The organism is Priestia sp. SB1 (genome assembly GCF_038898415.1).
The window spans coordinates 327,872-558,557 of the sequence record NZ_JBBJSS010000003.1; the positions used below are offsets into that span (position 1 = coordinate 327,872).

223 protein-coding genes and 5 riboswitches (2 of these 228 cut by a window edge) are annotated in these 230,686 nt (G+C 37.9%); of the genes, 56 read left to right on the forward strand and 167 right to left on the reverse strand.

The window, feature by feature from the left end; translation table 11 throughout:
• The 4 genes in view from nagA to WKH56_RS12300 are tightly spaced (at most 57 nt apart) and all read left to right on the forward strand, a layout consistent with a single transcriptional unit that may run on beyond the window.
• On the forward strand, positions 1 to 318 hold the 3' end of the coding sequence (nagA, locus tag WKH56_RS12285; protein WP_310884258.1) for an N-acetylglucosamine-6-phosphate deacetylase. It extends 867 nt beyond the left edge of the window; only the last 318 of its 1,185 coding nucleotides appear in the window; its start codon lies beyond the left edge, outside the window; its stop codon occupies positions 316 to 318.
• 2 nt (positions 319 to 320) lie between these two features.
• Positions 321 to 1,058 (forward strand): glucosamine-6-phosphate deaminase, encoded by a 738-nt coding sequence (nagB, locus tag WKH56_RS12290; RefSeq protein ID WP_063247604.1) that lies wholly within the window; start codon positions 321 to 323, stop codon positions 1,056 to 1,058.
• A gap of 57 nt (positions 1,059 to 1,115) precedes the next feature.
• Complete coding sequence (locus WKH56_RS12295) at positions 1,116 to 1,841, forward strand: GntR family transcriptional regulator (protein WP_034270436.1); 726 nt, start codon at positions 1,116 to 1,118, stop codon at positions 1,839 to 1,841.
• A 15-nt stretch (positions 1,842 to 1,856) separates the two neighbouring features.
• A complete protein-coding gene (locus WKH56_RS12300) occupies positions 1,857 to 2,582 on the forward strand; it encodes an SIS domain-containing protein (RefSeq protein WP_310884257.1) in 726 nt (241 codons plus the stop codon).
• Positions 2,583 to 3,331: 749 nt separating this feature from the next.
• Here WKH56_RS12300 and WKH56_RS12305 read toward each other — a convergent pair.
• The 3 genes from WKH56_RS12305 to WKH56_RS12315 form a co-directional block, all read right to left on the reverse strand.
• On the reverse strand, positions 3,332 to 3,790 hold the full coding sequence (locus WKH56_RS12305) for a GNAT family N-acetyltransferase (protein WP_028414227.1): 459 nt from the start codon (positions 3,788 to 3,790) through the stop codon (positions 3,332 to 3,334).
• A gap of 1 nt (position 3,791) precedes the next feature.
• Positions 3,792 to 4,070 (reverse strand): YesK family protein, encoded by a 279-nt coding sequence (locus WKH56_RS12310; protein ID WP_310884256.1) that lies wholly within the window; start codon positions 4,068 to 4,070, stop codon positions 3,792 to 3,794.
• 144 nt (positions 4,071 to 4,214) lie between these two features.
• A complete protein-coding gene (locus WKH56_RS12315) occupies positions 4,215 to 4,724 on the reverse strand; it encodes an SUKH-4 family immunity protein (protein ID WP_223546654.1) in 510 nt (169 codons plus the stop codon).
• A 453-nt stretch (positions 4,725 to 5,177) separates the two neighbouring features.
• On the opposite strand from WKH56_RS12315, the gene WKH56_RS12320 reads away from it, so the two are divergent.
• Positions 5,178 to 8,369 carry a S8 family peptidase gene (locus tag WKH56_RS12320; RefSeq protein WP_342835651.1) on the forward strand — a complete coding sequence of 1,064 codons (3,192 nt, stop codon included), beginning with the start codon at positions 5,178 to 5,180 and terminating at the stop codon, positions 8,367 to 8,369.
• 40 nt (positions 8,370 to 8,409) lie between these two features.
• On the opposite strand, the gene corA is transcribed toward WKH56_RS12320, so the two are convergent.
• Positions 8,410 to 9,381, reverse strand: a complete 972-nt coding sequence (corA, locus tag WKH56_RS12325; protein ID WP_013055874.1) for a magnesium/cobalt transporter CorA — start codon at positions 9,379 to 9,381, stop codon at positions 8,410 to 8,412.
• Between the two features lie 609 nt (positions 9,382 to 9,990).
• Between corA and WKH56_RS12330 the strand changes: the two genes are divergently transcribed.
• Both WKH56_RS12330 and WKH56_RS12335 read left to right on the forward strand, forming a co-directional pair.
• A complete protein-coding gene (locus WKH56_RS12330) occupies positions 9,991 to 10,362 on the forward strand; it encodes a PilZ domain-containing protein (protein WP_028407825.1) in 372 nt (123 codons plus the stop codon).
• Positions 10,363 to 10,396: 34 nt separating this feature from the next.
• Entirely contained in the window at positions 10,397 to 11,269 is an 873-nt protein-coding gene (locus tag WKH56_RS12335) for an LCP family glycopolymer transferase (RefSeq protein WP_342835652.1), read from the forward strand.
• Between the two features lie 57 nt (positions 11,270 to 11,326).
• On the opposite strand, the gene WKH56_RS12340 is transcribed toward WKH56_RS12335, so the two are convergent.
• From WKH56_RS12340 to WKH56_RS12375, 8 genes are all read right to left on the reverse strand, one after another.
• A complete protein-coding gene (locus WKH56_RS12340) occupies positions 11,327 to 11,491 on the reverse strand; it encodes a hypothetical protein (protein WP_342835653.1) in 165 nt (54 codons plus the stop codon).
• Positions 11,492 to 11,616: 125 nt separating this feature from the next.
• Positions 11,617 to 12,261: a cupin domain-containing protein gene (locus WKH56_RS12345; protein WP_342835654.1), complete on the reverse strand. Its 645-nt coding sequence runs from the start codon at positions 12,259 to 12,261 to the stop codon at positions 11,617 to 11,619.
• 110 nt (positions 12,262 to 12,371) lie between these two features.
• A complete protein-coding gene (locus WKH56_RS12350; RefSeq protein ID WP_275037574.1) occupies positions 12,372 to 13,694 on the reverse strand; it encodes an MATE family efflux transporter in 1,323 nt (440 codons plus the stop codon).
• Positions 13,695 to 13,756: 62 nt separating this feature from the next.
• Positions 13,757 to 14,890, reverse strand: a complete 1,134-nt coding sequence (locus WKH56_RS12355; protein ID WP_342835655.1) for a DUF2087 domain-containing protein — start codon at positions 14,888 to 14,890, stop codon at positions 13,757 to 13,759.
• Between the two features lie 166 nt (positions 14,891 to 15,056).
• Positions 15,057 to 15,194 carry a hypothetical protein gene (locus WKH56_RS12360; RefSeq protein ID WP_325077775.1) on the reverse strand — a complete coding sequence of 46 codons (138 nt, stop codon included), beginning with the start codon at positions 15,192 to 15,194 and terminating at the stop codon, positions 15,057 to 15,059.
• A gap of 100 nt (positions 15,195 to 15,294) precedes the next feature.
• Complete coding sequence (locus WKH56_RS12365) at positions 15,295 to 15,753, reverse strand: VOC family protein (protein WP_342835656.1); 459 nt, start codon at positions 15,751 to 15,753, stop codon at positions 15,295 to 15,297.
• A gap of 285 nt (positions 15,754 to 16,038) precedes the next feature.
• On the reverse strand, positions 16,039 to 16,902 hold the full coding sequence (locus WKH56_RS12370; protein WP_014461163.1) for a GRP family sugar transporter: 864 nt from the start codon (positions 16,900 to 16,902) through the stop codon (positions 16,039 to 16,041).
• Between the two features lie 460 nt (positions 16,903 to 17,362).
• Positions 17,363 to 18,340 carry a carbohydrate kinase family protein gene (locus tag WKH56_RS12375; protein ID WP_342835657.1) on the reverse strand — a complete coding sequence of 326 codons (978 nt, stop codon included), beginning with the start codon at positions 18,338 to 18,340 and terminating at the stop codon, positions 17,363 to 17,365.
• Positions 18,341 to 18,795: 455 nt separating this feature from the next.
• Between WKH56_RS12375 and WKH56_RS12380 the strand changes: the two genes are divergently transcribed.
• Positions 18,796 to 19,122, forward strand: coding sequence for a cyclic-phosphate processing receiver domain-containing protein (locus tag WKH56_RS12380; RefSeq protein ID WP_014461165.1), 327 nt, complete (start codon positions 18,796 to 18,798; stop codon positions 19,120 to 19,122).
• A gap of 217 nt (positions 19,123 to 19,339) precedes the next feature.
• Here WKH56_RS12380 and WKH56_RS12385 read toward each other — a convergent pair whose 3' ends face one another.
• From WKH56_RS12385 to WKH56_RS12405, 5 genes are all read right to left on the reverse strand, one after another.
• Positions 19,340 to 20,176 carry a formate/nitrite transporter family protein gene (locus WKH56_RS12385; protein WP_243557265.1) on the reverse strand — a complete coding sequence of 279 codons (837 nt, stop codon included), beginning with the start codon at positions 20,174 to 20,176 and terminating at the stop codon, positions 19,340 to 19,342.
• Between the two features lie 24 nt (positions 20,177 to 20,200).
• Positions 20,201 to 20,971: a uroporphyrinogen-III C-methyltransferase gene (gene cobA / locus WKH56_RS12390; protein ID WP_033578318.1), complete on the reverse strand. Its 771-nt coding sequence runs from the start codon at positions 20,969 to 20,971 to the stop codon at positions 20,201 to 20,203.
• A 71-nt stretch (positions 20,972 to 21,042) separates the two neighbouring features.
• Positions 21,043 to 21,369: a nitrite reductase small subunit NirD gene (nirD, locus tag WKH56_RS12395; protein WP_013055862.1), complete on the reverse strand. Its 327-nt coding sequence runs from the start codon at positions 21,367 to 21,369 to the stop codon at positions 21,043 to 21,045.
• Positions 21,370 to 21,387: 18 nt separating this feature from the next.
• The gene (gene nirB / locus WKH56_RS12400) at positions 21,388 to 23,802 is read right to left on the reverse strand and encodes a nitrite reductase large subunit NirB (RefSeq protein WP_342835658.1); all 2,415 of its coding nucleotides are present in this window, start codon (positions 23,800 to 23,802) and stop codon (positions 21,388 to 21,390) included.
• Positions 23,803 to 24,411: 609 nt separating this feature from the next.
• Positions 24,412 to 25,158 carry an SGNH/GDSL hydrolase family protein gene (locus WKH56_RS12405; protein ID WP_342835659.1) on the reverse strand — a complete coding sequence of 249 codons (747 nt, stop codon included), beginning with the start codon at positions 25,156 to 25,158 and terminating at the stop codon, positions 24,412 to 24,414.
• A 464-nt stretch (positions 25,159 to 25,622) separates the two neighbouring features.
• Here WKH56_RS12405 and WKH56_RS12410 point away from each other — a divergent pair, with 464 nt between their 5' ends.
• Complete coding sequence (locus tag WKH56_RS12410) at positions 25,623 to 26,114, forward strand: sigma-70 family RNA polymerase sigma factor (protein WP_342835660.1); 492 nt, start codon at positions 25,623 to 25,625, stop codon at positions 26,112 to 26,114.
• Positions 26,115 to 26,215: 101 nt separating this feature from the next.
• Here the strand turns inward: WKH56_RS12410 and WKH56_RS12415 are convergent, their stop codons facing one another.
• From WKH56_RS12415 to garR, 4 genes are all read right to left on the reverse strand, one after another.
• A complete protein-coding gene (locus tag WKH56_RS12415; protein ID WP_342835661.1) occupies positions 26,216 to 26,695 on the reverse strand; it encodes a competence protein ComK in 480 nt (159 codons plus the stop codon).
• Between the two features lie 139 nt (positions 26,696 to 26,834).
• Positions 26,835 to 28,193 carry a GntT/GntP/DsdX family permease gene (locus WKH56_RS12420; protein WP_013055857.1) on the reverse strand — a complete coding sequence of 453 codons (1,359 nt, stop codon included), beginning with the start codon at positions 28,191 to 28,193 and terminating at the stop codon, positions 26,835 to 26,837.
• A gap of 106 nt (positions 28,194 to 28,299) precedes the next feature.
• Positions 28,300 to 29,739, reverse strand: coding sequence for a four-carbon acid sugar kinase family protein (locus WKH56_RS12425; protein WP_342835662.1), 1,440 nt, complete (start codon positions 29,737 to 29,739; stop codon positions 28,300 to 28,302).
• A complete protein-coding gene (gene garR / locus WKH56_RS12430) occupies positions 29,736 to 30,638 on the reverse strand; it encodes a 2-hydroxy-3-oxopropionate reductase (RefSeq protein ID WP_337133497.1) in 903 nt (300 codons plus the stop codon). Before garR ends, WKH56_RS12425 begins: the two co-directional genes overlap by 4 nt.
• 293 nt (positions 30,639 to 30,931) lie before the next feature.
• Here garR and WKH56_RS12435 point away from each other — a divergent pair, with 293 nt between their 5' ends.
• Positions 30,932 to 31,558 carry a GntR family transcriptional regulator gene (locus WKH56_RS12435; protein WP_342835663.1) on the forward strand — a complete coding sequence of 209 codons (627 nt, stop codon included), beginning with the start codon at positions 30,932 to 30,934 and terminating at the stop codon, positions 31,556 to 31,558.
• A 24-nt stretch (positions 31,559 to 31,582) separates the two neighbouring features.
• On the opposite strand, the gene WKH56_RS12440 is transcribed toward WKH56_RS12435, so the two are convergent.
• From WKH56_RS12440 to WKH56_RS12460, 5 genes are all read right to left on the reverse strand, one after another.
• Entirely contained in the window at positions 31,583 to 33,163 is a 1,581-nt protein-coding gene (locus WKH56_RS12440; RefSeq protein ID WP_342835664.1) for an FMN-binding glutamate synthase family protein, read from the reverse strand.
• Between the two features lie 43 nt (positions 33,164 to 33,206).
• Positions 33,207 to 34,928 carry a pyruvate oxidase gene (locus tag WKH56_RS12445; protein ID WP_342835665.1) on the reverse strand — a complete coding sequence of 574 codons (1,722 nt, stop codon included), beginning with the start codon at positions 34,926 to 34,928 and terminating at the stop codon, positions 33,207 to 33,209.
• A gap of 100 nt (positions 34,929 to 35,028) precedes the next feature.
• Complete coding sequence (locus WKH56_RS12450; RefSeq protein ID WP_342835666.1) at positions 35,029 to 35,796, reverse strand: tyrosine-protein phosphatase; 768 nt, start codon at positions 35,794 to 35,796, stop codon at positions 35,029 to 35,031.
• A gap of 279 nt (positions 35,797 to 36,075) precedes the next feature.
• Positions 36,076 to 36,828: a CpsB/CapC family capsule biosynthesis tyrosine phosphatase gene (locus WKH56_RS12455; RefSeq protein WP_342835667.1), complete on the reverse strand. Its 753-nt coding sequence runs from the start codon at positions 36,826 to 36,828 to the stop codon at positions 36,076 to 36,078.
• 511 nt (positions 36,829 to 37,339) lie between these two features.
• Positions 37,340 to 38,101, reverse strand: a complete 762-nt coding sequence (locus tag WKH56_RS12460) for an SGNH/GDSL hydrolase family protein (RefSeq protein ID WP_342835668.1) — start codon at positions 38,099 to 38,101, stop codon at positions 37,340 to 37,342.
• A 195-nt stretch (positions 38,102 to 38,296) separates the two neighbouring features.
• Between WKH56_RS12460 and tagU the strand changes: the two genes are divergently transcribed.
• Positions 38,297 to 39,259 carry a polyisoprenyl-teichoic acid--peptidoglycan teichoic acid transferase TagU gene (gene tagU / locus WKH56_RS12465; RefSeq protein WP_342835669.1) on the forward strand — a complete coding sequence of 321 codons (963 nt, stop codon included), beginning with the start codon at positions 38,297 to 38,299 and terminating at the stop codon, positions 39,257 to 39,259.
• A gap of 151 nt (positions 39,260 to 39,410) precedes the next feature.
• Here tagU and WKH56_RS12470 read toward each other — a convergent pair whose 3' ends face one another.
• The 22 genes from WKH56_RS12470 to galU (WKH56_RS12575) form a co-directional block, all read right to left on the reverse strand.
• On the reverse strand, positions 39,411 to 40,694 hold the full coding sequence (locus WKH56_RS12470; RefSeq protein WP_342835670.1) for a glycosyltransferase: 1,284 nt from the start codon (positions 40,692 to 40,694) through the stop codon (positions 39,411 to 39,413).
• On the reverse strand, positions 40,691 to 41,944 hold the full coding sequence (locus tag WKH56_RS12475; RefSeq protein ID WP_263034446.1) for a glycosyltransferase family 4 protein: 1,254 nt from the start codon (positions 41,942 to 41,944) through the stop codon (positions 40,691 to 40,693). Before WKH56_RS12475 ends, WKH56_RS12470 begins: the two co-directional genes overlap by 4 nt.
• A 58-nt stretch (positions 41,945 to 42,002) precedes the next feature.
• Positions 42,003 to 42,884 carry a UTP--glucose-1-phosphate uridylyltransferase GalU gene (gene galU / locus WKH56_RS12480; protein ID WP_043979854.1) on the reverse strand — a complete coding sequence of 294 codons (882 nt, stop codon included), beginning with the start codon at positions 42,882 to 42,884 and terminating at the stop codon, positions 42,003 to 42,005.
• A 24-nt stretch (positions 42,885 to 42,908) separates the two neighbouring features.
• Positions 42,909 to 44,033, reverse strand: a complete 1,125-nt coding sequence (gene wecB / locus WKH56_RS12485) for a non-hydrolyzing UDP-N-acetylglucosamine 2-epimerase (protein ID WP_342836055.1) — start codon at positions 44,031 to 44,033, stop codon at positions 42,909 to 42,911.
• A 60-nt stretch (positions 44,034 to 44,093) separates the two neighbouring features.
• Positions 44,094 to 44,264 (reverse strand): hypothetical protein, encoded by a 171-nt coding sequence (locus WKH56_RS12490; RefSeq protein WP_157876213.1) that lies wholly within the window; start codon positions 44,262 to 44,264, stop codon positions 44,094 to 44,096.
• 20 nt (positions 44,265 to 44,284) lie between these two features.
• Positions 44,285 to 45,052, reverse strand: coding sequence for a tyrosine-protein phosphatase (locus WKH56_RS12495; protein ID WP_342835671.1), 768 nt, complete (start codon positions 45,050 to 45,052; stop codon positions 44,285 to 44,287).
• Between the two features lie 393 nt (positions 45,053 to 45,445).
• On the reverse strand, positions 45,446 to 46,156 hold the full coding sequence (locus tag WKH56_RS12500; protein WP_342835672.1) for a CpsD/CapB family tyrosine-protein kinase: 711 nt from the start codon (positions 46,154 to 46,156) through the stop codon (positions 45,446 to 45,448).
• Complete coding sequence (locus tag WKH56_RS12505) at positions 46,146 to 46,898, reverse strand: YveK family protein (protein ID WP_342835673.1); 753 nt, start codon at positions 46,896 to 46,898, stop codon at positions 46,146 to 46,148. The genes WKH56_RS12500 and WKH56_RS12505 overlap by 11 nt, the downstream gene beginning before the upstream one ends.
• Before the next feature lie 203 nt (positions 46,899 to 47,101).
• Positions 47,102 to 48,112, reverse strand: coding sequence for a mannose-6-phosphate isomerase, class I (gene manA / locus WKH56_RS12510; protein WP_342835674.1), 1,011 nt, complete (start codon positions 48,110 to 48,112; stop codon positions 47,102 to 47,104).
• 17 nt (positions 48,113 to 48,129) lie between these two features.
• Positions 48,130 to 49,212, reverse strand: a complete 1,083-nt coding sequence (locus tag WKH56_RS12515) for a glycosyltransferase (protein ID WP_342835676.1) — start codon at positions 49,210 to 49,212, stop codon at positions 48,130 to 48,132.
• A 67-nt stretch (positions 49,213 to 49,279) separates the two neighbouring features.
• Positions 49,280 to 50,668 (reverse strand): sugar phosphate nucleotidyltransferase, encoded by a 1,389-nt coding sequence (locus tag WKH56_RS12520; RefSeq protein WP_342835678.1) that lies wholly within the window; start codon positions 50,666 to 50,668, stop codon positions 49,280 to 49,282.
• Between the two features lie 69 nt (positions 50,669 to 50,737).
• The gene (locus WKH56_RS12525; protein WP_342835680.1) at positions 50,738 to 52,150 is read right to left on the reverse strand and encodes a lipopolysaccharide biosynthesis protein; all 1,413 of its coding nucleotides are present in this window, start codon (positions 52,148 to 52,150) and stop codon (positions 50,738 to 50,740) included.
• A 4-nt stretch (positions 52,151 to 52,154) separates the two neighbouring features.
• The gene (locus tag WKH56_RS12530) at positions 52,155 to 53,210 is read right to left on the reverse strand and encodes an alcohol dehydrogenase catalytic domain-containing protein (protein ID WP_307596661.1); all 1,056 of its coding nucleotides are present in this window, start codon (positions 53,208 to 53,210) and stop codon (positions 52,155 to 52,157) included.
• Entirely contained in the window at positions 53,210 to 53,923 is a 714-nt protein-coding gene (locus WKH56_RS12535) for an IspD/TarI family cytidylyltransferase (protein WP_342835683.1), read from the reverse strand. The genes WKH56_RS12530 and WKH56_RS12535 overlap by 1 nt, the downstream gene beginning before the upstream one ends.
• A gap of 82 nt (positions 53,924 to 54,005) precedes the next feature.
• Positions 54,006 to 54,797 carry a WecB/TagA/CpsF family glycosyltransferase gene (locus tag WKH56_RS12540; RefSeq protein ID WP_342835685.1) on the reverse strand — a complete coding sequence of 264 codons (792 nt, stop codon included), beginning with the start codon at positions 54,795 to 54,797 and terminating at the stop codon, positions 54,006 to 54,008.
• On the reverse strand, positions 54,775 to 55,965 hold the full coding sequence (locus WKH56_RS12545; protein WP_342835686.1) for a glycosyltransferase family 4 protein: 1,191 nt from the start codon (positions 55,963 to 55,965) through the stop codon (positions 54,775 to 54,777). Before WKH56_RS12545 ends, WKH56_RS12540 begins: the two co-directional genes overlap by 23 nt.
• Before the next feature lie 54 nt (positions 55,966 to 56,019).
• Positions 56,020 to 57,129, reverse strand: coding sequence for a CDP-glycerol glycerophosphotransferase family protein (locus WKH56_RS12550; RefSeq protein WP_342835688.1), 1,110 nt, complete (start codon positions 57,127 to 57,129; stop codon positions 56,020 to 56,022).
• Between the two features lie 86 nt (positions 57,130 to 57,215).
• A complete protein-coding gene (locus WKH56_RS12555) occupies positions 57,216 to 58,679 on the reverse strand; it encodes an O-antigen ligase family protein (RefSeq protein ID WP_342835690.1) in 1,464 nt (487 codons plus the stop codon).
• A complete protein-coding gene (gene gmd, locus WKH56_RS12560; RefSeq protein WP_342835692.1) occupies positions 58,672 to 59,751 on the reverse strand; it encodes a GDP-mannose 4,6-dehydratase in 1,080 nt (359 codons plus the stop codon). Before gmd ends, WKH56_RS12555 begins: the two co-directional genes overlap by 8 nt.
• A gap of 59 nt (positions 59,752 to 59,810) precedes the next feature.
• Positions 59,811 to 60,752, reverse strand: coding sequence for a GDP-L-fucose synthase (gene fcl / locus WKH56_RS12565; RefSeq protein ID WP_342835694.1), 942 nt, complete (start codon positions 60,750 to 60,752; stop codon positions 59,811 to 59,813).
• Between the two features lie 23 nt (positions 60,753 to 60,775).
• Positions 60,776 to 61,429, reverse strand: coding sequence for a sugar transferase (locus WKH56_RS12570; RefSeq protein WP_342836056.1), 654 nt, complete (start codon positions 61,427 to 61,429; stop codon positions 60,776 to 60,778).
• Between the two features lie 56 nt (positions 61,430 to 61,485).
• Entirely contained in the window at positions 61,486 to 62,379 is an 894-nt protein-coding gene (galU, locus tag WKH56_RS12575) for a UTP--glucose-1-phosphate uridylyltransferase GalU (RefSeq protein WP_342835696.1), read from the reverse strand.
• A gap of 764 nt (positions 62,380 to 63,143) precedes the next feature.
• Here galU (WKH56_RS12575) and WKH56_RS12580 point away from each other — a divergent pair.
• On the forward strand, positions 63,144 to 63,593 hold the full coding sequence (locus WKH56_RS12580; RefSeq protein ID WP_342835698.1) for a VanZ family protein: 450 nt from the start codon (positions 63,144 to 63,146) through the stop codon (positions 63,591 to 63,593).
• Positions 63,594 to 63,758: 165 nt separating this feature from the next.
• Here the strand turns inward: WKH56_RS12580 and WKH56_RS12585 are convergent, their stop codons facing one another.
• From WKH56_RS12585 to WKH56_RS12685, 21 genes are all read right to left on the reverse strand, one after another.
• A complete protein-coding gene (locus tag WKH56_RS12585) occupies positions 63,759 to 64,193 on the reverse strand; it encodes a VanZ family protein (protein WP_342835700.1) in 435 nt (144 codons plus the stop codon).
• Positions 64,194 to 64,824: 631 nt separating this feature from the next.
• Positions 64,825 to 65,211 carry a hypothetical protein gene (locus tag WKH56_RS12590; RefSeq protein ID WP_342835702.1) on the reverse strand — a complete coding sequence of 129 codons (387 nt, stop codon included), beginning with the start codon at positions 65,209 to 65,211 and terminating at the stop codon, positions 64,825 to 64,827.
• Between the two features lie 28 nt (positions 65,212 to 65,239).
• Positions 65,240 to 66,199, reverse strand: coding sequence for a teichoic acids export ABC transporter ATP-binding subunit TagH (gene tagH / locus WKH56_RS12595; RefSeq protein ID WP_342835704.1), 960 nt, complete (start codon positions 66,197 to 66,199; stop codon positions 65,240 to 65,242).
• A 16-nt stretch (positions 66,200 to 66,215) separates the two neighbouring features.
• Positions 66,216 to 67,019 carry an ABC transporter permease gene (locus WKH56_RS12600; protein ID WP_034653780.1) on the reverse strand — a complete coding sequence of 268 codons (804 nt, stop codon included), beginning with the start codon at positions 67,017 to 67,019 and terminating at the stop codon, positions 66,216 to 66,218.
• Positions 67,016 to 68,293 (reverse strand): nucleotide sugar dehydrogenase, encoded by a 1,278-nt coding sequence (locus tag WKH56_RS12605; protein WP_263034467.1) that lies wholly within the window; start codon positions 68,291 to 68,293, stop codon positions 67,016 to 67,018. The genes WKH56_RS12600 and WKH56_RS12605 overlap by 4 nt, the downstream gene beginning before the upstream one ends.
• Positions 68,294 to 68,334: 41 nt before the next feature.
• The gene (locus WKH56_RS12610) at positions 68,335 to 69,348 is read right to left on the reverse strand and encodes an accessory Sec system protein Asp2 (RefSeq protein WP_342835707.1); all 1,014 of its coding nucleotides are present in this window, start codon (positions 69,346 to 69,348) and stop codon (positions 68,335 to 68,337) included.
• Between the two features lie 19 nt (positions 69,349 to 69,367).
• Positions 69,368 to 71,365 (reverse strand): heparinase II/III domain-containing protein, encoded by a 1,998-nt coding sequence (locus WKH56_RS12615; RefSeq protein WP_342835709.1) that lies wholly within the window; start codon positions 71,363 to 71,365, stop codon positions 69,368 to 69,370.
• A 39-nt stretch (positions 71,366 to 71,404) separates the two neighbouring features.
• A complete protein-coding gene (locus tag WKH56_RS12620; RefSeq protein ID WP_342835711.1) occupies positions 71,405 to 73,537 on the reverse strand; it encodes a glycosyltransferase in 2,133 nt (710 codons plus the stop codon).
• An 11-nt stretch (positions 73,538 to 73,548) separates the two neighbouring features.
• A complete protein-coding gene (locus WKH56_RS12625) occupies positions 73,549 to 75,705 on the reverse strand; it encodes a CgeB family protein (protein ID WP_342835713.1) in 2,157 nt (718 codons plus the stop codon).
• On the reverse strand, positions 75,702 to 76,112 hold the full coding sequence (locus WKH56_RS12630; protein WP_342835715.1) for a hypothetical protein: 411 nt from the start codon (positions 76,110 to 76,112) through the stop codon (positions 75,702 to 75,704). Before WKH56_RS12630 ends, WKH56_RS12625 begins: the two co-directional genes overlap by 4 nt.
• A gap of 768 nt (positions 76,113 to 76,880) precedes the next feature.
• Entirely contained in the window at positions 76,881 to 78,593 is a 1,713-nt protein-coding gene (locus WKH56_RS12635) for a methyl-accepting chemotaxis protein (RefSeq protein ID WP_342835717.1), read from the reverse strand.
• Between the two features lie 164 nt (positions 78,594 to 78,757).
• The gene (locus WKH56_RS12640) at positions 78,758 to 80,290 is read right to left on the reverse strand and encodes a pectate lyase family protein (protein WP_342835719.1); all 1,533 of its coding nucleotides are present in this window, start codon (positions 80,288 to 80,290) and stop codon (positions 78,758 to 78,760) included.
• Between the two features lie 99 nt (positions 80,291 to 80,389).
• The gene (locus WKH56_RS12645; protein WP_342835721.1) at positions 80,390 to 81,457 is read right to left on the reverse strand and encodes a glycosyltransferase family 4 protein; all 1,068 of its coding nucleotides are present in this window, start codon (positions 81,455 to 81,457) and stop codon (positions 80,390 to 80,392) included.
• A gap of 13 nt (positions 81,458 to 81,470) precedes the next feature.
• A complete protein-coding gene (locus tag WKH56_RS12650) occupies positions 81,471 to 82,256 on the reverse strand; it encodes a glycosyltransferase family 2 protein (protein ID WP_342835722.1) in 786 nt (261 codons plus the stop codon).
• Positions 82,253 to 83,455: an O-antigen ligase family protein gene (locus tag WKH56_RS12655; protein WP_342835724.1), complete on the reverse strand. Its 1,203-nt coding sequence runs from the start codon at positions 83,453 to 83,455 to the stop codon at positions 82,253 to 82,255. The genes WKH56_RS12650 and WKH56_RS12655 overlap by 4 nt, the downstream gene beginning before the upstream one ends.
• Entirely contained in the window at positions 83,448 to 84,893 is a 1,446-nt protein-coding gene (locus tag WKH56_RS12660; RefSeq protein ID WP_342835726.1) for an oligosaccharide flippase family protein, read from the reverse strand. Before WKH56_RS12660 ends, WKH56_RS12655 begins: the two co-directional genes overlap by 8 nt.
• A 9-nt stretch (positions 84,894 to 84,902) precedes the next feature.
• Positions 84,903 to 85,853, reverse strand: coding sequence for an NAD-dependent epimerase/dehydratase family protein (locus tag WKH56_RS12665; protein ID WP_328173322.1), 951 nt, complete (start codon positions 85,851 to 85,853; stop codon positions 84,903 to 84,905).
• 12 nt (positions 85,854 to 85,865) lie between these two features.
• On the reverse strand, positions 85,866 to 86,504 hold the full coding sequence (locus WKH56_RS12670) for a sugar transferase (RefSeq protein ID WP_342835731.1): 639 nt from the start codon (positions 86,502 to 86,504) through the stop codon (positions 85,866 to 85,868).
• A gap of 32 nt (positions 86,505 to 86,536) precedes the next feature.
• On the reverse strand, positions 86,537 to 87,169 hold the full coding sequence (locus WKH56_RS12675; RefSeq protein WP_342835733.1) for a CpsD/CapB family tyrosine-protein kinase: 633 nt from the start codon (positions 87,167 to 87,169) through the stop codon (positions 86,537 to 86,539).
• Positions 87,159 to 87,893, reverse strand: coding sequence for a YveK family protein (locus WKH56_RS12680; protein ID WP_342835735.1), 735 nt, complete (start codon positions 87,891 to 87,893; stop codon positions 87,159 to 87,161). The genes WKH56_RS12675 and WKH56_RS12680 overlap by 11 nt, the downstream gene beginning before the upstream one ends.
• A gap of 33 nt (positions 87,894 to 87,926) precedes the next feature.
• Positions 87,927 to 89,087, reverse strand: a complete 1,161-nt coding sequence (locus tag WKH56_RS12685) for an acyltransferase family protein (RefSeq protein ID WP_328249197.1) — start codon at positions 89,085 to 89,087, stop codon at positions 87,927 to 87,929.
• 314 nt (positions 89,088 to 89,401) lie between these two features.
• Between WKH56_RS12685 and WKH56_RS12690 the strand changes: the two genes are divergently transcribed.
• Together WKH56_RS12690 and WKH56_RS12695 are read left to right on the forward strand one after the other, a co-directional pair.
• On the forward strand, positions 89,402 to 89,737 hold the full coding sequence (locus tag WKH56_RS12690) for a helix-turn-helix domain-containing protein (protein WP_034264053.1): 336 nt from the start codon (positions 89,402 to 89,404) through the stop codon (positions 89,735 to 89,737).
• Between the two features lie 111 nt (positions 89,738 to 89,848).
• A riboswitch (cyclic di-GMP riboswitch) is annotated at positions 89,849 to 89,935 on the forward strand.
• Positions 89,936 to 90,003: 68 nt separating this feature from the next.
• Complete coding sequence (locus tag WKH56_RS12695; RefSeq protein WP_232216945.1) at positions 90,004 to 90,078, forward strand: hypothetical protein; 75 nt, start codon at positions 90,004 to 90,006, stop codon at positions 90,076 to 90,078.
• A gap of 77 nt (positions 90,079 to 90,155) precedes the next feature.
• Here the strand turns inward: WKH56_RS12695 and WKH56_RS12700 are convergent, their stop codons facing one another.
• Positions 90,156 to 90,947, reverse strand: a complete 792-nt coding sequence (locus WKH56_RS12700) for a histidinol-phosphatase HisJ family protein (RefSeq protein WP_342835742.1) — start codon at positions 90,945 to 90,947, stop codon at positions 90,156 to 90,158.
• A 300-nt stretch (positions 90,948 to 91,247) separates the two neighbouring features.
• Here WKH56_RS12700 and WKH56_RS12705 point away from each other — a divergent pair, with 300 nt between their 5' ends.
• The 4 genes from WKH56_RS12705 (at position 91,248) to pcp (ending at position 94,251) form a co-directional block, all read left to right on the forward strand.
• Positions 91,248 to 91,733, forward strand: a complete 486-nt coding sequence (locus tag WKH56_RS12705) for an HPP family protein (protein ID WP_342835744.1) — start codon at positions 91,248 to 91,250, stop codon at positions 91,731 to 91,733.
• A 191-nt stretch (positions 91,734 to 91,924) separates the two neighbouring features.
• Complete coding sequence (locus tag WKH56_RS12710) at positions 91,925 to 92,629, forward strand: DUF969 domain-containing protein (protein ID WP_098366676.1); 705 nt, start codon at positions 91,925 to 91,927, stop codon at positions 92,627 to 92,629.
• Positions 92,630 to 93,595, forward strand: a complete 966-nt coding sequence (locus WKH56_RS12715; RefSeq protein WP_342835749.1) for a DUF979 domain-containing protein — start codon at positions 92,630 to 92,632, stop codon at positions 93,593 to 93,595.
• A 14-nt stretch (positions 93,596 to 93,609) separates the two neighbouring features.
• The gene (gene pcp, locus WKH56_RS12720; protein WP_342835751.1) at positions 93,610 to 94,251 is read left to right on the forward strand and encodes a pyroglutamyl-peptidase I; all 642 of its coding nucleotides are present in this window, start codon (positions 93,610 to 93,612) and stop codon (positions 94,249 to 94,251) included.
• A gap of 125 nt (positions 94,252 to 94,376) precedes the next feature.
• Here the strand turns inward: pcp and WKH56_RS12725 are convergent, their stop codons facing one another.
• Positions 94,377 to 94,577, reverse strand: a complete 201-nt coding sequence (locus WKH56_RS12725) for a YjfB family protein (protein WP_342835753.1) — start codon at positions 94,575 to 94,577, stop codon at positions 94,377 to 94,379.
• Positions 94,578 to 95,070: 493 nt separating this feature from the next.
• Entirely contained in the window at positions 95,071 to 95,205 is a 135-nt protein-coding gene (locus tag WKH56_RS12730) for a flagellin (RefSeq protein ID WP_372455427.1), read from the reverse strand.
• Positions 95,206 to 95,207: 2 nt separating this feature from the next.
• Here WKH56_RS12730 and WKH56_RS12735 point away from each other — a divergent pair, with 2 nt between their 5' ends.
• A complete protein-coding gene (locus tag WKH56_RS12735) occupies positions 95,208 to 95,336 on the forward strand; it encodes a hypothetical protein (protein WP_342835755.1) in 129 nt (42 codons plus the stop codon).
• Between the two features lie 190 nt (positions 95,337 to 95,526).
• Here the strand turns inward: WKH56_RS12735 and WKH56_RS12740 are convergent, their stop codons facing one another.
• The gene (locus WKH56_RS12740; protein ID WP_342835757.1) at positions 95,527 to 96,972 is read right to left on the reverse strand and encodes a flagellin N-terminal helical domain-containing protein; all 1,446 of its coding nucleotides are present in this window, start codon (positions 96,970 to 96,972) and stop codon (positions 95,527 to 95,529) included.
• Positions 96,973 to 97,275: 303 nt separating this feature from the next.
• Between WKH56_RS12740 and WKH56_RS12745 the strand changes: the two genes are divergently transcribed.
• Complete coding sequence (locus WKH56_RS12745; protein WP_342835759.1) at positions 97,276 to 97,590, forward strand: hypothetical protein; 315 nt, start codon at positions 97,276 to 97,278, stop codon at positions 97,588 to 97,590.
• 48 nt (positions 97,591 to 97,638) lie between these two features.
• Here the strand turns inward: WKH56_RS12745 and WKH56_RS12750 are convergent, their stop codons facing one another.
• The 8 genes from WKH56_RS12750 to WKH56_RS12785 form a co-directional block, all read right to left on the reverse strand.
• Positions 97,639 to 100,617: a pre-peptidase C-terminal domain-containing protein gene (locus WKH56_RS12750; RefSeq protein WP_342835760.1), complete on the reverse strand. Its 2,979-nt coding sequence runs from the start codon at positions 100,615 to 100,617 to the stop codon at positions 97,639 to 97,641.
• A gap of 37 nt (positions 100,618 to 100,654) precedes the next feature.
• The gene (gene nagZ, locus WKH56_RS12755) at positions 100,655 to 101,902 is read right to left on the reverse strand and encodes a beta-N-acetylhexosaminidase (RefSeq protein WP_342835761.1); all 1,248 of its coding nucleotides are present in this window, start codon (positions 101,900 to 101,902) and stop codon (positions 100,655 to 100,657) included.
• Entirely contained in the window at positions 101,899 to 103,776 is a 1,878-nt protein-coding gene (locus tag WKH56_RS12760; protein WP_342835763.1) for a TcaA NTF2-like domain-containing protein, read from the reverse strand. Before WKH56_RS12760 ends, nagZ begins: the two co-directional genes overlap by 4 nt.
• A gap of 44 nt (positions 103,777 to 103,820) precedes the next feature.
• Positions 103,821 to 105,299: an Hsp70 family protein gene (locus WKH56_RS12765; RefSeq protein ID WP_328105547.1), complete on the reverse strand. Its 1,479-nt coding sequence runs from the start codon at positions 105,297 to 105,299 to the stop codon at positions 103,821 to 103,823.
• Positions 105,296 to 106,381 (reverse strand): nucleotide exchange factor GrpE, encoded by a 1,086-nt coding sequence (gene grpE / locus WKH56_RS12770; RefSeq protein ID WP_342835767.1) that lies wholly within the window; start codon positions 106,379 to 106,381, stop codon positions 105,296 to 105,298. The genes WKH56_RS12765 and grpE overlap by 4 nt, the downstream gene beginning before the upstream one ends.
• Before the next feature lie 12 nt (positions 106,382 to 106,393).
• Positions 106,394 to 107,983: an Hsp70 family protein gene (locus WKH56_RS12775; RefSeq protein ID WP_182420836.1), complete on the reverse strand. Its 1,590-nt coding sequence runs from the start codon at positions 107,981 to 107,983 to the stop codon at positions 106,394 to 106,396.
• 3 nt (positions 107,984 to 107,986) lie between these two features.
• On the reverse strand, positions 107,987 to 109,513 hold the full coding sequence (locus WKH56_RS12780) for an Hsp70 family protein (protein ID WP_328175442.1): 1,527 nt from the start codon (positions 109,511 to 109,513) through the stop codon (positions 107,987 to 107,989).
• A gap of 153 nt (positions 109,514 to 109,666) precedes the next feature.
• Positions 109,667 to 110,917 carry an ankyrin repeat domain-containing protein gene (locus WKH56_RS12785; RefSeq protein WP_342835773.1) on the reverse strand — a complete coding sequence of 417 codons (1,251 nt, stop codon included), beginning with the start codon at positions 110,915 to 110,917 and terminating at the stop codon, positions 109,667 to 109,669.
• A gap of 288 nt (positions 110,918 to 111,205) precedes the next feature.
• On the opposite strand from WKH56_RS12785, the gene WKH56_RS12790 reads away from it, so the two are divergent.
• Positions 111,206 to 112,033, forward strand: a complete 828-nt coding sequence (locus WKH56_RS12790) for a hypothetical protein (protein WP_342835775.1) — start codon at positions 111,206 to 111,208, stop codon at positions 112,031 to 112,033.
• 236 nt (positions 112,034 to 112,269) lie between these two features.
• Positions 112,270 to 112,355: riboswitch (cyclic di-GMP riboswitch) on the forward strand.
• Between the two features lie 23 nt (positions 112,356 to 112,378).
• Positions 112,379 to 113,881 (forward strand): glycosyltransferase family 2 protein, encoded by a 1,503-nt coding sequence (locus tag WKH56_RS12795; protein ID WP_098333722.1) that lies wholly within the window; start codon positions 112,379 to 112,381, stop codon positions 113,879 to 113,881.
• Positions 113,882 to 113,914: 33 nt separating this feature from the next.
• Here WKH56_RS12795 and WKH56_RS12800 read toward each other — a convergent pair whose 3' ends face one another.
• Positions 113,915 to 116,395 (reverse strand): sensor domain-containing protein, encoded by a 2,481-nt coding sequence (locus WKH56_RS12800; protein WP_342835778.1) that lies wholly within the window; start codon positions 116,393 to 116,395, stop codon positions 113,915 to 113,917.
• Between the two features lie 170 nt (positions 116,396 to 116,565).
• Between WKH56_RS12800 and WKH56_RS12805 the strand changes: the two genes are divergently transcribed.
• Positions 116,566 to 116,844, forward strand: a complete 279-nt coding sequence (locus WKH56_RS12805; protein ID WP_342835780.1) for a hypothetical protein — start codon at positions 116,566 to 116,568, stop codon at positions 116,842 to 116,844.
• A 36-nt stretch (positions 116,845 to 116,880) separates the two neighbouring features.
• On the opposite strand, the gene WKH56_RS12810 is transcribed toward WKH56_RS12805, so the two are convergent.
• From WKH56_RS12810 to WKH56_RS12830, 5 genes are all read right to left on the reverse strand, one after another.
• Entirely contained in the window at positions 116,881 to 117,810 is a 930-nt protein-coding gene (locus tag WKH56_RS12810; RefSeq protein ID WP_342835782.1) for an NAD(P)/FAD-dependent oxidoreductase, read from the reverse strand.
• 48 nt (positions 117,811 to 117,858) lie between these two features.
• The gene (gene folE / locus WKH56_RS12815; RefSeq protein ID WP_025749591.1) at positions 117,859 to 118,503 is read right to left on the reverse strand and encodes a GTP cyclohydrolase I FolE; all 645 of its coding nucleotides are present in this window, start codon (positions 118,501 to 118,503) and stop codon (positions 117,859 to 117,861) included.
• A gap of 57 nt (positions 118,504 to 118,560) precedes the next feature.
• Positions 118,561 to 121,092 carry an EAL domain-containing protein gene (locus tag WKH56_RS12820; RefSeq protein WP_342835784.1) on the reverse strand — a complete coding sequence of 844 codons (2,532 nt, stop codon included), beginning with the start codon at positions 121,090 to 121,092 and terminating at the stop codon, positions 118,561 to 118,563.
• Between the two features lie 280 nt (positions 121,093 to 121,372).
• Positions 121,373 to 121,633, reverse strand: coding sequence for a hypothetical protein (locus tag WKH56_RS12825; RefSeq protein ID WP_028407747.1), 261 nt, complete (start codon positions 121,631 to 121,633; stop codon positions 121,373 to 121,375).
• Positions 121,630 to 121,848, reverse strand: a complete 219-nt coding sequence (locus WKH56_RS12830) for a hypothetical protein (protein WP_028407746.1) — start codon at positions 121,846 to 121,848, stop codon at positions 121,630 to 121,632. Before WKH56_RS12830 ends, WKH56_RS12825 begins: the two co-directional genes overlap by 4 nt.
• Before the next feature lie 247 nt (positions 121,849 to 122,095).
• Between WKH56_RS12830 and WKH56_RS12835 the strand changes: the two genes are divergently transcribed.
• On the forward strand, positions 122,096 to 122,611 hold the full coding sequence (locus tag WKH56_RS12835; protein ID WP_342835787.1) for a cupin domain-containing protein: 516 nt from the start codon (positions 122,096 to 122,098) through the stop codon (positions 122,609 to 122,611).
• Between the two features lie 154 nt (positions 122,612 to 122,765).
• Positions 122,766 to 123,758 (forward strand): DUF3231 family protein, encoded by a 993-nt coding sequence (locus WKH56_RS12840; RefSeq protein ID WP_342835789.1) that lies wholly within the window; start codon positions 122,766 to 122,768, stop codon positions 123,756 to 123,758.
• A gap of 149 nt (positions 123,759 to 123,907) precedes the next feature.
• On the opposite strand, the gene WKH56_RS12845 is transcribed toward WKH56_RS12840, so the two are convergent.
• From WKH56_RS12845 to WKH56_RS12885, 9 genes are all read right to left on the reverse strand, one after another.
• Positions 123,908 to 124,546 carry an SdpI family protein gene (locus WKH56_RS12845; RefSeq protein ID WP_342835791.1) on the reverse strand — a complete coding sequence of 213 codons (639 nt, stop codon included), beginning with the start codon at positions 124,544 to 124,546 and terminating at the stop codon, positions 123,908 to 123,910.
• A complete protein-coding gene (locus WKH56_RS12850) occupies positions 124,547 to 124,810 on the reverse strand; it encodes an autorepressor SdpR family transcription factor (RefSeq protein WP_013082079.1) in 264 nt (87 codons plus the stop codon).
• Between the two features lie 104 nt (positions 124,811 to 124,914).
• Entirely contained in the window at positions 124,915 to 125,088 is a 174-nt protein-coding gene (locus WKH56_RS12855; RefSeq protein ID WP_033578251.1) for a hypothetical protein, read from the reverse strand.
• A gap of 91 nt (positions 125,089 to 125,179) precedes the next feature.
• The gene (locus WKH56_RS12860) at positions 125,180 to 125,353 is read right to left on the reverse strand and encodes a hypothetical protein (RefSeq protein WP_182028386.1); all 174 of its coding nucleotides are present in this window, start codon (positions 125,351 to 125,353) and stop codon (positions 125,180 to 125,182) included.
• A 166-nt stretch (positions 125,354 to 125,519) separates the two neighbouring features.
• Positions 125,520 to 128,549 (reverse strand): efflux RND transporter permease subunit, encoded by a 3,030-nt coding sequence (locus WKH56_RS12865; protein WP_342835797.1) that lies wholly within the window; start codon positions 128,547 to 128,549, stop codon positions 125,520 to 125,522.
• A 331-nt stretch (positions 128,550 to 128,880) separates the two neighbouring features.
• Positions 128,881 to 130,218, reverse strand: coding sequence for an MFS transporter (locus WKH56_RS12870; protein WP_328173347.1), 1,338 nt, complete (start codon positions 130,216 to 130,218; stop codon positions 128,881 to 128,883).
• A gap of 130 nt (positions 130,219 to 130,348) precedes the next feature.
• Positions 130,349 to 131,755: a sodium:solute symporter family protein gene (locus WKH56_RS12875; RefSeq protein WP_033578249.1), complete on the reverse strand. Its 1,407-nt coding sequence runs from the start codon at positions 131,753 to 131,755 to the stop codon at positions 130,349 to 130,351.
• A gap of 63 nt (positions 131,756 to 131,818) precedes the next feature.
• Positions 131,819 to 133,135 (reverse strand): aspartate aminotransferase family protein, encoded by a 1,317-nt coding sequence (locus WKH56_RS12880; protein ID WP_342835800.1) that lies wholly within the window; start codon positions 133,133 to 133,135, stop codon positions 131,819 to 131,821.
• Positions 133,136 to 133,208: 73 nt separating this feature from the next.
• On the reverse strand, positions 133,209 to 134,579 hold the full coding sequence (locus WKH56_RS12885; protein ID WP_028407737.1) for a sigma-54 interaction domain-containing protein: 1,371 nt from the start codon (positions 134,577 to 134,579) through the stop codon (positions 133,209 to 133,211).
• Positions 134,580 to 134,768: 189 nt separating this feature from the next.
• On the opposite strand from WKH56_RS12885, the gene WKH56_RS12890 reads away from it, so the two are divergent.
• The 4 genes from WKH56_RS12890 (at position 134,769) to WKH56_RS12905 (ending at position 139,329) form a co-directional block, all read left to right on the forward strand.
• Positions 134,769 to 135,575, forward strand: coding sequence for a MurR/RpiR family transcriptional regulator (locus WKH56_RS12890; RefSeq protein WP_063248211.1), 807 nt, complete (start codon positions 134,769 to 134,771; stop codon positions 135,573 to 135,575).
• Between the two features lie 26 nt (positions 135,576 to 135,601).
• Positions 135,602 to 136,429 (forward strand): GNAT family N-acetyltransferase, encoded by an 828-nt coding sequence (locus WKH56_RS12895; protein ID WP_063248212.1) that lies wholly within the window; start codon positions 135,602 to 135,604, stop codon positions 136,427 to 136,429.
• Complete coding sequence (gene menC / locus WKH56_RS12900) at positions 136,426 to 137,535, forward strand: o-succinylbenzoate synthase (protein WP_243495530.1); 1,110 nt, start codon at positions 136,426 to 136,428, stop codon at positions 137,533 to 137,535. The genes WKH56_RS12895 and menC overlap by 4 nt, the downstream gene beginning before the upstream one ends.
• A gap of 438 nt (positions 137,536 to 137,973) precedes the next feature.
• Positions 137,974 to 139,329, forward strand: a complete 1,356-nt coding sequence (locus WKH56_RS12905; protein ID WP_342835805.1) for an arsenic transporter — start codon at positions 137,974 to 137,976, stop codon at positions 139,327 to 139,329.
• Between the two features lie 505 nt (positions 139,330 to 139,834).
• On the opposite strand, the gene WKH56_RS12910 is transcribed toward WKH56_RS12905, so the two are convergent.
• From WKH56_RS12910 to WKH56_RS12935, 6 genes are all read right to left on the reverse strand, one after another.
• Positions 139,835 to 140,038: an IDEAL domain-containing protein gene (locus WKH56_RS12910; protein WP_016766443.1), complete on the reverse strand. Its 204-nt coding sequence runs from the start codon at positions 140,036 to 140,038 to the stop codon at positions 139,835 to 139,837.
• 49 nt (positions 140,039 to 140,087) lie between these two features.
• The gene (locus WKH56_RS12915) at positions 140,088 to 140,255 is read right to left on the reverse strand and encodes a Fur-regulated basic protein FbpA (RefSeq protein ID WP_328105574.1); all 168 of its coding nucleotides are present in this window, start codon (positions 140,253 to 140,255) and stop codon (positions 140,088 to 140,090) included.
• Between the two features lie 296 nt (positions 140,256 to 140,551).
• Entirely contained in the window at positions 140,552 to 141,394 is an 843-nt protein-coding gene (locus WKH56_RS12920) for an aldo/keto reductase (RefSeq protein WP_328234725.1), read from the reverse strand.
• 183 nt (positions 141,395 to 141,577) lie between these two features.
• Complete coding sequence (locus tag WKH56_RS12925; protein ID WP_342835809.1) at positions 141,578 to 145,390, reverse strand: Ig-like domain-containing protein; 3,813 nt, start codon at positions 145,388 to 145,390, stop codon at positions 141,578 to 141,580.
• A 217-nt stretch (positions 145,391 to 145,607) separates the two neighbouring features.
• Positions 145,608 to 146,483 (reverse strand): N-acetylmuramoyl-L-alanine amidase family protein, encoded by an 876-nt coding sequence (locus WKH56_RS12930; RefSeq protein ID WP_342835811.1) that lies wholly within the window; start codon positions 146,481 to 146,483, stop codon positions 145,608 to 145,610.
• A 195-nt stretch (positions 146,484 to 146,678) separates the two neighbouring features.
• Entirely contained in the window at positions 146,679 to 147,143 is a 465-nt protein-coding gene (locus tag WKH56_RS12935) for a C40 family peptidase (RefSeq protein ID WP_013055770.1), read from the reverse strand.
• 287 nt (positions 147,144 to 147,430) lie between these two features.
• Between WKH56_RS12935 and WKH56_RS12940 the strand changes: the two genes are divergently transcribed.
• Positions 147,431 to 147,697, forward strand: a complete 267-nt coding sequence (locus WKH56_RS12940) for a hypothetical protein (protein WP_342835813.1) — start codon at positions 147,431 to 147,433, stop codon at positions 147,695 to 147,697.
• Here the strand turns inward: WKH56_RS12940 and WKH56_RS12945 are convergent.
• The 4 genes from WKH56_RS12945 to WKH56_RS12960 form a co-directional block, all read right to left on the reverse strand.
• Entirely contained in the window at positions 147,643 to 147,822 is a 180-nt protein-coding gene (locus tag WKH56_RS12945) for a YfhD family protein (protein WP_013055768.1), read from the reverse strand. The genes WKH56_RS12940 and WKH56_RS12945 overlap by 55 nt on opposite strands.
• Before the next feature lie 133 nt (positions 147,823 to 147,955).
• Positions 147,956 to 149,227, reverse strand: a complete 1,272-nt coding sequence (locus WKH56_RS12950; protein WP_028407730.1) for a cation:dicarboxylate symporter family transporter — start codon at positions 149,225 to 149,227, stop codon at positions 147,956 to 147,958.
• Between the two features lie 217 nt (positions 149,228 to 149,444).
• Positions 149,445 to 150,368, reverse strand: coding sequence for a response regulator (locus WKH56_RS12955; protein ID WP_275211538.1), 924 nt, complete (start codon positions 150,366 to 150,368; stop codon positions 149,445 to 149,447).
• Position 150,369: 1 nt separating this feature from the next.
• Positions 150,370 to 151,677, reverse strand: coding sequence for a sensor histidine kinase (locus WKH56_RS12960; protein ID WP_033578240.1), 1,308 nt, complete (start codon positions 151,675 to 151,677; stop codon positions 150,370 to 150,372).
• Positions 151,678 to 151,890: 213 nt separating this feature from the next.
• On the opposite strand from WKH56_RS12960, the gene WKH56_RS12965 reads away from it, so the two are divergent.
• Positions 151,891 to 152,142 carry a hypothetical protein gene (locus WKH56_RS12965; RefSeq protein WP_140451563.1) on the forward strand — a complete coding sequence of 84 codons (252 nt, stop codon included), beginning with the start codon at positions 151,891 to 151,893 and terminating at the stop codon, positions 152,140 to 152,142.
• Positions 152,143 to 152,271: 129 nt separating this feature from the next.
• On the opposite strand, the gene WKH56_RS12970 is transcribed toward WKH56_RS12965, so the two are convergent.
• The 3 genes from WKH56_RS12970 to WKH56_RS12980 form a co-directional block, all read right to left on the reverse strand.
• Positions 152,272 to 152,451: a hypothetical protein gene (locus WKH56_RS12970; RefSeq protein ID WP_243495527.1), complete on the reverse strand. Its 180-nt coding sequence runs from the start codon at positions 152,449 to 152,451 to the stop codon at positions 152,272 to 152,274.
• 85 nt (positions 152,452 to 152,536) lie between these two features.
• Positions 152,537 to 154,000, reverse strand: coding sequence for a sodium:solute symporter family protein (locus WKH56_RS12975; protein ID WP_275211539.1), 1,464 nt, complete (start codon positions 153,998 to 154,000; stop codon positions 152,537 to 152,539).
• A complete protein-coding gene (locus WKH56_RS12980; protein ID WP_034269918.1) occupies positions 153,997 to 154,197 on the reverse strand; it encodes a DUF3311 domain-containing protein in 201 nt (66 codons plus the stop codon). Before WKH56_RS12980 ends, WKH56_RS12975 begins: the two co-directional genes overlap by 4 nt.
• 201 nt (positions 154,198 to 154,398) lie before the next feature.
• On the opposite strand from WKH56_RS12980, the gene WKH56_RS12985 reads away from it, so the two are divergent.
• On the forward strand, positions 154,399 to 155,361 hold the full coding sequence (locus WKH56_RS12985) for a bile acid:sodium symporter family protein (protein ID WP_013082056.1): 963 nt from the start codon (positions 154,399 to 154,401) through the stop codon (positions 155,359 to 155,361).
• A gap of 194 nt (positions 155,362 to 155,555) precedes the next feature.
• On the opposite strand, the gene gdh is transcribed toward WKH56_RS12985, so the two are convergent.
• Both gdh and WKH56_RS12995 read right to left on the reverse strand, forming a co-directional pair.
• The gene (gene gdh / locus WKH56_RS12990) at positions 155,556 to 156,341 is read right to left on the reverse strand and encodes a glucose 1-dehydrogenase (RefSeq protein WP_014461262.1); all 786 of its coding nucleotides are present in this window, start codon (positions 156,339 to 156,341) and stop codon (positions 155,556 to 155,558) included.
• Positions 156,342 to 156,403: 62 nt separating this feature from the next.
• Positions 156,404 to 157,255, reverse strand: coding sequence for a GRP family sugar transporter (locus WKH56_RS12995; RefSeq protein WP_028412283.1), 852 nt, complete (start codon positions 157,253 to 157,255; stop codon positions 156,404 to 156,406).
• 289 nt (positions 157,256 to 157,544) lie between these two features.
• On the opposite strand from WKH56_RS12995, the gene WKH56_RS13000 reads away from it, so the two are divergent.
• Entirely contained in the window at positions 157,545 to 157,859 is a 315-nt protein-coding gene (locus WKH56_RS13000) for a winged helix-turn-helix transcriptional regulator (protein ID WP_013055757.1), read from the forward strand.
• Between the two features lie 23 nt (positions 157,860 to 157,882).
• On the opposite strand, the gene WKH56_RS13005 is transcribed toward WKH56_RS13000, so the two are convergent.
• From WKH56_RS13005 to galE, 13 genes are all read right to left on the reverse strand, one after another.
• A complete protein-coding gene (locus WKH56_RS13005; RefSeq protein WP_221832732.1) occupies positions 157,883 to 159,856 on the reverse strand; it encodes a sensor domain-containing diguanylate cyclase in 1,974 nt (657 codons plus the stop codon).
• 224 nt (positions 159,857 to 160,080) lie between these two features.
• Positions 160,081 to 160,854, reverse strand: a complete 774-nt coding sequence (locus WKH56_RS13010; protein WP_028412281.1) for an EAL domain-containing protein — start codon at positions 160,852 to 160,854, stop codon at positions 160,081 to 160,083.
• A 242-nt stretch (positions 160,855 to 161,096) separates the two neighbouring features.
• Positions 161,097 to 161,231: a hypothetical protein gene (locus tag WKH56_RS13015; protein WP_275211830.1), complete on the reverse strand. Its 135-nt coding sequence runs from the start codon at positions 161,229 to 161,231 to the stop codon at positions 161,097 to 161,099.
• Positions 161,232 to 161,467: 236 nt separating this feature from the next.
• Positions 161,468 to 162,145 (reverse strand): hypothetical protein, encoded by a 678-nt coding sequence (locus WKH56_RS13020; RefSeq protein WP_063248222.1) that lies wholly within the window; start codon positions 162,143 to 162,145, stop codon positions 161,468 to 161,470.
• Between the two features lie 110 nt (positions 162,146 to 162,255).
• Positions 162,256 to 162,933 (reverse strand): hypothetical protein, encoded by a 678-nt coding sequence (locus tag WKH56_RS13025; RefSeq protein ID WP_310884236.1) that lies wholly within the window; start codon positions 162,931 to 162,933, stop codon positions 162,256 to 162,258.
• A gap of 91 nt (positions 162,934 to 163,024) precedes the next feature.
• The gene (locus WKH56_RS13030) at positions 163,025 to 163,711 is read right to left on the reverse strand and encodes a hypothetical protein (RefSeq protein WP_028412277.1); all 687 of its coding nucleotides are present in this window, start codon (positions 163,709 to 163,711) and stop codon (positions 163,025 to 163,027) included.
• A complete protein-coding gene (locus WKH56_RS13035; protein ID WP_342835829.1) occupies positions 163,708 to 164,274 on the reverse strand; it encodes a hypothetical protein in 567 nt (188 codons plus the stop codon). Before WKH56_RS13035 ends, WKH56_RS13030 begins: the two co-directional genes overlap by 4 nt.
• A 238-nt stretch (positions 164,275 to 164,512) precedes the next feature.
• A complete protein-coding gene (locus WKH56_RS13040) occupies positions 164,513 to 164,869 on the reverse strand; it encodes a hypothetical protein (RefSeq protein ID WP_155726339.1) in 357 nt (118 codons plus the stop codon).
• Positions 164,870 to 166,483 carry a DUF6792 domain-containing protein gene (locus WKH56_RS13045; RefSeq protein ID WP_098248559.1) on the reverse strand — a complete coding sequence of 538 codons (1,614 nt, stop codon included), beginning with the start codon at positions 166,481 to 166,483 and terminating at the stop codon, positions 164,870 to 164,872.
• Positions 166,476 to 167,162, reverse strand: a complete 687-nt coding sequence (locus WKH56_RS13050; protein WP_048020149.1) for a hypothetical protein — start codon at positions 167,160 to 167,162, stop codon at positions 166,476 to 166,478. The genes WKH56_RS13045 and WKH56_RS13050 overlap by 8 nt, the downstream gene beginning before the upstream one ends.
• A 258-nt stretch (positions 167,163 to 167,420) precedes the next feature.
• Positions 167,421 to 167,810 (reverse strand): PepSY domain-containing protein, encoded by a 390-nt coding sequence (locus WKH56_RS13055; RefSeq protein WP_033578226.1) that lies wholly within the window; start codon positions 167,808 to 167,810, stop codon positions 167,421 to 167,423.
• Positions 167,811 to 168,015: 205 nt separating this feature from the next.
• A complete protein-coding gene (locus WKH56_RS13060) occupies positions 168,016 to 168,198 on the reverse strand; it encodes a DUF3973 domain-containing protein (protein WP_028412270.1) in 183 nt (60 codons plus the stop codon).
• Between the two features lie 230 nt (positions 168,199 to 168,428).
• Positions 168,429 to 169,409 (reverse strand): UDP-glucose 4-epimerase GalE, encoded by a 981-nt coding sequence (gene galE, locus WKH56_RS13065; protein ID WP_310884234.1) that lies wholly within the window; start codon positions 169,407 to 169,409, stop codon positions 168,429 to 168,431.
• A gap of 239 nt (positions 169,410 to 169,648) precedes the next feature.
• Between galE and WKH56_RS13070 the strand changes: the two genes are divergently transcribed.
• Positions 169,649 to 169,885 carry an acyltransferase family protein gene (locus tag WKH56_RS13070; protein ID WP_310884233.1) on the forward strand — a complete coding sequence of 79 codons (237 nt, stop codon included), beginning with the start codon at positions 169,649 to 169,651 and terminating at the stop codon, positions 169,883 to 169,885.
• 10 nt (positions 169,886 to 169,895) lie between these two features.
• Positions 169,896 to 170,633 (forward strand): acyltransferase family protein, encoded by a 738-nt coding sequence (locus tag WKH56_RS13075; RefSeq protein ID WP_310884232.1) that lies wholly within the window; start codon positions 169,896 to 169,898, stop codon positions 170,631 to 170,633.
• A gap of 38 nt (positions 170,634 to 170,671) precedes the next feature.
• Here the strand turns inward: WKH56_RS13075 and WKH56_RS13080 are convergent, their stop codons facing one another.
• Entirely contained in the window at positions 170,672 to 171,556 is an 885-nt protein-coding gene (locus WKH56_RS13080) for a fumarylacetoacetate hydrolase family protein (RefSeq protein WP_310884231.1), read from the reverse strand.
• Complete coding sequence (locus tag WKH56_RS13085; RefSeq protein ID WP_310884230.1) at positions 171,553 to 172,752, reverse strand: amidase; 1,200 nt, start codon at positions 172,750 to 172,752, stop codon at positions 171,553 to 171,555. Before WKH56_RS13085 ends, WKH56_RS13080 begins: the two co-directional genes overlap by 4 nt.
• Positions 172,753 to 172,955: 203 nt before the next feature.
• Between WKH56_RS13085 and WKH56_RS13090 the strand changes: the two genes are divergently transcribed.
• Complete coding sequence (locus tag WKH56_RS13090; RefSeq protein ID WP_342835841.1) at positions 172,956 to 173,666, forward strand: M50 family metallopeptidase; 711 nt, start codon at positions 172,956 to 172,958, stop codon at positions 173,664 to 173,666.
• 309 nt (positions 173,667 to 173,975) lie between these two features.
• Here WKH56_RS13090 and WKH56_RS13095 read toward each other — a convergent pair whose 3' ends face one another.
• From WKH56_RS13095 to WKH56_RS13120, 6 genes are all read right to left on the reverse strand, one after another.
• Positions 173,976 to 175,103 carry a nucleotidyltransferase family protein gene (locus WKH56_RS13095; protein ID WP_310884228.1) on the reverse strand — a complete coding sequence of 376 codons (1,128 nt, stop codon included), beginning with the start codon at positions 175,101 to 175,103 and terminating at the stop codon, positions 173,976 to 173,978.
• A gap of 28 nt (positions 175,104 to 175,131) precedes the next feature.
• The gene (locus WKH56_RS13100) at positions 175,132 to 176,934 is read right to left on the reverse strand and encodes an ABC transporter ATP-binding protein (protein WP_310884227.1); all 1,803 of its coding nucleotides are present in this window, start codon (positions 176,932 to 176,934) and stop codon (positions 175,132 to 175,134) included.
• Between the two features lie 36 nt (positions 176,935 to 176,970).
• Complete coding sequence (locus WKH56_RS13105) at positions 176,971 to 177,408, reverse strand: S24/S26 family peptidase (RefSeq protein WP_310884226.1); 438 nt, start codon at positions 177,406 to 177,408, stop codon at positions 176,971 to 176,973.
• On the reverse strand, positions 177,398 to 177,664 hold the full coding sequence (locus WKH56_RS13110; RefSeq protein WP_310884225.1) for a PqqD family protein: 267 nt from the start codon (positions 177,662 to 177,664) through the stop codon (positions 177,398 to 177,400). The genes WKH56_RS13105 and WKH56_RS13110 overlap by 11 nt, the downstream gene beginning before the upstream one ends.
• Positions 177,664 to 178,446: a hypothetical protein gene (locus WKH56_RS13115; RefSeq protein WP_310884224.1), complete on the reverse strand. Its 783-nt coding sequence runs from the start codon at positions 178,444 to 178,446 to the stop codon at positions 177,664 to 177,666. The genes WKH56_RS13110 and WKH56_RS13115 overlap by 1 nt, the downstream gene beginning before the upstream one ends.
• A gap of 153 nt (positions 178,447 to 178,599) precedes the next feature.
• A complete protein-coding gene (locus tag WKH56_RS13120; RefSeq protein WP_221786056.1) occupies positions 178,600 to 178,776 on the reverse strand; it encodes a hypothetical protein in 177 nt (58 codons plus the stop codon).
• An 814-nt stretch (positions 178,777 to 179,590) separates the two neighbouring features.
• On the opposite strand from WKH56_RS13120, the gene WKH56_RS13125 reads away from it, so the two are divergent.
• Together WKH56_RS13125 and WKH56_RS13130 are read left to right on the forward strand one after the other, a co-directional pair.
• Positions 179,591 to 180,313, forward strand: coding sequence for a suppressor of fused domain protein (locus WKH56_RS13125; protein WP_230683440.1), 723 nt, complete (start codon positions 179,591 to 179,593; stop codon positions 180,311 to 180,313).
• 184 nt (positions 180,314 to 180,497) lie between these two features.
• Positions 180,498 to 181,430, forward strand: coding sequence for an aldo/keto reductase (locus tag WKH56_RS13130; protein ID WP_014461281.1), 933 nt, complete (start codon positions 180,498 to 180,500; stop codon positions 181,428 to 181,430).
• A gap of 37 nt (positions 181,431 to 181,467) precedes the next feature.
• Here the strand turns inward: WKH56_RS13130 and WKH56_RS13135 are convergent, their stop codons facing one another.
• Together WKH56_RS13135 and WKH56_RS13140 are read right to left on the reverse strand one after the other, a co-directional pair.
• Positions 181,468 to 181,821, reverse strand: a complete 354-nt coding sequence (locus WKH56_RS13135; protein ID WP_310884223.1) for a DUF4181 domain-containing protein — start codon at positions 181,819 to 181,821, stop codon at positions 181,468 to 181,470.
• Between the two features lie 32 nt (positions 181,822 to 181,853).
• Positions 181,854 to 182,723 carry a LysR family transcriptional regulator gene (locus WKH56_RS13140; RefSeq protein WP_034269863.1) on the reverse strand — a complete coding sequence of 290 codons (870 nt, stop codon included), beginning with the start codon at positions 182,721 to 182,723 and terminating at the stop codon, positions 181,854 to 181,856.
• Positions 182,724 to 182,854: 131 nt separating this feature from the next.
• On the opposite strand from WKH56_RS13140, the gene WKH56_RS13145 reads away from it, so the two are divergent.
• Complete coding sequence (locus tag WKH56_RS13145) at positions 182,855 to 183,529, forward strand: class I SAM-dependent methyltransferase (protein WP_048020144.1); 675 nt, start codon at positions 182,855 to 182,857, stop codon at positions 183,527 to 183,529.
• Between the two features lie 569 nt (positions 183,530 to 184,098).
• Entirely contained in the window at positions 184,099 to 185,154 is a 1,056-nt protein-coding gene (locus tag WKH56_RS13150; protein ID WP_014461286.1) for a L,D-transpeptidase family protein, read from the forward strand.
• Between the two features lie 59 nt (positions 185,155 to 185,213).
• Here WKH56_RS13150 and WKH56_RS13155 read toward each other — a convergent pair whose 3' ends face one another.
• Complete coding sequence (locus tag WKH56_RS13155; protein ID WP_048020143.1) at positions 185,214 to 187,145, reverse strand: hypothetical protein; 1,932 nt, start codon at positions 187,143 to 187,145, stop codon at positions 185,214 to 185,216.
• 136 nt (positions 187,146 to 187,281) lie between these two features.
• Between WKH56_RS13155 and WKH56_RS13160 the strand changes: the two genes are divergently transcribed.
• Positions 187,282 to 187,875 carry a YdbC family protein gene (locus WKH56_RS13160; RefSeq protein WP_013055735.1) on the forward strand — a complete coding sequence of 198 codons (594 nt, stop codon included), beginning with the start codon at positions 187,282 to 187,284 and terminating at the stop codon, positions 187,873 to 187,875.
• Between the two features lie 32 nt (positions 187,876 to 187,907).
• Here the strand turns inward: WKH56_RS13160 and rpiA are convergent, their stop codons facing one another.
• The 13 genes from rpiA to WKH56_RS13225 all read right to left on the reverse strand — a co-directional run bounded on the left by rpiA (position 187,908) and on the right by WKH56_RS13225 (position 198,880).
• Positions 187,908 to 188,576, reverse strand: a complete 669-nt coding sequence (gene rpiA / locus WKH56_RS13165) for a ribose-5-phosphate isomerase RpiA (RefSeq protein ID WP_028412258.1) — start codon at positions 188,574 to 188,576, stop codon at positions 187,908 to 187,910.
• Positions 188,577 to 188,658: 82 nt separating this feature from the next.
• Complete coding sequence (locus WKH56_RS13170; protein WP_048020142.1) at positions 188,659 to 189,249, reverse strand: hypothetical protein; 591 nt, start codon at positions 189,247 to 189,249, stop codon at positions 188,659 to 188,661.
• A gap of 132 nt (positions 189,250 to 189,381) precedes the next feature.
• Positions 189,382 to 190,140 carry a carbon-nitrogen hydrolase family protein gene (locus WKH56_RS13175; RefSeq protein WP_048020141.1) on the reverse strand — a complete coding sequence of 253 codons (759 nt, stop codon included), beginning with the start codon at positions 190,138 to 190,140 and terminating at the stop codon, positions 189,382 to 189,384.
• A gap of 96 nt (positions 190,141 to 190,236) precedes the next feature.
• The gene (murQ, locus tag WKH56_RS13180; RefSeq protein WP_048020140.1) at positions 190,237 to 191,151 is read right to left on the reverse strand and encodes an N-acetylmuramic acid 6-phosphate etherase; all 915 of its coding nucleotides are present in this window, start codon (positions 191,149 to 191,151) and stop codon (positions 190,237 to 190,239) included.
• A gap of 35 nt (positions 191,152 to 191,186) precedes the next feature.
• Positions 191,187 to 192,080 carry a BadF/BadG/BcrA/BcrD ATPase family protein gene (locus WKH56_RS13185; RefSeq protein WP_048020461.1) on the reverse strand — a complete coding sequence of 298 codons (894 nt, stop codon included), beginning with the start codon at positions 192,078 to 192,080 and terminating at the stop codon, positions 191,187 to 191,189.
• A 4-nt stretch (positions 192,081 to 192,084) separates the two neighbouring features.
• Positions 192,085 to 193,173, reverse strand: a complete 1,089-nt coding sequence (locus WKH56_RS13190; RefSeq protein WP_028412254.1) for a DUF871 domain-containing protein — start codon at positions 193,171 to 193,173, stop codon at positions 192,085 to 192,087.
• Positions 193,170 to 193,505, reverse strand: coding sequence for a PTS lactose/cellobiose transporter subunit IIA (locus WKH56_RS13195; RefSeq protein WP_014461294.1), 336 nt, complete (start codon positions 193,503 to 193,505; stop codon positions 193,170 to 193,172). The genes WKH56_RS13190 and WKH56_RS13195 overlap by 4 nt, the downstream gene beginning before the upstream one ends.
• 17 nt (positions 193,506 to 193,522) lie before the next feature.
• A complete protein-coding gene (gene anmK, locus WKH56_RS13200) occupies positions 193,523 to 194,668 on the reverse strand; it encodes an anhydro-N-acetylmuramic acid kinase AnmK (protein WP_048020139.1) in 1,146 nt (381 codons plus the stop codon).
• Position 194,669: 1 nt separating this feature from the next.
• On the reverse strand, positions 194,670 to 195,986 hold the full coding sequence (locus WKH56_RS13205) for a 6-phospho-beta-glucosidase (protein WP_048020138.1): 1,317 nt from the start codon (positions 195,984 to 195,986) through the stop codon (positions 194,670 to 194,672).
• A 16-nt stretch (positions 195,987 to 196,002) separates the two neighbouring features.
• Positions 196,003 to 196,269, reverse strand: coding sequence for a hypothetical protein (locus WKH56_RS13210; RefSeq protein WP_033578208.1), 267 nt, complete (start codon positions 196,267 to 196,269; stop codon positions 196,003 to 196,005).
• Positions 196,270 to 196,323: 54 nt separating this feature from the next.
• The gene (locus WKH56_RS13215) at positions 196,324 to 197,625 is read right to left on the reverse strand and encodes a PTS sugar transporter subunit IIC (protein WP_033578207.1); all 1,302 of its coding nucleotides are present in this window, start codon (positions 197,623 to 197,625) and stop codon (positions 196,324 to 196,326) included.
• A gap of 80 nt (positions 197,626 to 197,705) precedes the next feature.
• Entirely contained in the window at positions 197,706 to 198,011 is a 306-nt protein-coding gene (locus WKH56_RS13220; RefSeq protein ID WP_028412249.1) for a PTS sugar transporter subunit IIB, read from the reverse strand.
• A 14-nt stretch (positions 198,012 to 198,025) separates the two neighbouring features.
• Entirely contained in the window at positions 198,026 to 198,880 is an 855-nt protein-coding gene (locus tag WKH56_RS13225) for a MurR/RpiR family transcriptional regulator (RefSeq protein ID WP_033578206.1), read from the reverse strand.
• Positions 198,881 to 199,096: 216 nt separating this feature from the next.
• Here WKH56_RS13225 and WKH56_RS13230 point away from each other — a divergent pair, with 216 nt between their 5' ends.
• From WKH56_RS13230 to WKH56_RS13240, 3 genes are all read left to right on the forward strand, one after another.
• On the forward strand, positions 199,097 to 200,647 hold the full coding sequence (locus tag WKH56_RS13230) for a glycoside hydrolase family 10-like protein (protein ID WP_028412247.1): 1,551 nt from the start codon (positions 199,097 to 199,099) through the stop codon (positions 200,645 to 200,647).
• Positions 200,648 to 200,736: 89 nt separating this feature from the next.
• Positions 200,737 to 201,228, forward strand: coding sequence for an NUDIX hydrolase (locus WKH56_RS13235; protein WP_028412246.1), 492 nt, complete (start codon positions 200,737 to 200,739; stop codon positions 201,226 to 201,228).
• A 140-nt stretch (positions 201,229 to 201,368) separates the two neighbouring features.
• Positions 201,369 to 201,551, forward strand: coding sequence for a CsbD family protein (locus WKH56_RS13240; protein ID WP_014461302.1), 183 nt, complete (start codon positions 201,369 to 201,371; stop codon positions 201,549 to 201,551).
• Between the two features lie 30 nt (positions 201,552 to 201,581).
• Here WKH56_RS13240 and WKH56_RS13245 read toward each other — a convergent pair whose 3' ends face one another.
• From WKH56_RS13245 to WKH56_RS13255, 3 genes are all read right to left on the reverse strand, one after another.
• Positions 201,582 to 202,241: a haloacid dehalogenase type II gene (locus WKH56_RS13245; RefSeq protein WP_028412245.1), complete on the reverse strand. Its 660-nt coding sequence runs from the start codon at positions 202,239 to 202,241 to the stop codon at positions 201,582 to 201,584.
• Between the two features lie 129 nt (positions 202,242 to 202,370).
• Positions 202,371 to 202,844, reverse strand: a complete 474-nt coding sequence (locus WKH56_RS13250) for a hypothetical protein (protein ID WP_028412244.1) — start codon at positions 202,842 to 202,844, stop codon at positions 202,371 to 202,373.
• 222 nt (positions 202,845 to 203,066) lie between these two features.
• Complete coding sequence (locus tag WKH56_RS13255; RefSeq protein WP_014461305.1) at positions 203,067 to 203,234, reverse strand: hypothetical protein; 168 nt, start codon at positions 203,232 to 203,234, stop codon at positions 203,067 to 203,069.
• 148 nt (positions 203,235 to 203,382) lie between these two features.
• Here WKH56_RS13255 and WKH56_RS13260 point away from each other — a divergent pair, with 148 nt between their 5' ends.
• Positions 203,383 to 203,832 (forward strand): staygreen family protein, encoded by a 450-nt coding sequence (locus WKH56_RS13260; RefSeq protein ID WP_028412243.1) that lies wholly within the window; start codon positions 203,383 to 203,385, stop codon positions 203,830 to 203,832.
• 26 nt (positions 203,833 to 203,858) lie between these two features.
• On the opposite strand, the gene WKH56_RS13265 is transcribed toward WKH56_RS13260, so the two are convergent.
• The 6 genes from WKH56_RS13265 to pgsB all read right to left on the reverse strand — a co-directional run bounded on the left by WKH56_RS13265 (position 203,859) and on the right by pgsB (position 210,245).
• A complete protein-coding gene (locus WKH56_RS13265) occupies positions 203,859 to 205,421 on the reverse strand; it encodes a gamma-glutamyltransferase family protein (protein ID WP_034269815.1) in 1,563 nt (520 codons plus the stop codon).
• Positions 205,422 to 205,544: 123 nt separating this feature from the next.
• Positions 205,545 to 205,748 carry a CapE family protein gene (locus WKH56_RS13270; RefSeq protein WP_014461308.1) on the reverse strand — a complete coding sequence of 68 codons (204 nt, stop codon included), beginning with the start codon at positions 205,746 to 205,748 and terminating at the stop codon, positions 205,545 to 205,547.
• Between the two features lie 20 nt (positions 205,749 to 205,768).
• A complete protein-coding gene (locus WKH56_RS13275; protein WP_310884221.1) occupies positions 205,769 to 207,331 on the reverse strand; it encodes a gamma-glutamyltransferase family protein in 1,563 nt (520 codons plus the stop codon).
• Positions 207,332 to 207,360: 29 nt separating this feature from the next.
• Positions 207,361 to 208,557: a CapA family protein gene (locus WKH56_RS13280; protein ID WP_028412240.1), complete on the reverse strand. Its 1,197-nt coding sequence runs from the start codon at positions 208,555 to 208,557 to the stop codon at positions 207,361 to 207,363.
• Positions 208,558 to 208,597: 40 nt separating this feature from the next.
• Positions 208,598 to 209,047 (reverse strand): poly-gamma-glutamate biosynthesis protein PgsC, encoded by a 450-nt coding sequence (gene pgsC, locus WKH56_RS13285; RefSeq protein ID WP_013055707.1) that lies wholly within the window; start codon positions 209,045 to 209,047, stop codon positions 208,598 to 208,600.
• Between the two features lie 16 nt (positions 209,048 to 209,063).
• Complete coding sequence (gene pgsB, locus WKH56_RS13290; RefSeq protein ID WP_014461310.1) at positions 209,064 to 210,245, reverse strand: poly-gamma-glutamate synthase PgsB; 1,182 nt, start codon at positions 210,243 to 210,245, stop codon at positions 209,064 to 209,066.
• Between the two features lie 908 nt (positions 210,246 to 211,153).
• On the opposite strand from pgsB, the gene WKH56_RS13295 reads away from it, so the two are divergent.
• The 5 genes from WKH56_RS13295 to WKH56_RS13315 all read left to right on the forward strand — a co-directional run bounded on the left by WKH56_RS13295 (position 211,154) and on the right by WKH56_RS13315 (position 213,428).
• The gene (locus WKH56_RS13295; protein WP_034269809.1) at positions 211,154 to 211,807 is read left to right on the forward strand and encodes a hypothetical protein; all 654 of its coding nucleotides are present in this window, start codon (positions 211,154 to 211,156) and stop codon (positions 211,805 to 211,807) included.
• Between the two features lie 83 nt (positions 211,808 to 211,890).
• Positions 211,891 to 212,481 carry a TetR/AcrR family transcriptional regulator gene (locus WKH56_RS13300; protein WP_048020135.1) on the forward strand — a complete coding sequence of 197 codons (591 nt, stop codon included), beginning with the start codon at positions 211,891 to 211,893 and terminating at the stop codon, positions 212,479 to 212,481.
• A 42-nt stretch (positions 212,482 to 212,523) separates the two neighbouring features.
• A complete protein-coding gene (sugE, locus tag WKH56_RS13305; RefSeq protein WP_028412237.1) occupies positions 212,524 to 212,865 on the forward strand; it encodes a quaternary ammonium compound efflux SMR transporter SugE in 342 nt (113 codons plus the stop codon).
• 1 nt (position 212,866) lies between these two features.
• Positions 212,867 to 213,181, forward strand: a complete 315-nt coding sequence (locus WKH56_RS13310; RefSeq protein WP_033578200.1) for a DMT family transporter — start codon at positions 212,867 to 212,869, stop codon at positions 213,179 to 213,181.
• A gap of 73 nt (positions 213,182 to 213,254) precedes the next feature.
• Positions 213,255 to 213,428: a twin-arginine translocase TatA/TatE family subunit gene (locus WKH56_RS13315; protein WP_013055701.1), complete on the forward strand. Its 174-nt coding sequence runs from the start codon at positions 213,255 to 213,257 to the stop codon at positions 213,426 to 213,428.
• Between the two features lie 28 nt (positions 213,429 to 213,456).
• Here WKH56_RS13315 and WKH56_RS13320 read toward each other — a convergent pair whose 3' ends face one another.
• The 9 genes from WKH56_RS13320 to WKH56_RS13360 all read right to left on the reverse strand — a co-directional run bounded on the left by WKH56_RS13320 (position 213,457) and on the right by WKH56_RS13360 (position 220,295).
• Positions 213,457 to 214,989 carry a diguanylate cyclase domain-containing protein gene (locus tag WKH56_RS13320; RefSeq protein ID WP_310884220.1) on the reverse strand — a complete coding sequence of 511 codons (1,533 nt, stop codon included), beginning with the start codon at positions 214,987 to 214,989 and terminating at the stop codon, positions 213,457 to 213,459.
• Between the two features lie 377 nt (positions 214,990 to 215,366).
• Complete coding sequence (locus WKH56_RS13325) at positions 215,367 to 215,594, reverse strand: helix-turn-helix domain-containing protein (protein WP_013055697.1); 228 nt, start codon at positions 215,592 to 215,594, stop codon at positions 215,367 to 215,369.
• 4 nt (positions 215,595 to 215,598) lie between these two features.
• On the reverse strand, positions 215,599 to 215,745 hold the full coding sequence (locus WKH56_RS13330; RefSeq protein WP_013055696.1) for a YvrJ family protein: 147 nt from the start codon (positions 215,743 to 215,745) through the stop codon (positions 215,599 to 215,601).
• Positions 215,738 to 216,349, reverse strand: coding sequence for a sigma-70 family RNA polymerase sigma factor (locus WKH56_RS13335; RefSeq protein ID WP_048020133.1), 612 nt, complete (start codon positions 216,347 to 216,349; stop codon positions 215,738 to 215,740). The genes WKH56_RS13330 and WKH56_RS13335 overlap by 8 nt, the downstream gene beginning before the upstream one ends.
• Positions 216,350 to 216,505: 156 nt before the next feature.
• Complete coding sequence (locus tag WKH56_RS13340) at positions 216,506 to 216,676, reverse strand: hypothetical protein (RefSeq protein WP_342835862.1); 171 nt, start codon at positions 216,674 to 216,676, stop codon at positions 216,506 to 216,508.
• 147 nt (positions 216,677 to 216,823) lie between these two features.
• On the reverse strand, positions 216,824 to 217,267 hold the full coding sequence (locus WKH56_RS13345; RefSeq protein WP_013055693.1) for a TlpA family protein disulfide reductase: 444 nt from the start codon (positions 217,265 to 217,267) through the stop codon (positions 216,824 to 216,826).
• Between the two features lie 119 nt (positions 217,268 to 217,386).
• Positions 217,387 to 217,929 carry a peroxiredoxin gene (locus WKH56_RS13350; protein ID WP_014461319.1) on the reverse strand — a complete coding sequence of 181 codons (543 nt, stop codon included), beginning with the start codon at positions 217,927 to 217,929 and terminating at the stop codon, positions 217,387 to 217,389.
• A gap of 573 nt (positions 217,930 to 218,502) precedes the next feature.
• Complete coding sequence (locus WKH56_RS13355; RefSeq protein ID WP_048020132.1) at positions 218,503 to 219,489, reverse strand: Gfo/Idh/MocA family protein; 987 nt, start codon at positions 219,487 to 219,489, stop codon at positions 218,503 to 218,505.
• A gap of 173 nt (positions 219,490 to 219,662) precedes the next feature.
• A complete protein-coding gene (locus WKH56_RS13360; protein WP_063248243.1) occupies positions 219,663 to 220,295 on the reverse strand; it encodes an NAD(P)-dependent oxidoreductase in 633 nt (210 codons plus the stop codon).
• Between the two features lie 423 nt (positions 220,296 to 220,718).
• Here WKH56_RS13360 and WKH56_RS13365 point away from each other — a divergent pair, with 423 nt between their 5' ends.
• Positions 220,719 to 220,916, forward strand: a complete 198-nt coding sequence (locus WKH56_RS13365) for a cold-shock protein (RefSeq protein ID WP_013055689.1) — start codon at positions 220,719 to 220,721, stop codon at positions 220,914 to 220,916.
• A 47-nt stretch (positions 220,917 to 220,963) separates the two neighbouring features.
• Here WKH56_RS13365 and WKH56_RS13370 read toward each other — a convergent pair whose 3' ends face one another.
• Positions 220,964 to 222,289 (reverse strand): amidohydrolase family protein, encoded by a 1,326-nt coding sequence (locus tag WKH56_RS13370; RefSeq protein ID WP_223546327.1) that lies wholly within the window; start codon positions 222,287 to 222,289, stop codon positions 220,964 to 220,966.
• 509 nt (positions 222,290 to 222,798) lie between these two features.
• A riboswitch (purine riboswitch) is annotated at positions 222,799 to 222,900 on the reverse strand.
• A 211-nt stretch (positions 222,901 to 223,111) separates the two neighbouring features.
• Positions 223,112 to 223,213, forward strand: a riboswitch (guanidine-I (ykkC/yxkD leader).
• Between the two features lie 63 nt (positions 223,214 to 223,276).
• On the opposite strand from WKH56_RS13370, the gene WKH56_RS13375 reads away from it, so the two are divergent.
• The 5 genes from WKH56_RS13375 to atzF form a co-directional block, all read left to right on the forward strand.
• The gene (locus WKH56_RS13375) at positions 223,277 to 224,626 is read left to right on the forward strand and encodes an APC family permease (protein ID WP_034269790.1); all 1,350 of its coding nucleotides are present in this window, start codon (positions 223,277 to 223,279) and stop codon (positions 224,624 to 224,626) included.
• 124 nt (positions 224,627 to 224,750) lie between these two features.
• Positions 224,751 to 224,855: riboswitch (guanidine-I (ykkC/yxkD leader) on the forward strand.
• Positions 224,856 to 224,902: 47 nt separating this feature from the next.
• Entirely contained in the window at positions 224,903 to 225,640 is a 738-nt protein-coding gene (locus WKH56_RS13380; protein ID WP_034269787.1) for an urea amidolyase associated protein UAAP1, read from the forward strand.
• 20 nt (positions 225,641 to 225,660) lie between these two features.
• Complete coding sequence (locus WKH56_RS13385; protein ID WP_063248244.1) at positions 225,661 to 226,314, forward strand: urea amidolyase associated protein UAAP2; 654 nt, start codon at positions 225,661 to 225,663, stop codon at positions 226,312 to 226,314.
• Between the two features lie 16 nt (positions 226,315 to 226,330).
• Positions 226,331 to 229,942 (forward strand): urea carboxylase, encoded by a 3,612-nt coding sequence (uca, locus tag WKH56_RS13390; RefSeq protein ID WP_342835870.1) that lies wholly within the window; start codon positions 226,331 to 226,333, stop codon positions 229,940 to 229,942.
• 14 nt (positions 229,943 to 229,956) lie between these two features.
• Positions 229,957 to 230,686, forward strand: the beginning of a protein-coding gene (gene atzF / locus WKH56_RS13395; RefSeq protein WP_063248246.1) for an allophanate hydrolase. The gene runs 1,019 nt beyond the window's last position; 730 of the gene's 1,749 nt are visible here — the first part of the coding sequence; the start codon lies at positions 229,957 to 229,959; its stop codon lies beyond the right edge, outside the window.

Consider the following 230,686-nt stretch of genomic DNA (forward strand, 5'->3'; position numbering starts at 1 on the left):
CTAAAAAACGGTACGTATGATTTAGGCGGACAGCCTGTTCACGTAAACGACACAACGGCTACCCTTGCAGATGGAACGTTAGCAGGAAGCATCTTAAAGATGAACGATGCAATTAAAAACACGATGAGCTTTACGAACTGCTCATTAGAAGACATCGTAAAGATGACCGCTGAAAACCCAGCAAAACAGCTTAACCTGTTTGATACAAAAGGAAGCCTTAAAGTTGGAAAAGATGCGGATATCGTGGTGTTAAATGAAAACTTAGATGTTGAAATGACATTTTGCCGAGGCACATTGAGCTTTCAAAAGGAGGACTAACAATGAATATCATCCAAGTGAAAAACTACAGTGAAATGAGTGCAACAGCAGCTGATATGCTGATTAGCAAACTTCATGAAAAGCCAAATATGAATCTGGGACTTGCAACGGGAGGCACGCCGAAAGGATTATATGATCGTTTAATTCAAGATCATAAAGAACACGGCACGTCTTACAAACACGTTACTTCCTTTAACTTAGATGAATATGTGGGAATGCAGCCGCAAGATCCAAACAGCTATCACTACTATATGGCAGATGCGTTATTTAATCACATTGATATTGACGTAAGCAACACGCACGTTCCTAACGGGCTGGCTGATACGCCTGAAGAAGAATGCCGCCGCTACGATGAAATGATTCAAAATCATGGAGGCATTGACCTTCAGATTCTTGGAATCGGTCAAAACGGACACATTGGCTTTAACGAACCTGGTACGTCATTCAACTCTCCTACTCATATTGTGACGTTAGAAGAGTCAACGCGAAAAGCCAATGCGCGCTACTTTAATTCTCTTGACGAAGTGCCTACTCAGGCTATTACAATGGGAATTGAATCGATTATGAAAAGTAAAGAAATTTTACTGCTTATCTCCGGGGAAGCCAAAGCAGAAGCGATGTATCAGCTGCTTAACGGAGAAATCACAGAAGACTTCCCTGCTTCTATTTTAAAGAAGCATCACTGTGTTACAATTATTGCGGACCAAGAAGCTTTAGCTAAAGTATCGACTACGGTTTAATTTATAGCCTCCTCGTCTTTTTTAGATGAGGAGGTTTACATAAAGGAGAGAACTTAAGTGATTGATAAAAGCTCACCTCTTCCGATTTATTATCAAATTGAAGAACAGTTAAAAAAACAAATTGAAAACGGAGAGTTAAAACCAAATGATTCGCTTCCTTCTGAACGAGAGTTTGCAGAACGATTTGAAATCAGCAGAATGACCGTTCGCCAAGCGATTAACAATTTAGTAAACGACGGTTATTTATATCGTCAAAAAGGCCGCGGGACCTTTGTATCTGAAAAAAAACTGGAGCAGCAGCTCGTTGGATTAACGAGTTTTACAGAAGATATGAAAGCGCGCGGAATGGTGCCAAGCAGTAAATTGCTGAGCTTTGAAATTATTGCGGCTTCAGAAAAAATTGCCGAGCAGCTGCACATTTCTCTTCATGCACCTGTTTATGAAATCAAGCGTATTCGTTTAGCTGACGACGTGCCAATGGCGCTCGAAAGCGTATATGTATCCGCTAACTTAGTCAAAGGGTTAACAGAATCCATTGTTAACGACTCTCTTTACCGCTATATAGAAGAAGAGCTAGGCCTAAATATTGGCGAAGCCAATCAAACGTTAGAATCCATTTTAGCTTCTGAAACCGAAGTGAAGCATCTTGGAATCAACTCATATTCACCCGTTCTACTGATTCAACGAAATACGTACTTGCAAGACGGCACGCCGCTTGAAGTGGTGAAATCTTCGTACCGAGCAGACCGCTATAAGTTTACGATTAACATGACACGATCTTAACTAAGGAGTTTTTTTATGTCTAGTTTATATCTACAGGAACTAACAAAACTGCTTGCTAAAGTGGAGGCGCATGAACAGCAGGCAATAGAATCCGCAGCCGAGAAAATCTCACAGCAATTAGCTTCTCATCACCTCATTCATTTATTTGGGTGCGGTCATTCTCATATTTTAACGGAAGAAGTGTTTTACCGTTCTGGAGGGCTTGCGCCGATTCATCCTATTTTTGTGGAAGAACTGATGCTTCATAAAGGAGCTTCGCGCTCTTCACAGCTAGAGCGTAAAAACGACTATGCCTCCACCTTTATGGAAAAAGAAGATATCGTACCAGGCGATATCATGATTGTCATTTCTACATCGGGCGTAAATCCCGTTCCGATTGATGTAGCTTTGATTGCAAAAGAAAAAGGCGCCTTTGTTATCGGGCTTACCTCTCCTTCTTATGCCACGAGCCGGGCTTCGCGACATAAAAGCGGAAAATACCTTCATGATGTCGTGGATCTTGTTATTAATAATCATATTCCAAAAGGAGACGTTCTTCTTCATCAGCAAGACATTTCCTTCGCTTCTGGTTCTACTGTAATTGGAGGCGCTATCTTAAACGATATTTTATCTATAACCATTCAAAAACTGCTCAGCCGCGGCATCACGCCTCCTGTCTTTTTAAGCGGAAACATGGAAGGTTCAGATGAACATAACCAGCGGTTGATTGATGCTTACAAAGGAAGAATTACTGCGCTATAACAGCCCCTGCGGCTGTTTTTTTGCACAAAAAAAAGGATGCTTAAAAGCATCTCATCAAAGTCGGACTGTACGATTTGGACTAGATCTCCTCTTTATCAGTAGAAGTCTTGTTCACAGCACCATAACCTACTTATCCGACATAATTACTATGTTTAACATAAGTATACTCTTTTATACCTTAAGTGTCAAATAAGTTATAAGAAATTTCGTAGTGCATTCATTTGAAGATTTTTTTGCGGTAATGTTCTAGCTGGCTTTTAGCTTCTTTCATAATTATCGTATGTATGATTTCATCCGTAATGTTAAAATAATTTACCATACTTAACTTATAGATTTTACATATAAATTCCTGCCAAAGTTTTGTATAAGTTTTCTTGCCGCATCTCACAAAAAAGAACCTGCATCAAAACTGATGCAGGTTCTTCCCTTCATATCATTCTAATTATTTCATGTTCATTTGCCCTTGTGAGGCCCTTTCGCTACGTATATCGGTTCATAACGAGAGTGCCAATTGTCAGATCAGAATATCTGCTTTTCATGTGAGGTAATACGTTTGCTGAAGTTGCTGTTAAGTATTCCAAAACTAAACCAGTCCCTTCATGAAGCTAAGTATTTACCTTTCACAGTAGCCTTAGAAAAATTTCTATCGGCTCTGTACTATCTGTATACCACGTTTCAATTGAACTAAACTAAAAAATTCATTTTAATCAAAAAATTCTTACCACGGGGATACAACCATTAACAGCGAATTACAAATGGAGCTTTAATCCTTCATGAGAAGCTGTGAATCCAAGCTTTTGATAGAAACGCAAAGCCTCCGATCGTTCCTTGTCCGTTGTTAATTGTACTAACTGACAATTACGTTCTTTCGCTCGTTCAATCGCCCATGTAATCAGCTGATAGCCAACCCCTTTTCCGCGCTGTGACGAAGCGGTTCGAACTCCTTCAATCGTGGCTCTCCACCCGCCTTGTCTTGCAATGTGGGGCGTAAAGGTTATTTGTTGAACACCTATTACTTCACTATCTTTACATGCGACAATCAGCTCATTGTTTGGATCCGCATCAATTGCCTGAAATGCTTGGACATAACAGTCTGGAAGCGGTAATTCGTAGCGTTCTCGTTTGCTTCCGAGCATATCATCCGCGAGCATTTCAACAATTTGATCCAAATCTTCTCGCACTGCTTCTCTAAAGGTTATCTCTCCCATTTTATACAGCACCTTTCCCTCGTCCATTTATGATATTAAAAAGAACGCTGACGAACAAGCTCAGAACCGACGCCAAAAACAAAGCAGCCGCTAAAGCACCAAGACCCATTCCTTCAAAGCCGCCAACTCCAAATATGCTATATAGAAATAGAAATATGCTTATTAGCATGCTGCTAAGTGAAATTCCGTACTGCACGGGCGAGTTCCTTCTATAGAAGAAATACGACGCACCAAAAAGCAGCGCGAAGAAAGCACCCATTAATCCAAATAAAGAAATCATTTACACTCTCCTCCCTCTTCAAAAAAAGGAATTTATATCCATTATATACTATCATTTTTATTTATTCTATCTATATTAATAGCCCTGCAGCCACAACTAAATAGACATGACCAAAACGGCCATGTCTATTTTTCTACTATATTATTAAAAAGAAAGTTCTTTGAACCAAAAAGAATAAGGGGCTAAGCATGCTTCATCAATTTCATTCATACGTTTTTTGCATCGCTGCAGCACCTCAGCAGGAATGTGTCGCTCTAAGTATGCAGATTCTCCGTTTGCTTGAATCGTTTCTTCTACTAGCTCTTCAAACACATCTAAGCATGCTAAAAACTGCGGAAAAGTTGTATTCACGAAACGCTCGCAGTCATCGTTGGACGTATCGAGCAGCACAACCGAACCGTTTTTTTGATGAAGACAAATTGGATCTCCAGCGCCGGTTGTTCCTAAAAACCAATAGTGCTGGTAGCGAGATGATAACTCAAATGTTTCGCATAATGTTGTTAGCTTTCCTTTGGATGAAACGAACTCTAGAAATGGTGAAGCTTCTTTGGGCAATCCTTTTTCTGTTAGCAACTTCTTTGTCTCTTTATCAATATCAAGGGGTGCAAGCTGTTCGGCATCAAACTTCATTCGTTTTTCCTGTCGTTGCATCACATTTGACAACTTCTTTCACTCCTTTTCACCATTTGCTCTTTCTTTGCTTTTGTTTATTATAAAAGAAATCCAGCTCGTATTATATGCTACAAATGAACTTAATTAGACTGAAAATTTTTCCAATCTTTATTTATATAGCCCGATTTCCTCTTTATAAACACAGGTAAAAAGAAACCGATCAGATTTTCTCCAACAGATTCTGCTTTTAAAAATAATTCTCATTCCCTTCTTCCCTTTTCAGCGTACTTTCGCCTCTTATAAATAGGCTCAATCTTTATTATTCCAATTTTTTCTACTTTTTGCAACTAGGACTTATCTCACCATTTTTTATGTGAGATTAATAACTTGACAAAATACTAAAATAAGCAACAGTAATTATTTACAAGTTTTTAAACTTTATGGTTTAATAGGTATGTAATTCCTGTTTTTTACTATATTTTTTGGAGGTTTAACATGAAAAAAGGGTCAATTTATCGTTTTATTGCTTTTGCTTTAATGTTCACCTTGTGTTTTAGCCAATTAGGTTTACTGAAAACACAAGCAGCAGGCAATCCTCCTGCTAATGAAAAAACATTAAGCATTGGTAAAGCAGCAAAAGGAACATTTACAGAACCAGAACAAACGCATTGGTACAAAATTAATCCTTCTAAGCAAGAGGTAGCAAAGTTTTCACACTACCGAATTAAGCTTCAAAGTGATGATGAAGTAAACATCACGGTTTACTCCAGTCTTGAAAATGCCAAAAACAACGTGGCATTTGACCGTTATATGGGATACTCTTACAAAGACGAGCCTGCTCAGCTTGATTTTCCAATCGCCTGGACTGGCCCTTATTATGTGAAAGTTGATTATTATGGAGATGAAGATATCATCATCGAAGACGATACAGAAGAAGATGGAAAAACACCTTCTGAACCTCAACCGGAAGAAAAAACAGAAGTTCCATATACAATCAGCTATGAAGGCGCTTCACTTCCCCCTTCTCAAATGGAGGCAGAAGAATGCCCGGCTGAATTAAGTACAAGCCAAAAAGAAAACGGAAAAGGTATTTTAAAAGATTTGCGTACGATTCGTGACGCTGTGCTTTCAAAAACAGCAAGCGGAAAAGACCTTTCTTCTCTTTATTACAAAGCCGCTCCGTTTATCAGTTCTAAAATGATCATCGATAAATCGATGCGCGAACAAGTATACAAAGATTTAGTTCAGCTAAAAGGTTTATTTACAGATGTAGCGAAAAACGGCGCCTCAAGCACATATATGATTACAAGCGCTGATCAAAAAGCAATCAATGATTTATACAGCATCGCTTATAAATCTGTTCCGACTGCTTTAAAGAAAGACTTAGAAAAAGTAGCAGCACAGACAAAATTAAAAGACGTAACGGACTTAAACGTATCGTCTGTATTAGTAAGAGCTAAATTAGTCAGCGCAAACAGCGTTTCAACAAAAGCGGAAACTCGCTATATTGTTAAATTAAAAGATGGTGCAAATGCTAAATCATTTAAAACAAAAGCACAGTCAAAATCAGCAGGCATTGAATCTATTAATCCATTAAAACAATCAGCTGCTTCTTTTGATAACATGTTTGTTATTCAATTAGATGACAGCAATGGAAAAAGCTTCAGCACGTCATCTGCTCAAGGTAAAATGACGGCAAAACAAATTCAGGCACTTCCTGAAACTGAATTTATCGAGCCGGTCCAAGAGTACCATGCTCTTTCAATGGATTCACAATATCCGTATCAATGGTCATTAAATAACACGGGTAAAAATGACGGTACGCAGCATGCCGATATTCAATATGAATCGCTTGAAAAATTACTAAACGGGCAAAAATTAAAAGATACGGTTATTGCTGTTGCCGATACGGGCGTCGATTCATCACTTGCTGATTTAAAAGGCGTCGTGGATACGAAAACAGGCTATAACTACGTGGATCGTTCGTCGAATGCAACTGATGACAATGGACATGGAACTCACGTAGCAGGTATTATTGCAGCCTCTGCAAACAATAACTATTCAATGGCCGGCATTAATTCTCACGCGAAAATTTTACCGGTTAAAATTTTAGACGCATCTGGAAGCGGAGATACAGAACAAATTGCGTATGGTATTAAATACGCGGTCGATCACGGTGCAAAAGTTATTAACTTAAGCCTTGGCGGATCTTACAGCCGCGTGCTTGAATATTCATTAAAATATGCATACGACCATAACGTAACGGTTGTAGCAGCAAGCGGAAACGACGGTATGGAAGAGCTCTCTTACCCAGCTTCATCTGCCTATGCGATTTCAGTAGGCGCGTCAAACCGTTTAGATATCGTATCTGACTACTCAAACTATGGAAAAGGATTAGATATTACAGCTCCAGGCTCTGATATTCCAAGTCTTGTTCCAGACGGAAACGTTACTTATTTAAGCGGAACATCAATGGCGACACCTCACGTGGCAGCCGTTGCGGGATTATTACTGTCCCAAAACCCAGGCTTAAAGCCAAAAGACGTTGAAAAACGCCTAACGGACACAGCTAAAGATATTAAGTTTGACGAGAAAGATGCTCCTGTATACGATGATGAAGAAAGTCCAGCAGAACCTCCTGCTCCAGGCTACGATTACGTATCAGGATGGGGACGTTTAAATGCGTACAGCGCCGTAAGTGCACAGCAGCTGCAAGCGCAGGTAAATACATTTGTCAGCACGCAAAAAGTTGTTACAGGTAAAGCTCAAAGCGATTCAACTGTTAAAGTAATGAACGGCTCAAAAACACTTGGCACTGCCAAAGCTGATGCAAAAAATACGTTCTCTGTGAACATTCCAGCTCAAAAAGCTGATACCGTTTTACAAGTGGTTGTCACAAACGGAAAAGCAAGCACAAGCATTCGTGCAGTTGTTCAAAAAGCACCTGCCAAACCAGCGGTAAAAGCCGTGACGAATAAAGATGAATACGTAACAGGAACATCTAAAGCGAATTTTACGGTAAATGTTAAAAACAGCGCTAAAAAAGTGATTGCTTCGGCAAAGGCTGATGCAAAAGGCGCGTTCAAAGTGAAGATTCCAAAACAAAAAGAAAACACAGTCTTGTATATCACGGCTACAAACAGCCAAAAACAAGAAAGTGAAGAAGTAAAAGTAACGGTGCGTGACGTTATTGCTCCAAATGCACCTAAAGTGAATCCAGTCAGCGACGCGGATACAGCTATTAAAGGAACAGCAGAAGCAAATGCATCTGTTGTAGCCAAAGTGAACAACAAAGAAATCGGCAAAGCAAAAGCTAACGCAAAAGGTCAGTACAGCATAACGATTAAAAAACAAAAAGCGGGTACAGCAATCAGCGTAACAGCAGCAGACGCAGCTAACAACACAAGTAAAGCTACGACTGTAAAAGTGAGCGATAAAACTCCTCCTGCTGCACCAAGCGTAAATGCTGTCACAACAAAAAGCACGGCTGTAACGGGTAAAGCAGAAGCAAATGCTACCGTAACGGTAACCGTAAACAAAAAAAGCATTGGCTCTGCTGCTGCTAACAGCAAAGGACAATACTCAGTAAAAATTAAAAAACAAAAAGAAAAAACAGTTTTAAGCGTAACAGCAAAAGACAAAGCGAACAATACGAGTAAAGAAACAACAAAAACGGTGACAAAATAAACAAAAAAGGCGCTTGGCTTATAGCCAAGTGCCTTTTTTGTTATAACAGCTGTTTGTTTTTAAAGTATTTCCACATTCCCCACGTTAACACAATTAACATAACAATAATAACAGCAGTAGCCCAGTGGGAATTTTGATATGGAATCGGTACGTTCATTCCAAAAAATCCGGTTACGAACGTTAGCGGAAGCATAATCGTTGAAATTAACGTTAAGACATTCAGCTTTTCAGATGAAGTTGCATTGGTAATAGAATAATACGTATCAAGTGCACTGTTTACGAGGTCTCTAAATGTTTCAGCAGAGTCTACAATACGCTCCAAGTGGTCAAGCAGGTCAATGTAGAAAGGAACATTTTCTTCTCGTATGTCGAATTTCCACTTTCCATTAACCGTTAAGAAAATTCGGCGCTGAGGCAGAATAACGCGACGGATTAAGATAATCGTTCTTTTTAACGCCAAGAACTCTTCCGTCACTCCGCGGACTTCTTTGTTGTAGATTTCATCTTCTAATTCATCAATACGCATGTCAATTCGGTCTAAAATCGGAAAATATTCGTCCGTGATGCCATCAATCAAAGCATATAGCAAAAAGTCGGCGCCGCGGTTCATAAACTTTGGATAGCGTGAGCACACAGCATCCATTTTGCGAAGCCAGCCCATTTTATGTTTATGAATCGTCACTACGTAATTTGATCCGACAAAGGCATTTAACTCAAGCGTGGTAATCTCGTCATCACTTTCTTCGTTATAGCGAAGGGCGTGAAAAACGAAAAATTTATAGTCTTCGTAATCATCCATTTTAGCGCGAGGACTGTCGTGTAAGCAGTCTTCAATCGCCAATGGGTGAAAATCGAATAATTTAGCAATTTGAGCAAGCTCTTGTCCGTGGACATCATACAGATCAATCCACAGCAAATTATCAGGATTGCGCAATTTCTCATGCACGTCTCCTAAATCAAGATTCGTTACCATTTCTTTTGTTTCATCATCATATAAGTATGTTTTAATCATTGATTTTTCACCTCACATCATTGAGGCATTAAGGAGTATTTTCCTTCGTTGAAATGAGAGGAACACATACACCTTTGTTGCCCCTATCTTGTTTTGCAGTAACCTTCATCGAAATGGGGTCATCAGTGCCCATTCATCTCACCTCCTAATTAGTTGAAGGAACGCTGACTTGTAATACAGCTACTTCACAAAGTTTAATTTTAACATACAATCCAACTCTAGCGTAGGGCTTTTTTCAAAACCTTTTCCTCGCTATTTAAAGTTTCAAACAAAACTTCCGATACTATAAAAGCAGTTATTATAATTCTTAAGAATGCCTTACTAATATACCCGCTATTTAATAATGCAACAGTACTTACAAACAGTATTCGCTACCCCAGACCTCTCGAATCCTCCCACAAAGGTTCACCTAATCGTAGGCCACCAACCCCGCAAGGGGGGTGACCTACGATTAGGTCTAGAATATCTACCATGGCCGGTCTGTGGCCATGGTAGATATTCTACATCGATAAACATTATATGGGTGATGGGGAAAAACGTGTAGGAATTTTTAGACTTTCATCGAATACTTACTTAACAAACTTAGATTACGAAAAGGACTGATGATACATGCATTTTAAACGTGAAGAACCGTTTCGCTTTTTATTTGAGACTCCCATTGTTGGAACGTTTTCCATTGCTAAATACGACAACAAAGAAATCGATTCTAAGCCAGGTCCTTTGTCTGTTATCGACCTTTCACCAAAAGGAATCAAAATAATTACGCCGCTTGATTTACCTATTTTCAACCATCAAATTCAGCTAAAAATCAGCTTTTATTTAAATGAAAAACCCATCCATATTACCGGACTTTGCGTGTGGAAAGAAAAACGGCACACCGAATACCTTTATGGCATTGAAGCATTTAACGATGTGGAAGAACAAGCAATTTTAATTACAGAGCTCAAAACCTACGCCAAGAAAAAGCAAGATAAGCAATAAAAATAGCGCTCATTTGTTTTACTCCCCTTTTAAGATGGCAATACTACGAACGACTTCGATAGAAAAAGGTGAGACGATGAGCAGCAAAGCAAAAAAAGAATGGATTGGCGGTCTCGTACTGTTTTTACTCGTCAGTTTTGTCAGCATCACGTTTGCAGGCTATCATACGGTGAAAGCTGCCGTTGATCAAACGTATGTACCGCTTGAGCATGGTAACAAAACACACGTCAATTTAAAAAAAGGACAACCGTTTTCCCTGCTTTTAATTCAAGAAAATCATCAAAATACGTCATTTGTATATATGACTGTTAATAAACAGCATGAATCAATAAAGATGACCCACTTGCCAGGGTCAACTCAGCTCGGCAATGAAACACTGCGAACCATTTATCATCAAGGAAATATGAATGCTGTTGTAAAAAAAGTCGAAACATATGCAAAGCTTCCTGTTGATTATTATGTCAAAATGGATCAGCAGTCAGTCGTCGATGCTGTAGATAAATTAGGCGGCATTATCGTCACAAACAAACGTGCTTTTGAACACAGCAACATTGTTTTTCCAAAAGGAGCGATTCGCCTTAACGGAAAAGAAGCACTTGTTTATTTAAAGGAGCGGAATGAACAAGACGTCTTTACGGCGCATGAAAGACAGCTGTCCGTCGCGAAAGCCATTTTCAGCCAAGCAGCTACGATTCCCAATGTTACAAAGCTGCATTCTCTTGTATTTACGCTGGCTGATCACATTGAAACCAACGCAACCTTTAATGATATCAAACGGATTCAAAAAACCTACAAGCCGGCCGTTGCTCACGTAGACAAGCAGCAATTTCCGCAAAACGAATGGAATCAAAAACAAGTCACAACGCGGCTGTATAAGCACTTAGAACGCAACGAGCTGTTTTTATAAAAGCGCTTCACGAAAAAGAGGCTGGGACATAACAAAATGAAACCAATCTAAAGACGACTAAAGGAGATACATAAGCTGAACTGCTTGTGACACCGCAGTTGATTTCCGTGCAAGACTTCGCTTTCCGCGGGCGGCCGCTGAGCCTCCTCGTCGCTTGCGCTCCTGCGGGGTCTCATCTGTTCCGCTTTTCCCGCAGGAGTCTTCGCCTTGCCCTCCAATCAACTGCTAGAAGGAATGAAACAAATGAAATCTACGTTCACTATAACAGGAAAACGAACCGTGAATTAAAGATTCATGGTTCGTTTTTCACTTCGCCTAAAAGGCTTTTATCCCAGCCTCTTTTTTTGCTACTTATCTTCAGCAGGCACTACTTTTTCATTTATCTTAACCACAATTTGTTCATCCCGTTCATCCTTGAGATAGCTCTTTTGATAAAAAGAATGATTATTAGGCGGTCCAATCACAACCGTATCGGTAATCGGCGCGACGGCTTCTGCTACTTCGTTTGCGCTTACTCCGTATGCTTTTTGAAACACAATAGGAGGCGTTAAGCGCAGCACGTCGGATCCTTCTGTAGACTCAAATTGATCATTGTTAAAAAAGAGATGAAGATGCGCTTCTTCCGATAAGGGTTCAATCCAATGCCACCAGCCCATCGGTATAAACACAACTTCGCCTTCTTTTATTCGGTAATTGTGCATGCTGCTTGTATCAGGGTCTAAAATAGACACCTGCACTTCACCTGAAACGACGACATCTAATTCCCACGCATTTGGATGCCAGTGCGGTTCTCTCATATGCCCTTTCGTCATATATAAATCAACAAAAGCACCTCCGAGCATGGCAGGCAGCTGAGTTGAGGTTAGCTGATACGCTATATTTTGATCGTTTCGTTTGAACAGGACATTTTGCTTATAATTCACTGACAGATTAGGCGTTCCTGAGCTCTTTTTAATATTTGAATTATCCGGCACAAATCCAGATTTACTCATAGTGTCATACCCTCTTTTCATTAAAAAGTTATATGCACTATCCTATTAAAACTCTTTGCTAAGGGTGTTTTAATTAGAAAAAATAAAAAACGAGCGTTTCCGCTCGTTTTTTATCCGACAAGACGTTCAATTTTCTTTTTCTTCCATACAAATTGATAATAGCTGTACTGCAGGATTAAGCTGACAACAAACGCCGCTGGATATCCAATCCAAATCCCTTTGATTTCAAGAGACGTGAACTGCGATAACACGTAGGCTACGGGTACTTCCACACACCAAATCGCCATAATGCTAAATACCGTAGGCCAAAGCACTGTACCGCTTGCTCGCATCGTAGCGGTAATAATTTGCGCATGACCGAAAATCAAATAGCTCCAAAGCGTGATCACTAACAGCTCTTCGGCAATATGGAGCGTATGCTGACTTGTTAAAAACAGTGCTAAAATTTGATTGGAAAAAAGATAAATAAGTAAAATCAACACGCTGCCAATGACGTAATTCAGCATAATTCCAGAGCGAATCACTTCTTTTAAACGCTCAAATTTATTGGCACCAATCGACTGCGCTGCAAAAATAGAAACCGCAATTCCTAAGCTGATTGCCGGCATTTGTACATAGCTTGCTACTTGGTTCACCGCTCCGTACGCTGCTGTAGCGTCTGAGCCAAATCCGTTTACGAACGTAATAACCGCAATTTCAGAAAGAGAAACTAAAATCATATTGATACTCGCGGGAATCCCTAAACGCATAAGCAGCTTTAACAGCGTTCCGTCCATTTTTAATGAAATGGATGAGTCAAACTTTAACGGATGATTTTTCTTGCGTAAATAAATGATCATAATAATGAACGTTAATACGGTTGAAAACACCGTTGCGTACGCAGCGCCGTACACGCCAAGCTTCGGCACTCCGATCCATCCAAAAATTAAAATTGGAAGAAAAATGAGATTTAAGACCGTACTCACAACTAAAAAGTAGAAAGGCGTTTTAGAGTCTCCGGTTCCGCGCATAAACGTTGTATAAACAAAGTATAAAAACAAAACAGGAATCGCCACAAACAAAATACGCGCATAGTGAACCGTTACGTCAATAATATTAGCCGGCGTTCCCATAATCCGAAGAATATCCGGAGCAAATATGCTTCCCAAAACAGCAAGCACAATTCCGACTAAAAAGGTAAACGTGAGCGTGGTACCGATAATTTCTTTAACGCGTTTTTCATTTTGTGCCCCGTACGCTTGCCCGATTAAAATGGAACTTCCTGAACCAATTCCAATTGAAAACGACACGAGCAGAAAAAACAGAGGAAAAAACGCGGAAATAGCGGCTAACGCATCAACTCCAAGCGCTCTTCCGACAATAATACTCCCTGCCAGCTGCCCAACGGACTGCATGGCATTACTTAACATGAGCGGAATCAAAAACACAAGCATCAGCTTACTGACGGATTTTTCTGATTCCACTACTTCACTTTTCACATCTTGATTCTTCACACCTATTTCTCCTTTGTATCAGCTTTGGGCGAATGATAGCCTTTTTCCCCGTAAGGCTGCAGCTTCTCTAACCATTTCGCTTCTAGTTTTAGCAAATCCTTTTTTGAAAGTGCTTTTTCTTCTTCTCTTTTAATCGTTTCCAGCATCTCAATTGAAAAAGCATCCGCACCATACGTATTCCACTCATCTTGAAGCTCTTTATTTTGATGAGTGTTCGTCTTTAACGTGAACTTTACGCCGTTTAACGTTTTGATGTTAGGCGTAGAGCCAATGTAAATCTTATCGTTTTGAAGGTTTTTAATTTGATACACGCCGCCTTCTGTTTTTACTTCTTTCGCTAGCTGCTTCATTTGTTTTTTATAGTCTTTTGAGTCCATACTCATCCCTGTCTCTCCTTTTCTCCAGTAGCTGCTTCCGTCTGCGCTGCGCTCTAAGAAACCGTACTCAATTAAATAGCGTCGCAGCACCGCATAATCGTCATAAAAAGGTGCTAACCTATCATTTACTTCTTTTTCGGTATACGTTGCGCCAAACTCAAAATGACCGCTTAATTCTTCAAGAACAACAAGACGGTGTTTTTCTTGCAAATGAAAAGTACGAAGCGGTCCGTTTAAACCTTGAGGAAAATTCTCCGCTAAAATTTTTTCACGTTCTTCATCACTGACGCTGTAGCGCTGACTTCTTCTAGGCACCGTATTTGTTACGGGTACCGCCTTCTCTTCTTCCCCTTCATTTAACAGTTCCATCAGCGTTAAAAACACTTTTGCCTGACGCTCTTTTTTCTTTAACGTAAAGCGGTGATTCCGAATGGTGGATGAACTGCCGATTCCCATTTCTTTTTGAATATCACTATCACTTTTTCCTTCTTTAAAAAACTTCACTAAATTTTTTTGATGATCAGAAAGACCCGTTACTTCTTTATCTAGCCCTATTAAATGATGAAACACAGACCCGTGCTGCTGTTCCACATGAAGCTTCATATAGCGTTTTGTTTCATAAAAAACTCCTTCCACCGGATAAATAATGCCTTTTTCAATGCTTTCACCGCACAGTAAGCAGTGGTAGTGATCTTCGCTTTCCCCGTACCCTTTCTTCATATCTTCAAAAGATGATTCCCAAAACAAGTCATTTACCATTTAAATAGACACCTTTCTTTTTTGTTTATTAATTTATAAACAAATATATTATATGTTTATTATTATGTCAATTCTACGTTTGTGATACATAAAAAAGGTTGAGACATAACGAAATGAATCCAACCTAAAGATGAACAAACGGGATACACGAGCTCGTATAAATCGCTTATGACACCGCAGTTAATTTCCATGCAAGACTTCGCTTTCCGCAGGCGGCCGGTGAGCCTCCTCGTCGCTTTCGCTCCTGCGGGGTCTCACCTATTCCGCTTTTCCCGCAGGAGTCTTCGCCTTGCCCTCCAATCAACTGCTAGAAAGACCTACACATATGAAACCTACGTTTACCATAACTAAAAAAACGAACCGCTAATCAAACACGTTGATCAGTGGTTCGTTTTTCACTTGTGCTAAAATAATTTCGTCCCGGTCTCTTTATTCCATTCACTTAAATACGGAAAATCCTTAGATACAACGGGCTCATCATCCAAAAGCGTAAGTAATTCCAAGCTGTTACCGTCAGGGTCATCAAAATACACGCACGCTGCCGGCATCCACGTATGAACAATCGGCTCTGTCTGAGGCTTTCCGAACGACGTTTCTTCAGGTTCAATACCTTTTGAACGCAGCCACGTTAACGCTTCATAAATATCTGCTGCTTCAATTCCAAAAGCAAAATGACTTCTTTTCAACTCTTTTTCATCGGTTTCCCAAAGCCCGAGCATCTGCTTTTGTTCCCCAACAAAGAAAAAAGCACAGCGCCTCTCTTCAATTTTATGAACAAACGTCAGCCCAAGACGTCTATAAAACTCAATCGAATCCTCCAAACTCCGCACCTGCACATGCGTCTCATAAATACTCTTAATCATAGCCTCTCCTCCATCCTTTCCTACTACTATAAGCCATTTCACACCAAACAGCTTCCTAACAAAGAATGAAAAATCCTCAGTCTTAAGAACGAGAACCCCTCAACAGAAACATGCAGCTTTGAAATTCAGAAGAGCACTGAAGAGCACTAAGATTTGTTTTTAACTAAAGGTTTTGACCTCCACTAAGGGTTTGAGGCTACCCCGCAAGGGGTGCCTCAAACCCTTAGGTCTAGAAAAACCCCCATGGCTGCACTTTAGCCATGGGGGTTTTTCTACATCGATATATTAAGCGTGGGCTTTTGCGAGGCCTATGCAGATACCGCCTGAAATAATCAGTACACTCGCAAGAGATACATAGAATAATTGACGCTTCGTTTTCTTTTCTCCCAAGAAGACAATACCGCCAAAAATTGAAATAACGATACCCATTTGCGATAATGAAAAGCTTGTTGCTACGCCTAGTCTTGATTGAGATAAGAATAAGAACATATTTCCAGATGCCCAGATTAGACCTGGTAAGATATTACGAATCGTATATTTGTTAAATGGCTTATGTTTATATGTAATGATTAAACCGCCAATTAACATACCAATTGCTTGCGGGAATAGAGCTGCCCATGCGTCTACGTTAAAGATACGTGCGATAACTACGTAAACTAAGAATCCAAGACTTGAAATGATAAGAGTGATAACTCCTTTTTTCGTTTGTCCCGGAGTCCCTTGTGCTCCTTCTTTTTTACCGTCTAATGAAGAAAGCACAACGCCTGCTAGTATTAAAAGAATTGCAATAGATCCAAGCACAATCGTTTGAAGCGTTGACCATTCTTTAAATACAATAACACCAAAAAGAGCTGTTGATACTAATTGCATACCCGTTGAAATCGGCATTGACTTTGAAACACCAAGGTATGGAACACTTTTAAACTGATTGCTTTGACCTACTGACCAGAACAAACCTGAAACAATTCCGACAATAACAAGCGTTGGCGTTAACACCGGCTGCACAATCATAAACTGAACAAATGAAAGAATCAAAGCTCCAATGATTGTTCCAAGCGTTTGACTGTAAGGTCCACCGCCCATCTTCATACTAACTAAAATCATGCTTCCCCACGCAACGGAAGGAAGAACACCTAGCAAAATATCCATCTTTCTCTTAACCTACTTTCCTATTTCTAATCTATGTACATCGTATGTAACGACCTGCTGCTTTTCTTTCATCAAGGGCTAAGGACCAAGCACTCATACTCCCTCGAATATTCCCCCAAAGGTTCACCTATGCGTCTGCTGCCTACCCCGCAAGGGGGGCAGCAACCGCTTAGGTATAGAACATTTAATAGGATCGCTCTTTAGTCCTATTAAATGTTCTGCATCGATAAATATATAACGTTTTCATAATTGGTGGTAAAGCTGCTATTTCTTGCTGCTCGTATTATACTAACACGAACATTTATTATTTAGCTAGAAATTTTTTTGATTATTTTTTAAAAACAGAAAAATTTTTTTTCTTCTTGCTCCGCAGCTCGCTTCTCTCTCTTATGTGATCTGCAATCAGCAGAAACGGACGCCTCTGCTGATTGAAAATAAGAAGAGATAAAGCCTTTTCATTTTAGTTAGCTACAGGCTTACAAAATTGCTCTACTACTTCTTTAGCTGGAATTGAACTGATCGCACCTTTTCCAGTTGTCGTTAAGGCACCGCTTGCATTGGCAAAGCGCAAAATAGCGTCGTGGTCAGAGTCAAGAATAGCTGTTAAGTTTTCTTGTGACACATCGCGGCTTAATAGCTGATAAAGGAATCCGCCAATAAACGCATCTCCTGCACCTGTTGTATCAACAACCGCTACTTTGTAACCTTTTGATTCATAGACAGCTTCTTTTGTATAAAGCGTTGCGCCTTCTGCACCTTTTGTGAACACAACTACTTGAACGTCACCTGTAAATAGAGACTGAATCGCTTGCTGTTCATCTTCAATGCCTGTGATAAACGCTAGCTCGTCGTCTGAAATTTTGACAATGTGCGCTTGAGGAATAAATTCTAAAATCGTTTGACGGCATAGCTCGTGGTCTTTCCACAGTGGAAGACGTACATTTGGATCAAAGCTGATAACTCCGCCTTTTTCTTTCATGCTTTTAATCGCTTTCATATGAGCGTATTTCATAGGACTTTCAACTAAATCAACCGAACAGAAATGAAGAAGATCGTTGCTTGCAAACCAATCAGGGTTAATTTCGTCTTCAGTTAGCAATAAATCTGCTGAAGGATTACGATAGAAGCTGAAATCTCTTTCTCCGTCTTCACGCAGAGAAACAAAAGCTAATGCTGTGTTTGCTTCTTCTGTACGATAGACCATATCAGTACCTACTCCTACTTCACGAAGCGTATCTACTAGAAAGTCTCCAAACGCATCTTCTCCAACTTTTGTAATAAGCGCTGACTCATTACCGTATGTAGCAACAACTGCCGCAACGTTTGCCGGCGCTCCGCCTGGCACACGCGTAAACGATTCCACTTCTTTTAATTGAAGACCTTTTTGAGCTGGAATCATATCAATTAATACTTCACCGATACTAAATAACTTACCCATTCTATTCACCTTACTTTTCTTTTTTGTCATATTGTCATACTATGTTCCAAAAAATCCTTAAATCAAATTATACGTCCCAACCATCTTTTTCGTAAAGAGAAATTTCCAATTTATTTTAAAAAAATCGCAAATTATCGTTTTTTTCTCACAATCTTTTATTCATTAAACCTTTTCCATCCCTTGTCAAATATGGGATTTAAATGACCTTGTTAAACAAAGATCACAAAATAAAAAAAGTTAATTTCCAGTTTAAACTGTCTCTCTATTGATTTTTCGTTCGACATCTCTTTCCTTATTTCCTGTTTATTCGCCGTGAATATGCAAATAATGATAAAAAATCTTGTTTTTACCCCTATTTAAGAAGGAATAGCTTAAAACGTGTCGAATAGACTTAGGTAGGTATATGACATTATGTATGTTACACTAAATACAAGGCAAGGAAGGGAGAATCAGTCATGAAAATCAATGTTTTTCTAGACGACTATCGCAAGTGCCCTGACGGTCATGTTTTAGCCGAAACGATTGATGAATGTATTGATCTTTTAAGATCATTCGATGTTGAACATTTGTCACTCGATCACGATTTACTCAGCAAGACACGGAATGGATTAATGCTCGTGCATTTTATGGTAAAGCACCATTTATATGCCGATCGAATTACGATTCACTCCGCCAATCATTTAGGCAGCAAAGCAATGTACAACTGCTTTAAGGAAGCTCAAAAAGAGCATAAAATGCCAAACAACATTAAAATTCTAAGATGCCCTCTGCCTCTTCGATGATATCTGCACCCTCACACATTCATTTCAACAGAATCTGTTCGGATTCAATTCTCACAGACATCCTGTTTCTATAAAATGAAGAACAATACTGCTTGTTCGATACGTATAGATGTGAATACGCTTTAAGCAGTTTATATTATATAGAAGAAAACCGCTCTAAAATACCGTTATGATAGCTTTAAAAGCAGACTATATGGTACAAAGAGCGGTTTTTTTGCTATTTAGACAGTTTAGCAGAATCCAAATCAGCTGAGAGAGCAGCCGGCTGTTTTTTAACTTCTTTTAGCTGCCTAGCATTCACAAACCAGTAAATGCTTCCTACAAACAGTCCTCCCCCTACGATGTTTCCGAGCGTAACAGGAATTAAATTATGAAATAGCCCAGCAGCCGAAATCGCATCGGGATGCGGAAGCAATAAAGCCAGACTAAGAAACGTCATATTTGCCACGCTGTGCTCGTATCCTGAAGCAACAAATGCAAACAGCATCCAAAAAATAAGCATGATCTTTGCTGCATCACTTTTAGTGCGCGAAGCGGTCCAAATCGCCAGACAAACAAGCCAGTTGCAAAGGATGCCGCGAAAAAACAATTCACTGACCGGCAAATTCATTTTTTTAGCTGCCAGCGTCATGAGTAAATGATTGAGTTCAATTCCTTTAAACAAACCGGTTCCGGTAATTAACAAACAAAGCCCAAACGCTCCTATCGCATTTCCGATAAAACACCACGTCCAGTTTTTGAACGTATCTTTCCATGTGGTGACTCCTGATAGCGTACTGACCGTATAAACCATATGATTCCCCGTAAACAATTCAGCTCCTGCAAATACAACAAGCAGGAGAGCAACAGCAAAAGATAACCCCATCACAAGAGAAACGACCGGTAAAGAAGCAGAAGCTAAAGGCGCTCCTACCGATAGAGCTAATATAACGCCAAGTCCCACGTAAGCACCCGCTAGTACAGCTAACAGCAAATAACTCGGTAAATGATCATTCACAAGCTTCGTTTTTTCGCGGGCTAACTCATTCATTGACTGCAGTGAATTCTTAAACAAAAGCGTTTCCTCCTTTTATTCATACTAGACGCATACTTTTTCTTCTGTTTTTTCCAAAAACCACGAAAGAACAGAAGCTTGCTTCACCACTTCACCAATCACAATCATCGCGGGATTGCTCACTTGCTGCTCAGCAGCCGTATCTACAATTGTGCCAAGCGTGCCTGTAACCGTGCGCTGATAAACCGACGTGCCTTGTTCAATAAGAGCGACCGGCGTATCCGCGCTTTTTCCGGCGTCTAAAAGCTGACGGCAAATATAAGGCAAGTTTTTAACGCCCATATAAATCGCAAGCGTATCAACTCCTTTTGCTAAATGCTCCCAGCGAATACTTTCCGGCTTTCCGCTCAAGCAGTGTCCCGTCACAACGGCAAACGAACGGCTCAGCTCACGATGGGTCACAGGAATTCCAGCATAGGCCGGTGCCGCGATGCCTGCTGTAATACCCGGAACGACTTCAAATGGAATTCCATTCTGAACGAGCACTTCTGCTTCTTCCCCGCCTCTTCCGAAAATAAACGGATCTCCGCCTTTTAACCGCACGACGATGTTTCCTTTTCTTGCGTAGAATACAAGTAAATCATGAATATCCTCTTGAGAAACGCAGTGATCACCAGGCTTTTTCCCGCAGTAGACGAGTTCCGTTCCTTCTTTTGCATACTGAAGAAGAACAGGGTTCACTAATCGGTCATATAAAATAACGTCTGCTTTTTCTAAACATTTGGCTGCTTTTATCGTTAGCAAATCTGGATCTCCTGGTCCGGCTCCTACAATGTACACTTTTCCTGTTCTCATTTTTGCTTCGCTCCTTTTAGTGTGTCCCCTTGAATTTTTATGGCGCGTTGAAAATCAACGCGCCTCGTTACTTATTCTTCAATTAAAAGATACAGCAAATCTCCTTCAACAGACGCTTCGTACGTGTCTACACAGCCACTGTCAGGCTCTTGCACGTTACCGTCATGCAGGCAAATTTTCCAGTCGTGCATCGGACAAAACACCGAGTCGCCGCTCACGATCCCTTCACTTAGCACCCCGCCTTTATGCGGACAGCGATTTTCAATTGCCCGTATTTTTCCGCTTGATAGCTTAAACACCGCAATTTCTTTTCCGTTTACTTTCACTGTTTTACCAAGGCTTACTGGAAAATCATGAATTGACCCTACGCATACTTTTGTAATGTTTTTATTCACCATCTTTATTTCCCCCCAGCATTATGATGTGACAACTGTTTCGAACAGCTCTTTTTTCGTTTTTTTGCTTTCGACGATTTCTTTCCAAGGATCACGGTACGTAGATAACGCTTCGTCCATACGCATATTCAGCTCTCTTCTCGTCTGGGCGTCATCAAGCACTGATTGAATGTGCGAAAGTCCCATGCGCTCAATCCATGCAGACGTACGCTCTAAGTAATTAGCCGTTTCTCGGTAGTACTGTAAATACGCTCCTGTGATGTCCATCAATTCTTCGTCTGTTTTTACTTTATACAACAAATCTCCGCCGCGAAGATGCGTACCTCCATTTCCGCCCACGTAAATTTCCCAGCCGCCGTCGATTCCAATAAAGCCAATATCTTTAATGCCTGACTCAGCACAGCTTCTCGGACAAGCGGATACAGCCATTTTCACTTTATGAGGCGTCCATAGTCCTTCAAATTTTTTCTCAAGCGCAATTCCAACGCCCATTGAATCCTGCGTGCCAAAGCGGCAAAACTGTTCGCCGACGCATGTTTTCACCGTTCGCAGCGACTTGCCGTACGCGTAGCCGGAAGGCATATCTAATTCTTCCCATACGCTAGGCAAATCTTCTTTTTTAACACCGAACAAATCAAGACGCTGTCCACCCGTCACTTTTACAAGCGGAATTTCATATTTATCAACAACATCTGCAATTTTTCGTAAATCTTCTGCATTTGTGACCCCTCCGTACATGCGAGGAACAACAGAATACGTGCCGTCTTTTTGAATATTCGCGTGCATGCGTTCATTCACAAATCGTGATTCGCGCTCATCAACGTATCCGGTCGGATTCACCATACCTAAATAATAGTTCAGCGCCGGACGGCATTTCGAACAGCCTTCTTCATTGTTCCAGCCGAGTACATTCATAACTTCACGCGTATGCGAAAGGCCTTTTGCTTTAATTTCTTCGACAACTTCATCTCGTGACAGAGTCGTACAGCCGCAAATCGCTTCTTTTTGAGCCGTAGCGTCAAAGTCAGCGCCAAGCGTATGCTGAAGCACTTCCGCTACAAGCGGTTTACATCCTCCGCAGGAGCGAGAGGCACTTGTACAAGCTTTGATTTCATCAACCGATGAGCATCCTTGTTTTTGGATAGCTTCCAAAATCGTACCTTTTGTTACGCCGTTACAGCCGCAAATAATATCATCGACGCTCATGCTTGCTACTAAGCTTTCACCCGCGCTACCGTCAGAAGGCTGTAAAATCGACACTTTTGCGACATCAGATACATCTTCTTGCTTTTGAATCATTGAAAACAGTCGATTTCCGTCGCTGCTGTCTCCAAAAAGAACGGCTCCTACGATTTGATTGCCTCGCAAAACAAGCTTTTTATAAATGCCGTCTTGTTCATCGAACACCTTGATCGCTTTTTTCTCTTCATCTTCCGTGAAGTCTCCTGCCGAAAACACTTCAACACCTGATACTTTTAGCTGCGTGGATAAAACCGATCCTTCATAAGGCACTTTTTCTGCCCCGCAAATTGCTTTTGCTAATGCTTTTCCTTGTTCATACAAAGGTGCTACCAGTCCATATACCATTCCTCTATGCTCTGCACATTCTCCAACCGCGTAGACGTTTGGAATATCCGTTTGCATATAGTCATTCACAACAATTCCTCGGTTTACGTTAAGTCCCGCTTCTTTTGCAAGCTGAACATTTGGCTTAATTCCAACGGCCATCACGACTAAATCAGCTTCTAAAAACGTCCCGTCTTTAAAAGATAATCCTTCAACTCGCTCATCGCCGACGATTTCCGCCGTTTGTTTTTCAAGTAAAAACTTCATGCCTTGTTTTTCTAATTCGTTTTGAAGCAATTTGCCGGCTGTTGGGTCGAGCTGACGTTCCATTAAATACGGAGCTAAATGAATCACAGATACGTCCATTCCCAAATTTAACAGTCCGCGCGCCGCTTCTAATCCAAGCAGTCCGCCTCCAATAACCGCTGCTTTTTTATACTGCTGTGATGCCTGCAGCATTTCATCCGTGTCTTTTATATCTCGAAAAGCCGTAACTCCTTTTTTATCAGACCCTGGAATCGGAAGAATAAAAGGAAGAGAGCCCGTTGCTAAAATTAATTCATCATATGATTCTACTCTGCCGCTATTTGTCGCTATTTCTTTTTTTACTGAATCGATACTAGTAACCGTTTCGCCCGTATACAATGTAATATTGTTTTCTTGATACCAGTTCCAATCGTTTAACGTAATATCTTCAACATTCGTATCTCCTTGCAGCACTTTTGATAGTAAAATACGATTATAGTTCGGATGCGGCTCGCTTCCGAAAATCGTAATTTCAAACGCTTCGTTTGAAACTTTCAATACTTCTTCAATCGCTCGAACTCCAGCCATTCCATTTCCAATCAATACGAGTTTCTTTTTTTGCATCTTCCATTCCTCCCCTGGCGTCTATACCTGCTTGTTTCAAAGATATATTTTCTATGCATCTTTAAAGATATATTTAAGATATATGAATTTTCTGAATCGTTCAACTTATGTGTTAGGTTATCTAACACTATTATGGTATGTATGCGATTCCATTGCTTTAACAGCAAGCAAAAAAAATAAGTGCTCTAATTACGTTTTAATTGAGATCATCCTTTGCATTTTATTTTGTGATGTTTTTCACAACATTAATTTAGCAAGAATAAATAACCTGAGCTATGATAAAAATCACTCCTATATGTTGATAAGTCAAAAATAAAAACCCTAAAAATTCTTTATAAAGAATTTTTTAAATAAACCGTTCTTTATACTATTTACTATCACTCTTTTATTCTTTATAATGAATTATACAGACCTTTATAAAGAACAGAACGGAGAATCAGAATGCCACTCATAAACGTTAAGAAATTTTGGACTCCTTTAGAGATTTTTGGCTTTAAACTTTATAAGTGTAGAGATACCAAAAATTACTACTATAAAACGAAGAAAAGTCACAATCTAGCAAAATTATGAAAAAACAAGCCATCTTTCAAAAGAAAGATGGCTTGTTTTTTATTTTCCCGTAAACCAATTCACAACATATTCTCCCCACACTTCATTTCCTTTTTTCGTTAAATTCCCGCTGTCTTTATTGATATACTCGCCTAAATGAAACGGCCAAATGAGCGAGTGATTCATATAATATACCCAGTTTGCTTCAGATACTCCCCTGATCGCTTCTACCCCTTCTTCATAGGACTCCGTGTGTGAAATATATGGCTGTGACGGCTGAACCATAAGGGTCTTTTTCAAGTCTTTGAGCTGATGAATTAGCTTGTCTGTATTTTCAAGCGTCTCATCTAGCGTAAGGTGCTGATAATCATTTTTAAGAGGTGCTTCAAACAGAATAATGTTTGGCTGAAGTTGATCAATTTGATCGGCAATATGTGAGGATAAAAGCTCATCGGTTGTCCCGTTACCATATGAAAGTGTTTTGACCGTAAATACATCACGTCCATATGTAGCTGCTAGCTCTTTTTTTAACTGCTGAGGCCACCCTGCTTCCTTTGCGGATGTGGCAACCACAAGAGTCAGAGGTTTTTTATTTGCGATAGATGACTGGATTTGCTTTGTAATAAAGTCTGGAAGATTTTTTGTATAAGCAGATACATCAGAAAACTGTTTTTCTTTATGTACAACAGCAGTTTTTACTTCACTTGCCTGCGCTTCCGTTTGCTCCTGCCAGTGCTGCGTCCCCGCATACATCACCGCGCCGCACAAAACAGCCGCCGCCACATTTACCCCAACCATCGCCTTCATTCAATCTCCCCTTTACCCACTTTTTAAAAACCAACTATATTCTGCCCACCCAACTTACATTCAATAGAAAACACAAAAGGACAACCACAAAAATACTTCACTGAATTTGCCCAAAAAGGTTCACCTATGCGGCAGGCGCAAACCCGCAAGGGAGGGTGACTGCCGCATATGTCTAGCAACTCTACCATCACCGCTCTTCCGTGATGGTAGAGTTGCTACATCGATATATAAATAGTATAGATTAGTAGAAATTGGAATGGGGGACCTTTCGTACGTAAAATCTCTACAAATACACGTATACTTCGCATATTTCCTAGCGAAACGTGAAGTTTCCGGGGAAATTACGTCACGTTTCTTAAAAAGAAAACATAATGTACGCTCATTCGCACATGTGATCTTCCCCTTGTACAGTAGAGATACCGGCGGAATACAGCAAAAACGCGTTTTTGAAAAAGGAATGCTACATGCAAAAAAGCTCGTTTGATCAAATCGCTTCATCTTTTCATCCATTAATTGTGTCGATGATTAAAAAGTTTCATATTTACAAAGACTACGACGAATATTATCAAATTGCGTTGATTGGTTTATGGAGAGCGTATCAAAAATTTGACGAAAACAAAGGATCTTTTTCTGCTTATGCCTACACAACCGTGCGGGGTACAATCCTTTCTCATTTAAAAGGCACCATTTTATACGAAGAACGTGAAACACCGGCTGAGCAGAACCTGCTTTCACTAAACGAAGATCACGCTCTTCCCGTTCCGCTAGAAAGTGAAATTATTAAGCAGCATATCGAACACTTAACGGGAAGAGAAAAAATCTATGTACTCGAACATCTGCTAGAAGGCTACTCGTATAAAGATATTGCCTGCAAATACGGAGTCTCTACGGGAGCCGTTAAAAACTGGGGGAAAGCAGCTCGCAAAAAGCTAAAGGCCTCACTTCTTAAGGAATAAAAAAAGGAGGAAGCTTATGATAAGCTTCCTCCTTTAGTACACATGTGTAGTCCAAACGATTGTTCATATGTAGGACAAGTTTATTCGATAAATCGAACGCATTATGCCAAGACAACCGGACTTTCTAAACAGTAATTCCGAATAACAGCTGCTCTGGCTAACTTTTTTTCTAAACTATAATAAGAAAGTTTTACTGGAATGAACGTTCCGTCTTTGAAGTGAATCAGCATGGAGGTTGAATTAACTGTAGCAAGCGTATGTGAAGTATGAACGTGAGAGGAGAAAATCCAAGCACAGCTATAGTCATTGGGCGAAGATGTAGGAAACGCAATAATCGCTTGTGAACGACTAATGACAAGAGGTGTAAGCTGTTTATAGGGAAATAGTTTTCGAACAGCGGCAATGGATCCTTTAAACGTACTTAATTCTCGAATGCACGCTTCTTCTAATAATTGCTTACAGGTCTTGCTTAGCATGTATTCTCCTGCTTCATCCAGCACCTTTGTGCAGTGTATAGGATCGTTCACTGGAATCAATGCTTTTGTCGTCAAACCAATTTGATACTTTTCATCATTTGTCATACATCTACCCCCTTTGCTACTTTATAACTATTCTATACTATCGAAACGGGAAAAATCTAGTCTTTTTTTCTCATTATTTGAAATGTTTTGAATATATTTAATATCCAAAGAAAAAAGCGCTGAAGCCAGCGCCTTTCTTTTAAATAAAAATGTCTAAAATAAGAACCATTGCAAACGCCGCAAATGATAGAATCGTTTCCATCACTGTCCACGTTTTTAACGTTTGAGCCACTGACATATTGAAGAATTCTTTGATTAACCAGAAGCCAGAATCATTTACGTGCGATAGCATTACAGAACCTGCGCCTGTTGCCAGTACTAGCAGCTCTGGGCTTACGTTTGGCATCGTTGCTGCAATTGGTGCGACAATACCTGCTGCTGTGGTCATGGCTACTGTTGCTGAACCAACTGCTGCACGAATTAACCCGGCAATCACAAATGCTAACACGATAGGAGAAAGATGAGCATCTTGAGCAAATCCTGCAATCGCGTCACCTACACCGCTTGCTGTTAAAATTTTGTTAAAACCGCCGCCTGCACCGATGATTAAAATGATCGAAGCAACGGGTCCAAGACATTCGTTTGTGAATTTTAATAGATCATCTTTGTTGTACCCTCTTGCAAAACCGAACGAATAAAAAGCAAATACCAATGAAATTAAAAGCGCTACGATTGGACTTCCGATAAAGTTTGTTACGTAGCGAATCGTACTTGTTTCTGGATAAACGAACCCAGTAATTGTTGCTAAAAGCATTAATAGTACTGGAAGTAAAATCGTGAATAACGTAATGCCGAAGCCAGGAAGGTCTTTATGCTTCGACTCTGTGAACTGCTCCATGATTTCACCCGTTGGCTCTACGTGAACACGGCGTGAAATGAACGATCCGTAAATAGGACCTGCCACAGCTGCAGCTGGAAATGCCACAACTAATGAATACAAAATCGTTTTACCTAAATCTGCTTTAAAGATATCTACCGCTAGCATCGCTGCCGGATGCGGCGGTACTAAACTGTGAACAACGGCTAAACCGGCAATTAATGATAAACCAATTTTAATAAGTGACGTACCCGTATGCTTGGCAATTACAAACACAAGCGGAATTAATAATACAACACCAACTTGGAAAAAGACCGGGATCCCGCAAATAACGGCTACAACCATCATTGCCCAGTGTACGTTCTTTTCACCGAATACTTTAATTAACGTGCGGGCAATACGCTCAGCTCCGCCTGACTCTGCCATCATTTTACCTAACATCGTTCCAAGACCAAGAACAATCGCGATAAATCCTAAGACGCTCGCTACTCCTTCTTGGAAAGCCGTTACGATATCAGGCAGCTTCATTCCTGAAATAAGACCCATAAACAAAGCCGCAACAATCAGCGCTACGAACGGATTTGTTTTAAATTTGGCAATTAAAAAGATAAGTCCAACGATCGATACAATCGCATACAGCAAAAGACTTGCTTCATGACTTAATCCAAATACTGAATTCATATGTTCATCCCCTTAGTGTGACCATTTTTCATGTACGTACATCCAAATAATGTATACGCTTTCAAATATTTTCTAAAGTGAACGCACCTCGTACGTCCACTTCTTTCTATTTACTTAGTAATTCAACCGTTTCACGAAGCGTTGTTTTGGCTCCAACGTTTCCAGGGAAAATGATGTACGCAATGCTTGGAAACTTGCTTTCCTCTCCCGTTACCCATACCGGAATGCCGGGTTTGATTTGTCCAGCAACCGTCGCGCGCTTTACGGATAAGCCGTTTACGCCGATATCGCTTGACGTAATGCCGCCTTTTGCAACGATAAAGTTTGGACGAACGTTCAAGCGGCGAACAATGCTTGTAACCGCATCTGAAATTTTTACCGATAATTTAAGCTCTTCTTCTTTTTTGCCTTCACCAAGATCTAAGCGCTCGCGTCTTGTATACACAGCTACCGTTTGACCTTTGGAAATAAGCTTTTCTGCTTCAGTGATAATACGGTTCACTTCTGCTTCAAATTTTTCAGGTTCTAAGACAAGATGACAATCAAATTCAATAAATTCAATGAAGCTGCATTTCTTTAATTCTTCCAGCTGCTCTGTTGTTTTTTTAACGTGCGAGCCAACCATAATTAATCCGCCGTTTGACGACTTTTCTTTAATGAGCTCTTCTTTTGTTAAAAGATCTTTATCGCTCACGCCGCCCATCACTTTTGTTAGAGCCGCAGCGCTTCGATACATAAAGTGCTTTCCAAGCTTCATCGCGCGAAGAAGCGCAATCGTCACAACTTTTACGTCTACATAATCCACTGCGTTCACAACGACTTTGTTAAAGTCTTTCACTTCCATTAACTGATTTGTGATCGTCACTAAATCAAGTGCACGGATGCTCCCGAGCGAAATATATGTCGTATGACTTGCTTTGAATTTTCCTTCTGACTTTTCTTCCACCCACTCCCCTAAATGAGACTTACTGTAGCCAAACGTACGGTCTTTTGCAAACTCCGTTTCTCCTGCCGGCACTAAGTAATCTTCATCCTGCACGTAGTGAATGTTATCAACTGTGAATCGTCCGCCTTCTTTAAAGAAAGGAAAGATCACTTCGCCGTCAAGCACTTGGTTTGAGTGCTGTTCAACGGTTTTCTTTAATACTTCCGTTTCTAACGGGTAGTGACCGCGAAGAGTCGAATCACCTCTGCTGATAATTAAAAACTCTTTATCTACTTCAGCCGCTACCTCTGTAATAACAGCCGCAATGTCTTTGTGGGCTTTTTCCGTTTCAGAAGCGGTAAATCCGCGTGAATTTGTTAGAATAAAAAACATGGAGTTTTCTTCTAAAAATCCTTGCTTGATGCTGTCTTTGCTCCAGTCTGTATAAACGGAAATGCCGTTAACAGTTTGAACCCCCGTTGGATCATCATCCAGAACAATGATTTTTTGATTAAACGTCAGAAGCTCTTCGTCGAGCATTTTTTGTACAAGCGCTTCATCGACCGCTGGAATGTTTTTAAACACATCGCTTACAAGACGTTTTGCATCTTGTTTAATCATGCTTCCACCTTCTTTTTCACTTCAACGTTTGCTAACTTTTCATAGTACTGTACAATCCCACCGTGATCATCGCTTGCTTTTCCGTCTACTTTTAACGCATGGAAAATTTCCACAAGCTGACTTGAAAGCGGAAGCGGTACGCCAATGTCATGAGCCGTTTCCATCACGTTTGTCATATCTTTTAAGTTAATATCAATGCGTCCGCCTGCTACAAAGTTGCGGTCTAAAATAAGCGGCACTTTTGCATCTAATACAGCGCTTCCTGCTAATCCGCCGCGAATCGCTTGATACATTTTTTCAACGTCAATGCCTGCTTTGGCTGCTAGTACAAGCGCTTCAGACATTGCTGCAATGTTTAAGTTCACAATCACTTGATTTGCAAGCTTAGCCGTTACGCCGCTTCCATTGTCACCAACAAGCGTTATTTCTGCTCCCATCGCATGAAGAATAGATGAAACGCTTTCAAAGATTTGTTCATTTCCCCCGACCATAATCGCAAGCGTGCCGTCAATTGCTTTTGGCTCTCCGCCGCTAACCGGAGCGTCTAGCATGTGAATTCCTTTTTGTGCAAGTTCAGCGGCAATTTCTTTTGATGCTACCGGTGAAATGGAGCTCATATCGATGATAACGCTTCCTTCTTTTGCGCTATGAATCAACCCTTCTTCTCCAAGCACTACGCTTTTTACATGATGTGAAGCCGGAAGCATCGTGATCATCACGTCGCTGTTCACTGCAACTTCAGCAAGACTTTCTGCTCCAAATCCTCCTGCTGCTTTCACTTCTTCTACTGCTGCCTTATTAATATCGTAAACCGTTACCTCAAAGCCTGCTTTTAATAAATTGAGCGTCATCGGTTTTCCCATAATTCCAAGTCCAATAAATCCAACGCGTTTTGTCATTTTCGTTTCCTCCCCTTGTTGTATACGTTTTCAAATATGTTTTAAAAAAGAATGTATACGTTAAAATATTTTTTGTATACATTTCTGATAATTTTGTATACACTCATCATATTCGCATTTTATTTATTTGTCTAGCCTTTTTTTAAATGAAATTTATTTCTAAAAGCGAAACTTTCCGTCCCACCTTTTCACAAGTTATAGTATGATTTGGGTATACGCGTACAAAATGATAAAAAATAAAGAGAGAAAGAGACGAGATTTTCTCGTGTCGAATGCTAGAGGTGAAGTAGAGTATGTTAAGAAATCAAGGTTCTCGTTCGTCTCATCACCCTTCTTATGAGATGATTCGAGATAAAATTTTAAACGGTGAGCTTGAAGGCGGTACAAAAATCGTCGAAGAAAAATTAGCGAGCGAGCTTGGATTCAGCCGAACGCCAATTCGTGATTCCATCAGACGCTTAGAATATGAAGGACTGATTGTTCGAAAAAAAGTGGTGTCGCCGACAGAAAAAGATTTACGCAACTTGTTTGAAGTGCGAATGCTGCTAGAAGGTTCAGCTTCTAAAGCTGCTGCGACTTTTTTGTCTGATAACGAATTAGAAGAATTAAAGGAATGCGTAGACATCGGAAGAAACGGCTCGTTTGAAGAAATTATGAACGCAAATGAACGGTTCCACGCTATTATTGTGAACGCAAGCAACAATGATGTAATGATTAACATCATCGACCGCATGCAGTCGATCATTTACTTATTCCGTCACACTGTGGTGTTTTACAACCGCCCGTTTTTAATTGACGAACATGAAGACATTTATAAAGCGATTAAAGAACGCAATGCTGAAAAAGCAGAATCATTAATGCAAGAGCATCTTCAAAAAGACTTAGAGTTTTGCCTGCATTTGCTTCAAAGAAGACAATAAAAAAGCTGCCAACCGGCAGCTTTTTTATACGTACATCTTTTCCTTTGTAGAAATATCAGCTAACTGTCCGCTGCTGTTTTTGAACACCACGTGTTCCTTTGAAAACTTCGTTGGTGAATCAATGCCGGCAGCTGCTGCTAAATTAAACAACCCTTCACGTAATGACAGCACGTAGTTGCACACGCGGTATGACTTTTCTTCAATAATAAGCGCTTTTTGCAGCTTTGGATCTGTTGTGGCTACGCCCACTGGACAACGGTTATTGTGACAAACCTGCGCTTGAATACAGCCAACAGAAAACATAAAGCCTCTGGCAATATTTACGCAGTCAGCGCCCAGTGATAAAGCCGTAGCAATTTTATCAGCCGTTAACAGCTTGCCTGATGCAAAAAGTTTTACTTGATCACGAACGCCATATTTTTTAAGCAGGTCATCCACAAAAGGAAGTCCTGAAAACAGCGGTACCCCCGCTCCGTCTGCTAATTCTTGAAACGATGCGCCCGTTCCTCCTTCTGCTCCGTCAATCGTAATAAAGTCAGGACCGCTTCCGGTCTCTTTCATATACGCCGCCATTTCTTCAAGATCATTTGTGTTTCCTACAACCATTTTAATGCCTACTGGCTTGCCGCCCACATCTCGAAGCTTTTCAATAAACTGAAACATTTCAGGATACGACGCGAACTCTTTAAAACGATTTGGACTGTCTACCGATTCTCCTGGCTTTAAGTTGCGGATTTCTGCGATTTCTTCCGTTACTTTGGAACCGTCTACGTGACCGCCTCGCGTTTTGGCTCCTTGGGCGAGCTTAATTTCAAACGCTTTGATTTGCTTCATTTCACTTTTCTTTTTAAATTCTTCCCATGAAAATTCGCCTTCTTTTGTCCGAACGCCAAAAAGCCCAGGGCCAATTTGAAAAATAATATCGACGTTTCCTTTCAAATGATACGGTGACAGGCCTCCTTCTCCCGTGTTCATCCACGTGCCGCCTGCTCGTCCTAATCCTAGGGATAAAGCGGTAATCGCGTGGTCACCAAGCGCTCCAAAGCTCATGCCTGATTGACCGATTAATCCTTTTACAACAAAGGGATTTTTGCATGAAGGACCTATCACGACCGCATCTTCATCTCGCAAATAAAACGGATCCGCTTCTTTTTCTTCGCGGTGCTCTCTTCGGCTGAATAAGTTATCGGCGTCCATTTTATATACTTTCGTTTTAATTTTTGGCGTATTATCCGCTTTCATTTCATCGCGCTGCTTTGGAAACACCGCGTTTCGAATATAATAGCCCGGTTCGTTAAAATCACGCTCTGAGCCAAACCCCATCATTCGGTTGAGGTATTTACCTGACTTAACGGTTTGTTCATATTGATTTCGAGAAAACGGCTTGCCTTCGTTATTATTTAAAAATAAATACTGACGCAGTTCAGGCCCCATTTTCTCAAAAATATAGCGCATTTTCCCGAGCAGCGGATAGTTTCTCAAAACCGAATGCTCTTCTTGTTTTTCGTCTTTCATCCAAAGAATAATAGCAATAATAACCGGCACTACAATTACAAACATCATGACCGCACCAAAAATAAGTAAAATGATTTCAAACACTCCCATGATATCCCTCCTAAAAAGACTCTCCTGTAAGGAGAGTCACTGATTAAAGCATTCTGCTTAGTCCTTTACGAAGCGGCGGCATTTCGAGCTCATGTTCTTTAAAGAACTTTTTCATGATGTGCTTCGAATAATTGGCCGCTTGTCCGAATGAAATTTTGCCTGGAAGCGGCGGTTCATCAGCAACAACGACATCAATCACTACAGGAACATTCGCAAGCGCTGCTTTTTCAAAAGCGGTTTCGAGCTCTTCGTATTTTTCAACGCGGTAGCCGATTCCTCCGCATGATTCAGCGAACTTCGCAAAGTTCATTTCACCAAGCTGCGTTTGGTAATCCAAGTGACCTTGAATAGCTTGTTCATATTTAATCATGCCGATTTCACTGTTATTAAGGACGACGACAACAATCGGCAGCTTGTACTTCACAGCCGTTACAAAGTCTTGCATGACCATCGTAAAGCCTCCGTCACCGCATACGGCTACCGATTGTTTTTCAGGATGAGCAAGCTTTCCTGCAATCGCAGCCGGAAGTCCGCAGCCCATCGTTGCCAGCCAGCTTGAAATCACAAATTTTTGATTCGTCATGCGGAAATGTCTAGCCATCCATACCGTCACGTTCCCAACATCAACAGAGACAATCGCATCATCATCAACAATTTTTTGCAGCTTAGGAATAACTTGCTGCGGCTTGATTGGCGTACTCACTTCGTTTTCTTCTTTTTCTACGTGTTTCCACCAGTTTTCCATATTAACTTGACACTCTTCTAGGAAGCGGCGGTTTTCTTGATAATCTAAATTATGCGCAAGCTGTGACAGCGTCGTTTTGGAGTCTCCAACTAATCCGATAGATACAGGGTAGCGTCTGCCGATTTGTGTAGCGTCAGAGTCCAGCTGAATCGCTTCAACCCCGTCCGGTAAAAACTCACGGTATGGAAACGAAGTTCCAATCATAATCAGCAAATCGGTTTCTTCCATCGCTTCATACGCCGGCTTTGTCCCAATTTGCCCGAGCTGCCCCAGGTTATAAGGATGATGATCCGGCAGTATTCCTTTACCCGGAAGCGTAAAGATAATCGGTGCCGCAATTTTTTCCGCAAACTGCGCTAATTCAAGCTTGGCGTGCTTGGCGCCTGTTCCTGCTAAAATAACCGGTTTTTTTGCGTATTTAATTGCTAGAAGAGCTTTAGCTACATCTTCTGGGTCACTGTGAGAAATACTTTTTGATACATTGGCAACTGGCGTTTTTTCATCAATTTTAATCGTTGAAGACGGAATATCATCTGGAATGACTAATACCGCGACGCCTTTTTTCGCGTAAGCCGTTCGAATTGCTTGCTGCAGCAGATGCGGAAATGATTCTGGCGAGTCTACTCGGTGATTAAACACCGACACATCGTCAAAAACACGTTCTAAGTTCACTTCTTGAAACGATTCGTTGCCAAGCTTCGCACGAGGCACTTGTCCAGCTAGCACTAGCACCGGTGCACCGTCTGCTTTGGCATCATATAAGCCGTTTAACAAGTGAATCGCACCCGGCCCTCCAATTGACAGACACACGCCGATTTTACCCGTGATTTTAGCGTAAGAAGATGCCGCAAGTGCGCCTACTTCCTCGTGACGGACTTGAATAAACTCAATTTCATCTTTTTCACTTCGCAGATTGTCCATAAAATGATTGATTGAATCTCCGGGCATACCGAAAATGTGATCAATCTTCCATTCTTTTAAAACCGACATAGCTGCTTTTCCAGCTGTAGTTTTTATCATATTCAGCCTTCCTTTCTTTAACTTTGTTTCTATTCCATACCACAATGAAAGAAAGACAAAACAAGGGACTTTCCCGTTTTTATGGAAAAGTCCCTTGTTTTCAGCTAAATAATTTAAATAAACTAAATTTTTTCATCGGCTCAGGCTCTAATTGATGCACCGGACGACCGTCGATAATCGCCTCTGCATTTTCAATAAAAAAATAAAGTTCTGAAGCACCGTACATATCGGAAATGTAATCATACGCTTTTGAAAGTGAATAGTCGTGGTAATTGCGAGCATGAACGCCAGAGGCAATCACGTGGGCGAAGCGGTATTTAATAAACGTACAGGCCGCTTTTCTTTCTTTTTTTCCATTTAAGCCAAGAATACTAGCCGCACTTAGCTGAACGAGTACGCCTTTTTTAACAAGCTCATACAAACGCTCCGGATGATCGCGGAACAGCGGATGACATTCTGGTGAACGTAGAATAGGCACAACGTCTTTTGTGAGAAGATCAGACAGTATCTTTTCAAAATAAGGTGAGATATCATATTCAGGCAGTGAAAGAAATAAATATTTATCGGTGTGATTAAGTGTAAGAAGCTGATTTCGCTCATAGTTTCGCAGAAGTTGAGGCGATAAAGGGACAAGCTGACCTGGTAATACTTGTAGAGGAACACATGAATTTGTAAGCCATTCATTAGCTGCATTTACATAGAGAAATAAATGGTGCTTCATAAACTCTTGATCGCTATCATAAAGCGGCGTCGCCACAACGGACTGAACGCCTTGATCCGCTAAGGAGCGTGCCATCTTCAAAAAACCGTCTACTTCCTCAGGTCCGCTATCGATATTAGGCAATATGTACGTATGAATATCAATCACTTTATTTCCCTCCCTGCGTTTTGTATAGCTCTATTCTACGACGATTTTAAATGTGAAACTATGTATTCTTCTCGACATTTACCACCACAAACCCCGGAAAACCGCGTACTTTCCTGTCATCTACTTAACTAACAATATTTTACTATCACTTTATGTGAAAACGCAAACATAATTTGTAAAATAACGCCAAATAATGATGATAAAAGAAGGGATTTAAATAGGTCTTTGTATGCAAATACCCTGATTAAACAGAAGTTAATCAGGGTAAAAAGGGAAAAGTTAAAAGATTCCTAGGAATTTTGTTTTTTTGATGCGTTCAGGCTCTTGCTTATAGACAGCCTTCCCGCTCGCAATAGCCTCTGCATTTTCCATAAAATGATAAAGCTTGCTGTTGCCGTATTTTTTAGAAACAGCTGAATAGGCTTTTTGCAGACCGTACTGCTGATAGTTTTCACGATTCACACCTGATGCAATAACGTGTGCTAATCCGTGATCAATGAACTGATAAGCTGCTTTTTTAGCTTTACTGCCGTTGCCGCCCAGCACACTTTGTGCAGACAGCTGAACGACTGCTCCATTTTTTACGAGCTTGTACAAGTGCGGAGGATTCTCCACAAATAATGAATGGCACTCAGGCTCATTTAAAACCGGTACAATACCTTTTAGCTGAAGCTCGTAAGCAATATTTTCTAACACTCCAATTTCCACGTCTTGTGGAATGTGTAAAAACATATATTTTTCATTTTCATTTATTGTCATCGTGTAATACTCTTCATTTGATACAATCATATTGGTAGAGGCAATTACTTTTTGACCTGGTAAAACGCTTAACGAAATAGAAGATTTTCTTAACCATTCATTCGCAAGATCCACGCCTTCTTTATAGCTGGAATCTTTTCCGTCATAAAGAGGTGCTGCTACGACTTCTGTTACTCCTTGTTTCACTAATACATTTGCCATTTCTAAAAACTCTTCTACACTTTTGGGACCACTGTTCACATTTGGCAAGATATTGGTATATATATCTATCATTTTTTTCTCCTCTTTCTATGCCTCAGATCATGGATAGTATTCCATGAGTTATATTATATCACAGGGCTTTTTTTCTATCTTCTAGCATAAGTATCTATTTTTGCTCATGCTCTCTTTTGGGGTTGATAGACGTTCATTTTGCATTGAAATGGAACATTCTTTTCTTGAAAAAAATGTTAAAAAGAAATGAACTAAAATAGTTAGAGCATCATCATGAGTAAATGTACCTAAATATTAATTGGATATTCCCTTCGAAACCTCTGTATTGAGTCCAAATTCCGGCTTCCTGTTTAACAATTAAAGTATATTTATAAATAAATTAATAATATTATTTACCTCCAAGCGTTCATGTCAGATGAAAAGCATAAATAGATGGAGCCTTACGCAAAGGCATTCTTAGCCAGCATACTATGCAAGATTGTTAGAACAGCTTAACGCTTTACTTTTACCTGCTGTGACGAATTAAAAAATAAAAGCACGCACCTTTGTTATAAGGTAGCGTGCTTTTTCATTATGAATTGGTAAAATACTCAGAGAGAAATTTAAACCATACCTTTTCTCCCTCTTCATTCGGTTGACCATTTTCATCAGATAAATACTTTAAAATGTCTTCCTCATTATAATTTGGCCATGCACTCCAGTGATTTACAAACTCATATCCATTTTCTTTAGCAAAGGTTTCTAAGGCCTTTACGTCATTAGGGTAGTTTTGAGCTTGATAGACCGGCGCTGATGGCTGAAAAATAGTAACTAATTCTTTATTTTCACTTTCAATATGCTTCATAATGACTTGCAAGTTATCCACTGTATTATTAATACCTACTATGCCGTTATCATTTAATAAAAATGGTTCAAAAAGCAAGATATCAGGCTTTGCTTTTGTAATTTCTTCATACGTTTTTGTTTTCACAAATTGTAATGTATTCATTTGTTTGTATTCATACAACTCTACATTTATCAAATCTGTCCCATATGTATCTTCCACTTTTTCTTTTAATAAAGCTCCCCACGTCTTTACGTCTTTCTCAGGAGCGGACCCCAAAATTACAAGTTTTACAGGATTTCCTGTTTTCTTTGCCTTTTCTAATTTTTTTACAATTGATTCCGGCAAGTTCTTAGTCTCGGTTTGCATATCCTTTTCTGTTTCTGCTGCGCTTACTCTCGTAGGCTTTGTTTCGAACTGTTTGTCTAATTGATGATTCCAGTACATCTTTCCTGCTACTAAAGATGAGATAAAGATGAGAATAGCAAATACGTTAATTAAAATTTTCATAAATTGTCTCCCTTACTATATCTTTCTTTTTTTCTTTTATTATAATATAATTTTAAAGTACATGAAGAAATTTGATTAAATTTGTCATTTTTTTAATCATTTTGACGTGTTTTCTGATGAAAAAGATAAGAATAATGGCTTACATAGAAGACATTTATTTTATCAATACATAAGGAAAAGGAAGAGAGGTTCCACATGGAAGAACAAGTACAACCTTCAAACGCGCGCAGACGCAAACGAAAAAAACCGAAAAAGAAACGCGCGTTCAAAATTATTCTTGGTATTATTTTAGTATTAATTCTAGGTGTAGCAGGCTATGCATATAGCATATGGCATTCCGTTGAAAAGACATTCACACAAACTCACGAACCGCTAAAACGTGATGTATCTGAAAAACGTTCAACTAAAGTGAGTTTGGAAAATGGCGATCCTATTTCTATTTTACTATTGGGAGTAGATCAGCGTGCCGGTGACCGAGGACGTTCAGATTCTACTATTTTAATGACGGTAAACCCAAAGACACAGTCTATGAAGATGGTAAGTATTCCACGTGATACGCGAACTGAGATTGTGGGAAAAGGAACACAAGATAAAATTAACCACGCTTACGCTTTTGGTGGCGTAGATATGGCTGTAAATACGGTAGAAAAATTCTTAGACATTCCTGTAGACTATTATGTTCAAGTGAATATGGAAAGCTTTAAAGACATTGTAGACGCTGTTGGCGGCGTAACTGTAAACAATAACCTTGCGTTTAATTATGACGGCTACAGCTTCCAAAAAGGCCCTCTAACGTTAGATGGTAAAGAAGCACTGGCTTTCACCCGTATGCGTAAACAAGACCCTCGCGGTGACTTTGGACGTCAGCAGCGCCAGCGTCAAGTAATTGAAGGCGTTATTGACGAAGGAGCTAGCGTTCAGTCTTTAACAAACTACGGTACGATTTTAGATGCAATTGGTCAAAATGTAAAAACAAACCTTACGTTTAATGATATGAAACAGATTCAATCAAACTATAAAGACGCACGTAAAAATTCAGAGCAGCTTCAAATAGATGGAAAAGGCGAAAAAATTAATGGTATTTACTATTACGCCGTATCTGATGACACTCGTAATCAGCTGTCTACTGAATTAAAAGAAAGTTTAAATCTAAAATAAAAAATTTTAGAATCTTAAATTACCTTTCTAAAACGGACATAAAAAGACGACACCCTTAAAATGTCGTCTTTTTGCTTTTATTTTTCTTATTTGTCCCTAGCTTTAATAACAACAATAAAAGAACCAAAAAAAGAAGTTATTTTCATCTATTTTATATTGCCTGATAGACTTTTAAAAACTCCATTTGCTCATTTTCCCAATTGTATTTAAACTTAGCCGTTTTACAGTTATGACTCATCGTTGTACGTAACATAGGATCTCTTAACAACTGATTGACAGCACTAGCAATCTCTTTGTAATCATGTGAGTCTACGCATAATCCAATATGCTCGCCTTCCACTACTTTTTTAATCTCTGGAAAGTCGCATGCTACCACCGGTACATCGCTCATGATGTATTCAAACAACTTATTTGAAGAAGCGGAATAGTGATTGAAGCACACATTATTTAATACTTGAAAGCCTAAGTACGCATTTTTTGTATACTTCGGTAAGTCTTGCAGCGGCACTTTCGGAATGAATTTCACTTTATCTTCCAACTTCATTTCAACTACCATACGCTCTAGCTCTGGCTTGATACGTCCGTCTCCAATAAAGACTAACGTTCCTTCTTTAAATAACGGAGCCGCTTGAACAAGCTTTTCAAGGCCTCGTCCCGTTTGAATACCACCTTGATACAACAGAATTTTTTCATTTTCAGGAAGCCCTAAGCGTTCGTGTAAATTAACTTGTTGCTGCTGCTTCTTTTTTGGACGAAACGGGTAGTTATAAACAACGTTTGGATAAAAGCCATATAAATCTTCATTGTATTTTGCACGCGTATGATTTTCTACAATCATAGAGTCAATTTTATTAATAAAGAAAGATTCCATCTTTGCGTATACACCGCTGTCGTAGCCCGTCCTGCTTGTTTGCACCTCGTGAGAATCATAGACAAGATACTTACGCTTAAAGCGAAGCTTTGAACAGATAAATCCTTGAGGCAACGTATTTAAATCATTCGAGTGATAAATCTCGTATTTCTTCTTCCTGCCTTTTAAAATCATCCTTAAGATAATGCTTCCTCTTACCCAGACCACTTGCAGCTTCGTTTTTAATAACAACGCGGCTACGATTGTAACAGGAAGGACTACGTAAGGAGCTACGTACGCTGCTCCTAACCACAGCAAAAAAGCGATTAGAGCGAGCACTTTATATTTTAGAAGGGCACGATACGCTTTTTTCATAAAAAGCAGCGAGGAAGGATAACGCTTTACGCGATGAACGTGAAAATGTTCGTTTACTTCTTCATACTGTTTTAAACCCGGATTGTTCGGGTCGTGAATACAAATTAAATCAACGGCATAACCATTCTCTGATAAAGCCGTACATTCGCGCAAGACACGCGCGTCATTGGTAAAATGATTCCATACAAACATACACACATTTTTTCTCATAACACTTCAACCTTATCCACTGATTCTGGCTGCTCTATATGCAGCTGCTCAGAACTTTTATTCTCAATTAAACGTATTAATACTTCAATATTTTTCTCCCAGAAGAAATGATTTTTCACATAATTTAAGCTATTACGAGACATTTCACTTCTTTTAGAAGGATTCTGATACAAGTATAAGATATGTCTTAGCATGTCATCTGCTGTATTCGTATCTGATACAATTCCAGCTTCATGTGAAACAATCACGTCTTTAGCATAACCAGAAACCGAAGCGACAATAGGAATACCACACGTCATATAATCAATGATTTTACCAGGAAGAACCGTTTCAAATACTTGCTTACCGTTCAACGTCACAATTCCAATATGGTGTTCAGAAATAATATGTAAACATTCTTGACGAGTAGTCGGTTTAATAAATCGAACATTTGTTAACTTATGCTCTTTGGCAAAACGTACAAATTCTTTCTTTTTAAACCCATATCCCATGACTGTCAATTCAATACTATACTCATTTAATTCTTTTGCAAGGTCCATTAGAACCGTTACATCTTGTGCTAAACCAATATTGCCTGCATACATAACTTTAAATACGTCGCTTCCAGATTCAATCATCGAAATTTCATTACGATTTGCAGCATTAGGCATAAAATGAATTTTATTTAACGGAATAGCATATTTCTCTGTCATAAAACGAATAAAGCCTTCACTGTTCACAATAATATGGTTAGCTTTCACGTAAAGAATTTTCTCTAGCCAGCTGAAAACGGAAATGACGACCGGATAATTGAATACCCCTACGCCTTTTAACGATTCGGGCCATAAATCTCGAATGTCTAGAATAAGTGGCCTCCGGTAACGGTATTTGGCAAGCAGCCCGACGACAGCAATAAAAATAGGCGGAGACGTAACGAAAATCACATCATACTTTTTTCGGTCGGTTAAAATGAATAGCATCATTTTAAAAGCAATTTCTAAATAATACATTAAACGATTGATAATACTTCTAGAATACTTGCGATTTTTCACACCGATGCGCGTTACATCATTTTCTTCATCAATAGACTCATCATCCCAAAACTGTTCGTCATGATAGATCTTTTTATTTGGATATGTGGGCTCAGTCGTCAGCACATTTACGTCATAATTTTCGTCTTTCAATAGCTTATATATATTTTTTATACGATTTCCTGCACTACCGATTTCAGGATAAAAATGTTGAGAAATCACAAGTACCCTTTTTGTCAAAGCAACTTCACTCCAATACAATTTCACTAGCTCGTCAAGCGAACTAGTGAAATATCAATTAAGCTTTTACGTTTTCTCTTTGTAATAGCTCATCCATAAATGTAAGTAAATCATCACGTAAATCTTCATGCTGAAGAGCAAATTCTAGCGACGTTTGAATAAATCCAAGCTTTTCACCTACGTCGTAACGTTTGCCCTCAAAGTCGTAAGCAAATACGCGCTGAATTTCGTTAAGCTTTTGAATCGCATCTGTTAATTGGATCTCTCCACCTGCGCCTACTTCCTGCTGTTCTAAAAACTTGAAGATTTCAGGCGTGAAAATATAGCGGCCCATAATCGCTAGATTAGAAGGTGCTGTTCCTAATGCTGGCTTTTCAACAAAGGTATCCACTTGATAACGGCGGCCATTGCTTGAAATAGGATCTACAATTCCGTAACGGTTCGTTTCGTTTTCTGGAACCGTCTGCACACCAATCACAGAAGATAACGTCTCGTCATACTGATTCATTAACTGACGCAAGCAAGGCGTTTCTGCTTGAACAATGTCATCTCCTAACAGAACAGCAAACGGCTCATCTCCAATAAATTTTCGCGCACACCAAACCGCATGCCCTAATCCTTTTGGCTCTTTTTGACGGATGTAGTGAATTTCTACGTTCGCTGATTGACGCACTTTCTCTAGAAGCTCGAACTTTTCCTTTTCTACAAGGTTTTGTTCTAGTTCAGGAGCATTATCAAAATGATCTTCAATCGCACGCTTTCCTTTACCCGTTACGATAATGATATCTTCAATGCCAGATTCAATTGCTTCTTCAATGATGTACTGAATAGTCGGTTTGTCTACAATTGGAAGCATTTCTTTTGGCATTGCTTTTGTTGCTGGCAAGAAACGTGTACCTAATCCCGCAGCTGGAATAATCGCTTTTTTTACTTTTGACATGATTAAACTTCCCCCATCTACTAATTACTTATTTTGAGCACTAAGATATTCGCTAATCGCATCGGCAATACGTTTTGAAGCAAGACCGTCACCATATGGATTCGATGCTTTAGACATACGTGCATATTCGTCTTCGTTTGTTAAAAGCTCTTTAGCAAGTGAATAAATGGTTTCTTCTTCTACACCTGCAAGCTTTAACGTTCCAGCTTCAATACCTTCAGGACGTTCGGTTGTATCACGAAGTACTAATACCGGTACACCTAATGAAGGAGCTTCTTCTTGCACGCCGCCTGAATCCGTCAAAATGATATGAGCACGTGAAGCGAAATTATGGAAGTCTACTACTTCTAGAGGTTCAATTAATTGAATGCGAGGATCATTTCCTAACACTTCGTCTGCCAATTCACGAACAACAGGATTTAAATGTACAGGATAGACAACTTGTACATCATCATGTTCCTCTACAATTCGCTTGATCGCACGGAACATATTACGCATTGGTTCACCAAGATTTTCACGACGGTGAGCCGTTAACAAAATTAAACGGTCATTTCCTACACGATCTAATACAGGGTGAGAATATTCTTCTAACACGGTTGTTTTTAATGCATCAATTGCCGTGTTTCCTGTAATAAACAACGTATCTTCTTTTTTGTTTTCCTGCAACAAGTTATGAGCAGACTTTGTAGTAGGAGCAAAATGAAGATCCGCTAATACTCCTGTTAACTGGCGGTTCATTTCTTCCGGGTACGGAGAGTATTTATTCCATGTACGAAGACCTGCTTCTACATGACCCACTTTAATTTGATTATAAAAAGCCGCAAGACCTGCGATGAAGGTTGTTGTTGTATCACCGTGAACAAGTACGATGTCAGGCTGAACTTCTTTCATGACTTGATCTAGTCCTTGAAGTCCGCGTGTTGTTACATCCATCAGCGTTTGACGGTCTTTCATAATGTTTAAGTCGTGATCTGGTGTAATATCAAACACACGCAGCACTTGGTCTAGCATTTCACGGTGCTGAGCTGTTACTGTTACAATAGATTCGAATTCTTCTGAACGTTTGTTTAATTCTAGTACAAGGGGAGCCATTTTAATGGCTTCTGGACGTGTTCCAAAAATCGTCATTACTTTAATACGCTGTTGCAATGCAGTCACCTAGTTTCATTAAATTATGTATAAAAGCACTAGTATTTTTAATAGAAAATACTAGTCTCTTTTTTTATAAAGTTCTTGTTCTTTCTGCTGAATGGCATGTGCTAAATGTTTCTTTAAAATCAGCAGCTGATCGTAAGATGCATCTTGGTAAATATACCGCACAGCCTTTTTTACACTCTTAGGTAAATGATCAAATTCTTTCATAATTTCTATACTGCTCAATAGCTTCTACCCTCTAGGCATTAAAAAATACCTAGAAACTTTTTTCGCATAATTTTTTCTGGAGATTCCTTGTAACACTGTGTACCGCCGATAACGCACTGAGCGTTTTCTAGAAACATATAATAATAGTCTCTTCCATGTTCACTCTCAATCACATCAATCGCCTCTTGCATATGAAAAGAGCGGTGTTGGAGGTTATGGGCGTCTGAGGAAACAAAATGCACGAGGTTGGCGTCTATTAACTGGTGAGAAAATTTCTTTATTTTCTTTCCAAAGTGTCCAACCAAGCTAGAAGCTGTAACTTGAGCTAATGCTCCTTTATTAATAAAGTTATAGAGAAGATCAGGGTCTTCTAACAACCGACTGTTTCGTTCTGGATGGACAATAATAGGGATGATTCCCTGTGATTGAATATCAAACAGCAGCCGCTCCGCGTAGCGAGGGACTTGACTCGAAGGAAATTCAACAAACAAGTATTTTCCCGTATTATTTAAAGTGAGAATTTTATCTTGATGATAGTCGTCTAAGATTTCACCGTAAATACGGTTTTCTTGACCAGGTAAAATGGTTAATGGCACTCCTTCACGAACTAATAAACTATTTAATTGTTCAACACTCTGTAAAATAGCTTCTTTTTCATTGAGATATCTGCCATTCTGATGATGAGGCGTCGCAACAATAGCCGTAATGCCTTCTGAGACAGCTCGCTTTGCCATTTCAATACTCATCTCACTACTTGCAGCACCGTCATCGACATTAGGCAAAATGTGACAATGTAAGTCAATCATCTACCCTCACCCCTATCCTTCTTAAGACCTAATTAAAGCAATACTTATGTTAGCATATTACAACATGTATTTCTATGTCTTTTTTTGTCGAAACATCTGCAAATCAATGCCCTGTAAATATTTAAGAATAGTCCGAATATATCTATTCATTTCATTCGAACTACTAAACAAGCCCTAAAAAGAGCTGTTCATCAAGAAAAACCTACTTTTTAGCTATCTTGTAAGTACATGAATAAACAGCAAAATTTTACTAATTACTTTTAAATACTTCAACCATGAAAAATCTCACATTTTAAACTTTTTATAACAATAGTCATAATTTCTTATATGTTTCTTCTATGAAAATACGCCAAAAAGCCTCCTCGCTAGCACATGCTAGCGAGGAGGTTTTAATTAATTAGTGCCATAATAATAATAGTAGTTACCTTCTTCTACTCTGCGGTTATTTAACACAACCCCAAGCAATTTGCCTTTTGCGTTGCTTAACAGCTCTTTCGATTTTAACGCAGCGTCTTTCTCTGTTTTACCGCTGCTGACTACTAAAATCGTGCCGTCTACTTGATTCGCTAAAATCTGCGCATCAGCTACAGCTAAAATTGGCGGCGTATCAAAAATGATCATATCAAACTGTTCCTTCATTTCTTTTAACAACTCAGCCATCTGAGCAGATGCTAACAGTTCAGATGGATTCGGCGGAATCGGACCGCTTGTTAGGACAGAAAGATGAGGGATTTCTGATTCTTGAATCGCTTGCGCTAACGTAGATTGACGTGTCAATACATTCGTAAGACCAATATGGTTTTCTAATCGGAACGTATAATGACCCGTTGGTTTACGTAAATCAGCATCAATTAGTAATACCTTTAAACCTTGCTGTGCGTAAACCGTTGCTAGATTAGAAGCTGTTGTAGACTTTCCTTCTTCCGCACCGCTTGATGTGACAACAATCGTCTTAATATCTTGATCGACGTTTGAAAACTGGATATTTGTACGAATCGTACGGTACTGTTCTGCTACAGGATCTTTTGGACTGTTATGAGCAAGCAAACGTCTTTTTAAAGTCAGCATCTTATCATTTTTTTGAGCTTTGTTTTTACGAGCCATACGTTTCACCTCTTTGCGGTACGCGAGCAGCTACATCTGGTCTCGATACGTTTGTTGGCTTGGGCACATCTTTAATATTCGTGACGACTCCAATCACAGGAAGTTCTAGAATATTTTCAATGTCTTGCTCGGTTTTTAACGTGTTGTCTAAGTATTCCAGTAAAAATGACAACCCAATACCTACCATTAAACCGACGACTACTGCAATCGCAATATTTAAAAGCGGCTGAGGTTTAACTGGACTTGCACTTTCGCCAACCGTTGCTTTCGACAGCACTTTCACATTGTCTACATTCATAAGCTTAGGCACTTGTTTTTGGAAAACAGAAGCCGTTGTATTCGCAATCTGAGTTGCACGTTTTACACTTGTATCTTGTACGACAATCTGTGCTACCTGCGAGTTCTGTGCGCTTGTCACTTGAATTTGACCGCTTAGGGACTCTGCGGATTTATCAAGTTTTAACTCTTTGACTACTTTGTCTAAGATAGCTGGACTTGTAATAATGTCATTGTACGTGTTGATAAGTTGCACATTTGTTTGAACAGCTTGATTACTATATAACTGTTGATCATTTTTAGCTTGATTGACTAAAATTTGTGTCTTTGATTCGTAAACAGGCGTTAGCACAAAAAAGCTGATCACTCCACTTACGGTTGCAGCGATAATTGTAATCAGTACAATAAGCCAAAGACGCTTACGAAGCACTGCAAACAACTCTCGCAAACTAATTGTCTCTTCCATAGTTGACCTCCGAACTTAGTAACTTCTAAAAATTCAATATACTGTTCATTATAGTTGACAAAAGATTCTTTTACTATATTCTTTTGTAAATTAAATGAAATATTGACAGTTCTTATTTTTTATTTCTATCTTTATATCGACATAGCATGTAAAATTTTTATACTTTTCATGATAAATGACCTATTATATTCTTACACAGTCCGTTAGATCCTCGCCATATCTCTCGAAACATTTGCGTCTTCATACATACGCTGACTCTTCTCATTTGGATGAGAAGCAATAACTTCGATCTTACCAGTCAAAGTAAATGCTTCAATCGAATTTGGCAAAATAAAATGGTCTCCTTTTTGCAGCGGAAATTCTCCTTCTTCTGTCCAAAGAATTCCGTTTCCTTCAATGACACTTCCTAACGTAAAATGGTGATTTTGAACGAACTCAAGTGAAGACTGTATGTCCCATTTATAGACAGAAAAATAATCTTCTTCTAAAAAAGTAGTGATGGTGCCGCCTTTTTCTTGAATACTAATAGGCTCTATATGTGATGCAGTGTGAGGAATAGTTGTCACATCAATCGCTTTTTCTAAGTGAAGTTCTCGCAGCTTGCCTTCTTGTCCAAGGCGGTTGTAATCATATACCCGATACGTCGTATCTGAGCTTTGCTGCGTTTCAAGAACGAGAGTTCCTTCACAAAGAGCATGCAGCGTACCGCTTGGAACATAGAAAAAATCACCGGGCTTGATTTTTACACGCTGCAATAAATCATTCCAGTGACCTTCGTTTACTAACTGCATAAATTCCTCTTTACTATGTGCACGGTGACCAAAAATCATCGTCGCACCTTCTTTACAGTCTAAGATGTACCAGCATTCTGTTTTCCCGAGCTCACCATTTTCGAACTCCTGCGCATACTCATCACCTGGATGCACTTGAATGGACAAATCATCATTGGCATCTAAAATTTTTGTTAAAAGGGGGAATCTTGGACTGTTAAAATGCCCAAATATCTCTGGATGCTCATCCCAAAGCTCACCTAGCATTTTGCCGGCATAATGACCTTCACGAACTGTATTGGGACCGTTTGGATGAGCAGAAATAGCCCAGCACTCGCCTGTTTGAGCAGAAGGTATACGATACCCGTACTGACTCTCCAACTCCGTTCCACCCCAGATACGTTCTTGAAATACAGGCGCTAAAAAAATGGGTGCTTTTTTCATCGTTTTGAATGAACTCCTTATTTACCGTTTATTTTTTTATTGATTTCTTTGGCGATATGTACCGCTTCATTTTCATAGCGATTGAGTTGCTGCCGCCTGCATGTTTCAATGAGCGAAGGAGTTACTACTAAGCTTTCTAACTCTTTCCACTCTATTAAGTCGCATAGCTGGTGACGAACTAAATAATCAATCGTATGACGATCTTCTTTCATGCTGCTGCGATTTGTAATCAATAGCGGCACCCCAGCGCAAACCGCTTCACTGATCGTTCCCCAGCCTGCTTTTGTTAAAACAAGATCAGCTGCAGCTACATAGTGCTGCGTTTCTGTTTCATCTTGAGGAATTTTATATACATTGGGATGAGTAACATTAACATTCGGTGAAACGATAAACTTGCAGTTTGAGCTTTGCCAAATAGACAGGTCGGACAACGTTCCAATATCTACTTTCATCCCCAGACCGAAGTAGATGATGTGACTCTCACCTGCAGGATCAATCTCTTTACGAATACGCTGTACTTCAGAATCGTTTATTTCTCTTGAATAAAAACCAAAGCGTTGATTTTCTTTGATACCCCAATGTGGCTCATCACTGCATGCTAGCGAAAACTGATACGTCATCTGTTTATAACGTTTTTCTAAAAATTCCAACGATAGCTCTCCAATTAACCCTTCGTATGCTGTAAACCAAGTGAAATTTGATATTCCTAAAGAAGGCAGGTTTAATAGATAAGCACCCGCGATCCCTAACGGAGAAATATCTGAAATCACAAATGAAACATTGGCTACTTTCATAAAGTGCTTTTCATACATAAGCTTTGTATGAAAGCTTGAGACGTAAGAAGCAACTTTATGGTTTAACAAATCAGCGTCTGGTTCTAGAGAATTTTCTTTTAGGACGTAGCCCACATCCGTTAAAATCTCTCGAAACCTTACACGATGTTCATATTTAAAAGATTGTCTAAGAAACTCAATCGCAAATGAATGACAAATAATGATTTCTATCTCTTCATTTTGCTTTAATAATTCACGAATAATGGCCGTGCTTCTAGTCGCATGACCATATCCGTAGTCTGAAATATAATAGGCAATTGTTTTCAACCAGAAGCACCTCCTTATTAGTTACATAAAAAAATAGAAGCTTTGACTATATCTAAGCTTCTACCTTTTATAAAATCACCTGCGGTCTTGATGATTGGAATTGTTTAATCACATCGTTCCATTCATAGATAAGGCGAATACTATCTTCATTTGAAATGACTTTTCCCGTTTGGACTTCAATAAATTCAAGGTCGGTTAATGCATGAATTCCATGCTTTTTGCCAGCCGGCAAGTGAATAATGTCTCCTGCTTTTACGCGACGGATGTAATCATCAAGCGCAAGCTCTCCTTCTCCACGTACAATCGTCCATACTTCATCACGCAAGTTATGATAGTGATACGTCGAGTTCTTTCCTTTCGAAATATGAATACGTTTTGTCACCATTTCAGTTTCTTCATCATACTTCGCATAATCTAACACGCGGGACCAGCCCCAAAGGCGCTCTTCATACATTGGAGGATAGTTCCAGTCGCCAATAATTTCTTTAATCTTAGGACTAGATGCTTTATCCGCCACTAAAATTCCGTCTGGACTAGCCGCAACGACTACATCTTTCACGCCTAACACCGTAACCGGAATATCTAATTCATTTACTAAATGCGTATTAGCTGAGTCATCCGTTAATACACCTTTTCCAATTTGAGATGTTGCCATTTCTTCTGTTAACGTATTCCACGTACCAAGATCTTTCCAATAGCCATCATACGGAAGCGCGACAATATGACTTGCCTTTTCCACCACTTCATAATCAAAACTAATTTTAGGTAACGTTGTATATTCTTTGTGCAGCGTTTCAAATTGAAGCGGAAGTTTTTTCTCTTGTAAAATTTGAAGCAAATAACCTAAACGAAATGCAAAAACGCCGCAGTTCCAAAGCGCACGCTGATTAATTAATCCCACCGCTGCTTCTTCACTCGGCTTTTCTGTAAAACAATTCACTGTAAAATAACTGTCCCCCTGTACTTTTCCTTCCGGCACGATATATCCGTATTTAGATGAAGGATACGTAGGGTTCACACCCATTAACGCTAAATCAGCTTTTGAATCACGAAGCACACTTTCTAAATCTTTGACTCGTTCAAAAAAACCGTCTTCAACGTACGGATCAACTGGCAGTACCACAACGATTTCATCTTCAGATGCTTGCTCCTCAGAATGAAGATAAGAAGCAGCTAAAGCAATTGCCGGAAACGTATCGCGGCGCTCAGGCTCGATAATCAGTGGAATATTTGTTCCGACCTGACCTCGAATCATATCACGCTGAAGCTTAGAAGTAGCTATAACCGTTGACTCATTTAACCCAACTGCTTCAATTTGATTCCAGACGCGCTGAACCATCGATTCTTTCTGTCCATCTCGTCCTTCTAATACTTTTAAAAACTGCTTCGAACGCGTATCGTTTGATAATGGCCACAGACGCTTACCAGATCCACCCGATAATAATACAAGCTTCATTTATACTTCCTCCGTTCAAGTAAAATTTCACTAAATCGTATTCCCTTATCTAAATATTCCTGCAATTGCTCACTCTACTTTCATTTTTAACGCTAGTTTCAAATTTAATAAAATTCCCTGAAATTCTTTTTTATATAAAAAGAATGTAATAACTAAATTTATAGAAACCCCTATCATTATAAGTCCCAAAGGGTAAATCTCTATCAAATTGAGGGTAAAAAAGCTAATTAAATTTAGCAATATATAAGTATACTCCTTAAAATTCCCTCTTAACTCTTTAAAATGATAAGAAGAAATAATATACCAAATAATAAATGAAATTAAAGTCCCTAAAGCAATTACGTAAACTGATTTATAAATATATATAAGTAAAAGATTTATAAAACTTGATAAGATCAGCATACAAGAAACTGTTATAAAAAATTCCTTCAAGCGTTTTTGGGCCTTATAAAGATTAGAATATAAAACATTAATAACTCCCATGAAAGGTAGCGTCATGAATAAGATAGAAATATAAGAGAGAGAATGTATATATTTAGGAAGATAAATTCCAATAATTAATTCCATTAAAAAATATACATTAAGAAATAAAAATGAAAATATTAGTAGATATATTTTTAATTTGCTATTTTTAATATTGGTATCTTGCAAATTTTTATCAGCTCTTGCTAAAAAAGAATAAGAAAAATTAGTGAGAGATGAAATCAAGACTAAAAATAAACTTAAAATTGAAACTGCAAATGAATAATATGCGAATTCAGCTGTTGAAAAATACATCTTCACCAACCATCGATCTATAGAATAAAATAAAGTATTAATTACATTAGCAATCATTACAGTAATACCAATCGTAATTATGCTCTTAATTTCAAAATAAGATTGTTTATATTGAGTTTTTCTTTCTTGTTTATTCTTGTGATCCTTGATAACAAGGTAAAAATTCAAAAGAATTGCTATAAAAAATAAACCTATTAACTGCATCACTATTAAAGAATCTGTTTTTTTGAAACTTAAGATCAAAAAAAGCACTATTGGTAAAAGATTTAGAAGTGATTGTAATCCCTGTAAAATAGAATATTTTCCAAATTCACCTGTTGCACGATACAATAGTTTATAAAAGTGAATGAGATTAAAAGGAAGAATATATAAAGAAAAATATACTAGTAACCTATTATTATTTATTAATGAAAATAATAGTAACCCTATTGTAAATATGCTTACTATAATCATTAAAATCTTATAGTATGAAGATATTTGACTCTTATTTAGACTGCTAAATTTCTCTCCGCCAAATTTAATATATATCCCGTCTGAGAAGCCCAAATGAAACATACCTGCATAAGTAATAAATAAGCTAAACGTTCTGTAATAAGCATATTCTTCAACACTAACTACTTTGGGAAGAAAAAATACACTTAATAAACCTGTGAGTAAAGTAAATATATCTACAAACAGTACTTTAAATAATTGTCTAGTAACCATGCATTTAGAACTCCCATTTAATAACTGTTTTACCATATATTTTTGATTTATCGTATTCAAAAGCCTTTACTATATCTGCAATGTTACGAACAGTGGTAACATTTGAAACTAATAAGCTCAAATAATCTTCTAAATTATGCCTTTTGAAAAGCTCTATGGTTTCAACAAAGTCTATTTTTCCACTTCTGCTATTTCCTTGTAACAAAATGCCTTTCTCCAATACCATTCTTGTATTTATATTAGCTAGCTCTTCCGCTACTCCCAAGAGGCTTATTGTTCCACCAGGATTAATAGTTTCTATTATTTGATTGATTGCATCTTGACTACCACGTCCTCCTACACATTCGAAAGCATGATCAACTCCGTCAAAAGAGTTTTTTATATCATCTATTTGATAGACTTCATGAGCAAATGTAAATAATTTCAATTTTTCTTCATGTTTTCCATATACTATTATTTTAGAATTGGGCAAAGTGAATTTTAATAATAAGGCAGTTAAAAAACCTAAGCTTCCATCTCCCCATACACCAATTCTTTCTTTATAATTATTAGAAAAATATTTAAACCGTCTAATCGCGTGAGTCCCTATCGTAAATAACTCCGTAAAAGCAGCAATTTCATCTGAAAAATTATCCGGTAGCTTTACAACCATTTCTCTAGGCTGAAAAACCAATTCCTGCATAAATCCATCATATCCGCTAGATCTAAACTTCCCATCTCTACAGTAATTCTCTCCAATTTTTTCATTCAGCACACTTTTAGACTTAGTTTTTCCGAATAAATACCCTGGTAAGGTGGGGATTAAAACTACTCTGTCGCCTACTTTAAACTCTTTTTTAGGATCATATACAACTTCCCCTATTGATTCATGGATTAAGGACATTGGGAGCTTCTGTTTTAATGTTTTCTTATCTCTTAAACCATTATAATACCTCTGATCAGCTTGACATATAGACATATAGGTAGGTCGAACTATTAAAAAATCTTTATTAAGATTTTGTTGTATATAAAAAGATTCAAACCTCTTAGGATTAGTTAAACGTATGACTTGATTAATCATTAGGGCTTGTCCTTTCTTAGCATCGCATTAGCGATTACTAAGTCGGTCGGAGTAGTTAGTTTAATATTACTATCATCACCGAATGCTATATAAACATCCTTCTCTAATAACAAAAACAATTTAGCCGCATCTGTAGTAAGCTCAATAGTTTCCTTATCTAAATTATTGTAACAGTACAATAATTCTTCTATATTGAAGGTTTGAGGAGTTTGCCCTTGATACACTTCTTTTCTAGGAGGAATAGAGGATAATTTATTTCCATCTACTGAATGCACAATAGTATCTGTAGCTGGTATTACTGTATCTACAGCATGGTAAATTTTACATTTTTCTATATTTTCCTTAATGATTCTGTAGCTAACAAAGGGCCTTACAGCATCATGAGTAATAATGATGTCTTCTTTACCTATGTTGTAATTTGATTTTATAAAATTTAAACCATTGAGAATCGATTCGTGCCTTGTTCCGCCCCCTTCTGTGACTACTATCCAATCATCTTCTCCCCACTTTTTTTTAATTATATCTGTCGTATACGTAATCCACTCTTTAGGACAAGTTATAATTAACCTTTTAACCTCATTTTTAAACAACCCGAATTTTTCAATAGTATGAATAATAACTGGCTCTCCCTGTAAATCAAGAAACTGCTTAGGCAAATCAGTATTGCCCATTCGAGTTCCCTTACCACCCGCTAAAATTAAACCATAATTCATAAACATTTCTCTCCTTTCATAAAATACAACTAATAAACTAAGAGTCACAAAACAAAAACAGTAGTTTAAAAACTACTGTTTTTTATTTCACACAATTTTTAGTTAGAGTATATTTTTTATTTTTTCTATAAGTTTTTAAAAATCTATATATATATATTGGATTATTATAAGCATACCTTTTCCATAACCTTTTAGGTTCTGAGACCAATCTAAACAACCATTCTAATCCCATTTTTTGGAGGAAAATTGGAGGTCTTTTAATTTCGCCAATTATAAAACCAAAAGCTGCTCCCACACCTATCATAATACCTTTAATAGAGTCTTTATTGTTATTCATCCAAATTTCCTGTTTTGGGCAACCTAAGCTTACAAATACTAAATCAGGATTCGTTTCGTTAACCTTTCGAGCAATTTCTTCTTCTTCACACTCTTCTAAATTTCTAAAAGGAGGAGAATATTTCCCTACAATGTTAACATTTTTATATTTTTCTTTTAGTACCCGCTCTAACTTGTCCAAAGTATCATTAGTTCCACCATATAGAAAAATTCTATATCCTTTTTGAGAAGACAATTCGCATAATTTTAACATTAAATTAGGCCCATCAACTCTATCTTGATTTTTATAACCATAAAGTCTAAGAGCCCAAACTAATGGAGTACCATCCGGGGTGCAGATTCCTGCATTATCTAAAGATTCTTTAAAAAGAGCATTTTGACTTGCCGTGACTGCTGAATGAGTATTGCATATACAAATATAATCATTTTTCTTTTTAGAAATCCATTTTTCAACAATACCGACTGTTTCACTAAAGTTTAATGCAGTAATGTTAGAAGAAATAACCTTTCCAAAATTAAACTGCTGAGATTTGTCCATTCTTTTTCTCCTCAATCACTTCGTTATAAATAAGCATTATTTTTTTAAAGTTTATCTCTTCACTATATCTTTCTTTATAATTTGACAGAACGTTTTCCTTCATCTGATCGTGTAGTTCATAATCTAGAGCTCTTTCAAGGACTTGGTGGAGGTTATCAATATCCCTATAATTGAAATGAAAACCTGTTTCTCCATTAATCACAACTTCTTTTAAGGAACCTATATTACTACTAATAACTGGAGTTCCTACTGAATAAGCTTCCACAATGGTCATGGGGAAACCCTCATACCAGATAGAAGGAACTATAAGATATTTTGCCTCTTTCATATATATTATTACTTCATCACTATTTTTCTTTCCAAGAAAAACTATATTCTCAGAATCATATAGTTTTTCTAAACGATTTTTTTCTGGACCTTCTCCAATTATTAGTAGCTTAGAATTCTTCTTTTTGCTAACTAAATTCCACGCTTCTAATAAATCTTGTATTCCTTTTTCTGGAGAAAGTCTTCCTACAAATATTAGATTATTTGAATTTCCACTAAGTTTCAAAACTTGATTCGAATTTTCCTGAAGAAAGTTACCTTTAACAGTGATTTTTTGTTCTGGAATTCCAGAAGAGACAAATTTATTTTTGGAAAATTTCGTAAGAGCTATATAACGATCAACTTTGTTTTTCCAAGTGCCCAACATCTTATTAATTCCAATCATTGAAACCACAGGAACTGTCTGAATTTTGGAACCTCTATAACAACCGTACTTTACAGAATTAAATAGAGAAGCACTTAAACATTTTTCACATATTTTATCTTCCTTTAAAAAAGTGGCAGCCGGACAAATTAACCTGTAGTTATGAAGAGTTTGAACTACAGGGATATTTAATTTATTACAAGCATAATAAATGGACGGCGATAATAGAGGAAAAAAATTATGAGAATGGACTATATCTGGTTTTTGTTTTATTAAATAATTTTTAAATCTTTTATACTCTTTGTAAGACCAAACAGTCTCTAATCCCGTTTTTAATTTTTCAAAAGTGCCATATTCCTTTATAACATCATTATGAATAGAATATAAATCTACTTCAATTCCATTTTTTTTTAAAAGATTCATTTCTTGATCAACAACTTTATCTTCTCCGCCGCTTTGTTGATAATAGTTATGCACAAATAAGACTTTAATTTTAATCCCTCTTCCTTATATAGTTCCATTGAATACAGACTAAATTTTATTAAATTCATTTTCTATGAACTGACTAATTCTCTCTGTTGACTTATCATCTGTATAGTTGTGAAAAAAGTGTTTGGACTTGTCCAAATCATAATTACAAAAATCTTGTTCAGTAATTTTTAATAAATCTGATAAATCTTCAATCTTAGGTCCTGGAGTATGAATATTATTACTATAATCAATCACTAGACCTCTATACTTGGAATATTCGTTTAAATCTGGAACATAAAAAATAATAGGCTTATTAATCAATAAGTAGTCGACAAATATAGAACTATAATCTGTAATTAGATAATCTGAAAATAGCATTAGAGGTCTAACGTCATGATATTCATCAAATCCAGCATACTTAATGTTGTTAAATTTATCTAATTTGTGTTTGATATTCTTAGAATAATAATGTGGTCTGAACAGTATAGTTTTACCCTGCTCACCTAATTTCTCATCTATATCATTAAAGCTTTTTAATATTGACTCTAGATAAATTTCATTTCGTATATTATCGTCTCTATGTGTAGGTGAAAATAATATTACCTTTTTTTCTTTTTTATCTATATTAAATACCTTTTCAAGTTCTTTTAACAAACTAATGTCTTTTTGATTTCTAACTAAATAATCATTTCTAGGAGATCCTAGGGGCACAAAGGTTGGCTTGCTCTCTCCTAGCAAATCCTTATGATTTAAATAATAAGTGCTATCAAAATCACTTAAACAAATAATGTATTTTAAACTTTTTAAAGTATTTCTATAATTACCCATTGCCTTTTTATTTGTTATTTCATTATGTCCAGGTGTACTTTTTGTACCCCACCCATGATTTAAAAAAATTATGTTTTTTGATATAAATCTTTGATAGAACCCTGGACTTCCAGAAACGACTATAGTTTTTTTTGTAATCAGATAAGTTATGAATTTAAGTAATCCTATCTTTCTTATTTTTCTTATCTTATCTTTATACCTATAGTATTTCGAATGGTAGAATAATGATGGATTAGAATCTAGATAGATTAATTGTTCCTTTTTCAATTCGCGATTGTGCAATTTTTCATAGATATGTCGAGAATTATTGAGATTTTCAAATAAAATAATTGATTTTTTCATTAAGTATCCACCTATTTTATAGCATTTAATTTTCCCTAAAGAAATAAGTATTTTGAAAAATAATATAATACATATATTAACTATCTTTATTCTTTTGCTGTCTCTATAGTTCCTTTATACAATATAGCTAATAAACAAAAAAAGGGAACTTCGTTATAAGGTAATTCAAAATAAGGTTCCACAAGAGAATTAAAGAAACCCATTATTACTAAAGCCAATAATAACAGACCATAATTATTATTTTTTATTTTACTTAAACCGACTTTGATTGTACACAATATTAAAGTTAACCATGTCATTAACCCAAAAATACCCATTCGTGCATATATAGACAGCATACTATTATGAGGTTCCCTTACTAAGAAACCCTGCGGGTCATAAAATTCAATTAAAGGAATACCGAATCCTCTACCTAGAAAAAAAGAGCGTATATTAAAACTATTATCTAAAACACTTTTATACCATGTCTTTCTTTGATCCACACCACTAGACATCGATTGGATATCTCCACCACCAAACATGCTTAGAAACATATGGCTAAGAAAGTTGAAATCTATTATTCCTCTGCGAGATTCAATTTTCACTTTAAGAAGTAATAATACATATAATGAAATAAGTAAGATTATTAAATAATTAATTAAATAAAAAGCGTATTTCTTCTTATTTATTAGTAAAAATAATAAAATAAAAAATAAATATGTTAAGATTGTTATTCTCGAAGTAGTTATAAAAATTAGAGCTGAAGAAAGAATATTTTGAAAGTGTAATATTAATACAATGGCATTGTTACCTTTATTATTTTTATTTGATATAATCGTCATATTTACAATTATCAGAAACAATAGCCAAAAATGGGTAGAATTAAAATTCCCTAATAGGTAAATGGTCTTTTGGAATCCCTCATAAACAGGAGATATATTAAGCAACAAATCTTTTTTCAAATAGAAAAAGGAGTAGAAAAACAATATATTCAAGGTAATTAATAAAAACTTCAGCAAGTATTTATCTACTTTCTCCTTGTTTAGACCGTACATCTCATTTATCACTACTATAAAATAAAGTATTTCGATATGGCTTGTTGCATCTCTAAAAGCTATTTGCCCATATTTATGAAAATCAGCTGGTATCTTAAATAAAAAGCCCATAAAAATCAATACTATGGGTACAATCACAAATTTATAATTTATTTGTGGTTTAAATCCTTTTACAATTTGTTTTAATAGTCTAATTAAACCTATTAGCAGTACAACTTCAGCGATAGGAATTAATATACCACCAACATTAACCCCTACGTTCGTAACACCATAATTAAGGATTATATAAAGAAAGATCATAAGAAACAAAAGAGCTTTATATAACTTATCATTTACAATAATAAAGATTCCCAAAACTCCAATAATGAAACCGAAATAAATTTTATAATTTATTGTGCCAAATACACACAATAAGACCATTAGCGAACAGACTAAGCCTATAATTTTCTTTTCATAATTTAAATTTTTAATTAACAAACCTTGATATCCCTCACTTAAAGCTACTTTATTAATCAAACATTTGTTTTATATTCTTCTCTTCACTAGTCTTTTTCAAATCTTCCTCAATCATTATACGAACTAAATCTTCAAACGAAGTTTTAGTTGGATTCCAACCCAATAATGTCTTCGCCTTAGTCGGATCACCCAACAATTGATCTACTTCTGCAGGACGGAAGAACTTCGGATCGATTTCTACAATCACTTCACCCGTTGCTTTGTTTGTTCCTTTTTCTTCTAAGCCTTCACCGCTCCATTCAATTTCGATGCCAGTGTGCTTGAAAGCAAGCTGTACAAATTCACGCACTGAGTGCATCTCACCTGTTGCAATAACAAAATCTTCCGGCTTATCATGCTGAAGAATTAACCACATGCATTCTACATAGTCTTTTGCATAACCCCAGTCGCGTAGAGAATCTAAGTTTCCTAGTGTTAATTTTTGTTGTTTACCTTGTGCAATACGTGAAGCAGCAAGCGTGATTTTACGCGTTACAAACGTTTCACCGCGGCGCTCTGACTCATGGTTAAATAAAATACCATTTACTGCAAACATATTATAAGATTCACGGTAGTTCTTTGTAATCCAGAAGCCGTAAATTTTTGCTACACCGTATGGAGAACGTGGGTAGAAAGGTGTGGTTTCTTTTTGCGGTACTTCTTGTACTTTACCGTACAGTTCAGATGTAGAAGCCTGATACACTCGTGTTTTATCTGTTAACCCCAAAATACGAACAGCTTCAAGAATGTTTAACGTACCTTTTGCATCAACATCTAATGTATATCCAGGCATATCAAAAGACACGCGTACATGTGACTGTGCTGCTAGATTATAAATTTCATCTGGCTGAATTTCACCAATGATACGCGTAACGTTTAGTGCGTCCGTTACGTCACCGTAGTGAAGATGGAAGTTTGAGTTGTTTAATAATGCGCTTGCTGCTTCTTCTGTTAAAAGATCTTCTAAACGCTCTTGGTTATAAGAAGAGCTGCGGCGAATTAATCCGTGAACTTCATAACCTTTTTCTAGTAAAAATTCTGCTAAATATGATCCGTCTTGTCCTGTTACACCTGTAATTAATGCTGTTTTCATCGTATCCTCCATATATATCAACTGTTATTTTAGTATTTAGTTTAATTGAAAGTAGTTAATTATTTTGCTGCAGCTAGTTCGTTATCTAAAAACCATTGATACGCTTTTTGAAGACCGTCTTCTAAAGCTGTTTCTGCTTTCCATCCAAGACCGTTCAGTTTTGTTACATCTACTAGTTTACGAGGCGTTCCGTCTGGTTTTGACGTATCAAATTGAATATCTCCTTCATAACCTACAACTGCTTTTACTTTTTCGCCAAGCTCTTTAATCGTAATATCTTCTCCCACACCAATATTTACAATTTCGTTTCCTCCGTATGTATTCATTAAGAATACGCACGCATCTGCTAGGTCATCTGAATATAAAAATTCACGTTTTGGTGTGCCTGTTCCCCACATTTCAACGAACGGTGCATTGCTTTCTTTCGCCTCGTGGAATTTACGAAGCAGTGCAGGAAGAACGTGTGATGTATGAAGATCAAAGTTGTCATTTGGACCGTAAAGGTTAGTCGGCATTGCTGAGATATATTTTGTTCCGTATTGGCGGTTATACGATTCACACATTTTGATTCCGGCAATTTTAGCAATCGCATACGGTTCATTTGTTGGTTCAAGCGCACCTGTTAGTAAGTACTTTTCTTTTAACGGCTGAGGCGCTAATTTTGGATAAATACATGTACTTCCTAGGAATAATAGTTTCTCTACACCATGGCGATACGCTGCATCAATGATATTTGATTGAATCAATAAGTTATCATGAATAAATTCCGCTGGATATTCATTGTTTGCCACAATACCGCCTACTTTAGCGGCTGCTAAGAACACAAATTCTGGCTTTTCTTCAGCAAAAAATGCATCTACTTGCGGCTTGTCTCGTAAATCTAGCTCAGCGCTTGTGCGATATACTAGATTACTATAGCCTTTTTCTTGCAGTTTTCTTACGATAGCTGAACCAACAAGTCCTCTGTGGCCAGCTACATAAATTTTTGAATTTTTGTTCATTTTAAGACACCAGCTTTCTTTGGTTAATAAGCATTTTTCGAGCCAAACAGCATAAAAATAGTTCGGCATATAATTTTAATATCTGCCGTTAAGGAACGTGTTGTTATGTATGTTAAATCTAATTCGACCATTTCTTCGAACCCTACGTTGCTTCTTCCGCTTACTTGCCATAGTCCTGTACAGCCAGGAGTGACAAGCAATCTTTGCATTTGATATTCTGTATACTCGGTTACTTCTCTTACAAGCGGCGGCCGTGGACCTACTAGACTCATATCTCCTTTTAAGACGTTGATTAACTGAGGAAGTTCATCAATACTTGTTTTTCGGATGAATCTCCCTATCTTCGTAATACGCGGATCGTTTTTCATTTTAAACATCGCGCCCGTAGCTTCATTTTTTTCAAGTAGTTCAGCTAATTTTGCTTCGGCATCTGAAACCATGGAACGAAATTTATACATATTAAATTCTTCACCATTTTTCCCCACTCTTTTTTGAGAGAAGAAAATTGAACCTTTAGGGTCTTCGAGCTTTATTAAAAGACCGACAATAAGAAAAACAACAAACAAAACAAGTAAACCAAAGATTGCTCCTGCTACATCTATACATCTCTTAGTCAAAAGGTAACCAGCTTGATTATTAGGCTGAACGTTCTTTTGTACAACTTGTGTTTGTTGAATAGGAGTTTCCGTTTTAGGTTCAGCAATTGATGGCAACGCAAATCACTCCTTCTATTCTACTCTATTTCTACTGGTTTTTTCGTTTCTTTTTTTAATAAATCTTCCATAACTGTTAATAAATTATTTCGTAAGTCCTCATGTTGAAGAGCAAATTCAATGGTTGTCTGAATAAATCCTAGCTTTTCTCCTACATCATAGCGCTTGCCTTCAAAGTCATACGCGAATACTCGTTGAAATTCATTTAACTTTTGGATAGCATCTGTTAATTGAATTTCACCGCCCGCTCCCACTTCTTGTTCTTCCAAAAATTTAAAGATTTCAGGAGTGAAGACGTAGCGCCCCATGATTGCTAGATTCGAAGGAGCTGTTCCTGCGACTGGCTTTTCTACAAATGTATTCACTTGATGACGGCGGCCGTCGTTTGATATTGGATCTACGATGCCGTAGCGATGCGTTTGGTTATCAGGAACCGTTTGCACGCCTATTACCGACGAAAGCGTTTGTTCATACTCATTCATCAACTGACGAAGACAAGGTGTTTCCGCTTGGACAATATCATCGCCTAACAATACGGCAAATGGCTCTTCGCCGATAAAGTTACGAGCACACCATACGGCGTGTCCTAATCCTTTTGGTTCTTTTTGACGAATGTAGTGAATCTCAACATTTGAGGATTGACGCACTTTTTCTAAAATATCAAATTTTTCTTTTTCGACTAAATTATTTTCAAGTTCTGGAGCATAATCAAAATGATCTTCAATTGCGCGTTTTCCTTTGCCTGTTACGATGATGATGTCTTCAATACCCGATTGAACCGCTTCTTCGACGATATATTGAATAGTTGGTTTATCAACGATTGGAAGCATTTCTTTTGGCATTGCTTTTGTTGCGGGCAAAAACCGTGTGCCGAGTCCAGCAGCTGGAATAATAGCTTTTTTAATTTTTTTCATCTTCATTCACTCCTTGTTTCTTCCTATTTATATATACTTTTTGTAAGCACTTACGAACAAGCTGTAGCTGCAGCACATTCGTAAATGCTTATAAATTAAGAGGGGCATTTAACCCCACCTCACGCCACACTCCTGACAACAAACGTGTCTAAGGTAATTTACTACCCACAGTGCAGCCGAGTGCCTCCTTTGATAGTGGTTGAGGAGACATCACCATACATATTGCGCTTTATATGACTATTTTTGAATATTAATCCTTCATTAGATAAAAATTAAAAACTTGTCTTTAATTTCAACAAGTTTCTAAGAATTCGATGCATTTATTTTTAAAATTTTATGGTTCTTTTACCTTATCCATTTGCAATTTATTCTTTAATAATTTAATATAATCCCTCTGACCCACAACTTACGACCCTATTAAACTTAACAAAAAATTAACGTAGAATTAATATTATCATAAAAACAGGAAAATAGGGATGATATTTTTTGTCGAATTTTGCGATATAACAAGGTTTTTGAATGAAAAGATAATATTTTCGCTTCAAAAGACCTTTTCATGTCGTTAAATGTTGATAGTCTTAACTTTTTCTATATTTAGTAAGTTGTTAGAACTTATGTCACATGAAGCGGAAACAATAGATATTTCTATATGAAAATATCTTAATGTATTATTCAAAGAGAAAGACGTTTAGGGATATTTCTTGCATTTTCACTTCTTTTCTCTTACGATATGAAGATAAATCTAAATAAAAGGGATTTTTTGTATGATATTAAAAAGAATTTGTGTTGTTGCAATGATACTTGCTATTTCTCATTTTTCCCACACGCCTCATCTTCAAGTGACGGATCCAAACTCTTGGAGCAATGCTTCAGTCTGGAATCATAAAGCTACTCTTTGGTCCGTGTTACATCCTGGCAGTGAATTTTATACGTCTTATACATACGGCTTTAATTTAGAATTTATCTTACGTAAAATTGCTCATATCTCTTTCTTCGGCTTGTTAGCCCTATTAATTTACTGGAATTTGAAAAAAAGTTCTTGGAGATATGTAAAAGCATGGTTTTTACTCGCTTGTTTTGCTTTTTTAGACGAACTACATCAAGCTTTTATTATTGGGCGTGACGGGCGAATTATCGATGTGGCTATCGATTCATTTGGTGGGGCACTGTTTTTACTTTTACTCTACAGATACAAAAAGATCTCTAGAAATTAGAGATCTTTTTTACATATATACTCATGATAGCTTTATTCGATGGCTTCTTTTCTTAAACCTTTATTTCCCTCACAGAACTATATAGTAAAAAAACAATGATGGGGATAACCTACATTTATCGCGATAGGTTTTTTCTCTCTTTTACAAAACACAAGAAGGCTGTTACTAGCCTTCTTTCATGTAAATCTCTATCTGATTTAATACTTTAAATAAACTATATCCTATGCCTGTTCCTAAAGTATTTAAGAGAACATCATCAATATCTGTCCACCGATTTGGCATAAATAGTTGAACTATTTCAATGAGTGCAGAAAAGAACATTCCCACGAGGAAACTTTTTGGCAAATTATTTATTTTTTTAAACCTCATGGGTAAGAAAAAACCAAACGGTAAAAACAAAACAATATTTCCTATATTATTTAGAATAAAGTCGCTAAATGAATGATGAAATAATAAATCCCTCATTGTGTAGAATGGCACAAGATTGATACCACCTTTTCCTTCACCAATTCCTAACGAACTTTCTGGGAACATGGTTAACCTAATAACAAGCAGAATAGAAACTAAAAATAAAATATTAATAGAATTCCTCTTTAACATTAAAGACATCTCCTAGAGTTTTAAATGAAAAAAATCCATTTTATAATTCCCTATCTAAAAAATATTTTTTGTTTTCAACGAAACAAAATAAATTAAGTAGCAAAAATGATAGTACTCTTTTTTATCATAGCTATAATTATAGAATTAATTCTCTTTAATAATATTTTCTACAACCAAATATCCTTATCCTCACTAATAATCTTAGCTTGCACTCCTCAAAGTGTAAACTTAGTAGCTGCTTAACTTCTTCCATCCCTTTTTAGCATTTCTCCATATAATTTTGATAGTAAATCAGCTTTACCTTTTCATTACTAATATTATGTTCGGCAATTATTTTTCTTTCTAACTGTTTACAGCTGGCTAGCCAAGTTTGCCCATTTATTCATGTTGACTTCAACAAAAGCCTACTATCATAGATTGTACTATATGCTTCATAAAGGGTGAAATAACGATTTAATTTAAAACATAGGGGATTGTATTGTTCGACTGATAATGTTTGTTACACATGGAATAATGACGCTTGTATGTGAGAGGTGAACTTTGAGTGTTACTCTTTGACGAGAAACACCTTCGACTCTTAAATAAAAAAAGGTTATCTAAGTCATATGACTTATCGATAACCTTTTACCTCTTAATTTATAGTAACTGTGTCTGTATCTTTAGATATGCGTTTTCCCGTTTTATCTTGTACAAAGACAGTGACCTTATACTCTCCTGGCTCCTTAGCTTTGTATTTAAAACTAGTGTTAGAAGTATAATAGACTTTTTTTATAATATCTTCGCCTTTATAAACATAATAAGCATACTCTACGCCTTTTCCAGTTGCCTTCGCTTTAACTTCAAGAACATTATCTTTTCCATTTTCGATAGTAGCATTTTCAATTTTAGCATCTGATTTAGATTTATTATCTTCTACTTGAGACTTATTTTGTTTTTCAGGGGCAGCTGTATTATCTGCACTACAACCTGCAAAAATAAAGGATATTCCTAAAATAGGGATGAGCATTTTTTTATACATAATATATTTCCTCCTAAAATGTAAAGTCTTAATTAAAATAAAACATACAACTTGCTAAAATCAAAACAACACTTGCCAACGAGAATAATTGTAAGTGGAATTTTTTCCTTCCACTTTTTGCATTCTCTCTTTTTCGTCTTTTTGTTCTTTCATTTACTGGATATATAGGATATTTAGTGGACTGAGACATAGCTGTTTGCTCTTGAGATTGTTTTTCTATCATTTCTAGCCGGTAACTCTTTTTTTCATCTTCAGTCAATTTATTAAACCACTTTATATAGTTTCTATAATTATCTAAAACTACATCTGTGTCCCCAAACTCTTTAACCTCTCCAAAATGCAACCACAAGACTCTATCACAAAGGTTATCTATTTGAGATAAAGAATGACTGATAAAGAAAATAGTTTTTCCAGTTTTTTTGAATTCATTAATTTTATTGAGGCATTTATCATAGAAAGTTTGATCTCCTACAGATAAAGCTTCATCTACAACTAATATATCTGGATTAGTGTGAACTGAGATTGCAAAACCTAAGCGGGATTTCATCCCACTTGAATAGTTTTTTACGGGCTGATTAATAAACTTACCCAAATCAGCAAAATCAATTATACTAGGTTTAATTTCATTAATTTCTTCTTTGCTTAATCCAAGCATTAGGCATTTTAGTTCTATATTTTCCAAGCCTGACAATTGATTGTTTAAACCTGCAGAGATAGCAATCAATGAAGTTTCCCCTTGAATATCAATATTACCTGACGTAGGTGGTACCACCTGAGATAATAGATTTGATAGAGTCGACTTTCCAGATCCATTGATTCCTACTACACCTATTGTTTCTCCTTCGTAAACTTTAAAAGAAGCTTCTCGTAAGGCAAAAAAAGATTGTTCGTTTTTCTCACTAGAAAAAATATCTAAAAGTTTATCTGATTTTTTTTTATATAGTATATACTTTTTGCTTACTTCATCAAATTGTACCTTTAACTTCATCAAATTAACTCCTTGATTACAGGTAATCAATAAATTTATCTCTAAACTTTATATGGATAAATGAACCAATTAATAGAATTAGTAGCGTAATACTCCAAAAATATAAAGTATAAATCCAGTCTTCATAAAACCAAACATGTTCTAATAACGTATACCTAAAACCTTCCAAAATATAATATAACGGATTTAGTTTAAGGATAGTTTGAAATAAATGAGGCAGTTTAGATGTATCCCATAGTACTGGCAACAAATAAAGCATCATTCTCATTACAGATTGCAAAACTAATTGAAAATCCCTGATAATTGTAGAAATTGTAGAAAACAATAAAGTGAAAGCAAATAAAAAAACTAATAAAGAGAATATATAGTAAGGTAACTGTACTATATATATTCCTGGATTAATCCCATACACTAAAAAGATAACTCCTAATACTAGTAACATTACTATGAATTGTAGCCCATTACTAATTATTGTAATAGTTGGCAATACGCTTACAGGGAACTTCATTTTAGAAACTAAGTTAACCTTAGTGTATACACTATTTGCTCCTTGAATAATTACAGGACTTATAAAAAACCATGGTATTAACCCTACAATTAACCATGCAAAGAAGGGAACATCATCTATAGGTTGTCCCCCCCTAATTCCTAACCCAAATACTAACCAATATAAAAGAACTTGTATGGCAGGATTTAAAAACTGCCATACAGCTCCTAGATAGTGCATTTGATACTTACTTTTTATATCATAAAGAGCTAATCGAAATATTAAGTGAAGATTTGAGGATTGTTCTTGCAAAATCCTCCCTATAAAATTCATGCCATTACTTCTTTCTTCTTAAGAGATACATGTAGATTTCCATAGTTAATGTAACTAAAATTATCTGAACGATTTGTCACAATATTTTTAGTATCAAAAATTTGCTTTGTAGACATTCCATTTAGTTCATCCCAATTTAATTCTTTAAACTCATTATGATCACTTAAAATTAATACTAAATCAGAATTCTGAACAGCATCCTTAATATCACTTACAACCCACTCTTGTTCTACATGTGGATCAAATGCACGTACTTCATATTTACCTTCCGCTTTTAAAATATCATAAATTTCCATTGCTGGACTTTCACGGATATCATCCACATTTCCTTTGTATGTTAAACCAAATACTGTGATAATTTTTCCATCTACTTTTTCCATTAATTTATTAGCGTTCTCAACAACATAATGAGGCATAGATGTATTAATTGTTCTAGCTAAGTTAATAAGCTGTGCTGTTTTAGGAGCTTTGGCTACAATAAAATATGGATCAACTGCTAAACAGTGTCCTCCTACACCTGGACCTGGCGTATGAAGGTTAACACGAGGATGTTTATTAGCCATTTCTACTACTTCCAACGCATTAATTTCTAATTCGTTACAAACCTTTGCTAATTCATTGGCTAATGCAATATTTACATCACGGAATGTGTTTTCCATCAGTTTAGACATTTCTGCCGTTTTTGCATCTGTTTTAATAATTTCACCTTTGACGAATGTACTATAAACCATTGCACCGGCCTCCGTACAATTCGGTGTCATTCCACCAACAATACGGTTATTATGAACCAATTCATGAAGGATTTGTCCCGGTAGAACACGTTCTGGACAATGTACTAAGAAAATATCTTTACCTATCTCATATCCAGCAGCTTCTAATACAGGTTTTACATAATCATCCATACTTCTTGGTGCAATAGTAGACTCTACAATTAGCACGTTTCCTTTTTCTAAGTGAGGAATAACCATGTTTACAGCACTTAAAACATATGACAAATCACATGACTTATTCTCATCATTATTGTTTGGTGTTGGAACTGCTACTATAAATGCATCTGCTTTTTCAGGTTGTAAAGCTGCTTTAAATGTGCCTTTAGCAATAACTTCATTTAGAGCTTCTTGTAACCCTGGCTCTTCTAAATGAATTTTTCCATTATTAAGTGATTCAATTACTCGTGGACTAATATCTACTCCAATAACTTCTACATCATGCTTTGCAAACATAATTGAAGTCGGTAATCCAATATATCCTAATCCCACTGTACATAATTTCATAATTTCTAAAACCCTCTCTATTAAAAAATTCTTGTAAATTATTATTTAATGTTTACTGGCTCGCTCATTTGAATATACTTTCTTCCATGTTGATCCTTTACGAATACTTTGCATTTATATAAACCAGACTTATCTAAAGAATAATTTAACTTATTTGCCTTTGAATAAAAGATTTTTTCATACACTTTGTTGTCCTTATATATATAATATGCATATTGATAATTCTGATTTGGAGTATTCGTAGTTACACATTCTACTGTAAATGTGTTATTAACTACTCCTAAATTAATCCTTTTAATAGGATTTATCTCATATGAAGGTATTCCTGTGATCTCCCCTAGCTTTTCACATAAATAAGGAGGGAAAAATTGTCTTAAACCATCATGGCTCTCGTATTCTTGAATATCTAATTGGTATTTCTCATATTTGAGACTATCCAAGTATTCAATGAAAGGCATAATATGGTTAGGATAATGATGATCACCATTGCCTACATGTAAATAAATATCTGTTAAGGCATATTCTTTATCAGGAATAATACTCATCAGTAAGCTATTTAAATATTCATGATTTTCCTGGTTAAGATCTCCTGCTATATACTTTGCAATCTCAAAATTCTTGCCTTGATCGTATAAAAAATCACCTAATTTAACTTGGGGTCCACCAGCAATAGCATGTCCAAATCCATATTTCAATGCATAATATAAAGCTGCATAGCCACCTTTAGAGGAACCGACAGTTATAACATTGTTCAATTTTACCTGATATTTCGCAATAATAGACATAATTAAAGACATTACAGAAGTTTCGATAGAAAAATCTTTTTTATGACCTAAATAATAAGCTCCTTGTTCTCCGTAATTATCTAAAATAAATAATTTATGGCAATTCAGATTTTCTAAAGTTGAAATGTAATTATAAGCAAAAGTTCCAGGAGGATTGACAGCTGAAAACACAATTATTAGGTGGTCTTTTACTTCACCCTCTTCAAAATAATATGTTACGTCTTGAATAGACCTAAATACCTTCTCATTTTCTAAAATTTTATCTTTCATATTTACCCCTATTAAAGTTTTAAATCTGTGAGATTTCCTGTTTTTTCAAAATTTTAATATCATGATCATCTTTATTACGAATAAAAAGCCAAATGCTAATATTACCAGAAGGTATGGAGTTAAAATGAAATTTAATAGCATCTCTATAACCTTCTTTTTTTACTATTTTATTATTAACTAATAAATAGCAAGCAAATTCAAAATCAGATGTGTCATCTTTCATATCGATTACTAGCTCACGAGAAGAAGCTGAATATTTGTATAAAATGTCCTTTATATCAAAAATTCTCTTGATGCCCTCGGTGTACTCATAGTGATATAAACTTAGCATCCCCTTATTATCTTCTACAGAAAATACTAGGTTAGTTTTATCTTCTTTTAGAAGAGTAAATTCTTTAACTTCATTGTCAACAGCATTATCTTCAGCTGCTAGAATAGAGGTTAAAAATTTAGCCTCACGTTTTTTCTGATGGACAAACTCCATATTGTAACATGGTTCTAACTTAGCAAAAGAAATTGAATTAAAACCTCTAATATTTTCTTCATCTTCGTACCCATGATAGGAAGAAATATAATCCGTTGGAAGATGCTGATTCATTTCTAGCTTTAAATTCCCTTTGTGATGATGACCAATTACTTGCTCTTTAGTCATAGCATTAAAATTAAGTGTTCCGTTCAAATTGAAAACTTGGGAATATTTATGATCGTTATTTGATTTAATATCATCTACCAAAATAATCAGATTAGGATATATATGAATTAATCTTCTAGTTATGTTTATATCCTCATATAAATTGTTAGTGACTTCTACTCCAGCAAAGTCGTTCTCTAAGTGATAACTACTAATTCCTAGCTGGTTTTGATTATCTAAATTTAGTGAATAGTTCTTATCGTCAACGACAATTGTATTATGTGCCATAGCTGAAACTACGTATTTTCTATATTTACTTTTGTTGTCATAATTGTACTTTCCACTATCAATGAATAAATCAGTGCCTTTATATGAAAATGTAAAAGATAAATCGTCAAAATGTTTATGGCTTGTATTTGAAAATCCTGATTTTAAAGTTAAATAGCTTTTTTTCTTTTTTAATATCGCTAATCCAGTTTCAGGAAATACAATTGAATCGGGAATATATTTTCCATTATTAAAGTATTTATGATTAGTATCTCCTATAAGAGGATACGTTAAATCTGGCTTTAATAAATGAAGATGTTGTTTATAAATTTCCTTCAATATGTAGCCGAGTGTATTTTCTGCTAAATTAATTTTATTAATGTCTAAAAATGCTTGTAGCTCCTCAAATAAATGGTATGTATGATAATGGTATTCAGGTGAATTTTCAACGTTTATATACTCTTTAGTGAAACTAATTTTTATTTGTTTTTCTAAGCGATTAATAGCCTTTTTCAGCCACTTTTCACCAAATGATTCATATCTAAAGAACAAAGATAATTGTAATAACGCCCGGTCCATCATAATTCCATGATTATTATCTACATAATGCTCATCTGAAAATAAATATTCTCCATTTTTCAACATAGCAATAGCCATTTTTTTCTTAAAAACAGGGTTTAACTCATAATTCGCTCTTTTACATAACATTAAATAATGGGTTATTACTATTACTCGGTTGGCTACGGCAAAGTCATACCATACTCGCTTATCAGTCGAATTATTTTCAAAGGAAATCCAACTCTCAAGGATTTGCTCTATTTTTTCCAGGTATTTCAAATCGTCAGACTGTTCATATCCGTTATTTAATAAACTAATAAATTGTAATGAATATAAATATACTTTATAGGTGTTTTCAGGTTCTCCACTTAGAGACCAAATATCGTCAGCCTTCTCAAATCTCATTTCAGGCAGCGATTGATGAAGGTATATATTATGGTTATAAATCCCTTCCGCTCTTGAAACAGCTGCTTTCCCCTGTACATCTGTTCGTTTAAACAAATAAGTTAAATCAACATTAAAAATATATTCTATATCTATTACAGAGGTATCCTTATTCATAAAGTCCCTCCTTTTTCCTCAATAATTTCTACAATCTAATTATAATAAAATAACTTCTTCTATCTTCTTTATAATTACAGATTTATCAAATTCACTTTGTGAATACTTCTTCAATTTACTTGCAATTTTCTGTTTGTAATTTTTCCGATTACATACATATGTAATCACCTCTTCCTCGTCATTGAAGAGATATTCTTTTGGATAGATAGTTTCTGCACCAGGCCAGTGTAACAACAAAGGCGTGCTACCTGCAGCCATTCCTTCCATAGGTGCCAAATGAAAACTTTCATACTCACTTGTGGATAATACATAACCTATTTTCTGGAACCATTTGTCCATATCATTGCCGTGTTGATCGAAAACAACATTTTTACCCCACGGGGCTTTTTTTATACGGTCAAACACTTCATCATAATATTGTTTTTCCTGCGGTCTATTCATTAACCAAGATAATTCTTGTGGCATACGACTTTTTACAAACAGCTTATATCTTTTATCTTTATTCCATAATCCCTCAAATATATTGAGAGCCCGATCCAAGCGCTTTCTACTCGGAAGAATACCGCATATACCTAAGTTAAATTGTATTTCTTCTTTATTCAATTTAGGTTTATCAAATTTCATCGTATCAACCATATTATAAATCATAGTCATTTTATTTCTTGGAATGTGATTCACCCTATGAAATTCTTCAAATATATAGGGGGAAATAGCTATAATCTGATCTATGTTTTCTATATGAAATTGACTTGGAAACTCTGTGACTCGTTCTTGTAAATGCATTCTCACGATTAATTTTTGATCAATACTCTTGTGCTTAGAATACCAAACTGCATTTCCTAATCCCCATTCACAAAAGATCACATCTGCCCATTCTAAACATTCTTTACTGTAAGCTTCATCATGGTTATTATGTCCCTGCCATTGATCTACCTTTACTTCAAATTTTGAATTTTGCTTAAAATATTGAAGCGCCATGTCAATAAACTTCAGGTCATGACCCGCGAATAATAGCTTGGTTTTTTGATTATTAAAGCCCCATAGCATGTCTTTTAAACGTTTATACGATTCCTTGAATGTATAATATCGGCATGCATTGTAAATAGTTTGAGCTGTCTTCTTATAAAGATTACGATTATACATAACTTCTAGGGTTTTTCTTACGAATTCTTCTTCGTTATCTACAAACAAGAAATAATCTTTTCCTAGCAAATCTTCGTACATTTTTGTTCGACGAAGTAAAACTGGTTTGCCTTGCCTTCCATATTCCAATATTTTAGTAGATAACTCTACGCTAGTGTCGTTATCAATTAACTCGCTTCTCCATCCAACTCCAACATCAGATTCTTCCACAAGTTTTATAGATTCACTTCTCGGAATCGCACCCAACCAATTTACATTACTTTCAGTATTAAAACGGTTAATAATGCGATCTTTTTCAGGGATTAATTCCCCTTGGAATTTATCTCCAGCAATATTTAATACAAGACTATGATCTTCTTCATACACAGACTTAAATGCATCTAAAATTTCTTCTGTGTACCACCCTTTAGCAAATTTCCCCGTATAGACTAAGCTGTTGTTTCGATTAACAAAATCCGGTGTTTCCCCATAATCAGGAATCATGGGCGTTAGTAAACAGAACTTTTCACCTTTCACCGACAAAATACTGTTTAACAAGTTTTTCGTTTCATTCGTTTGTACAAATATTTTTGGAAAAGTACTATAAATTTTTTGAAGAACTTGTTTTTCTTCACTCGTAATTTCGTCTGGATTATGTGTGAATTCTGTAAAATACGGTACAATTTTTGACGATAAAGGACTCTTCATTAATTCAATTGCTAACTTGTATCCACGCACAATAATACAATCGTATTGGTTGACCTCATTTAATTCTTCCATTAATTTTACTGCTTCAAATATATTGAGACGATTACCATTTTCAAATTTCTTATTAAATAAATTAAATGTATCAATAGTGTTAACTTGACTTAAATTTTCTATTTCAGAAAGTAAGTTTCGATTTTTAATTCGAGCTTTTAACAATACGTCAACAACTATATTTTTGTCATAATTTAGTACGTTCGCCATCGATGTCAACCAAACCGCTGAACCATCCATAATGTTTAAATCTACATCACCATATAAAAGCACTTTTAACTTTTTTCTCATTAATAATTCACCTATTTTTGAATTTTATTAATTATATCTTCAGAAACTCCTACTCCAGCTCTAATAAAGTTGTAGTTATCAATGCTTAGCAATCTAAAGCCTCTCATAAAATACAAAGCCATTGAGCTGTTTGATCTCATTTTTGTTACCGCTTCTATTATATTTTCTCCATGGAAAATAGATTTATCTACAATTGAGGACTCAAATTGCAGACTGTCTACATATTGGTACTCTTTATCTTGATTATATTTAGTTACTTCTTTATTCTGGAAATCATATTGATAAAAAGTATTTTTACCAATAATTTCTGCATTACTATATTCTGTCGCAATCATTAAATCAAGTAAGTAATTTTCTCCATAGAAGCTGTCTGGATTAAAATAAGAAATATAAGGGTTAGATATAATCTCATTAATACGGTTGTAATGATTCATGTAACTCAGCACGTATGTCTTAATATTTTCTTGATTATACTCATTTAAAATATCTACATACCCATCAAAATTTTCCAAAAGAACGATTAACTCTTTTCCTTTCCAGCTTTGTCGCTTAAAGGAATCAAGAATATTAAAAAATTCTACTTTAGATTTAGCTACAGATAAAACAGAAACATTCTTAATATCTTTTTTGACAGTTATCCCTAGCTGTTCTAACATATAATGGATTCGATGCTTATATGTATGATTCAGATAAACCTCTCGTATACCAACTAAAGATTTTTCATTGTAATATTCTTCATCGTCCATTAATTTTTCAATAGATTCTTTTAATTCTTGCTTGTTTTCAGATATTAATACAATATCTTTAAACATTCGCTTTACACCTTCAGAATAACTGCTAATGATAGGCGTTCCACATGCTAAACCTTCAAATACACGTCTAGAAAACATAGTTGGAGAGTATTTAACACTATTAACATTGAGCATGACTTTGTAGCCTTTATATGCTGTATTAATTTCATCATACTTCAAACTACCTTTAATATTCTGATCGAATCGCTCTGGAAAGCTAAAATGCGTGCGACCATTTTTATTTTTCTCATAGTTTCTGTCAAAGATATCTAAACCGAACTCAGCTGCAATGTCTAACACATTATCCATATCTTGTTTGCGCTCTTCGTGACGGTTATCGTAATAAGAACCTGCGAAACAAATTTTTTCTTCACGTTTCTCTCGTATTTTGATTGGGTTGTGTAATTGAGGCTCTGCAGAAAAAGGCAAAGCAAAAACGCGTTCATGACCTGATTCTTTTTGATAGTTTGGTATCATATCTGCATCTGTTGTGAAGATACAATCGAATAATTTAGCAGTATCAATGAATTTTTCAAAATGAATTGGATCTTCTTTATTCCAAAACACTGTAGGAATATTGTTTTCTTTACACCATCTTAATAAGTCAAACAGAGGGGTTTTGTCTTGGTTATTATATTTTGCTATTTTATATTCCCAAGCTCCAAAATTACCTCTCCAAGCAGATTCTACGAATAAAAGATCTGGAGTGTCTTCAATTAAAATTTCTTTCCAATTTTCTGTTGTAAAAGTAAGTAAATTAACTTCTTTTCCAAAGCAAGTCATGCTAAACTCATCTAAAATACATGCCATTTTAATATCGCTGATTGTAGACGGGTTATTCTTGGAGATTTTTTTAGGGTTTGATACATACGTATTGGGGATTTCTTGCTTTATTCTTTGAATATAAATATCCTCAATAGTGGCAATACCTTTATTTGAAATGCGCAGAGCTAAACGAAGATTTTGAGTTTTTTGATTCATCTTTATTCTTGTAACTTTATTTAATGAAACAGCGTGAACATTAATTTTTTTGCTACCTGAATACTCAATAACCATTAAGTTTACATGAGCTTTACCAAAAATTTCTCCTTTAATTTGAATTTCAAACTCTTCATTAGGTAACGTTTTTAAATCGTGAGTAGGCAAATAGCTAAAACTATTGTTTTTCTCCAAGTAAGAGATATAATTTTTGTTCTCGCTCTCAGACGATATAAATAATTTTTCTTTTTGATTGTACATAAAAATATCAGCAGACTGATAGAACCAGTTTTCAGCTCTTAGAAATGATTGATTAGTTATTAAATAGGGGGCTATATCATTCAAAATTTGACTTTGGAACTTAGCAAAATCAGATTTTAACACTGAAAGATCTTTCATGACTTATTTGCTCCTTTATGCAATCTCTTACGTAAAGACCAGTATTTTTTTGTTAATTTTCCAAGTTTAGAATTTTTCAGAGCATTCAGTTCTCTTTTTGTTTTTTTGTTTTCTGCTTGGGTATTAACTAACTCTGTTTTCAATTCATGCATTTGATCTTGAAATATTTTCAACTGGCTCTCTAAGGCTTTTTTGTTTGAAACTTCTTCTTCAAACAACTTAATTAACACACCGTAGCTTTGTAATTTTTCGAATGTTTCTTCTTTAAATAAAACAAGTTTTTTATTTAACTCCTGATACTCTTTCTCAGTATATACCGGCAACTCTTCAAAACTTTCTAGGTTTCTTTCGGGTTCTTCTTGGAACGGTAATCTATTTGCTCTTAATTGAGCTTGAGAGCTCTCCATATTTTTGTCCCAACCTCACTTTCTTATAATATAGTAAAAATTCTTTTTTGTTACCTTCTCATTTATATCTAAATACCTATAAAATCTATTTTCTACTTATGGAATACTACCATAGGTACTAAATAGGTTCAATGTCTTATTTTGTCGAATATCATCAAATGTACCAAAATTGTACTCAATAGACGATTATGGTATTTGGAATAGACCTTATTACCTAACAGTTAATGTTATAATTATATATTAAAATATCTACATGAACAACGAAAGTCTCAAAATCATTAAAGTAGATCGGTTATTTAATAAGAGTGTTATAAATAGTAAATGAATCTATCGAAACAAACTTCACTTCTAGATTAACTACAACCTTTTTACTCTGAAAACATGGCATAATACTGTGGTAGTTTTTTATTTTTGAAATGAATTATATATATCATATACGCACAGTTTAAGATACCCTTTATAAGTTGATAATCTTTCTTTTTTCGACATGTCATGGCTGCTTTTTTACTGTGATTTAAAAGAACAGCACTATCGTTATCTAAAAGAATCGCTGTTTCTTGCAGCATTTATTTTTTACATGAAGTTCATTAGTCTTTTATCATAGGACGAGACGAGCGAATTGTAGATGTAATGAGTGATTCTTTAGGAGGAGCTATTTTATTATTTCTGCTTTATGTAGTGAGAAAGTCTGCCACAAAGTAAAAGCTCTTACTCTTTGAAAATGATAACTATAAGCAAAAAGCATGGAGCGAATCTCCATGCTTTTCCTTATATTTTAAACTTAGCAATCAGCTCTTGCAGTTCCTCTGACATATTCGCTAAATCCATCGCAGATGAAGCAATTTCCTCCATGGAAGCAAGCTGTTCTTCGGTTGTGGCTGATACGTTTTGCGCTCCCGCTGCCGCTTCTTCCGCGATACCGTTGACTTCGTGAATCGCCTGCTGGACTTCAAGCGTATCTTTGGCTAGATTATGAATAGCGCTCCCCATCTGCTGAATTTGATTCACTACGTGCTGTACAGCTTCGTTAATTTGCATAAATGATGTACCTGCTTGTTCCACTACTGCTAGACCTTCTTTTACTTCTTTGGTTGTGGTTGTCATCGACTGCAGCGTCCGAGCTGTTTCGCTTTGAATGAGTGCAACTAGATCTTTAATTTGATTTGCTGAGTTGGATGAGCCTTCTGCTAGTTTACGTACTTCACTTGCCACAACGGCAAAGCCTTTTCCGTGATCACCTGCTCTTGCTGCTTCAATAGCTGCGTTCAAAGCAAGCAGATTTGTTTGATCGGCAATGGTTGTGATGACATCGTTAATTTGACTAATTTTCGCTGAGTGTTCGCTAAGGCCTTGAAAAACAGATGAGAGTTCGGTTACATTTTCGTTGATTGATTTCATTTGTTGGGCTGCTGTTTCAACGGTCGCTGTTCCGCTATTTGAGATCGCAGCCGTGTCGAGTGCTCGCTTAGTGATTTGCTCGACGTTTTCAACAACTTCTGATGTTTGGTTCGTAATGCGGTGAATAATGGTGGAGCTTTCTTGAATTTGATTCACTTGATGGTTGGATCCTGAGGCTAGTTTTTCAGTGATGCTTGAAATATGTTCAATGGCACTGTTGTTTTGTTCTGCGCTGGCGCTTAGTTCTTCTGAAGAAGCCGCAACCGTTGATGAAATGTTTCCAACGGACATAATCATTTCTTTTAATCCGCCAATCATTTTATTAAATGAAGCGGTAAGGGAGCCAATTTCATCTTGAGATTCATACGTGCCTTGCACTTGAAAATCCCCGTCTTTTGCTGTTTCCATGAGGTTTTTAATATCGTTTAACGGCTTTGTAATCATGCGTGCAATCAGAAGTCCAATCCCTATTGTAAGTAGGATGACCAACGCGCTGACGAGTAAAAGAGTAGTAACGGCTGATTTTACGCTTTGCTTATTTTTTTGATAAATGCTTTTAGCTTCGTTATTGTTTATCGTCTGAAGATCATCTAGTGTGTTATTTATGGTTGTACGCAGGGTGACGATTTGTTTAGAAAAAACGTTATAGGCTTCGTCTCCTTTTTCATCTTGAGCAAGCTGTATGGCTTCACTTCTTGCTTGTGTTAAGTTACCTATATTTTCTTCGTATAGAGCCAGTTTTTCTTTTTCACTATCTAGCAAAAATGTCTTTTTATACTGTTCGATAAGCTTGTTATTTTCAGCTTCTTTTTCTTGAATTTCATCGAGACGCTTACGCTGATAGTTTTCATCTTTTGATAAAATCATTTCAAGCGTATTTGCATCGATTGCTCGGTTATTTGTACGAATTTGCCCTAACTGCCTGATTGGCTGCAGGCGGTCATTATACATAGACTCCGAGCTGTCAGCAATTCGCTGTGTGTAAAAATAGCTGATCACGGCGACTGCAATAAGTGAAATTGTTGAAATTATAACCATGACTAGCAGCTTTCGATAGATACTCAGATTTCGTAATGCCCCCATAACATTTCCCCTTTTCGCTGATGTATTCTTCTGCTTTCATTTTCACACTTTGTTATATCTATCGGTCATTGGGGGTGTTCTATCCATAGTACGCTCGTGACTTTTTATCGGCATAAAAAATAGCTTCTTATCAAAAGAAGCTGGTTTAAAAATAATTTCTCCACTTAGATTTTTGTCCCTGATACTTTCCCTGTGTTATCGACGCTTAACTTCCAGCTTTGTCCGTCAGGAGATTTAAGGATCAGGCTGTTCCCTTGCTGAAACTCAAGGTTTCCATACATTTTGCTTCCGGACGTTGCCACCCAAGAGGAACCGGGCATCATAGAAGACGTACCGAATATACGATTAATTCGAAAACGCTTGTGATCTTTTGTATATTCGCTTAGCGTAAGTCTCATTTTATACAGCGTATTGGCTCGCACTTCTGCCGTTACCGTGTTTCCTAAGTTGTTTTTTACGTCTTTCGCTGTTATCCACGCACCGTCTAGTACTGTTAGATATTCAAATTTAATATTTTTAGGTGACTCACCCCATCCAAATGAAACGCCGGCCATATTCAGCATTTTAATTGGATTTGCAGTAAAGTCCATTTCAATCACAACGGGAGCTGAAGCCGGCACGTCGAGGTAGTTCATGCTTTGTTCATCAACTAAGCTGAAGCAGTTGCTGATGCTACCTCCGTACGGAGCTTTTCCAGCGATTTGTTTGACGGTATATTTTTTATCAGCTTGTACAAAAATATCGTCTTGATTGCCGATAATATCCGGTTTTCCTGGAAGACCTGGTGCAAATATATTTCGGGTTTGTTCAAAAGGAGACGTAATGTCATTATACTGTCCGTTGTTTAAAATCGATGTGGATAAAAGGTTAGAGGCAAGCTGATTTCGATGCGAGATACTCGTAAATTCTACGGGCGGTTCTCCTCCGTTCATTAAATACGTATCCCAAATATGCCCTTCAAACGTATTGTAAGCACCTGAACATTTAATTGCTCGTTTCGTTTGGCTGCGGCACTGCATTTGAAAATGAACAAAGCTGTTTCCTGACGTTTCATACGGCACGTCACTGATGCCGGCCACGTCAATTCCATATTGACAGCCGTCAATCGATAAATAGCTAAAGTTATTCGCGTTAATCCATGCAGGTGTATTGATGTTGGTAATTTTTTCAGTTTGCAGCAGTACGCCTCTTTCAAAGTTGCGAAGGTGTACAAAGGATACGTTCACAAAGCTAATAAAATCCCACGCTTTTTGGCAATAAAAATAAATGCCTTTTCCATTATAAGCGCCTGACGTATTAATCATGCTGATGTTGCTTATTGTCGTTTTATTTCCTGTTTCTAATTGCTGTGATCCGTGAAGATAAATGACCGAAGAGGTAAATGATGGGTCGATTACTTCAACGGTTCCTCCTGAAATAGACGCATCTTTTTGCAGGGTAAATACATGATAATTTCCCGTTACTTTAAGTTTGATTCCGCTGTCCATTTCAAACGAAATAGACGGTTTAATCACAAGAGGTGATGCGATGGCGTACGTATAGTTCCCTGTTAGGAGTACGCGTGATAATTTGTTGGCAGCTGCGTAATCAATTGCTTGCTGTATCGCAGGTGCATCATCCGTCACGCCGTCTCTTTTTACACCAAAACAAGCGGCGTCTACTATTCTTTCTTCACTGCAGTTTTCCATTAAACTCATCTCGCTTTCTCAGCAGCTGTAAAGCATGTACTGCTTCTATTACTTTATGCGTTTTGACTACCTGTGGTTCACTGTTTCCATAGAAAAAAAGCTTCCGTGTTAGAAGCTTTTTCCGCTCATGTTTACGTATTGATTAGCAGTTGATGCAATCATTTGACTCGACGTAAAGTGCTGTTCGACTTTTTTTCTCGCTCCTTTAGCAAATCGCTGCTTTTGTTCTTGTTCAGCATACACCTCCGTAATTTTCTCCGCAAATGCTTCAGGTGAATAAGTCGGGATTAAATAGCCCGTGTCTCCGTCTGCTATCGCTTCTTTCACGCCTCCTACATCAATTGAAATCATCGGTGTACCAACAGCCATTGCTTCTAAAACAACCATTGGAAAGACTTCACGATGAGAAGTTAACAGAAGCATATCCATTTTCGTAATAAATGCTTCAGGGTCTTCTACTTCTCCCCATATCTTTATCTTTTCAGACAAGCCTTGCTCCTGGATAAGCTCTTGAATTCGCTGAAGGTCAGGTCCTCCTCCTCCGATATGAAACTTCATATGTTCATGATCTCGAAGCAGCGAGGCAATTTCGATAAACAGCTCGTGATTTTTTTCTTTTGAAGCTCTTGCCAACAGACCGATATGACAATCGAGTGAAGCAGACTTTTCTTTAAATACAAATTGATTTAAATCCACTCCGTTATAAATCGTTGTTACTTTACCGCTATTCACGCCCAGGTTCATCAACTGTTCTTGTTCAAAACGGCTGACCGTAATCACTCCATGCACATAAGAGTTTACGAGTTTACAAAAAAAGCTTTTTGCCTTTTGTTCAAGCACCGTTACATTATGCTTTGTATAAAGTATTTTTACTTTTTTTCGCAGCACTCGATTCACGCATACTGCATACATCACCATACGCAGACTGTTGGCATGAATAATGTCAATTTTACACGTTCGAACTTTTTTCCAAAGTATATAAAGATTGTGAAGATGATTTTTTCTGCTTAAAGGCGTGAACCGTTTCTTATATTGAATTTTGCTGTACAGTTCTCCCATTGCAGCTGCTGTATACACGGTAACATCCGGATGATTCAACTGATTTTCGAGCTTACAAAAATACGTTTCTGCTCCGCCTGTAATCAATTTATCCGTGATTAAAAGTACGTTTTTCAAGACTCCACATCCTTTACGATTTTGAGAGGTTTTTACTTTTAGCGTACGCATTCACGCTGTACTGCACAAAATAAGTGGCGCTTTTCCATAGCGGCAGCCGTTCTTGCTTGCGCAGCAGCTTCCAATACCTCGTCGCTGCTTTCAGCTTGTTGCTAGAAACAGAGTGAGATACAAGACGGTAATAAGCAAGTGACTCTTGAATGCCGTACGCTGTATAGCCTTTTCTCAGCAGTGACAGCCAAAGCGCCGTGTCTTCTGGCTGAATGTTTGGCATTAAAATCCCGGAAATTTGTTTTTTATCAAGCATGACTGTCAAACAGCCGATAATGGTGTTACCCGCGAGCGTCTTGTAATCAACGCTTTTTGGAACGTTTACTTCAACACCTGTTTTTTCACCTTTTTCATTGATAATGCTGTAGCCCGTATAGGAAAAAGCACAGTTTTTTTCAAGCATAAAAGCGACTTGCTTTTTAAGTTTTCCCCTATGCCATAGATCATCACTGTCCAAAAAAGCAAGGAACCGTCCGCTTGCTGCGCTTATACCTTCGTTGCGTGCTGCTGCGGCTCCTGAATTTTTTGTGAGCTGAAGCAGCTGAATGCGTTGATCTTTTCTACTGAATTTCTTTACTACTTCAGCCGTTTCATCTGTCGAACAGTCGTCAATCACAAGCAGCTCCCAGTTGAGGTAGGTTTGCTGCTGAACGGATTTAATGGTGGATGAAATGAAGGCTGCGCAGTTATAGGCAGGTGTAACAATTGAAACGAGGGGCTGACCCGGTTGAGATTTGAAGTTATTCATTTTGCACTCTCCTCACGTTGATGATTTCGTAAATAGCCTGACAGCAGCGCTAAGTATAAAAAGAACAGCTCATTTACAATTAACGAAAGTGACATCATTTGAAGCAAAAAACCAATAAACGTTAAAAATAAGTAAGGTTCTTGTTTATGAATTTTTTGTTTTAAAAGCTGAAGCAACACAAGAAGTAAAAAACTAAAATATAGGCAAAAGCCAATCATACCCGTCTCTGATAAAATCTCTAAAAAAGTGTTATGAACGTACAGCGCTTCGCCGTAGTAAAACAAGTTATACTCTGAAAAGTTAAAAGCGCCGATTCCGGCAAACGGATGCGATGAAAAAAACTCGAATGCCCGGCTCCACAGCGAAAACCTTCCGCTTCCTCCGTCATGTAAAAAGTCATCGGCTCGTTCGGTTAAAATGGTGAACACGTTAAAATTCGTCATGAAATGAGCTATAAGAGCAAGTACACCAAATAAAAACACAAACGAAAGAACTGTTTTGAGACTGTTAAGCGACCGAGTAATAAGCAAATACAGAATCAACACGGCGACCATGGCAATTAATCCGCCTCGGGAAAACGTTAATACGCTTGCTAATGTACTCAGTAAAAGTCCGACTTTATTTTTAGTACTATCGCTATTGGTTAAAAAGTAAGTAAAAAACAGCGTATTATAAAATACGTAAATATTAGGATCGTCCAGTACGCCAATCAAACGCGGATAGCTGCGGTCAATCATTACGCCCCATTTAATAATTTCTACTTCGGAGGCAAATTGAAAATGAACGGCTTGAAGACCCGCAATGTAGAGCAGTAAACTCACGCCGTTAAAAAGAATGCCCGCTCCGGTTAACGCACGTTTGATACTTCCGCTATGAAACTCTGCTATCACATATTTCATTAAAAAGTAGCAGGCAAGGATAAGCAAAACGCCTAGCATAATACGAAGACTCGCTTCTGGATACAGAGAAAACGCTCCGGTCATACAGTAAAAAAGATAAAATAAAAGCAGCAGCACTTCATACGCCTGGAGCTTATAGACATAAAAAGAAGCAAAGCTCAGCAGCAGAAGCGCAAATAAAAAAATCATGTACGGCTTTAATGAAAAGCCAATATTGACGTTATATTTACTTAATGTAACAAGAACAAAAAGGCAAAACAAAACGGTCGGTTTTCGATTTTGCACGTATACACTATCCATTTTGTGCCTCCTTTCTGTTCTCTACGTTTAGTGGTTTGTTTTTTTGCAGGTATCCTAACGCTTGATTTCGCATCTCTTTATCTAGCAGCGTTAACAAAAACACAAGCAGCATGTTTACACACAGCGCAATAAACGGGTGCTGTGAAAATAGCAGCGTGGTAAATACAATTGTACTGCCAAATAAACAAACAAAAATCGGAAAGGTTTTACGCATGATGATCAGTCTTTCCGGATTACATAACCAGCAGCCAATAAATAAAATCCCTTCAATTAAAAGCGCAGCATACACGGCTCCTATCACAGAATAAGCGGAGCTTAAAAAATAGTAAAAAGCAATTCCCGATACAACAGCAATGAGCTGAACGCCCGTTCTTCTTCCTTGAAGTCCTTTTGTTGTTAAGCCGTCCGCTAGTGCTACGCTTAAGCCTTGGAAAATCAGCATGAGCGATAGCCACTTTAACGCATCTCCGGCTGCAGCCCATTTATCTCCGAACAATAACGACACGGCAAGATCGGATAAATGATAAAAAGGAAGCGCTGTTAGCATCCCTACTAAACTCATAAGCTTCACTTGAAGAATGTTTAATTCTAAATGTTTGTCTGTCTGCTGGTGATTATAATAGCGAAATAACACTGGATAAAAAGCACCTGCCACAATTCCTGGAACTTGATACAGCGCCGATGGAATACGGTACGCAACGGCAAACACGCCGACAGCTGCAAGCGGAATTGTATTTTCTAATACGATTGGCCCAAGCTGCGGCAGCAGCATAATCAGAAGTCCGCTTACAATAAATGAGCCGATATTTTTCAGCAGTCCGCGTTGAATTTTCTTTTTCAAATTAAACGATACTCTTTTCCCCACCATCCACAGACTGTACACCCCTGCTAAAAGATAGGAAAATCCAAACAAAAACGAAATAAAAAACGGGCTTGTATGCATCAGCATTCCAACCGTCAGCAGAACCACCAGCAAAAGAGCTGAATAGATTCGAATCGCTCCTAAGTGATGCATTTGTTCAGTAAGCTGAAAATACGTAATCCCGATGCTTTGCATTGCAAGGCCTGTTACCATCGGCACAATCAAGTAGTACATCATTTTTACAAGTGATGCTTCGTGATAAAACAAGGAAATCACTATATACGCCCCTGCAAACGTCGCAAGCAAAAGCAAAATTCTCATTTTCACATACGAGGATAAAAGATGATTCACGTCAGCTCGCTTTTTAGAGCCTTCACGAAGCACGGTGTTACTTAAGCCAACGTCTGTAAAGTAGCCTAATATCATCGCAAAAGCTAACGCTACGCTGAACCTTCCGTAACTAGCTGCGCTTAAATACTGTGCCAGCACGATAAGCGCAGCTGCGTTTAACAAACGTGATACAACGGTACTAATAAATAAGTGAACAATGTTTTTCCAAATGGAATTTTTCTTCATACATCCCTCTTACTCCATCGTCTTAGCAAATTGCTGAGCTAGCGTTTCATGGTAGTAGTCATACGTTTTGGCTAATCCTTTTTCAAGCGTAAAAGCAGGCGACCACTTCAATAATTTGATGCTTTCTTTATTGCACAGCCTGCTGTCTGCAATATCACCTTCACGCACGCTGTGGTAAACAGGTGTTAATTGACTGCCTGATATGCTTTTCATCGTGAAAAAAAGTTCGTTAATGCTGATGCTGCTGTTATTGGAAATATTAAACGTGCCGCACCCTTCATACTGAATAGCTTGTAAGCACGCCTGACTCACGTCTTCTACGTAAATAAAATCTCTTGTTTGACGGCCGCTTCCGTAAATAATTGGCTGCTGGTTCGTAACAAACCGGTCAAAGAAAATCGAAATCACGCCGCCTTCACCCTGCGAATTTTGCCGCGGGCCATACACGTTGCTGTAGCGAAGAATCACGTAGTCAATATCATACAGCTGTTTAGCAAGCTTTAAATATTCTTCAGACGTAAACTTTGACAGTCCGTACGGTGAAGCTGGACTGGTTGGGTGAGCAAGTGAAATTGGAGTAACGTTCGTATTTCCGTACACGGCTGCTGATGAAGCAAAAATGATTTTTTCGGTACCGTGCTTTTTGCATGCATTAATAATGTTGATCGTCCCTTGAATATTAACATTGGCATCATGATGAAAATTAGTAACGGAATGAGCCACGCTCACTTGAGCCGCTTGGTGAACAACATAATGAGGTTTAAACTCAGCAAATACTTTATCTAATTCTTCACTCACAATATCTCCGTAGTGAAAAGAAATGCCTCGATTTTCTAAATTTGCTATTTTTCCTGTTGAGAGATTGTCGATTACCTTTACTTCAAATCCGTTTTGATAAAGAAGCTCTGCCATATGTGATCCAATAAAACCGCATCCGCCTGTAACTAATACTCTTTTCATGTTATCCCTCTCCTATCTTGATCCGTCTCCTGTTACAATGACTCTTAGCGTTTTTATCATAATCTTCACGTCAAACCGTATATTCGTATGGTGAATATAGTAAAGATCAAGCTCCAGCTTTTCTGCTGGCGTTAATTCATATCCGCCGTTAATTTGAGCCCAGCCTGTTAGTCCCGGCTTAACGGCAAGGCGCTGGCTAAATGCAGGAACTGTTTTTTGAAATTCTTCTATAAATACGGCTCTTTCAGGTCGTGGTCCGACAATCGACATATCGCCTTTTAACACATTCCACAGCTGAGGCAGTTCATCGATTCGCGTTTGGCGAATCAGCTTTCCTACTTTGGTGACCCGGCTGTCATTTTTAACCGCCCACTGCGCTCCGTTTTTTTCAGCGTCACTATACATTGAACGCAGCTTCATGATGGTAAATGGTCTGCCGTTTTTACCTAAACGCTCTTGAAGAAAGAAAGGTGAACCCGGTGTTTCAATCATCACAATGAGCGCAAACAGCAAAATAACAGGCAGCAAAACCATAAGAGCCATAAACGAAATCACGATATCAAATATGCGTTTACACAGCGAGTAAAAAAGCGGAAATTCTTTTTTTAGCACATCGGAATCACCGGTCGTTTTCGAGACAATTTGATTCATCGTTTCACTTCCTTCTATAATAAAGTGAGGAGCTAGTGAGACGGACTCCAAATAACGCCTAGCACATGAATACGTGCTTTTTCCAGCATATTTTTCGTTTTAACAACGGCATCTAGTTTCGTTTTACGCTCTTCCACCATGAGCATGGTCGCATCGCATTTTGCTACAAGAATATGAGAATCTGTCTCTTCTAAAAACTGAGGCGTTTCAAAAAGAATCAAATCGTATTCTTCTTTCCATCTTTTTATGAGCTCATCAAAGTACTTGGAAACAAATAGTGTGGATGCGTTTCGAAAGTGAGATCCGGCTGGAAGCACGTCCAGTCCTTTATATGATGTTTGTTTAATGGGTACATATCGACCTTTCCCGTTTACTAATACATCCGTTAATCCTTCTGAACTTCCAAGGTCAAAGAGCTGATGAAGAGAAGGACAATGCACGTTTCCGTCAATAAGAAGAACGTTTTTCCCTTGTTCGGCAAATGAAATTCCTAGCTTTGCCGTTATAAGAGGCTTTTTGTCATTCAATTCCGCTGATGTGATTGTCAGGCATTTGACTTCACTATTCAGCAGCACCTCAACATTTTTTCGAATCATATTTGTTTGGTTGATGGTTTTGGCATCTTGATACAGTGAAAATGGATACTTTTTTTGTTTAAAACTCAAGGTTCTCCCTCCTTGCCTTTTCCTGATCACTGCCTTGCTTTTGGTTTCGCTTCATTTTTCGAGGCTCAAGCTCGATATGTCCAATAATCGGAAGTCCGATAAGTTCTTGAATATCTTGTTCATTTCGAACTGTGCTATCAAGATATTCTCTTAGCATCGCTCCCGCTATTCCTACTAACAGACTGACTAAGATAGTAATAGCTGCAACCGGCAGTGGCTTTGGGAATACTTTAAGGCTCTGCGACGGCTCGGTTAATACTTGAATGTTGCTTCCTTTCATTAACTTCATCGCTTGATCTTTTGAAAGAAGAGCTACTTTATTTGCGATTTCACTTACCGTTTTCGAATTCTCGTTTCTTACGGTAATCGTGACAAATTGAGAGTTTTCGTTATGATCAATCGTAATTTGTTCACTCAGCTTTTTATTAGAAACAGTTAACTTTAATTCGTCTTTTACACCGTTTATGATTATTGGACTTTTAATAAAATCGATATACGAAGAAATTAATTGAGTATTCAGCTGCGTAATATTAGCAATTTCATCTACATTTTTAGATGTTGCTTGATTAACAAGCACTTGAGTAGATGCTTGATACGTAGGCTTTAGTAGATAGAAACAGATAGTTGTGATGCTCATACTCGTAATGACTATGACTAAAAGCATCGTAAGCCATCTTCTTTTTAAAATTCGAAAAAAATCCTTTAGCTGAATTTTATCCTGCATCGTAAACTCACCTCCATACGCTTTATCTCTCTGTTACTTACGACTCACTGCTCCACCGAAAACAACTTTGTTTCTTGTGAGGAATTTCCCTAATCTGCTGGAAGGCTTTTCAACAAAATGATACGTGACGGAAGCCATCGCCAGTGATAAAAGGAAACAAATGCTTAGAATGCTCCAGTACGGCAAAAGTCCGTGTAACAAATACATAGCTGAAAACAGCACAATGAGATGAGTTAAATATAAGCTGTACGAAATCTTACCTAGAAATGACAGCACTCTTGTGCGTAAAACCTTTGAAGCTGCCGGCGATGCTAAAGCAATAATAATGAACATACAGCTCCCTAGCATCACTGCCAGATTACGGCATAAAAAGTTATTGGTGATGGCGTAATTCCCCATAATGCCTTCAGATAAATAACAGGTAAATGCAATCAGAACGATAAGCACCTTTTTAAATGTGCCAATTTTCAGATAAAGTTGAATAAAAAAATCTCGATATTTCGCCGTAACTGCACCCGCGGCGAATAAAAGCAAATAATGATAGGAAAGCAAGAAGTTCGTAGGTTCTAAGTTTGATTGATTAAGCAGTAATAGCGCTGATGATGAAACAAAAATAAAAAACAATAGCACCACGATTTTTTTTGCGTCCATTCGCAGCAAAAGAATCATTAACAGAGGAAAAATAATTGAAATTCTCATTTCATGAACAAGTGACCAAATAACATTGTTGTAAGCGTCTGTGTTAAATGTGCCAATTAAAAAGAAGTGCTGAAGAAGTAAATTTGGCGATTCATTTGTGATCCATGAGTTATTAAACCAGTGGCTTACCTGTGAGATCCCGCCTTGGCTAAATAAGATTTTGCATAGAATAGCCACACACACCGCAAACAAGTAAGGAAGATAAATTCGGCAAATTCTTCTTACAAGATAGTTCTCGTATCGAAAAGAAGAACGGCCATAAAACGGCAGTGCTAAAACAAATCCGCTTAAGACAAAAAACAAAACAACTGATTCATTTCCACTGCTGAACAATAGCCGCAGCGGACTCTCTTTTACCATGGACAGTAAAAAAGAAGAATCACCGTCATACCTATACTCACTGAAGCTTGGATAAATCATGAGATAATGATTTATCACAACAAAAAGAGCTGCTAATCCTCTTAACGCATCAAGTTCTACATATCTTTTTTCCATGTAATCTCCTATCCAAAATGTAATAAATGATGTCATCCCTTCATCGCACAGCGCTCATCTTAAATAGTGCTAGCATACTATATAAAACGTTCACTATAACGAATAAAAAGGTTATTAATCGACAAATATTCTTAATAAAGAACAATTTGTAAGTGAAGTATAGCATAATATACCTGCCCCAAAAATAGGTATTTACACTCATTTTATTCTTTATAAAGAACAAAATATTATTAATTTTATATTTTAATCTACACAATATGTACGTTTATGCGTTATAATGAACAAAAAATCCATAAGAAGAGGATGAACTGAATGTGATAGGGAACAAGATTAAGAATTTGCGACTAAAAAAAGGCTATTCTATTACACGCTTAGCTGAAGAAGCTAATATTTCAAAATCATATTTATCTCATTTAGAAAAAGGGTTAAACAATAATCCTTCCCTTCAAATGCTTGATAAAATCGCGTCTTCTCTTCATACAACGATTGATGACTTAATCGAAGGAGACATCAGTTGTCCAGCTCTAACTTCAAAACCAGTCCTCAATCTAGAATGGCTGCATTTAATTGAACGAGCCATTCAAGACGGCATGACCAAAGAAGAATTTATCGAATTTCAGTATTATTTAAAGTTCCGTAAAACAAACTGATAAATCCATTCATGAACGTTTAATTTTTTTGTTATAATCGACCTATTTCGACATATTTTACAAATATTATCTTGTAAAATAACTGTATACTAAGAATACTATTACAAATTATCCAGATAAGGGCAAAACTATTGAAAAATAGTGACGCAAAGCTTCAGGTCTAAGGCCGCTTTCGGCTATGATAGCTGGGTTCCCTGGCAAAGGGTGGATGAATCGTAATGAAAAAAGAACATGTATTATCAATCGATCAAGAGTGGGTAAGTCTTATGGAATCAGCCCGCAAGCTGGGTCTGACCATCGAAGAAGTCCGGAGGTTTTTGTCGGAGCTTAAGCGAAACTAAATTAAAAAAGCACGCTCTAATCAGAGCGTGCTTTTTACAGTTATTATTATTCTAAAAGAAAGTGAAACACACTCCTATTAAATACGAATTCCTTTTGGCTGACGCTGATCAAACGTATAAATCTCCGTAAATCCGCACTGTTTTGCCATTTCAACCGCTTCTTTCATATGAGCTCCTACCGTTTCGGCAAAGTGTGAATCAGATCCAATTGTTAAGATTTCTCCGCCTAAATCGCGGTACAGCCCAACAACTTCAAGTGCCGGCAATGCTTCGCCCAGCTTCCCTCTTATACCTGAAGTATTAATTTCAATTCCGATATTGCGTTCAATTGCTTTTTTCAAAATATCCGCAAGAATATCTTTGAATTGATGAAAGTCGTAAATACCATATTGCTCAAACGCGTAGCGCTTCATTAAATCTAAATGAGCCAATACGTCAATGTCGGCGTCGCTTACTAGCTTATACATTTCATTAAAATAAGCGCGGTAAATTGCTTCTTTATCGTTGAGTTCTAAATGTTTGCGAAGCTTGATGTTATTAATGTTATGCACCGAACCTAAAATAAAATCAAAGTTCTCTTGCTTGATTGTTTCCTGATACTTCTCTTTTAAATAATGCGGCTCACAAATTTCAATTCCTTTTTTTATCACTAGCTGATTTTGAAATTTATCTCTGCATTCCACTAGTTCTCGTTCATATTTATCAAAATCCATATGACCATACGTTGGGGCTAATGGATTTAATGAAAAGTGCTCGGTAAAACAAATTTCGTTTATGCCGTTTTTTACAGCTTGCTCGCACACTTCTTTCATGACTGCCTGTGAGTCAAATGAATTGTTCGTGTGATGATGGTAGTCTACTAGATACATAATTTAGTCACCTCTAGATCTATTATACATTTCTCTTGCCCTCACTGCACATAGAGACCCTTCTACCTCCTCCCCCAACTTTTTTCGTTCATAAAAAGAATTTCCACTAAAAAAAGATATTTTTCCTCTTCCAGTAATCCTTCTTTTCTTATAAACTAACTTAATATAGCAGATGTTCTGACATACAACTTGACATATAACTTTTACACAAAAGAAAGGAAATAAGAAATGGAATTTGAAAAAAGTTTTTCACAAACAAAAAGCCCCTTTCTGTCTTACTTAAGCTCTTATGCTAAAAAGATGAAAGGAGAACTAAAAGAAGAACCGAAAATCAATTATAGAGACGCGGTTGTTTCTTCAATCGGAGGCTTAATTGCGATTATCATCAGCAGCGCGATTGCACTAGCGCTTGGTTATCCAATGGCCCTTGCTCCGATTGGCGCAAGCTGCGTGCTTATCTTTGGCGCTCATAAAGGACCTTTATCACAGCCGCGCCACGTGCTTGGAGGTCACTTGCTTGCAACGGTTTCTGCACTTATTATTTGGAGTTTATTTCACCGAAGTCTTATTACAATTGCGATTGTGCTGGCTTTTGTTCTTATTTTAATGATTCTTACAAAAACCGTTCATCCTCCTGCTGCGGCTAGCGCGATTGTTGCAATTAATACTCAAGCAGGCTGGGGATATTTAGGTATTATTATGATTTGTGCGTGTGTAGTTGTATTAATTTCTACGGTGTATAACAATTTATTTCAGGATCGGCAGTATCCCAGGTATTGGGTTTGAGTAAAAGCTTTGGAATATAAAATTCCAAAGCTTTTTTTCTTTTCATTTATTTCACCAATAAAACTATTTTATGCCTTAAGCATCTTGTTTTAATTTTCAGAATTGTTTATACTCGAAACATCTTTGTTTTTCTAGGAAAACAAAGGAGGTGAATTTGCAGCACGGTCTATACATACTCAAGGGGGATTTTTATGTTGAAATTAATTGGGGTTTTGTTAGTGGCAGTAGGTTTTTTATTTCGTTTAAATACACTGCTTGTTGTGACTGTTGCAGGCATCGTGACGGGCCTTGTATCAGGTTTATCATTGCATGAAGTAATTACGATGTTTGGACAGTTCTTTGTCGATAACCGCTATATGTCTATGGCTATTTTACTTACTCTTCCTATCTTTGGCGTGTTAGAAAAATACGGATTAAAGGAACAAGCGGAAGTACTGATTAAAAAAGCGAAAAACGCTTCTTCTGGAAATGTTTTACTTATATATCTTTTTATCCGTGAAATCTCAGCCGCAGTTGGATTAAATATTGGAGGACATGCTCAATCCGTGCGTCCGTTAGTCGCACCTATGTCTGAAGGCGCTGCTCGTGCAAAATACGGAGAGCTTCCGCCTAAAGTAAAAGAAGATATTCGCGCTCATGCCGCGGCAGCTGAAAATACGGGCTGGTTTTTCGGCGAAGATATCTTTATCGCAACGGGTGGAATTCTTTTAATGAAAGGATTCTTCGACTCCGTAGGCATTCACGTTGACGTCTGGGATATGGCGCTTTGGGGTATTCCAACAGCTATCGCAGCGCTGTTGATCAGTGCTATTCGTTTCCGTCAGTTAGACCGGCGTATTCACAAAAAAATGACGAAGCACAAACCAACATCAGCTTCAAAGACGGAGGCGAGTTAAATGAAAAGCATCCTGACGCTTGATACGATTTACTACTTACTCGGTATTATTGTTGCTTTTATCGCAATTCGAATCGCACGCGATCATAACCATCCTAATCGTTTAGGATCTTCTCTGTTCTGGGCACTGTTTTCTATTACGTTTTTATTTGGCAACGTCATTCCGCCTTTTTATGTAGGGTGTTTAGTCATTATCATGGTGCTGCTTGCTTCATTCAACCGCGTCACTAAATCTAATGAAGCCGAAACGTCTGCTGAAGAACGAGTAGCTCACGCACAGCGATTAAAAAACAAAATCTTTTTACCGGCTTTATTTATTCCTATTTTTACGATTATCGGCACCCTTCTTTTTGGCAAAATTAAATTTGGAAACTGGGCTTTAATTGATCCAGAAAAAGTTACGTTAATTTCACTAGCAATTGCAGCTGTCATTGCGTTTATCGCTTCAATAGGTGTCACCAAAGCAAAAATGGACGTGCCTGTTAAAGAAGGAAGCCGCTTGCTTCAAGCAGTGGGCTGGGCGGTTATTTTACCGCAAATGCTCGCAGCTCTTGGCGGTATCTTTTCAAAATCAGGGGTTGGAACAGTCGTTTCGGATATTGTAAGTGATATTCTTCCGACTAACTATGCGTTTGTTGCTGTGCTTGCTTATTGTCTAGGAATGCTGCTATTTACAATTGTCATGGGAAATGCCTTTGCGGCGTTTGCCGTTATTACTGGAGGTATTGGACTGCCGTTAATTGTACACATGCACGGAGGAAATCCAGCCATTATGGCAGCACTCGGCATGTTTGCTGGCTACTGCGGCACGCTTCTCACGCCAATGGCAGCTAACTTTAATATCGTACCTGCCATGCTGCTTGAATTAAAAGACAAAAATGCCGTAATTAAAGCTCAAGTGCCGATCGCTTTATCCGTTTTTGTTGTTAATACATTATTAATGTACTACCTTGTATATCACTTTTAAAGGAGACTAGTAGAATGACAACTGTATTACTAACCGGCTTTGAACCGTTTGAAGGTGAAAGTATTAACCCGTCTTTAGAAGCTGTCAAAGCCTTAGACGGCGTAGCTGTCAAAGACTATCACATTATCGCTAAGCCTCTTCCTACTGTGTTTGGCGAATCAATATCAAAGCTTCATACGTATATAGAAGACATCAGCCCTTCTATCGTCATTTGCATTGGACAAGCAGGCGGCCGAGAAGGCATTACGGTCGAACGCGTGGCCATTAACGTAGACGACGCGCGAATTCCTGACAACATCGGCCAGCAGCCTATTGATCGCGCTATTATTGAAAATGGTCCTACCGCATATTTTTCGACACTGCCTATCAAAGCAGCTGTCGAAAACCTGCGCCAAGCAGGCATTCCAAGCAGCGTTTCTCAAACCGCTGGAACGTTTGTATGTAACCACGTGTTTTACGGACTCATGAACATGACTCAAAACTGCTGTATTAAAGGCGGATTTGTGCATATTCCTTATCTTCCTGAACAAGCTGTGAATCATCCAGGGAAAGCGAGTATGGCTTTGGATTTGATTGTAGAGGGATTGCTGAGTGTAGTGAAGACTACGATTTTGGTTGAGGAGGATGTTGTGGTTTCGGGCGGGACTACGCATTAAAAATAACATTTAAACGATACCATTATCTTATAAAAAATGACCTTACTCTACTTGGTAAGGTCATTTTACATAGTAAGACATTATATTCGATGCACTTATATTTCATTTATCTAGCAGTAATGAAACTATAATTTCAAATCAATATTTCCGCCTAGATGCGGTTGTGCGGCCTGTTGAAGTGCTTTTACATTGGAGTTGCTTATTAACTCTTGGACAGCTTCTCCTTGCTGTTTGGCGTTTCCCATTGCTATTTTCATCACTGATAGAGAAGCTTGCTGTTGGACTTTCCCTTGGCTCAATGACATTGACATAAGTGCAATATCCATAGGACACTTCCTTTTTTCAATACAAACTTGTAGTTAGCTATATTCTAATAAACAAAAACCTTTATATTTTTACATAAAAGAGGCTCCAGTAACACCGGAGCCCCTTTTAAATAATTTAAAATTAACGAAGAAGTTGTAATACTCCTTGTGGTTGTTGGTTCGCTTGCTTTGCGACTGTACCTTTCAGTTACAGAATAGACTATATCTTCATCCATGTTTTTTCATGGAGCTGGGCACTTCGAACAGTTTTCACTGCCCTACGAGATTCATAGCCATAGTTTTCACCTTAGACCGTATTCTCTAGTCGTTGAACCTTCTCCAGAGTTTCCTCACAGGAGCTTGGCTGCTGATTGTCCATTGTAGCATCTTTATCATTTTCAAACCGTCACGCTGATCATTTATGATTACGTTGTGGTTGATAAAGCTTTAGGAAGTTCCAGCAGTTCACCCAGTTATACTCTAGCTCGTTACCAAACTAGACGCCCTTTAATCATTATCTCAAAAGTTGTAAAACTCCTTGAGGCAGCTGATTAGATTGAGCCAACATTGCTTGTGCTGCTTGACCAAGAATTGAATTCTTCGTTTGGTTCATCATTTCTTTCGCCATCGTGCGAACATTTACTTTCATAAATGACCAGACTATATCTTCACCCTCTTACAGAAGTAGGGGTCGGGCACTTCGGATTCACAATACTGATGGATATTGTTTCACCTATGGATTTCATCATCGTAGCTTTCGCCTTAGATGGTCTATCCTAGTCGTTGAACCTTCTCCACTCTTTCGAAACAGGAGCTTGGCTGCTGATTGCCCAATCTTTTCTTTTTTTACACCATCACGATTGTCGTTTCCAACTACGTTGTGGCAAGAAAAGCTCTAAGGGGTTTCCAGCAATTCACCCGATAATAATCGCTAGCCGTTACCAGCTAGGACGACTGTGCTTTTTACTGCTTATGCAGCTAATGCATAATCAACGTCACGGATACGAGATTCCGCAGCTGTTAGGTTTTCAGAAGATGTGCTTAGGTTGTTGATTGTGTGATCTAAACGGTTTTGGAATGCACCAAGCTTTGAGCGTTCAGACGATACATTTTTTATAGCCGAATCTAAAGATGAAATTGCAACCTCTGCACCCTGGCGAGTAGATACGTCTACACCAGTTATTGATAATGATCTAACGCTCATTTCATTGATGCCCACCGCCATTGTTTGGTCTTGGTTTGCGCCAATATGAAACTTTAGCGCCGCATCTGATTTATTATCTTTTGCAGATTGAGTCTCACCAAACGCCGCAAAGGTATTATTAAAGTTGTCGTTTCCACTTACAGTAAACTTTAAGTTAGAAAGAGCATTAGCTAAACCACTTTGACCAGTAGACTCAATTTTCCCAGCATTCGAAACTGTTGTGCTAGCAAGTCCTAAGTCGGAAGATGCATCTGTTAGCCAGTCCCCTACTGTTGACGTAGCAGTAAATGTGTATGAACCAGATGAGGCGATTGTTCCACCTTTAGTAACAGATGCATTAATTGTGCCTGAAGAAAGGCTTAATGAATTACCATTTGCATCAGCTAAATCTGATAATAATGTTGAATTGTTCACTGCGGCTGATTTTGTAATTGTTGTTTCTCCAACTCCTGCACCAAATAAGTCATCCAATTCGCCTGCATTACCAGTAATTGTAACATCTTGACCTGCTGTTTTACTGACTAGAACTAGTTTCCCAGCCCCATCGGTTGAAGCAGTAACACCAATACCTGCAGTGTTGTTAATTGCATCTCTAACAAACTGTGCTGCATCATCAGATGATGCATAGGTCCCACCCGGTGTTCCTGTAGTTACCGAAACTCCATTAATAGAAAAAGTTTTACCTTCAATGTTACCCGCTGTATTGCTAGTAGTTCCTTCAGCAGTTAGTCTAGCAAAAGCTTTTAATGATTGTGATTCTACTTTGGTACCCTGAGCAGATGAAGCTTCACCTACATCGCCATTTAACAATTTTTTAGTGTTAAACTCTGTCGAGCTTGAAATTCTATCAATTTCAGTCTTTAATTGTGAAACTTCTTTTTGCATAGCAGTTCTATCATCATTTGTGGCTGTATCATTTGACGCTTGAACCGATAATTCGCGCATACGTTGAAGAATATCCTGCGTCTCACTTAATGCACCTTCAGCCGTTTGAATTAAAGAAATACCGTCTTGTGCATTGCTAGAAGCTTGGTTTAATCCACGAATTTGTCCGCGCATTTTCTCAGAAATGGCAAGACCTGCTGCATCGTCTGCAGCACTGTTAATACGTAAACCAGAAGACAATTTCTCCATTGATTTACTTTGTGCAGCATTGGCATTGTTAAACTGACGATACGTATTCAACGCCGTAATATTGTGATTAATTCTCATTTTCCTTTACCTCCATATAATTGGTTTTACTTCTTGGTTACATCCTTGTATTCAAGAAGCCTCTCGCTTACTGATTAATTAAGCGAGGAATGACAGTAATCAAACATATCCCTTGAGAAGATATGTTCATACTATATATCGACATTCAGATTAAGTTGTTTACAGTCTCTGTTTATTTTCTTTTAAAATTTTATGTATGCTGGTACTAGAGTAACATTTTGATTAGTTAGCCTTCTCTTATACAACAATCCCTTGCATTCTTGTATAATATTTGTAATTCATAGAAAGATGGGAGCCTTACTAATGCACAATTTGCGGCACATTTTTGAAACTCATAATTTCGAACTAACAAATGAAACAACAAAAGGAGTTGAATACAAACATCAAGAAACTGAAGATATTGTATATTTACTGCCAACAAAGGAAATAAACCTTGCAGTAAACCCTCTTTCATTTGATATTGACTTAAGTCAAAGTGATGGAAAAATTCATAGCACAGCTCTAAAACATTTTCCAAAGAGGTTAAACGGAGGCAAACAGCCAATTTCTTTTGGATATTCATTTAAGTTCCCAACAGAAGAAGCATTAAGTGATTTTTTACATACGTTCAATAATTAACATCAAAAAAGACGCTTGAACTCAAGCGTCTTTTTCGAACTATTTTTCTTACTTAGGATATGTTGCCTTTACCCGGTACGTAGCGCTAGATATTCCGCTCCATTCGTATGGTGTTACTTTAACATAATAAGTGCCTTGTGAAAGATCCTCATTAATTTCTATAACGTTGCCAGCCGAGCTGTAAGAGTTTCCTGCTATATATTCACCATATTGATCGTAAAGGTACATGGAATAGCCGCCTTTTGTGTTATCTAGCACAATTTTTGCGTTTCCATCTTTTTTTGTGGTAAATTGATAGACGTCTCGATCCACACTTGAATATGAGCTTGAACTGTAGGTTTGACCCGATACTATGTTCATTGCAGTTTCAATTGTTTCATTTGGTTCAAACGTCGCTGTGTCTCTTTTTATTGTTCCTGCATAGGTCGCTTTTATTCGATAGGTAGCACTCGTCGTGCCGCTCCATTCATATGGTTTAATTTTAACGTAATAAGTACCTTTTTGAATCTCTTCATCTATTACGATTTTACTTCCTTTTGAACTGTAAGAGTCCCCTGCTATATATTCGCCATCTTGATTGTACAAATTCATCGAATACCCTGCTGTTGTCTGATCTAGCGAAATATAAACTTCTCCATCTTTGTTTGTGGTAAATTGATAAACATCTTGATCAATATTCGATTCACTTGTTGATGTATACATTTGTCCTGAGTTGATAGACATACTTGTTTCATTTGTTTCATTCGGCTCGAACGTTGAAGGATTTCTGCTTATCTCTCCTGCATATGTTGCCTTTATTCGATATGTGGCACTTGAAATTCCACTCCAGCTATATGGCTCTACTTTAATATGATAAGTACCTTTTTGGACATCTTCATTTATTACAATTTTATTTCCTTTTGTGCTATAAGAGTCTCCTGCTATATATTCATCATCTTGATTGTATAAATTCATCGAATATCCTGCTGTTGTTTGGTCTAATGTAATATAGACTTCTCCATCTTTGTTGGTCGTAAAAGTATACGTGTCTCCAGCACTGCTTGATACCATTTTCCCTTCTACGAACACACCCGACTGCAGCCCGCCTTTTGGATTTGTTTTCACATTGATTGCTGAACTTTCCGCTGTATTATTAGAAGGGTCAAACGCTTTGATTTTATACGTATACGTTGTGTTTGGCTGCAAGTTTGTATCCGTATATTCTTTTACGTTGCCTACTGTTTTTACTAGTTTATTATTTCGATAGATTTCATACTGTTTAATCCCTGAAGCATCATGAGCGCTTAGGCTTAACGTTACGCTATTCGTTGTTTTCGATTTTACGGCTACTTTTACACTATCTGGTTTTGTTGTATCTTTAGGCAGTGTTTTCGCTGAAACGGTTCCGCTTTCTGTCGCATTATTAGAAGGATCAAACGCTTTAATTTTGTACGTATACGTTGTGTTTGGCTGCAAGTTTATATCCGTGTATTCTTTTACACTGCCTACTGTTTTTACTAGTTTATTATTTCGATAGATTTCATACTGCTTAATCCCTGAAGCGTCATGAGCGCTTAGACTTAACGTCACGCTATTTGTCGTTTTCGATTTTACCGTTACTTTTACGCTATCTGGCTTTGTTGTATCTTTAGGCAGTGTTTTCACTGAAACGGTTCCGCTCTCTGCCGCATTATTAGAAGGATCAAACGCTTTAATTTTGTACGTATACGTTGTGTTTGGCTGCAAATTCGCATCCGTATATTCTTTTACGTTCCCTACTGTTTTTACTAGTTTATTATTTCGATAGATTTCATACTGTTTAATCCCTGAAGCATCATGAGCGCTTAGACTTAACGTTACGTTATTCGTTGTTTTCGACTTTACCGTTACTTTTACGCTATCTGGTTTTGTTGTATCTGAAGGGTACGTCGCTTTTAAACGATAGCTTGCACTTGAAATTCCGCTCCAGCTGTATGGAGTAATTTTAATATAGTACGTACCTTTAGCAAGGTTCTCTTTAATTACAATAGTTTTTCCTCGAGAACTATAAGAATCTCCACCCATGTATTTTCCATCTTCATTGTACAGGTACATTGAATAGCCGCCCGTCGTATTATCCAGCTGCACGACTGTATTTCCATCTTGATTCACTTTAAACTTATACACATCTCGATCTGATTTAGAGTAGCTAGTGGAACTATAATACTTATTAGAGCTAATATCCATAGCCGTATCTGGTGTCTCATTTGGTTCGAAAGTTGACACATCGCGCTTAATGCTTCCTGCATATGTTGCTTTTAAACGATACGTTGCACTTGTTACACCTTTCCACTCGTATGGATTTACCTTAATGTAATATGTGCCTTTTTCTACCGTATCGGAGATGACAATGGTATTTCCTTTTGTACTGTAAGAATCTCCATCTATTCTTTTTCCATTTTTATCGTATAGATTCATTGAATAACCAGCCGTTGTTTCATCAAGAGTAATGTATACTTCTCCGTCTTTATTCGTTGTAAATTGATAAACATCTTGATCAATATCTGATTCACTGGTAGATTTATAGATTTGACCTGAATTGATATTCATGCTTGTTTCCATTGTGTCATTTGGTTCAAAGGTATTAACATTACGGGTAATATTTCCTGGATATGTCGCTTTTAACCGATATGTTGCACTTGAAATCCCACTCCAACTATAAGGAGATACTTTTACATAGTAAGTGCCTTTTTGCACGTCTTCTTTTAACACTATTTTACTACCTCTAGAACTGTAAGAATCTGAAGTAATTGTCTTACCATTTTCATCGTAAAGATATAGAGAAAATCCTGCTGTTGTTTGGTCTAAGCTTATATAAACTTCTCCATCTTTATTAGTAGTAAACTTATAAGTGTCCGTTGCCTTGCTAGATGATAATTTACCTTGTACAGCGATACCAGAAGATAGATTTCCTTTATTTGCACTTATGCTTTGTGCATAAGTTGTATGATTAAAAAATGATAGGAAAGCCAGTAGGCAAACCAGTACAATACTTAATTTAAATTTCATTTAACATTCTCCTTAACTTTAAATAATTTTAATTTTCTTATTTTTTACCTACTATTCTTTCAGCAAGCTCTGGATCCGAATAAGTTGAATCAATAGCGCTTAACTTATACGTCAGTACTCTTTTCACGGCTTCATCAATACGAGCTTCAGAGAGTTTATGGTTTTGAACAGCTTCTACTACACCGTTAAAGAGTTCTTCTTGCGTTTCGAGCGTATGACACACAAGCAAAATATCTGCTCCTGCTTTTAATGCTTTGTATCCCATTTCTCTAGGTGTGAAGTATTTATTTACCGCTCCCATTTCTAAATCATCTGTGATGACAATTCCTTTGTAGCCCAGCTTTTCTCTTAATAGCGTTTGAATAATGGTTGGAGACAGGCTAGCTGGATTTACTTTGTCGTAAGCAGGATATTTAATATGTGTAACCATCACAAAAAAGCGATTGTTATCTACATTCTGTATGGTTTTCCTAAAAGGATAAATATCACTATTTTCTAAATCGAGCTGATTTGCTTCTACAGAAGATGTTTCTTGATGCGGGTCTATATCACTTCGTCCATTTCCAGGAAAGTGCTTTAAGGTTGCTGTGATTCCTGAATCGTTTAATCCTTTAATGACTTCGTTACCATAATCGTTCGCAAGGTAAGGGTTTTTTCCGAACGAACGTGTGTCGATATTGGATAAATCTAAAACGGGTGCAAAGTTTAAATTAAATCCCATAGCCGCTAATTCGTTTCCAGAACGATAAGCTGTATCATACACTTGTTCAACATTCTTTTCTTTACCGAGCTCTTGATGAGAAGGAAGGTAAGAAACCTGGTCTTTCATTCGAGTAATAGCTCCACCCTCTTGGTCCACGCTCGTCAGCAAAGGAATATGATGTTGATTTTTCAGGGCCAGCTGCTGAAGATGGTTATTTAGTTCAGCTACTTGAGCAGGTGATTTCATATTGCGATCAAATAGGATAATGCCTCCTACGTGATAATCTTTAATCATCGTTTGAACATGTTCATCCATTTCACCACTTTGAAAGCCAATTATCATTAACTGACCAATTTTTTCTTCAAGCGTCATGCGGGTCATTAAGCTATCTACCTTTTCTGTCACACTATTTTGTTTTTCATGATTTGACGCCGTTTTTGGAGTTGTTTCTTTACTAGACTCACCTTTTACATTCTCAGAAGCAACTTTAGACTTAGATGTGTTAAGCACAAGTGAACTTACTGCTGTAACCACTAAAATTGCCATTAGAAAAAGAAGCGCTATCTTGCTTACGCGCTTCATTGTGCCTCAACCTTGGAGCTAACTTTTTTTAGTTCAGGTTTATTTAGTTTCCAGCTGCCACCTTCTTGAACGAGATTCCAGTTTCCAACCCACTTTTGTACTAGTGTTGTGCCATCGTTGTTATCGTCATATGAAGTCATTTCAATATATGCTGTAGCTCGATTAGCATCTATTTGTTTTACTTCTACTGCACCTAGTTCATCGTACATGTTTTGCTGAAGTCCTTTTTCCCAAACCGTTTGACTTACTTGTTGTTTAAATGACGAAGAAAACAAATTGTACGCTGTTGAAAAATTTTCGTTGCTAATACTTCCATAATGAAGTCGAATCGTGCTTTCAATAGCTCCTGAATCATCCGAAGATGATTCAGGCTGTGCTGGGATAGTTGGCGCAATTGAAGCCGTTGAGCTATCGTCTGCTTCTTCATTTGCTGAAGAAGAGAGCTCTTGAGTATATAACAGTTCGTTAACAGCCAAATTTCCATTTGCTAAAACTTTTACGATATAAGAACTGCTAAAACTCTTTATTTTTGACGAACCGTCATCGTAAAAAATCTCATATTCTTCTTGCGTAGTTACTTTATAGGTTGATTGATCGACGGATACAACCTTGTTAACAGTAAATCCTAAGCTTTCTTCTGTAATGTTTTTCTTTTCAAGATATTTAAGATAGTCACGCTGTTCTTTATAGGCTTTACCTGAAGGATCAAGTGAATCTTCTACAACAGTAAAGTTTCGACTGTTCACCGCTTCAATACTGTCACTGGAGTACCCCGCCATAAAATCACTAACTTGCTGTGCTGTGTAGCTGGGGCCTTCCTCTTCTTCAACAGGTTCCTCTTCTTGAGCGGGCTCTTGTTGAACAGAAGGCTGTTCCTCTGCCTCTGTGTTATCTTGTGTACCTTCATCAGCCTTTGGTGTTTCTTGCTGATTATTTTTTGTAACTTCTGCTGCTGTTTGTTCTACAGGAGCCGGTTCTTCATTATTAAAGGATTTACCAACCATAAACAAAAGCACCATGACAGCAACAACCAACACACCGGTCATTGCTTTCCATACGAATGGTACAGCTTTCTTTTCTTTTGAACGTTTCTCTTCATTCGTTTTTTCTGTTTTTTCTTCTTTTCGTTCTTCTGTTTGTTCTTTATACTGCTCTCGTTTTTCTTTTGGCTGTGGTTTCTCTTCTTTTTCAGGTATAGAAGGAGCCGTAGGGATGACTTTATCTTCCCGCTCTACTAGCTTGGGCTTGGGAACTCTAGGATTCATCTCTTTTGCTTCGTCTAGAATAGACGCTATTTCTCCGAGAGACAGATTACTTTTAGCCTTTAACTTTTCAATTATTTCTTCATTAACAGTTGAATAATCAGAGATGATATCGACTAGCTGTGTGATATCAGAAGATTGTTTCGGATCATAGCTGTTACTAATAGCTTTATATTCTCCTGCGCCGTATAAAACTGTACGCTTTCCTTCGTCACTCATCCAAATATTCTCTGGGCAGATAAATCCATGTACAAAACGCTGTGCATGAAGGTGACGAAGCGCATCAATTAAATGTTCAACTTCATGAATTTCAATACTTCCTTTTTCTTTTAAAGTCTGACCTGCTTCACTTTCTAGCAGAGCATAGACAAAAAGTTGATCTTGAGTTGCAATCATTGAAACACGCGGAAGATACTTGTAGTTATTAATATTGAGCTGATAATCTTCATATTGATGGTACCAGTGATCTTCACTTGCTCTATCTTCGCTGTTGATTAATTTCATGACGCGTAATTGAAATTTTTTACCGTCACTTTGCTTTATCACTTCATATACTGTCACGTTTTCAAAAGAAAAAAGTTCTCTTTTTATATCATAGCCTTCTATTTTCAATAGTGATCACCTTATCCTTTATCTAACAAGTTATGAAACTATCGTTAGGTTAATTTCACACTTTCCACTTTCCTAATATTACTTTCTCTTTGTACAATCGTGACAGAAACGGACTGCTGCTGGCTAATTCGGAACGTAATATGAATGTCTAACTCGCCTGCTTTACATTTTTTTAGCCCCGTCACATTAATCGTACCGATTTTTTTGTTATTGCGAATATACTTTGAGGAACCTTGATACAAATCAATATCTAGTTCTTCACAATAATCTGTGTCTAAGGTATACACTTTTGTGACTTCACAAGGTGTGCGTCGATTACTTGGAATAAGCGTACTAAATTCTCCTTTAGCCGCTTCTACACCTAGAGCGTGAGCAGTAGCTGTTTGAATTTCAATTTCTTTAGACCACTCAATGCGTCCATCTAAAAAGGCTGCGTATATGCTTGCTCCTTGTGCGACACATAAATCTGGATCTATATCTCCGTAGATTTTATTGTCCCCGATTTTTTGCGAGAGAATTTGATCAATCTTTGGAATACGACTGGAACCTCCAACTTTAATCACTCGGCTAATATCTGTTCTCGATAGTGATGATTCTTCAATTACTTTATCAATAATACTGTCCATTTTTTCAAAGTAATGAGCGATACATCCTTCAAAATCGTCACGCGTAATTTCTAGTTCAATATGCTGTCCAGGTAAAATATTAGGCTTAATAATATCTGTGTATTCTTCATAAGATAAAATTTCTTTCGCCTCTTTAGCTGCTTCCATCAATGCTGCTTTTGCTTTGAGTTCGTTTTCTACAGTTAGGCCGTTAAAATCTAAACTCGCTTTTGCTTTGATAAACTCAGCCAAGCTTTCGTCAAAGTCTAACCCTCCAAGACGATCGTCTCCTCCGGTTGCCAGTACTTCAAATAATAGACGCTCGGGACTATTGGTGAATCTAAAAATGGTTAAATCAAACGTGCCTCCACCTAAATCAAAGACCATAATGATTTCATCTCGAAGAGCTTCTTCATTATGAACACCGTAAGCTAACGCTGCCGCTACCGGCTCTTGGATAATACCGAGTACATTTAGATTGGCTAAAGATGCAGCTTCAGAAGTATTGGTACACTGAAGCGCTGTAAAGTAATAAGGAACCGTCACAACAACTCCTGCAGGATCGAATCCTGGAGTTGTTTTTTCTGCGTATTCATATACATCTCGTAGAATCATAGATGATACTTCAATAGGCGTAAATTCTTTGTTTCCTACTTGAATTTTCTGTTGCCCGTCATCCATCATTCGCTTTACGCCAATGATGGCATTTTCCGGGTCAATTAAAGCACGCTTTAGCGCCAAATTTCCCACCAGCGGCTTTTCTTGACGCTCGTCATAATAAACAACGGAAGCCCATGTATATTCTCTTCGAGGGTTTTGATAAACTTTAGGCCCTTTCTCCGTCCACCTAGCAATAGCTGAATAAGTTGTTCCTAGATCTATGCCTAGCACCGGTTTTTTTTCATTATCATGCCTCATTCAACATTCCCTCTATTCTCTTCTACAAGGTCTTTTGACTTATTTTTCACAACAATTACTTGAGCTGGACGAATGAGAAAATGAGACTGACCAAATAATTCCTTTTGATAGATAAGTCCGTATCGAACAACTTCTTTAATTTGCTCATCTTCTAGCTCTTCATCTTCAACAACGCCAATAGGTTCATGTTTGTATTCATCGAACGTATCTTGAGGCTGAGGAATATAAAGCTCCACGTGAAACTCATTAAATAAAGCTTCAACATCTTTCATTAAACGCGGATAGATAGTTAACCACTCTTTTACTTTTGAGAACTGTTCGTGATTTTGCTGTTCTAGTTCAACTAGCAGATCATTAGCATAATTACTACCACTGTAAAGACCGTCGATGATAGGAGCGACACCTTTTTCCATAAATGTAACAAATCTTTTTTCAGCTGCTTCAATTCTTTCATTTACTTCTTCAAGAACGTTTTGGTTCGAACGAATTGCTTCTTTTAACAGCGCTGCTTCACTTTCACTATAAGTTCCACTCTCTGTCTCTTCTGTAACTTCTGCTTCTTTTTCAATAGAAACGTCTTCAATCGGTTGATTTTGAATGTCATGTTCTTGCGTGTTGTTTTCATCTACTTCTAATGCTTCTGAATGATTTTCCTCCGCTGTCGTTTCAACATCATCTTGATTCTGCAGATCAAATGCAGAGTCTGGTACTACTTCTTCTGTTTCAGAATCTACTTGTCGATTCTTATTAATTTGTTCACCAATTTTTTCTGCCAAGATAAACTCAGAGGTAGCTGTTTCAATTTCTTTCTCAGGATTAAGCCTGCGAATTAAGCGACTTACACTTTTATCCGAGAGCCTGATTCCTTCCAGTCTGTTTTCTAACTTTTCTTTCAATTCATTAGTGAATTCTTCATCGATAGTCGTTTGCTCGTATTTTTCATGAAAAGAAAACATAAATTGCTCTGTTTCTTGACTCAAACGGTCAAATTCAGCTTTCCATTTCTCCAGCTCTTTTTGTCTGCCTTCGTATTGCTGTTGAAGAACGAGCAGTTCTTGCACCAGTCCCGATTTTTCTATCATTTAATTCAGCTCCTAATTTCTTTGAATAGTAATTTGACTAACTACTTCGTCGTCTCCATTAAGCTTAGCGGTTACAATTACTTCATTTTGTTGATTGATTTCAAAGTTAATTAGAATGCGATGTTTCCCTTTCGGAGCTGCCGGAATTCCGCTTAAGAAGAACTCTCCAATACACACACATTGAGGGTCACTTACATAATCTACTGGTTCTGGTGTCTGAAACACTGTAATTCGTATTTCCGTCATATTGTCTTGATGAGTGCTATATTCTTTTTGTACTGAAACAGAAGGCTTATCTTGCGTTAGTTCAAGACCTTTTTCAATAATTTCGTTAAAGCGTCCTCCAACAATTTCAATTCCAAGATGATGGGTAACAATGTTATTCATTTCGATTTCCGTATTAGGCTTATCTTCTTCGTCTCCGTCGTTCGTTTCATCTAATTTATCAGTAGGTACACCTAAACTTGCTCCAAAAATTGCTGCACCTTGAGCCACTACAGTATCTGGATCAATGTTAGAATAAGGCTCTTTATTTAGCAGTTCCTTAATCTTTCCACTCACTAATGGAATACGAGATGAGCCTCCTACTAAAATAACGCGAGAAATATCGCGAACGTCTAATTCAGCATTTGTCAGTGCCTTTTTCATTGTATCTATCGTTTGATCAATCAATGGACTGATAGCTGATTCAAAATCTTCTCTTGATAGTTCATAATCAATATTGTGAACATTACCAAATTCGTCTTTAATAATATTTGGAATTTCTATAGCTACAAAATCAGTCTCAGACAGCTCTTTTTTTGCGTGCTCACAGGCTTCTTGAAGCTTTTGCTGAGCTTCTAACAACGTAGTAGCTGATAACCCTTGGTCAGCTTCTAAGTCGAAAAGATCTAGATTGCTTTTTGCTTTGAAATCTTCTCCTATTAAATTCATGATCACTTGATCAATGTCATATCCTCCAAGTTCAGGATTTCCCTCTTTTGAAAGAATAGTAAATTTCGCCTGTGAATCTTCGGAGACACTGTCTACTTTTAAAATAGATACATCAAACGTTCCTCCACCTAGGTCATATACCATAATCGTTTGGTTTCTGCCTACTTCCATTCCATACGCAATAGCTGCTGCTACAGGCTCTTCTAATAAATACGTTACGTTCAAACCAGCTAATTCAGCCGCTTCTCGAGTAGCTCGTTTTTTATTATCATCAAAGTTGGCCGGCACACAAATAACTGCATAAGCAGGGGTTCCATTTAATTCAAAATCTTCTTGATTAATCACATACTCTTTCATTTTAGATAAGATTTCCGCTGATACGTCTTCAGGACGGTAAGCTTTATCAAAGAATTCCTTCTTCCACTCCGTTCCCATTTCACGTTTTATAAATGAAATGGTACGTTCCGGGTCAAGTAAAATTCGGCGTTTTGCTGTTTCCCCTACCTGCACATCCTCTTCAGAACGGAAACTGACTACAGAAGGAATCGTTGCTTCTTTTCCCAGCTTAATCATATGTGGTTTTCCTTTACGATAAATAGAAACTGCTGAGTTGGATGTCCCCAAATCTATTCCAAGAATATAAGGGCTGTTTTTTTCGATAATTGCCATGGATTAGGCCTCCTGTTTATTTGTGTCGATTGTAGCTTGCTTGATTTTTAATTCTTTATTTTCTATCATTTCTTTTAATGCTCGAAGATTAATTTCCCCAGTTTGAGAATATTCTCTATATAGTTCTAATTCTTCAGATATTTCAGCACTCGAGAATGTTAAAATTCCACTGCTGTCTAGTTCAAATAAGGCAACCAAACTGACTGGCTCTTCCCTCGGAGTAACAGATAATGTTAATTCACCTAACTGATTTTCATCCAATGGGATAGTGTCATTTGTCCGATATACCACCATCCTCACCTCTTTTTGATTAGGATATCTAGTAGCAACCATCTCTGCACCAGTACATGGGATTACCGTATTTCTTGTAATCAAATGAGCTACTCTATATTCATCATTTTCATGAATGAGTCCAATACCTAATGAATGTGCCGTAACATCTTTTACTTCTATAGGAACAGGTGCTGTATCAATACTAGGAGCTGATAAATTGGCTGCCATAATAGCTGCGCCTTGAGCTACGATTTCATCTACGTTGTCTGCTATGTATGGTTTTTTTATATTCTGAGTTACAGCTTCTTGCACTGCTCTCATTCTTGTAGAACCACCTACTAATATCACTCTGCTAATATCTCTTTTGGTTAAATCAGCTTCTTCTAATACCTCATTCATTTTATTAATCGTTCGTTCTAGCAATGGCTGAACCATTTTGTTAAATGTTTCAACGTCCACTTCTTCATCAATATGAGTTCCAAAAATATCTGGTATAGATATATCCGTAAAGTCACTTTCTGAAAGTTCTTTTTTTGCTTCTTCTGCCGCTTCCTTAAGACGTTGCATAGAAAGCGAACCTGGGGACATTTGATTAGCAGCAGCCCCATTAGAAACGTTACTTAATAAATAGTTCATAATTTTTTCATCAAAGTCGTCACCACCAAGCAATGAATCACCATCAACGGCTTCAACTTCAAATGAATTGCCTTCTACTTTTAAGATAGATACATCAAACGTTCCTCCGCCTAGGTCATATACCATAATCGTTTGGTTTCTTTCTTTATCAAGACCATAGGCAATAGCTGCAGCTGTAGGTTCAGAAAGCAGTCTTAGCACATTAAAGCCCGCTAGTTCTCCCGCTTTTTTAGTCGCTTCACGCTGTTCATCTGTAAAATAAGCCGGAATGGTAATAACAGCATCTTTTACTTCTTCACCTAAATATTTACTTGCTTCGGTTTTTATCTTTTTTAGGATTTCCTGAGCAATGTCTACTGGGGTTAAAGCTTTATTATGTATATGGTATTGCTTATTGGAATCTCCAATAAAGCGCTTAGAAGAAGAAACAGTATTTTGAGGATCAATATATAATCTCGCTTTAGCTGAATGCCCTACTAAAATTTGTCCGTTGTCTTTGTAAGATACTACCGAGGGCAGCACTTTTTTTCCTTCAATTGGAATACTTTCAACTTTCCCTCTGCGATATACAGCAGCCGTTGAATTACTCGTTCCCAAATCTATCCCAACAGATAAACCCATATAACCACTCCTTTTTTCTTATTAAAGAATAAAAAAATACAAAAATATCTATTTAACAAAACTTTAGAACTAAACAATTAACATTTTACTACATATTATTGTAAAAATCTCTATATTTTTATCTATTTTGCCCGCTATATAACGACATAAAATTTAATCTATATCTTCATCTTCACCAATAACAAGTTCTTCAAGAGAACCAAATTCTTCTTGCTCAGCAATGGTTGCCGCCGTTTCATTATTGTTTAAAACAAGATTAGGGTCTGCACCGTATTGTAATAAAAGTTGAACAGCGGCTTTATTATGCTGTTTAATCGCCATTACAAGAGCCGTCGTCTGTCCTTCATCACTCTCACTTTCATTACTAACATAGTTAGGATCCGCTCCGTAATCTAATAGAAGATGAATTAAGTTAGTCACTTCTTCAGCAGACTTTTCTACTCCATTCGAATTCTGCTGTAGAGCTGCTTCTAAGGGCACGAAATCTACTTGAGCACTGCTTAAATTAGGGTTTGCTTCATGATCTAGCAATAAACGTGCTATGTCATGCCTTCCTTCTCCCACAGCTTCCAATAAGGGACGTGTATCTCTCATATCGATGTCGACATTGACATTAGGATCTTCTAACGCACTTTTAGCACTTACAAAATCATCATTTAAAATAGCATCCATAAGAAGTTCCTCCGAAGAAACTTCATTTCTAACATCTTTTGGATCAGATAACTCATCTGTTCGTTCATTTAAATTTTCATTGGACTTACGGTCAACTTCTGTTTGTGTTTTTGTATCAATTTCTCCTTTCTCAGTAGATTCCGGAGTTTCAACAGGCTTGTTAACATTTGTTTCCTGACTAACGTTCTTACTGAATATATAGTTCATTCTTTTAGATATATCGCTCTCTAGCTTATTCATCATCGTCTCTGTTTGCTGTAAACCTTCTTTACCTTTATTAAGATTCGAAAGGAAATCCTCTATATTAAATTCCTCATACGGTTCTTGCTCTATATCTTTAGCAGTAGTCTCGATTAGCTCAAGGGAGTTTAAATACTGGTGATTAATGTCATAAACTAACGGCGGCACATCCTCAATGCCTTCAGCTTCATTAATGTAGTTATTTAAGGATAGAAGATTTTGTTTATAGCGCTCACCGTATTCCTTATTGTTCATGTACGAATTGTTCTGCTCCATTTGATTAGAATTGATGGTTAGCTGGTCAATACTGAACTTTATAATCTTTATATTCTCTTCAACTGAGTCTCCATATAGTTCATATTCATCTCGGTATGTTTCTAAATGCTCTTTCAGTTCATTATTGGACATGTCATCTAGTCTCATCCCTCCTTCCTGCTGGCTCATTTCTTTTTTCCCTACGCATCCTGTTAAAACAAATATTAAAAAAATCATTAAACCTACAAACCTAAAACCATTAAGCATTTCTTCACCTTTTTCTATATATTTTGATGACTAAGTAAAAATTACCTAATAACTCCATTTTATATCGACAATTTTTACAAAAAAGAAAGTTCTTAAGGCTTATAAATATAGAAAATTAATCTATTTATCAGTAAGATATATGTAAACTTCTTATAAAGTCACTAAAATTTCATAGCAAGCAATAAAGGTTGAATTTCTATGTTAAGATGTTCTGGAAATTTTTAACTAAAGAGAAACGAATAGGAGGGTCATTTTTATATGAGAAAATCTATTTTTCTTTCTTTAACGGCAATTCTTATTAGTAGTTTACTTATCGTATTGTTCTCCAAACAAGCGCACCCAACTAAAAACGAAAGATCCTCGGCTAAAATAACAGTAGATAAAAGGGCTCCTAATTTAACGGGTAAAAAGATTTCTTTAGAAGAAACAAGGCTTAACAGCCGTTATAGCACTTTACTTAGAGATACAAAAGGTCAGGATTATAATGTGTATGTACTTTCTTTACAAGATAAAAGATGGATTGCAGGGCCAAATGATGTATGGGCTGGTATTAGTGAAGGAGATGAAATATTTGAAGGTGATTATCAAATAGGCATTCAACCGACGAACGAATCATCTGTTTACCTGCAAGATGTTAAAATGAAAGACTATCAATATAACAAAACAAGAAACATGATTTTTACCCTCACTTTATCGAAGCATCAACCAAACTTCTTATTCTTTTCAACAAGAGAAGCTAGTGTCTCAGAAGGCGGCCCTGCCTATTATTTAAAAGATGGTAAATTAACCAAAGCAACGTTCTTTGAAGAAGGCGAAACATCTCAAGAATTATCTTTTTCATCACGACCTAAGCCAATAGGAAACAATAATATCCAGCTCATTAATTACTGGAATGGAGGCCCTATCGGATGGGAATTTAGCACATATCAGTTCAACAAAAATAGTGGCACCTTCATATATAAGGGTTCTAAGTTTTACATAGACAATGACTCAAGCGAAGGAGAGCAAGTAGCGAAACAATGGAACAACTCTCCAAGTTTCTTTGTTGAAACACCTCAGTCTAAGAAAGAGGTATTAGGATTCTAAACTAAAAAAAGCGAACTGCCCAGGCAGTTCGCTTTTTTATTAACCTCTTTTTCTTCTAGGATATAAAAATACAGAGGTTTTCTATGTTTTAATCTATCCCTTATCGAAATTTGTCGAATCTTTTTTAGGGTAATTCAACCTATTTTTATGGTAAAATCTAAAAAAGATATTCGTTATATAGTATCATTTTAGATATTTCGTTCTTTAAAGAAAACGAAAGTGATGAACTTAACTTGTTCAGTTAAAGGCAAACCAGTCGAAAGGCTGGGACGCAAAACTTCAGGTCTAAGGTCCTTAGGACTAGGATAGCTGGGTTTCCTGATATATCAGGGGGTAAAGGAAAACATGAACAATCAGCGTGTCGTTACTGGAAGTATTGGAGCTTCGTACATGAGGCCGCGCATTGTGGCATTCATTCCGGCGCACAATGAAGAAAAATCAATTCGCGACTGCTTGGCAGGATTAGGCGATCAGCTTCTTCCAAATAATGTGGAGCTTGATGTATTTGTGATTGCAGATAACTGTACGGACCGCACAAAAGAAAAAGCGGAGCTGGCCGGAGATGAATTTGATTTAAATGTAAAAGTACTGGTCACTGAAGGCAATAAACAACGAAAAGTCGGCGCGTTAAATACGGCTTGGAAAAAGATATATGGAGATACGCTGGATTTATATAATACGACGCTGACGAAATATCAGCAGCTGTATAAAGAGTCGATTAAAGCGATTTTAGGGATGGATGCAGACAGCCGTTTGGCTCCAAAAGCACTCATTAATTTATGGGAAGATTTGATGACGTCGCGAAACATCGGCGGCGTGATGGCAAAATATACGATGAGAATGCCTAAAAAGAAAAGCTCGCTCTCAAAAGATGATGTGCACTATGAGGAAAAGCTGGCAAGCGGCGAGTACGGCGGACCGATAGCCCGGTGGTGGACGCATCAGCAAAAGCAGGATATGGCAAGCTGGCTGTTAGATCTTCAGTATCACGGCGGAAGCACGTATGTACTCGGCGGTCAGGCTACGTTGTTTCGTCCTGAAGCGCTTCAAAATATAGTGGAAGAAAATAAACTTGACGGTCCTTGGCAAAATGACAGCGACGTTGAAGATATGCTGCTGACGTGGCAGCTGCAAAAATCCAATTGGAAAACGTTAATCAGTCCCGGCGCTCGCTGCTTTGTGGACTCGATGAGAAGCTATCATACGTACCGTGAACAGCGTAATAAATGGAAGTCTGGAACCGTTGATTTACTGACAAACGGAAACTTGGACGTCAGAACCAAGCATAAAGGAAAGCTGTGGCGTTCACAGATCAAAACGCTGTGTGATTTGCTCATTCGCCTGCTGTTTATTGTATTGTTATCGGCTGCGCTTGCGACCGATCAATTTTACTGGTCGTGGCTTTGGATCATTCCAATTGCGTTAGCTTCTGTGTTAAATATTATGCTCGCTGTCAAAACGCCGATGCACAGGCCGATTGATGTAATACTGGCTGGTCTTTTGATTAGTCCGGAAATTTATTTATGGGTGAATTTAATTACGTTCGGTCAAGTGTGGCTAGAGAGGCTTGCGGCTAATAAAAAAGACGGCTGGGCGAATCAATACAACGCAGAAAACGGAAAAACGCGCAGTAAATTAGGGCAAGGCATTTTAACAGGCTTTGCGTTTACAGGAATGATTGTTGTTCTGTGCATTTACTTCCGTGACTACTTAACGAGTCCTTCTGTACAGCAAGCTATTTACCCGTACTTAATGAACGGCTGGATTCTGCTGACGTATTTGACCATCTATCAGTCCCTTTATATGTTTTACCAAATTTGGACGCTTCGAAAACCTATTCAAGCGTAAAAAAAGTGATGTCTCTGTTGAGACATCACTTTTTTATAGAAATCGCCTCTTTAAATATTCAGCGATTTTTTGAGGAACAGCCGGCTGACTAACGATATAGCCTTGAATAAAGGAACATTCGTGCTTTTGTAAAAAGGCGAGCTGCTCTTTTGTTTCAACGCCTTCTGCGATCACTTTCATGTTAAGAGCATGAGCTAAGTACAAAATGCTTTTTGTAATCGCCTGCTGCTTTCCTTTATCAGTCGCGTGTTGAATAAACGTTTTATCGATTTTTAACGTGTTAAATTCGAAGTCTTTTAAATGTGATAGCGAAGAAAAGCCGGTGCCAAAATCATCTAATGCAAACGTTACGCCACTTTTCTTTAATTCGTCCATCACTTTTTTTACGTGTTCTTCATACTGAATAATGGAGCTTTCCGTCACTTCAAATTCAATAAATGAAGGGTCGATGTTGTAATGAGCTAACGTTTGTTGAACGTGCTCTACAAATCCGCGTTTCAGCAAATGTTTAGACGAGACGTTAATCGAAACGGGCACGGTTTGTAATCCTTGATTCTTCCACTGCTGCAGCTGCTTGCAGACGTTCTCGATCACCCAGTCGCCGAGTTCAATAATTAAATGTGTTTCTTCCGCTAATGGAATAAAGTTTTCTGGTGATACGCGCCCCCACTCTGGGTGATTCCAGCGAATTAACGCTTCGATACTATCAATCTCTCTGCTGTTTGTATGAACTTTTGGCTGATATTCAATAAAAAACTCATCTTGAAGAAGTGCGTTGCGCAGTCCTTTTTCCAAGTGATAGCTTTTATACGTCTCGCTGTCCATTAACGGAGAATACAGCTGCCAGTCGCTTCGCCCGACTTCTTTGGCACGACGCATAGCAAGGTTGGCATTCGTCAATAAGGTTTTCACATCTTCACCGTCATGCGGATAGATGCTGATTCCGATAGTGGCTGTGACGTAGAGAGAAAAGTCGTCAATGGTAATTTCTTTTTCGATTTCTTGAAAAAGTGCTGCGGCTAGCTTTTGACATTCATTTATATGTGCAAGAGATAAAAAACAAATCGCAAGCTCGTCTTCTCCTACTCTAGCTAGCATTACATCTGGCGTTACGAACTTTTTTAACCGACTGGCGATAGACTGCAGCAAGCGATCGCCTACGTCGTGTCCTAATGTATCATTAATATGCTTGAAGCGATTCAATCCTAGATAAAAGACCGCTAATGAATCTCTTTCTTTTTTCATTTGCCGAATGAAATTTTTTAATTCTCTTTCAAACTTTCTTCGATTCGGCAAGTTTGTCACATGATCATGAGTCGCCAGATATTCAACTTGATCCACGTACTTTTTTTCTGCGGTGATATCTTCAATAATCCCGTCTATGCGCACCAGCTTACCGTTCTCATCAAGGGTTGGAATGCATCGATCTTTTACCCACTTCATTTCTCCCGTTTGTGTGTAAATCCGATACTGATGACGAATTGTTTTTCCTTTTTGCAGCTGATGCTGCGCTTTTTCCACAGCTGGTTTATCGTCAGGGTGAATAAAGCTTTTCCACAGATCTCTATCTTCTAAAAATTTAATCGCATCTTCTCCGTAAATGCTGCTCACACCACTGGAGCATACAATCACTTTATTGCTTTGCACATCAACGGACCATATTCCAGCATCCAAATTGTTATAAATCGTTTGAAACTGCTGTTCTTTTTGTTTTAATTCATTCGTAATCACTTTTGATTCGGTAATATCATGAACAACGCCAATCAGCTGTATGACGTTTCCTTGCTCGTCTGCTAATGCATCCGCTTGCTCAAACACCGTACGTTCTTCACCGTTTGGCCGCATCAGCGCGTATTCAATTTTATAGCTTTCTCCCGTTAAAAGTGCCTCTGTAACTGCTTTTTTTAACCTTTTTTGGTCACATTCTTTAATAAATTGAAGAACATCTTTAAAAGAAGGAGTAAAGAGCTGACCAGGATTTAATCCGTAAATATTGTACAGCTGAGGTGACCAATAGCTTTTATCTTCCGTCACGTCGTAATACCAGCTTCCTACATTCGCTAGCTTTTGCTCCATTTTCAAATGTGTTTCTAATTGAGAAATGTGATTAGAGCGCTCCTGCTCTTTTGAATCATCTCGGCATATGGCGTAAACACCCGCAACTTGCTCATTTACGATAATAGGAATGAGCGTAATATATAAATGAAGTTCTTTTTTTGTTTTGTGATTGATTGTCGTTGAAAAATGAACTTTTTCTCCTTTTAAAGCACGTTGAAAAAGCTCTTGTGCCTGCTGTTGTTTCGACTTATGTATAAGAGCTGTCAACTGCTGGCTTTTTTGTTTGTGTTCGTTTCCTGTTAGCTTGAAGGCTGCCTCGTTGCTAAACATGATATCCCCTTCACAGTTGATAAAAAAAATACCTTCACTGTATTCTTTTAAAAGCTGTGTGTTCAAACGATCAAGATGTTTCATGATCATGATCGACTGCTCCTTCTCCGTGTTTTTATCTGGCAAGATCTCATGGCGCCTCCTTTTATCTATTTCTTTTATACTATTATAAGCTATATTTGACATATATTTTACTTTATTTTCCCGAAATGAGGAACGTGTCAGGAAAATATAGCCAAAGGTATTTTTTAAGGCTTTTTTGTTTGGTAAAATAAAACATGTAAAGGAGGGATTATTTGACTTACAGTGCTAAAAAACATAATTTATTTTCTAGAGGTTCTTTTCAAACCGCTGCTTTTCTACTTCTTTTCTCGCCTCTTTTTACTCGTTTGTTTCAGCAGAACGTCTGGGCGTATATACTGGTGTCTTGCATCATCGTTCTTTTTAATTTCATCACCGAGTGTATACTGGTAAAAAGAATCAGCGCCGCTCCGAAAAACTACATTGCTTTTTTCCAAACGATTTGTCTGCCTGTTAACGTACTTCTTCTATGTTTCTTTTACTATATTACGTAAAAAAGCATCTATCGATTTGATAGATGCTTTTTGATATTATGACTTTTTCAAAAGGCTCGATACATGCTTGGCTACAATCGCTCCTTGACCGGCTGAAGAACTGATACTAGAAAACAAGGGAGTTGTGCACGCGTCTCCAATCGCATAAATAGATGGGTTGCTGCTTTGATGCACTTCATTAATGACGATGAGCCCGCTTTGTGTAGTAGTGACTTTTTCTTTAATAAGTTCAACATTGGGCGCTACGCCTAGTCTAATCAGCACAGCGTCTACTGATAGGTTCTCACATTTACTGTTTTTACTTTTTAAATCGATCGATGTGACGTGATGCTTTCCGTGGATAGCCGTCACTTCGGTATCTGTCATTACTTTAACACCGGGGGCGGAAAGCACTTTTTCAACGTATTGCTCTCTTGCTTTAAAATGCGTAGAACGATGAATCAGATATACTTCTTTTGCTTGTGATGCTAAAAGATGTGCTCCTTCAAAAGCCCGGTCTCCTCCGCCAATGAGAGCAACCCTTTTACCTTTTAGCCGTTCTCCGTCTGCTGAAGCAGAATATACTTCTCCTCGGTCAATCATTTGCTGCTCACCCGGCACTCCGAGCTTTCGCTGACTAGAACCCGTGGCTAAAATAAGATACGTATAGCCAATTTCTTTTTCTGTTTCTTGCTGCTTTACTTTTACTGTTTTAGAATGTTCATCAATGGAAATTACTTTTGTATTCGCTTCATATAAGCAGTCCATATCGATAAAATGCTGAACCATTTTACGCTGCATTTCAATTCCATTTTCCGCTTGTATTCCGGGATAATCAATAATTTCATTATAAATAGTAAACAGCTGTCCGCCTAACTGTGCCTGCTCTTCAAGAAGCAAGCACTCAACGCCTAGCCTTTTACACCACACGGCAGCAGAGATACCAGCGGGTCCTCCGCCAATAATCAGTACGTCAACATGTTGCATACAGCTCACCTCGCTTCTGCTTCTCAGCTTATATGGCTTTTTGTTTCTTTACATTTGTCGCTGTAAAAGCGATAAAAATTCTCCGCGGACCTCTGGTTTTTCCATAAATGTTCCTCGAACGGATGAAGTGGCTGTAGAAGCTGAAGACTTTTTAATTCCTCTTCCGCACATGCACATATGCTTTGCTTCAATAATCACCATGACTCCTTTTGGCTCTAACACTTCTTCAATTGCATCTGCAATTTCATTTGTTAGACGCTCTTGAACTTGAAATCTCTTTGCATATCCTTCTACCGTACGAGCGATTTTAGATAAACCTGTAATTTTTTTATCCGGTATATACCCAACGTGAGCAACGCCAAAGAACGGCGCAAAGTGATGTTCACACATGGAGTGAAATTCAATGTCTCGTATTAACACCAATTCATTATGATTCACATCAAATGTCTTTTCCAAATGAGCTTTCGGATCTTCTCGGTAGCCTTCCGTGTATTCTAAAAATGCTTTTAACACGCGGTACGGCGTCTCTTCAAGGCCGTCTCTTTCCGGATTATCTCCGCATAAATCGATCAGTTCTTTCACCGCATTCATAAATGTGTCAGCTTGACCTATTTTTTTATCTATTTCAGTTGAATTCGTGCCTACTGTTTCTAAAAATTTTTGAGCAATTAAATTTTGTGTACTAAGTGCCATTTCTTTATGTCCTCTTCCCTTTTCTTAGTAAGTTTATTTTCAAATGATGGTTTTGCTTCAGCTATTTAAAAACGCTGCTTCAAAATCTTCTGCATTAAGGGGCTTGCTAAACAAGTATCCCTGCATGTGATCACAGCCATTTTCCATTAAAAACGCTTTTTGATATTCTTCTTCCACACCTTCTGCGATTACCTGCAGCTTTAAACTTTGAGATAAGCTGATAATCGCCTGCGCAATTTCACTGCTGCTGTAATCTTCTTGAATATCCTGGATAAAAGACCGGTCGATTTTCAAACAATCGATTGGTAATTTTTTTAAATAACTTAACGAAGAATATCCGGTTCCAAAATCATCGATAGAAATTGATATACCATATTTCTTTAACAGATGTAAAGCTTTAATCGTTTCTTCCGCGTTCATCAGCAATGTACTTTCCGTAATTTCCATTTCAAACCATGTGGGATCAAATCTATGGAGCGAAAGAAATTGCTTTATTTCATTAACCAACATAATCGGATCCTGAAATTGCCGCGGAGAAAAGTTAACCGCTAGCGTCATTTTTTCGTTTCGATCCTTGTTCCATCTACTGACTTGAGAACAAGCTTTCTTCATGACAACTTCCCATAGAGACTGAATCAAACCAGCTTCTTCTGCTATAGGAATAAACGCTTCTGGAGAAACAAATCCAAGCTCTGCGTCATTCCAGCGAACTAATGCTTCTACGCCGGTTATTACATTGCGCTTTGCTTCTATTTTCGGCTGATAGTAAACGTCAATGTCACCTTTTTGAATCGCTTTTCGCAAGCGCGTTTCGATGTGAACTTTTTCAGCTTGTTTTTGATTTAATGAATCATGATAAATACTTACTTTACTGCCGCCTTGTCTTTTTGAAGCATACATGGCGACATCTGCATACGTAATAAGCGTGTCCAAATTCGTAGAGTGCTCCGGATAAAAGCTTAACCCGCTGCTGATACTGACGAAAACTTCATCATTGTCAATGTAGCAGGGCTGTTGAACATATGCAATGATCTTCTCGGTGATACCTTTAACTTCTTCCGGTGTAAAATCACTGAATAAAATGACAAACTCGTCTCCTCCTTGCCTTGTAAGAAAGCTGTTAGCAGGAGGCAGACATTCTTTAATACGGTTGGCGATCAGCTGTATAAGCTGATCGCCTTTTGAATGCCCTAGCGTATCATTAATATCTTTAAACCGGTCTATATCCATAAATAACACGGCTACGTGACGAATGGATTTTTCCTTCGACTCAACTAAGCGCCTGTTTAATTCTTCTTTAAAATATCTTCTGTTCGGCAATCCTGTCAAAAAGTCGTGGTACGCATGGTACTCACTTTCTTCCTGACTTTTCTTTAAATCGGCCACATATGTTTTTAAAAAATGAGAAAGGTGGTTGATATTTGCTACAAGTCCTCCCAGCTCATCTTTTCTTCTTACATTCAGCACCTTGCCAAAATTGCCTTTGGCGATTTGATTTACGTGCTCCATAATATGTTTAATCGGCCGCGTAATGGATGTAGAGAAAACAAAGCTGATAATAAGGACAATAAAGATAAACGGAAGAGACAGCAGTAAATGTTTGATTAATTCTTGCTGCAGCTCTTTTTTAATAAGTCCGTAGTCATACACTACACCTATCACGTAAGCTGGAGAGTTTTTTTCTTTAATCGGTACCAATGTTTTTAATACTTTTTTATGGTTGATTTCAGCAGTATAGCTTTGTGATTTTCCCGTTTTTAAGGCCTTTTGAATGGACTTTTTATCACGTTCGGTATTTCGATACGTGTACGTTCCGTACCAAATCGGCTGATCTTTTATTCTAATATATTTATTGCCGTTTAAATATACGTTTTGATTTCTTTTTCCGAAGTTTTTCGGGTTAAAAGCCGTTAGTTCAAGAACGCCTTCAAGATTTTCCGTAAAGCGGTCCATCACGTTCGTAGGGCCAAACTTTTTTTCAAAATCGAGGACGTGCTGATCCCGGAAATAAGGATCAATAATATAATTAGTAGACCCGTCGTAATAATAACCCCATTTGTCAATGTGATTAGGGTTGCTAGAAGCTACTTCAATCGGCCCGCTCCAATAGTGAGGTAAAGTCAATCCTTTTGTTGCCGTGACCGGCTGCTGAGAAAGAAGCTGCTGAAAGGAGGTATACCAATAGCCCCACTCTTTTGTAGACATATTAATTTCCTTAGGGTCAGAAGATTTCACGCCTATAATATCACCTGCTACGGGTGCTAATAGTGTAATATGAGATACCATCAGTTTTTTAGCCAACTGTTTTAACTCGTCATTGGTAACGTCTCGGTAATCAGCAGGCAAAGACTGTTGAATTGCAATTGAAGCCGTTCGTAATTCCTGTGCCATCCGATCTTCCATATAGGAAGCACTATTTTTAGAATTTTCGACTTCGTACGCAATTTCTTCTGTGACCAGCGTGATTTCCCTTTGATTAAACTCTGTTAATCTATTTTTTGATCTAATGTAGTGCAAGGTGTTATTTGCTAGTAGAATACACAATACCAGCAAAGTAAAGAATACGGACAACTTTTTCTTTATCGACACTAGTGATGGCCTCCTGTTTAAAGAACTGATCCGACAGTTTTAAAACCTGCCTATATGCTCTAGCTTTACATCGGATACTATTCTTCAATTTCCACAAAAAAAGAATGAACTCATACAAAAAACCAACCGCTTTGGTTGGCTCTATTCTTAACTAATTATAAAACATATTAAATACATACTTTTATTTACATGGGTAGAACAAATTTGTATTACTATAATATTTTAACTTCTTTTTTCAAAATATCAAAGGGGGAAAATTTAACTTTCTTTATCCCTGCCGCTACTTCTTAAACTTCTTCAACATTCGGTGATACCAATAGATTCCCACGCCCGTGAATAAAATAATCGTTCCCCACTGATGAGGTAAAAACTTCAGCATCCATATGGACATGATAATAGTCGCTACCGTTAAGTTACTCAGCCACTGCTCTCGGCTGAGCTTTTTCTTATTTACTACCACCGCTATATAACCGATGGGTGGTGCAAAAAAGCAAAGCAGCAGCAGAAATTTTTCTGAACGGTGCCAAGGCTGTTTATTCATTTTTCCTCACTTTTTCTATTTAAAATGAACTGATAGCCAAACGTCACAATGATCCCTGTCCAAAACATCGAAAATGACGACACTAACTCGGCACCTTTATAGGTATACATTATTACGTTCACAAACAGCAGCAATAAAAGTATATAAAAACCTGCCGACACAGCTTTATTCCAATTTTGATGCTCTCGTTTAGACACATCTTTAAACAACTTCATCGAAACTCTCCTTTTACATCTCATACATCACTTATCCATTTAAGGGTTCTATCTTTATGTTAGCATACTGGGTAGTTTTGGAAAATAAATAAAGGAAATTATATGGAAAATCCAAAATCAATAACAATAGAACTACAAAAAGATAATAAATGTAAATAAATAATTCTTTTTAACTATTATTTTGCACACAAAACGTCCATATTAGTATACAATAATCTCAAAATATGTTTTTTAAGGAGATAAAAGGATGACAGCAACTCATAATCAGCTAACAAACGCTTTTCACCGCACGCCACACGATCAAAACACATTTCATTTTCTTGATGAAAAAGTAACGCTTCTTGTATCAGGTGAAGACACAAACGGAGCTTACGCAGTAGCGCACGTGGTGAAACCAGCAAACCAAGGTCCCCCGCTTCACCTTCATGAACATGAAGACGAAACGTTTTACGTAAAGCGCGGATCAATGATTTTCTACATAGGAGAAGAAATAATTGAAGCAAAAGCGGGCGATTATGTTTTTGCTCCTCGAGGTATTCAGCACCGCTTTATGACCGGACCAGAAGAAACAGAATTTATCCTTACTGCTTCTCCTGCCGGCTTTGATTCATTCGTTAAAGAACTCGGTACTTCCGTTCCCGAAAATGCTCCTCTGCCGCAAGTGGGACCACCTACTGAAGAAGAAATTATGAGTTTAGTTACCGTCTCTAAAAAATACGGCATTACCTATCCTAAAATTGAAAAAGAAATGAATAAAAAATAAACCAATACATAAAGATCTGCTCTTTACCGGGCAGGTCTTTTTTCTATTTTGATTCCAATTTATCAATGGAATAATTTAACACACCCTTGTCCAAACTATACTTATCTGTTTTTTCATAGATACGTACCATTTTTATAGATAGGGGGAAAGCCAATTGAACGCAGAAAGCAAGCGTTTGACTTCAACTGAAATAACGAGTCTATGCACACAGTATCACCAGGATACGCTGGCGGTTTGTGTAGCGAAACACGTTCTTGCAACGGTCACGGATGCAGAGATTCGGGCGCTGTTTGCCTTTTCGCTAGAGCTATCAAAAAAGCATATTGAGCTGCTGACTGCTATTTTTCATGCCGAGCATTTTCCGTTGCCAAAAGGATTTACAGATGAAGATGTGGACTTGCACGCACCTCCGCTTTTTACAGACTCGTTTTGGCTGAAATATCTTCATGACATGACGATTCATGGCTTGGCAGGATACGGCATTTCATTTAGCGTGTCCGTTCGCCGAGATCTTCGAGATTATTATCATCAGTGTAATTTGGACGTGATGGAAGTATATAATCGGTCTCTCGACCTGCTTTTAGCAAAAAATCTTTATGTGCCGGCTCCTTATTTTTTAAATCCGAAACAACAAGAGCCGATCACAGATTTGACTTACGCTCTTGATTTTGTAGGAAAGCAGCGCCTTTTAAACGCAACGGAAGCCGGAAATATTTATTTTAATTTGCGCAAAAGCATGGCAACCAAAGCGCTTTTAATTGCCTTCAAACAAGTGAGCAAACGAAAAGACGTGCGGAAAGTCATGGAGACGGGGCTTGATGTGGCCCACAAGCATATTGAGCTTTATTCTTCCATTATGCACGAAGAAAACCTTCATACCCCTCCGCTTTTGGATAATGAAATCACAACGTCTACGCACGCGCCATTTTCAGAAAAGCTGATGACGTTTCACGCAGGAGCGATGTTTAAAGTAGCCATTACCTATTACGCAACGGCAATGACTACCAGCATGAGGCTTGATATTGTCGGGCACTGTGAAGCGTGTATTTTACGGGACTTAAAAGTAGCGGGGCGATGCAGCGAAGTGATGATTAAAAACGCCTGGATTGAAAAGCCGCCTGAAGCAAGCGATCGTAAAGAAATGTAAGTTTTTTCATAGCAGCTCTTGACCTGAAACGCGTTTCATACTTTATGCTGTATTTATTCTCATCAGCCGGCGTGACACGAACGGTGGCGTTACGGCTGATATGTTATCCATAAAAAAATCCGGTGTGTTCACCGGATTTTTTTGTATGACTACATATTCATTTCTTTTTTATACGCCAAGTACGAATACAGATAAGGAATCGCCACGCACAGAACGATACTCCCCCACATGATAACTGACTTGTATCCATCAGGTAAAAAAGCGCTAATAAGAATCAGCAGTCCGCCGATAAAAAAGATCTTTCCAGATAAACGATGCGTCTTTTTCCATACGTTTTCATTGCTCAATGTCCACGGTGTACGAATCCCCATAAAATAGTTCGAGCGCACGCGCTGCAAGTAGTTTCCGATAATGATAAAAACGAGTCCAGCCATAATCGGAGCAATGTACGACATCGGCACGTTATAGCCAAGCCCCTGTAAAATAGTGCTCATATTTACAAAAAAGAATAATAGCAGTACGGCGTTTAACAGGATATTGTACGTTTTTGAAAAGTACTTATAATTTTCTTTCCGAGGGTCAATTCGCGGAACAAATGCAATGATAAAATAAATAAGTACCATGATGCCTACTGTTAAGATCATTGCGTTTATCTTCGTTGCAAATCCGTCTGCTTCTCCATTTGCTCCCCAGTGGATGGGCATCGTAGCTGGAAGATGCGGCAGTGCAATCAGCCATGCAATTAGTGTGAAAAGGGTAATGCTTAAAGGAAATACGTGTTTTTTCATTTAACTCTCCCCTTTCTGAAAGCTGAAAAACCAGCCGATTAAATCTTGAAAAACGGTTGTATTTAATGAATAAATCACAAACTGCCCTCTTTTTTCATCTTGAACGAGGTCCGCTTGCTTCAAGATTTTTAAATGATTTGAGATGCTTGGTTTGGTCATATTAAAATACTCGGAAATTTCTCCTGCGGTTAAATCCCGCTCTTTTAGCAGCTCTAAAATCTTTCTGCGAGTAGGATCCGCTAAGGCTTTAAACGTTTCATTCAATTGAAGTTCATCTCCATCATATTTAAGTATTTAGATAATTATCTAAATATTAAACTATAAAATATAATATGTCAATATTTTGAAAAAAGAACACCGCATTTGACTCATTTTTTTGTTTTTCCAAAGCAGTCCATGCATACAAACTGCGCCTCTTGATGTAAAAAAGCTTTGATTTCGGTCATTCCTCTTTTACTTGGATACTTCATTCTCATCCATACTTCTTCATTCGGCTGAATTTCTTTTTGACAAACGGAACATCTCTCTTTTATTCGAAACATACTACCCCTCCATTTCTTTATCTAACTATACGTTTGACTAGTCAAAAAGTTTCATAAAAAAGAGGCTGGAACGTAACCAAATCAATTCCAGCTAAAGACAAACAAATGAGAGAATGAGCTGAGCCGCTTGTGACACCGCAGTTGATTTCCGTGCAAGGCTTCGCTTTCCGCGGGCGGCCGCTGAGCCTCCTCGTCGCATATGCTCCTGCGGGGTCTCACCTGTTCCGCTTTTCCCGCAGGAGTCTTCGCCTTGCCCTCCAATCAACTGCTAGAAAGACTTACACACATGAAACCTATGTTTACCCTAACAAAAAAACCGAACCACGAATCAAACATCTTGATTAATGGTTCGGTTTTCACTTTGTCTAAAATCCTTTTGTCTCAGCCTCTTCCTTCAACTAAATTACTTATGTCCTAACCTCTTTTAAACATTATAGCGGCGTTACGTTTTCCTGCTGTTTTTGCTGTATTCTTTGCTTTTTCGATTTTCTGAAGTGAAGCAGTTCATATACAACTGGAATGACTACAAGCGTAAGCAGAGTCGCAACGGCCAATCCTCCGATTACAACGACTGCAAGACTTTGAGAAACAAGGCTTCCGCTTTCGCTTTGTTTAAATAAAAGCGGCAGCATCGCACAAATCGTAGCAGCGGACGTCATAACAATTGGACGCATACGCGTAGCGGCTGCTTCAACAATGGCATCGCGCATAATCATTTTCTTTTCATTTTGCTTCACGCGGTCTAATAGTACAATCGCATTCGTTACAACAATACCAATCAGCATCAGGGCTCCAAGTAAAGCCGTTACGTCTACTGGGATACGGCTGATTAATAACCCTAAAACGGCACCGATCGCAGCAAGCGGAAGTGAGAATAAAATCGCAAACGGCGTGCGGATCGTTTTAAACGTAATCACCATAATTAAGAACACAATACCAATTGACACGAGCATCGTAATGAACAAGTCAGAGAAATCTTCTCCTTGCTGAGTGCTTGCTCCGCCGATTACAACGTCAACATCTTTTGAAATCGATAGTCCTTTATTCTTACCGTCTCCAAAAATTGCTGTTTGGATGTTTTTATTAATCTCTGAAAGCTTTTCTGGATTGACATCCGCTGTTACTTGAATATACGGGTCTCCATTTTTATGAAACTGATTTGTTGGCTTTTCAACTTGCGTTAGTGAAGCCACTTTTGAAACAGGTGACGGTCCTGTCTCTGTCATAATAGAAATATCTTTTAACTCTTTTGGTGACGTTGGATTTAAGACAGATTCAAGAAGTACGTTTGCTTGCTTGCCTTCTAAATCTATCGCTCCAATCGGCGTTTTATTCAGCATAACGCCAAGCTGCTGCGCTACTTGCTGCGTGTTTGCTTTTGTTGGATCTACGTCTAAAGAGTAAATGGTTTTCTTTTCGTCTTGGTTCGTAGAAACTTTGTCTACTCCTTTTATATCGCTGATTTCTTTCTTAATGCTGCTTGCCGTTTTTTCTAACTTGTTCATATCGTTTCCAATTACATCAACGGTAATGGAAGTAGTGGACGCTCCCATTAGTGAAGCAGCACTGACGCTAAGATCCCCTCCATCATAGAGTTTCTTTTGATTTTGAATTCGTTTCATTAGCGAATCAGTGTTTTCACCATCTTTTACGGTAATCGTATACGTAGCTTCAGTAGGTGAACCAACGTCTCCCCACTTGGCTCCTTCAGCCGTATTACCAAGCTGCATATATACCTCTTTTACTTCTTTTTGAGCTAAAATATAGCGTTCAAGCTGCAGTGATTTTTCTTCTACGGTTTTAATTGGCGTATTATTTGGATAGCTTAACGTTGTGCCTACAAAATCAGATGAAGAGTTATCAACCGCTCCTTTAGGCATCATCGTATAGGCGCCAATAGATCCGACAAATAAAAGCAGCGAAAGCAGCAGCACAACCCATTTATGATTAAGCGACCACGTAATGACTTTTGTAAAACGAACCGGCTGCTTGTGCTTGCGAATTTTTTCATTTTTTAATAATCCTGCACTCATTAACGGTACAACGGTAAGCGCCACAATTAATGAAGATAGCAGCGAATACGTCAGCGTTAGAGCAAACGGAAGCATAAAGTCCTGAAGCCCTCCGTTTACAAGGCCGATTGGTAAAAAGACGGCTACTGTCGTTAACGTAGAAGCGGTAATAGCAGAGCCTACTTCTTTTGTGGCATCAATAATCAGTCCAAGCGAAAACTTTTCTTTTTGCATTTTGCGGAAGATGTTTTCAATGACAACGATACTATCATCTACCAATCTCCCAATCGCTACCGCTACTCCTCCAAGTGTTAAAATATTAAGCGTTACGCCTGATTTAGACAGTAAGAACAGGGTAAAGCAAAGCGACAATGGAATGGATACAATTGTGATAAATGTAGAGCGAACGCTGCGTAAAAACAGCATGATGACAACGGTCGCAAAAAGTGCACCTAGCAACACTTCTTTCATCATGGAATGAACAGAGTTTTGTACGCTGTCCCCTGTTGCAAAAAATACAGAAGCATTCACATCGTTATAGTCTTTGCTAATTTGCTGAGACAGTTTTTTTACTTCTTTTGTAATGCTAACGGCGTTTGAGTGGCTGTCTTTTGTCACAATAAGTAAAAGTGCATCTTTTCCGTTAATATGCGTCACGACGCCTTCAGGCTTTTTCACTTCTACTTTTGCAAGGTCGCCTAGCGTTACACCCTGTGTAACCGGCAGCTTTTTCACTTTGTCCAAGCTGTCAACTTTACCTGTTACGTTGATATTGCTCGACTTGTTATTAATGACTTTTTCTCCAACTGCAAGCGACGTGTTTTTTCCTTCTAACACGCTGATGACTTTATCAATCGTCACGTTCTTTTGTGACAATTTTTTATTGTCCACTTTAATAGACACGTAGGAATCCGCTGTTCCATACGTTTGAACACTCGCAATGCCTTTAATGTCTTTATATTTAGGGATCAGTTTTTTCTCTGCAAGATCCAGATTGTCTCTTGTTAATCCTTCTTTAAATGTGAGTGAAATATCTGCGATGGGAATCATAGAGGTATTTAATTGAATAACATTAGGCTTTGATACGCTGGCTGGAAGCTGCACCGAAGACAGCGCTTCTTGAACGTTTGTTTTTGCTTCTTTCATATCCGTTTTGGATTCAAATGAAATATCGATTTTCGAGTAGCCGTCTCCCGTTGTCGCGTACACGTTGCTTTTTCCTTTAACACCGGCTACCGCTTCTTCAATCGGTGACGTCACTTGTTTTTCCATTGAGTCTGCATCCGTTCCTTGCCCCATAACTACTACTGACACTTGAGGCTGATCAGCGGTCGGCAGGAACTCCATCGGAAGTGTAAAATAACTAATGACTCCTAAAGCTAAAATTAAAATAGACATAATGGTAATAGCCGCTTTGTTTTTAAAGGACCATTTGGTGAGCCATGACATGAAATATCCCCTTTCACTTTTTCGTACAAACTCAGTCAAACATTTCTAAAATATGCTAAATAACTCCTAAATTATACCTAATGTTACTTACCATTTAAAGACTTATTTTTGTAAAAAGTCCCATTATTTGAACAAAATCATTTATGTATATGCGTTTGATTATATAATCAGCTCTTTTACAGCAAAAAAAAAAGACGCCGATACCCGGCGTCCCACATGTAGTAAGTGAAAGAAGAAGAAGAATATGCCTACGATTTCTCAGGCAATTCTATGACCTTATTTGGTTTCTTCCCGTTTTTTTATGAAATAAACATATTTAGAATAAATTCCCTCAACTAGCAGCTCGATTGTGCTTTGTTTCCGTATCGTTTTGAATCTTTAACGACGTTAATAACGCCACGATGCTTCCGGCAAAGCCAAATAAAAACAAGTGATGAATGCCTGCCATAAAGCTTCCGCCTGAAGTCAGCAACGCACCCATAATCGTAACGCCGATTGCTGTTCCCATGTTTCGGCAAAACATAAAAAATGACGTTGAAATACCTCTTTCATGTCCTCCTACTAATTGCTGTACACCAATGACTCCAACCGTAGAAAGCAGACCAAACGACAGTCCTTGTACAATCATAACGCAAAACACATAAAAGAAGCCGTGACTTTCATTTAGCATAAGCAGAAGTGTTCCCGAACCAACCAGCAGCACATTCCCGATTAACAACAGCTTTCTGTAGCCGTGTTTTAAAATCCATTTACCTGCAGGCACGGACACAGACATCCATCCAACCGCTGTTCCTAACAGCGCCACTCCGCTCATAAACAGTGACAAATGCGCTACTCGCTGTAAAAATAACGGAATGTAGCTTGACGTTCCGAATAAAGCCACCGTTCCAATAAACGCATTAATATTAATCCATGACAGCGTTTTGTTTTGGAACATAGACAACGGTACAATCGGAGAAGCATGTTTTCGTTCATGCAAATAAAAGATCACTAATAAAATAAGTCCAACGACTGCATACACAATTCGGTTTTGTTCCACTACTGTCACAAGCAGCAGTGAGGTAACGCCCGCTCCAAACAAAATAGCGCCGATGTAATCGACTTTTGCTCGTTTCGGCTCATAGCTTTCTTGATACGGCATTAACGTCAGAAATGAAACGATACACACCGGTAAATTAATAAAGAAAATCCATCTCCACGTTAAATAATCCACAAAAAAAGCGCCTAAAAGCGGTGCTAACACAGCTGATAATCCCCACATCGTTGTAAAGAGCGCCTGAATTTTCCCTCGTTTCTCCACTGGAAATAAGTCTCCGGCAATAATAGCGGGAAAGGCCACCATAAACCCGGCTCCTATTCCTTGAACCGCACGGAAAAGAACAAGCTGAATCATCGTATTTGCCACGCCGCAAAGCATTGAACCAATTAAAAAAGCAATAATTCCAAACCCAAATACTTTTTTGCGGCCAAATAAATCCGATAATCTTCCCGCTACCGGAGATAAAATCGTACTTGCAATCATGTACGAAGCAAACGACCACGCGTACAAATCAAATCTTCCAAGCTCTTTTGCAATAACAGGCATCGTCGTATTCATAATTGTTGAATCAAGCGAAGCCACTAGCATCGCCAGCACAATACTAACCATTACGGACGTTCTGCTTTTCATGTACCAATCTCCTTATCTCTATAATCTGAGCGTCTAGTGTACTCCTCCTTGCCGTTCGTTGTCTATACTTATGCATACAAAATGCTAAAAAGCTTCTCACTTTACTATGAGAAGCTTTTCCCCCCCTTATTCACATATCTTCTTGAACCTTTTCTTGATCAGACAGTTCTTTGTTTCGAGCCATAACCGCAAATCCAGCCATTACAATGATGCTGCTTGAAATGCCGTATAGAATTGGCGTAGTAGAAGAAAGTCCTTCAATCAATAGACCTCCAAGCACTACTAGCGTACTAACAACAATCGCTGAAACTCCGGCTTTTGGATGAATGTCTTTCCAAAACAGCGAGACAACAAACGGAACAAAGATCGCTCCTGATAAAATGGCATAAGCAACGTCTAAAGCAACAAGCACGTCTTGAATCCAAAGAGCAAAAATAATAGCAAGCACGCCGACAATAAGTGTATTCACACGGGTTAAAACTAAATAGTTTTTCTCTGAAATATTTTTAAGCCATACTTTTTTAATGATATCGTTACTAATCAGCGTAGAAGACGCAAGCAGCGTTCCTGAAGCAGTTGACATCAGCGCCGAACAAACGCCTGCAAGTACGAGACCTAATAACCCTTGAGGCAGAATTTGAATCGCAAGCGTCGCAAAAATGCTTTGACTGCTTTCTGCGTTTGGCAGCAGCAAATACGCACACATTCCAATTACACTTCCCGCAATTGCGTAGGCAATGCTGTACACCCCTGCAAAAATAGAGCCGTTTCGCGCAATTTTTTCTGTTCGCGCCGTAAATACTCGCTGCCAAATATCTTGAGAAACTGCCATACCAAGCGTATATAGAAGGAAATACTGAAAAATTTGACCGTATCCAATCGATGAAAAATCAAAATACGATGATGGTAAATCTCCGGTAAGGGCTTTGAAACCTCCTGCTTCTGATACACTCATCGGAAGCATAAATCCAAAAATCGCCACCGTCATCACAACAAATTGAATAATATCAGTAACCGTTACGCTCCACATTCCGCCTAAAATCGTATAGAACAAAACAATCGAACCGCCAATTAGCATCGAGGCCGTCATGTTCCATCCAAGCAACGCATGAATGATTGTTCCCATTCCAATCACTTGAGTGACCGATACCATGAGTGTATAAATAGCGGCAACAACGGCGCTGATAATTTGCGCTTGAGCGTTATATCTTTTTCCTAGCAGCTCACTAATAGTAGTCACTTTCAACGACGAAATCCGCTTAATAAAAATCGTGCCAAGCGTAATGATTCCAAGTCCAATCATCGTCACAAACCAAATGCCAGACAGCCCGTGCTCATAGCCAAGCTGAGCCGTTCCAATCGTTGACGCTCCGCCTAAAATAACGGCTGATAAACATCCTAAATACATAAACATCCCTAAGTTTCGCCCGGCTAAAATAAAATCTTCTGATGACTTTGCTTTTAACGAGCCAATGATACCCGCTACAACCAATACGCCAAAATAGACAAACATAACCGTCATATCTAGTCCGTTCATAACAGATTCCTCCTTATTATGGGTCAATCTATCTTTCATTGAAGCAAAGAGCTTCTTAAAGCTTTAGATCACGTGAAGACTTGTGATTTCTGTCAATGCTTCGTCTAACACGCGAAGCCCGGCATCAATTTCTTCCTTTGTAATCGTTAAAGGAGGAATCATTCGAATCACTTCTCCGCTATTTCCGCAAAGGTAAAACAGCACCCCTTTTTCCAAACATTTGTCTAAAATCTCAAGAAGAAGATTTCCGTCACCTTGCTTTGTTTTCGGATTAATAATTTCAATTCCAATCATTAGTCCTACTGAACGAATGCTTCCGATCCCTTCATGCTTCGCTTTTAAATGCTGAAGCTGATCCGCTGCATATTTCCCCATTGCTTTTGAGTTTTCAATCAGCTTTTCTTCTTTTAGTACGTCTAGCGTCGCAAGTGCTGCTGAACAAGCGATGGGGTTGCCTCCAAAAGTTGTTCCGTGTGTACCAATCGGCCACTTTTCCATGAGCTGCTTGGAAGCTACGGTAGCACTTAGCGGAAGTCCTGATGCTATGCCTTTTGCGATTGCCATAATGTCAGGCGTCACGTCAAACGTTTGAGCTGCAAACCACTCGCCGGTACGTCCAAAGCCGGTTTGCACTTCGTCAAAAATAAGCAGAATGCCGTGTCTATCACACACTTCTCTTATTTTTTGCAGCCATGCTTTCGGCGGGATCACGTAGCCGCCTTCTCCAAGAACCGGCTCTACAATCATGCACGCCACTTCTTCCGGCGTTACTTGATGCTTAAACAACGTGTCAAAATCTTTTTCCAGCTTTTCCACGCAGTAGATTTCCGGATCTTCTCCTTTTGGACACTGAGTCACGTCTGCATAAGGCACTTGATACGTTAAGCCCGATGGCTGAAGAAATTTCCGGTATTTGCTTTTTGATGTTGTCACGCTAAGCGCTCCGAGAGAACGGCCGTGAAAGCAGCCCATAAACGAAACCGTATAAGGTCTTTGCGTCACGTATTTTGCTAGCTTTAACGCTCCTTCTATTGCTTCAGTTCCGCTGTTAGCAAAGAAAAAGCAGTCCAGGCCTCTTGGCAATACTGTTTTTAATTCTTCAGCAAGCTGTAAAATAGATTCGTACATAATCACACCTGACGGGCCGTGCATAAGATGATCAACGCTATCTTTAATCGCTTGTACAACTTTAGGGTGACGATGACCTGTATTCGCTGTTGCAATACCCGATGTAAAATCTAAATACGTTTTTCCGTCCGCTCCGTAGTAGTAGCAGCCCTCTGCTTTTACCACCGGTAAATTAGGATGATCTTTCGCCATGCTTGGTGCTAGTAAATCCGGTAAACTGTTCATTAACTGTGTAAGTGATGCCTGCGTCATCTGACTTCCTCCTCGCAATCTATCAAGTAATGTGTTTGTACTTGTTTTACATGCAAAGAGCGTGCCAAAGACGTTAAAAAACAGAATGTTTTTTTAATTTTCTAACAACTGAAGGCTGACTGATTCCGAGTGCTTCACCTATTTCTGTTGTCGTTTTATACTGTTTTTTTGCTCTTACTAATATCTCTTTTTCCAGCTCGTTTAACGCGTCATTAAGCTTCATTTCCCCATGTTCTTCAACGTGTTGAATCCGTTTTTTCCTATGCAGAGAATGCGGCAAATGCTCCATTGTAATCAGCGTTTGTGAAGACACAACCACCGCGTGTTCAATCACATTGATTAACTCTCGTACGTTTCCTTTCCACTCATGTGCAAGCAGTGCGTGAATAACCGCATTATCAAACGTTCTTTTTCGGTTGTATTTCTTTTCAAACTGCTCGGCAAAATGTGTGAGCAGCGGAAAAATATCTTCAGGACGCTCGTTCAAAGATGGAATGGTAATCGGTACAACGCTTAAACGAAAATACAAATCTTCTCGAAATTCTTTTTCAGCGACGGCTTTTTCTAAATCTTTGTTCGTCGCTGCAATTAAGCGAAAGTCCACGGTTTTGGGCTTTCTTCCTCCAACGGAATAAAACTGTTTTTCTTGAATGAGCTTTAAAATTTTCACTTGATGCGCCGGTGACAGCTCTCCCACTTCATCTAAAAAAAGCGTGCCCCCGTCTGCTAATTCGACCAGTCCCACTTTTCCGTTTTTCGATGCACCCGTAAAAGCCCCTGCTTCATATCCAAACAGTTCCGCTTCAAATAAATGGTCTGGAATCGCCCCGCAGTTCACTTCGATAAACGGCCCTTTGCTTCTTGTACTTTTGTTATGTATCAGCTTGGCTAAGTGCGTTTTTCCTACTCCGGACTGCCCTAAAAGTAAAATATTTACGTCTACATTCGAAACGTGAACAGCCGTACGAAGAACGTGCTGCATCTTATCGCTGTTGCATACAATTCCTTCTGTTGATAGATTTTGGTTCCGCAGCAGCATAAGCTCGCTCTTTACGCGCTGCATTTCGCCTTCCATCGCATCAAGATATGTTTTCATTTCCATCAGCTCCGTCACATCGTGAGAATAGCTGACGATTCTTTTAATCTCGCCTTTTTCATCTTTGACCGGAATGCCAGTAACGAGCACTTGCTTGCCTTGTTTAGTTGTTTGTACAAGCGTAATTTTCTTCTTTGTTTCAAGCACAATTGGGGTAACGATTGGGGTAAACAGTCCTTGTTTTTCAAGTTCATACACAGACTTTCCCAGCAGTTTTTCAGCTTTTACATCGTAAATGTTTCCCGTTCCTTCATGTATTCGGACAATGATGCCTTTTTCATCCGTCACAAGCAAATCATCTTTTAATGAATGAAGGATCCACTGATTTTCATTCCATTCTGAATTCATGTATGCTCCCCGCTTTCTATTCATTTTTGAATAAAATACAATTCGTTTTTGAATAATGGCATTTATTTTTGAATAATCAATTTATTATATCACGAGGGCTTCTTTTTATTTTGAAACAGTAATTGAAATGAAGTTAAAAATGCATTAATATATTTTTATGAAGTTATAACTTCTTTTTCAGGAGGCTATATGAATCCATCATTTCAAGAATTAATTAAACATAAATTCTCTGACCTTTCTCGCGGTCAAAAAAAAGTAGCGGAGTTTCTCGTTAATTTTATGGAAAAAGGCTCGCTGTACACGGCTGGGCAAATTGGTAAAGAAGCAGGTGTCAGTGAAACAACCGTTATTCGTCTAGCTTACGCACTTGGGTTAAATGGTTTTTCAGATCTGCAGGAGCTAATGCGAAAAGAATGGCTTTCTTCTGCCGAATCAAAAGAAGCAGCTAACAAGACTGCAGCTGATTCTGCAGCGGAAGAAAAGAAACCTTTTAGTGAATGGCTTTCCCCTGTTGACGAAAAGGATTTATCTCAAGCTGTAGATGCGCTTATCAAAAGTGATCAAGTGTATATTGCGGGTTTCCGTGAATCTCATACGGCAGCGTACTGGCTGTATTATAAAATGAATCAACTTCGCAATCATGTTCTTTTATCTTTTCCAACTGGATTTTTGCTTGAAACGCTATGCAATCTCACAAGCGCATCAACGGTTGTTGTATTTTCACTGCCGCGCTATACAAAAGAAGCGCTCGAAGTAGCTCAGCAGGCTAAAAAACAAGGAGCGAAAGTAATTGCCATTACAGACCGCCGTCTATCTCCGGTAGGTCAAATCGCTGATATCACGCTTTTAGCCGGAACAACCGAACATATTTTATCACTTCTTGCCCTGTCTCAAATTGTCATTAGCAGCATGCAAAAAAGAGATGAAAAAACGGCTGGAAAAAGACAAGAACACTTGGAAAAGCTCTATACCGAGCAAGGCATCTTTTTAGAATAAATGATTAAAAGAAAGGAAGTAAACATATGACTGAAGCTTTAACGATTCGTTCACTTACAACAACCAATGAACTAGAAGACGTACGCGCATTAGAAAGCCGCGTCTGGGGAGAAGAAGAAGCAACGCCCGTTCATCAAACTTTGACCGCTGTTAAAAACGGAGGTCTTGTGCTCGGTGCGTTTTTAGATGAAAAACTGATTGGCTTTCAATATAGTTTCCCCGGGTTTGACGGAACGTGCGTCTACTTATGTTCTCATATATTAGCAGTTGACCCTGCCTATCGCAGCATGGGTATCGGTGCCAAACTTAAGCATGCGCAGAGACAGGAAAGTAAAAAAAAGGGCTATTCATATATCAGCTGGACGTATGATCCGTTAGAAAGCGCCAACGGGTATTTAAATATTGGAAAGCTTGGAGCCCTTTGTTCTACATATATTGAAAACTGCTACGGAGATATGAATGATCCGTTAAATGCTGACTTGCCTTCTGATCGATTCGTTGTAGAATGGGCATCCGCAGAAGATACAACACAAGCTCAGCCTCTTTATACGCCAGATCAAATAATGGACGCATCGCTCATTCAATGGACGTTAACGGATGAAGGGTTTCCTTCTGTTACAGATGTTGATGAAAAATGGTTGAATCGTGACGTCGTGTCTGTAGCTATTCCGTCTGCGTTTCAGCAAATGAAAGAAGTCTCTCCTTCTCTCGCATTGGACTGGCGGATGCGTACAAGATACGTATTTCAAACGTGTTTTGCAAAAGGATTCCAAGTAACAGGTTTTATGAAGCATCCAGAAAGCAGCGCGCCCGTTCATTTTTATATTTTAACGAAAAAAGAGGTGCAAAAATGAAGATCAAACGCGTCATTTTACGCCATTTAAAAATGGATTTACTTCATCCGTTTACGACAAGTCTTGGAAAAGAAGTGGATCGAGATTTTATTTTAGTAGAAATTCAAGACGAAGACGGACGTTCCGGCTGGGCTGAATCGGTAGCGTGCGCAGATCCTTTTTATAAAGAAGAAACGATCAAAACAAACTGGCACATTATGGAGGATTTTTTAATTCCTTTGCTTCAACAGAAAGACATTCAGCATCCTGACGAAGTATCTCAACGCTTTGCTCATATTCGAGGCAATTACATGGCAAAAGCGGCGTTAGAAGGCGCTGTTTGGGATTTGTATGCGCGCAGGCAAAACCTCTCTCTATCTAAAGCGCTAGGAGGCATTAAAAATCAAATTGAAGTTGGGCTCAGCGTTGGCATTCAGCCTACGATTGACGAAACGCTTCGCAAAATTGAAGCCGGCTTGAATGAAGGATATAAGCGGATCAAAATTAAGATTAAGCCGAGCTGGGATCTTAACTTGACGCGCGCCGTTCGAAACGAGTTCCCTTCTATTCCGCTGATGGTTGATGCGAACTCTGCTTATACGCTTGCAGATGCTGATCACCTTGCTCAGCTTGACGAGTTTGATTTAATGATGATTGAACAGCCGTTAGATCATGATGATTTAATTGATCACGCTGAACTGCAGGCCCGCATGAGCACCCCTATTTGCTTAGATGAAAGCATTCATTCAGCTGAAGACGTTCGAAAAGCTATTAAACTTGGAAGCACGCAAATTATTAATATTAAAATTGGACGCGTAGGCGGACTAACCGAAGCCAAAAAAATTCATGACCTTTGTCAAACTCACGGTGTGCCCGTATGGTGCGGCGGTATGCTCGAATCAGGTGTAGGGCGAGCACATAATATTGCCATTACCACACTTGCTAATTTTACACTTCCCGGAGATACGGCCGCATCCTCTAAATACTGGCCGCGTGATATTGTTCATCCGGAAATCACGGTCGACAACGGCATTATTTCCGTTCCCGATACACCAGGCATTGGCTATGAACCTGACCGTGACCAGATACAAGCGTTAACTTTACACGAAAAAACCTATACTTGCTAACCTTGAAGATCCTGGACCAAAAATATGTTAGTTGAAGAAAGATCCGAACGATGAATGGTTCGGGTCTTTTTATTGTGATGATAAACGTGAACGTAGGTTTCATGTATGTAGTGGCTTCTAGCTGTGGATTGGAGGACCAGGCTCTACCGCCCGCGGAAAGCGAGGTCTTGCACGCAAATCAACAGCGGTGTAAAAAGCAACGCATACTAGCTGCTTTATTCAATTGATTTCTTTTTAGATTGGATGGATTTAGTTATGTCCCAGCCTCTTTTTTATAGGCTCCTCTCCCGAGATGATACGTGCCTTGGCAAGATAAACAAACATATTAGCAAAAATGGTCTTATGCACAATCCTTCTAGTAATAAATGAATATAAATAGAGTGTAAGGGACATGCAAGGGTATATTCATTACAAATTTTAGAAGAAAGGAGCATACTGATGAATATTGAAATTGGAATTGCCATTTTCGTGTTTACAATGACAATGCTCGTCATTTTTTGGAGGCCAAACGGCATCAACGAAGCATGGCCGGCAGCCATAGGAGCAGCCATTATCCTGCTTACAGGGATTGTATCCAAATCAGACATTGTTGATATTTTTGCAAAGATAAGCGGCGCTTCTATCACCATTATTGCCACCATTGTCATGGCCGTCATATTAGAAAGTTTTGGATTCTTCCACTGGGCAGCTGCACGACTAGTGAGTTTATCCAAAGGCTCAGGGTACCGATTATATTGGTACATTCAACTGCTTTGCTTTTTAATGACTTTACTATTTAATAATGACGGCAGTATTTTAATTACCACTCCAATTTTAATTCTACTTTTGAAAAACCTTCAGCTAAAACCCCACCAGCAGATCCCCTACCTTTTAAGTGGAGCGCTTATTGCTACCGCTTCCAGCGCGCCTATAGGTGTAAGTAATATTGTCAATTTGATTGCCTTAAAAATTGTTCATATGTCGCTTTATATGCATACCGCGATGATGTTTGTACCGGCGACACTTGGTTTATTATTTATGTCTTGGCTCATGTATACGGTCGTAAAACGCCATTTACCCCAAAAACTGCCGCATGCTTCAAGAGATATAGAAGAGAGTTTCTTTACGAAACAATTTCATCCCTTAAAAGGAAGCATTTCTGTTGAAACAAAACGTAAACGCACACAATTTATGCTGAAAGTTTTATTATTTGTGTTTGTCATGCGCTGTCTCCTGTTTGTCGCCTCTTATTTTGGCATACCAATCGAATTGGTTGCTGTACTCGGCTCACTGATCTTACTCATTTGGAGATGGTATCACTTACGTACAAACCCAATTGATATTTTAAAGAAAACCCCGTGGCACATTTTCGTTTTTGCTTTTTCGATGTACGTTATTATTTACGGTCTTCATAACGTAGGGCTGACAGAGCTACTGGTGAAAATTTGCGAACCAATTGTAAATCGAGGGCTTTTTGAAGCAAGCTTTATCATGGGAGGACTTGTTTCCATTCTTTCTAACTTGTTTAACAATCACCCTGCTCTAATGGTTGGAACCATTACCTTGACGGAAATGGGGCTCGATCCTATTACTCTTAAAACTATTTACCTTGCTAATATTATCGGAAGTGATATGGGCTCGCTTTTATTGCCGATTGGAACGCTTGCTTCTCTTATCTGGATGCATATTCTAAAAGAAAATAATATCAAAGTGAAATGGAAAGATTATTTAAGAGTATCGCTTATCGTTATCCCACTTACCACCATCGTTACTCTTTTTCTCTTGTTTTATTGGGTTCAGCTCATTTTTTCTTAATACGGATTTCCAAGACGGATTGTACTCTTTTGAAGCTTACAGTCCGTCAGAAATAAACAAGTATTGGTTTATAGATATACAATCACCTAATAAAAACATTTTTTTACATTCACTAATTATTTAGAACAATTTAAAAAGAAAATCAATAAATATATTGAATCGAATTTCGTTCATATGATAAGATATGGTTATATTGTTGCTTTAACAATACATAGAGTGAATGAAATAGAAAATATGCAGATGCATAGAACTTTCTAAACCCCACACGCAACACTTAGAAGGTGACATTCATTTTCTCAGTAACACCCATACCTTTCTGAAAAGAGTGAGTACATTAGACTTACTCTTTTTGTCTGTTTAATAGCAGAATTCTATGCACTTCTTATGTAAAGCCATTATTTGCAATGAGACGACAAAAAAACAGGTAACTAAGCATGCCGCTTCTTACCTGTTTTTATATGCTAAAATGATTAAATCAAATTCTATCGCGCAAACGCACTGCACTTTACGAAATTGATTTTAATTCTTCAATTAATTGAAAAAATTTCTCTTTGTTTCTTTCTTCTAATGTTTGATCTACTTCACGTAAAATTTGATCTCTTCTAAAATCTCGGATAGCCTTATTTAATACCATTTTAGCAAATATAGAATCGAGGATATCCATACGGATGGGCTGCGAGTCTGTCGGGTGCTTTTCGATATAAATCAACTCCTATCCTTTCCTCTATTATAACAAATTCTAGCAATGTATCAAAATTTCATTGAGATATGCGCTGTTGTGAAATAGCTTTGTATTCTGATTCTAGTTCTTGAAGCGTAAGCTCGTATAGCTGCTTATTTCCTTTTTTATAAACCCCTGCATCCAGCAATAAATCAATCATTGATGTTTTTTTACATTGTATGTGAGAGTAAGCTTGTTTTGTCATCGTTACACCGCCTATTTTACACTTAAAAATGAAATGTTTTCTCTATCTTTCACGACCTTTCTTTATCATACGGCCCGTCCTTTAGCTTACTGTGAAGAAAATGTTAAATTTATGTAATAATGCATAAAAAGAGGCTGGGACGAAACAGATGAAACTGGATTCACCATAACAAAAAAAACGAACCACTCATCAAACATGTTGATCAATGGTTCGTTTTTCACTTAGGTTAAAATACTTTTGTCCCAGTCTCTACCCTTCAGCTGACATAGTTTTCTCCCAGCCTCTTAGTTCTTCTATTAAAAATCAAAGTTGTCCGGATCTGGACCTACTCGGTGATTTTGATTTAATCCATCAATTTTGCTTACGTCTTCAGCATCCAATTCAAAATCAAATAACGATGAATTTTCAACAATACGATGTTCTTTTGTCGATTTTGGTATCGTTACAACTCCGTTTTGCAGATCCCATCGCAGAATAATTTGAGCAACTGATTTACCGTGTTTTTCAGCAATTTCTTTTAACACATCGTTATCTAGCAATTCTCCTTGCATAAGCGGAGACCATGCTTCTAGCTGAATATCGTGCTTTTGACAAAAAGCATGCAGCTCTTTTTGCGTCAAACGAGGATGATATTCAACTTGGTTAATAACAGGCTTAACATCTCCATCTTTCATTAAGTCTTCTAAATGATGAATTTGAAAATTACTTACACCCACAGCTCTTACTTTTTCTTCTTTATAAAGCGTTTCTAATGCTTTCCACGCTGCTTTATACTTACCTTCTACCGGCCAGTGAATTAAGTATAGATCTAAATATTCTAAGCCAAGCTTTTGTAAGCTTGTTTCGTAAGCAGCTAGCGTCTCTTCATAGCCTAAATCTGCGTTCCAAACTTTTGATGTAACAAAAATGTCTTCGCGTGAAAGACCTGCTTCTTTTAGACCTTGGCGAATTCCTTCTCCTACGCCTTCTTCATTTCCATAAATAGCTGCCGTATCGATGCTGCGGTAGCCTTTGACGATAGCTGTTTTCACCGCATTAACTAATTCAGGCCCTTCTTCTACTTTAAATACACCTAATCCAAGCCAAGGCATTTTGACTCCGTTATGAAGTGTTACTGTATCTTGCAAATGATTACTCATTATAAAAAACCTCCTACTAATTTCTTTACATTTGTTATTATGAAACAGAAAAAAAGAAAAAGATAGAACCCACTTTAAAGTAAGTTAGGCACTTCAAAGTTCTAAGGTAACTTTTTAGTAACCTGCTATCCCACTTAAAAATCACTAAAAAAAGAATCCTCCGCAGAGAATTCTTTTTTGTTTTTATTTAACGTTTATATTGACTGCTGAACTTGTATTTCCAGCGGCATCTTTTGCCGTCACAGCCAGCTTTACGCCTGATTTTTGTTTGGGAATAGTTACTTTAAACTGTCCTTTGCTATCTGCTTTGCCCGATGCGATCAGCTTTGTACCGCTTTTAATCGTAATCACGGCATTCGCTTCCGTTTTTCCGGAGATAGAGTTGGACAAAGACTTAACGGCATCAACCGCCGGAGGTGCCGGCTGGGTTGTGTCTTGCACTTTTACAATTTTATACGGGCTGTATCCTACTTTATTTTGCAGCACGGCCGTCACTTCTGTTCCTGCTTTTTGAGCAGGAATTTTTACGCTGAACTTGCCGTTTCCATCAATTTTTCCACTCGCAATAATTTTTCCTCCTACTTTAATATAAATAGACGCATTTTTTTCTCCTGTTCCCGTTACCGCTGTACTTTTTTCAGTAAGCGTATTAACGGTTGGAAGCGCTGGTTTTGTCTGCGCGGCACTGACCGTTACAAACGTGTTGGAGCTGTAGTTATTAGCTGCATCTTTTGCCGTCACAGCCAGTTTTACACCTGCTGTTTGTTTTGGAATAGTGACTTTAAACTGCCCTTTGCCATCTGCTTTGCCTGATCCGATTACTTTTGTACCGCTTTTAATCGTAATCACGGCATTCGCTTCCGTTTTTCCGGAGATAGAGTTGGACAAAGACTTAACGGCATCAACCGCCGGAGGTGCCGGCTGGGTTGTGTCTTGCACTTTTACAATTTTATACGGGCTGTATCCTACTTTATTTTGCAATACGGCCGTCACTTCTGTTCCTGCTTTTTGAGCTGGAATTTTTACGCTGAACTTGCCGTTTCCATCAATTTTTCCACTCGCAATAATTTTTCCGCCTACTTTAATATAAATAGACGCATTTTTTTCTCCTGTTCCCGTTACCGCTGTACTTTTTTCAGTAAGCATATTAACGGTTGGAAGCGCTGGTTTTGTCTGCGCGGCACTGACCGTTACAAACGTATTGGAACTGTAGTTATTGGCTGCATCTTTTGCAATAACAGCTAATTTTGTAGAAGCAGGCTGCTTTGGAATGGTGATATTGAACGTTCCATCCGATTTTGCATTTCCTTTGCCAATTACTTTTTTGTCAATTTTCACATGCACTTCTGCGCCCGCTTCTGTGCTTCCCGTTACTACTATATCTTGATTGCTTACAGCGTTTACTTTTGGTGTAACGGGTGCCGTTTTATCCTGCACGGTTACGGTTACAGCTGGACTTACGCCCGCTGTGTTTCCAGCCGTTACAGACAGTTTGCTTCCTGCCTTTTGTTTTGCAATTGAGATGCTGTATGTTCCTTTGGCATCCGCTTTACCAGCTGCAAGCTGAAGACTTCCGTTTTTAATGATAACCGTGGCATTTGCTTCTGCTGTACCCGTAACGGCTGTACTTCGATCACTCACTTCATTAACTGTCGGTTTTACCGGAGCTTTTTGCTTTGCTGTAACGATTACAGTCGATTCAGAGCTGTTATTTTCTGCTGCATCTTTTGCTTGTACGCTTAGCTTTGTATTCGCTTTTTGCAGAGAAATGGCAACAGAAAACGCTCCATTTGCACCTGCTTTAGCCGTTCCCACAGTTGTTGTTCCTATTTTTACAGTAACTGTAGAATTTGCTTCTGCTGTACCTGTAACTTTTGTATCTTGATCACTTACTGCGTTTACTTTTGGCGCAGCTGGTGCGGTTTTATCCTGTACGGTTACCGCAGTGGCTGAACTTGTTCCACCTGCATTTTGAGCCGTTACGGACAGCGTGCTTCCTGCTTTTTGTTTCGCAATTGAGATGCTGTAATTTCCTTTGGCATCTGCGTTGCCTGCTGCAAGCTGAAGACTTCCGTTTTTAACGATGACCGTCGCATTTGCTTCAGCCGTTCCTTTGATCATTGTGTCTTGATCACTTATTTCATTTACTTTGGGTGCAAGCGGTGCTTTTAACGTAGATTTAATCGCAAAAGAAGGCGCTTGGCTTTCGTTTCCTGCTTTATCTTTTGCACTTACCGCTATTGTTGTTCCGCCTATTTGTACTGGAATTGAAACAGTAAATGTACCGTTACCATCCGCTACTGCAGAGAACGTTGCATCGCCTGCTTTTACCGTCACGACGGCGTTTGCTTCTGTTACGCCTGTTACGGTCGTATCTTCGTCACTTACTTCATTTACAATTGGAACAGAAGGCGGCGTTTGATCCGTTACGCTCACTACTGTAGCCGTGCTTTCATTTTCAGCTGCATCTTTAGACGTTACAGACACTTTTGTATCTGCTGGCTGCTTGGCAATCGTAATTGCAAATTTTCCAGCTTCGTCAGCAAGACCCGTTCCAATTACTTCATTTTCCACTTTTGCAATAACAGAAGCATTTGGTTCTGTCACGCCCGTAAGCGATGTTTGGTTATCTCCTAATGCATTAACTGAAGGTGCATCAGGTGCAACCGTATCTTTCGGTGGTTCTTGCTCCTGCTCTTTTCGCGGATATTTTGTTGTATAAAAACTTAAAAGAGTAGTCGTTGGATAATAAAAATCTAAAATTTCACGATAGTCTTTGCCTAGGCTTGCCATTTTTTGAGCACCGTATTGACTCATTCCAACACCGTGTCCATTTCCTTTCCCATTAAAAGTGGTTGATGTGCTTGTTTCATTTGTTTCCGTTACAAGCAGACTAAGCATCGCACGGCTGTTTAACATTGATTTTAGCTTCGTCGATGTTAAATCTTTTAATTCCAAATGATGAACCACTAGTTTTTGCGAACTGTCTACATCTCCTTTAATGAGGTAGTCCACTGTAATTGCACCTTTAGTCACACGACCTCCTGATGAAGGAGCATAAAAACTCACCTTTGGAATAGACGTAATTTTAATCGTTTTACCAGGATGCTTATTGGCTACTAACCATGACTTCAAATTATCTGTAACGGTTTTATCTTTTTCAGAAACCGTATTCCACCAAGCGCTATAGTTAGCTAAATCTTTTCCTGTTAAATCAATTTGCGTTTTTTGAATAGCTAACGTCCACGGCGTCTGCTTATCGTATGGATCTTCTTTCACCGGGAAATAAGAAAGCTGAGTCCCTCCCCAAGCGTTGCTGTTTGATTCCGTTCTTCCGCCGTTGCTTGATGAGAAAACGGCGTTGATTAATTTATTGTTGTATGTGACTACTTGTCCGAATGTCTGATCTACTGCTTGGTTTGTGCTGTCATACCACGTATAGCCACCGTATACTTGATAGCTTACCGTGTCATTGATTACTTTTCCTGCATAGCTCATTGCGTATGTTCTTGCTGCTACCGCCTGAGTTTTTAAAGCTTGCAGATTCCAAGATGTATAGACTTCATTTGGCACAACGCCTTTTAAATAGTCTTCAATCGGGAGCGTATTAACAGGTCTGACATACGTTCCCTTTTCATTTGTAAACGCCACGTCACCTAAGTACTGTCTGCCGTTAATAGATACGGGATTTTTATAAAGAGACGGTGTAATTTCAAAGCTTGTAAATTCACCTAAGACAGTGCTTCCTTGTTTTAAAGTGACACCTTGAGTTGTTGCGGTTACCGTATACTCTGTATTTGCATTTAAGACCAAATCCGAGTTTTTAATAGTGTATAAATAAGACGGCTTAATTGTAATTGCATGCTGATCTCCTAAATAGTTTACTAATTTTACAGACACAACTGGTTCTACCGTTTCAGCTTTCACGCTAGCAAGCGGCGTGAATTGAAACAGCAGTACGCTTAGTACTAAAGCTAATGCCGTTAACTTTCTCATCTTGTTCCCCCATTTTCATGTACTGTCTAACACATTTTAATATCTCTCGTTATATCGACACAGTTCTATAAAAATTAAAGCATTTTACCTAGTTTTCTTTTCTGCTCGTCCATTTTTTTGTCGAAAAAACGCTTTTTTATATCATATGAACGACAAAAAAAACGTGTGACATAAATCAATTGATTTAGTCACACGCTTTTATAGGTCTTTCCACCTTTTATTTTGTCATTCCTTCATATGCCACGATACCGTCTGCAACATGATTCATCAGCTTTGTAAGGTAAGCCTGATCAGACAGGTTCCGGTCTTCTTCTGAATTCGTCATATACCCAAGCTCTACTAGCGTTACGGGTACAGTCGACCAGTTAAATCCTGAAAGATCACTGCGATAGCGAATGCCGTCCACTTCGACAAACTGATCTTTTTCCACCTCTGTCAGAATAGCTTGAGATGCTTGTAAACTGCTTTGATAAATAGACTTTGTATAGGAATTATCTTCTGCAGGAGTGAGCACAGAAAATCCTTTTACAAAAGTATTTTCAGAACCATCTGCATGGATACGTACGTGTAAGTCAGCTTTTGAATTATTCGCAAGCTCCGCTCGTTCCCGGTTGCTGATATTCACATCGTGAGAACTGCGAGTAAGCTTTACGGTTATGCCTTTTTCTTCGAGAAGCTGTTTTAATATCATAGAGGCTTCCAACGTCAGCTTGTATTCCGGCTTCTTGGTCACCACGCCTGATGTACCTCCGGAAACTTTTATTTTTGTTTCTGCTGCTCCCGGCCCGATTGGCTCTTTCTCTAGGTTAGCCTGAGCTTGATGACCAGGGTCAATGTAGACTAAAAACGGAGGAGGATCGGCTTTTTCAGGCATGTTGTTTTTTACATTTTTCACTTCATTACCTGCTTCATGAGGCTGTACTGCTCGGAACTGTGAGATGGGCTGCTTCACTCTTTCTCCCTGCGCATGAGCTTTTGGTACATCTCCGCTAACGATGGCTTTCTCTGTTTGACCTTTCATCATAAAGAAAAATGAGAGTACTGCTACTATTGCAACAATACCTATTCCATAACTCCATACTAAGCGCTTCATCTTCGCTCACCAAACTTTCGAATAGAGTGGGATATTCCTTATGTTAAAGTACAAAATGTGTTAACGCTATTATCTCACAGAATATGGTTTTTTTTGTATAAAACGTTAAAAATAATATCGGCAATATGTTATGTATATGCAAACAAAAACAACACTACACAATGTAGTGTTGTTTTCCAAAAAAATGACGGATGGTTAAATCCGTTTTGCACCAATATAACGTGCTTTCCAGTAGCTGTTGCTAAGAGATGTAATCGTGACGCCTTTAGACGTAGAAGCTTGAAGAAACTGATTATTTCCTAAGTACACGCCTACATGTGAAGGACCTTTTTTATACGTTTGAAAGAAAACTAAATCTCCTTTTTGAAGCTTTGCTTTTGAAACGCTTGTCCCTACTCGATACATTTGTTCCGTTGTGCGCGGAAGTGTTTTTCCAGCCTTTTTAAAAATGTATTGAATAAATCCCGAGCAGTCAAAACCTTTTGTTGTTGTGCCTCCCCATTTATAAGGAACACCTATTAATTTTTTACCAGTAGCAATAGCCGTATCTTTGTATGAATATGACGCTGCTTCTACTGTTTGAGCAGGTGCAATAAACGGACTGGCTCCGCTAAATAAAACTGCAGCTGCCGTTATAGACCCAATGATGGCTTTTTTCATTTTTTTCCTCCATTATGTAACCGAACGTTACGTTTCTATGAACCTATTTTTCAATGTGTTCGGTTTAATTATAATGAAAAAAGCCTCAAAAACTATTACGCTATGATTAAATAATGTTACAAAATGGTTACTTAGGAATTTTTATCTTTAGTTGTTTATAAAAAAGAGGATGGGACAAAAGCATTTTTCACTTAGGGAAAAACGAACCACTAATCAGCATGTCTGATTAGTGGTTCGTTTTTTTGTGGTTGTGAACATAGTATTATTTGTTTCGTTCCTTCTAGCAGTTGATTGGAGGACAAGGCGAAGACTCCTGCGAGAAAAGCGGAGCAGGTGAGACCCCGCAGGAGCGCAAGCGACGAGGAGGCTCAGCGCCCGCCCGCGGAAAGCGAAGCCTTGCACGGAAATCAACTGCGGTGTCACAAGCAGTCCAGGTCATGTATCTCATTTATTCGTCTTTAGACTGGATTCATTTCATTATGTCTCAGCTTTTTTTCTTTTACTTTTCTTTTTGCTGTTTCAAAATTAAGTCCTGTTTCGCTTTAGCATCATGATGCTGCGCTAACTCGCGTGAAAATTCTTCATTTGCTTGATCCGGAGCAATTTTTAACTCTTTTGGTGTTTGAGGCAGTGACCCTTTGTTGTTATGTGATGATTTGTGATTATTTGCTCTTCCCATGTTGTGACCTCCTTGTATCAATCATTTGTTTTTCATCTTTAGTTACTATTCCCAACTTTTCAAAGCAAATTCAAACGAAAAAATCCGAACGATTACTCGTTCGGATCTTCCTTCAACTAAAATACGTTTGTAATTACGATACTTTTTTCGTTACTTCGTTAATATAAGCTTCCTTGTCTTTATCGTTAAATTGACCTTCCCACTTTGAAATGACGATTGCACCAAGTGAGTTTCCAATTACGTTTACCGCTGTACGTCCCATATCTAACAAACGGTCAATTCCAGCGATAAAAGCAAGCCCTTCTACCGGAAGTCCTACAGATCCAAGCGTTGCAAGCAGTACAACAAACGATACGCCCGGAACTCCTGCAATTCCTTTAGATGTAACCATTAAAATTAATATCAGTGAAATTTGCTGTGTGATGCTCATATCAATACCGTACATTTGCGCAATAAAGATCGCAGCAAGCGCTTGATAAAGAGTAGATCCGTCTAAGTTAAACGAATATCCCGTCGGAATAACAAAAGATGTAATTGCTTTAGGACATCCGAACTTTTCCATTTTTGCAATAATACGCGGTAATACTGTTTCTGAACTTGCAGTTGAAAATGCTAGCAGCAATTCATCTTTTAGCACTTTTAATAAATGGAAGATGTTAACGCCTGCCCATTTAGCTACAAGTCCTAGTACCACTAATACAAAGAAAATCATTGTGCCGTAAGCAACAATTACAAGCTTACTAAGCGGAATCAGAGACGCTAGTCCAAATTTTGATACGGTTACACCGATTAATGCAAATACGCCAAACGGTGCAAACTTCATAACTAAATTCGTTACCCAAAACATCGCTTCTGCCGTGCCTTCAAAAAATCTTAGAACCGGCTTTCCTTTTTCACCGATTGATGCAATTCCAAGTCCAAATAGGACCGAGAAGAAAATAATTGGCAGCATGTCGCCTGCAGCAATTGATTCAAATACATTCGTTGGAACGATGTGAACAAATGTTTCTACAAATCCTTTTTGCTCTGTAGCTTCTGCCGTTGATGTGTAGCTGCTGATATCTGATTTTTCAAGACCGCTGCGGTCCACACCAGTACCAGGGTGAAGCAAGTTAGCTGCCAATAAGCCTACAACAATGGCAACCGTTGTAATGATTTCAAAGTAAAGAATTGTTTTTCCGCCTAATTTACCAAGCTTCTTAATATCACCAACACCCGCAACGCCCACAATGATACTAGATATAACAATCGGCACCACGATCATTTTAATTAAATGAATGAATACGTCTCCAATTGGCTGCAGTACTTCAACTGCTTTAGGATTTCCGTAAAAAATGGCCCCTACAATAATACCTGCAATCAAACCAATTAGAATTTGTCCTGCTAATCCAAGCTTTTTGAACATATCTTTGCACCTTCCTTCTTTTTTCTAACAGCTCGAAGCTGTTTATTTGCACTTACTGTATTCAACAGATACAATTCCATTAAGAACTGTTTATTAAGTAGTTCTTTTATTCATAAGATTACATTATCATAGGCATCACAAAATCTAACACAAACCTACTGAAACTAACAAAAAAGTTTTTAGAAAATTACAAAATGAAAACGCTGTAGTTTTTTTGCTACAGCGTTTGTTTGACTTCATAATAGAGCATTTGAATAAATTTCTTTACATTTATACGACTTGGCGTACTGCTTTTGCCCGTTCCTTTTTCTATATCTCTCATGCGCTGATGCACCATTGAAAAATCGAAAAACTTAGAAGCGTAATTTTCAAATTTAGGATTAAAGAAATCCACCATTCCAAGAGAAGTCAAATGATTTAAAGACTGATAAATGGCTCTTCTGACTCGCTGTTCGGCTGCTTTCATTTCTTTTTGCAGGACGTCTTCTGAAAAAGGTGAACCAAGCTTTCTCACGGTAATTTTCTCAAAAATCTCTTTGAGAGAAGGAAAATGCTGTTCATACATCGTGCTTTTTTCCGTTTGATGCAGGTAATTGATGATTTCGATTAAATCTTTACTTCCGCTTTCTCCTAAAATCCCAAGTTCTCTTAAAAGAAACCTGCACGCTTCTGCCGGATCGCTTTCTTTTTTACCAGAAGCAGGCGTTTTTTGCTGGTTTCCTATATTAAGTACGGTATTTAACGATTCTTGGATTTTTTCCATTGATTGTTGAACATGAATTCGTTCAATTACTTTTTGAATGACCATGAGCACTTCCATACGATTAAGCGGCTTCGTGATATAGTATTCAATGCCAAGCGAGTAGGCTTTTCCAATCAAATCTTTTGTTTCTACCTGTGACATCATAATGATTTTCCCTTTAAAACTATCCTTTATTTTGCGCACGGTTTCGATTCCGTCTTGAATCGGCATCAATAAATCAATAAATAAAATATCGATCTGCTGCAATAAAGAAACTTGATCATTTAACACGATCCCGTCTTCTCCTTCTCCTATAACCTCCCCCAGATCATTATCTTCAATAATTTCGGCTAACATTGAACGAAAGACTTCGTCATCATCTATGATATAAAATCGCATATTAGTCCTTATCCCCCATTAACGTAGAAATAGGTAAATCTATAGTAAATTGAACACCGGGGCTTGGAGACAGATTAATAAATTGAATACTCCCGCCCAGCTGCTCGGTCATTTGCTTAACGTAGACAAGCCCAAGACCTGTAGAAGGCGTCCCGTCCTTTGCGTATTTGGATGTAAATCCCGCTTTAAAAATGAGACGTTCATGCCTTTTTTTTACACCGGGACCGCTGTCTCTTACATATAGTAAAATGCGGTCTTCCTCTCGGCATACGTCGATAATAATCGCGCCTTCTTTTTCAATTGCTTCGACTGCATTCGTTACTAAGTTATTAATTAATGATAAAAACAAGTACACGTGATAGCGAGGATGCTCCCCTAGAACCGAATATGAAAAATGAATATCTTTTGCTAACATCGCCGCGTACTTTTCATTGCTGCGCATGACGATTTGAAGCAGACTTTCGATTTCCATATACTCAGAAAATTCCTCTTTTGTAATGACCTTGGACAGTCCTGCTGATATCCGCTGATTGTCTTTTTTAATATCATGTACTTCTCCTGCAATTTGTAATGCTTTTTGGCTAAATTCGTGCAGCGAAGTAAGCTGGTGGATATCTGCTTCGTGTAGTTCTTCATATAAATCATACGACTTTTTCGTAATTCTCTCAGCGTCTTGCAGCGTTTTTTTCAAATGAATGGATTCTTCATACAAATTTGAAAGCACAACAAGCAGCTGATCATTTTTTTGAGAGATTTGCCGTTCTCTCAGCTGCCCTTCGTAAAGCTTGATCATGCTAAACAGACATAAAACAAAGAAACTTCGAAAGACGCCTACAATAAAAATTTGCATGAACTCCGGAAACACAATATGATGGTGAACCATCACATACATACAAAGCAGTTCCATGCCGCCTGAAACCGTTTCGATGATGATGCTCCATATGCCAATAATCCACGGCTTTGAATGAAAATCGTTAATCTTAAACCAAGAAAAAGCAATGGCATAAACAAGATAATAAATCCCTGCTGAGCATCGAATCTGCAAAGAATGCAGAAAATCAAATGATTCGTAATTATACCAATCAAGGTACATTCGAAAGCCCACTATAGCACTCGCAACTAAAATACCTGGTATTACAGGAGATACCTTTCTTAAAAGCAGCAGTGAAAAGAAAAAAATGGGCACAGCAAAGCTGACTCTATACGTATCATGAAAAGGATAATATTTAAGCTCTCCTGCTAGCGGCACAACAACTATCATCACCAAAATGAGTAAAACATCTTTTTTTACTACCGTATCAACTTTCATCGTTCACGTCCTGCACTTTTTGAACATAAGTATATAGTTTAGCAATCTAAAAGACAATCGCTCTTCCTATATTTTTTACACTCTCACTTCCATTTATAAATATAGCCCATATATAAACGGTTATTTATTCTCTTTCATTATTCTTTGTAGTTTTTTAGATTTTCTTGTTTTATTTTGTAATTTTTGTTGTATAGTAGAAGTACCTTTTAAAATGTGAGGCTGTATCACAACTATTCAATTATTATTACATCACCTGATAGCTACACTAAAAAGGAAAACTATTATTTTACAGGGGGAGCTTATTTTACAATGTGGATCATTACCGTTTACTCGAAAAACCAAAGTCCGACTATGTTTGAATTTGAATCAGAGGTAGAGGCGAAAAAGACATTTCAGGAGATTAAAGGGTGTAAGATCCTATCGGAAGTTATTTACTATAACGACCGAGTTCCCGCTTTAGCGTAAATCAGTTGATGTAGGAAATTTTACAAATTATCGGTTAAAAGCCACGTAAAGAGCCAAAGGATGATCCTATTCCTTTGGCTCTTTGCTGTTTGATTAGAAAAAACGAGGCTGAGACATAATGAGATGAATCTAATTTAAAGACGAACAAACGGTAGACATGAGCTGAACCGCTTGTGACACCGCAGTTGATTTCCGTGCAAGACGTCGCTTTCCGCGGGCGGCCGCTGAGCCTCCTCGTCGCTTGCGCTCCTGTGGGGTCTCACTTGTTCCGCTTTTCAAGCAGGAGTCTTCGTCTTGCCCTCCAATCAACTGCTAGAAGGGTCTACCGTTGACCCTAACAAAAAAACGAACCACTAATCAAATGTGTTGATCAATGGTTCGTTTTTCACTTCGTCTAATATACTTTTGTCCCAGCTTCGTTTTGCTTTGTGAGCATACTGACTCCCCACATTACGATAAAGTTGATAAGCAGCGCAATAAATCCGACGTTGATATCCTTCATTTGCTGAGGCAGGGATGGGAACAACGTACCAATAGTAGAGCCGCTGATTGTAATATAGGCCACTACAATAATTCCAGCAACAATCCCCCACGCTGCTCCTTGTTTCGTTACAAAGTTATTTTTCTTCAAACTGAAAAGCAGAGATGGAAACAGCTGTGTCATTAGACTATAGCCCATTAAAATAATTGTTGACAGCGTCGTTCCTCCGTTTAGTGTAAAGTAAACGGAAATAAGAGCCACAACCGGTACAAAGCTTTTCGCTAAACGAGCAATATGCGCTTCGCTTGCTTGAGGCGCAAACGGTTTATAAATATTTTTCGCCAGCAGCGTTGACGCACTCATTAACAGCATCGATCCCGGCACAAGCGCTGTCAGCAAACCCGCTCCTCCTATAATTCCAATAAACCAAGGATCAAACGTTTGGATTGAGATCCGTAATAGCGCAAGATCCACGTCTCCTCCGCTTAAACCAGGAACTTTTAAAATAGCTGCAAATCCAACAAAAAATACAAAGAGCAGCATCAGCGTATAAAGAGGACTAATGATTGCATTCTTGCGAAATACCTTTGCATTTTTCGCTGTATAGCTTGAGCTAAACACCTGCGGCCACATATAAAAACCAAGTACTAGTAAAATAACGGTCGAAATAAACCACGAGACGCTTAATCCTTGCTCAGGAAACTTTAAAAATCCCGGCTTCGCTGTATTCACCGCTTCAAACATTGGACCGTATCCTCCGTAATAATGAAAAGGTAAATAAATACCTAAAAATCCAATCACAGCAAGCATCATAATGTCTTTAATAACGGCCGTCCATGCAGAACCGTGGATACCGGATATCATCACATACAGCGTTAAACTGATAGCTCCCATCCAAATGGCTGCCGGCATTGAAATGGCGCCGTATGATGCTTGTGATACAATAATTCCCAATCCTTTTAACTGCACAACAATAACAGGAATGACCGCAATCACTCCTACAGCAGCTACAAGCACACCAAGGTAAGGGCTTTTATATTTGCTTACAAAAAAATCAGGCTGCGAGACGAGCTTATGATCTCTTGCATACTTCCAAATAACAGGAAGAAGCCAGTATGATAAGACATATGATAAGCTAATATAAATTAAGACATAAAGTGCAGGAGCTCCTTTTCCATAAGCCCATCCGCTTCCGCCTAGAAACGAAAACGTTGTATAGATTTCTCCGGCCATCAGCACAAAAACTAAAATAGCCCCGAAACCGCGTCCGCCTACCGTCCACTGCTCCAAGTTCATATCCTTGCCTTTGGTTGATCGTATGCCAAGAAAAATAGCTGCCACTAAAAATAGTAAAATAATAATAAGTGCACTATTCATTCTTCTTCCCCTTCCCGATTTCTGGGATCAAGCTTATACATAACCCCTAAAATAATGGACGTAAGCACCACCCATATCACCATCCAAAACATATTGAACGGCATACCGAGAACAAACGGAGTGACTTCATTAACAAAGGGAAGAAACCCTAATATGCCTACGAACGGAAGGACAGACAAAATATAGATAAATTTCATGACTAAACTCCTCCGACTTTCTAAAACTAACTTCTTTATATTACCACATATTCTGTCCATTCAATGAAGGAATGCTTGCATTTAAACTGAAATAATCTCCAAAAGATAAAATATTCTGTACTATTTTACAAAAATACTGTTTTAATTTTTCTGAATAAATAGTATAATTTCTTCTTATAGTTCGCAGGAGGTATCGTACAGATGAAAACAATAGAGAAAATCAGTACATTTGCAGGAAAAACATTTACGCTTTGGGTTATTTTAATTTCCGTTATTGCCTATTCATTCCCAGAGCACTTTGTATGGATTGGAAAGTATATCGTTCCGCTTTTAGGAATTGTCATGTTTGGAATGGGGTTAACGCTGTCAGCGTCTGATTTCAGCGAAGTATTTCGAAGACCGAAAGAAGTAGCACTAGGCGTGGTAGGACATTTTATCATTATGCCGCTTCTCGCATTCGGTTTGGCGATTGGCTTAGATTTACCAAAAGAAATAGCAGTGGGCGTTATTTTAGTAGGCTGCTGTCCAAGCGGCACATCATCAAACGTAATGGTCTTTTTGGCTCGAGGAAACGTTGCGCTTGCAGTTGCTATCGCTTCTGTTTCAACCATTTTAGCACCGATTGTTACACCGCTTCTTATTTTATTATTTGCAAGCAAGTGGGTCGATATTGATATCATGTCTCTTATTATTTCCATTATACAAGTTGTCATCATTCCGCTTGCTCTTGGATTTACGATCAAAAAGTTTTTTGGAAAAGCTGCAGAAGCAAGTTCCAAAGCTCTTCCCCTTGTTTCAGTAGTCGCAATTGTTTTGATTGTATCCGCCGTTGTGGCAGGAAGCCAAGCACAGCTTGCTAAAACAGGCGGTATCATTTTTGCAGTAGTTGTGCTTCACAACATTCTTGGTTTTACAATCGGCTTCTTCTTTGCCCGCTTATGCGGAATGGATTTAGCCAAACAAAAAGCGGTCGCAATGGAAGTTGGCATGCAAAACTCAGGGCTCGGCGTTACCATTGCTTCCACTCACTTTTCGCCGCTAGCCGCTGTCCCAAGCGCCATCTTCAGCGTCTGGCACAACATCTCAGGCTCAGTTCTTGCCTTTATCTTCAGCAAACTAAAAGACAAAAACCAGCCCTCGTCTGACAAAAAAATGGCTGGCTAATAACATAAACTTATAAGGGACGCACGAAAAGCTCCCTTGAACCTTCCCAAAAAGGTTTTAAAAAGTTCTTAAAAGCTTTTACCTAGGAGAATTTCACCAACCCCGAAAGGGGGGTGAAATTCTCTTAGGTATAGAAAAAAAAGACATGGCGCTTTTTGCCATGTCTCTTTTTTCCACATCGATTCTAAACTATATTAGCCTCTTCCTGCTTGGAAAGAAGGATATTTCGTCATACCACCATCAGCAAATAATGTAATACCTGTTACATAGCTTGCTTGTGATGATGCTAAGAATGCTGCAACTGATGCTACTTCTTCTGGTTTACCGATGTAACCCATTGGAATCATGCTTTCTACGTCTGCACGTTGTACAGGATCTGCAAATTTCTCTGCGTTGATTGGTGTGTTCATCGCACCTGGTCCAATGTTATTTACGCGGATACCTTTTGGCGCATATTCAAGAGCCAATGTTTCCGTCATTAGTTTCATACCGCCTTTACTTGCTGCGTAGTGAACAAATAATGGCCAAGGAATCATTTCGTGAACACTAGACATGTTAATAACGTTTCCTTTAATGTCGTTTTCAACGAAATATTTAATTGCTTCACGGCTTCCTAAGAATGCACCTGTTAAGTTTGTATCAATAACTTTGTTCCAGTTATCTAAAGATAGCTCATGAGAAGGAACTGGGTTTTCAACACCAGCGTTGTTAATCATAACGTCTAATGTACCGAATTCTTTAATAGCTGTTTGAACAAGATTTACAACGTCTTCTTCTTTTGTTACGTCGCCTTGAACGATGATTGCTTGTCCGCCTGCTTCTTCTACTTCTTTTTTCGCATCTAAAGCTTCTTCTTCATTGTTGTAATAGTTAATAACAACTTTTGCTTCTTCTTGACCGAAACGAACAGCCATTGCGCGACCTAAACCTGTTGATCCACCTGTAATTACAACTACTTTATCTTTTAAATCTGTATACATAATAAAATCCTCCTAGTGTTTTCATTTATTCATACATACTATCATTAACTTTTACGTAAACGTTAACTTTTAGCCATTCCGAGGAATACGCCACCTAAAATGATGAGCACAATACCAATCGTAATTGAAATAAGCTGACGCTTTGTTTTCTTTTCTCCAAGTAAGAAGATACCGCCAAGCGTTGAAATAACGATTCCCATTTGTGATAATGAGAAGCTTGTTGCAACCCCTACTTTAGGTTGAGAGATAAATAAGAACATGTTACCAGCTGCCCAAATAAGGCCTGGAATAATGTTGCGAATTGCATATTTATTAAACGGTTTGTGTTTATAAGTAAGTATAAGTCCACCAATTAACATACCAATAGCTTGTGGGAATAGTGCCGACCAGCCGTCTACATTAAATAAACGAGCGACAACTACATACACTAAGTATCCAATTGTTGAAACAATAAGGGTAATAATCCCTTTTTTGAATTGTCCAGATTGCTCTGGGTTTTTTTCGCTTTCTAGTGATGTTAGCACGATACCAATAACAATAAAAATAAGAGCTAACACGCCTAAAATAACGGTTGTTGTTGTTGACCACTCGTGAAACACGATAACACCAAACAGTGATGTTGTCACAAGCTGCATACCAGTTGAAATTGGCATGGTTTTTGAAACACCAATATAATCAATCGTTTTCAACTGATTACTTTGCCCAACTGCCCAAAATAATCCTGAAACGATTCCGACAATAAAAATAAGCGGCGTCAACACTGGATGAACTACGAAATAAATAACGGCTGAAAAGATCAGCGCACCAATTGTAGTTCCAAGCGTTTGACTGTAAGGACCTCCGCCCAATTTAACGTTGAACAGGACAATACTTCCCCAGAAAATCGCAGGAAGAATAGCCAAAAGGATATCCATTTGATACTAACCTTCTTTCTCAAACTCTTGATGTAATTGTAAATTTAAAGTACCTTTTATTTAACTAGGTAACTTTATGTAACCAATCTTAGACCTTTTTTCTTGATACGTCAATAATAATATGTCGATTCTGTGACTTTTTTTAAAAACTTTACAATACAGCGTTTCCAAGCTACTGAAAGTTTTGAAAATAAAAAAAGATAGCCTTTTCATTATCCAAATGCTAGTATATAATAACATTATAAGGGTTACTTTTAATATCCTATATACAATAAAGTAGGTGGCATGAATGAATGAATTTGATGAGTTATGTCCAAAAGTGTGGAAAACGTTTGATATAATAGGAAAAAGATGGAACGGGTTAATTATTTATGTCCTGATGAGCGGTCCTAAACGCTTTAGTGAAATTCACAGCAGCATTCCCTCTTTAAGTAAACGAATGTTAACCGAACGAATGAAAGAGTTAGAAGAAGAAGGAATTGTAATCCGGCACGTTATTCCTGAACGTCCGGTTCGTATTGAATATATCTTAACTAAAAAAGGATCAGAGCTTGGTATGATCTTAGGACCCGTCAGCAAGTGGGCAAAAACATGGATAAAATAAAAAAGCCTCTTTGGAGGCTTTTTTTACGTTTGGTAGAGGATATAATTATTTTTCCCTTCTCTTTTTCCTTTATATAACGCATCATCTGCATTTTTTAATAATGAAGCAGCCGATTCCCCGTCTTCTGGATAAATAGAGACGCCGATGGTAGTTGTGGTGCGCAAACAATAGCCCCGTACATTCCAGCTTTGCTGAAGAGATACGTGAATTCGCCTAGCAATTTGTTCAATTTCTCGTCGGTTTGTTACGTTTAAAATAATGATAAACTCATCTCCGCCCAAACGATAAATGCGATCGCCTTTCCTCACACAGCTTTTTAACCTCTTCGTGTATGCTTTTAGAAATTCGTCGCCTATATGATGGCCATATTCATCGTTAATCTGCTTAAAATTATCACAGTCAAGAAACAAAAGCGCAAAAAACTCATCGCTTTTTTGCTGCCCTTTTTCAATTACTTTGTTTAACTCTTTTAATAACATTGCCCGGTTGGGAAGACCTGTTAAACTATCGTGAGTGGCTTCAAAATGAAGTTTATTTTCTAGCGCTTTTTGTTCAGTAATATCATTATGAATGGATACATAATGAGTAATATTTCCGTCTATATCTTTTAACGGCACAATTGTTTTCGATACCCAGTATGACTGATGATGCTTCGTCCCCATTTCAAGCTGTCCTCGCCATACTTTTCCGCTTTTTATTGTTTCAAGTAGCTCATGATGATCATGATTAAGCCCTGCATCTCGATAATACTTCCCTACTAAATCTTCTTTTTCATAACCTGAATACTGTACATACATATCATTTGCATAGGTAATAGTCCCACTTGCATTTATAATCATAACGCTAGCTGATTCATCAAGCGCATATTTTATATTTTCAAGTTCTTTCAGCGTATACGCCAACTGTTCTTCTGCTTCTTTTTGAGGCGTAATATCGTGTAAGATTGCATAGGCGCCAACCGTTTGATTATTTACTTTAACAGGAATCGTTGTAATATACACATGTTGTATAGAATGTTGGCTTCTTCGGAATGTTAGCTCTGTGCAATAGCTGATTTCTTCATATACATTCCAGCGTTTGTAATTACAGGCTCCCAGTCTTTTAGCAATGTCTCGGTAATTTTTATGCAGCACATCGCTTGCAGAAAGCTGCAACGTTTCTAAGAATGCGCTGTTGATATTTAAAATTGTGCCGTCCAAATTCAGCATACAAACTGCGTGGTGGTGGTTTGTAAATAGCGATTTGTACCACTGTTTGCTTTTTATGAGCTCTAATTCTAATCTTTTAATAGCTGTGATATCTCGGTAAATCACTGAATAGGCGACCAGTTGATTTTGATAGTCATAAATCGGTGAACAGCTAACAGATACACACACCCTTTCGCCGCTCTTTGTGTACCTGACTGTTTCATAAGGAGACAGCGTCTTGCCATTTTTTAATTCTGCTATTAATTTAAGGCTTTCTTGTTCCTCTTTCTTTGACACGATGTTCATCTCTTGACGGCTTTTTCCTATAGCTTCTTCTTTTCTCCACTGAAATAGCTTTTCAAACGCTCCATTGACTGTTAAGACCTTCTCATCACAATCAGCAATTAGAATGGCGTCTACCGTGTTTTCTAGAAATGCATCGAGCAAGCGCGTGCTCTCTTCCTGTGTTTTTTTATAATGAATTTCTTGAGCCATGACAAGGACATGTGAAGGGTTTGTCGCTTGATTAAAAAGAGGAGTAAAAGTTACTTCATATGCATGCCGGTCGGGCTGAAAAAGCTGTATGTATTGATATTGAATCGGTTCTTTCGTGGCAATGGCTTTTTCACAAAGTGTGTAAAAAAGCAGATTTTTTTCTTTGTTGATTATCTTGTCTTCCATTTTGTCAAAGAATTGCTGAGCTGCCTTGTTACATTCTTTATAATACAGCTGATGTTTTTCTTGCTGAATTAAAATAACAGGCTGCGGCATATTCATAAAATAAAATTGGAATACCCCTTCACTATACATACTAAATATCCTCCATCTGCCTTTGGAATTTCACTAAACGTCTTGTTTTGATATGCCATTCACTCATTCTCCCAAACCAACACGTCTTCTTTATCTCTTAAAATATTTTAACAATCGTACAAAATCACATAATTTTATAAAAATTCAAGATATCTGCGTTGCATGTAAGTCTAATTACCCGTTCTCATATTACGATAAATTATCTATTCCGTGAAGTTTATGGTTTAAGAGTTCAATAGCCTTTCTCGTCTGAATAAACTGCGGTACTTATTATAAGTTAAGTAGGAAGAGATTGACTGCGGCATTCCCAGTAAATAGCCTTGAGCAGCATGTAGATTTAACGAAATCGCTGCGGCTAAATCTTTATCTCGTTCAACGCCTTCTAAAATGAGATTCGTATGCGGATAATAATTAACAAGCAAATCAATCAGATCTTTCTTTTGCTTGCAGTCGGCTAGTCCTTCCGCATAGCTTCGGTCCAATTTCATATAGTGAGGCTCATACATGCTTACCTGTCTCATCGCTGCGGCCCCTGCTCCAAAATCATCAATCGCAATTTTGAAACCGGCCTCTTTCAAACTCATTACTCGGGCAAAAAGAGCTGGTGATTCCCATAAAATCTTTTCATGAAGCGTTTCATTTAACTCCCATACAATACGATGTTTCGCATTTTTATAGGTGTTCAACAGATATGTTAAAAACCGTTGGAAATGCGGGTGGAGAAGAGTAGAGGGAAACACATTGATAAATAAATCCTCAGATTTCAATACCTCAAACGGAAAGTTCTTTATAGCCCCTTCAATTGCCATCGTATCAAGCTTGTACAAATAATTATGGCGTCTTGCCAGTGAAAACAACTCTTCAATTTGCCCTTTTGCGAAAGCCGTGCGCAGCAAAGCCTCAAAACCCAGCGTCTCCCACGAATCCAGCGCATAAATAGGCTGATATACAAACTGAAAGTCTTCATACGTCAGTTCCTTTAAAACATGAGCATCCATTCTTTCGTTTAATCACCTTTCGTTTTCAATATACTATTTCTTCCATAATCTAAACTTATAAAAATATATCCTAAAAACAGCTAAATGTCCATTAAAAGTAAGATATTCCATTAGGCGATTTAGGTATTTTGAGACTTGCTGGAAGCTTATGATAGCAACAAAGAAGTGTTTTAGAGACTTTTATGCTTTTGATAGATAGGCTGTAAAGGATGTTTCAAACAAGAGATTGAGACATAAGCAACTCAGCCCCATCTAAAGATGAGCAAATTAAATAAAGGGACTAGTATAGATTGCTTGGGACACCGCGGTTGATTTCCGTGCATGGCTTCGCTTTCCGCGGGCGGCCGCTGAGCCTCCTTGTCTTGCCCTCCAATCAACCGCTAGAAACACCTAATATGTGAAATTTACGTTTACTATATACTTAGCGCAATAACCTGTTATCGTTGGCTTGTAATCATAGACAAATTGCTCATGTTGATAAATAGATGCTAGTTGGAAAACCAAGGATAACAGCCCATTCAAGACATTACAAAAAATATTGCACCTACAGCTAAGCAAATCCTATAACTTTCTTCATCTAACTTGTTACCTCTTCTTCTCTATAAATTCTCTACTATTTCCCCTCATTAAAACGAATATTTTTCAGCATTTTTAAAAACCATTCTTGTCTTTTGTCTTCATCACCACTTTTATATTTATCGCTGCTATCGAAGGAAATCTGTACTATTTTATTAGAATGCTTATCTGCTACATATGCCAAGTATGTATTAGGAATATGTTTCTTCTCATCTACTATTACACGCTTTTCTGTTCCTTTGAAATAAATATAAGCTGATTGATAGTAAATCCTCGTCTGTGAATTTTCAATCTTATTAGTAACACTTAATCCAAATCTTCTTTTAAATAAAGCCTCAACGTGAATACTCTCATCTGCAGGATTACTGGTTAAAAACTCAGTTTTTATATAATTCGCTTGTGTTTTACCTTCAACTTCTTCATTGTAGACAGCCCACCAGCTCTCGTAGGAATCATTATTTACAGCATAATCCTCTCTCTTTTTATGTAAAACTTGATACTCTTCTGGAAACCACATCGTATACTGCCCGGTCTTTGACTTAAACTCATAAAACCCATCATCGGCTTTTTTATCTTTGTTTAAGAACTTGCGCGTAAAGTGATCATCAAAAGCTGGAACGTTGGGGTAGCGGCTTTCGTTTATCAGCCATATTGCTCCTATTAAAATAGCGGCTCCTGTGATAACTATCATGATAACTTTCGAACGTTTTTTCATCGGCGTCCCCTCTACTTTATCGTTTGGAACAAACTTTAATCCTTATATATTGAATAGTCTTTAGCATTTTGATTTGTTGCCCTTATGCTAAAAAAAGCTTTTGCTTATAATTAATTTCCCTTAACAAATTTAATACTTTGCAACATTTTTAAAAACCATTTCTTTCTATCCATTTTATTTGTTTCTGTATTTTCCCCTACACTATCATATATTAATTTGATTACCTTATCAGAGCTTTTATCTGCTACATATGCTACATAAAGGTTGGGCGGATTTTCTTTACTGTCATGTACTATATGTTGGTTAGTACCACGAAAATATGTATAGGCATAATCATAATAAATTCTTGTATGAGAGGTTTCTAACTGTTTAGGTTTTTTACTGTCTAATTGTTCTTTAAATAAACTCTCTACATAAATTAATTCTGATTTCGTGTCGTTCTCGGAAAATTCAGCCTTGATAGCGTACGTTTGTTGATCATTTTCGTAGGGTTTAATATAAGAGGCTGACCAATTTTCATATGATTCGCCATTTCTAGTGTAATCCTCGCGATATTTATGTAAAACTTGATACTCCTCTGGAAACCACATCGTATACTGCCCTGTCTTTGACTTAAACTCATAAAGACCATCATCCACTTTTTTATCTTTGTTCAAGAACTTACGCGTGAAGTGATCATTAAAAGCAGGGACATTGGGATAGCGGCTTTCGTTTATCAGCCATATTCCTGCTGTTAAAATAACCGTTCCTGCAAGGACTGCAATAATGGTCTTCATCCTTTTTTTCATATCTGCACATCCTCTTTATTTTTACTAGATAGGTTTTGGTATTTAAGCTAAATTGATTTATTTCTTAAATTATCGTTCAACATGAGCTTTATTAAGCTTCATTTCCCTCACGGAACTTAATATTTTTTAATATTGTTAGGAACCATTTTTTCTCTTCTACTTCATCATTCTTTCTGCTTTTTTCACTTTTATCAAACCACAGTTCAATTGCATTATTAGAATGTTTATCCGCTACATATGCTATATATGTATTTGGAGCATGTTCTTTATTAGGATGCATAATTACTTCTTGTGTTCCTTTAAAATATGTATAAGCTGAATCATAGTAGATTCTTGTACTAGAAGTTTCAAACGTATTAGGCTTAGTAACATTTAGCTGTTCTTTAAACATATTGTCTACAGTAAAGGATTCATTTTCAGCCTTTCTTGCGTTTGAAAATGTCATTTCCATATAACTTCCCCCAGCATTTCCAGCTTTGTTATTCACCTCTTTCGCTATCCACCTTTCATAAGAATTACCGTTTATTACGTAATCTTCTCCGTTCTCCTTTATAAGCTGATAGCCTTTAGGAAACCACATCGTATACTGGCCAGTCTTGGACTTAAACTCATAAAAACCATCATCTACTTTTTTATCTTTGTTCAAGAACTTACGGGTGAAGTGATCATCAAAAGCTGGGACATTTGGATAGCGGCTTTCGTTTATTAGCCATATTCCTCCTGTTAAAATAACCGTTCCTGCAAGGACTGCAATAATAGTCTTCGTACGTTTCTTCATCCTCTGACATCTCCGTTGTTTTCTGGTCTAAAATGAATACTTTTTAACATTTTTAAAAATTGCTTATTTGTTTTGTCACCTTCATTTTTTGATAAGTTATTACCTATAGAGTCATAAGATATTTCAATTGTCTTATTTGAATGTTCATCAACTACGTAGGCAACATATGTATTGGGTATGTAACTACTTTTATCCTCAATTACTTTCTCCTCCGTACCCTTGAAGTAAGTATAGGCATTATCATAGTAGATTTTTTTATCTTTCGTTTCTATTACCTTTGGTTTATTGGCGTGAAATCTTCTTTTAAAAGTAGACTCTACAAACACAGCTTCATCTTTGATACTCCGCTCAAAAAATTTCAAGTTCAGTTGACCAATTAGATTCTCCCCTTTGTATTTTTCAGTCGATAAGGCTCTCCAATCTTCATAATTTTGTCCGTTCTTTGAATAGCCTTGACCATCGTCATTCGCTATTACAAATTCTTCTGGAAACCACATCGTATACTGTCCTGTCCTTGATTTAAACTCATAAAACCCATCGTCTACTTTTTTATCTTTATTCAAAAACTCACGAGTGAAATGATCTTTAAAAGCTGGAACATTTGGGTAGCGGCTTTCGTTTATCAGCCATATTCCTCCTATTAAAATAGCGACTCCTGTAATGATTGCGGGAAGGGTCTTCGTACGTTTTTTTATTGTCCTACACTCCCTTTATTACTCTTTTGAAATAAACGGGACTTAATGTAAATTGTTCAACATATAAAAATCCCTCAGACCACTGTCTGAGGAATAGCAGTATCCCTTATGTTAATTCACTTTCATCCATTGATTCTTTATATCGAATTTCGTACTCTCTCTTATGCATATCTTTAATAGAATGCATAAAACTCATAATATGCTGAAATGCTCCAGTATCATACTGCTGAGCTCGTAGCGTATATCCCCGCTCTGCTGCTTCTAATTTACTTTTAACCGCATCCGCAAACTCACCCGTTTGGTTTTCTAAATAGCTTTTAGCATGCCAAAGCTTTTCATTTACTTCTTGATCCTTTTTGATTAACTCTTTAATCCTTTTTGCCTGCTCGTCTTTGAAGTCGTCACCATCAAATTCAAACATGTATTTACCGCTCGTTGTTCCTGTGTGTGTAAAATCAAACAATTAAATCCCCCCTACTACTTCTTTCATGCTTTTAATATCTGAAGCTACCGATTCGTCAGCTTCCATCATCTTCTCGAAATTTTGGAAGAACGCTTCAAGAAACTTTTGATAGTATGTAACTTCCTCTTGAATAGAAGAAATAATTTCTTCAACAGGGGTAAATACACTATCGTCTAGCGGGTCAAACGTTTTGTCAAACGTCACTTTTTCAGCCACACGCTTTTGTCCAAACCAAGCGAGAGTAGCGCCGTCTTTATCTGCCTTTTCCATAAATGACTGGGGAGAAGCTTCTTCTCTGGATATCTTCATTTTTAACTTTTTCTTCTTAGCTTCGAAGACTTCGTTAATTTCACTATGTAAATACTGCTTTAGTGCATTTAAGTTTGCTTCTTTATCTTTAATGGCATTAGCACAGTAATAAACAAACTTCTTCATTTGTTCATAATCTAGTAAGATTTCTTCCTGAGATCCTGAATCAAAAACCTGATAATACGTCTTCATAGCATTAGCTTCTGTGTATTTGACAACATAATTAATTCCGTGGAGTTTTGCTTGTTTACTTTGAGATATTCCTTTAACAAGCTGAAATGTTGCTCCAGGGCTAGTAAATGTATTTACCATTACTACTGCTCCTACTCCTATACCTGCTTTAATCTCTCCAAAATGAAGAAAAGGATATCTTTTTACACTCTCAAGGTATTGATCACGTGTTTCTGGCAAGTTAAGCAACGTTTCTTGTTTCACATGATCATTAACAAACCCTAAACCGCCTAATGTTGTCTTTACTCCAAGGTTATAACGGAATTGGTCTATCATATACACTGGGTTCCATTTTGCTTCTTTCTGAAAAGGATATTTCCCAATGTTAATCATTTCTTCTGTATCTAAATCTCCAAGCATCGTCACTTTGTTACCTGCATACCAGCTGTTTGGAAAAGATTGAGCATGCATAGGTTCACCTTTTACCCAGGTATGGCTGATGGTAGCTTTTTGTTTTTCGTAGTAGGTGTTGGCTAGTTCTGTTAATTTCTTTGAAGATATTCCATCTTTTTTCCCAGTCTGGTGAAACACATACAATTCAAATTCTTTATCTAAAGCTTCTAATTGTTTTAAATTAACTGGTGCATCATTCAATGCCCTTATATCTTTAAAACTTTTTGTTATTAAGCTCAAAGTTACTATTAAATGTCCTCCTAAGGAGTGTCCATCACCATACCTTTTAAGTTTTTCATCAGAACTTTTAATCTTTGTTTCAACTTGCTGATACATTTTTTTTGCATCATTGATTTGTTGAGTACTTTTACCTGCTCCAATCCCTAAAGCATCATATACAACATCTCCAAAATCTTTAGAAGGTTCTGTTCCTCTAAAAACATAATAAACCTCATTGATATTATGTTTTTTATCATGGAAATGAATAGCTGCCCCATCAAACCCAGATTTGTTACCTATTCCCATTTCAACGCTGCTATATATTTTAAAATTAGGTGGATTTTCACCTGTAGCCTCTTTATAAATCCTTGTAATCTCTTTTTCTTTTCCTGATAATCCACTGTACTCAAGCTGAGTTATTTTATTTCTTATATCGTTACTTAATAAAGGTTTTTCACTCACGACTTTTACCCTCGCTAAAATTAATACTTTTTAATATTGTCAAAAACCATAACTTCCTTTTTTCTTGGCTAGTTTCTGTACCTTCACCTATACTATCGTATGAAAATTCTATAACCTTATTAGAGTTTTTATCTGCTACATAAGCAGTATAAGTATTAGGTAAATGGATTTTACTGTTATGTACTACATGCCTTTCAGTTCCCTTGAAATATGCATAAGCATAGTCATAATATATGCGAGTATGTGAAGTTTCTATTTCTTTAGGATTGTTGTTCTTTAATTGCTCTTCAAATAATCCCTTCACATAAACAGGTTCAGATTTCTTATCATTCTTTGAAAATTCAGCTTTAATATAGTATATTGATTTATTTTTTTCATCGATATTCCTATATGAAGCAGACCAATTTTCATATGATTTTCCATTTATAGAGTAATACTCTGAAGCATCATGCAACATTTGATACTCCTCCGGAAACCACATCGTATACTGCCCTGTCTTTGACTTAAACTCATAAAACCCATCGTCCACTTTTTTATCTTTGTTTAAGAATTCACGCGTAAAGTGATCATCAAAAGCAGGGACGTTTGGGTATCGGCTTTCGTTTATCATCCATATTCCTCCTATTAAAATAGCAGCTCCTGCAATGACTGCAATAATGGTCTTCGTACGTTTTTTCATTGTCGCACACCCTTTTAGTTATGTTATAACCTATGTTTTATACATGTTCGATACTATCATACTTATAATGGGAGAGTCATAAGCAGAACGAATCAAAGAACCATAATTAGGAAGTGGTTATTTTTTACTATCACTTACCCTTTCTTTTAAATAAATAATCGTTTCTTGTTTTATTATTGTTACCTTTATTAATGATTTCTCTCAACAAAGAAAACCCCACTTTAAAAAAAGTGAGGTTGATTACATAATATAAGCCATTTACTGAACGCTTCGCTCTCCTTGCGCCAGCACATCAATTTCAGCATCAATCTTTACGCTGTGGGTTTTCCCATCAAGTCCAAGAATCACAATTTCATATTGCTTGTTAGTGAGAACAATCGATTCGATAATACCTTTATGCTGTCTTAACGCGTATGCTTTTGCACGGCTTTTCGTTAAAGGAATCGTTTTTTCTTTCAAAACATTGCCGGTTTCGGCGTTAATTTTTACTTTGTGCTCTTCTCCGTTTAACGTAAGGATGTCTACTGTATAAATAGGAAGAGTGAGTATTTTACTCAGCGATATGGATTTGACAATGCCTTTATATTCTTTTAATGCGAGAAGCTTTGCTTGTTCTTTCAACAAAAGAGATCGTTTTTCAGAAATCATTTGACGCCATCCTTTCTAGTTTATAAAACGGACTGCTGTTTCAATTTCTTAACGTACCATATCCTATGTATACGTCTACTAACTAGTATAGCGGGCTTGTCTTAAATTTCTCTTAATATTACATGAAAGATAGCTGAAGAAAGCTGTTTCCCACTGAAAAAACTAGACCTGATTAGATCTAGCTTCTTATTGGTGAATGTGAATTCTACATTTTTTTCGTTTCGAATCGTTCTACGGCTCTTATTTGTTTGATTGACGGGGATTTGTGTACGCACATGCCTAAATGAACTTTTTGAAGCAAATAGGGATCAATGTAAAAACCATTTTGAAAGATGTTTTCTTTTTCCTGTTCGTCATGAAATTTGGAGCATCTTACACAGTAATACATATCATAACCTCCTTGCGTGCTATTTTATAAACCGGGATAGTTGTGAGTGGTATATTTACCTATAGCATATGGAAAAGAATAAAAGTCGTGCTTGTTTAGCGAAAATGTCCAAAAAGAAGAAGGCTTGTTCGTGGGCTAAAACACTGGATTTTAAAAATGATTATTTAGAACATAAATCAGTTTAATCGTAATAAAAAAGCCTCTTTTAAATAAAAAAGAGGCACTTTTTATTAATTTGTTACTTTTGCGCTGTTTTGATGCCATTTCCAAGCTGATGCGATGATTTTTTCTAATGAAATTTGCGCTTTCCAGCCTAATTCTGCATGAATTTTATCAGAAGATGCGACCAAGCATGCCGGATCTCCAGCGCGGCGGTCTGCCATTACGACATTCGCTTTTTTACCCGTTACTTTTTCGCACGTTTCAATCACTTCTTTTACAGAGTAGCCAAGGCCGTTTCCAAGGTTGTACGTTGCTGTTTTCTTCGTGCCGTCCAACAGTGCCTGAAGCGCTGAAATGTGAGCATTCGCTAGGTCCGTTACATGAATGTAGTCACGGATGCACGTTCCGTCTTCAGTATCGTAGTCTGAGCCGAATACAGAGATGTTTTCACGTTCACCAAGCAGGTGCTGAAGAATGATTGGAATTAAGTGCGTTTCAGGATCATGGCACTCGCCAATTTCTGCTGTTTCGTAAGCACCCGCTGCGTTGAAGTAACGAAGCACAACATATTCCATATCGTAAGCATTTGCAAAGTCAGCTAAAATCTGTTCAATCATTAACTTTGAACGTCCGTACGGATTAATTGGGTTTGTTGCCGTATCTTCTGTAATGATATCTACAGAAGGAATCCCATATGTAGCAGCAGTAGATGAAAAAATAAACTTTTTCACATTGTGCTTCATCATCGTTTGTAAAAGGGTTAACGTCGCAGCTACGTTGTTTTGATAATATTTAAGAGGATCTGTTACTGACTCCCCTACTAAACTATTAGCAGCAAAATGCATGACAGCATCAATTTTATGATTTGTGAATACGCTTTCTAAATCTTTCTCATTACCTAGATTTCCTTCTACGAATACCGCTTTCTCATCGATTGCCCAGCGATGACCCGTTGATAGATTATCAAGTACCACAACTTCATTTGTTTTCACTAATTCTTTTACTAGGTGGCTTCCGATATAGCCTGCTCCTCCGATGACTAAAATCATACTGTCAGTCAGCTCCTTTTTATTAAGTGTCGCTACAGATATCGTACCCGTTTCTTTTCCATTTGTAAATATTTCATTTTTCAGTATCCTGCAGCGATACGGTTATATTTTTTATTAGTATAGACAATCAATATGAACTCATTATGAAGAAAAGGGAAGGAAATTTTTATTGCTCTTTTTCACAGAGAATTAGATAATATAGCAGGAACTAATTTACTTATTAAAGGAATGAAAGCTTAATGAGCAAACACCATTCATGGCTAGATGCGCTAAAAGGATTATGTATTCTTACAGTAGTGGCAGGGCATTCTGGCAGCCCTTTTTTTCATCATTATTTCTTTTGGTTTCACATGCCTCTCTTTTTTATGATTAGCGGCTATCTGTTTCACTCACGTTCTAGAATACAAGAAGTACGAGAATGGATTTTGAAAAAATGGATGCGTTTACTTATCCCTTATTTTTGTTCAAACATTTAACGTTCGGGAAGTGTTACTAAACATCTACCATTTATGTATTGGCGGGAGAACTCTCGGATACTATTACGGTGTTTTTTGGTTTGTCACTTGTTTATTCTTAACTCACCTTATTTTTGCCTATGCAGCTCTACTGATTAAAAGAAAAAGCTCAATGGTTCTTTTCTTAGCTCTATGCTATTTTATCGCTCATATTTATGTCAGCTTTCCATTTCTTCAGCAAAAAAACATTATATGGAGCGCCAATTCTGTTTTGCTATCCATTTGTTATTACGCAATTGGATACTACAGCAGACAAGCTTTTTCGTTTGTTGAGAGAAAAAGCACCGTAATTCTGAGCAGCTTAATCATTTTATTGATTGTAGTTTTAGAAAAGCTCAGCGTTCTTTCTTATACATTAGATATTAAAGCAAACGTTTATACATGGCTGCTTGATTTGATTATTCCTCTTTGCGCGGCAAGCATTCTTGTATATATAAGCAAAAAAATGAGCTTAACAAAGTGGAGTAAGCCTTTTGAATACGTGGGGAAATCCTCGTTTACCATTATGTTTTTGCACGTACCGGTTACTATTTTAATAGAAAAATACACCGGCATATCTACCGTCTTTTTATACATAGTAATGGGAACATTGATTCCTTTGATATGTCATGTATTGTTCAAACAATTTCTTCTTACAAACGCATTATTTTTAGGTGCGTTTCCTATTCCGAAAAAGGACAGTGGACAAACACTTCCAGTTTCGAAATAAACAGTCATGTAACCCCTGTCCTTTACAGGGGTTATTTACTAGATTTGCTGAGGCACTTTCTTCATGTCTTTCACTTTATTTTTTAATGGAAGCATGCCTTCAATATGACATTCAATACAGTCCCCGTCTTCAATAACAGCGGGTCCCGGCGTTCCGGTTAAGATGATATCACCTGGATGCAGCGTCATGACTTTTGAGAAAAATGAAACACAGTATGTGATGTCGTAAATCATATTAGACACGGTATTTTCATGCTGCATGTCTCCGTTTAGCAATGTGCGCACTTGAAGTGATTTCACGTTTGATATGCTTTCTTTTGTGATAAACTCTGAGCCTATACTGCAAAATGTATCAAAGCTTTTTGCTCGCATTAAGTAGCGATGATTCGCCGCATGAATATCAGCTGCAGTTACGTCAATGGCTGACGTATAGCCAGCAATTACGTTCATGGCTTCATCTGGCTCTATATCCTTACACGTTTCGCCGATTACCACCGCTAGTTCCGCTTCAGCCGTTGTTTTGTAGGACTGCTTTGGAATACGAATGCTGTCATCTGGTCCAATAATGGCGGTTGCGGGTTTTAAAAAACTAACTGGATCAATGGCACGGTCGTAGTCTTTTAGTTTTTCTTCAGAAGCTGCATAATTAAATCCAATGCCTAACAATTTTGACGGATTACTAATGATAGGAGCTGTTTTTCTGCCCTGCAAGTGCAGTGCGGGAAAAGAGCTGTTCATACCAAATTTATTATGGGCGTACCATGTTTCAAGGTGGCGAAGTTCTTTATATTGAATAAGATCCCAAATTGTTGTAGACCAGTTTGTTAAATATTTAGCATTAATGTCTTCTATAAGCAGAATGCTGTCATTGTCTAAAATAGCTGCTTGTTCTTTCCCTTGCTCTATTATATTTACTAACTTCATGATACGCTCCTTACCGATGCTTGAATGATATGATCGCTGTTTTCTTTTACCCAATTTAATAATTTTTCATCTTGGTTGTATCCCGCAATAAAAGATAAGCCGATTGGCAAACCGTCTAGTTCTCCCGCAGGTATCGTAACTTGCGGAAGTCCGCTTAGTCCGGCAATACACGTCATTTGAAGTGTTCGCAATCTTCTGTTTTCTAACTCCGGTCCTTTTGCATCTTTTATAGGCGCGGGTCCTGGAGCTGTAGGAAGCACTAATATTCCGTCTTCTCCAAGCTGTGAGTACATAAAATAGCGAAGTTCACGACGCTTTTCTTCTATATAATTCATATTTAATAAGGTAAGAGTGCTCGCCCATTGAAAGCGGCTTCCGATATCGTCTCCAAACGTTGGGTTTTCTTTTTGAATCCATTCTCCGTGCGTTTGCCAAATTTCTTTTCCTTGCAGCAAACGAAAAGTTTCCATATATGTAGAAAAACCCTGGGGGGCAATTACTATTTCTTCTGTAGTAGAAAAAGACTTCATTACGTGCTTAATAGGTGGTGCAAGAGCTTGCATGCTTTGTTCATCCACAAGTTCCATAACGTCTGTTGCTACATAAAGTCTTGTAAAACCGCTAGCACGCGACGTTGAGTTCAATAAAACCGCTCCTATTTTTTGCAGAGTGTGGCCGTCTCTAGCCATTACACCAACTGTATCAAAGCTTGGAGCAAGTGGAATTAGACCGTTTGTAGAAATGCGTCCGTGAGAAGGACGATACCCAAAAATACCGCAGTAGCTTGACGGAATTCGAACCGATCCTCCCGTATCTGTTCCAATCGCAAAATCAGTTATTCCCGCTGCGACAGCAACCGCTGATCCGCTCGAAGAGCCTCCCGGAATTCGATCTGCGCCTTTTGGGTTTACCGGTGTTCCATAATGCGCGTTTTCTCCATTTAGTCCGTACATAAGCTCGTCCGTGTGCGTAACTCCCTTTAGCGCAGCTCCTTCTTTTAAAAGAGCAGCTACTACATCTGCATGTTCGCTTGCAGGCTGATGCGTGGCGAGCCAACCAGGATTTCCTGCACTTGCTATATGTCCTTGTACATCAAATACGTCTTTTAACGCAAAACTCAAGTTATTTAACATCCCCGTTCCCGTTGGAGGTACGTAAAGATCACTGTCTATAAATGCGTTCCACGTATCTTTCATTCAACCATCTCCTCATTTCTTATATCTGTTTAGAATATAAAATTTGGAATAAGTTGGTCAATGAATGTGTCAGGTCTGTTTACACTAATATTATGTAAGTCTCCCAACTTCTCTTTTCCTAGAGAAACTAGCCGTTTCATTTCCCTTTTAGCACGTTTGCGAGTAAAGTAGAAACATATCATTTTACGAAAAGGACTATCGCGATGGAACAATCTACTACGCTTTTCTTATTTATTTTATTAGCTTTTGTGCTAACAAGAGGCATTCCATTTATAGGTTCATTTACTCCTAGCATTAATCAGCTGCTTCGGCATATTGGACGTTATTTTTCAAATTTAAATACGATGTTTCATGAAGATGGCCACGCGTTAATGGGGCTTATTGTCGGAAAAGGCGTCAATCGCATTGAGCTTTACACCAATAATGAAGGTGTAGCTGTGACTGCCACCTACGCGGGATCCCGTGGATGGCTGCCGCGCGTCATTATTGCCTTAGCCGGCTACCCGTTCAGCTCAGCAATGGCTTATTTGTTTTTCTACCTGCTCGTTCACAACCACTACGACTGGCTTTTTTACGGGTTAGGAAGTGTTGTTGTTATTAATTTACTGCTTTGGGTACGTAACGGATACGGAATTGTATGGCTATTTTCTATCGGTTTGATCCTCGGAGGCATCTATTATCTGCAAGATCCACAGCTTATGCGCTACAGCATGATATTTGTTGGTGCACTGTTACTTGTAGAATCTCTATTTTCCGCCTTTATTATTTTTGTGTTAAGCATCAAATACCCAAACGATGCGGGTGACGCTACAAGTTTAAAGCAGCTTACCCATCTTTCAGCACGCTTTTGGGGCTTTTTATTTTTCGCACAGGCCGTTTATGTGGCTTATTTGATTTTTCACCTGATTTATTAGAGAACGACGCAGAAGAAACAATATAATTAATTATTACTTCACAAACGTATATATTTAAATAAAGGATGCTTCTCTTTGTGTGAGATAGCATTCTTTATTTGCTTTTTCCTTGTAATAGATTTTTATCTAAAAGCACCTTCATAAAAGTAACCTGACTTTTTAATGTTTTTGTCTAAAACAAAAAGCACCTTCTAAGTAGAAAGACGCTTTATTATAGCTACCGTTTTAAAGTTTTAATCAACGATCATTGAATGTCTTGTAAAATTACCAAAAACCAGGTTTAACTATATTACTCTTTCAATGTTTTTGCTAATTTTTAACTTTTGAATAAAATAAAGCACGAAATAATGTATGAAACTTTTTTCGATAAAATTTAATATACCCTTTAAAGATACTATATTTTTTATGCTTTATTGGAGGTGGATAAAGATTAGTTATCTCCGATTTATTTGGAAAAAGCCATCTCTTAAAAAAGATCATAGAATGCTTAAAGCGGTCATACTCAGACAAATGTACCCGAATAAGGTTTTTAAATCCTTTTACGCTTTGTCTGTCTCCATAACGTATTTCTTGATAATCCCACCATATTTTTGATTTTTTATTAAAAGGAAGGTTATTAATTTGATCGAGATGTGGAAATTGATTATAAACAACCGTTAATGTACTTGTTAGTCGTTTTAAAGTGTGATCGTTTTTTGCTATTTTAAATAATGCATTGTAATCAATTTTATGATTTAAGACATGTATAGTTTGTATAATATCGATAAAATATTTTAAAGAATCCATTCCATGCTTCCAGCCGTGAAGACAAATCATATAAAAGGTATGTACTTCAGACAGTTGTTTTATATGTTTGTAACCTTCTAAAGGAGTAGAGTGCTTCCAAAATTGCTCAATCTCTAATGAGGAACTCTCCTCTTTAAGAAGATCCCAATGAAGTTCAATAGCTAACGGAACAGGTGAATGAGGAATCACTTTACCAAACGAACGATGAAAGTGATGAGATGAGTATTCTCCTTCTGTATCGTATTCTAACTCTTCAATACACCTTATCGCTTTTTCCATATCCTCTTTGCGAATCAATATATCAATGTCCGTTGTTCTTCTTGCACTGAAATGACCAAAATATGTTTCGTTAAATAAAATTCCTTTTAATGGGATAGCAGAGATATCATTAGCTTCGAACATATCCAAAATAAGCTTTAGCTGGTTTTTAATATAAAGGTTGTTATACAAAACAGCTTGATATTCTGTCTTTAGCTGATTTTGAAAATATGTTGGTGTTTGCTCCATTCTCCCTTGCTGTTTTAACAAAGAATATACCGTTGCTGATAAGTGAAAGTATTCGATATCTTCTAATATAGAGCTATAATCATTCGGATTTTCTGGCAATGGACGGCTTTGATCATATAATGATTGAATAAACTCAATGAACATTATGGAAGTCCTCCTAATTTATTTGTCTTTACAGCATGATGGCTCTTTCTTCGTTATGAGAAAGCTGTGATGGGTTGATATGAGCAAGGTCTCGGTATAAGCCAGGCTGATGAATCAGCTCTTCATGCTTTCCTGATTGAATCAGTTTTCCATTATCAATGACAATAATAGAATCAACATTTTGAATAGTAGATAAGCGATGAGCAATTACGATAGTTGTCCTATTTTTCATAATTCCTTGGAGCGCTTCTTTAACCAAGTATTCTGTTTCATTGTCTAGTGCAGATGTTGCTTCATCAAGCAGCAAAATAGGTGCATTCTTTAAAATAGCGCGAGCAATTGCAATCCTTTGCTTTTGCCCTCCCGATAACGTTACCCCTTTTTCGCCTATTTTTGTCTCATACCCATGAGGTAGTGACAGAATGAAATCATGAATATGAGCAGCCCTTGCAGCTGTGACTAGCTCTTCTTCAGTTGTCTGAGGATTGGCTAAAAGCAGATTTTCTCTTATAGTACCAGTAAACAGAAAAGTTTCCTGTGGGACATATGCAATTAAGTTCTGCAGTTCAGATGCAGTAAGAGCACTAAGCGGTGTTTGATCTATATAAATTTCTCCGGCTTGAGGCTGATAAAAACCTTGTAATAAGTTAAATAAAGTCGATTTCCCGGCACCACTCGCTCCGACGATAGCTATGCTTTTTCCTGCAGGTATTTGTAAATTAAAATTTTCAAAGATATACCTTTCTCCATCATAGCTAAAGGTCATATTCTGAAAACCAATAGCTTTTTGTTTTGGCTTCTTTTGAAAATACTCAGGAAAATCAATAGTTTCATATTGCACTTTTAATATAGGAGCTATTCGCTCAACTGCTGATGTAGACCGTTGAAATGCAGCCCACTGTCCCGCGAGTCCATTTAATGGATAAATCAGCCGGTTGCTTAGAGTTACAAACGCTAGAAGGGACCCTACTGTTAGCATACCTTTTGAAACGATTACTGCTCCTAAACACAGGCTGACAAGAAAAGCTATTAATGCAATAGCTTCACCTCCGGCATAAAATAATCCTTTCATTTTTCCGTTATACAAATCTAATCCTAAAGCTTGCTGATTTTGCTGATGGTATTTACTAAAGAAAGATCGTTCTAACAAAAAAGATCGAATGACAATAAACCCTTGAAAGATTTCAGATAAACTACTCGTCATTTCACTGTTTAACTTTAGAATTTCCCTGCTGCTGTTGCGCAACAAAAAACCAAAAACACCGCCTGCAATCACAGCAATAGGTATAATAAATAAACCCACAAATGACAGTAATGGACTAATATGGGCTAAATAAAGAAAGATAGCAATAAATAATAACGGTAATTTTATAAGGTTGATAAGATTTCGCCCAATCATTCCATCTATGCTGTTAATATCATTGGTAAAATGAGAAATCAATTCTCCAGAGTGGGTTGTATGAATTTTATGAACGGGAGAAAGTAACAGTTGCCTTAGAAGCTGCTCTTTTAAATCTCGTTTAATAGAAGATGTTGCAACCGCTTCAATATATGTATCGTAATAGATTGTAAGAAAGCTTATAAGTATTAGACCAAAAGCAATTGGCAGCAAGTGCTTAACGCGGGTAAAGTCTCCTTGAACGGCAGCATCTGAAAGATCTCCAAGAAACCACGCGGAGGCAAGAGTAATTAAAATATCCGTCAATAAAAAAAGCATTAACCCTGCGTAAGATTTCCAATGTTTTCTAAGCAAAGGGTATATAATTGAAAAAGCGCTTATCATTTCCTCTTTGTCAAAATACCGCTTTATATCAGCTCGATTTAATTTCATCATAACACTCCAAAAATAAGCGATTAGCTTAATTAACTATTTTTTGATTAATATATTTTTTAAGAAACGGGAGCTAAAAGGAAAAAAAAGCATTAACCAGCACCATATATAGTCAAAAGGAGCAGCCATATAAACTTTTTTTTGTTTTTTTCGGGAGATTGCCGTCAATTTCCCAATAACTTGTTCTCTCGTTACAGGCTCATCACAGCAAAGATTAGTATCTCCTTTAAATATATAGTGCAGCTGCTCGTTCTTGTATCTTGTTTTAATTAATCGATGAGCAATCAATTGCCCGCTTTTCGTATGAAAGAGGCCAATATCACCTTTTTTTAAAACAGGTGCTTTTTCAAAGGTGCAAAGGTCATTTTGGCGAATGCAAGGGTACATGCTGAACCCCTCAGAAGGAAAATGGACATACCCTTTTTTTTCTATAACATTCTTCAACAATACTACGCTTTCTTGGTTAATTGGCATAATTAATCAATCCATATTTTATCAACTCAGAGAGAAAGCTTTCCATATCTTTAAACGAAAGCTCGTCCTCTATTTGATAATCCGTTTGCAAAGATTTGATAAGTGAAGGAATGGTACAAGGGTTTTCGAGTAAAGACCAGCAGCAACCTCCCAATTCGTTAATTTTTGTTACTGTATATGCTTCCGTGTTTAAAATTACCCATTCACTGTCAAGTTGAACGGCCTCCATATCTTGATTTCGAATAAACTGCTTCATTAGGATATCAACTCCCAAAACGTATTATTTTTTTGAAAATAAAGATCATATACAGGTACATAATCTAATACCTCTTTTATCATTTGAACAATTTTCTTTGTTTCTTCGCGTTCTTTATTCCAATAAAAGACTTTATCCATTATTTGAAGTAAAGCACTTGCTTTTCCCAACTTTGTTCTCTCATTGTTTAAAGCTTGATGTAGCAGCTGAATACTTGCTAATGGAATAGTTCCTTTAATAGATGGAGCTGAGAGCTCACTCCGAAACGGAGAATTAAACACAGTAATTTGATTTTCTTCTACCTTTACAAGAGTTGCTTCATCAGAAAGAATGGGTCTTGGAGCGGACAATTGTGCACAAGTTGATTTTCCTGCTCCAGATTGGCCAGCAAATAAATGGGCCTTTCCTTTTTCAGTAGCACATGAGGAATGAATAAGCAGCCCCCAGTTGTGATAAACAATATAAGAACTATAAAAATTCATAAGCGCATGCTTTAAAGCTAATTCATCATAAATTTGAATTTGAGCCTTTCCCTCGCTCAAATTTGCTTGAATTCTATAATCAGCTCTTTGAAAAGATATAGTATCTGCCTCTTGTTCGACTTCTACTTGATAGTCTACAAAAGGAATTCCATATCCACTTTCTATGTGTATAACCATATCTGGGCATTCAATTTTAGAAAAAAAAGGCTCGTAGTTTTTTTGAATTAAATTCAAAATCTGAAATGAATGACAAACAATTAAAGCTTGATGCTCTCCAATTCTCATTGTAACTTTTTCCATAATATGCTCCTTCAATTTTTAAATAGAGAAAAACAAGTAAATGTTAGGCATCTCTTCAATCATCTATATGTAGCATTCAATATTGATTTAAAAATAATAGATTTTGTTAAGATGCCTAACAAGTGGGTTTAGAATCTCTTTGTATATCCTTTTTTATGGTCTATTTGGATTGTTTGGTGGGAAATTAACACCTCCATTACCATGTCCAGGGTGGTCTTGGTTACCTTTTCCAGGATTCCAGCTTTGAGCAGTTTCAAATCTAATAGGCTGATGATCCATAACCATTGGACGCTTAGATGATACGCCTGGTTGTTTTTTTGTCATTTTCATAATGTAGTCCTCCTTCCAATTCGTCATATTATTCAGATTATATATAATAATTTGAGGGTTCTTTTTTAACTCCTTGATCTCGAGAATTAAAGACGTTACTATACTTCAACTCCCAGAAGCAAAGCGGTAAGGTTTCCCCTCAACTATTAACCTAGTAACTAGAAAAACACTTCACAAAAAGTAACTTGTTTCACATGAATTTCACGCTTCTACACATTCTTTTTTAAATTTTCATATGTCCTTTAGACAAGGGGATAAAAGACAGTTGTGACACTACTCGCTTTCCTTTCATACTTCGCAATGATGTTCATTATAAAGAACAAAATTCCAAAAGATATCCCTTACTAGTCATTTAAACCTATTGGAACCAGGAGAATAATACTTAATAACTAGGTGTTTTCTATTATAAAGAACAAAATACAAATAGTAAACCTTTATTAAGAACAAAAAGATATAAATTTTTAAAAAATTCGTACCTTTATTAAGAACATTACTTATTTTTATTTTATTTATCTTTGTTTATTATTGGAATAGAAGCAAATTTATGTGGTAGCTAAGTAAAAGTATTAAACCGTCGTATATGTATCTAGCAAATATAAATATATAAATTTTTAACCTAGTTGGTTACGCTTATTATGTATAACAAACACCCCTTCCCGTAGACATAAGTACACTTAAAACAATTAGGGGTTAAAAGGTTCTAAGCTGGTTAGTTGAAAGCAAATATATAATAATTTATACACTATTGTTAAATAGTGGTTTACGAGTTCCCTAAATGAGGTATATATTGGGTACTATGAAGTCGTAAAGAGGTGTGGGATACTTGTCATTATTTTTAAAGTGGAAGCAAAAGAAGCAGGAAAAAGAAGTAGAGCGTGTTCTTGAGGAATCAATCTCAAAAAGAAAAGACTACTGGAACACAATTGGACATGTAGACGGAGACGTATTAACTCATTTGTTAAATCCCATGTTTTTTGGCGGGCCTGCTTGGCCGTCTGGACGTCAAACTTTTATTCGTGTTCAAAAAACAGAGACGGTTATTTTAGCAAGCGACGGCTTGTCCGATCCGTTTCAACTACCTGAAGAAAAGAGCCAAAGACAAGGAAAGGGATTAGAATTCTATATCGAATGCGATGATGAATCTCTTCGCGGACCTTTATCGGATATCCAGGATCACTGGGCATTTGACCTTCTTTATCAAATGAGTCAAAATGCTGCCGCTCACCCTAATATGCTAGAACTATTCATGAAACATGATGTTCTTTCAATTGAATTTACGGATTTGGACGTACCGCCTCATTTTGTAAATAAAAATGGAGATATTGGTGTATTGCTAGGAGTTCAGTCTCCTTCTGTTTCAGCTAGCCTCTCTTTACCTTACGAATCTATTAAACTGATTAGCATGAAGCTTCTTACACCAAACGAATTAGATTATGTGCGCGAACAAGGAGCGCAAGGACGCAGGCAGCTCGCTGAAACATTTCAGCTGTCAAAAAGCTATCATATTACCATGACTAAAAGAGAGTCTCTTATTTAAAAGAGGTTCTTTTTTTATTTCTTCTATTGAAATAGAGCCATGTAGAATATACTCCTTATTTACGTGTAACTCAAGTTCACATACTTTTTTAAGGCTGCTTTTCATATGAGCGTACTATTTTTGATTCGTGGTATATTTTGCTATAGTAAAAAAGAAGATATAAAAAAGGAGATGGACGTTAGACATGGCAGAAAAAGTGCAGATTGGAAAATCCGAATTATATGTTAACCCTATTGGACTTGGAACAAACGCTGTAGGAGGACATAACTTATATCCTAACCTAAACGAAGAAGTCGGCAAAGACCTTGTTCATAAGGCGCTAGATAATGGCATAAACCTACTTGATACAGCGTTCATTTATGGTCCTAAACGTTCTGAAGAATTAATTGGCGAAGTACTAAAAGAACGCGGAAATCGTGAAGAAGCGGTGATCGCTACAAAAGGAGCACATAAAATTGTTGGAGATGAAGTACTGCTAGACAATTCTCCTGCATTTTTAAAACAGTCTGTTGAAGATAGCTTAAAACGCCTTCAAACAGATTATATCGATTTATATTATATTCACTTTCCAGATAAAAACACACCTAAAGACGAAGCGGTTGGTGCGTTAAAAGAATTAAAAGATGAAGGTAAGATCCGTTCTATTGGCGTATCAAACTTCTCGTTAGATCAGTTAAAAGAAGCAAATAAAGATGGTTATGTAGACGTGGTCCAAGGCCAATATAACTTAATTCAGCGAGAAGCAGAAAGCGATATTTTACCTTATACGGCTGCAAACCGCATTTCATTTATTCCATACTTCCCGCTAGCTGCTGGCTTACTTGCTGGGAAATATGATAAAAATACAAAATTTAATGACCTGCGCGAAGATATGCCTCACTTTATCGGGGAAGCATTTCAGCAAAATCTAGAAAAAGTAGAGCGTCTTCGTCAAATCTCTAACGCGAAAGGCGTAGAAGTAGCTCACCTTGTTCTGGCTTGGTACTTAACGCGCGATTCAATTGATGTGTTAATTCCAGGGGCAAAACGCGCTGATCAAGTACTTGATAACTTAAAAACATTAGATGTTCAGCTCACTTCTTCTGAAATTAAAGACATTGATCATATTTTTAAATAATACAAAAAGAGCTTTGCCATAGGTAAAGCTCTTTTTTCTATACAATTCCGCTGACTAATAGAACAAAAGCTGTAAAGAAGAATCCCATCTGTACAAAGCTTGTTACGTACTCTTTCGTTTCTTGTTTGTATTTCCATTCATCTATACTTTTTAACAAAATATTCACGACTAAAAATAGGAAAGATACGATATAAGGCTTTACAAACATAAAGATCATATCAAGTAACAGACAAAGAACAAAAGCTATCGTCACATATTTATCCCATCGGCCTAAAGCTAGACTTTCATACTCATATTTTCCCCAAAATTTGCTGCGAGGGATATCAAGGACTTTTCTCAAGATAACGTCTGCTAAGACCGCTGCTGCTACAAGTATTATTAATATATACATTGCCATCCCCCCTTCCTTTTTATGGTATCATTTCAACTCGTTTCTGTTAAGGTCTCAGCTACAAAGTGCTTAAACTGCTTTGTTTCTTCCGTTTCACCTTTTGTTACGATATACGTATGTGAAGAAGGCCGGATAATTTTTTGCTGTGAAATGACGCTTAACGTTTGATTTTCAACTTCCTTTTTCACCATAGAAAATGGCAAATAAGATACGCCTAAACCTTCTTCAATAAAGCGCTTTGTAATTTCTACTTGCGTCACAGGAAGCAGCTGAATGTGAGGATAACAAGCCTTGATTTGAAGGAGTAAATCTTCCCAATAAACAGGATGATTATTCGTAAGCAGCCGGTAGGAAGATAACAGCTCCTGTTCCGTACGTGCCTCTGCAGAAAACGGGGCAACTAAGACTGCTTTTTCTTTATGAATTAACTCATAAAAAACGTCTGCCTGACCCGGAAGCATCCTTGTTAATCCAATATCTGACCTTCTGTCGCTGATGTCTTTTCCCACTTGAAACGAATTTGTGATATTAACCGTTACTTCAATATGGGGATATCTCTCTACAAATTGTTTGATGAGGCTTGGTAAAACAGATGCTGCTATTTGAGGAGCAGCGGATATAGTCAGTTTTCGGTTATATCCTTGCTTCCATAACTTAAAATTTCCCACTCCTTCTTCATATGCCCTCACCATTTTTTGAGCATGAGGCAAAAAAAAGCGTCCTGCCTCAGTCAGCGTGATGTATTTACCTTTTTTTTCAAAAAGCTCAGCACCTAACTCTTGCTGCAGTCGCTGAATATGCTTTGATACAGCAGGCTGTGTTAAAAATAAATCTTCAGACGCTTGCCTGAAATTTTCATAAGAAGCCGCTATGATGAATGTTTTTAACCATTTGATCTCCATTTTCTTCTCTCCATCTCTTTCTATTCATAACAAACTGGAATCAATACTGCTTATTTTTGTTTATTTTCTTTTCTACCAAACTTCTATACGATATATGTATCTCAATATTACCAAATAAAGGAGCTGTAAAAATGAAAAATAACGTTAAAGAAAAATTTAATGCTCATGCTTCTCAGTATGATGAGCAGCGCCGCAAACTTATTCCTTGTTTTTTTGATTTTTATTCCATTCCCGTTTCTCTTCTTCACTTTTCAAATAAGCCGCTTCGCGTACTTGATATCGGAGCAGGTACAGGATTGTTTTCTTCTTTTGTCAAAGAAAAATACCCAGATGCTCATTTCACGTTGATTGACGTGTCAGATCAAATGCTTGAAAAAGCCAAGGAGCGCTTTAAAAACGAACAGAATATGGAATTTATTGTATCAGATATAACAAGCTACGAATTTGAACACTCATTCGACATTGTGATTTCTTCACTTGCTATTCATCATTTAGAAGACGAACAAAAGCAAAAGCTGTATGGTCAAATTTATCATTTACTGCATACAGGAGGAATATTTATTAATGCCGATCAAGTATTAGGCCATTCTTCTATTATTGAAGAGTTATATAAAAAAGACTGGAGTGAAAGAATTGCCGCAAGCGGATTAACGCATGAGCAAATTAAGGCTGCTCATGAACGTACGAAGTTAGATAAAATGGCAACTTTACATGACCAGTTAAATTGGCTAACAGCAAGTGGGTTTAGCACGGTGGATTGCATCTATAAATTTTTTAATTTTGTTGTAATGTATGCTCAAAAATAACGGTTTAAAAACTACTTGTCTCTTTGCAAGTAGTTTTTTTACTCTGTTCCTCCCTATATTCGAATAAGAATATTTATCTATTTCCACAAAACTACGCATACTTCTTTTCCAGTTTCGTATATCTAATAATAGCTTCGTTCTCCTGAACTTTTGAATTTTTTGTACATAAAACCCATATAAAGTATTTTTATACTATTTTATGTCTTTTTATGGTATAAAAAATACAACTATGTTACAATATGATTACAAAACAATCTATATAACGCTTTCATTTCTTTACACGAAAATGAAGAACTGGAAAGGATGTGCTGCTTATGTAAATGTGAATCCGCTAGATTAGTAAACTTATATTCTTAAAGTTGTACAAATCATCAAGAAAAACTTAGTTATTCTTATTATTATAAATTCCCGCTAGTAAAGTCTTTCTACTTAATGATTTCCTTATTAAGCGCATACATACAGGTATAGAAAATGCAGCTATTCGTCTTTTATTTTATTAGTGAAGAATTTATAGCACTGCTCAAAGCACCATAAGTTTTTCATTAATGCAGCCTAAGGAGGCGCAGCACATGGCAAATAGAATATCAAGAACAACAATCGTACTCATAGCGGCTATTCTAGCTCTAGCCTGCTTGTTTGTAGGCGTTCCAAAAACAGAAGCTGCTTCAACACCATCTCATTTAATTATCATTAACAAAGCAACAAATAAACTGGCTTATTACCAAAATGGTTCACTTGTCCGAACGTTTTCAGTCGCAACAGGACGCACGCAGTCTCTTACACCAGAAGGGCATTTCAAAGTAGTGAATAAAATTGTCAATCGCCCTTATTACTCAGGGAACATTCCTGGTGGAGACCCTAGAAATCCTCTTGGCAACCGCTGGCTGGGTCTAAATGCGAGAGGTACATACGGCACGACGTATGCTATTCATGGAAATAATAATCCTGCTTCCATTGGCAAATATGTAAGCAGCGGATGCGTTCGTATGTACGATGAAGAAGTGGCATGGTTATTTAGTAAAGTGACCGTCGGTACACCGGTTGTGATTACAACTTCTTCTAAATCATTTAATGACATTGCAGCAGCAAACGGGTACAATGTTTCTGGAAACTCAGGTTCTACTCCAGCTCCTTCTACAGGAACTGTTTTAAAGAAAGGCAGTAAAGGAAATGCAGTTAAAGAACTTCAGCAGAAGCTAACTTCACTTGGCTATAACACAAAAGGTACGGACGGTGTGTTCGGTGCCAATACAGATTCAGCTGTGCGTAAGTTCCAAAAAGACCACGGCTTAACGGCTGACGGTATTGTTGGTCCATCAACGTATAAAGCTTTAGGAAACCCTGGAACCAACCCGACACCAACAAATCCGACAAATCCAAAGCCAACAAACCCACCAGCGGATACAACAATTAACACAAAACAAACGCTTAAAAAAGGCAGCAAAGGCAGCAATGTTCAAGCTCTTCAAAAGAAATTAACGGCGCTTGGCTATGATACAAAAGGCACGGACGGTATTTTCGGCGCCAATACTGAAGCTGCTGTGCGTAAGTTTCAAAAAGACAATAAGCTAGCAGTGGACGGCGTTGCCGGACCTAATACGTTAACTGCTATTTCCAAACGCTAATAGAGCCTGAAATCAGGCTCTGTTTTTTTTATTTATAAACCTCTTTTTACACGGACTCCTTAATGAACCATTACGCCGTCTTTCTTTTCTACCACATACTTAATCAATTGATAAACCGTTCTCATAAGAATTTGCTGCTGATAGATATCGTTTTTGGCAGGAATCACACTTTCTATGACCCTGCTATATTTATACGGCTGATCGTCTTCTTTTTCTTTATAAAGAGCGCGCCAGTCATTACGGGGATTTTCAAGCAGCTGTTCGTTGAAATAGGAATAAACGACGGTTGCGAACTCACCTGCCAACTCTTGAATAACCTGCTGTCGGTCGGTGACCGAATGATAAGTACTTGACCATCCAGACGGCTGACTTAAAAAATGCTCATACACAGATGAAATAACGGCGGACGCAATAGCTGGTACCGGTCCTTCATTCTCTCCTAAGGAAATGTTTAAACACGTTTCTCTGTCCATATAAGGAATGTTCAGCGACTCCATTGCTTCATAAAAAGCCTGCGAGACAGTCAAGTTTAAATAAATAGGATGCAGCTCTTGCTGCTTTTTTCTCGTTTCTGATACTAAAGCTGTCTTTAAGTCTTTATACAGAAAGTGACTCTCTTCGGATTCCTCGTGTACACATTCTAAAACAGACGTATTCCCTACTGTTAAATAGTAGTGAAGCTGCTTTCTCATAAGAGGTGAAACGCTTTTAAGCGCACCATCTATCAATTTAGCCATGGCATGTTTTTTAGCATAATCCGTACGGCAGCTTGGAGAGGTAAGCAAATCTCCGTGTGTAACACAAACGTTTACCTTAGCACCGTGCCCATGTACGATGAGCTGCTGAAGAAATTGAATATCTAATTCTTTAAGCCCATGATGTACGTATAAAATGGAAGCTGCTTGTTTAAAAGAATCGTGGATGGTGCCCGTATATTCAACAGATGGATGCTCGCAAATCGCTACCCCTTTTTTAAAAGAAAAAGGGCCGGAAACTTCAATTCTACGAAACAATGGATAAATAAGGCGTCCGTTATTTTCTTCTTCTTCATTTGTTAGCGGATCAAAGAAAGACAGCTCTTTTGCTGTGAGACGGCAGGATATTGGCCAGTCGTCTTCCCCTATTTCCCACGTTCCTTCCTTGTATTCTCTCAACCGAGATTCAATTGCCAGAAGCATTTGCTCAGTGATCTTCCTACATTCAAGCCGCTTATGCCATACCTCTGCAAAATCTCTTCCTTCTTGATCAACAGCGTCTTTTACTATTTCACTTTCTCGTTTAATTGCATCTACAAATTGTTTGAATGAACTATTTTCGTCGCTCATTCTTAAAGGAACATCATCATTAAAATAACGGGCTTTGTATGGAATATCTCCCAAAAGAGCGCGCAGATTAAAAGAGGAATCTCCGTGTAATAACTCAAAGACCAAGTCATAATCCGTGCCTCCTTCAGCATACACTTCAGCGCTTCTTAGTAGGATATTCTCCACTTTCCTTTGCACTTCACTTCGCGTAAAAAAAGAGACGGCAGCTTCATAGTGTTGAGAATCCTTCACCTTATACGTAGCAGAATAAGCGCCTTTACTGCCTATTCCTAGAAAGCCGCACTCCTTTTTTATACCAAGAAGCTGGCGGATTAAAGATGTTTTGCCGCTTCCTTGTTCTCCTATTACATGAACGTACTCATACTCGCTGTCAATTTGTTCGCTTGTCTTTTTTTCAATATCGTTATAAAAAGCATTCACTACTCGTTCATCATACCTTGCTTTTGCTCTTCCTTTTGCAGTACTTGTCCAAAAATCCTGCACTCTCAGCAGTTCATTCATCTCTTCAACCAACATGTCAATTTCATCGTGTTGCTCTGTATACATAAACCGTTTAACAAACGGGTGCGATCTTCCTCTTTCATCTTTTTTAAACGGATGCTGAAACATAATTGACCAGCCTTTTCGCGTAGGAGACTGACAGGCTTTTGCACGAAAAACTTTCATTCATTTCCCCTTCTTTCCCTAACATTGTCCTATTTGAAATGTATGGCTTTTAAAGGGGGGATATGTCTATCATTTTCCTCTTTTTAGAAGGATTTTTCCTGCATTTATCGAAGTAATTAATTGAGGTGATGGGAGAATGTTGACAAAAATTGTGAAATGCAGCATACCGACTGATAAAAAAGCATCTTTTTCATATACGCAACAGCATTGGGCTGCTCTTGCGCACGTGAATGGTTTCATTGGCCAATTAGGGGGTTGGAACGTGGAAGATGAAACAGATGCTTGTATTCTAGCTCTGTGGGAAGATGGAACAACTTATCAAGAATTCATGAAGCATACTCATGATTCTATTTTTTATAAAAGCAAGCAGGATCAAACATATACGAATTTGGACGTTTCAACATCAGATCCGTCCTACTTCATCGGAGCACGCTACAATTATTATAGAAGCAGCGCGATTGAAAGCCGTTATTTAGTAAAGACGGAAATTGAAGTCGATTTTTACGACAAAGAAGATATTCATGAGATGGTAAAAAGCTTGATAAATCCTTCTTATCGTTGTTTATCTCACGTTGTATCACCGATCGAGCATAGCAAGCTTGTCATTTTTTCATTATACGGATCTGCTTGTCCGCAAAAAACAATTGATACTTTCGTTCATCCAAATGTACTGAACGCGTCTCAATACATATACCAATTAGAGAAAAATTGGAACGTTCTTTCCAATTAAAAAATAGAAGCCTAGGCCCGACGCCAAAGCTTCTATTTTTTTATGATATGAACCTCTTGATTTTGTACGGTAATGACTTCCTCCGTCATTCCTACAAACAAACCGCTTTCTACTACGCCTGGAATCATTGTAAGCTGTTTTTCCAGCACAGCAGGATTTTCAATTTCTGAAAAATGGCAGTCTAGAATATAATTTCCGTTATCAGTGATAAACGGCGTATGATCATCTAAAAGCCTAAGCTGCGGTACACAACCTGCACTGCGAATATGCTTCGCCGTCATTTCCCAGCCAAAACGTATAACTTCAACAGGAAGAGGAAAAGCTCCTAGCGTCTTCACTATTTTCTTAGAATCCGCAATCACGATAAACCGCTTCGCTGCGTACGCAATCATTTTTTCTCGAAGCAGCGCGCCTCCTCCTCCTTTAATTAAAGAAAGTTCGCTATCCACTTCATCCGCTCCGTCAATTGCTATATCAATATATTCAACATCCGCTAAGGTAACAATAGGAATACCTAGTTTCCTTGCCAGTTCTTCTGTTTTTTGAGAAGTAGGAACCGCTTTGATGTTTAATCCATTTTTTACTCGTTCACCTAGTTTGACAATTGTATAATAAGCTGTTGAACCTGTTCCTAGCCCTACAATCATTCCATCTTCAACAAATTGTGCTGCTTTTTCACCAACTGCTTGTTTTTCAATCATACGAAGGCCTCCTTACTCATATTGTACCCGTTTACATAAAAAAGCAAAAGCATTATGAATCCTTTCAAAAAAACTCAGCTGACTATTCAGCTGAGTTTTTTTGAAACTGTGTATTTAGAAGAATTTTTTCTACCCAATACTGCTGTTTTGTACTGTTTGTCTGTTCGCTGCTTCTGAGTTCAAACGTATAGTAAATATACTTGCTTGAATAATCATCATTCACATAAGCATGATAAATGCTATGCTTTCCATCTCTTGTTTGTTTTTTCACATAAATCGTTGCATTTTTACCTTTTAACATGTAATCAGGCTGAAACGCATCCATTTTTTTTTGAGCTGCTTTGCTTTTTTTCTTAGAAAATAAAGCCGTTATTTTCCCAGCATTGTATGAATCATTTTCCTTCGTTGATGCTGTCCATACTTCACTTTCATCTTCACTGCTTTTATAAGAAGATTTATGAATAACATACTGAAGCGGAAACCACATGCTATATTGATTGGTATCCGAAGTAAATAATTCAAATCCATTGTCTGTTTGTTCATGATCGACCAAAAACGTACTCGTAAACTTATCTGCCTGGGCTTCACTTTTAAATTTCCCGCTTTGAAACAGCCAAATTCCTACGGCAATGACCAATGCTCCAGCTACTGATGCGGCTTTTTTTCGATCCATTGTTTCCACACACCTTTTAATACCCCTTTAACTTTCGATAATACCATATTCATGTTTACATCGTCATAAGGAGAAATAACCAAAGGATTATCAAAGCGCACATGCTAATTTAACTAGAGAAAATAAACTTTTTTACAATAGTAAATTTGATAACAGACGCTGAGCTAACAGCCGGTTAGCTTTGCCGGGCTCTATCATATACGTTAGTAGTTCCTGTTTTTCAGCTTTCGCTTTTATCAAACATTCACCCGTTGGAGAAAGAAGAGAAGTCGTGCTTTTTTGGCTCTCTAAGGCATAATTCACGCTTGCAAAGTAAATACCATTCTCCGTACTTCTTGCAATCATTGCATAATCATAAAACTTCGGATCTGGTACTTCACCAGTAAACTGTGGATGAAACACAATGCTTGCTCCTCTTACAGCAGCCCATCGAACAGTTTCAGGATAGCGCCATCCCTCGTGGCAAATAACAATACCGAATTTCACGCCGTTTATTTCAAACAACTGGCGGCCATTTCCAGGCTTATAACCAAATTGATCTTCTGCTGGATCAATTTGGTTTTTAGTTTGATACCCTAATTCTTTTCCATTTTCATGAATTACAAAAGCAGTTAAATGCATACCAAGTTCGTCGCGCCATTCCAGTGGTAAAATTACGTTGAGCTTTAACTGTTTGGCAAGCAACTTAACTTTATAAAGCGTATTTTGTTGAATTTCGTGATTGTATGTCTCAACTTCAAAACCCACTCCTCTAAGTCCTGGCACAATTGATTCTGGAAAACATACAAGGTTACACCCTTCTTCTGCTGCTTGTTTCATACAATTTTCTACCGTTTCTACACCCTCTACGGCTGACTTTGGAAATCTCACTTGCGCTAACCCAATTTTCATTCATTGCTCCTCCACTTCCAACATCATAAAAAACTCATGCTACTAGCGTAACATGAGTTTTTTATCTTTACGTAAATAATTTAATTTGCTGGCGGCTTAATCTTTAATCTGCTGTTCCTTTGCTTCTGCAATGGCTTTTTTTAAATGTCCGTCATGTTTATCGAGCAGCTGGTGCACTTCATCACCTTCTATAGAAGTAAGAAGCGCAAGGATAGCGGCTTTTGGCGTTTTGTATGTTTGTAAACTTTCGGCTGCCTCTTCTGATGAGACGCCTGTTAGTTCTGCAATAATATTTTTGGCACGCTGGACGAGTTTATCATTAGTCGGCTGTACGTCTACCATTAGATTGCTGTAGACTTTACCAATTTGAATCATAGAAGCCGTCGTCAGCATATTAAGAACAAGCTTTTGAGCAGTTCCGGCTTTCATTCTGGTAGAACCTGTTACAACTTCCGGGCCTGATTCTGCTACTATTGCGTAGTTTGCTTCTTGTTCCATAGCTGATTGAGGAGAATTTACAACGCAGCCCGTTACTGCCCCCAGGCTGTTTGCATACGCAAGCGCTGAGAGTGTATAAGGCGTTCTTCCACTTGCAGCTATCCCTACAAGAATATCTTTATTTGATAAATTAATCGCTTTCAAATCTTCTATCGCTTGTTTCTTATTATCTTCTGCTCCTTCTAACGCGTGCCGGAGCGCCTTGTCTCCCCCGGCTATGATCCCAACTACTTGTTCGGCAGGTGTACCGAATGTTGGTACACATTCAGATGCATCTAACACGCCTAGCCGCCCGCTTGTACCTGCTCCGATATAAATCAGACGTCCGCCTTGTTTAAAAGCACTGACAATTTCATCTACTAACAAAGCAATAACAGGCAGCACCTTATTGATTGCCTGAGGCACTTGGTGATCTTCTTCATTAATTTTTTTTACAATTTCCAGGCTTGATAATTCATCAATGTTTAACGTTTGCGGATTGCGTTTTTCTGTTAAGATATGATTTAAGTTCACTGTGATCCCCTGCCTTTTCCACGATCATTTTTTCTCTATTGATACTCTTTCATGAACAGCTGATAAGCTCCTTTAGCAGATGATACTCGCTGTGTTGCCCACTGGATATAGTTTATTTCTTTTTCACATGTTTTTTTATAAACATTAAACACTTCTGGAACTTCCGTTAAAATGCTGCCTTTGCATGCCAGCAAGCAGCTCCCTTCAAACTGCTGCTTCTTATACAAATGCAGCGTCATGTTTGCAAGGTTCTTTCCAGCCCGTTGAAGAATGTCACTTGCTTCTTGTTTATGATTTCTTGCTTGCTGTACAACAAGCGGAGTGAGTGAAGCAACTTCTGATTTAGGAGATGAATAGACAAACTTTTTTATATCGTGTATGGTGTCTGCTTTTACATGTTGCAAGATTGTCTGACTAAGGCTGCTGTACGGACGATTTTGATCATGCTCTTTCGTCAGCAATATCAGTGCTTGAAGACCAATCCAATATCCGCTTCCTTCATCTCCAAGAAGGTGTCCCCACCCTCCACCGTATTCATACACTCCATCTTTTTTACCAATGCTGACGGCTCCAGTTCCTGCAATGGTTAAAATCCCTTCTTTTCCATGCAGTAGTGCTTCATGTGCAATCATGGCGTCATCATATAAACCTACTTCTACGTGATAACGATTATAAAAATATCTTTTTATTTCTTCTTTGGATAATGCTTTACTTCCAGCAAGTCCTAGTGAAATGCCTTTGCATGTATGACCAGCAAGCTCAGTTTTGCACGCCATAATACATTCATCAATATGAGTAATAGCCGTGTTGTAATTAATGAGTAAATTGCCGTAACCGCTTTTTGAAGCAGCGAGCTGTTGGCCATCTAAGCTGTACGCAACGGCTTCTGTTTTTGTTCCCCCGCCGTCAATACCAATAATATAGTCCATTTCATCACCGCTCACAAAAAGCAAATTTATCCCATGGCTGCAGTTCATTTAATAAGAAAATTTCCTCTTCCGCAATGCGGCCTACTACGTTTGTTTTACCTGAGTTCTCCATGTCTAACAGCGCAATTTGCAGCTCTCCTTTGTACTGACCGTAGAGTTCATTTTCTATTAAAATATCGCCTCTTCGAATGGAAGGAGTATGCGTAGGCTTGAATTCTTCTTTTTTATATTTTACTCGGCTTTGCGTAGAGCGAATTAAATAATCCGATACGTCTCCGCGGTAAAAATGAAACTCTTCTAGCACAATTTTTTTCTCAAGCTCGGTAATCGTATCATACAGGTTCACATTAAAGGTAAAGCGCTCTTGCTGAACAACATCACGCAGCGACTTCATTTCTTCTTCCGATGCATAAGCATTCGCAATGATTGCACAATCAATTAATCCCGTTTTAAAAAGATGCTTAGCCTGCACGTCGATCGGAAGCGTGCGATGCATTTCAAGCGTACAAAGCCCTTCAGTAACAGGCCACGGTCCAAAAGTAGCACTTGGTGAATTAATAAACGCTGCTGTTTCAAGGTTATGTTCTTTAAACAACGCTGAACACTTCATAAAGTGATCATACGACAATCCCGCATATCGATGAGGATAGAAGTTGTGCGACCCCAATAGCTGTTTTCGATTCGGCTGGTAACTTAAAATATTATCAACATACTTTGTTGCATTACTCATATTAATTTCAATTTTTAAGCCGTATGGATTAAAGGTCATAATGGACTCTTCATTTCCCGTATAGCCTAGATCAAGACGAATAGCATAAGCCCCTAATTCTTGAAAAAAAGATAGATCATCATAAGAAATGCCAAGCGCTCCAAATACGCGAGGAGCGATATCCACTACTACTTCCATCTCTAGCTCATTGGCAAACTCAATGATTTCTTTAAAATTTGCCATTACTTTTTTCTGATCGCCTTCAACAGAAAGCAAGCACGTAAAAATGCGGGTAAATCCGTATTGATGCGCAAGTGCTATATACGCTTTATCTTTTTCCACAGTCGAATGTTCCGGATAAATCGCAATACCTAGCTTTTTCATTGATTTTCGCCTTCTTTTTTAAATTTTTTAATAAGCTTAATCATATGTTCAATTAATTTTTGCTCTGAAATAGCCGTCATTAAATGATCTTGTGCGTGAATTAAAAGCAGCGACTTTTCAATTGTTTTTCCGTTCAATTCACGTTGAATAAGCGTAGTTTGCGTTTTATGAGCATGACTGAGCTCTTCTTGAGACTGCTTTAAAAGTTCGTCAGCTTTATTAAAATCATAATCTTCAGCTGCTTCTAACGCTTCATATGCCAGTGACCTAGCATTTCCTCCGTATGCAATAAGTTCAAAAATTTCATTTTCCATATTTGCTGCTTCTGTCATTTCTTCCATCCCCTTTTTTATAGTGGTGCAGGCGTAATGTTTCCTAATATTACAGGAGACAAAGCACCGGTTGCACTTGGTACATTGCTTGGATAACCTGCAAGTGTTTCATTTGCGAGCACCGCAAAAGCTACGGCTTCTTTTGCTTCTGAAGACATCCCTATTTCTTCTTGTGTATACACGCTGCAGCGCTTCCCTAGCTTGGCTTTAATCATATTCATCAGCGTATTGTTATAACTTCCGCCTCCTCCAATAATCACTTCGTCAATAGAATAGGCGGGAAAAATAAATGTTTCATAGTGATGTACAATGGATGATGCCGTGAACATGGTAATCGTAGCTAGCAAATCTTCTTTTTTATGGTTGCTATATTTCTCTAGCAGTCTCCTTGTGTACTGTGTACCGAACAGCTCTCTTCCCGTCGATTTAGGAGGAGAAAGATTCATGTAATCATGGTTCATACAGTCTTCTAAAAGCTCTGAAATAATAGTTCCTCCAGCTGCTAAACACCCATTTTCATCAAATGCAACATGAAAAAGCTGCTGACACGCTTCATCTATCATCATATTTCCCGGCCCCGTATCAAAAGCTACTACGGGTATAGGAGAGTGTTTTGGCGGAATCAACGTTACATTCCCAATACCTCCAATGTTTTGAAGCAGCCTTGTACGATCAGCGTGGCTGTACAAAATTCGTTCGGTGTGAGGAACTAACGGAGCACCTTGCCCGCCCGCTGCCATGTCCATCACTCTGAAGTTTGCCACTACCTTCGTTTTGGTTTCATAGGCAATAACAGCAGGCTCTCCAATTTGGAGTGTAGACATCGCTGTATTTCCTGAAGCATACGGCTGATGGTAAATGGTTTGACCATGCGATCCGATGACATCTACTTGTTCAAGAGAAAACCCGGCTTCTTGGCACACTCTTTTCACTGCATCTGCAAACGCGTAGCCAAGTTTAAAATTCAAGCTGCAGATCAGCTGTACATTTGAATGTTCGAGAGAAAGCGCCTGTTCAATTTCTTTTTTTAACGGCGGTGAAAACGGCATGGTAATGAACTGAAGAAGCTTAACTTTACTTCCATAGCCGCTTCCTTCAATCTCCACAAGAGCTGCATCAATTCCGTCCAGTGACGTTCCTGACATAAGTCCAACAGCATACATACTACGCATTCACTTCCTTAAAAAAAGCGGGTAAATACTTGCGATGAGCTTGAAGCAGTTCATCTAAGACCGCCTTAGCCAGTTCGTCACTTGGAACAAGCGGATTAATGGTCAGGGCAACCAGCGCTTTTTCGTAAGATCCTGTAACCGCGGCTTCTGCTCCTACTCGTTCAAACGATTTAATTTGCTGTACGAGTCCATTCACTTCTACCGGAAGTTCACCGACAGCGAGTGGTACTGGTCCTTGCTTTGTTACCACACAGTTTACTTCAACCGCAGATTCGTTTGGCAGTGAAGAAATGGCGCCATTATTTCTTACATTTAATGTTTGAATATCACCTTTATCGTTATAAATGGATGAAATTAAATTACATGCGGCATCGCTGTAGTAAGCGCCTCCTCGTTTTTCCAGCTGCGGAGGCTTACTTTCTAGATTTGGGTTTTTGTAGAGTTCAAAAAGCTCGGCTTCTAATGCTTTGACCACTTCAGCGCGCGTAGTACCTGACTGAAAGGCCAGAAGCTCTTCTGCTACTATTTCTTTTGTTTTATAGTAGTAGCGGTGATAAGGACATAAAATCACGCCAAGAGCTTCCAAAAAATCCGGTTGCCACGGAATAGGAGCTATGTTTCTCATTGTTACTTGAGACTTTGGATCACTTAAAAGTTGAATGACTTCTTGCGTTACTTCCTTTCCTTTGGCATACACATGCAGCCCATATACCAAGTGATTTAACCCTGCAAATTCAATGTGCACATCTTCTTTTTCGATTTGAAGCAAGCTGGCGATTGAGTTTGTCATATGTACAGGCAAATTACAAACTCCTACTACTTTAGAATGCTTTCCGTAGCGAAGCAGCGCCTCCGTTACCATACCGGCAGGGTTTGTAAAATTAATAAGCCAGGCGTTTGGACAAATTTCGTGTATTTCCTCGGCAATCTTCAACAAAACCGGGATTGTTCGCAAGCCCTTAAATAATCCTCCCGCCCCGTTTGTCTCTTGACCAACCATTCCGTACTTAAGAGGGATGCGTTCATCTTGAATACGCGCATCAAGCTGGCCTACTCTAAGCTGTGTCGTTACAAAATCAGCATTTATTAACGCTTTTTTTCGATCAAGCGTTAAATGAATTTCCATATCAACACCTGCTTTTTTGACCATTCTTCTAGCAAGTGCTCCTACAATTTCAAGCTTCTCTTTTCCTTCTTCAACATCTACAAGCCACAGCTCTCGAATTGGAAGCTCATTGTACCTTTTAATAAACCCTTCGACCAATTCAGGTGTATAGCTTGATCCTCCCCCTATTGTCACTACTTTCATTCCTTGCCCCTCCTTGTTAAAAAACGGCTAAATATGTAACGGCTGTGCACCCTGCCCCGAGCAAAACAAAGCGTATACAAACAGCGGTTTTAGATAAAGCTGCTGTTGAAAGCCGAATAGAAATAAATGTTGTAAGCAAAGCTGCTGACAGACTTGTAATGGCAAATAAACTATGCTGCGCTGACAAACCAGCATACTGCAGCAAAGGTGTAAAAATAACGTTACAAAGAACCATGGTCAACAGAAATAAAAACACGGTTTTATATCGAAATCGAACAAACATTGATCTTCACTCCTATTAAAGAGATAGAAGCCAAACAAGTTGGCTTCTCTTTCTTTACATTTGAACTGAGCTATCGGATGGTGTAACCGTTGCTTCATCGCTTCTTTCCATTTCAACCATCTTTCGGTCGTACATTTTAAAGAACGGAAGATAAATCACAACAGAAATAGCAATATTGACAACGACCAGTACAACCGCCCGCCAGTCTCCTCCGGTCGATAGATATGCCCCAATCGGCGCCGGGAGCGTCCAAGGAACCATTACGTATGTTGGAGTAATAAGGCCTGTCGCCGTTGCTGCGTATGAAATGATCGTTGTAATAATCGGGATGATAATAAAAGGAATAATTAAAATAGGATTTAAGACAATTGGCAAACCGAAAATAATTGGTTCGTTAATATTAAAAACCGCTGGAATAAAAGATGTTCTAGAAAGCGCTTTCGAATATTTAGATTTTGAGAAAAACAGCATTGCTAAAGCAAGGCCTAGCGTCGCTCCAGATCCTCCGATCCAAACAAACCATTGAAAGAACGTTTCGGGTGCAATATACGGGAGCGTTGAAGCTCCGTCTGCTACCGCTTCAGCATTTTTCGCTAAATATACTTCCCATACAGGCCGTGCCACTGTCCCAACAACTGAGACGCCGTGAATACCAAATGACCAGAAAAACGTAATTAAGAAAACCGGTATTAATACTCCTGCTAAACTATCTCCTGCCTCTACAAGCGGAGCAACTAGTTTATCAACTAAATGATGAAGATCGATACCTAAAACAATTGTAATAATGGTCATAAGTACAACAACAATCGCAACTGGAATTAGCGCTTCAAAAGACCTCGATACTGAAGGTGGCACTTGCTCCGGCATTTTAATGGTGACATTTTTTGCTTTACAAAACCTGAGAATCTCGACTGATAAAATCGATACAATCATCGTCACAAATAAACCATGTCCTCCAAGGTTGGTCATTGGAAGCATAAACCCTTCTTCTTCAATCAGCTTTGGAGTCACCGTAAGAAGTAGTGCAGCAACTGCAATTTGTGCTCCTGACAGCGGATCGAGATTATAGCTTTTGGACAAGTTATACCCTATCCCAAAGGCTATATATAAAGACATAATAAACATCGTTACGCGATACGGTATTAAAATGTTGGCGCTGTTATCAGCTGCCCATTTCGCAATTGTGCTATCTTGCGGCACAGGCGGAAATGCTAAAATTAAGAAAAAACTTCCGATAATGATAAATGGCAAAGCGGAAATAACACCATCACGAATGGCTTGAAGATGCCGCTGTTCTGATAACCTGGCCATAGGTCCCGATAAATTGTTCTCTAAAAACGACACAAATTTGCTCATATACCCTTTCCCCCTCTATATTCTCCCCTTGTGTAATAAACCCCTTATTTATTTAAAAAGCAGGAAGAAACCTGCTTTCCTTAGCTAACGAGCTGTTGAACCGTTTTATAAAGCGTCGGACCTCCAAGCGGCGTATAAGCCTGCGGCGGAATGGGCCCGCATGGAACAGAAGCTTTATCCGCTTCCGCTTTCACTGCGTTAAACCGGTGACGAATCTGCGGTGCAACCATTACAACGTCCCAGCCCTTTTGAATTTCCTCTGCCACTTCATTTGTCCCAATTGCCAGTACTTCCATATCCGTTCCGTGCTTTTGTGCTTCTGTTTTTAATGCTTTCACCACAATCGCACTTGACATTCCTCCAGAACATACAAACAATACCTTCATTTTCTCGTTTCCCCCTACCTCTTGATTTTTTGAATTACATTATGTGTATCGATTATGCGCTCAAACACTTGATTGCCTTTTTGAATACATAACCGTATAAACATCGCATCTACAATGGCTAGCTGAGCAATACGAGCGCTCATCGTTCCAATTCGAATATGCTGCTCTTCTACTGAAATAGTCAGCAGAATATCAGCTAATCTAGAAGCTGGAGATGATCCGTGCTGCGTTAGCAAAATAACCGCTGCCCCTTTATCTTTGGCTATTTGCATCAGCTCCACCACTTCTTTTGTTTGACCGGAAGTCGATACTACAAACAGCACGTCATCTTTTGTCATATTCGTAGCCATCACCATTTGAACATGACTATCTAATGAAAACAGCGCTGAAATATCAATTCGAAGCAGTTTATACTGCGCATCGAGCGCAACTACAGATGATCCCCCTGCTCCGTATAAAAACACTCGTTTCGCTCTATGAATAGCTTCCGCAGCTGCATCAATTGCAGAAGAGCTCACTAAACGACTCGTGTTCATAAGTGCGCTCATACTTTTGCTCATGACTTTTTCAAGCACGGCTTCGGTCTCATCTTCAAAATTAACTGGAAGATTCGGCAGCTGCTCGTTATTCACCTTATGGGCATCTTTTGCTAATTCAATCTTTAATTCTTTAAAACTATTAATCCCTACACGCTGACAAAAGCGGATAATCGTAGCTTCGCTGCACTGACACTGCTTAGCTAGCTGTTTGGTCGTTAAGTTCAACGTGGTCGTAGGATTTTCTAACACGTAATCAGCTACTCTTCCTTCAGCAGGACTGTAATGATTCATTTGTGCATCGATTAAAGTAAGTACGGAAAATTGGCGCATGAATTCCTCCATCGTTAAGTAACGTATTTCTAAAATATTCTTTAAATTACCATTATTATATTTTTTCTGAAGTTTAATTTCAATATTTTTCTGATATTTTTAAAACTTTATTTTATTTTTCAGAATATTTTATTAAAACCTATTGTGAATATAACGACCGCATGCTATATTATGAAAGAAATTTTATCTCAACCAAAAAAAGAAGGAGGAACGAACATGCATATAAAAAAATGGATTGGAGGCATCTTGTTTTTGCTGCTGTTTTGTTCGAGCACATTACCTGCTAAAGCAGACGTACCTACTACGTATCAAAAACGGGAGCTTCGAGCGGCTTGGATTGCAAGCGTATACAATATTGACTGGCCTTCTCAGCCTGGTCTTCCGGTTGAGCAGCAAAAAAAAGAGTTTACCTATTTGCTAGATGAAGTACAAAAGATGGGAATGAATGCTGTGGTCGTTCAAATTAAACCTACCGCTGATTCCTTTTATCCGTCGAAATATGGCCCGTGGTCAGAATATTTAACGGGTACACAAGGTAAAGATCCCGGCTACGATCCTCTAGCTTTTATGGTGGAGGAAGCACATAAGCGCAACTTAGAATTCCACGCATGGTTTAACCCTTACCGCATTACCATGAATCATACTGATTTAAACAAACTTGCCGATAATCATCCTGCCAAACAACATCCTGATTGGGTCGTCTCCTATGGAAAACAACTCTACTACAACCCAGGTATTCCCGAAGTAAAAAACTTTATTATTGAAGAAGTGCTCGAAGTCGTAAGAAACTATGATATTGATGCTGTTCATATGGATGACTATTTTTATCCTTACAAAATTGCAGGTCAAATGTTTCCGGATCAAAAAACATATGAAACCTACGGTGCTCAAACGTTTTCGAATATTGAAGACTGGCGCCGAGACAATGTTAATCAGCTTGTTCGAGATTTAAATACGGCTATTAAAAAAACAAAATCATACGTGAAGTTTGGCATCAGTCCGTTCGGCGTGTGGAGAAACATCGCTAATGATCCAACTGGCTCTGAGACGACTGCTGGACAAACAAACTACGATGATTTGTATGCTGATACGCGTACGTGGATTCAAAATGGATATATTGATTACATCACTCCGCAAATTTATTGGAATATTGGATTTGAACCCGCTGCTTACGATACGCTGCTCAACTGGTGGAGAGATGAAGTTCGCGGAAAGCCAGTTCACCTTTATATTGGACAAGCTGCTTATAAAATTAATAACAACGCGGTGGAAGCATGGTCTGATCCCGATGAGTATCCAAGGCAAATTGCTCTGAATCATCAATTTCCAGAAGTACACGGGAGCATGCATTTTAGCCTGAAAGATTTGAACCGAAACCCGCTAGGAATAAAAGATAAGCTGCAAAACGATATTTATAAACATCCTGCTCTTATTCCGGCAATGCCTTGGCTTGATGATACGGCTCCAAAAGCACCAAAATTAAAAAACGCGGGCCCTCATACAAAAGAAGCGGCGTTTGAAATTCGAGATCATCAGCAGAATGATTCCGCCTATTATGCCATTTATCGCTTCCAAGGCAATAAACGAGGTGACATCAACAACGCAGAAAACTTACTGACAACCGTTCGGAAAACAGGAGAAACACAATTATTTGTAGATCAAAGCGCACTCAAAAATCAAACGTACACATATGTTGTAACCTCTGTTGACCGTTTGCATAACGAAAGTGATGTTTCCCGTACGCTTACTGTAAAAGCACCTCATTAAAAAAGGTTCTATAACAAAATGTATGGTAGGATAAAGAAATCAAATGATGCTTTATCAAGCCATTCTGTTATAGAAAGTAGTGAAAAAAGATGGAACCAAACTATGATCGCGCCTTTGGCGTATATGGAATTTGTATGCGAGATGACAAGCTGCTTGTTATTCGAAAAAATAGAGGGCCGTATATTCATCGCTTTGATTTGCCAGGCGGACAGCTAGAACACGGTGAAACATTAACAGATGCGATGAAAAGAGAATTTAGTGAAGAAACTGGCTTTGAAATTACTATTATTTCTCAAGCCGGTACAACGGATTTTCAGTATCCCTGTAAGTGGAAAGAATTTACTCATGTACATCACATTGCTGTTTTTTATTACGTAGACATTGCCGGCGGTGAGCTTCTTTCCAACCCCGTCCAGTTTGAAGGACAAGATTCTTTGGAAGCATTGTGGATCGCACCGCAAGATCTTAACATTGATAATGCTTCTCCTCTTGTTCTAAAAGCAGTGGAATCTTTAAGCTTATTATCATGGCCTTATGAATCTCAGATTTATGATGAGTGGGAACTTAAAACCTCCGAATGATGATAGTGACTAAACAGTATTTCTAAATATCGCAGGCTTAGCTTCTGTTTAGGCCAAAATCAGAAAATATGTTTAATTTCTTTCTAACGGTGGAATAGACAAGTAACACTACTTAATCACTAATAGAAAGGAAGATTATAATGAGTAAAGGTTTAGGAGATAAAGTTAAAGGAAATGTATCAAAAGCTAAAGGTGAAGTAAAAGATCAAGTCGGAAATGCAACGAATAACCGCGATCTTCAGCGTGAAGGAAAAGCTGAGAAAGCAAAAGGAAATGCTCAAAAAGCAGTAGGCGAAACAAAAGATACATTTAGCAATAAATAAAAAAGGACGAGCTTAATGCTCGTTCTTTTTTTATTTAATAAGCTGATTTAAGCTTTTAATGATTACGTTTGGCTGCAACTCTTTATGCTCAGCTACATTTCCTTTTCGGTTAACCCAAGCCGTTGCGAACCCGTAGTTTTTAGCACCGGCAATATCCCATGTATTCGATGACAGAAACAATACTTCTTCTCTTTTTGCATTCATTTTATTTTTTGCATAATGATAGCTTGCCATTGTAGGCTTGTACTGTTTGATTTCGTCTATGGAAATAACGTCTTCAAATAAATGATTCATATTGTGATAAGAAACAAGCGGATCAATCATATGCTTAGGACCATTCGTAAAAATAGCCAGACGATATCCTTTTTCTTTTAAATAGGCGAGCACCTCTTTGACCTCATCGTAGACATTCAGCTTCATGTAAGCACTCATCAGCATTTTTTCTTCATGTTCCGTTAAATCAATATCATTTGCTTCTGCTGCATATTTCAGGGATTGATTTGTTAATGTATAAAAGTCAACGTATCGTCCCATCAGCTGATATTGCATTGCATATTCAATTTGCTTCAAACGCCATAAATGGCTAATACTTTCTCCTCGTTCCGGATACAGCTTATCACACGTTTCAATAACGGTATGTACATCAAACAGTGTTCCATATGCATCAAATAAAATCGTTTTAAATTTCATCTGTGTTCGCCTCCTTCTTTCATTTTACCCACTCGTAAAAAAACATAACGTTTTTTCTGTTAAAAAAGAGGCATATTACCAGCTGAAGTATGCTCATTTCTTATGAAGATAAAAAAACAGCAGGCTCTCCTACTGTTTATAATCCCACACGACTTTCCATTCTCCTTTTTCACGAACAGCATACACTTTCTGCACCAAATCAAAGTTTCCATATTTCCCTTTATACGTTTGGATAACGGTCATTTCGTAAACAACAGGAAACGCTTTACGATCATTTTCCATCTTCCAGCTCTTTCTTTTTTCAACATCTTCAATGGAATACGTAAAAGTGTCTACTCCGAAATGATTGAGAAATACGTGTGCTCGATCTTGTATGTATGCACCTTTTGTCCACTTCTTTTTCATGGACGAATGAAAAAGGTTCCATGATTCCGAAAAGTTCCCTTCCTGTTCTAGCGTATAAAATTCTTTTACAGCAGATTTGGCTTGATGACTCGGAGAAAAGAATGTAAATTGAAACATCCAAATTCCCAGCGCAATCAAAGCAAGAAACACAGCTACTCCTAAACTTCGCTTCAAAAGCAGTGTTTTTTTTCGATACAAGTAAAAAGCCCCTTTATCAAAAATGCAGTATACAACAGCTTATTCGATATCAGGGCTTTTTAGTATTGTCGAACTAAACTTATCGGACATATCCTCAAAAAAGAGATTGAGACATAACTACACACATGAAATCTACGTTCACCTTAACCATAAAAGATCCGAACAATTCATCGTTCGGATCTTCCTTCAACTAAACTACGTTTGTCCCAGCCTCTTTCTACGCTATACAATGTGAAAAGCCATTTGCATGGCTGCTAAAAAGCCCACGAACACAAGGCCCGTCACGAGACCCTCTTTCCAATCTGGCCGGTCTCCTCGAACAAATTTAGCAATATCATACGATAGCATGGCTGCTAAAAAAATCGTTAAAACAATATACAGCGGCTCCATCTTCTATCACCCACTATTTCTTTTCTTCAGTGTAACAACTTTTTCATAAGTATGCATGTAAAAAAAGCAGCTTAAAATTCTTGACGAATGTGTGAAATTTCTCTTTTTTATGCATAAACTACTTAAAAGCGTGAAAGGAAGATGCCCTTTGTCTGCTTTTAATCCTCAGCAATTTAGCGTCACATACCGGCAAGGAAGCACGCCCACCTTTCCTTTTATTGGGCGCCGCTATACGCTCACCCATTCTGAACAAACAGACGATTTATTTCTTTGGATCGACGAAAAGTTTGCTGTTGATCAATTAAATGAGCAGCGAAATGAGCTTTTTGCCGAATGGCTCCACAAAGACGGTGTTGATACGCTGTATGTATACGTATTTATTGGAAATGAACACACGGAAAAGTCTGTTCAAGCCATACGGTATGCTATTTTCAAACAAGAAATGCCTTATTTATTAAAAGCATTGCGCTACGGTGATGCCACGTTTTTCAACGCTCACCCTGCTTTAGATCGTTCCCCCATTTACGTACATTTTCATTCCAGTGACAAAGAATTTCATTCCATTCGATATTTTCAAACGCCTTCTCACTATGCCTAAGCATATGAGAAGGGATCTTTACTTCGTTAATCTCCTGTTTTCCAAACTCCATTTCTTCTAGGGTCTCCCGCCCCTTCCATTTGTTTATCTTGAAAATTAATGGTTAACGCTTGGATACCTCCATAAAAGACGTCGCTTTCCTTTGTTTCTATCCGAAACGCAGAAGGGATATTTTTTGTATCTAAATCAGGCTCTATATAAATAGTCGAATCGTCAAAAATAAATCGCGGTTCATTTACAGCTTCTTGAAGCGGTTCATTTCCTTCAAGATTTTTAGAAAGTACCTGAGTTAAAATTTGAGGAATCCGTGTTCCGCCAGGAGAACCTATTCCCATCGCCCACTCGCCTTTTTCTCTTATAATAGTTGGAGCTGTAAAGGTTCTTGCTCTTTTTCCTGGCTCACGATTATTCGGTTCTTTGCTTCCAAACGTATCAGCATTATTATTAAGAAAAAAACCGTCAACTTGTTCGCCTGTACCAAAGAAGTTACTTAACGTATTGGTTGTTGATACGACGGTTCCTTCTGAATCAATAACTACAAAATGTGTTGTACTTTCGTGTTCTTCATCCCCTTCACCTGAAGAACTTGTCGGGTGATTGACCAGGTTTGTTATATAATCATCACTAACTAACTCACTTGAGTTTTGATTATGAAAGTCAGGATCGCCGATTTGTTTTAACCGGTCGGAGTAAGCTGCTTTTTTAATTCTGTTCATCGTTTCGTAATAGTCTTTGTCAGGCATTGTTTCAAGATTTTCTTTCTCTGCCATTTTTAACATTTGAATCAGTGTAATCCCGGAAAAAGGCGGAGGCGCTGAAATCACTTCCGTTCCATTGTAAGCAGAAACGACAGGCTTGGTTTCTGTCACTTGATAGGAAGATAGGTCTTTTTTAGAAATAGGCGTTGCATCAGCAAGATCTTGTGCCAAATCTCCTTTATAAAATGCAGATGCACCTTCTCGCTGAATCTTAATTAACGTTTTAGCCAACACTGGCTGGGACAGCGTTTCTCCTTCTTCGATTGCTTCTCCCTTCGGATAAAAAGCGGATAGATCATCCACATCCATCCTTCCTCTAGAATAATACAATCGCGAAGATAAAAGAGAGTCTACTTCAAACCCTTTTTCAGCGTATTCAACGGCCGGCTGAATTAAATCACTCATTGATTTTGTGCCATACTTCTGCTGAATATATTCCATGCCAGCCACAAATCCCGGCACGCCGTTTTTACCGCTCATAGAAGTTGGAGCGGTTTCCCGGTAATCGATAAAGGTAGCAGGCTGATCTTTTTTGGCAATCAGCATACCTCCACCTCCGCCAATTCCGGATCCAAAAGGTTCGACTACATTGAGGGCATACGAAATAGCAATGGCCGCATCTACTGCATTCCCGCCTTCTTTTAATACGTCCATCCCTACATTTGCTGCCAGAGAATTCGATGAACTCACACCATAAGAATGATCATTATTTTTTTTTAGCAGCTTTTTAGGACTAAGATCTGTACTCGATTGAGTCATAAAAAAAGCGGCTATAACCCCGATTAACAACAAAACAGCAACAATATTAAATAACAGTAATTTTTTATTCACACATTCCCCTCCATTTTTACTCATATGTATATTTTGTGAAGCGCTTTCATTTTTATCCATACATTAAATTGCACACAAAAAAGACATCGCCCCGGACGATGCCTTTTTATTACTATATATGTTTTATTTCCCAGAAGCTGCTGCAGCATCATTTACTGCATCTGTAGCAGCAGATTTTGTTTGTTCAATCATTTTTACGTTATTTTCGATTTTTTGCTGTTCATCTGTTGAAAGAGTAGCCGGATGTTTTAAAGCTCCAAGTCCTGCTACTACTCCTGCTACAATAGCAATTGGTCCTACAATCCCTACGATACGTTTTGCGATCATTTTCTATTCCTCCAATTAAATTAGTCTGTACTTTTTTCCCATAAACCGTGGCGGCGCGGATCAGCGTCACCTTGAATTTTATTTTTCTTTAAGTCTTTCACAAGAGCTTGAACGCCTCCGTAAAACATCGCGTTATCATTGTTTTTTAAGTCATAGCCGTACGTTTTTAAACCATCTTTAATTGACTGTTTAAGCTTAGCTTCTGAATAAAACTTATGAGAATCAAAAATCACACGCTTGTTTTCTACTGCCTTTTCAATGGAATCTTTGTCCTCAAAATAATCCCCAATTACTTGCGTTAACACTTGCGGAATACGATTTCCTCCCGGTGTGCCAATCGACATTACCCATTCATCACCTTCACGAATAATGGTAGGGGCTGTAAATGTTCTTGGACGCTTACCAGGTTCACGCTTGTTAATTCCTTGTCCAAACGTATTGAGCGTATTATTCAAAAAGAATCCATCTACATATTCACCGCTGCCGAAGAAATTACTCAGCGTATTCGTTGTCGATACAACGGTTCCGTCACCGTCCATCACAACAAAATGAGTGGTACTTTCATGTTCTTCGACGTCGCTTACTTTGGTGTGATCTGTTTCAGTATTATTTAATTTATTACGAAGTAAATGCACGTAGTGATCGTCGATCCAATCATTTGGCGTTTCTTTTATAAAAGCCGGATCGGCAATTTTCTTCAAGCGGTCTTGATAAGCTACTTTTGAAATTTGACCAAGAAAATGATAATAAAGACTAGGATGCGATTCCTTCAGCTTCCAAATATCTTCTTGATCCGTCATTTTTAACATTTGAATGAGCGTAGCACCAGCAAAAGGAGGAGGTGCTGAAATAATTTGATGACCTTTATAATTAGTTGATAGAGGTTTGCGCTCAACAGGCGCATACTTTCGCAAGTCTTTGTGACTTACTTTCGTTTCTCCTGTAATATCGTCTGCAATTTTCCCTCTATAAAAAGCATTTGGCCCTTCTTCCTTAATCTTTTGCAGCGTGTTCGCTAATTCATGCTGTTTGACAATTTCACCTGTGTTAATGGCGTCTTTATCTGGGTAAAAGCTAGGAATTTCATCTTCATTCACATTACCTTTGTATGAAACCAGCCTATCGTGCAAATCTTTGTCCACTTTGTACCCCTTCTCGGCATAGTTAATGGCCGGGTCGATTAGTTTGCTCATCGACAGAGATCCGTAGTGGTGCTGAATATAATCCATACCAGCGACGAACCCTGGTACGCCAATCTCATCTTCTTTATCATTCTTAGGTGCAATTTCTCGGTAGTCAATAAATGTTGGAGAGGCATCTGCTGGATCAATCAGCATTCCGCCGCCTCCCCCAAGTCCTGATCCGTACGGTTCCACAACACCAAGCGTGTAGGAAATGGCAATGGCTGCATCAACTGCTGTACCGCCTTGTTTAAGAATTTCCATACCTACTTTTGTGGCGCGAGGATCTGAAGTACTTACTGCATATTCTTGTTTTGGAAACATAAATTGATAAACACATACACCTACTATGAGTGAAAAGATGACAATGGAAACAATAATCGTATTACGTTTATTTATCATCTTTTACCTCCTCTGTGTATGACGGGCTATTAGTTAGCTTGTGCTTCTTTCTTTTTGCGCTCCTCTGCATGTTTTATAATGCGAGAATGATCTAAGTTTAATTCAAACTTGTTTCGTTCTTTTTCTAACAGTTCAGGGTTTGAAGAAAACTTGTTTAAATCGTTATAAATACGCTTCATGCGCCAAGGGTTATCCGTTGGAGTTGGTGTACCTGCTTTAATAACCATTGGAATAACATCAATTTTAGCTTGGCCCTGCTTGTTTAAATGATACTGAACCATCGCTGTATTTTTTGTACTTGACCATCCTTGGTCAAAGATAAAGTTTCCTAAGCTATAGAAAATAACCGAACCTTTATATACGTCATATGACTGTAGAACGTGCGGATGGTGACCGATGATAATGTCCGCACCAGCGTCTACCATCGCTTTTGCTAGTCCTTCTTGACGAGGACTTGGCTGTGCATCGTATTCTTCACCCCAGTGGGCATTTACTACAACTAAATCAGCATTTGCTTTCGCTTGCTGGATCGTGCTGAAAATAAGATCCGGATCTGCTTTTAAAATACCTGGGTTGTTTTTTCCAGCGGACATTCCGTCTGAATGTACATCCGTAAACCCTACGGTTGCAATGCGGATGCCGTCAGCATCTTTATATGAAATATGCTTTGCTTCTTCAGAGTTACGGCCAGCACCAACAAAATCTAATTTGTTTGCTTCAAAAGTAGAGATCGTATCTTCTAACCCTTTTGCACTGTAGTCCATTGAATGGTTGTTCGCTAAGTTTAATACGTCGAAACCTGCATTTTTAACGGTCGCTAGATCAGCAGGCTTACTATATAAATGAATACCTTTTTCCATTGCTTTATATGAATCTACGTCGTTTGTTAAAATCGGCGTTTCGTAGTTCCCGCTTACGTAATCCGAATTTTTAAAGAACGGCTCCACGTTGCGGAATACAAAATCTTCTCCGTAGCGTTCAGTTACTTCTCTTACATGGCGACCCATCATAATGTCTCCGACCATAGTCATCGTTAAATCATTATTGGCCTCTGGATTAGCCGTCTCAGGGTTTTCAAGAGCGTCCGAACGCTCCATCCATCCTGAAAGAGCTAAAATTACGATTAAAATTGGCGTTAAGATAAGAGCTTGCTTGCCCGTTGTAGGCTTTGTTTTCTTTATAAACATCAATACTTTTTCTTGAAAGTTTAATTTTTTCTCTTTCAACGCTTTCACCTTCCTTTACCAGCTGCGGTTTGTTTGTGTATTAAAATAAATAATAAACTTGCATAATTCCAAATGTTACACCACTTAATAAAACCGTTGTTCCAACTGTTAAAGGAAGACCTTGCTTTTGCATTGTATTTGCAATTAAGCCCGGTACAATGATACCAATTCCGCGTAATTCAAACACTTCAAACGGCAAGATCGGGAAGAAATAATCAAATGCAACTTTAATCACAATACCCGTAATTAACATCGCTGTAAATTTGCGACGTCCATATAAAATAACTACTTTTGAGATTCCGTACACGACGATAACATACGTTAAAATACTAATTAAGAAAATCATTAAAATGGTAATTGGCTGATCAAATACAAGAGCTAAATACCCCGGTACGATAAGACCGGCTGGCAATACGCCCGTTTTTTCTGTAAAAATTAAGCTTAGTGTAACCCCTAACACAAGGGCAATATATAAATCTGATCCGAACATGAAATGGCCTCCTAGATTAAACTGCTTTTCTCATCTTTTTCATTTCAATAATAGCTTCAACAAGCGGCTCGGCTGAACCGTGGATATTTCCGACACCGTATACGATACGATCTTTTAAATAAGGCTTCATGCGCTCTAAAATTTCTTCTGTAGAAGCGCCTTCCATATCCCAGAATTCTTTTGTTGGCAATTCGCCTCTTTGGTGTGCAGCAGCGATTGGTGAGGTCGTCTGACCAATTGCAATCATTACATCCGCTTCAATGTATGGCATTACATCTTCAGCAAATTGCTCCGTGCGATCTACACGGTCCGGACGGCAGTTCATAATGACAATAGGAAGCTTTTCACTATAATTCATTGAATCTACACGTTCCCAAATACGAAGCGTGGAAGAAGCGTCGTTGGCAGCAAATCCATTCACTAAAAATGCTGGATTTTTTTCATCGCCAAACGTTGTAATTCTCATAGCTCCTGGGTCAGGCTGGGCATTTAACATTCCTCTCATCGCTGTTTCAGCATCGATGCCAAGTGCTTCTGCTACTGCTAAACCGATGGAAGCATTATCAGGGAAAACCATATAGTCAAATTCACGTAAATACGCTTCAGATACTTTATCATTGTCAGCTACAATAACCTTTGTGTTGCGCTCTGCGGCTATTTTTTTATAGTATTCCAAATATGGACCTTCAATTGTAACAAGGTGGCCATCATAAGGAATAGTAGCAGTGAACGCTTGAGCAACTTCATCTAGAGTTGGACCCATTACGTCCATGTGATCTTCTAGTACGTTTACAATAACGCCTACCTTGGCTTGAATCAGCTGATTTTGGAATGTGATTTGATAATCAGGCTGTACCGCCATACATTCACAAATAAGAGCTTCTGCGCCAATATCGGCAACTTCATTTACCACTCGTCGCTGTTCTCCAATGTTCGGACCTTCTTTACGACGAATAATTGGTTCTTCTTCACTTGTATGCCAGTAGATCATACGCGCTTGTGTTCCTGTCGTTTTCCCTACTGTTTTGTAACCTGCTTCTTTTACAATACCTGTAATCAATCGTGTAACGGTGGATTTTCCGCGAATACCATTAACATTCACTCGTACAGGAATTGAATGCAGCTTGCGTAAATGTCTGCGATACTCCCAAACGCCATACCCTACTAAAAATAGGCAGCATAGGATAATTAAGATCATGTTTCATTCTTCTCCTTCCAAACTTCTCCTGTTGGATACGTTATGAATGCTTTTGATTCATAATGATAGATATACGATTTCATAGTTTCACTCCCTTTATATATGTATGGGAGCTAATCAATTAACAGCGCTAGCATGCTGCTAAAACACCTGCTTTGAAAAATGGACTCGAGTACCAATTTCAACAGCTCTAAAACTATCATCTGCGCTCATTAGTGGTCAATAGCTCAAATGTTATATATTCTTACAATTCCGATTGTCTATTTACAGAATTAAAAACTCATCGTTTTATTTAAAATTTACAGAATAGGTCTAAAGTTTATTTACCTAGAAAAATCCCATCGATACCTTTTTTTACCATAACAACAGGAATATTTTATACATCACTCTTACAATTAACACACGGAAATATTACGTAATTAAAAATTTCTTAACTTTAGAAAACGTTTTGTAATATAAAGGTGGAATAAAAAATAGTTTATCCCATTAATTCCTTTTTATGGATATACCAATTGAATTTGTCTAACAACCGTACTTGTGAGGATGATAGATAGATATAAAAGTAAAAAAAATACATTTATTTATCATTTTCTGCTTACATTTAACTTACTTAAATAGAAAGGACATTAAATATTTTTTTCTAATTTTATAAGCATTTAGACTCCATATGTACCTAGTGCTTTTGTTGTTATTTTATAGATTTCCTTTATTTAATAATCAATTCAGTAAATCTAAATCTCTTGACTATGGCCTCTTTTCCTATTTTTATTTCAATATTTTCTGAATCTTTCTACCGATAAAGGCATCTTTTGTCCGTTAAGATTGCCTAGAAAAATGCATGATTTCTCACTTTTTTGGCATATGATGTTATCATAAAAAGAAGAAGTATCATCAAAAGGAGGAAAACAATGGTTGATACAATCCTTTATTTTCTATTTTCTTTTTGCTACATTGTCCTGTTTTTCTTTAGCATATATGTAGTACGAAAAAACACTTCGCCGTTTTACATGCTATTTCTTCCTTTAGTAATAGCTGGACTAATTTACGATAATGTAATGATTGGGATTGGTTCATTTATCGGTGAAGGCGATACTTTACGTTCACTCAGCATGCTTCGCTTTTGGTTTCACGCTTTATTTACCCCTACTTTGGTGCTCTTTGCGTATGGCGTAGCGAAATATTCGACGATCACATGGGCTAAAAAACCTGTTGCCGGCATTGTTTTTTTGCTGACTACGTTTGCCTTAATTAGCTATGAAATAATCGAGACGATTAGTCAGCGTATGGAAGTTGTACGTGAATATGGCATTGTTCGCTATACATTAGTGGGATCATCCGGTCCCCCTCTTATGGTTCTTATTGTGGCGATTATTTTGCTTTTTGTTGGAATTTCCTTATTTCGCAAGACCAGGTGGAGCAGCATGATGATTGGAGTAGCCGTGATGATTGTAGGAAGTGCCGTGTCAATTCCTATACCAAGCACAGCCGTAACAAATACGTTTGAGCTTATTTTTATCTTTTCTTTATTTTTAACTCAGCGTCATTTAGTAAAAATACATTAAAAAGAAGCGATTCCCTTGCTTCTTTTTTTTATATTTGATATCTTTTTCCTAACGACCGTTAGTTAGATTGAGGAGGAGCTTTTTTGAGTGAATTATCAACTGTAGAAAAAATTAGAGCTGCCGCAATGGAGCTCTTTGGAGAAAAAGGCTATACAGAAACATCGCTTGCTGATATCTCATCAAAAGTAGGCATAAAAAAACCTTCCCTGTACGCTCATTTTAAGAACAAAGACGACTTATTTTTACTAACCGTGCATGATTTAATGAATTTATTTTTAACAAAGTTATCTGTTATATACGAACAGCATAAAACAAAGTCTGCTAAAGAACAGCTTCACTGCTTTGTTGTAGATTTCTGCACGATGATTGAAAAAGATTCTTTTGGCCAGATGTACCGTCGTCTTATTTTGTTTCCACCTGAGCATTTGCAGTCGGAAGTAAAAGCTATTTTCTTAAGAAGCGAACGATTGTCTGATCAAATTCTGCATGCTATTTTTACACAGGGAATGGCTGAAGGCGAAATAATTGAACGTCCGATTGATTTGTATATCAATAGCTTTTATTGTTTAACCGACGGACTGTTCATTCAGCGCTTTTACTATGAACCAGAGTATTATAATCAAAAAATCCACGATGCTTGGACAATATTTTGGGAAGGCATACGCGCTAAATAGGCCCTGTAAAAAGGGCTTATTATTATGTAAGGAGGAATTAAAATGGCTTGGATTTACCTTATTATCGCTGGTTTGCTCGAGATTGTATGGGCAATCGGCTTAAAATATTCACACGGATTTACTGAATTAACTCCAACAATCATTACGATCGTCACAATTGTCATCAGCTTTTATTTCTTTTCAAATGCCTTAAAAAAAATTGCTGTGGGAACAGCTTATGCAGTGTTTACTGGTATAGGAGCTGCTGGTACAGCGATACTTGGTATGACCGTTTTAGACGAAGGCGTAAATATTGGAAAGATTTTATTTTTAGGATTAATGATTTTTGGAATTATCGGTTTAAAGTTAATTTCTACTGAAGAAACAGAAAGAGAGGAATCTTAACATGGCCTGGATTGCATTAATAGCTGCCGGTTTCTGCGAAGTGGGATTTGTGATTTTCTTAAAACTTTCGGATGGATTTAAGCGATTGCTTCCTTCAATTGGATTTATCCTTTTTGGTGCAGGAAGTTTTTATCTTCTCTCCTTAGCGTTAAAGGAAATACCTCTTGGAACAGCTTACGGTATATGGACGGGAGTAGGCGCTGCCGGAAGTGTACTTCTCGGCATGCTTTTCTTTCGCGAAGCAAAAGATATGCGTCGAATTCTATTTATTTTTTGTATTGTAGCAGGTGTAATTGGCCTTAAAATCACTGGATAAGGGTGTACTACTTCCCTTCTTTTCGTGCTATACTAAACTTGTAAACACTTTCAAAAAATAGGAGACGATGACAATGAACCTTGGGTTTGGAGAAATTGCCTTAATTGTATTTGTCGCTCTATTGCTTTTTGGCCCTAAAAAACTGCCGGAATTAGGAAAAGCTGCTGGAAAAACGTTAAAAGAGTTTAAAAACGCTACAAAAGGAATTATGGAAGAAGACGAAAAAGAAAAAGCCCCTCCTAAATAAGAGGCTTATATCTCTTTTAAAAGCTGACTCAAACGTTTGAGTCAGCTTCTTTGTGGTGAGAATATACTGAAATTCGATTTCGACCCGTACGCTTTGCTTCATATAAAGCCTGATCTGCTTGATGAACAATTGAAATGGGTCGTATGTTTTCGGATGGAACGACTGTCATTATTCCAACGCTGATTGTGACACACTTAAACACTTCAGAAGCTTGATGGACAATTCCACGGTCCTCCACTTGCTGTCTAATAGCTTCTGCCATTCTGATCGCTTCATATTGATTAGCTCGAGGAAGCAATATACCAAACTCTTCTCCTCCGTATCTTGCGACAAAAACCGATTCGTCAAAGACAACGCTTTTAGCGATCTTCGCTACTTCTGTTAAGCATTCGTCTCCTTGAATATGGCCATAGGTATCGTTATACGCTTTAAAATAATCAATATCAAATAGAAGAAAAGAAAGCGCTTCTTTTTCTTTCCGCGCGTATTCCCACTCGATTTCCAGCTGTTTATCAAGAGATCGGCGGTTGTTCAGACCCGTTAAGCCATCTTTCATGGACAGCATTTCAAGCTTTTTATTAGCTTTGCGAAGATCACACTCAGCCTTCTTTTTCTCCGTAATATCTCGATATTCCCAATAGTGGCCAATATACACATGACCTTCATAGATTGGAATGTAGTCACGCGCATAAATTTTACCGTTAATAAACGTAATTTCTTCATCTACTATTGACTCTTTTGAATAGACGGTGCTTTCTACCGTTTTTAAAAATCTAGCGGGATCTTTCAACATAGGAGCATGAGATAAAAACAGCTGATTACTTTCCAGTCCAACGTATTGATTAGGAGGCCCGGGTATATCAAACATGTCACAAAAAGTCTGATTAATAACGGCTACCTCGCGCTTTGGCGTTTCAATCATGGTACCTGTCTTTGCATTTTGAACCATAATCGAAAACATTTTAGACAGTTTTTTATGCTGACTTGTCGTTACGCGAGATACATATATATATCTACCTGCTAGATACACTAAACACCCGCCTATAAAGGAAGCAGGGAGTAAATAGACGATAGTCGCAGCGGCGTGCTTCATATCTTTAAAAAGAAAGGACAAGGAGAAAAATATGCAAAGCAAGCTAATAGAATTCATTAATTGAAAACGAATAAATGGACGATAAGGTAAGCGAACCGTCCACCCAGACAGTAAAGCCATTACGATAATTGTAGCAGCGCCTATTATTCCGCTTTCCGTAATTCCAAATAAAAGCAAACGCATTACTCCTATAATACAAGCTGCAATGATAGCCGGTATCATTCCTGCATAAAGACAAACAATTGTCACCGCTAAAAAGCGAAGGTCAAGAATAATAGTAGAATCTATTTTAATTGTATATATCATTAAAATGCTGCCTAATAGTCCATAAGAACATCCGTAATAAATTAAGCGATACATTTTATACCGTTTTATTCCTTCTACTCTATAAATGATTTGCTCTCGAACTATACTCGCAGCAAACAAGAAAGAAATAATTAACGTGATATTAAAGAGAAGTTGACTCACTCTATTCTTCACCTCTTTCCAAAAGCTAAAACAAAAACAATAGGCTTCTTAGCTTACATATTGTTTACAGCTGCTTTTTTATAACTAGTACTGTTTGATTTATCGAACAGTACTATCATTTTTTTCCTTCATTAAATAAAACTGTTCTATACTCTATTTGTTGCCGACCATTCTCACTATATAAAGAGTGTTTATCTTCCTTTTCTACAAGAAATTCTACTTGTTAGTATACTACTAAACTCTATGTGTACACATCACCTTTTACCTTTTTTAAAATATTTATCCATTTTCTATTTTTTGTATTTTTCACTGAAAGGTACGTAGTCGAAATGCAGCAAAAATAAAAAAAAGAGCGTCGATACAACGAGCGCTCTTTTTTATTTATGGCGTAAAAATTCCCAAAGCCCTGGCGTTTTGGAAAAATCAAACGTCTTAACAGCGGAAAGAATTTTAATCTTTAAATCTTGCTTTACGTCTTCTCTCTCATGCAGTGAAAAGCTTTGGACAGCTTTATTTAGTTTTGGTTCCAGCTTTTTTAATAAACGCCTTGACGCCTCTTCATCTCCGGCTTTCACTTTATTTACAAGCTCATATAGAGTTTCCATTTCTTCACTTCTTTCTTAAGTCAGTTGTTAATTCTTCCACTTTTTCTTCGAGTCGCTTTATATTGTTTTCTACACGCAGTAATAAATAAAAAGAAAGGACAGCGGGAAATCCTACGTTTCCAACAAGTTGAAGCCATTGAGGATCAAACATATCTATCACTCACCTTCATAATTTTTTTCAACTTGCTTAGCGCACGTTGGTAATGGTTAGAAACCGCTTGCTGAGAAATAGAAAAATAAGCAGCGATTTCTTTATGAGTCCAGCGTTCGACAATAATCAAGTGCAGCATACACTGCTGCTTGGCCGTTAATTGGCGAAATGCATGATGAAGAATACGATTTTCAAGTTGATTTCCTAAAAATTCATGCTCCCATACAGCTCCGTCCTGTACTCCTAGCATATCTTCAACTGTTCGATTTCCATCTAGCGCAGCCGGCTGCTGCAGGCGAAGAGGAATATATGAACGCTCTTTTTCTTTTACACGCATAACATCTCTGGAATAATGTCTGCAAAGCTTGTTAATATAATGAAGCAATCTAACTTCACTATAAAACTGATGAAATTCTTTGTTTAGAAGTCTTTGTTCTTTTGTATCATTTTTAACAACCGCTTTTTGTAATCGCTCATAGCGTTCTGGTGTCAAAAATGTATTCATTATATGAGTCTGAAGAGTTGCGCTGTGGTTTGTAAGAAATGTATGAAAGGTACATTCTTTGTCGTGCCGCTTTTCTTGCTGCGAATAGAGCTGAGTCATTGTGCAAATCTCCTCCTTTTTTTCTTATACTTATTAAAAAGGGAGAAAAGAGTAAAATAACAACACCAAAAAACGAACGTTTGTTCTTATATAAATTTAACTATATTAGGTTTTTTATGTCAATATGATGAAATGCTCATTAATAATCAAAACGACTCAGTAAAAATAAAAAAAAGAGATTGAGACATAACGAAATGGATCCAATCTAAAGACGAACAAATAGAATACATGAGCTGGACTGCTTATTACACCGCAGTTGATTTCCGTGCAAGACTTCGCTTTCCGCGGGCGGCCGCTGAGCCTCCTCGTCGCTTGCCCTCCAATCAACTGCTAGAAGGAACGAAACAGATGAAATCTACGTTCTGCATAACAAAAAAACGAAACACTAATCAAACATGTTGATCAGTGTTTCGTTTTTCACTTCGGCTAAAATATTTTTATCCCGGCCCTTTTTATTTCTTCTTCATGTATAGATTATTCTTCTCCTAAAACGCGGTTGATACGTTTGCGAAGCATTGGCATTCCATTTCCACCCGCTTGGAAATGACGAAGCTGACCTTCTTTATCAAATACATAATATGCTGGTACATATTTATTTTCAAAAGCGTCTGTTAACTTATGCTCACTGTCTACATAAATTGGCTGAGTAATATCGTGTCCCATTGCCATTGCCTCAATAACACCCATATCTAAGTCATCTTCCGAACGAGGCATATGAACCGCTACAACATTCAATTGATCATCATACTCATCACGAAGATCATTAACTTCAGGCATTGCTTCTTTACATAAATGGCAGCTTACTGACCAAAAGTGGATAAGCGTTGCTTTATCACCTACTAAATCTTCTTTTGTCACTTCGTCGTTAATCCAAGATGTTGCTCCAGTTAATTCAGGCATTTGTTCACGTAATTTCATGTTAAAATCCTCCTCTACATTAATTAAACTGAATATTCTGTATTTTACAGTTAGAAAACTATCTTTTCTATTTTAATGGCAGCAGTAGAGGAAGTTCTCCTCTACTCTACCGTTATTTATTAAAGTGTTTTTTGACCTGGTTTCCAGTTAGCTGGGCAAAGTCCGCCAGTTTGAAGTGCTTGAAGTACACGTAATGTTTCTTCTACGCTGCGGCCGATGTTGTTATGGTTTACAACTGCATATTGTAATTCACCTTCTGGATTAATAATGAATAATCCGCGAAGCGCTACGCCTTCTTCTTCAATTAATACGCCGTAATCACGTGCTACTGCATGAGTTGGATCTGCAGCTAATGGATAATTTAAATCTCCAAGCCCATTATCTTTACGATCTGTGTTAATCCAAGCTAAGTGAGTATGAATTGTATCTGTAGAAACACCTACCACTTCAGCATCTAGATCCTCAAACTCTTCGTAGTGATCTGATAGGGCTGTAATTTCTGTTGGACATACGAATGTAAAGTCCATTGGATAGAAGAACAATACTGTCCATTTACCGTTTTTCATATTTTCTTCTAAACTTACTTTTCCAAATTCCTTATTTGCAAGTACAGCTTCCATTTCGAAGCGTGGTGCTTGTTTTCCTACCATACGTTCTGCCATGTCAAAACCTCTCCTTGTACAATGTATTTAACAAGCCTATGCTTGTATGTATTATTTTTAATGCAATCAGCACTATTTACTATTTGATAACGATTATTAGTATCATTATAAACTAGTAATAACTATTGATTACATTCTTTATTATACACGAGCTATTATTATAGTCAATACTTTTTTATAATCATTTTAATCTAGGATTGATTATCGAATATTTCTCACTCTTTTTATTCTTTCCCTTGATCAATCCTATGTATGCAGGGATGAATGAACATAGAAGATACTAAAAAACTTCCCTTGCTTCAACATATTTGCTTTTACAGTGTGCTGCAACAAGATTTCGAATCTCAATTATGTTCTTTATAAATACAATAAAAGAGAATGAGACATAACGATCTAAATCCAATTTAGAGACGAACAAATGGTATAAATCATCTAATAAGGGTCACTACTTGTTACTTAAAACCTGCTTTTACCCTACCCATTAAAAAATCCGAACGAGTTTAATTCTCCATCAAGAATCAAACTCGTTCGGATCTTCCTTCAACTAAACTACTTTTGTCCAGCCTCTTTTATTTATTTCTTATCATTCGGATATACAAGACCGATTTGCTCTCGCACTTTATCCATCACGTGCATTGTTAGATATGAATTTTCATAAGAATTTGTGTCCGATTCCATCTTTCCTTGCTTTAACAGCTCTACGAATTCATTTATTTCATAGTACATAGCAGGATAAGGCTGATCGACCGTTAACTCTTCTACCCGTCCGTCATTGTATCGAATTTCTACCTTTTCAGCGGTATGTATTTTGTCAATAATCATACTGCCTTTTTCTCCTTGAATTTCACTTGGTAAATGCGAATTTGTAATTTTAGAATACATGATGACCGCGTCACGATCTTCGTACTCTAAAGCAACTGATCCTTCTCCATCTACTCCAGATTCTAGCATAAACGCCGTTGCCTTTATTTTATGAGGCCCTCCAAACAACGTAATCAGAGGATACAGACAATATACACCTAAATCCATCAGTGAACCGTTGGCAAGCTCTGGCTTAAAGGCATTAAGCACGATACCTTCTTTGTATTTATCGTAACGAGAAGAATACTGACAGTAAGATGCCACGTATTTTCGAATTGGACCAATTTTATGTAAGTTCTCTTGAATCACGTTGAAGTTAGGAAGAAGGGTTGATTTCATCGCTTCCATTAGTAACACATTGTGATTCTTGGCTGCTTGAATCATGCGAGTTACTTCTGCTGCATTGGCTGCGAGCGGTTTTTCACACAGTACATGCTTGTTATTTTTCAAAAATAAGATAGCTTGTTCCGCATGATAAGCATTTGGAGTAGCAATATACACGGCATCAATTTCAGCACTTGCTGCCATTTCCTCCAAATCAGTAAATATATGAGGAATATCATATTTACCTGCAAATGCTTCTGCTTTTTCAATGGTTCGAGAATAAACAGCTGCAAGCTGAAAGTCGTCTACATACTGAGCTGATTCTAACAGTCGATCTGTTATCCAGTTTGTTCCTATTACACCAAAACGAATCATCTTTTCATCTCCTTTTTATCATCTATGTTGTATTGTATCGTTTTTAAAAAGAAAAACGAAGAAATAATAAAAAATCTAAACCATTTTCCGTTGCTTTATATCTATTTTGTTCTATATAAAAAAACAGCTCACAACAAATGTAAGCTGTTTTTTTATATGACTCAAACGTAAGCTTATGCTTTCTCACCCACTACAGCAAAACGTTCGTTTACATAGTTTTTATTCTCTAACTCATCTATTAAAGCAATCGCATAATCAGCATAGCTAATATAGCTTTCATTTTGACTATTTGTGATCACGTGATCTTTTCCTAATTGATAGGCTCCAGTGCGAGCACCTTCTGGGTCAAAAAAAGCGGCTGGGCTTAAATAAGTCCAATCTATAGTTGATTTTTCTAGTTCTTTTAAACCTTTGCCCATATTTGAAGCCGTTGGATAATAAGCTGCTGTAAAACCTTCTGTGCTCATTAAAGGCATTGTTTTTTCTTCATCTACAAATAAACTTCCTGCACCGCCCACTACTGCGAGTCGCGTTTGAACACCTTGAAATGCTTTAATAAGTGATTGTATAGACTCAACGTGCATCTGTTCGCTTCCGGGAGGTGCATTAAATGCGTCTACCACAGCATCGAACTGTTCAATGTCTTTTGAAGTAATGACAAAAATATCTTTTTCAATTACGTTTGTTTGATTTTTTAGTTTAGAAGCATTTCGAACAATGGCTGTTACTTCATGTCCTCTCTGTTTTGCTTCTTCCATAATTAATTGACCTGCTTTTCCTGTTGCTCCAATAACGCCAATTTTCATTTTTATTCTCTCCTTTTATTTTTGTTGTAACCACAATAGTTACACATTACACAAAAAAATTTGAGCTTTTATAACACTGCTATTTCTTTTCAGCTCGTTGTAACCATTATAGTTACACGTTATTCAATTTGTCAACCTCACTATTCATTTTTTTACGAGATAAAAGATTTTAGGGATCGCTAAAAAATCCACAAAACAATAGCTTATTTACTATTTCAAAATATTCCCATATTTTCAACTTATTTTTATCTCAGAGTACTTTTTTATGAAAAAAGGTTTCTTTTTTATAAAAAAGTGTTATACTAGGTATATTATTTCTTGTTCGGTGTTAACAAATAGAAAGACTTTCTTTAAAGTGATTCTTATTGAAATTGAGCAGAGATAGTAATATATTCGTGGATTTTCCACACAGGAGGTACTACAATGGTACAAGGTAAAGTAAAATGGTTTAATGCAGAAAAAGGTTTTGGATTCATCGAAGTAGAAGGACAAGACGACGTATTCGTACACTTCTCAGCTATCCAAGGCGAAGGTTTCAAATCACTTGAAGAAGGTCAAGAAGTTACATTTGAAATCGAAGATGGAGCTCGTGGACCACAAGCTGCTAACGTTCAAAAGTAATTGATTAAGAAGCTGTCACTTTAGTGACAGCTTCTTTTTATGTCTATTTAACCAATTAAAATTTGATTTTCCTGCCAAAGATTAGTCAAGTTCGTATCCGCGAGCCGCTGATGCGTCTCTTTTACGCTAAGCCAGCGATGCTTGTTGAAAACAAAGCGAGTTTCAGGAAGTTCAGTCCATATTTCCTGTACAGACTGGACATTTAACAGAACAAAGTTTGCTTCGTTTCCTTCTTCCACTCCATACTTTTCTTTTCCAATCAGCCGGGCTGGTATACTTGTAATCATTCGGAGCAACTGCCGCTGATCATCTGGACTTCCCATATGTGCAGCATAGGCAGTTAGTAACCCTACTTGCAGCAAGTCTGCTTTTCCAAACGGATGAAAGGGGTCGTTCACGTTATCAGATGCAGTAGCAATCGGAATCGCTGCTTTTTGTATGTCGCGAATACGCGTTACGCCTCGTCTTACAATTCCTTTATCTTCCCTTCCCTGTAAATATAAATTAGAAGCAGGTAATGTGACAACTCCAATTTTCGCCTGTTTCAAAAGGTTTAAGATTTCTTTCACTTTTGCATCAGTCATTCCTGCAAGCGAACAAAGATGCCCCACTACCACTTTTCCTTCCATATTCAATTCAATTGTTCTATGAGCAATATTAATTATCGTATCAACAGATGGATCATCGCTTTCATCCACATGTAAGTCAAGAGGTTTATTATAGGCTTGAGCCAGCGAAAACAGAGCATCAATCTCTTTTTCTGGATTTCCAGCTAAATGAGGACAGCCTCCAATCGCATCAATTTCAAGGTCGAATGCTCGTTCAATTTTAGTCATCTTATGCATATCATCAATGTCTAAGTTAGAGAATAGCGGAACAACCTGCACATCCATATACGGGCTTAATTCATCTCTCACTTCGACAGCCGCTTGTAAACTTCGAAATAAGCTATCTTCTTCCATGCTGCAGTCAAAATCAATATGCGTTCGAATCGTAGTCGTACCGTTAGCTAATGCCTGCAAAGCAGTTTTTAACATTCGCTGCTTAATTTCTTCTTCTGGAAATGCCGGCAGGCTGCTGCTGTAATTTTTAATGGCTTCTTGAAGAGTTCCAGATAGATTGGGTACCTGAGGAAGCGAATGAGCTTTGTCTAAATGCATATGCATATCTACAAATCCTGGTAATAGTACACGCCCCTGTGCATCAAGTGACGTTTCTTTTCCTAACACGGCCGCGTGTAGCGGAAAAAACTCGTCACCTTCAAGATAACCGTTTTGTAAAACGATAGAAGTATACATTCCATTTGAAATTTTCACTTCAAAAAGAGCGTGATCGTGCATAATTGGCAAGCGAACATTAATTAAGTGAAGCAATATAATTCCCTCCTCAATTTTTCAACTTCTTCATTTTTCATAGACCGCTTTATCTTATTTATCATTTATTGTTTAAAGCATTAATTCGCCAAATTTAGCGAATCACCTTCTCTCTAAAGGCCTTTATTTACAGAGAAAAAAGCAAGAACAAAAAAAAGGAGCAGCGTCCCCACGCTGCTCATCAAAGAAAAAATGCTAGAAAATAGATAGAATGTACTTCCCATGGTTAAATGAGGGCTTACAGATAAAGCTTCAGTGAGTGATTTCATGCTTTGCATCGCTATTCTCCCCAGAAAGCAATGCAGATACAAGCAAAAAATTTCCACCACTCGCTCACACTGTAAATAGACACATAAGAAAAAGCCCAAACAAAGGCAGGTCTCTCAAATACAATGAGCAAAAACCTACCCGCCTGGGCTTTTATCCCTTCGGTGTCATATCCACTTCTTTTCAAAAATGAATATGTGAATCGCTTGGACCAAACTTTCTACTAACGTAAAAATGGGAACCTAGATTCACTTTTTACTCATAGTCCTATCATTTACGGTGATAAGGTAGAAACGTCTGAGCCATATTCTCAAACATATATGAGTGAACCGTATTTAGCTTTTTCTTGTCTACAAATATACTATAGGTCTCTCTATAAGTCAAATATAAACGAATAATCTTTTTAATAAAATTATATATAGTTCGCCTTTTACAAAAGTTTACTTTTTTAAAAAGTTTGTTAAACTATCTAACACAGTAGTTGCATCTTCTTATAATCCTGCTTATACTTCGAACTACTTACATTATCTATAAAGGTCTTCACTCTGTTGAAGACAAAAAGCGATCTAGGGTTCCGTTTAACACATGTTAAAGGCTGGTCCGAGAGAGAGCGTGCGGAACGGTCCGTATACACGGAAGGATAAAAGCCTGGGAGAATGACATCATTCTCCCAGGCTTTTCTTTTTTACTAGTATAAAATAGAGGAAAGAAGGGATTTATATGAACAACCAACCAGCGTTAAGTAAATCGCTAAAGGTATATCAAATTGTATTTTTGGGTCTTGCCTGGATGACTCCGATGATTTTCTTTACAGTTTACGGAGTAGCCTACGATGCGGCTGGAGGGCAAATGGTCCTTGCTTATTTAATTGCTTTTTTAGCTATCTTTTTTACCGCATATAGCTATAGCCGAATGGTAAAAGCATATCCAATAGCAGGATCTGCTTATACGTATACGAAAAAAGCTATACATCCTCGCCTTGGCTTTTTAGTAGGCTGGGCACTTCTTTTAGACTATATTTTCTCCCCTATTATCGCTATTTTAACATTTGGTATTTTTATGCATACAGAATTTCCTTCTATTCCTGTATACGTATGGGTCATTGTCATGAACATTATCTTAGCTTTAGTCAATATTGTTGGTATTAAATCTGTCGCTCGTATAAGCGGCATCTCTGTTGTAGTTCAGATTCTATTTATAAGTTTGTTTTGTTTATTTATCATCAAAGATATTGCAACAGGTCAAGCTAGTTCTTCTACTCTTTTTTCACTTCATCCTTTTTTGGCTTCAGATGTACCGTTTACGACTATCTTTTCTGGAGCTGCGCTCATTTGCTTTTGCTTTTTAGGATTTGATGCCGTTACAACAATGGCGGAAGAAACGATTCAACCGGAAAGGACCATTCCAAAAGCCATTTTTCTTATTGTTTGTATTGCAGCTGTTATGTACATCGCTATTTCGTATTTTACACAGATTGCCTATCCGGGATTCACATTTACTAATCCTGATAATGCTGCCTACACCCTTGTAAAATTAGTGGGCGGAAATCTTTTAAGCAGTCTATTTATTACGGTCTTAATTATCGCAACCTTTACTCAAGGAGTTTCTTCAGTCACAAGCGTGACTCGCTTTTTATATGCTTTAGGCCGTGAATCCGTGCTGCCTCAGAAGGTATTTTCATATATTCATCCAACGTTTAAAACGCCCGTGGTGAATATCTTGCTTGTTACCGCTTTTTCGTTTTTGGGAATGTTTATTGATTTAAACACAGCCGTTACTTTTGTCAGTTTCGGTGCCTTAACCGCTTTTACATTTGTTAATCTATCAGTCATTGCCCATTTTTATATTAAGTTAAAGAAACGATCGTTTACTGAAACAATACTTTATTTAATCTTCCCTTTGATAGGAGCGGCATTTATCGGATGGCTGCTCACACTGTTAAACAAAGACACTCTTTTGATTGGTGTCGCCTGGCTTACGGTTGGGTTTCTCTATTTATTTGTAAAATCTCGACTATCGGCTCCTTTTGTAAAGAGAGATCATTCAAAAGTGACGGTCCCTGAAAAATAAACTGAAAAATCAGTTTTCGTGTCAGGTATTCTAACAAACTGCTTGTCAACTTATTTTCAAACATACTATACTACGATTAATCGAAAGCCAAAAATGGATAAAGGTTCTTACAGATGTTAAGAACAAAAAAGCTGTCTAGGGTTCCGTTTAACATACGTTAAAGACTGGTCCGAGAGAGAGCGATATGGCGCTATGCTGTATAACACGGAAGGATAAAAGCCTGGGAGACTACTCTCCCAAGCTTTTATCCTTTTTTTATTCTAAGGAGGTTATTTTATGAGTTATATCTGGAAGCAAACCATCCCAGCGGGCGGAAAATGGTCAGGACGAATTGGAAGAGGAAAATCAGTGACGTTTACCGCACAAGAATCCGGTGCAAACGCATCCCTACTATTGTACAACGCTTATGATTTAACGGAACGATACAACATGCCTGATACCTTAAAAGCTCAGCATACTGCTCATTTAACAAAAGGACACGTTCTGATGAGTGACAACGGCAGAGCATTTGCAAGCATTACTGCTGACACCACCGGCTGGCATGATACCATTTCAGGCTACACTACGCGCAGCTTAACTCATCAAAAATACGGTGCATCTACTTATCAAGAATCCCGAAACGAATGGCGAAGGAATGGCGAAGAAAACTTCTCAATGGAGCTTCTGCGCAACGGTTTAACAACACGGGATTTAGTCCCTAATCTTAACTTATTTTCAAAAGTATACTGCGACGAAGAAGGCAATATGAATTTTGTTTCTTCTCATTGTAAAAAAGGAGATTTTATTACGCTTAGAACAGAGATGGATTTGCTTTTTCTACTGTCTAATACACCTAACCCCCTAGACCCGAGCGAAACGTATCCTTCTGTTCCGATTGAAATAACCGTAGATGAAGCAGCTCCTGTAAGCTCAGACGACTACTGTTTAAATTTTAGGCCTGAAAATAAACGAGCGTTTGAAAACACATGGTCTTATGACCTATTGCTTGGAAATAAAACATTATCAACGATTTAAAAATGAAGGAGGCTTCTATAATGGCTGTATTTAATCGAGTGGAAAGCAGCAGAAAAATAGAGAACGCAATTTATGATGAAACGGTACTGGCTGGGGACGGCTGGATGCACCAACTTAAAGCAGGCCAAACTCTTAGAATAATAGATGTAAAAGGAAATCAAGCAGCGGATACGTTATTCTTTGATGCAGAAAATCCAGAAGATCATTACAGTGCAGTATCGACGATTGCTAATCAAGGAAATATTTATTTATCCACCGGCACGGTGCTGCTTTCTCAATCTGGCAAAGAACTAGTCAAAATTGTAGCTGACACGTGCGGACGCCACGATACCCTAGGTGGAGCTTGTTCCGCACAAAGCAACACCGTACGTTATGCACATGACACGCTTCCGATGCATAACTGCCGAGATACATTTATGCTGCAGCTATCAAAATATGATAGCCGCTACACTAAAAGAGATTTAGCACCGAACGTAAACTTTTTTATGAATGTACCTGTGACGCCAAGCGGCGGATTAACGTTTAATGACGGAGTGTCTGCACCTGGATACTATGTAGAAATGGAAGCGATCAATCCTACACTTGTATTGATCAGCAACTGCCCTCAGCTTAACAATCCGTGCAACGATTATAACCCTACCCCTATTCGCTTAGTTATTTGGGATTCATTATAAAAAGGAGTGTTCATCTATGTTTACAAAAGTATTAATTGCGAACCGAGGAGCAATTGCTGTTAGAATTGAGCGAACATTACGACATTTCGGAGTGAAATCTGTGGCTGTTTATACAGAAGCTGATCAAGACAGCCTGCACGTTGATGAAGCAGATGAAGCCATTTTAATTGGCAGCGGCCCGGTCAAAGAAAGTTATTTAAACGAAGACCTTATTCTAGATATCGCAAAGAAAACAGGAGCGGAAGCTATTCATCCAGGCTACGGTTTTTTAAGCGAAAACGCGGAGTTTGCTCGTCGCTGTCGAGCTGAAGGAATTGTATTTATTGGTCCTACACCTCAGCAAATGGAAATATTCGGATTGAAACATTCAGCTCGGGAAATTGCGCAAAAAGCGGACGTGCCTTTGCTTCCTGGTACACCTCTTATTACAGATGTATCAGAAGCTGTACGTGCTGCTGAAGAGATTGGCTATCCCGTTATGTTAAAAAGTACAGCTGGCGGCGGCGGAATTGGAATGCGTGTTTGCCAGGATGAAAAAGCTCTTCAAGCCGCTTTTGACTCAGTTTGCCATTTAGCACAAACAAACTTTAAAAACAGCGGTGTTTTTTTAGAGAAATACATTCAAAAAGCTCGCCATGTGGAAGTTCAAATCTTCGGGAATTCTTTTGGAGAAGTAGTAGCTTTAGGGGAACGCGACTGCTCTATTCAGCGAAGAAATCAAAAAGTAATTGAAGAAAGCCCAGCTCCAAACTTCCCTTCATATATACGGGAAAATATGCTGCAAGCAGCTACTCGACTAGCTAAAGAAGTCGGATACCGAAGTGCAGGAACGGTAGAATTTTTATATGACGCCGAAGCGGAGAAGTTTTATTTTTTAGAAGTAAATACTCGTCTTCAAGTAGAACACGGCGTTACAGAAGAAGTGTTAAACATCGATTTAGTAGAATGGATGCTTAAAGAAGCATGCGATGAGCTGGTAAACCTTCCTTCTTTGCTTCCTGTTCCTTCAGGTCACAGTATCCAAGCGCGTATTTATGCCGAAGATTGCTTAAATGATTTTCGTCCAAGCGGCGGGCAAATCGACCAAGCCATTTTCTCTAAAAGTGCTCGAGTTGAAACATGGGTGCGAGACGGCATTACTGTAACATCACTTTATGATCCTATGCTAGCTAAAATTATCGTTCATGGAAAAACACGAGAAGAAGCTCTTCTAAAATTGAGCGCTGCTTTAAAAGATACAAGATTATACGGCGTTACTACTAATCTTCAATACTTGCAGGGACTGTTAGAAGAAAAAGCGTGTAAAACAGGCGATGTGTATACTCAAATGCTTAACTCATATACTCCGAGCGAACAAGCAATTGAAGTATTAGACGGCGGCGTTCAGTCTACTGTTCAAGATTACCCGGGACGCACCGGGCACTGGAATGTAGGAGTTCCTCCCTGCGGCCCAATGGATCCTTTTGCTTTTCGCATAGGAAACAAACTTCTCGGAAATTCACCGGATGCCCCGGGAATTGAAATGACTCTCCGAGGCGGCTCTTATAAATTTAGAGACGATGTATCTTTTTGTATTACCGGTGCTAACATGCATGCTACATTAGACGGCGCTGAAATTCCCATTTATAAAACCATTCAAGCAAAGCCGGAACAAATTCTTTCATTTGGTGAAGCAACCGAAGGAATGCGCACGTATTTACTGATTGGCGGCGGACTTGATATGCCTAAAATATTAGGCAGTTCTTCTACTTTTACACTAGGAAGCTTCGGAGGACACGGCGGAAGAGCACTTCGCACGGGAGATGTACTGCGTGTTTCTGACTACGCTCACGTTGAAAATGAACTTGCTCTTTCCTACCAGCCGACCATGTCTAAAGAATGGACAATCGGAGTGATTCCCGGCCCTCATTGTACAGAAGAGTTTTTGCAGCCAGAGTACTTGCAGCAGCTAACAGATACAAAATGGGAAGTTCATTTTAACAGCTCTAGAACAGGCGTTAGGTTAATAGGTCCCGCTCCTTTTTGGACGCGTGAAGATGGAGGAGAAGCCGGTTTGCATCCATCAAATATTCATGATAATGCCTATGCCATCGGCACCTTAGACTTAACCGGAGATATGCCTATTTTACTTGGCCCAGACGGCCCGAGCCTCGGCGGCTTTGTTTGCCCTGTTACGACTGCCTCAGCAGAGTTTTGGAAAATAGGACAGCTTCATCCCGGAGATAAAATTTCGTTTAAATTAATTGACCTTGAACAAGCTGAAAAACTCAAATGTACGCAGGAAGACTTTTTACAGCGTATCGGAACATCCGCATCACTTCCTATGTTTACAAATCCAGTAGCACAGCCGCTCAAAAGCGATTATCCGCTGCTGATCAACGAAACGGAAAATAGACGATTCCCTTTTTCCGTCCGCTGCTCAGGCGATGCAAATATACTTGTAGAATACGGAGAAATGGAGCTGGATCTGCTGCTTCGCTTCCAAGTGCATGCTTTAATGGAAGCTATTCAAAAGCATAAGGATTTACCAGTTCTAGATTTAACGCCTGGTATCCGTTCTCTTCAAATTCATATTGATGCAACAAAGATGTCTATTCTTGAACTGTGTCAGCACATTTCAGCTATAGATCGGGCGCTTCCTCCTCTTGAAGAAATGGAAGTTCCGTCTCGTATTGTAAAACTTCCACTTTCATGGGATGATCCTGCGACTCAATTAGCTATTGAACGCTATCAGCAAAACGTTCGTCCAGATGCCCCCTGGTGTCCAAGCAATCTAGAGTTTATTCGCCGAGTAAACGGTCTGGATCACATTGAAGATGTGAAACGAGTTGTATTTGACGCTAATTATCTTGTAATGGGGCTTGGAGATGTATATTTAGGCGCGCCTGTTGCTACGCCTCTAGACCCTCGTCACCGTTTAGTGACAACGAAATATAATCCCGCTCGTACATGGACACCTGAAAATGCAGTTGGTATTGGCGGTGCGTATATGTGCGTATACGGAATGGAAGGTCCTGGGGGCTATCAATTTGTGGGACGCACGATTCAAATGTGGAACCGACTTCGTCAAACGGAAAATTTTGAAGCAGGAAAACCGTGGCTTCTTCGTTTCTTTGATCAAATTCAATTTTATCCAGTAGAAGCAGATGAGCTTTTAAAACTGCGCGAAGATTTTCTTCGCGGGAGATTTGAAGCAGATATTACGGAGACAACGTTTAAACTTGGAGAATATTTAGATTTTCTTTCATCTATTGAAGAAAGCACGGCTGCTTTTCGTCAAACCCAGCAGGCTGCTTTTCAAACAGAGCGAGAAGATTGGAAAGCACTCGGCTTAGCTGAGTACGTCTCTGAACATGAAACGGCTGAAATTACGGAACAAGAACTGCCCGAAGGTACGGAAGCCGCGCGCTGTACAATGCCGGGAAGCGTATGGAAAGTTCTTGTTGAAGAAGGACAAAAAGTTGAAAAAGGCGATACGTTAATTATCGAAGAAAGTATGAAAATGGAGTTTCCACAGCTAGCACCTATGGATGGATATATCAGTTCTATTCATGTAAAACCCGGCGATGAAGTACAAGCTGGACAGCTGATTGCCGGTATAAAAGCCTTTGCTCCAATTACTCATTAAGGACGGTGGATACAATGAAAACAGTGAGCTTGCCTAAAACATTTTCGGTTCAATGGTTACGTGATATGTATATCAAAAAAGAATTAACTCCGGAAGATGTAGTACATCAAATTCTTACGCGTGTAGAAGCTGATAAAGACATGAATATTTGGATTACCCCCCCTACACTCGGTGAGTTAAAACCTTATCTCGATCGCTTAGCTACCCTAAGCCCTGAAGCGTTACCTTTATGGGGAATTCCATTCGCCGTTAAAGATAATATCGATGTAGCCCATGTATCGACGACAGCCGGATGTAAAGAATATACGTATATCCCTTCTGCACATGCTACGGTTGTTCAACGTCTTATTGATGCAGGTGCTATTCCTCTTGGAAAGACCAACTTGGACCAATTTGCTACAGGGCTGGTCGGTACACGAAGCCCTTACGGCGAAACGCACAATGCGTTAAAGTCCGAGCTCATTAGCGGCGGATCGAGCTCAGGGTCAGCTGTATCCGTAGCTCGCGGGCACGCTGCTTTTTCTTTAGGTACCGATACAGCAGGTTCAGGGCGCGTTCCAGCCGGTTTAAACCGTTTAATTGGCTATAAACCTTCTCTCGGAGCGTGGCCATCTGCAGGTGTAGTTCCGGCGTGTAAAAGCTTAGACTGCGTCACTGCTTTTGCTCATGAATGGAGTGACGTACTGCTTGTAGATTCTATTATTAGAGGGGTAGACGATCAAGATCCATGGTCACGCTCTGTTG

Excerpts from the sequence above, each read along its gene's own strand:
- WKH56_RS13310 (WP_033578200.1), top strand. The coding sequence starts at position 212,867 with ATGGCCTGGATTGCATTAATAGCTGCCGGTTTCTGCGAAGTGGGATTT.
- WKH56_RS12415 (WP_342835661.1), bottom strand. The coding sequence starts at position 26,695 with ATGACAAATGATGAAAAGTATCAAATTGGTTTGACGACAAAAGCATTG.
- WKH56_RS12300 (WP_310884257.1), top strand. The coding sequence starts at position 1,857 with ATGTCTAGTTTATATCTACAGGAACTAACAAAACTGCTTGCTAAAGTG.
- gmd (WP_342835692.1), bottom strand. The coding sequence starts at position 59,751 with ATGAAAACAGCATTAATTACAGGTGTAACAGGACAAGACGGATCATAT.
- WKH56_RS12880 (WP_342835800.1), bottom strand. The coding sequence starts at position 133,135 with ATGACGCAGGCATCACTTACACAGTTAATGAACAGTTTACCGGATTTA.
- WKH56_RS13375 (WP_034269790.1), top strand. The coding sequence starts at position 223,277 with ATGAACAACCAACCAGCGTTAAGTAAATCGCTAAAGGTATATCAAATT.
- WKH56_RS12775 (WP_182420836.1), bottom strand. The coding sequence starts at position 107,983 with ATGGCAATTATCGAAAAAAACAGCCCTTATATTCTTGGAATAGATTTG.
- WKH56_RS12620 (WP_342835711.1), bottom strand. The coding sequence starts at position 73,537 with ATGAGAAAAAAGTTAAAAGTGCTTTTATATGGTGATGTAGATTTAAAC.
- WKH56_RS12945 (WP_013055768.1), bottom strand. The coding sequence starts at position 147,822 with ATGGGAAGAGCAAATAATCACAAATCATCACATAACAACAAAGGGTCA.
- WKH56_RS12680 (WP_342835735.1), bottom strand. The coding sequence starts at position 87,893 with ATGCAGGATAAAATTCAGCTAAAGGATTTTTTTCGAATTTTAAAAAGA.
- WKH56_RS13195 (WP_014461294.1), bottom strand. The coding sequence starts at position 193,505 with ATGACAGAAGCAGCAAATATGGAAAATGAAATTTTTGAACTTATTGCA.
- WKH56_RS13215 (WP_033578207.1), bottom strand. The coding sequence starts at position 197,625 with ATGAGCAAATTTGTGTCGTTTTTAGAGAACAATTTATCGGGACCTATG.
- WKH56_RS12505 (WP_342835673.1), bottom strand. The coding sequence starts at position 46,898 with ATGGAAGAGACAATTAGTTTGCGAGAGTTGTTTGCAGTGCTTCGTAAG.
- WKH56_RS13325 (WP_013055697.1), bottom strand. The coding sequence starts at position 215,594 with ATGGAAACTCTATATGAGCTTGTAAATAAAGTGAAAGCCGGAGATGAA.
- WKH56_RS13020 (WP_063248222.1), bottom strand. The coding sequence starts at position 162,145 with ATGAAAAAACGTTCGAAAGTTATCATGATAGTTATCACAGGAGCCGCT.
- WKH56_RS12810 (WP_342835782.1), bottom strand. The coding sequence starts at position 117,810 with ATGCAACATGTTGACGTACTGATTATTGGCGGAGGACCCGCTGGTATC.
- WKH56_RS12305 (WP_028414227.1), bottom strand. The coding sequence starts at position 3,790 with ATGGGAGAGATAACCTTTAGAGAAGCAGTGCGAGAAGATTTGGATCAA.
- nagB (WP_063247604.1), top strand. The coding sequence starts at position 321 with ATGAATATCATCCAAGTGAAAAACTACAGTGAAATGAGTGCAACAGCA.
- WKH56_RS12530 (WP_307596661.1), bottom strand. The coding sequence starts at position 53,210 with ATGATTAATCAAGTCATACGTTTAACTAATCCTAAGAGGTTTGAATCT.
- WKH56_RS12865 (WP_342835797.1), bottom strand. The coding sequence starts at position 128,549 with ATGTCATGGCTCACCAAATGGTCCTTTAAAAACAAAGCGGCTATTACC.
- grpE (WP_342835767.1), bottom strand. The coding sequence starts at position 106,381 with ATGATAGAAAAATCGGGACTGGTGCAAGAACTGCTCGTTCTTCAACAG.
- WKH56_RS13225 (WP_033578206.1), bottom strand. The coding sequence starts at position 198,880 with ATGCGCCAATTTTCCGTACTTACTTTAATCGATGCACAAATGAATCAT.
- WKH56_RS13270 (WP_014461308.1), bottom strand. The coding sequence starts at position 205,748 with ATGATCGCAAAACGTATCGTAGGGATTGTAGGACCAATTGCTATTGTA.
- WKH56_RS12845 (WP_342835791.1), bottom strand. The coding sequence starts at position 124,546 with ATGAAAAAACACGTATTTCCTTTAAGCATTACCCTTTTCACACTAATT.
- WKH56_RS12355 (WP_342835655.1), bottom strand. The coding sequence starts at position 14,890 with ATGGTAAATGACTTGTTTTGGGAATCATCTTTTGAAGATATGAAGAAA.
- WKH56_RS12665 (WP_328173322.1), bottom strand. The coding sequence starts at position 85,853 with ATGAAAAGAGTATTAGTTACAGGCGGATGCGGTTTTATTGGATCACAT.
- WKH56_RS13080 (WP_310884231.1), bottom strand. The coding sequence starts at position 171,556 with ATGAAGTTAGTAAATATAATAGAGCAAGGGAAAGAACAAGCAGCTATT.
- WKH56_RS12535 (WP_342835683.1), bottom strand. The coding sequence starts at position 53,923 with ATGAATTATGGTTTAATTTTAGCGGGTGGTAAGGGAACTCGAATGGGC.
- WKH56_RS13185 (WP_048020461.1), bottom strand. The coding sequence starts at position 192,080 with ATGGACTATATTATTGGTATTGACGGCGGGGGAACAAAAACAGAAGCC.
- WKH56_RS12410 (WP_342835660.1), top strand. The coding sequence starts at position 25,623 with ATGCAAAAAAGCTCGTTTGATCAAATCGCTTCATCTTTTCATCCATTA.
- WKH56_RS13190 (WP_028412254.1), bottom strand. The coding sequence starts at position 193,173 with ATGAAAAAGCTAGGTATTGCGATTTATCCGGAACATTCGACTGTGGAA.
- WKH56_RS12985 (WP_013082056.1), top strand. The coding sequence starts at position 154,399 with ATGAAAACAATAGAGAAAATCAGTACATTTGCAGGAAAAACATTTACG.
- WKH56_RS12780 (WP_328175442.1), bottom strand. The coding sequence starts at position 109,513 with ATGGGTTTATCTGTTGGGATAGATTTGGGAACGAGTAATTCAACGGCT.
- WKH56_RS13205 (WP_048020138.1), bottom strand. The coding sequence starts at position 195,986 with ATGAAAGTAGTGACAATAGGGGGAGGATCAAGCTATACACCTGAATTG.
- WKH56_RS13295 (WP_034269809.1), top strand. The coding sequence starts at position 211,154 with ATGGTTGATACAATCCTTTATTTTCTATTTTCTTTTTGCTACATTGTC.
- WKH56_RS12330 (WP_028407825.1), top strand. The coding sequence starts at position 9,991 with ATGCATTTTAAACGTGAAGAACCGTTTCGCTTTTTATTTGAGACTCCC.
- WKH56_RS13085 (WP_310884230.1), bottom strand. The coding sequence starts at position 172,752 with ATGAAAGATACGTGGAACGCATTTATAGACAGTGATCTTTACGTACCT.
- WKH56_RS12525 (WP_342835680.1), bottom strand. The coding sequence starts at position 52,150 with ATGGTTACTAGACAATTATTTAAAGTACTGTTTGTAGATATATTTACT.
- WKH56_RS13350 (WP_014461319.1), bottom strand. The coding sequence starts at position 217,929 with ATGGCAGAACGTATGGTAGGAAAACAAGCACCACGCTTCGAAATGGAA.
- WKH56_RS12375 (WP_342835657.1), bottom strand. The coding sequence starts at position 18,340 with ATGGGTAAGTTATTTAGTATCGGTGAAGTATTAATTGATATGATTCCA.
- WKH56_RS12600 (WP_034653780.1), bottom strand. The coding sequence starts at position 67,019 with ATGAATTTTATAGGGAGGATTTTGCAAGAACAATCCTCAAATCTTCAC.
- WKH56_RS12700 (WP_342835742.1), bottom strand. The coding sequence starts at position 90,947 with ATGTATCTAGTAGACTACCATCATCACACGAACAATTCATTTGACTCA.
- WKH56_RS13110 (WP_310884225.1), bottom strand. The coding sequence starts at position 177,664 with ATGAAGCAGTTTATTCGAAATCAAGATATGGAGGCCGTTCAACTTGAC.
- pgsC (WP_013055707.1), bottom strand. The coding sequence starts at position 209,047 with ATGTTCGGATCAGATTTATATATTGCCCTTGTGTTAGGGGTTACACTA.
- WKH56_RS12655 (WP_342835724.1), bottom strand. The coding sequence starts at position 83,455 with ATGGATAGTGTATACGTGCAAAATCGAAAACCGACCGTTTTGTTTTGC.
- WKH56_RS13255 (WP_014461305.1), bottom strand. The coding sequence starts at position 203,234 with ATGGAGCCGCTGTATATTGTTTTAACGATTTTTTTAGCAGCCATGCTA.
- WKH56_RS12795 (WP_098333722.1), top strand. The coding sequence starts at position 112,379 with ATGAACAATCAGCGTGTCGTTACTGGAAGTATTGGAGCTTCGTACATG.
- WKH56_RS12730 (WP_372455427.1), bottom strand. The coding sequence starts at position 95,205 with ATGAAAGTAAATGTTCGCACGATGGCGAAAGAAATGATGAACCAAACG.
- WKH56_RS13315 (WP_013055701.1), top strand. The coding sequence starts at position 213,255 with ATGAACCTTGGGTTTGGAGAAATTGCCTTAATTGTATTTGTCGCTCTA.
- tagU (WP_342835669.1), top strand. The coding sequence starts at position 38,297 with ATGGAAGAACAAGTACAACCTTCAAACGCGCGCAGACGCAAACGAAAA.
- WKH56_RS12710 (WP_098366676.1), top strand. The coding sequence starts at position 91,925 with ATGTTGAAATTAATTGGGGTTTTGTTAGTGGCAGTAGGTTTTTTATTT.
- corA (WP_013055874.1), bottom strand. The coding sequence starts at position 9,381 with ATGATTAAAACATACTTATATGATGATGAAACAAAAGAAATGGTAACG.
- WKH56_RS13120 (WP_221786056.1), bottom strand. The coding sequence starts at position 178,776 with ATGAAAATGACAAAAAAACAACCAGGCGTATCATCTAAGCGTCCAATG.
- WKH56_RS12725 (WP_342835753.1), bottom strand. The coding sequence starts at position 94,577 with ATGGATATTGCACTTATGTCAATGTCATTGAGCCAAGGGAAAGTCCAA.
- WKH56_RS13050 (WP_048020149.1), bottom strand. The coding sequence starts at position 167,162 with ATGAAAAAACGTACGAAGACCATTATTGCAGTCATTGCAGGAGCTGCT.
- WKH56_RS12670 (WP_342835731.1), bottom strand. The coding sequence starts at position 86,504 with ATGAATCAAATTGTCTCGAAAACGACCGGTGATTCCGATGTGCTAAAA.
- WKH56_RS12980 (WP_034269918.1), bottom strand. The coding sequence starts at position 154,197 with ATGAAATTTATCTATATTTTGTCTGTCCTTCCGTTCGTAGGCATATTA.
- WKH56_RS13345 (WP_013055693.1), bottom strand. The coding sequence starts at position 217,267 with ATGAAATTACGTGAACAAATGCCTGAATTAACTGGAGCAACATCTTGG.
- WKH56_RS12895 (WP_063248212.1), top strand. The coding sequence starts at position 135,602 with ATGACTGAAGCTTTAACGATTCGTTCACTTACAACAACCAATGAACTA.
- folE (WP_025749591.1), bottom strand. The coding sequence starts at position 118,503 with ATGGCACTTAGTACACAAAATTTAATTGCTCAAAAATTTTTAGAAACA.
- WKH56_RS13055 (WP_033578226.1), bottom strand. The coding sequence starts at position 167,810 with ATGATTTCTGAAAAACGATCTCTTTTGTTGAAAGAACAAGCAAAGCTT.
- galU (WP_043979854.1), bottom strand. The coding sequence starts at position 42,884 with ATGTCAAAAGTAAAAAAAGCGATTATTCCAGCTGCGGGATTAGGTACA.
- WKH56_RS12635 (WP_342835717.1), bottom strand. The coding sequence starts at position 78,593 with ATGGGGGCATTACGAAATCTGAGTATCTATCGAAAGCTGCTAGTCATG.
- WKH56_RS12610 (WP_342835707.1), bottom strand. The coding sequence starts at position 69,348 with ATGAAAGATAAAATTTTAGAAAATGAGAAGGTATTTAGGTCTATTCAA.
- WKH56_RS12630 (WP_342835715.1), bottom strand. The coding sequence starts at position 76,112 with ATGGAGAGCTCTCAAGCTCAATTAAGAGCAAATAGATTACCGTTCCAA.
- WKH56_RS13245 (WP_028412245.1), bottom strand. The coding sequence starts at position 202,241 with ATGAAATTTAAAACGATTTTATTTGATGCATATGGAACACTGTTTGAT.
- uca (WP_342835870.1), top strand. The coding sequence starts at position 226,331 with ATGTTTACAAAAGTATTAATTGCGAACCGAGGAGCAATTGCTGTTAGA.
- WKH56_RS12950 (WP_028407730.1), bottom strand. The coding sequence starts at position 149,227 with ATGTTCAAAAAGCTTGGATTAGCAGGACAAATTCTAATTGGTTTGATT.
- WKH56_RS13365 (WP_013055689.1), top strand. The coding sequence starts at position 220,719 with ATGGTACAAGGTAAAGTAAAATGGTTTAATGCAGAAAAAGGTTTTGGA.
- WKH56_RS13090 (WP_342835841.1), top strand. The coding sequence starts at position 172,956 with ATGGAACAATCTACTACGCTTTTCTTATTTATTTTATTAGCTTTTGTG.
- WKH56_RS13275 (WP_310884221.1), bottom strand. The coding sequence starts at position 207,331 with ATGATAAATAAACGTAATACGATTATTGTTTCCATTGTCATCTTTTCA.
- WKH56_RS12890 (WP_063248211.1), top strand. The coding sequence starts at position 134,769 with ATGAATCCATCATTTCAAGAATTAATTAAACATAAATTCTCTGACCTT.
- WKH56_RS12875 (WP_033578249.1), bottom strand. The coding sequence starts at position 131,755 with ATGAACGGACTAGATATGACGGTTATGTTTGTCTATTTTGGCGTATTG.
- gdh (WP_014461262.1), bottom strand. The coding sequence starts at position 156,341 with ATGTATACAGATTTAAAAGATAAAGTAGTTGTAATTACAGGTGGATCA.
- manA (WP_342835674.1), bottom strand. The coding sequence starts at position 48,112 with ATGAAAAAAGCACCCATTTTTTTAGCGCCTGTATTTCAAGAACGTATC.
- WKH56_RS13235 (WP_028412246.1), top strand. The coding sequence starts at position 200,737 with ATGGAACCAAACTATGATCGCGCCTTTGGCGTATATGGAATTTGTATG.
- tagH (WP_342835704.1), bottom strand. The coding sequence starts at position 66,199 with ATGAAGTTAAAGGTACAATTTGATGAAGTAAGCAAAAAGTATATACTA.
- WKH56_RS12435 (WP_342835663.1), top strand. The coding sequence starts at position 30,932 with ATGTTAAGAAATCAAGGTTCTCGTTCGTCTCATCACCCTTCTTATGAG.
- sugE (WP_028412237.1), top strand. The coding sequence starts at position 212,524 with ATGGCTTGGATTTACCTTATTATCGCTGGTTTGCTCGAGATTGTATGG.
- WKH56_RS12425 (WP_342835662.1), bottom strand. The coding sequence starts at position 29,739 with ATGATTAAACAAGATGCAAAACGTCTTGTAAGCGATGTGTTTAAAAAC.
- WKH56_RS13155 (WP_048020143.1), bottom strand. The coding sequence starts at position 187,145 with ATGAAAGTTTTTCGTGCAAAAGCCTGTCAGTCTCCTACGCGAAAAGGC.
- WKH56_RS12870 (WP_328173347.1), bottom strand. The coding sequence starts at position 130,218 with ATGAAAAGCAGAACGTCCGTAATGGTTAGTATTGTGCTGGCGATGCTA.
- WKH56_RS12660 (WP_342835726.1), bottom strand. The coding sequence starts at position 84,893 with ATGAAGAAAAATTCCATTTGGAAAAACATTGTTCACTTATTTATTAGT.
- WKH56_RS12345 (WP_342835654.1), bottom strand. The coding sequence starts at position 12,261 with ATGAGTAAATCTGGATTTGTGCCGGATAATTCAAATATTAAAAAGAGC.
- WKH56_RS12705 (WP_342835744.1), top strand. The coding sequence starts at position 91,248 with ATGAAAGGAGAACTAAAAGAAGAACCGAAAATCAATTATAGAGACGCG.
- WKH56_RS12605 (WP_263034467.1), bottom strand. The coding sequence starts at position 68,293 with ATGAAATTATGTACAGTGGGATTAGGATATATTGGATTACCGACTTCA.
- WKH56_RS13240 (WP_014461302.1), top strand. The coding sequence starts at position 201,369 with ATGAGTAAAGGTTTAGGAGATAAAGTTAAAGGAAATGTATCAAAAGCT.
- WKH56_RS13025 (WP_310884236.1), bottom strand. The coding sequence starts at position 162,933 with ATGAAAAAAAGGATGAAGACCATTATTGCAGTCCTTGCAGGAACGGTT.
- WKH56_RS13380 (WP_034269787.1), top strand. The coding sequence starts at position 224,903 with ATGAGTTATATCTGGAAGCAAACCATCCCAGCGGGCGGAAAATGGTCA.
- WKH56_RS12995 (WP_028412283.1), bottom strand. The coding sequence starts at position 157,255 with ATGGATATCCTTTTGGCTATTCTTCCTGCGATTTTCTGGGGAAGTATT.
- WKH56_RS12960 (WP_033578240.1), bottom strand. The coding sequence starts at position 151,677 with ATGAAAGTTGATACGGTAGTAAAAAAAGATGTTTTACTCATTTTGGTG.
- WKH56_RS12625 (WP_342835713.1), bottom strand. The coding sequence starts at position 75,705 with ATGAAAGATCTTTCAGTGTTAAAATCTGATTTTGCTAAGTTCCAAAGT.
- WKH56_RS13060 (WP_028412270.1), bottom strand. The coding sequence starts at position 168,198 with ATGTATTACTGTGTAAGATGCTCCAAATTTCATGACGAACAGGAAAAA.
- WKH56_RS12440 (WP_342835664.1), bottom strand. The coding sequence starts at position 33,163 with ATGGGAGTGTTTGAAATCATTTTACTTATTTTTGGTGCGGTCATGATG.
- WKH56_RS13145 (WP_048020144.1), top strand. The coding sequence starts at position 182,855 with ATGAAAAATAACGTTAAAGAAAAATTTAATGCTCATGCTTCTCAGTAT.
- anmK (WP_048020139.1), bottom strand. The coding sequence starts at position 194,668 with ATGTATGCTGTTGGACTTATGTCAGGAACGTCACTGGACGGAATTGAT.
- WKH56_RS13030 (WP_028412277.1), bottom strand. The coding sequence starts at position 163,711 with ATGAAGAAACGTACGAAGACTATTATTGCAGTCCTTGCAGGAACGGTT.
- pcp (WP_342835751.1), top strand. The coding sequence starts at position 93,610 with ATGACAACTGTATTACTAACCGGCTTTGAACCGTTTGAAGGTGAAAGT.
- WKH56_RS12830 (WP_028407746.1), bottom strand. The coding sequence starts at position 121,848 with ATGAAGTTGTTTAAAGATGTGTCTAAACGAGAGCATCAAAATTGGAAT.
- WKH56_RS12380 (WP_014461165.1), top strand. The coding sequence starts at position 18,796 with ATGAAAATCAATGTTTTTCTAGACGACTATCGCAAGTGCCCTGACGGT.
- WKH56_RS12455 (WP_342835667.1), bottom strand. The coding sequence starts at position 36,828 with ATGATAGATATATATACCAATATCTTGCCAAATGTGAACAGTGGTCCC.
- WKH56_RS13095 (WP_310884228.1), bottom strand. The coding sequence starts at position 175,103 with ATGTTCATTGAGTTTATTCAATCATTATATGATCAAAGCCGTCCATTG.
- WKH56_RS13140 (WP_034269863.1), bottom strand. The coding sequence starts at position 182,723 with ATGGAGATCAAATGGTTAAAAACATTCATCATAGCGGCTTCTTATGAA.
- WKH56_RS12930 (WP_342835811.1), bottom strand. The coding sequence starts at position 146,483 with ATGAAGCGCTTAGTATGGAGTTATGGAATAGGTATTGTTGCAATAGTA.
- WKH56_RS12550 (WP_342835688.1), bottom strand. The coding sequence starts at position 57,129 with ATGAAAAAATCAATTATTTTATTTGAAAATCTCAATAATTCTCGACAT.
- WKH56_RS12470 (WP_342835670.1), bottom strand. The coding sequence starts at position 40,694 with ATGAGAAAAAATGTGTGTATGTTTGTATGGAATCATTTTACCAATGAC.
- WKH56_RS12640 (WP_342835719.1), bottom strand. The coding sequence starts at position 80,290 with ATGAGTTTAATGGAAAACTGCAGTGAAGAAAGAATAGTAGACGCCGCT.
- WKH56_RS12915 (WP_328105574.1), bottom strand. The coding sequence starts at position 140,255 with ATGACAAAACAAGCTTACTCTCACATACAATGTAAAAAAACATCAATG.
- WKH56_RS12925 (WP_342835809.1), bottom strand. The coding sequence starts at position 145,390 with ATGAGAAAGTTAACGGCATTAGCTTTAGTACTAAGCGTACTGCTGTTT.
- nagZ (WP_342835761.1), bottom strand. The coding sequence starts at position 101,902 with ATGAAGCGCGTAAGCAAGATAGCGCTTCTTTTTCTAATGGCAATTTTA.
- WKH56_RS13360 (WP_063248243.1), bottom strand. The coding sequence starts at position 220,295 with ATGAAAATTGGCGTTATTGGAGCAACAGGAAAAGCAGGTCAATTAATT.
- WKH56_RS12885 (WP_028407737.1), bottom strand. The coding sequence starts at position 134,579 with ATGAATTCAGAATGGAATGAAAATCAGTGGATCCTTCATTCATTAAAA.
- WKH56_RS13355 (WP_048020132.1), bottom strand. The coding sequence starts at position 219,489 with ATGATTCGTTTTGGTGTAATAGGAACAAACTGGATAACAGATCGACTG.
- WKH56_RS12650 (WP_342835722.1), bottom strand. The coding sequence starts at position 82,256 with ATGAATAACTTCAAATCTCAACCGGGTCAGCCCCTCGTTTCAATTGTT.
- WKH56_RS13175 (WP_048020141.1), bottom strand. The coding sequence starts at position 190,140 with ATGAAAATTGGGTTAGCGCAAGTGAGATTTCCAAAGTCAGCCGTAGAG.
- WKH56_RS12420 (WP_013055857.1), bottom strand. The coding sequence starts at position 28,193 with ATGAATTCAGTATTTGGATTAAGTCATGAAGCAAGTCTTTTGCTGTAT.
- WKH56_RS12920 (WP_328234725.1), bottom strand. The coding sequence starts at position 141,394 with ATGAGTAATCATTTGCAAGATACAGTAACACTTCATAACGGAGTCAAA.
- menC (WP_243495530.1), top strand. The coding sequence starts at position 136,426 with ATGAAGATCAAACGCGTCATTTTACGCCATTTAAAAATGGATTTACTT.
- WKH56_RS12335 (WP_342835652.1), top strand. The coding sequence starts at position 10,397 with ATGGCAATACTACGAACGACTTCGATAGAAAAAGGTGAGACGATGAGC.
- WKH56_RS12835 (WP_342835787.1), top strand. The coding sequence starts at position 122,096 with ATGACAGCAACTCATAATCAGCTAACAAACGCTTTTCACCGCACGCCA.
- WKH56_RS13335 (WP_048020133.1), bottom strand. The coding sequence starts at position 216,349 with ATGACTCAGCTCTATTCGCAGCAAGAAAAGCGGCACGACAAAGAATGT.
- WKH56_RS12785 (WP_342835773.1), bottom strand. The coding sequence starts at position 110,917 with ATGATTTTTTTAATATTTGTTTTAACAGGATGCGTAGGGAAAAAAGAA.
- WKH56_RS12590 (WP_342835702.1), bottom strand. The coding sequence starts at position 65,211 with ATGTATAAAAAAATGCTCATCCCTATTTTAGGAATATCCTTTATTTTT.
- WKH56_RS13135 (WP_310884223.1), bottom strand. The coding sequence starts at position 181,821 with ATGTATATATTAATAATACTTGTAGCAGCAGCGGTCTTAGCAGACGTT.
- WKH56_RS13105 (WP_310884226.1), bottom strand. The coding sequence starts at position 177,408 with ATGCCAATTAACCAAGAAAGCGTAGTATTGTTGAAGAATGTTATAGAA.
- WKH56_RS12615 (WP_342835709.1), bottom strand. The coding sequence starts at position 71,365 with ATGAATAAGGATACCTCTGTAATAGATATAGAATATATTTTTAATGTT.
- WKH56_RS13220 (WP_028412249.1), bottom strand. The coding sequence starts at position 198,011 with ATGAAGGTATTGTTTGTATGTTCTGGAGGAATGTCAAGTGCGATTGTG.
- WKH56_RS13160 (WP_013055735.1), top strand. The coding sequence starts at position 187,282 with ATGTTGACAAAAATTGTGAAATGCAGCATACCGACTGATAAAAAAGCA.
- WKH56_RS12405 (WP_342835659.1), bottom strand. The coding sequence starts at position 25,158 with ATGAAGGCGATGGTTGGGGTAAATGTGGCGGCGGCTGTTTTGTGCGGC.
- WKH56_RS12585 (WP_342835700.1), bottom strand. The coding sequence starts at position 64,193 with ATGTTAAAGAGGAATTCTATTAATATTTTATTTTTAGTTTCTATTCTG.
- WKH56_RS12765 (WP_328105547.1), bottom strand. The coding sequence starts at position 105,299 with ATGAGGCATGATAATGAAAAAAAACCGGTGCTAGGCATAGATCTAGGA.
- WKH56_RS12905 (WP_342835805.1), top strand. The coding sequence starts at position 137,974 with ATGAATATTGAAATTGGAATTGCCATTTTCGTGTTTACAATGACAATG.
- WKH56_RS12685 (WP_328249197.1), bottom strand. The coding sequence starts at position 89,087 with ATGGAAAAAAGATATGTAGAACTTGATGCGTTAAGAGGATTAGCAGCT.
- WKH56_RS12370 (WP_014461163.1), bottom strand. The coding sequence starts at position 16,902 with ATGGATATTTTGCTAGGTGTTCTTCCTTCCGTTGCGTGGGGAAGCATG.
- WKH56_RS13115 (WP_310884224.1), bottom strand. The coding sequence starts at position 178,446 with ATGGAAAAAGTTACAATGAGAATTGGAGAGCATCAAGCTTTAATTGTT.
- nirD (WP_013055862.1), bottom strand. The coding sequence starts at position 21,369 with ATGGTGAATAAAAACATTACAAAAGTATGCGTAGGGTCAATTCATGAT.
- pgsB (WP_014461310.1), bottom strand. The coding sequence starts at position 210,245 with ATGATCTTAATTATCCTATGCTGCCTATTTTTAGTAGGGTATGGCGTT.
- WKH56_RS12855 (WP_033578251.1), bottom strand. The coding sequence starts at position 125,088 with ATGTTTCGAATAAAAGAGAGATGTTCCGTTTGTCAAAAAGAAATTCAG.
- WKH56_RS13150 (WP_014461286.1), top strand. The coding sequence starts at position 184,099 with ATGGCAAATAGAATATCAAGAACAACAATCGTACTCATAGCGGCTATT.
- WKH56_RS13210 (WP_033578208.1), bottom strand. The coding sequence starts at position 196,269 with ATGTTTGTTCGATTTCGATATAAAACCGTGTTTTTATTTCTGTTGACC.
- fcl (WP_342835694.1), bottom strand. The coding sequence starts at position 60,752 with ATGAACAAAAATTCAAAAATTTATGTAGCTGGCCACAGAGGACTTGTT.
- WKH56_RS13010 (WP_028412281.1), bottom strand. The coding sequence starts at position 160,854 with ATGGATGCTCATGTTTTAAAGGAACTGACGTATGAAGACTTTCAGTTT.
- WKH56_RS13385 (WP_063248244.1), top strand. The coding sequence starts at position 225,661 with ATGGCTGTATTTAATCGAGTGGAAAGCAGCAGAAAAATAGAGAACGCA.
- WKH56_RS13000 (WP_013055757.1), top strand. The coding sequence starts at position 157,545 with ATGAATGAATTTGATGAGTTATGTCCAAAAGTGTGGAAAACGTTTGAT.
- WKH56_RS13330 (WP_013055696.1), bottom strand. The coding sequence starts at position 215,745 with ATGTTTGATCCTCAATGGCTTCAACTTGTTGGAAACGTAGGATTTCCC.
- galU (WP_342835696.1), bottom strand. The coding sequence starts at position 62,379 with ATGAAAAAAATTAAAAAAGCTATTATTCCAGCTGCTGGACTCGGCACA.
- WKH56_RS12935 (WP_013055770.1), bottom strand. The coding sequence starts at position 147,143 with ATGAAAAAAGCCATCATTGGGTCTATAACGGCAGCTGCAGTTTTATTT.
- WKH56_RS13070 (WP_310884233.1), top strand. The coding sequence starts at position 169,649 with ATGAGCAAACACCATTCATGGCTAGATGCGCTAAAAGGATTATGTATT.
- WKH56_RS12500 (WP_342835672.1), bottom strand. The coding sequence starts at position 46,156 with ATGGCTCGTAAAAACAAAGCTCAAAAAAATGATAAGATGCTGACTTTA.
- WKH56_RS12540 (WP_342835685.1), bottom strand. The coding sequence starts at position 54,797 with ATGGACAAATCTCAGCAGTTTAATTTTGGAAAGGTTATTTCTTCTAAC.
- WKH56_RS13100 (WP_310884227.1), bottom strand. The coding sequence starts at position 176,934 with ATGAAATTAAATCGAGCTGATATAAAGCGGTATTTTGACAAAGAGGAA.
- WKH56_RS12825 (WP_028407747.1), bottom strand. The coding sequence starts at position 121,633 with ATGAATAAACAGCCTTGGCACCGTTCAGAAAAATTTCTGCTGCTGCTT.
- WKH56_RS12715 (WP_342835749.1), top strand. The coding sequence starts at position 92,630 with ATGAAAAGCATCCTGACGCTTGATACGATTTACTACTTACTCGGTATT.
- WKH56_RS13130 (WP_014461281.1), top strand. The coding sequence starts at position 180,498 with ATGGCAGAAAAAGTGCAGATTGGAAAATCCGAATTATATGTTAACCCT.
- rpiA (WP_028412258.1), bottom strand. The coding sequence starts at position 188,576 with ATGATTGAAAAACAAGCAGTTGGTGAAAAAGCAGCACAATTTGTTGAA.
- WKH56_RS12735 (WP_342835755.1), top strand. The coding sequence starts at position 95,208 with ATGACCAGACTATATCTTCACCCTCTTACAGAAGTAGGGGTCGGGCAC.
- WKH56_RS12520 (WP_342835678.1), bottom strand. The coding sequence starts at position 50,668 with ATGAAGCTTGTATTATTATCGGGTGGATCTGGTAAGCGTCTGTGGCCA.
- WKH56_RS12745 (WP_342835759.1), top strand. The coding sequence starts at position 97,276 with ATGCACAATTTGCGGCACATTTTTGAAACTCATAATTTCGAACTAACA.
- WKH56_RS12460 (WP_342835668.1), bottom strand. The coding sequence starts at position 38,101 with ATGAAAATTTTAATTAACGTATTTGCTATTCTCATCTTTATCTCATCT.
- WKH56_RS12975 (WP_275211539.1), bottom strand. The coding sequence starts at position 154,000 with ATGAATAGTGCACTTATTATTATTTTACTATTTTTAGTGGCAGCTATT.
- WKH56_RS12350 (WP_275037574.1), bottom strand. The coding sequence starts at position 13,694 with ATGCTTGTGTTTTTGATTCCGCTCATGTTAAGTAATGCCATGCAGTCC.
- garR (WP_337133497.1), bottom strand. The coding sequence starts at position 30,638 with ATGACAAAACGCGTTGGATTTATTGGACTTGGAATTATGGGAAAACCG.
- WKH56_RS12445 (WP_342835665.1), bottom strand. The coding sequence starts at position 34,928 with ATGATAAAAACTACAGCTGGAAAAGCAGCTATGTCGGTTTTAAAAGAA.
- WKH56_RS12955 (WP_275211538.1), bottom strand. The coding sequence starts at position 150,368 with ATGCGATTTTATATCATAGATGATGACGAAGTCTTTCGTTCAATGTTA.
- WKH56_RS12740 (WP_342835757.1), bottom strand. The coding sequence starts at position 96,972 with ATGAGAATTAATCACAATATTACGGCGTTGAATACGTATCGTCAGTTT.
- WKH56_RS13170 (WP_048020142.1), bottom strand. The coding sequence starts at position 189,249 with ATGGATCGAAAAAAAGCCGCATCAGTAGCTGGAGCATTGGTCATTGCC.
- galE (WP_310884234.1), bottom strand. The coding sequence starts at position 169,409 with ATGATTTTAGTCATCGGAGGAGCAGGCTATATCGGAAGCCACCTAGTA.
- WKH56_RS12320 (WP_342835651.1), top strand. The coding sequence starts at position 5,178 with ATGAAAAAAGGGTCAATTTATCGTTTTATTGCTTTTGCTTTAATGTTC.
- WKH56_RS12365 (WP_342835656.1), bottom strand. The coding sequence starts at position 15,753 with ATGATTAAGAGTATTTATGAGACGCATGTGCAGGTGCGGAGTTTGGAG.
- WKH56_RS12750 (WP_342835760.1), bottom strand. The coding sequence starts at position 100,617 with ATGAAATTTAAATTAAGTATTGTACTGGTTTGCCTACTGGCTTTCCTA.
- WKH56_RS12790 (WP_342835775.1), top strand. The coding sequence starts at position 111,206 with ATGAGAAAATCTATTTTTCTTTCTTTAACGGCAATTCTTATTAGTAGT.
- nirB (WP_342835658.1), bottom strand. The coding sequence starts at position 23,802 with ATGCAAAAAAAGAAACTCGTATTGATTGGAAATGGAATGGCTGGAGTT.
- cobA (WP_033578318.1), bottom strand. The coding sequence starts at position 20,971 with ATGAGAACAGGAAAAGTGTACATTGTAGGAGCCGGACCAGGAGATCCA.
- WKH56_RS12495 (WP_342835671.1), bottom strand. The coding sequence starts at position 45,052 with ATGATTGACTTACATTGTCACATTTTGCCTAATGTCGATGACGGTGCT.
- WKH56_RS13230 (WP_028412247.1), top strand. The coding sequence starts at position 199,097 with ATGCATATAAAAAAATGGATTGGAGGCATCTTGTTTTTGCTGCTGTTT.
- WKH56_RS13005 (WP_221832732.1), bottom strand. The coding sequence starts at position 159,856 with ATGTATAGTGAAGGGGTATTCCAATTTTATTTTATGAATATGCCGCAG.
- WKH56_RS12310 (WP_310884256.1), bottom strand. The coding sequence starts at position 4,070 with ATGATTTCTTTATTTGGATTAATGGGTGCTTTCTTCGCGCTGCTTTTT.
- WKH56_RS12580 (WP_342835698.1), top strand. The coding sequence starts at position 63,144 with ATGATATTAAAAAGAATTTGTGTTGTTGCAATGATACTTGCTATTTCT.